This is a genomic window from Pseudomonas sp. SWI44 (assembly GCF_002947915.1).
Classification (GTDB): Bacteria; Pseudomonadota; Gammaproteobacteria; order Pseudomonadales; family Pseudomonadaceae; genus Aquipseudomonas; species Aquipseudomonas taiwanensis.
In genome coordinates this window covers 4,000,700-4,230,214 of the sequence record NZ_CP026674.1, presented here as the reverse complement: position 1 = coordinate 4,230,214, position 229,515 = coordinate 4,000,700, and the positions used below count along the sequence as shown (strand labels likewise).

Annotated in this window: 207 protein-coding genes, 6 tRNA genes and 3 pseudogenes (1 of these 216 running past the window's edge); 68 read left to right on the top strand and 148 right to left on the bottom strand. The window is 62.4% G+C overall.

Features of this window, described 5'->3' with window-relative positions; genetic code table 11:
* Positions 1-29: 29 nt before the first annotated feature.
* From C4Q26_RS19915 to C4Q26_RS19565, 71 genes are all read right to left on the bottom strand, one after another.
* Positions 30-425: a DUF2802 domain-containing protein gene (locus C4Q26_RS19915; RefSeq protein ID WP_027908246.1), complete on the bottom strand. Its 396-nt coding sequence runs from the start codon at positions 423-425 to the stop codon at positions 30-32.
* 1 nt (position 426) lies between these two features.
* Complete coding sequence (locus C4Q26_RS19910) at positions 427-906, bottom strand: chemotaxis protein CheW (RefSeq protein ID WP_003254393.1); 480 nt, start codon at positions 904-906, stop codon at positions 427-429.
* A 40-nt stretch (positions 907-946) separates the two neighbouring features.
* On the bottom strand, positions 947-1,852 hold the full coding sequence (locus C4Q26_RS19905) for a CheW domain-containing protein (protein WP_023381502.1): 906 nt from the start codon (positions 1,850-1,852) through the stop codon (positions 947-949).
* Positions 1,852-2,640 (bottom strand): ParA family protein, encoded by a 789-nt coding sequence (locus tag C4Q26_RS19900; RefSeq protein ID WP_023381503.1) that lies wholly within the window; start codon positions 2,638-2,640, stop codon positions 1,852-1,854. The genes C4Q26_RS19905 and C4Q26_RS19900 overlap by 1 nt, the downstream gene beginning before the upstream one ends.
* A 92-nt stretch (positions 2,641-2,732) precedes the next feature.
* Positions 2,733-3,590, bottom strand: a complete 858-nt coding sequence (gene motD, locus C4Q26_RS19895; protein WP_023381504.1) for a flagellar motor protein MotD — start codon at positions 3,588-3,590, stop codon at positions 2,733-2,735.
* Positions 3,591-3,593: 3 nt separating this feature from the next.
* Positions 3,594-4,334, bottom strand: a complete 741-nt coding sequence (locus C4Q26_RS19890; RefSeq protein ID WP_023381505.1) for a flagellar motor protein — start codon at positions 4,332-4,334, stop codon at positions 3,594-3,596.
* A complete protein-coding gene (locus tag C4Q26_RS19885; protein ID WP_023381506.1) occupies positions 4,334-5,467 on the bottom strand; it encodes a chemotaxis response regulator protein-glutamate methylesterase in 1,134 nt (377 codons plus the stop codon). The genes C4Q26_RS19890 and C4Q26_RS19885 overlap by 1 nt, the downstream gene beginning before the upstream one ends.
* A gap of 45 nt (positions 5,468-5,512) precedes the next feature.
* Complete coding sequence (locus C4Q26_RS19880) at positions 5,513-7,753, bottom strand: chemotaxis protein CheA (RefSeq protein ID WP_027908244.1); 2,241 nt, start codon at positions 7,751-7,753, stop codon at positions 5,513-5,515.
* A gap of 12 nt (positions 7,754-7,765) precedes the next feature.
* On the bottom strand, positions 7,766-8,554 hold the full coding sequence (locus C4Q26_RS19875; RefSeq protein WP_023381508.1) for a protein phosphatase CheZ: 789 nt from the start codon (positions 8,552-8,554) through the stop codon (positions 7,766-7,768).
* Positions 8,555-8,573: 19 nt separating this feature from the next.
* Positions 8,574-8,948 (bottom strand): chemotaxis response regulator CheY, encoded by a 375-nt coding sequence (locus tag C4Q26_RS19870; protein WP_104881405.1) that lies wholly within the window; start codon positions 8,946-8,948, stop codon positions 8,574-8,576.
* Positions 8,949-9,051: 103 nt separating this feature from the next.
* Positions 9,052-9,792, bottom strand: a complete 741-nt coding sequence (gene fliA, locus C4Q26_RS19865; RefSeq protein WP_023381510.1) for an RNA polymerase sigma factor FliA — start codon at positions 9,790-9,792, stop codon at positions 9,052-9,054.
* Entirely contained in the window at positions 9,789-10,622 is an 834-nt protein-coding gene (fleN, locus tag C4Q26_RS19860; RefSeq protein ID WP_016393812.1) for a flagellar synthesis regulator FleN, read from the bottom strand. Before fleN ends, fliA begins: the two co-directional genes overlap by 4 nt.
* 93 nt (positions 10,623-10,715) lie before the next feature.
* A complete protein-coding gene (gene flhF, locus C4Q26_RS19855) occupies positions 10,716-12,023 on the bottom strand; it encodes a flagellar biosynthesis protein FlhF (protein WP_023381511.1) in 1,308 nt (435 codons plus the stop codon).
* Positions 12,024-12,034: 11 nt separating this feature from the next.
* Positions 12,035-14,164 (bottom strand): flagellar biosynthesis protein FlhA, encoded by a 2,130-nt coding sequence (flhA, locus tag C4Q26_RS19850; RefSeq protein ID WP_104881404.1) that lies wholly within the window; start codon positions 14,162-14,164, stop codon positions 12,035-12,037.
* Positions 14,165-14,383: 219 nt separating this feature from the next.
* Positions 14,384-15,526 carry a flagellar biosynthesis protein FlhB gene (gene flhB / locus C4Q26_RS19845; protein ID WP_104881403.1) on the bottom strand — a complete coding sequence of 381 codons (1,143 nt, stop codon included), beginning with the start codon at positions 15,524-15,526 and terminating at the stop codon, positions 14,384-14,386.
* 2 nt (positions 15,527-15,528) lie between these two features.
* Positions 15,529-16,305 (bottom strand): flagellar biosynthetic protein FliR, encoded by a 777-nt coding sequence (gene fliR, locus C4Q26_RS19840; RefSeq protein WP_023381514.1) that lies wholly within the window; start codon positions 16,303-16,305, stop codon positions 15,529-15,531.
* Between the two features lie 7 nt (positions 16,306-16,312).
* Positions 16,313-16,582 carry a flagellar biosynthesis protein FliQ gene (gene fliQ / locus C4Q26_RS19835; protein WP_023381515.1) on the bottom strand — a complete coding sequence of 90 codons (270 nt, stop codon included), beginning with the start codon at positions 16,580-16,582 and terminating at the stop codon, positions 16,313-16,315.
* Positions 16,583-16,603: 21 nt separating this feature from the next.
* A complete protein-coding gene (gene fliP, locus C4Q26_RS19830; RefSeq protein WP_023381516.1) occupies positions 16,604-17,371 on the bottom strand; it encodes a flagellar type III secretion system pore protein FliP in 768 nt (255 codons plus the stop codon).
* Positions 17,371-17,811, bottom strand: a complete 441-nt coding sequence (gene fliO, locus C4Q26_RS19825; RefSeq protein WP_104884059.1) for a flagellar biosynthetic protein FliO — start codon at positions 17,809-17,811, stop codon at positions 17,371-17,373. Before fliO ends, fliP begins: the two co-directional genes overlap by 1 nt.
* A gap of 12 nt (positions 17,812-17,823) precedes the next feature.
* Complete coding sequence (fliN, locus tag C4Q26_RS19820) at positions 17,824-18,288, bottom strand: flagellar motor switch protein FliN (protein WP_023381518.1); 465 nt, start codon at positions 18,286-18,288, stop codon at positions 17,824-17,826.
* A 47-nt stretch (positions 18,289-18,335) separates the two neighbouring features.
* Positions 18,336-19,304, bottom strand: coding sequence for a flagellar motor switch protein FliM (gene fliM, locus C4Q26_RS19815; RefSeq protein ID WP_023381519.1), 969 nt, complete (start codon positions 19,302-19,304; stop codon positions 18,336-18,338).
* Positions 19,305-19,313: 9 nt separating this feature from the next.
* Positions 19,314-19,811 (bottom strand): flagellar basal body-associated protein FliL, encoded by a 498-nt coding sequence (gene fliL, locus C4Q26_RS19810; RefSeq protein WP_023381520.1) that lies wholly within the window; start codon positions 19,809-19,811, stop codon positions 19,314-19,316.
* A 298-nt stretch (positions 19,812-20,109) separates the two neighbouring features.
* Positions 20,110-21,441 (bottom strand): flagellar hook-length control protein FliK, encoded by a 1,332-nt coding sequence (locus tag C4Q26_RS19805; protein WP_023381521.1) that lies wholly within the window; start codon positions 21,439-21,441, stop codon positions 20,110-20,112.
* A gap of 72 nt (positions 21,442-21,513) precedes the next feature.
* Positions 21,514-21,861: an Hpt domain-containing protein gene (locus C4Q26_RS19800; RefSeq protein WP_027908243.1), complete on the bottom strand. Its 348-nt coding sequence runs from the start codon at positions 21,859-21,861 to the stop codon at positions 21,514-21,516.
* Between the two features lie 60 nt (positions 21,862-21,921).
* Entirely contained in the window at positions 21,922-23,613 is a 1,692-nt protein-coding gene (locus C4Q26_RS19795; protein WP_023381523.1) for a fused response regulator/phosphatase, read from the bottom strand.
* An 8-nt stretch (positions 23,614-23,621) separates the two neighbouring features.
* Positions 23,622-23,927 (bottom strand): STAS domain-containing protein, encoded by a 306-nt coding sequence (locus C4Q26_RS19790; protein ID WP_104881402.1) that lies wholly within the window; start codon positions 23,925-23,927, stop codon positions 23,622-23,624.
* A 132-nt stretch (positions 23,928-24,059) separates the two neighbouring features.
* A complete protein-coding gene (gene fliJ / locus C4Q26_RS19785) occupies positions 24,060-24,512 on the bottom strand; it encodes a flagellar export protein FliJ (protein WP_023381525.1) in 453 nt (150 codons plus the stop codon).
* A gap of 6 nt (positions 24,513-24,518) precedes the next feature.
* On the bottom strand, positions 24,519-25,877 hold the full coding sequence (gene fliI / locus C4Q26_RS19780) for a flagellar protein export ATPase FliI (RefSeq protein ID WP_023381526.1): 1,359 nt from the start codon (positions 25,875-25,877) through the stop codon (positions 24,519-24,521).
* Positions 25,867-26,628, bottom strand: coding sequence for a flagellar assembly protein FliH (gene fliH, locus C4Q26_RS19775; protein WP_023381527.1), 762 nt, complete (start codon positions 26,626-26,628; stop codon positions 25,867-25,869). The genes fliI and fliH overlap by 11 nt, the downstream gene beginning before the upstream one ends.
* Before the next feature lie 161 nt (positions 26,629-26,789).
* Positions 26,790-27,809, bottom strand: coding sequence for a flagellar motor switch protein FliG (fliG, locus tag C4Q26_RS19770; protein WP_023381528.1), 1,020 nt, complete (start codon positions 27,807-27,809; stop codon positions 26,790-26,792).
* Positions 27,802-29,580: a flagellar basal-body MS-ring/collar protein FliF gene (gene fliF, locus C4Q26_RS19765; protein ID WP_027908240.1), complete on the bottom strand. Its 1,779-nt coding sequence runs from the start codon at positions 29,578-29,580 to the stop codon at positions 27,802-27,804. Before fliF ends, fliG begins: the two co-directional genes overlap by 8 nt.
* Positions 29,581-29,596: 16 nt before the next feature.
* Positions 29,597-29,929 (bottom strand): flagellar hook-basal body complex protein FliE, encoded by a 333-nt coding sequence (gene fliE / locus C4Q26_RS19760; protein WP_023381530.1) that lies wholly within the window; start codon positions 29,927-29,929, stop codon positions 29,597-29,599.
* Between the two features lie 107 nt (positions 29,930-30,036).
* Positions 30,037-31,413 (bottom strand): sigma-54 dependent transcriptional regulator, encoded by a 1,377-nt coding sequence (locus tag C4Q26_RS19755; protein ID WP_023381531.1) that lies wholly within the window; start codon positions 31,411-31,413, stop codon positions 30,037-30,039.
* Positions 31,413-32,630 (bottom strand): PAS domain-containing sensor histidine kinase, encoded by a 1,218-nt coding sequence (locus C4Q26_RS19750; protein WP_104883418.1) that lies wholly within the window; start codon positions 32,628-32,630, stop codon positions 31,413-31,415. Before C4Q26_RS19750 ends, C4Q26_RS19755 begins: the two co-directional genes overlap by 1 nt.
* A gap of 391 nt (positions 32,631-33,021) precedes the next feature.
* Positions 33,022-34,497: a transcriptional regulator FleQ gene (fleQ, locus tag C4Q26_RS19745; protein ID WP_023381533.1), complete on the bottom strand. Its 1,476-nt coding sequence runs from the start codon at positions 34,495-34,497 to the stop codon at positions 33,022-33,024.
* A 166-nt stretch (positions 34,498-34,663) separates the two neighbouring features.
* The gene (locus tag C4Q26_RS19740; protein WP_023381534.1) at positions 34,664-34,960 is read right to left on the bottom strand and encodes a hypothetical protein; all 297 of its coding nucleotides are present in this window, start codon (positions 34,958-34,960) and stop codon (positions 34,664-34,666) included.
* Positions 34,961-34,973: 13 nt separating this feature from the next.
* Positions 34,974-35,369, bottom strand: a complete 396-nt coding sequence (gene fliS / locus C4Q26_RS19735) for a flagellar export chaperone FliS (protein WP_027908237.1) — start codon at positions 35,367-35,369, stop codon at positions 34,974-34,976.
* A 200-nt stretch (positions 35,370-35,569) separates the two neighbouring features.
* Positions 35,570-36,985: a flagellar filament capping protein FliD gene (gene fliD / locus C4Q26_RS19730; protein WP_104883417.1), complete on the bottom strand. Its 1,416-nt coding sequence runs from the start codon at positions 36,983-36,985 to the stop codon at positions 35,570-35,572.
* 83 nt (positions 36,986-37,068) lie between these two features.
* Entirely contained in the window at positions 37,069-37,422 is a 354-nt protein-coding gene (locus C4Q26_RS19725; RefSeq protein WP_023381537.1) for a flagellar protein FlaG, read from the bottom strand.
* A gap of 70 nt (positions 37,423-37,492) precedes the next feature.
* The gene (locus tag C4Q26_RS19720) at positions 37,493-38,347 is read right to left on the bottom strand and encodes a flagellin domain-containing protein (RefSeq protein ID WP_023381538.1); all 855 of its coding nucleotides are present in this window, start codon (positions 38,345-38,347) and stop codon (positions 37,493-37,495) included.
* Between the two features lie 217 nt (positions 38,348-38,564).
* Positions 38,565-38,813: a hypothetical protein gene (locus tag C4Q26_RS19715; protein WP_104881400.1), complete on the bottom strand. Its 249-nt coding sequence runs from the start codon at positions 38,811-38,813 to the stop codon at positions 38,565-38,567.
* Positions 38,810-40,102: a motility associated factor glycosyltransferase family protein gene (locus C4Q26_RS19710; RefSeq protein ID WP_104881399.1), complete on the bottom strand. Its 1,293-nt coding sequence runs from the start codon at positions 40,100-40,102 to the stop codon at positions 38,810-38,812. The genes C4Q26_RS19715 and C4Q26_RS19710 overlap by 4 nt, the downstream gene beginning before the upstream one ends.
* 53 nt (positions 40,103-40,155) lie before the next feature.
* A complete protein-coding gene (locus C4Q26_RS19705) occupies positions 40,156-41,100 on the bottom strand; it encodes a ketoacyl-ACP synthase III (RefSeq protein WP_023381541.1) in 945 nt (314 codons plus the stop codon).
* Positions 41,101-41,378: 278 nt separating this feature from the next.
* Positions 41,379-42,431: a pseudaminic acid synthase gene (gene pseI, locus C4Q26_RS19700; RefSeq protein ID WP_023381542.1), complete on the bottom strand. Its 1,053-nt coding sequence runs from the start codon at positions 42,429-42,431 to the stop codon at positions 41,379-41,381.
* A 3-nt stretch (positions 42,432-42,434) separates the two neighbouring features.
* Positions 42,435-43,910 (bottom strand): UDP-2,4-diacetamido-2,4,6-trideoxy-beta-L-altropyranose hydrolase, encoded by a 1,476-nt coding sequence (pseG, locus tag C4Q26_RS19695; RefSeq protein WP_027908236.1) that lies wholly within the window; start codon positions 43,908-43,910, stop codon positions 42,435-42,437.
* Entirely contained in the window at positions 43,907-44,632 is a 726-nt protein-coding gene (gene pseF, locus C4Q26_RS19690; protein ID WP_023381544.1) for a pseudaminic acid cytidylyltransferase, read from the bottom strand. Before pseF ends, pseG begins: the two co-directional genes overlap by 4 nt.
* On the bottom strand, positions 44,625-45,806 hold the full coding sequence (gene pseC / locus C4Q26_RS19685; RefSeq protein WP_023381545.1) for a UDP-4-amino-4,6-dideoxy-N-acetyl-beta-L-altrosamine transaminase: 1,182 nt from the start codon (positions 45,804-45,806) through the stop codon (positions 44,625-44,627). Before pseC ends, pseF begins: the two co-directional genes overlap by 8 nt.
* The gene (pseB, locus tag C4Q26_RS19680; protein ID WP_023381546.1) at positions 45,803-46,804 is read right to left on the bottom strand and encodes a UDP-N-acetylglucosamine 4,6-dehydratase (inverting); all 1,002 of its coding nucleotides are present in this window, start codon (positions 46,802-46,804) and stop codon (positions 45,803-45,805) included. The genes pseC and pseB overlap by 4 nt, the downstream gene beginning before the upstream one ends.
* A 146-nt stretch (positions 46,805-46,950) precedes the next feature.
* On the bottom strand, positions 46,951-49,854 hold the full coding sequence (locus tag C4Q26_RS19675) for a TIGR00180 family glycosyltransferase (RefSeq protein ID WP_104883416.1): 2,904 nt from the start codon (positions 49,852-49,854) through the stop codon (positions 46,951-46,953).
* Between the two features lie 54 nt (positions 49,855-49,908).
* Positions 49,909-50,643 carry a cephalosporin hydroxylase family protein gene (locus C4Q26_RS19670; RefSeq protein ID WP_023381548.1) on the bottom strand — a complete coding sequence of 245 codons (735 nt, stop codon included), beginning with the start codon at positions 50,641-50,643 and terminating at the stop codon, positions 49,909-49,911.
* 6 nt (positions 50,644-50,649) lie between these two features.
* Positions 50,650-51,735, bottom strand: coding sequence for a class I SAM-dependent methyltransferase (locus tag C4Q26_RS19665; protein ID WP_027908233.1), 1,086 nt, complete (start codon positions 51,733-51,735; stop codon positions 50,650-50,652).
* Positions 51,725-52,582, bottom strand: coding sequence for an NAD(P)-dependent oxidoreductase (locus C4Q26_RS19660; protein ID WP_051376138.1), 858 nt, complete (start codon positions 52,580-52,582; stop codon positions 51,725-51,727). Before C4Q26_RS19660 ends, C4Q26_RS19665 begins: the two co-directional genes overlap by 11 nt.
* Before the next feature lie 5 nt (positions 52,583-52,587).
* Positions 52,588-53,811, bottom strand: coding sequence for a class I SAM-dependent methyltransferase (locus C4Q26_RS19655; RefSeq protein WP_027908231.1), 1,224 nt, complete (start codon positions 53,809-53,811; stop codon positions 52,588-52,590).
* Positions 53,808-54,368 (bottom strand): dTDP-4-dehydrorhamnose 3,5-epimerase family protein, encoded by a 561-nt coding sequence (locus C4Q26_RS19650; protein ID WP_023381552.1) that lies wholly within the window; start codon positions 54,366-54,368, stop codon positions 53,808-53,810. Before C4Q26_RS19650 ends, C4Q26_RS19655 begins: the two co-directional genes overlap by 4 nt.
* Positions 54,365-55,447 carry a CDP-glucose 4,6-dehydratase gene (gene rfbG, locus C4Q26_RS19645; RefSeq protein WP_023381553.1) on the bottom strand — a complete coding sequence of 361 codons (1,083 nt, stop codon included), beginning with the start codon at positions 55,445-55,447 and terminating at the stop codon, positions 54,365-54,367. The genes C4Q26_RS19650 and rfbG overlap by 4 nt, the downstream gene beginning before the upstream one ends.
* Positions 55,429-56,202, bottom strand: coding sequence for a glucose-1-phosphate cytidylyltransferase (rfbF, locus tag C4Q26_RS19640; protein WP_023381554.1), 774 nt, complete (start codon positions 56,200-56,202; stop codon positions 55,429-55,431). The genes rfbG and rfbF overlap by 19 nt, the downstream gene beginning before the upstream one ends.
* A gap of 316 nt (positions 56,203-56,518) precedes the next feature.
* Entirely contained in the window at positions 56,519-60,100 is a 3,582-nt protein-coding gene (locus C4Q26_RS19635) for a glycosyltransferase (protein ID WP_104883415.1), read from the bottom strand.
* 119 nt (positions 60,101-60,219) lie between these two features.
* A complete protein-coding gene (locus tag C4Q26_RS19630; RefSeq protein WP_023381556.1) occupies positions 60,220-61,794 on the bottom strand; it encodes a flagellar hook-associated protein 3 in 1,575 nt (524 codons plus the stop codon).
* A gap of 13 nt (positions 61,795-61,807) precedes the next feature.
* A complete protein-coding gene (gene flgK / locus C4Q26_RS19625; protein WP_023381557.1) occupies positions 61,808-63,856 on the bottom strand; it encodes a flagellar hook-associated protein FlgK in 2,049 nt (682 codons plus the stop codon).
* 12 nt (positions 63,857-63,868) lie between these two features.
* Positions 63,869-65,038, bottom strand: a complete 1,170-nt coding sequence (flgJ, locus tag C4Q26_RS19620; RefSeq protein ID WP_023381558.1) for a flagellar assembly peptidoglycan hydrolase FlgJ — start codon at positions 65,036-65,038, stop codon at positions 63,869-63,871.
* A 12-nt stretch (positions 65,039-65,050) separates the two neighbouring features.
* Entirely contained in the window at positions 65,051-66,160 is a 1,110-nt protein-coding gene (locus C4Q26_RS19615; RefSeq protein ID WP_027908229.1) for a flagellar basal body P-ring protein FlgI, read from the bottom strand.
* Positions 66,161-66,172: 12 nt separating this feature from the next.
* Positions 66,173-66,868 (bottom strand): flagellar basal body L-ring protein FlgH, encoded by a 696-nt coding sequence (flgH, locus tag C4Q26_RS19610; RefSeq protein ID WP_023381560.1) that lies wholly within the window; start codon positions 66,866-66,868, stop codon positions 66,173-66,175.
* A 53-nt stretch (positions 66,869-66,921) separates the two neighbouring features.
* Positions 66,922-67,707: a flagellar basal-body rod protein FlgG gene (flgG, locus tag C4Q26_RS19605; RefSeq protein ID WP_023381561.1), complete on the bottom strand. Its 786-nt coding sequence runs from the start codon at positions 67,705-67,707 to the stop codon at positions 66,922-66,924.
* A gap of 47 nt (positions 67,708-67,754) precedes the next feature.
* A complete protein-coding gene (gene flgF, locus C4Q26_RS19600; protein ID WP_023381562.1) occupies positions 67,755-68,495 on the bottom strand; it encodes a flagellar basal-body rod protein FlgF in 741 nt (246 codons plus the stop codon).
* 224 nt (positions 68,496-68,719) lie between these two features.
* A complete protein-coding gene (locus tag C4Q26_RS19595; RefSeq protein WP_104881393.1) occupies positions 68,720-68,905 on the bottom strand; it encodes a hypothetical protein in 186 nt (61 codons plus the stop codon).
* Positions 68,906-68,956: 51 nt separating this feature from the next.
* Positions 68,957-70,309 (bottom strand): flagellar hook protein FlgE, encoded by a 1,353-nt coding sequence (gene flgE / locus C4Q26_RS19590; RefSeq protein ID WP_023381564.1) that lies wholly within the window; start codon positions 70,307-70,309, stop codon positions 68,957-68,959.
* A gap of 33 nt (positions 70,310-70,342) precedes the next feature.
* Entirely contained in the window at positions 70,343-71,053 is a 711-nt protein-coding gene (flgD, locus tag C4Q26_RS19585; protein ID WP_023381565.1) for a flagellar hook assembly protein FlgD, read from the bottom strand.
* Between the two features lie 15 nt (positions 71,054-71,068).
* Complete coding sequence (flgC, locus tag C4Q26_RS19580; RefSeq protein ID WP_023381566.1) at positions 71,069-71,512, bottom strand: flagellar basal body rod protein FlgC; 444 nt, start codon at positions 71,510-71,512, stop codon at positions 71,069-71,071.
* A 2-nt stretch (positions 71,513-71,514) separates the two neighbouring features.
* The gene (gene flgB / locus C4Q26_RS19575; protein WP_023381567.1) at positions 71,515-71,922 is read right to left on the bottom strand and encodes a flagellar basal body rod protein FlgB; all 408 of its coding nucleotides are present in this window, start codon (positions 71,920-71,922) and stop codon (positions 71,515-71,517) included.
* 388 nt (positions 71,923-72,310) lie between these two features.
* Positions 72,311-73,138, bottom strand: coding sequence for a protein-glutamate O-methyltransferase CheR (cheR, locus tag C4Q26_RS19570; RefSeq protein WP_023381568.1), 828 nt, complete (start codon positions 73,136-73,138; stop codon positions 72,311-72,313).
* Between the two features lie 52 nt (positions 73,139-73,190).
* On the bottom strand, positions 73,191-74,120 hold the full coding sequence (locus C4Q26_RS19565; RefSeq protein ID WP_023381569.1) for a chemotaxis protein CheV: 930 nt from the start codon (positions 74,118-74,120) through the stop codon (positions 73,191-73,193).
* A 64-nt stretch (positions 74,121-74,184) separates the two neighbouring features.
* Here C4Q26_RS19565 and flgA point away from each other — a divergent pair, with 64 nt between their 5' ends.
* From flgA to C4Q26_RS19540, 5 genes are all read left to right on the top strand, one after another.
* Entirely contained in the window at positions 74,185-74,937 is a 753-nt protein-coding gene (gene flgA, locus C4Q26_RS19560) for a flagellar basal body P-ring formation chaperone FlgA (protein ID WP_023381570.1), read from the top strand.
* A 152-nt stretch (positions 74,938-75,089) separates the two neighbouring features.
* On the top strand, positions 75,090-75,404 hold the full coding sequence (flgM, locus tag C4Q26_RS19555) for a flagellar biosynthesis anti-sigma factor FlgM (RefSeq protein ID WP_023381571.1): 315 nt from the start codon (positions 75,090-75,092) through the stop codon (positions 75,402-75,404).
* A 51-nt stretch (positions 75,405-75,455) separates the two neighbouring features.
* The gene (locus C4Q26_RS19550; protein WP_023381572.1) at positions 75,456-75,923 is read left to right on the top strand and encodes a flagella synthesis protein FlgN; all 468 of its coding nucleotides are present in this window, start codon (positions 75,456-75,458) and stop codon (positions 75,921-75,923) included.
* Between the two features lie 80 nt (positions 75,924-76,003).
* Entirely contained in the window at positions 76,004-76,747 is a 744-nt protein-coding gene (locus C4Q26_RS19545; protein ID WP_023381573.1) for a flagellar brake protein, read from the top strand.
* A gap of 178 nt (positions 76,748-76,925) precedes the next feature.
* Positions 76,926-77,495 carry a hypothetical protein gene (locus C4Q26_RS19540; RefSeq protein WP_023381574.1) on the top strand — a complete coding sequence of 190 codons (570 nt, stop codon included), beginning with the start codon at positions 76,926-76,928 and terminating at the stop codon, positions 77,493-77,495.
* A gap of 46 nt (positions 77,496-77,541) precedes the next feature.
* Here the strand turns inward: C4Q26_RS19540 and C4Q26_RS19535 are convergent, their stop codons facing one another.
* The 3 genes from C4Q26_RS19535 to bkdR form a co-directional block, all read right to left on the bottom strand.
* Positions 77,542-78,882 (bottom strand): MFS transporter, encoded by a 1,341-nt coding sequence (locus C4Q26_RS19535; protein ID WP_023381575.1) that lies wholly within the window; start codon positions 78,880-78,882, stop codon positions 77,542-77,544.
* A gap of 129 nt (positions 78,883-79,011) precedes the next feature.
* Positions 79,012-80,253: a glutamine synthetase family protein gene (locus C4Q26_RS19530; protein ID WP_177429863.1), complete on the bottom strand. Its 1,242-nt coding sequence runs from the start codon at positions 80,251-80,253 to the stop codon at positions 79,012-79,014.
* 234 nt (positions 80,254-80,487) lie between these two features.
* Positions 80,488-80,973 (bottom strand): Bkd operon transcriptional regulator BkdR, encoded by a 486-nt coding sequence (gene bkdR / locus C4Q26_RS19525; RefSeq protein WP_023381577.1) that lies wholly within the window; start codon positions 80,971-80,973, stop codon positions 80,488-80,490.
* A 197-nt stretch (positions 80,974-81,170) separates the two neighbouring features.
* On the opposite strand from bkdR, the gene C4Q26_RS19520 reads away from it, so the two are divergent.
* The 5 genes from C4Q26_RS19520 to C4Q26_RS19500 all read left to right on the top strand — a co-directional run bounded on the left by C4Q26_RS19520 (position 81,171) and on the right by C4Q26_RS19500 (position 86,906).
* Positions 81,171-82,403, top strand: a complete 1,233-nt coding sequence (locus C4Q26_RS19520; RefSeq protein WP_023381578.1) for a 3-methyl-2-oxobutanoate dehydrogenase (2-methylpropanoyl-transferring) subunit alpha — start codon at positions 81,171-81,173, stop codon at positions 82,401-82,403.
* Between the two features lies 1 nt (position 82,404).
* A complete protein-coding gene (locus C4Q26_RS19515; RefSeq protein ID WP_023381579.1) occupies positions 82,405-83,463 on the top strand; it encodes an alpha-ketoacid dehydrogenase subunit beta in 1,059 nt (352 codons plus the stop codon).
* Positions 83,464-84,735, top strand: a complete 1,272-nt coding sequence (locus C4Q26_RS19510; RefSeq protein WP_023381580.1) for a dihydrolipoamide acetyltransferase family protein — start codon at positions 83,464-83,466, stop codon at positions 84,733-84,735.
* A gap of 2 nt (positions 84,736-84,737) precedes the next feature.
* The gene (gene lpdA, locus C4Q26_RS19505; protein ID WP_104883413.1) at positions 84,738-86,117 is read left to right on the top strand and encodes a dihydrolipoyl dehydrogenase; all 1,380 of its coding nucleotides are present in this window, start codon (positions 84,738-84,740) and stop codon (positions 86,115-86,117) included.
* A gap of 225 nt (positions 86,118-86,342) precedes the next feature.
* Positions 86,343-86,906: a hypothetical protein gene (locus C4Q26_RS19500; protein WP_023381582.1), complete on the top strand. Its 564-nt coding sequence runs from the start codon at positions 86,343-86,345 to the stop codon at positions 86,904-86,906.
* Between the two features lie 86 nt (positions 86,907-86,992).
* Here the strand turns inward: C4Q26_RS19500 and C4Q26_RS19495 are convergent, their stop codons facing one another.
* The 4 genes from C4Q26_RS19495 to phnN form a co-directional block, all read right to left on the bottom strand.
* Complete coding sequence (locus C4Q26_RS19495) at positions 86,993-87,715, bottom strand: TylF/MycF/NovP-related O-methyltransferase (RefSeq protein WP_012315576.1); 723 nt, start codon at positions 87,713-87,715, stop codon at positions 86,993-86,995.
* Entirely contained in the window at positions 87,712-88,578 is an 867-nt protein-coding gene (locus tag C4Q26_RS19490; RefSeq protein ID WP_023381583.1) for a hypothetical protein, read from the bottom strand. The genes C4Q26_RS19495 and C4Q26_RS19490 overlap by 4 nt, the downstream gene beginning before the upstream one ends.
* 255 nt (positions 88,579-88,833) lie before the next feature.
* Positions 88,834-88,910 (bottom strand) — tRNA-Arg (locus C4Q26_RS19485).
* 121 nt (positions 88,911-89,031) lie between these two features.
* Entirely contained in the window at positions 89,032-89,619 is a 588-nt protein-coding gene (gene phnN / locus C4Q26_RS19480) for a phosphonate metabolism protein/1,5-bisphosphokinase (PRPP-forming) PhnN (protein WP_023381584.1), read from the bottom strand.
* Positions 89,620-89,965: 346 nt separating this feature from the next.
* Between phnN and C4Q26_RS19470 the strand changes: the two genes are divergently transcribed.
* On the top strand, positions 89,966-90,292 hold the full coding sequence (locus C4Q26_RS19470) for an Arc family DNA-binding protein (protein WP_003254499.1): 327 nt from the start codon (positions 89,966-89,968) through the stop codon (positions 90,290-90,292).
* 90 nt (positions 90,293-90,382) lie between these two features.
* On the opposite strand, the gene mgtE is transcribed toward C4Q26_RS19470, so the two are convergent.
* From mgtE to acs, 22 genes are all read right to left on the bottom strand, one after another.
* Positions 90,383-91,825 (bottom strand): magnesium transporter, encoded by a 1,443-nt coding sequence (gene mgtE / locus C4Q26_RS19465; RefSeq protein WP_023381585.1) that lies wholly within the window; start codon positions 91,823-91,825, stop codon positions 90,383-90,385.
* Between the two features lie 426 nt (positions 91,826-92,251).
* Positions 92,252-92,328: transfer RNA gene (locus C4Q26_RS19460), tRNA-Arg, on the bottom strand.
* Positions 92,329-92,400: 72 nt separating this feature from the next.
* Positions 92,401-92,477, bottom strand: a tRNA-Arg gene (locus tag C4Q26_RS19455).
* Between the two features lie 73 nt (positions 92,478-92,550).
* A tRNA-Arg gene (locus C4Q26_RS19450) sits at positions 92,551-92,627 on the bottom strand.
* 73 nt (positions 92,628-92,700) lie between these two features.
* Positions 92,701-92,777 (bottom strand) — tRNA-Arg (locus tag C4Q26_RS19445).
* A gap of 75 nt (positions 92,778-92,852) precedes the next feature.
* A tRNA-Ser gene (locus C4Q26_RS19440) sits at positions 92,853-92,943 on the bottom strand.
* Positions 92,944-93,015: 72 nt separating this feature from the next.
* A complete protein-coding gene (gene csrA / locus C4Q26_RS19435) occupies positions 93,016-93,204 on the bottom strand; it encodes a carbon storage regulator CsrA (protein WP_003254503.1) in 189 nt (62 codons plus the stop codon).
* Positions 93,205-93,371: 167 nt separating this feature from the next.
* The gene (locus tag C4Q26_RS19430) at positions 93,372-94,607 is read right to left on the bottom strand and encodes an aspartate kinase (RefSeq protein WP_023381586.1); all 1,236 of its coding nucleotides are present in this window, start codon (positions 94,605-94,607) and stop codon (positions 93,372-93,374) included.
* Positions 94,608-94,692: 85 nt separating this feature from the next.
* Positions 94,693-97,317, bottom strand: coding sequence for an alanine--tRNA ligase (gene alaS / locus C4Q26_RS19425; protein WP_104883412.1), 2,625 nt, complete (start codon positions 97,315-97,317; stop codon positions 94,693-94,695).
* Between the two features lie 335 nt (positions 97,318-97,652).
* Positions 97,653-98,660: a succinylglutamate desuccinylase gene (gene astE, locus C4Q26_RS19420; RefSeq protein ID WP_023381588.1), complete on the bottom strand. Its 1,008-nt coding sequence runs from the start codon at positions 98,658-98,660 to the stop codon at positions 97,653-97,655.
* A gap of 10 nt (positions 98,661-98,670) precedes the next feature.
* Complete coding sequence (locus C4Q26_RS19415; RefSeq protein ID WP_023381589.1) at positions 98,671-98,958, bottom strand: hypothetical protein; 288 nt, start codon at positions 98,956-98,958, stop codon at positions 98,671-98,673.
* A gap of 14 nt (positions 98,959-98,972) precedes the next feature.
* Positions 98,973-100,322, bottom strand: a complete 1,350-nt coding sequence (astB, locus tag C4Q26_RS19410) for an N-succinylarginine dihydrolase (protein WP_023381590.1) — start codon at positions 100,320-100,322, stop codon at positions 98,973-98,975.
* A 23-nt stretch (positions 100,323-100,345) separates the two neighbouring features.
* The gene (gene astD, locus C4Q26_RS19405; protein WP_023381591.1) at positions 100,346-101,809 is read right to left on the bottom strand and encodes a succinylglutamate-semialdehyde dehydrogenase; all 1,464 of its coding nucleotides are present in this window, start codon (positions 101,807-101,809) and stop codon (positions 100,346-100,348) included.
* The gene (gene astA, locus C4Q26_RS19400) at positions 101,810-102,838 is read right to left on the bottom strand and encodes an arginine N-succinyltransferase (protein ID WP_023381592.1); all 1,029 of its coding nucleotides are present in this window, start codon (positions 102,836-102,838) and stop codon (positions 101,810-101,812) included.
* 55 nt (positions 102,839-102,893) lie between these two features.
* Positions 102,894-103,913 (bottom strand): arginine/ornithine succinyltransferase subunit alpha, encoded by a 1,020-nt coding sequence (gene aruF, locus C4Q26_RS19395; RefSeq protein ID WP_023381593.1) that lies wholly within the window; start codon positions 103,911-103,913, stop codon positions 102,894-102,896.
* A 144-nt stretch (positions 103,914-104,057) separates the two neighbouring features.
* Positions 104,058-105,278 (bottom strand): acetylornithine transaminase, encoded by a 1,221-nt coding sequence (locus C4Q26_RS19390; protein ID WP_023381594.1) that lies wholly within the window; start codon positions 105,276-105,278, stop codon positions 104,058-104,060.
* A gap of 488 nt (positions 105,279-105,766) precedes the next feature.
* A complete protein-coding gene (argR, locus tag C4Q26_RS19385; RefSeq protein ID WP_027908222.1) occupies positions 105,767-106,747 on the bottom strand; it encodes a transcriptional regulator ArgR in 981 nt (326 codons plus the stop codon).
* 99 nt (positions 106,748-106,846) lie between these two features.
* Positions 106,847-107,611, bottom strand: a complete 765-nt coding sequence (locus tag C4Q26_RS19380) for an ABC transporter ATP-binding protein (RefSeq protein WP_023381596.1) — start codon at positions 107,609-107,611, stop codon at positions 106,847-106,849.
* Between the two features lie 22 nt (positions 107,612-107,633).
* On the bottom strand, positions 107,634-108,332 hold the full coding sequence (locus tag C4Q26_RS19375; RefSeq protein ID WP_023381597.1) for an ABC transporter permease: 699 nt from the start codon (positions 108,330-108,332) through the stop codon (positions 107,634-107,636).
* Entirely contained in the window at positions 108,329-109,018 is a 690-nt protein-coding gene (locus tag C4Q26_RS19370) for an ABC transporter permease (RefSeq protein WP_023381598.1), read from the bottom strand. The genes C4Q26_RS19375 and C4Q26_RS19370 overlap by 4 nt, the downstream gene beginning before the upstream one ends.
* Positions 109,019-109,106: 88 nt before the next feature.
* Positions 109,107-109,892: an ABC transporter substrate-binding protein gene (locus C4Q26_RS19365; RefSeq protein ID WP_023381599.1), complete on the bottom strand. Its 786-nt coding sequence runs from the start codon at positions 109,890-109,892 to the stop codon at positions 109,107-109,109.
* A 535-nt stretch (positions 109,893-110,427) separates the two neighbouring features.
* Positions 110,428-112,389, bottom strand: a complete 1,962-nt coding sequence (acs, locus tag C4Q26_RS19360; protein ID WP_023381601.1) for an acetate--CoA ligase — start codon at positions 112,387-112,389, stop codon at positions 110,428-110,430.
* Between the two features lie 417 nt (positions 112,390-112,806).
* Between acs and C4Q26_RS19355 the strand changes: the two genes are divergently transcribed.
* A complete protein-coding gene (locus tag C4Q26_RS19355) occupies positions 112,807-113,067 on the top strand; it encodes a DUF2790 domain-containing protein (RefSeq protein ID WP_023381602.1) in 261 nt (86 codons plus the stop codon).
* Between the two features lie 58 nt (positions 113,068-113,125).
* Here the strand turns inward: C4Q26_RS19355 and C4Q26_RS19350 are convergent, their stop codons facing one another.
* Positions 113,126-114,685 (bottom strand): sigma-54-dependent transcriptional regulator, encoded by a 1,560-nt coding sequence (locus C4Q26_RS19350; protein WP_104883411.1) that lies wholly within the window; start codon positions 114,683-114,685, stop codon positions 113,126-113,128.
* Positions 114,686-114,939: 254 nt separating this feature from the next.
* Here C4Q26_RS19350 and phhA point away from each other — a divergent pair, with 254 nt between their 5' ends.
* From phhA to C4Q26_RS19335, 4 genes are all read left to right on the top strand, one after another.
* A complete protein-coding gene (gene phhA, locus C4Q26_RS19345; protein WP_023381604.1) occupies positions 114,940-115,728 on the top strand; it encodes a phenylalanine 4-monooxygenase in 789 nt (262 codons plus the stop codon).
* Positions 115,729-115,767: 39 nt separating this feature from the next.
* The gene (locus C4Q26_RS19340; protein ID WP_003254532.1) at positions 115,768-116,124 is read left to right on the top strand and encodes a 4a-hydroxytetrahydrobiopterin dehydratase; all 357 of its coding nucleotides are present in this window, start codon (positions 115,768-115,770) and stop codon (positions 116,122-116,124) included.
* 264 nt (positions 116,125-116,388) lie between these two features.
* Complete coding sequence (locus C4Q26_RS28410) at positions 116,389-116,517, top strand: hypothetical protein (protein WP_256583288.1); 129 nt, start codon at positions 116,389-116,391, stop codon at positions 116,515-116,517.
* A 98-nt stretch (positions 116,518-116,615) separates the two neighbouring features.
* A complete protein-coding gene (locus C4Q26_RS19335) occupies positions 116,616-117,815 on the top strand; it encodes an MFS transporter (protein ID WP_104883410.1) in 1,200 nt (399 codons plus the stop codon).
* Between the two features lie 107 nt (positions 117,816-117,922).
* Here the strand turns inward: C4Q26_RS19335 and C4Q26_RS19330 are convergent, their stop codons facing one another.
* Positions 117,923-120,943 carry an FAD-binding and (Fe-S)-binding domain-containing protein gene (locus C4Q26_RS19330; RefSeq protein ID WP_023381607.1) on the bottom strand — a complete coding sequence of 1,007 codons (3,021 nt, stop codon included), beginning with the start codon at positions 120,941-120,943 and terminating at the stop codon, positions 117,923-117,925.
* 152 nt (positions 120,944-121,095) lie between these two features.
* Here C4Q26_RS19330 and C4Q26_RS19325 point away from each other — a divergent pair, with 152 nt between their 5' ends.
* Positions 121,096-121,980 (top strand): LysR substrate-binding domain-containing protein, encoded by an 885-nt coding sequence (locus C4Q26_RS19325; RefSeq protein WP_023381608.1) that lies wholly within the window; start codon positions 121,096-121,098, stop codon positions 121,978-121,980.
* A 121-nt stretch (positions 121,981-122,101) separates the two neighbouring features.
* Here the strand turns inward: C4Q26_RS19325 and C4Q26_RS19320 are convergent, their stop codons facing one another.
* The 6 genes from C4Q26_RS19320 to C4Q26_RS19295 all read right to left on the bottom strand — a co-directional run bounded on the left by C4Q26_RS19320 (position 122,102) and on the right by C4Q26_RS19295 (position 128,521).
* Positions 122,102-123,520, bottom strand: coding sequence for an amino acid permease (locus C4Q26_RS19320; RefSeq protein ID WP_177429837.1), 1,419 nt, complete (start codon positions 123,518-123,520; stop codon positions 122,102-122,104).
* 638 nt (positions 123,521-124,158) lie between these two features.
* On the bottom strand, positions 124,159-125,223 hold the full coding sequence (gene rluB / locus C4Q26_RS19315) for a 23S rRNA pseudouridine(2605) synthase RluB (RefSeq protein WP_023381611.1): 1,065 nt from the start codon (positions 125,221-125,223) through the stop codon (positions 124,159-124,161).
* A 213-nt stretch (positions 125,224-125,436) separates the two neighbouring features.
* On the bottom strand, positions 125,437-126,180 hold the full coding sequence (gene scpB / locus C4Q26_RS19310) for an SMC-Scp complex subunit ScpB (protein ID WP_023381612.1): 744 nt from the start codon (positions 126,178-126,180) through the stop codon (positions 125,437-125,439).
* Positions 126,167-126,892: a ScpA family protein gene (locus C4Q26_RS19305; RefSeq protein WP_162144471.1), complete on the bottom strand. Its 726-nt coding sequence runs from the start codon at positions 126,890-126,892 to the stop codon at positions 126,167-126,169. The genes scpB and C4Q26_RS19305 overlap by 14 nt, the downstream gene beginning before the upstream one ends.
* Before the next feature lie 125 nt (positions 126,893-127,017).
* The gene (locus tag C4Q26_RS19300; RefSeq protein ID WP_023381614.1) at positions 127,018-127,647 is read right to left on the bottom strand and encodes an L-threonylcarbamoyladenylate synthase; all 630 of its coding nucleotides are present in this window, start codon (positions 127,645-127,647) and stop codon (positions 127,018-127,020) included.
* A 13-nt stretch (positions 127,648-127,660) separates the two neighbouring features.
* Positions 127,661-128,521: a PHP domain-containing protein gene (locus C4Q26_RS19295; RefSeq protein ID WP_023381615.1), complete on the bottom strand. Its 861-nt coding sequence runs from the start codon at positions 128,519-128,521 to the stop codon at positions 127,661-127,663.
* A 67-nt stretch (positions 128,522-128,588) separates the two neighbouring features.
* Between C4Q26_RS19295 and C4Q26_RS19290 the strand changes: the two genes are divergently transcribed.
* From C4Q26_RS19290 to C4Q26_RS19265, 6 genes are all read left to right on the top strand, one after another.
* The gene (locus tag C4Q26_RS19290) at positions 128,589-129,182 is read left to right on the top strand and encodes a septation protein A (RefSeq protein WP_023381616.1); all 594 of its coding nucleotides are present in this window, start codon (positions 128,589-128,591) and stop codon (positions 129,180-129,182) included.
* Between the two features lies 1 nt (position 129,183).
* Positions 129,184-129,483 carry a YciI family protein gene (locus C4Q26_RS19285; protein ID WP_104883408.1) on the top strand — a complete coding sequence of 100 codons (300 nt, stop codon included), beginning with the start codon at positions 129,184-129,186 and terminating at the stop codon, positions 129,481-129,483.
* A gap of 176 nt (positions 129,484-129,659) precedes the next feature.
* Positions 129,660-130,046: a hypothetical protein gene (locus tag C4Q26_RS19280; RefSeq protein WP_023381618.1), complete on the top strand. Its 387-nt coding sequence runs from the start codon at positions 129,660-129,662 to the stop codon at positions 130,044-130,046.
* Between the two features lie 7 nt (positions 130,047-130,053).
* Positions 130,054-130,731: a response regulator transcription factor gene (locus C4Q26_RS19275; protein ID WP_023381619.1), complete on the top strand. Its 678-nt coding sequence runs from the start codon at positions 130,054-130,056 to the stop codon at positions 130,729-130,731.
* A 162-nt stretch (positions 130,732-130,893) separates the two neighbouring features.
* Positions 130,894-131,310: a Spy/CpxP family protein refolding chaperone gene (locus C4Q26_RS19270; protein WP_023381620.1), complete on the top strand. Its 417-nt coding sequence runs from the start codon at positions 130,894-130,896 to the stop codon at positions 131,308-131,310.
* A 60-nt stretch (positions 131,311-131,370) separates the two neighbouring features.
* Positions 131,371-132,711 (top strand): HAMP domain-containing sensor histidine kinase, encoded by a 1,341-nt coding sequence (locus C4Q26_RS19265; protein ID WP_027908215.1) that lies wholly within the window; start codon positions 131,371-131,373, stop codon positions 132,709-132,711.
* 85 nt (positions 132,712-132,796) lie between these two features.
* Here C4Q26_RS19265 and C4Q26_RS19260 read toward each other — a convergent pair whose 3' ends face one another.
* Positions 132,797-133,354: an NAD(P)H nitroreductase gene (locus tag C4Q26_RS19260; protein ID WP_023381622.1), complete on the bottom strand. Its 558-nt coding sequence runs from the start codon at positions 133,352-133,354 to the stop codon at positions 132,797-132,799.
* A gap of 102 nt (positions 133,355-133,456) precedes the next feature.
* Here C4Q26_RS19260 and C4Q26_RS19255 point away from each other — a divergent pair, with 102 nt between their 5' ends.
* Positions 133,457-134,911 carry a TrkH family potassium uptake protein gene (locus C4Q26_RS19255; protein WP_023381623.1) on the top strand — a complete coding sequence of 485 codons (1,455 nt, stop codon included), beginning with the start codon at positions 133,457-133,459 and terminating at the stop codon, positions 134,909-134,911.
* Here C4Q26_RS19255 and C4Q26_RS19250 read toward each other — a convergent pair.
* A complete protein-coding gene (locus tag C4Q26_RS19250; protein ID WP_023381624.1) occupies positions 134,868-135,929 on the bottom strand; it encodes an AraC family transcriptional regulator in 1,062 nt (353 codons plus the stop codon). The two genes, C4Q26_RS19255 and C4Q26_RS19250, sit on opposite strands and share 44 nt — an antisense overlap.
* 155 nt (positions 135,930-136,084) lie before the next feature.
* Here C4Q26_RS19250 and C4Q26_RS19245 point away from each other — a divergent pair, with 155 nt between their 5' ends.
* Complete coding sequence (locus C4Q26_RS19245) at positions 136,085-136,396, top strand: DUF962 domain-containing protein (RefSeq protein ID WP_104883407.1); 312 nt, start codon at positions 136,085-136,087, stop codon at positions 136,394-136,396.
* Positions 136,397-136,456: 60 nt separating this feature from the next.
* On the opposite strand, the gene C4Q26_RS19240 is transcribed toward C4Q26_RS19245, so the two are convergent.
* Positions 136,457-137,263, bottom strand: coding sequence for a UDP-2,3-diacylglucosamine diphosphatase (locus C4Q26_RS19240; RefSeq protein WP_023381626.1), 807 nt, complete (start codon positions 137,261-137,263; stop codon positions 136,457-136,459).
* Positions 137,264-137,390: 127 nt separating this feature from the next.
* Here C4Q26_RS19240 and C4Q26_RS19235 point away from each other — a divergent pair, with 127 nt between their 5' ends.
* The gene (locus C4Q26_RS19235; RefSeq protein WP_027908214.1) at positions 137,391-138,158 is read left to right on the top strand and encodes an AraC family transcriptional regulator; all 768 of its coding nucleotides are present in this window, start codon (positions 137,391-137,393) and stop codon (positions 138,156-138,158) included.
* Between the two features lie 143 nt (positions 138,159-138,301).
* Entirely contained in the window at positions 138,302-139,192 is an 891-nt protein-coding gene (locus tag C4Q26_RS19230) for a DMT family transporter (protein ID WP_023381628.1), read from the top strand.
* On the opposite strand, the gene C4Q26_RS19225 is transcribed toward C4Q26_RS19230, so the two are convergent.
* The gene (locus tag C4Q26_RS19225; protein WP_023381629.1) at positions 139,193-139,474 is read right to left on the bottom strand and encodes a SelT/SelW/SelH family protein; all 282 of its coding nucleotides are present in this window, start codon (positions 139,472-139,474) and stop codon (positions 139,193-139,195) included.
* Between the two features lie 67 nt (positions 139,475-139,541).
* Here C4Q26_RS19225 and C4Q26_RS19220 point away from each other — a divergent pair, with 67 nt between their 5' ends.
* Positions 139,542-141,728 (top strand): patatin-like phospholipase family protein, encoded by a 2,187-nt coding sequence (locus tag C4Q26_RS19220; RefSeq protein WP_023381630.1) that lies wholly within the window; start codon positions 139,542-139,544, stop codon positions 141,726-141,728.
* 61 nt (positions 141,729-141,789) lie between these two features.
* On the opposite strand, the gene C4Q26_RS19215 is transcribed toward C4Q26_RS19220, so the two are convergent.
* The gene (locus tag C4Q26_RS19215; protein ID WP_023381631.1) at positions 141,790-142,227 is read right to left on the bottom strand and encodes a MarR family transcriptional regulator; all 438 of its coding nucleotides are present in this window, start codon (positions 142,225-142,227) and stop codon (positions 141,790-141,792) included.
* Between the two features lie 138 nt (positions 142,228-142,365).
* Positions 142,366-144,510 carry a DNA helicase RecQ gene (gene recQ / locus C4Q26_RS19210; RefSeq protein ID WP_104881384.1) on the bottom strand — a complete coding sequence of 715 codons (2,145 nt, stop codon included), beginning with the start codon at positions 144,508-144,510 and terminating at the stop codon, positions 142,366-142,368.
* A 246-nt stretch (positions 144,511-144,756) separates the two neighbouring features.
* On the opposite strand from recQ, the gene C4Q26_RS19200 reads away from it, so the two are divergent.
* Both C4Q26_RS19200 and C4Q26_RS19195 read left to right on the top strand, forming a co-directional pair.
* A complete protein-coding gene (locus tag C4Q26_RS19200; protein ID WP_023381633.1) occupies positions 144,757-145,344 on the top strand; it encodes a YecA family protein in 588 nt (195 codons plus the stop codon).
* 7 nt (positions 145,345-145,351) lie between these two features.
* Entirely contained in the window at positions 145,352-145,717 is a 366-nt protein-coding gene (locus tag C4Q26_RS19195) for a YbaN family protein (protein ID WP_023381634.1), read from the top strand.
* Between the two features lie 194 nt (positions 145,718-145,911).
* Here the strand turns inward: C4Q26_RS19195 and C4Q26_RS19190 are convergent, their stop codons facing one another.
* Positions 145,912-153,516, bottom strand: a complete 7,605-nt coding sequence (locus C4Q26_RS19190) for a retention module-containing protein (protein ID WP_104883406.1) — start codon at positions 153,514-153,516, stop codon at positions 145,912-145,914.
* Positions 153,517-153,984: 468 nt separating this feature from the next.
* On the opposite strand from C4Q26_RS19190, the gene C4Q26_RS19185 reads away from it, so the two are divergent.
* The 3 genes from C4Q26_RS19185 (at position 153,985) to C4Q26_RS19175 (ending at position 158,933) form a co-directional block, all read left to right on the top strand.
* A complete protein-coding gene (locus C4Q26_RS19185) occupies positions 153,985-155,358 on the top strand; it encodes a TolC family outer membrane protein (RefSeq protein ID WP_023381636.1) in 1,374 nt (457 codons plus the stop codon).
* Positions 155,359-155,435: 77 nt separating this feature from the next.
* A complete protein-coding gene (locus C4Q26_RS19180) occupies positions 155,436-157,571 on the top strand; it encodes a type I secretion system permease/ATPase (protein ID WP_023381637.1) in 2,136 nt (711 codons plus the stop codon).
* Positions 157,572-157,580: 9 nt separating this feature from the next.
* Positions 157,581-158,933, top strand: coding sequence for an HlyD family type I secretion periplasmic adaptor subunit (locus C4Q26_RS19175; protein ID WP_177429836.1), 1,353 nt, complete (start codon positions 157,581-157,583; stop codon positions 158,931-158,933).
* Between the two features lie 52 nt (positions 158,934-158,985).
* On the opposite strand, the gene C4Q26_RS19170 is transcribed toward C4Q26_RS19175, so the two are convergent.
* The 8 genes and pseudogenes from C4Q26_RS19170 to C4Q26_RS19140 form a co-directional block, all read right to left on the bottom strand.
* Positions 158,986-159,717 (bottom strand): proteasome-type protease, encoded by a 732-nt coding sequence (locus C4Q26_RS19170; RefSeq protein ID WP_023381642.1) that lies wholly within the window; start codon positions 159,715-159,717, stop codon positions 158,986-158,988.
* Positions 159,714-160,511, bottom strand: a complete 798-nt coding sequence (locus tag C4Q26_RS19165) for a transglutaminase family protein (protein WP_023381643.1) — start codon at positions 160,509-160,511, stop codon at positions 159,714-159,716. Before C4Q26_RS19165 ends, C4Q26_RS19170 begins: the two co-directional genes overlap by 4 nt.
* Positions 160,508-161,458 carry an alpha-E domain-containing protein gene (locus C4Q26_RS19160; RefSeq protein ID WP_104883405.1) on the bottom strand — a complete coding sequence of 317 codons (951 nt, stop codon included), beginning with the start codon at positions 161,456-161,458 and terminating at the stop codon, positions 160,508-160,510. Before C4Q26_RS19160 ends, C4Q26_RS19165 begins: the two co-directional genes overlap by 4 nt.
* A 3-nt stretch (positions 161,459-161,461) precedes the next feature.
* Entirely contained in the window at positions 161,462-162,871 is a 1,410-nt protein-coding gene (locus tag C4Q26_RS19155; RefSeq protein WP_023381645.1) for a circularly permuted type 2 ATP-grasp protein, read from the bottom strand.
* Between the two features lie 266 nt (positions 162,872-163,137).
* Positions 163,138-163,740, bottom strand: coding sequence for a tRNA-uridine aminocarboxypropyltransferase (locus C4Q26_RS19150; RefSeq protein ID WP_023381646.1), 603 nt, complete (start codon positions 163,738-163,740; stop codon positions 163,138-163,140).
* 76 nt (positions 163,741-163,816) lie between these two features.
* A pseudogene (locus tag C4Q26_RS28875) lies at positions 163,817-164,791 on the bottom strand (methyl-accepting chemotaxis protein); the annotation flags it as partial.
* A gap of 285 nt (positions 164,792-165,076) precedes the next feature.
* A pseudogene (locus C4Q26_RS28870) lies at positions 165,077-165,376 on the bottom strand (PAS domain-containing protein); the annotation flags it as partial.
* 145 nt (positions 165,377-165,521) lie between these two features.
* Positions 165,522-166,415, bottom strand: a complete 894-nt coding sequence (locus C4Q26_RS19140; RefSeq protein ID WP_023381648.1) for a LysR family transcriptional regulator — start codon at positions 166,413-166,415, stop codon at positions 165,522-165,524.
* Between the two features lie 225 nt (positions 166,416-166,640).
* Between C4Q26_RS19140 and speB the strand changes: the two genes are divergently transcribed.
* Both speB and C4Q26_RS19130 read left to right on the top strand, forming a co-directional pair.
* Positions 166,641-167,591, top strand: a complete 951-nt coding sequence (gene speB / locus C4Q26_RS19135) for an agmatinase (RefSeq protein WP_023381649.1) — start codon at positions 166,641-166,643, stop codon at positions 167,589-167,591.
* Positions 167,592-167,769: 178 nt separating this feature from the next.
* Entirely contained in the window at positions 167,770-169,149 is a 1,380-nt protein-coding gene (locus C4Q26_RS19130) for a sodium:solute symporter (protein WP_023381650.1), read from the top strand.
* A gap of 154 nt (positions 169,150-169,303) precedes the next feature.
* On the opposite strand, the gene C4Q26_RS28405 is transcribed toward C4Q26_RS19130, so the two are convergent.
* Both C4Q26_RS28405 and C4Q26_RS19125 read right to left on the bottom strand, forming a co-directional pair.
* Entirely contained in the window at positions 169,304-169,432 is a 129-nt protein-coding gene (locus C4Q26_RS28405; RefSeq protein WP_023381651.1) for a PA1414 family protein, read from the bottom strand.
* A gap of 128 nt (positions 169,433-169,560) precedes the next feature.
* Entirely contained in the window at positions 169,561-170,454 is an 894-nt protein-coding gene (locus tag C4Q26_RS19125) for a LysR family transcriptional regulator (RefSeq protein WP_104881381.1), read from the bottom strand.
* Positions 170,455-170,560: 106 nt separating this feature from the next.
* On the opposite strand from C4Q26_RS19125, the gene C4Q26_RS19120 reads away from it, so the two are divergent.
* A complete protein-coding gene (locus C4Q26_RS19120) occupies positions 170,561-171,733 on the top strand; it encodes an MFS transporter (protein WP_104883403.1) in 1,173 nt (390 codons plus the stop codon).
* Between the two features lie 62 nt (positions 171,734-171,795).
* Here C4Q26_RS19120 and C4Q26_RS19115 read toward each other — a convergent pair whose 3' ends face one another.
* Positions 171,796-172,722, bottom strand: coding sequence for a DMT family transporter (locus tag C4Q26_RS19115; protein ID WP_023381654.1), 927 nt, complete (start codon positions 172,720-172,722; stop codon positions 171,796-171,798).
* 237 nt (positions 172,723-172,959) lie between these two features.
* On the opposite strand from C4Q26_RS19115, the gene C4Q26_RS19110 reads away from it, so the two are divergent.
* Positions 172,960-173,235 (top strand): hypothetical protein, encoded by a 276-nt coding sequence (locus tag C4Q26_RS19110; protein ID WP_023381655.1) that lies wholly within the window; start codon positions 172,960-172,962, stop codon positions 173,233-173,235.
* Between the two features lie 129 nt (positions 173,236-173,364).
* Here C4Q26_RS19110 and C4Q26_RS19105 read toward each other — a convergent pair whose 3' ends face one another.
* Complete coding sequence (locus C4Q26_RS19105; RefSeq protein WP_023381656.1) at positions 173,365-174,687, bottom strand: DEAD/DEAH box helicase; 1,323 nt, start codon at positions 174,685-174,687, stop codon at positions 173,365-173,367.
* A gap of 145 nt (positions 174,688-174,832) precedes the next feature.
* Here C4Q26_RS19105 and C4Q26_RS19100 point away from each other — a divergent pair, with 145 nt between their 5' ends.
* Positions 174,833-176,134 (top strand): mechanosensitive ion channel family protein, encoded by a 1,302-nt coding sequence (locus C4Q26_RS19100; RefSeq protein WP_027907443.1) that lies wholly within the window; start codon positions 174,833-174,835, stop codon positions 176,132-176,134.
* Between the two features lie 56 nt (positions 176,135-176,190).
* Here the strand turns inward: C4Q26_RS19100 and C4Q26_RS19095 are convergent, their stop codons facing one another.
* The 3 genes from C4Q26_RS19095 to C4Q26_RS19085 form a co-directional block, all read right to left on the bottom strand.
* Positions 176,191-177,057, bottom strand: coding sequence for a carboxylate/amino acid/amine transporter (locus C4Q26_RS19095; protein ID WP_023381691.1), 867 nt, complete (start codon positions 177,055-177,057; stop codon positions 176,191-176,193).
* 278 nt (positions 177,058-177,335) lie between these two features.
* Positions 177,336-177,935 (bottom strand): FMN-dependent NADH-azoreductase, encoded by a 600-nt coding sequence (locus C4Q26_RS19090; RefSeq protein WP_023381692.1) that lies wholly within the window; start codon positions 177,933-177,935, stop codon positions 177,336-177,338.
* Positions 177,936-178,045: 110 nt separating this feature from the next.
* Positions 178,046-178,360 (bottom strand): hypothetical protein, encoded by a 315-nt coding sequence (locus C4Q26_RS19085; RefSeq protein WP_023381693.1) that lies wholly within the window; start codon positions 178,358-178,360, stop codon positions 178,046-178,048.
* Between the two features lie 48 nt (positions 178,361-178,408).
* Between C4Q26_RS19085 and C4Q26_RS19080 the strand changes: the two genes are divergently transcribed.
* The 4 genes from C4Q26_RS19080 (at position 178,409) to C4Q26_RS19065 (ending at position 182,605) form a co-directional block, all read left to right on the top strand.
* A complete protein-coding gene (locus C4Q26_RS19080; RefSeq protein ID WP_023381694.1) occupies positions 178,409-179,332 on the top strand; it encodes a LysR family transcriptional regulator in 924 nt (307 codons plus the stop codon).
* 13 nt (positions 179,333-179,345) lie between these two features.
* The gene (locus tag C4Q26_RS19075; protein WP_023381695.1) at positions 179,346-180,158 is read left to right on the top strand and encodes an alpha/beta fold hydrolase; all 813 of its coding nucleotides are present in this window, start codon (positions 179,346-179,348) and stop codon (positions 180,156-180,158) included.
* Complete coding sequence (locus tag C4Q26_RS19070) at positions 180,152-180,709, top strand: peptidylprolyl isomerase (RefSeq protein ID WP_023381696.1); 558 nt, start codon at positions 180,152-180,154, stop codon at positions 180,707-180,709. Before C4Q26_RS19075 ends, C4Q26_RS19070 begins: the two co-directional genes overlap by 7 nt.
* A 63-nt stretch (positions 180,710-180,772) precedes the next feature.
* Positions 180,773-182,605, top strand: coding sequence for an ABC transporter ATP-binding protein (locus C4Q26_RS19065; RefSeq protein ID WP_023381697.1), 1,833 nt, complete (start codon positions 180,773-180,775; stop codon positions 182,603-182,605).
* A 23-nt stretch (positions 182,606-182,628) separates the two neighbouring features.
* On the opposite strand, the gene C4Q26_RS19060 is transcribed toward C4Q26_RS19065, so the two are convergent.
* A complete protein-coding gene (locus C4Q26_RS19060) occupies positions 182,629-183,756 on the bottom strand; it encodes a GNAT family N-acetyltransferase (protein WP_023381698.1) in 1,128 nt (375 codons plus the stop codon).
* Positions 183,757-184,018: 262 nt separating this feature from the next.
* Here C4Q26_RS19060 and C4Q26_RS19055 point away from each other — a divergent pair, with 262 nt between their 5' ends.
* Positions 184,019-185,263 carry a putative porin gene (locus C4Q26_RS19055; protein ID WP_104883402.1) on the top strand — a complete coding sequence of 415 codons (1,245 nt, stop codon included), beginning with the start codon at positions 184,019-184,021 and terminating at the stop codon, positions 185,261-185,263.
* 131 nt (positions 185,264-185,394) lie between these two features.
* Here the strand turns inward: C4Q26_RS19055 and C4Q26_RS19050 are convergent, their stop codons facing one another.
* Together C4Q26_RS19050 and hrpA are read right to left on the bottom strand one after the other, a co-directional pair.
* Positions 185,395-186,516 (bottom strand): beta-ketoacyl-ACP synthase III, encoded by a 1,122-nt coding sequence (locus C4Q26_RS19050; protein ID WP_023381700.1) that lies wholly within the window; start codon positions 186,514-186,516, stop codon positions 185,395-185,397.
* 198 nt (positions 186,517-186,714) lie between these two features.
* Positions 186,715-190,620, bottom strand: a complete 3,906-nt coding sequence (gene hrpA, locus C4Q26_RS19045) for an ATP-dependent RNA helicase HrpA (RefSeq protein WP_104883401.1) — start codon at positions 190,618-190,620, stop codon at positions 186,715-186,717.
* Between the two features lie 480 nt (positions 190,621-191,100).
* Between hrpA and C4Q26_RS19035 the strand changes: the two genes are divergently transcribed.
* Together C4Q26_RS19035 and C4Q26_RS19030 are read left to right on the top strand one after the other, a co-directional pair.
* The gene (locus tag C4Q26_RS19035) at positions 191,101-192,465 is read left to right on the top strand and encodes a glutamine synthetase family protein (RefSeq protein WP_104883400.1); all 1,365 of its coding nucleotides are present in this window, start codon (positions 191,101-191,103) and stop codon (positions 192,463-192,465) included.
* A gap of 32 nt (positions 192,466-192,497) precedes the next feature.
* Entirely contained in the window at positions 192,498-193,805 is a 1,308-nt protein-coding gene (locus tag C4Q26_RS19030) for an FAD-binding oxidoreductase (RefSeq protein ID WP_023381704.1), read from the top strand.
* Positions 193,806-193,890: 85 nt separating this feature from the next.
* Here the strand turns inward: C4Q26_RS19030 and fadD1 are convergent, their stop codons facing one another.
* Positions 193,891-195,588 carry a long-chain-fatty-acid--CoA ligase FadD1 gene (gene fadD1 / locus C4Q26_RS19025; RefSeq protein ID WP_023381705.1) on the bottom strand — a complete coding sequence of 566 codons (1,698 nt, stop codon included), beginning with the start codon at positions 195,586-195,588 and terminating at the stop codon, positions 193,891-193,893.
* A 328-nt stretch (positions 195,589-195,916) separates the two neighbouring features.
* The gene (gene fadD2, locus C4Q26_RS19020) at positions 195,917-197,605 is read right to left on the bottom strand and encodes a long-chain-fatty-acid--CoA ligase FadD2 (RefSeq protein ID WP_023381706.1); all 1,689 of its coding nucleotides are present in this window, start codon (positions 197,603-197,605) and stop codon (positions 195,917-195,919) included.
* A 226-nt stretch (positions 197,606-197,831) separates the two neighbouring features.
* Here fadD2 and C4Q26_RS19015 point away from each other — a divergent pair, with 226 nt between their 5' ends.
* Positions 197,832-198,776, top strand: a complete 945-nt coding sequence (locus C4Q26_RS19015; protein ID WP_104883399.1) for an alpha/beta hydrolase — start codon at positions 197,832-197,834, stop codon at positions 198,774-198,776.
* Between the two features lie 33 nt (positions 198,777-198,809).
* Entirely contained in the window at positions 198,810-199,280 is a 471-nt protein-coding gene (locus C4Q26_RS19010; RefSeq protein ID WP_023381708.1) for a MaoC family dehydratase, read from the top strand.
* 104 nt (positions 199,281-199,384) lie between these two features.
* On the opposite strand, the gene C4Q26_RS19005 is transcribed toward C4Q26_RS19010, so the two are convergent.
* From C4Q26_RS19005 to C4Q26_RS18975, 7 genes are all read right to left on the bottom strand, one after another.
* The gene (locus C4Q26_RS19005; RefSeq protein WP_104881376.1) at positions 199,385-200,623 is read right to left on the bottom strand and encodes an RNA polymerase sigma factor; all 1,239 of its coding nucleotides are present in this window, start codon (positions 200,621-200,623) and stop codon (positions 199,385-199,387) included.
* Positions 200,623-201,108 (bottom strand): SRPBCC family protein, encoded by a 486-nt coding sequence (locus C4Q26_RS19000; protein WP_023381710.1) that lies wholly within the window; start codon positions 201,106-201,108, stop codon positions 200,623-200,625. The genes C4Q26_RS19005 and C4Q26_RS19000 overlap by 1 nt, the downstream gene beginning before the upstream one ends.
* A gap of 21 nt (positions 201,109-201,129) precedes the next feature.
* Positions 201,130-201,474 (bottom strand): YciI family protein, encoded by a 345-nt coding sequence (locus C4Q26_RS18995; protein WP_023381711.1) that lies wholly within the window; start codon positions 201,472-201,474, stop codon positions 201,130-201,132.
* 44 nt (positions 201,475-201,518) lie between these two features.
* Positions 201,519-201,944 carry a nuclear transport factor 2 family protein gene (locus tag C4Q26_RS18990; RefSeq protein WP_104883398.1) on the bottom strand — a complete coding sequence of 142 codons (426 nt, stop codon included), beginning with the start codon at positions 201,942-201,944 and terminating at the stop codon, positions 201,519-201,521.
* Between the two features lie 103 nt (positions 201,945-202,047).
* Positions 202,048-202,524 carry a GyrI-like domain-containing protein gene (locus C4Q26_RS18985; RefSeq protein WP_049818779.1) on the bottom strand — a complete coding sequence of 159 codons (477 nt, stop codon included), beginning with the start codon at positions 202,522-202,524 and terminating at the stop codon, positions 202,048-202,050.
* Positions 202,525-202,665: 141 nt separating this feature from the next.
* Positions 202,666-203,310, bottom strand: a complete 645-nt coding sequence (locus C4Q26_RS18980; RefSeq protein WP_027907438.1) for a LysE family translocator — start codon at positions 203,308-203,310, stop codon at positions 202,666-202,668.
* A 128-nt stretch (positions 203,311-203,438) separates the two neighbouring features.
* Positions 203,439-204,404 carry a threonine dehydratase gene (locus C4Q26_RS18975; RefSeq protein WP_023381715.1) on the bottom strand — a complete coding sequence of 322 codons (966 nt, stop codon included), beginning with the start codon at positions 204,402-204,404 and terminating at the stop codon, positions 203,439-203,441.
* Positions 204,405-204,495: 91 nt separating this feature from the next.
* Here C4Q26_RS18975 and C4Q26_RS18970 point away from each other — a divergent pair, with 91 nt between their 5' ends.
* On the top strand, positions 204,496-205,839 hold the full coding sequence (locus C4Q26_RS18970) for a PLP-dependent aminotransferase family protein (RefSeq protein ID WP_104884057.1): 1,344 nt from the start codon (positions 204,496-204,498) through the stop codon (positions 205,837-205,839).
* 67 nt (positions 205,840-205,906) lie between these two features.
* Here C4Q26_RS18970 and C4Q26_RS18965 read toward each other — a convergent pair whose 3' ends face one another.
* Positions 205,907-206,164 (bottom strand): DUF2790 domain-containing protein, encoded by a 258-nt coding sequence (locus tag C4Q26_RS18965; RefSeq protein WP_023381717.1) that lies wholly within the window; start codon positions 206,162-206,164, stop codon positions 205,907-205,909.
* Positions 206,165-206,524: 360 nt separating this feature from the next.
* On the opposite strand from C4Q26_RS18965, the gene C4Q26_RS18960 reads away from it, so the two are divergent.
* On the top strand, positions 206,525-206,914 hold the full coding sequence (locus tag C4Q26_RS18960) for a GNAT family N-acetyltransferase (RefSeq protein WP_051376143.1): 390 nt from the start codon (positions 206,525-206,527) through the stop codon (positions 206,912-206,914).
* Here C4Q26_RS18960 and def read toward each other — a convergent pair.
* The 3 genes from def to C4Q26_RS18945 form a co-directional block, all read right to left on the bottom strand.
* Positions 206,848-207,384 (bottom strand): peptide deformylase, encoded by a 537-nt coding sequence (def, locus tag C4Q26_RS18955; RefSeq protein ID WP_023381719.1) that lies wholly within the window; start codon positions 207,382-207,384, stop codon positions 206,848-206,850. The genes C4Q26_RS18960 and def overlap by 67 nt on opposite strands.
* A complete protein-coding gene (locus C4Q26_RS18950) occupies positions 207,381-208,340 on the bottom strand; it encodes a YihY/virulence factor BrkB family protein (RefSeq protein WP_023381720.1) in 960 nt (319 codons plus the stop codon). The genes def and C4Q26_RS18950 overlap by 4 nt, the downstream gene beginning before the upstream one ends.
* A 174-nt stretch (positions 208,341-208,514) precedes the next feature.
* Complete coding sequence (locus C4Q26_RS18945; protein WP_023381721.1) at positions 208,515-208,694, bottom strand: CsbD family protein; 180 nt, start codon at positions 208,692-208,694, stop codon at positions 208,515-208,517.
* A gap of 243 nt (positions 208,695-208,937) precedes the next feature.
* On the opposite strand from C4Q26_RS18945, the gene C4Q26_RS18940 reads away from it, so the two are divergent.
* Together C4Q26_RS18940 and C4Q26_RS18935 are read left to right on the top strand one after the other, a co-directional pair.
* Positions 208,938-210,410 (top strand): nitrous oxide reductase family maturation protein NosD, encoded by a 1,473-nt coding sequence (locus C4Q26_RS18940; protein WP_104883397.1) that lies wholly within the window; start codon positions 208,938-208,940, stop codon positions 210,408-210,410.
* 122 nt (positions 210,411-210,532) lie between these two features.
* Positions 210,533-210,913, top strand: coding sequence for a hypothetical protein (locus tag C4Q26_RS18935; protein ID WP_023381723.1), 381 nt, complete (start codon positions 210,533-210,535; stop codon positions 210,911-210,913).
* Here the strand turns inward: C4Q26_RS18935 and C4Q26_RS18930 are convergent, their stop codons facing one another.
* Complete coding sequence (locus tag C4Q26_RS18930) at positions 210,914-211,750, bottom strand: S1 RNA-binding domain-containing protein (protein ID WP_023381724.1); 837 nt, start codon at positions 211,748-211,750, stop codon at positions 210,914-210,916.
* Positions 211,751-211,884: 134 nt separating this feature from the next.
* Here C4Q26_RS18930 and C4Q26_RS18925 point away from each other — a divergent pair, with 134 nt between their 5' ends.
* Entirely contained in the window at positions 211,885-212,748 is an 864-nt protein-coding gene (locus tag C4Q26_RS18925; RefSeq protein WP_027907434.1) for a DUF6279 family lipoprotein, read from the top strand.
* Positions 212,749-212,761: 13 nt separating this feature from the next.
* Here C4Q26_RS18925 and aceK read toward each other — a convergent pair whose 3' ends face one another.
* Positions 212,762-214,477, bottom strand: coding sequence for a bifunctional isocitrate dehydrogenase kinase/phosphatase (aceK, locus tag C4Q26_RS18920; RefSeq protein ID WP_023381726.1), 1,716 nt, complete (start codon positions 214,475-214,477; stop codon positions 212,762-212,764).
* Positions 214,478-214,691: 214 nt separating this feature from the next.
* Here aceK and C4Q26_RS18915 point away from each other — a divergent pair, with 214 nt between their 5' ends.
* The 16 genes and pseudogenes from C4Q26_RS18915 to C4Q26_RS18840 all read left to right on the top strand — a co-directional run.
* On the top strand, positions 214,692-215,570 hold the full coding sequence (locus tag C4Q26_RS18915; protein ID WP_023381727.1) for a DMT family transporter: 879 nt from the start codon (positions 214,692-214,694) through the stop codon (positions 215,568-215,570).
* A gap of 335 nt (positions 215,571-215,905) precedes the next feature.
* Positions 215,906-216,736, top strand: a complete 831-nt coding sequence (locus C4Q26_RS18910; protein ID WP_049818781.1) for an ABC transporter ATP-binding protein — start codon at positions 215,906-215,908, stop codon at positions 216,734-216,736.
* A gap of 31 nt (positions 216,737-216,767) precedes the next feature.
* Positions 216,768-217,771, top strand: a pseudogene (locus tag C4Q26_RS18905) (ABC transporter substrate-binding protein).
* A 28-nt stretch (positions 217,772-217,799) separates the two neighbouring features.
* Positions 217,800-218,576, top strand: a complete 777-nt coding sequence (locus C4Q26_RS18900) for an ABC transporter permease (RefSeq protein ID WP_023381730.1) — start codon at positions 217,800-217,802, stop codon at positions 218,574-218,576.
* Positions 218,576-219,340 (top strand): SDR family oxidoreductase, encoded by a 765-nt coding sequence (locus tag C4Q26_RS18895; RefSeq protein ID WP_023381731.1) that lies wholly within the window; start codon positions 218,576-218,578, stop codon positions 219,338-219,340. Before C4Q26_RS18900 ends, C4Q26_RS18895 begins: the two co-directional genes overlap by 1 nt.
* Positions 219,341-219,354: 14 nt before the next feature.
* Entirely contained in the window at positions 219,355-219,894 is a 540-nt protein-coding gene (locus C4Q26_RS18890) for a cupin domain-containing protein (RefSeq protein WP_023381732.1), read from the top strand.
* A gap of 16 nt (positions 219,895-219,910) precedes the next feature.
* Entirely contained in the window at positions 219,911-220,747 is an 837-nt protein-coding gene (locus tag C4Q26_RS18885; protein WP_023381733.1) for an alpha/beta fold hydrolase, read from the top strand.
* Between the two features lie 5 nt (positions 220,748-220,752).
* A complete protein-coding gene (locus C4Q26_RS18880; protein ID WP_027907431.1) occupies positions 220,753-221,565 on the top strand; it encodes an IclR family transcriptional regulator in 813 nt (270 codons plus the stop codon).
* Position 221,566: 1 nt separating this feature from the next.
* Entirely contained in the window at positions 221,567-222,364 is a 798-nt protein-coding gene (locus C4Q26_RS18875; RefSeq protein ID WP_023381735.1) for an SDR family oxidoreductase, read from the top strand.
* The gene (locus C4Q26_RS18870; RefSeq protein ID WP_023381736.1) at positions 222,357-224,039 is read left to right on the top strand and encodes a thiamine pyrophosphate-binding protein; all 1,683 of its coding nucleotides are present in this window, start codon (positions 222,357-222,359) and stop codon (positions 224,037-224,039) included. The genes C4Q26_RS18875 and C4Q26_RS18870 overlap by 8 nt, the downstream gene beginning before the upstream one ends.
* Before the next feature lie 10 nt (positions 224,040-224,049).
* Positions 224,050-224,853 (top strand): aspartate dehydrogenase, encoded by an 804-nt coding sequence (locus tag C4Q26_RS18865; RefSeq protein WP_023381737.1) that lies wholly within the window; start codon positions 224,050-224,052, stop codon positions 224,851-224,853.
* Positions 224,854-224,863: 10 nt separating this feature from the next.
* Positions 224,864-226,354: an aldehyde dehydrogenase gene (locus tag C4Q26_RS18860; RefSeq protein ID WP_023381738.1), complete on the top strand. Its 1,491-nt coding sequence runs from the start codon at positions 224,864-224,866 to the stop codon at positions 226,352-226,354.
* Positions 226,351-227,319 (top strand): VOC family protein, encoded by a 969-nt coding sequence (locus C4Q26_RS18855; protein WP_023381739.1) that lies wholly within the window; start codon positions 226,351-226,353, stop codon positions 227,317-227,319. Before C4Q26_RS18860 ends, C4Q26_RS18855 begins: the two co-directional genes overlap by 4 nt.
* A 10-nt stretch (positions 227,320-227,329) precedes the next feature.
* Positions 227,330-227,557 carry a recombinase-like helix-turn-helix domain-containing protein gene (locus C4Q26_RS18850; protein WP_023381740.1) on the top strand — a complete coding sequence of 76 codons (228 nt, stop codon included), beginning with the start codon at positions 227,330-227,332 and terminating at the stop codon, positions 227,555-227,557.
* Positions 227,558-227,577: 20 nt separating this feature from the next.
* The gene (locus tag C4Q26_RS18845) at positions 227,578-228,612 is read left to right on the top strand and encodes an aromatic ring-hydroxylating dioxygenase subunit alpha (protein WP_023381741.1); all 1,035 of its coding nucleotides are present in this window, start codon (positions 227,578-227,580) and stop codon (positions 228,610-228,612) included.
* 8 nt (positions 228,613-228,620) lie between these two features.
* Positions 228,621-229,515, top strand: the 5' portion of a protein-coding gene (locus C4Q26_RS18840; RefSeq protein ID WP_023381742.1) for a PDR/VanB family oxidoreductase. Its footprint extends 65 nt past the window's final position; only the first 895 of its 960 coding nucleotides appear in the window; the start codon lies at positions 228,621-228,623; its stop codon lies beyond the right edge, outside the window.

Here is a 229,515-nt window from a genome sequence, read left to right as displayed (position 1 = left end):
GAAGGCGACCTCTCGGTCGCCTCCCTGTATCACTCGGTGCGGTGCAGCTTGCTCATCAGCTCCGCCTCGGCCTGGGTCAGCCCACAGGTCTCGGTCAACTCGGCAACGCTCGCCCCCATGCCCACCAGCTTGGCGGCCTGGGTGAAGGTGACGTTGCTGGGATCACGCTGCTCCAGCCGCTCCAGCCGGTCAGGCAGGGTCGCCACGGCCGCACGGATTTCGTGGATCGCTTCGCCCATGCGCACGGTGACGTTCTGGTAATCGTCCAGGCGCTTGGCCAGGTCCTTGATGCGCTGGTCGCGCAGTGCATCGCCCTGGGCCTGCTGGGCAGCCAGTTCACGCTGACGCTTGCTGTAGTTGAGGAAGAACCACAGGCTCAACGCCCAGAGCAGCGCCAGGAAGATGACAGCAACCTCGAAAATCAACTCAGATGTTCTCCAGCTCGGACCACTCTTCCTCGGTCATCATCTTGTCCAGCTCGACCAGAATCAGCAGTTCGCCGTTCTTGTTGCATACGCCCTGGATGAACTTGGCCGACTCTTCGTTACCGACGTTTGGCGCGGTTTCGATTTCAGACTGGCGCAGGTAGACCACTTCGGCAACGCTATCGACAAGAATGCCGACCACCTGCTTGTCGGCCTCGATGATCACGATACGGGTGTTGTCGGTGACCTCGGTAGGCATCAGGCCGAAGCGCTGACGGGTGTCGATCACCGTCACCACGTTGCCGCGCAGGTTGATGATACCCAGTACGTAGCTCGGGGCACCTGGCACCGGGGCGATCTCGGTGTAGCGCAGGACTTCCTGCACCTGCATGACGTTGATGCCGTAGGACTCGTTATCCAGACGGAAGGTTACCCACTGCAGAATCGGATCTTCAGAACCCTGTGCGGACGACTTTTTCATTCCCCTACCCCTCGAAATCCGCCAACGGCGGTGTGTTCTGTCATTTATGTTTAGCGTGCATCTGCTTCACGGCGCCGCTGGCGATCAACTCAGCCAGTTCGGCGACGTCGAGCAAAGCACACATGTGTTCGATCACCGTGCCAGCCAGCCAGGGGCGCTGGCCACGTTGGCTGCGCCACTTGATTTCGGCCGGGTCCAGACGCAGGGAACGGCTGACCTGGTGCACGGCCAACCCCCATTCGTAGCCCTGGACGGAAATCACGTACTGCAGGCCCTGACGGAAATCATCGCGGTAGCGATCAGGCATCACCCAGCGTGCGGTATCCAGCACCTTGAGGTTGCCCGCCTGGCAGCTGAGGATCCCGAGGAACCAGTCCGGCTGGCCGAACAACGGCGTCAACTCCTGACCGGCCAGGCTGTAGATCGAGCCTAGGCAGACAAGGGGTACCGCCAAGGTCAAGCCGGCCACGTCGAACAGCAAGCACTCGAACGGCTCGGCCGCCCAGGCGGGTCTTCCGTCGAGGGTGGCAGGTGGTACGGGCAGGTTCGGCGCTGGCAGATGCACATCGACCAACGGTGCCACCGGCTCGACGGCCGACTCGGTCAGGACCGGAACGCTGGCTTCGGCCACCACTTCGGTCTCGACCACGGTGACAACCGGCGCCTCGACCGGCAAAACCGTTGGCAAGACCTTGGCCTTCGGCTCGGCGAATGGCCTGGGGGCGACGCTGGCTAGCGCTGCTGGTGCCGGCTGCTGCCGCGCATCCCGGGCCTGCTCCTCGCGTACGGCAGCGGCGAATTCGTCGCTGGGCTGCGCGTCGGCCACCTTGGCGGCCGGCGCTTCGTGAATGTCTTCTACCTCGGTGGCTTCCTGCAGCAGGCCATCAAGATAGGATTGCAGGGCCAGTTGTGGCCGGGTGCTGACTGGCTGGGCATGTTGCGTCATCAGGCCACCTGCAATGCGGATTTGTAGGTCAGCAAGTGCTTGAGCAGTGCCCGGTAGGCGATAACGCCGCGGCTCTTGCCATCGAACTGCGAAGGCGTGACGCCATTGCGGCTGGCATCGCGCAGGCGCGTATCGACCGGGATATAGCCTTGCCAGACATGCTCCCCGTAGGTATCGCGCAGCAGTTTGAGGGTACCCAGCGAAGCTTGGGTACGACGGTCGAACAGGGTCGGCACGATCTGATAGGGCAAGGCTTGCTTACGTGAGCGGTTGACCATCGCCAAGGTACCGATCATCCGCTCCAGGCCCTTGACGGCCAAAAATTCGGTCTGCACTGGAACGACCAGTTGCTGGCTCGCGGCCAGGGCGTTGACCATCAGCACGCCGAGCAAGGGCGGGCTGTCGATCAAGGCAAAGTCGAAATCCTGCCACAGCTGCGCCAGACTCTTGGCGATGACCAGGCCCAGGCCGCTCTGCCCCGGCGACTGGCGCTCCAGCACCGCCAGCGCGGTGCTCGATGGCAGCAGCGAAATACGCTCGTCGCTGGTCGGCAGCAGCAATTGCCCCGGCAGCCCCTCAGGCACCGTGCCCTTGTGCAAGAACAGGTCGTAGCAGCTGTGCTCCAGCGCATCGGGGTTGTGCCCGAAGTAACTGGTCATCGAGCCGTGCGGGTCGAGGTCGACCACGACCACGCGCTTGCCCGCCTCGGCCAGAAGGCCGGCCAGGGCAATGGTGCTGGTGGTCTTGCCGACGCCACCTTTTTGATTGGCTACTGCCCAGACTCTCATAGGACAACTCTAGACTCATTGATGCCGCAGAAACCCCGTGGAAGCCGGCTCGCCGGCTCCTACAGGGCTAGCGGTGACAGAGAATTGACGATTCACTGCCCCGCCGCCGTTACTGGTGTTGCCGGTGCACTTTGTGTGCCAGCGCGGCGCAATGCAGCGTCCGGCGTGGCGTTGGCGCTGCCTGAACCGGTCAGGCTGCGACGCACTTCAAGGTTGCGGGAAATCACCAATACCACCCGACGATTACGCGCACGCCCCTCGGCGGTGTCGTTGGTGGCCACAGGCTGATACTCGCCATAGCCTACCGAGGCCATGCGTGCGGGATTGACGCCTTCCATGGCCAACAGCCGGACGATGCTGGCCGCCCGGGCCGACGACAGTTCCCAGTTGGTCGGGTATTGCGCGGTACGGATCGGCTGGTTGTCGGTGAAGCCCTCGACATGCACCGGGTTGGCGAACGGTTTGAGGATGCGCCCCACCTTCTCGATGATGTCGAAGGCCTTGTCGCTGGGCATGGCATCGCCACTGCCGAACAGCAGCGAGGAGTTCAGCTCGATCTCCACCCACAGTTCGTTGCCGCGCACCGTCATCTGGTCGGACTTGATCAAGTCGCCAAAGGCATCACGCACATCGTCGCTGATGGTCTTGAGCGGGTCGCTGTTGGTCTGCGCGAGGCCCGCATCGGTCTGCTCGCTGTCTTTGATCAGCGGTTCGGCAGGCTTGACGCTCAGCGGTTGCTCGTCGCCGATGGGGATCGGCTTCATGCTCCGCTCAGGGTCGTTGAACACCCCCAGCAACGCTTGCGAGATGACCTTGTACTTGCCCTCGTTGATCGAGGAAATCGAATACATGACCACGAAGAAAGCGAACAGCAAGGTGATGAAGTCGGCGTATGACACCAACCAGCGTTCGTGATTCTCGTGTTCCTCGGTATGACGACGGCGACGCATGGGTTACTCCATGAAGCCTTGCAGCTTCAGCTCGATGGAGCGTGGGTTTTCACCTTCGGCAATCGACAGCAAGCCTTCGAGCAGCATCTCGCGATAGCGCGACTGACGCATGACGATGGACTTGAGCTTGTTGGCGATCGGCAACAGGATCAGGTTGGCGCTGGCCACACCGTAGATCGTCGCGACGAACGCGACCGCGATGCCATTGCCCAGCTGCGACGGGTCGGCCAAGTTGCCCATTACATGGATCAGGCCCATCACCGCACCGATGATACCGATGGTCGGCGCATAGCCACCCATGCTTTCGTAGACCTTGGCGGCCTGGATATCGCGGCTTTCCTGGGTCAGGAAGTCCACCTCCAGGATGCTGCGGATCGACTCGGGCTCGGCGCCATCCACCAACAGCTGCAACCCTTTGCGGGCATAAGGGTCCGGCTCGGCATCAGCCACGCCTTCCAGGCCCAGCAGGCCCTCCTTGCGCGCGGTCAGGCTCCAGTTCACCACACGGTCGATACCGCCAGGCAGGTCGACCCGAGGCGGGAAGAAAATCCAGCGCAGGATCTGCAGCGCCCGCTTGAATGCCGACAATGGCGACTGCAGCAACGCCGCCGCCAGGGTGCCGCCCAACACGATCAGCGCCGCCGGGCCGTTGAGCAGGGCACCAACATGGCCACCTTCGAGGAAGTTACCGCCGACAATGGCGACGAAGGCCAGGATCAGGCCGATCAGGCTTAGAACATCCATCAGACGCAGGCCTCGACCAAGTGCTTGCCGATCTCATCCAGGCTGTACACCGCATCAGCCAGATTGGCCTTGACGATGGCCATTGGCATGCCATAGATCACGCAGCTGGCTTCATCCTGGGCCCACACCGTGCTGCCGCCCTGCTTGAGCAGGCGCGCCCCTTCGCGACCGTCGGCACCCATGCCGGTGAGCACCACGGAGAGCACCTTGTCGCCATAGGACTTGGCCGCCGAACCGAAGGTGATGTCCACGCAGGGCTTGTAGTTCAGACGCTCGTCGCCCGGCAGGATCTTCACCGTGCCACGTCCGTCGATCATCATCTGCTTGCCGCCTGGGGCCAGCAGAGCCAGGCCTGGGCGCAGCATGTCGCCGTCCTCGGCCTCTTTGACGCTGATCTTGCACAGCTTGTCCAGACGTTCGGCGAACGCCTTGGTGAAGGCGGCCGGCATGTGCTGGATCAGCACGATCGGTGCCGGGAAGCTGGCCGGCAGCTGGGTCAACACCCGCTGCAGCGCGACCGGTCCACCGGTGGAGGTGCCGATGGCGACCAGCTTGTAGGGCTTGCGCTTGGGCGCTGGCGAATGGGCAGCTGCGGGTGCCGTCGCGGCTGGACGGACTGGCGCAGCGGGACGTGCCGGCGTGGGGCTGGCAAGACTGCTGGTTGGCGCGTGGCCAATGGCTGCTGGGGCTGGCGCGGTGACTGGCACCTGGCTTGCGTAGCTGCCAAGGCGGCGGTTGCTGCGCGAGATGGTATGGACCTTCTCGCAGAGCAGTTGCTTGACCTTTTCCGGATTGCGGGAAATGTCTTCGAAATTCTTCGGCAGGTAATCCACCGCGCCAGCATCCAGCGCGTCGAGGGTAACCCGGGCGCCTTCGTGGGTCAGCGAGGAGAACATCAACACCGGCGTCGGGCAACGCTGCATGATGTGCCGTACCGCGGTGATGCCATCCATCATGGGCATTTCATAGTCCATGGTGATGACATCGGGTTTGAGCGCCAGTGCCTGGTCGATCGCTTCCCTGCCGTTGGTCGCGGTACCGACGACCTGGATCGTCGGGTCCGCCGAAAGGATTTCCGAAACGCGGCGGCGGAAGAAACCGGAATCATCCACCACCAGGACCTTGACTGCCATAAACACTCCATTAGGTGGCGCAACCGCCAGGCGGCGCCACCGAAATCAATAACGCCGGGCGGCGTAACGCTTGAGCATGCTCGGAACGTCGAGAATCAGCGCAATGCGCCCGTCACCGGTGATGGTGGCACCGGACATGCCCGGTGTGCCCTGCAGCATCTTGCCCAGCGGCTTGATCACCACCTCTTCCTGGCCCACCAACTGGTCGACCACGAAGCCGATACGTTGAGTACCGACCGAAAGAATCACCACATGGCCTTCGCGCTGCTCCTCGTGCACCTGGTCCTGGACCAGCCAGCGCTTGAGGTAGAACAGCGGCAATGCCTTGTCGCGCACGATCACCACTTCCTGGCCGTCGACCACGTTGGTACGCGACAGGTCGAGGTGGAAGATCTCGTTGACGTTGACCAACGGGAAGGCGAACGCCTGGTTGCCCAGCATCACCATCAGAGTCGGCATGATCGCCAGGGTCAGCGGCACCTTGATGACGATCTTCGAGCCCTGGCCCTTGGCCGAGAAGATGTTGATCGAGCCGTTGAGCTGGGAAATCTTGGTCTTCACCACGTCCATGCCCACGCCACGGCCGGACACGTCGGAGATCTCGGTCTTGGTCGAGAAGCCTGGGGCGAAGATCAGGTTGTAGCAGTCCGACTCGCTCAGGCGATCGGCCGCGTCTTTGTCCATCAGGCCCTTTTCCACGGCCTTGGCACGCAGGATGCTCGGGTCCATGCCCTTGCCGTCATCGGAAATCGACAGCAGGATGTGGTCGCCTTCCTGCTCGGCGGACAACACCACCCGGCCGGTCCGGGCCTTGCCTGCGGCCTCGCGTTCGTCGGGCATTTCCACGCCGTGGTCGACGGCGTTGCGCACCAGGTGCACCAACGGATCGGCCAGGGCCTCGACCAGGTTCTTGTCCAGGTCGGTCTCTTCGCCGACCAGCTCCAGGTTGATCTCTTTCTTGAGCTGGCGAGCCAGGTCACGGACCAGGCGCGGGAAGCGGCCGAAGACTTTCTTGATCGGCTGCATGCGGGTTTTCATGACCGCGGTCTGCAAGTCGGCGGTGACCACGTCGAGGTTCGACACGGCCTTGGACATGGCTTCGTCGCCGCTATTGAGGCCCAGGCGCACCAAGCGGTTACGCACCAGTACCAGTTCGCCGACCATGTTCATGATCTCGTCCAGACGCGCCGTGTCGACCCGCACGGTGGTCTCCGCTTCGCTGGCCGCATGCTTGTCGGCGGCAGGCGCTGGGCTGCGGGCAGGGGCTGCAGGCTTGGCGGCCGCCGCAGGTGCAGCGACGGGCGCAGCAGCCGGGGCCGGCTTGGCTGCCGGCTGGCTCTCGGCCTTGGCCGCTACCGGCGCTGCGACAGCGGCAGGTGCCTCTGCGGCGACGCTTTCACCCGAGAACTTGCCTTTGCCGTGCAACTGATCGAGCAGCGCTTCGAACTCGTGTTCGCTGATCTCGTCACCGCTGGCAGTTGCCGATGCCGCTGGGGGCTGGGCTGCGGGCGCGGCTGCCGAAGGCAAAGCGTCGGCCTGGAACGAGCCTTTGCCGTGCAACTGATCGAGCAGCGACTCGAATTCTTCGTCGGTGATTTCATCGCTCGCCGGTGCGCTGGCCGCCGCTTGCGGCTCGGCGGCGGCGAGCTCGGGCGAGAACTGGCCCTTGCCGTGCAACTGATCGAGCAACGATTCGAATTCGGCATCGGTGATTTCATCGCCACTGCCGGTCAGCGTTTCGCCCTGCAGCTGCTCGGAAGCGGCCTCGGCCTGGGCTTTCACGGCATCGAGCGAGTCGAGCAGTTGTTCGAATTCGGTGTCGGTGATATCGGCTTCGGCGACGGCCTGTTCGGCCACCGGCGCGGCTTCGACCACCGGCGCGGCGACCTCGGCCCCGGCCGGCTCGGCCAAGCGCGAGAGCGCCGCCAGCAGTTCAGGCGTGGCTGGCGTGATCTCGCTGCGCTCGCGCACCTGGCCGAACATGCTGTTGACCGTGTCCAGGGCTTCCAGGACCACGTCCATCAGTTCCGCATCGACCCGGCGCTCACCTTTGCGCAGGATGTCGAACACGTTCTCCGCGATATGGCAGCACTCCACCAGCTCATTGAGCTGAAGGAAGCCGGCGCCCCCTTTTACAGTGTGAAAACCGCGAAAGATCGCATTGAGCAGGTCAGCATCGTCAGGCCGGCTTTCCAGCTCGACCAGTTGCTCGGACAGTTGCTCAAGAATTTCGCCGGCTTCTACCAGGAAATCCTGAAGGATTTCTTCATCGGCGCCGAAGCTCATTAAACGTGCTCCCTAAAAACCCAGACTGGACAGCAGATCATCGACATCGTCCTGACCGGACACGACGTCTTCACGCTTATCGGCATGAATCTGCGGACCTTCACCCCGGGTTGGATGTTTTTCTTGATCTTTTTCAGCGCGCAGCTGCTGGTGGTCATGTTCGATACCGGCAAAACGGTCGACCTGACTGGCCATCAGCACGAGCTTGAGCAGATTGCTTTCTACTTCGGTGACCAGCGCGGTTACCCGCTTGATCACCTGGCCGGTCAGGTCCTGATAGTCCTGAGCCAGCAAGATATCGTTGAGGTGGCCGGCGACCTTGCGGTTCCCGTCGGCGCTATGCGTCAGGAAACTGTCGACGCGCTTGACCAGCTCACGAAACTCCGGTGCTGCCACCTCGCGGCGCATGAACCGTTGCCAGTCAACGCTCAGGGCCTGGGCCTCGGCGGACAGCTCGTTGAGTACCGGCGTGCTCTGCTCCACCAGGTCCATGGTGCGGTTGGCCGCACCCTCGGTGAGTTTGACCACGTAGGACAGGCGCTCGGTGGCGTCGGTGATCTGCGAGACCTCCTCGGCCTGCGGCATGCGCGGGTCGATCTGGAAGCTGACGATCGCGCTGTGCAGCTCGCGGGTGAGCTTGCCGACTTCCTGATACAAGCCACGGTCGCGGGTCTGGTTCAGCTGATGGATCAGCTGCACCGCATCGCCGAAACGTCCCCGTTCCAGGCTCTCGACCAACTCCTCGGCATGTTTCTTCAGGGTCGATTCGAACTCGCCCAAAGACGTATGTGATGGTTCCATGGCGCCCCCCTTACGTGCCTCAGCCGTTAACGCGCTCGAAGATTTTCTCGATCTTTTCCTTGAGCACTTGGGCAGTGAAAGGCTTGACCACGTAGCCATTGACGCCGGCCTGGGCCGCTTCGATGATCTGGTCGCGCTTGGCTTCGGCGGTCACCATCAGCACCGGCATCCCCTTGAGGCGATCATGGGCGCGCACTTTGCGCAACAGGTCGATCCCGGACATGCCCGGCATGTTCCAGTCGGTCACCAGGAAATCGTAATGGCCACTTTCGAGCATCGGCAGCGCCGTGGTGCCGTCGTCGGCTTCATCGGTATTGGTGAAACCCAGATCACGCAACAGGTTCTTGATGATCCGCCGCATCGTCGAAAAGTCGTCAACGATGAGGATTTTCATGTCTTTGTTCAATTAGACCTCCAAGCAGTCTCAAACGCGCTCGGCCCCGAGCACGCATTCAATCAATTCGGTACAACGTGAAACGACTGCAACGACCCCAGGCTCAACGTGCCCGCCATTCCCCAAGACGACTGCGCAGGCGCGCCGCGCATTGGCTGTGCAGCTGGCTGACACGCGATTCGCTGACCCCAAGCACCTCACCGATTTCCTTGAGGTTCAGCTCTTCGTCGTAGTACAGCGCCAGCACCAGCCGCTCACGCTCCGGCAAGTTGGCGATCGCATCGGTCAGGGCAGCCTGGAAGCGTTCGTCCTCCAGATCGCGCGACGGCTCGATCTGGCCGCTGGCGCCATCCTCGTGCAACCCTTCGTGCTCGCCGTCCTGCAACAGGTCGTCGAAGCTGAACAGGCGACTGCCCAGGGTATCGTTCAAAATCCCGTAGTAATCATCGAGACTCAATTGAAGTTCGGCAGCAACTTCGTGATCTTTAGCGTCGCGACCTGTTCTGGCTTCAACAGACCGCATCGCGTCACTGACCATGCGCGTGTTTCGGTGCACGGAACGCGGCGCCCAATCGCCCTTGCGCACCTCGTCGAGCATCGCGCCACGGATTCGAATACCCGCATAGGTTTCGAAGCTTGCGCCCTTGCTGGCGTCGTATTTGTTGGCCACTTCCAGGAGGCCGATCATGCCGGCCTGGATCAGGTCCTCCACCTGGACATTGGCTGGCAGACGGGCCAGCAGGTGGTAGGCGATGCGTTTGACCAGTGGCGCATACCGCTCCACCAGTTCGTACTGGGCATCCTTGGACGCCCTGCTGTACATCTTGAAACCGCTCGCGTTCATAGGACCGGCCCTGCGCTGGTGGGCTGCACCAGACGCTCGACGAAGAATTCCAGGTGCCCGCGGGGGTTGGCCGGCAGCGGCCAGCTGTCGACCTTCTGCGCAATGGCCTTGAACGCCAGGGCGCACTTGGACCGCGGGAAGGCTTCATACACGGCGCGCTGTTTCTGAACTGCCTTGCGCACGCATTCGTCATACGGCACGGCGCCGACGTATTGTAGGGCGACGTCAAGGAAGCGATCGGTGACCTTGGTCAACTTGGCGAACAGATTGCGCCCTTCCTGCGGGCTCTGCGCCATGTTGGCCAGCACACGGAAACGGTTCATGCCGTAGTCACGGTTGAGCAGCTTGATCAGCGCGTAGGCGTCGGTGATCGAGGTCGGCTCGTCACACACCACCAGCAGCACTTCCTGGGCGGCGCGCACGAAGCTGACTACCGAGTCACCAATACCCGCAGCAGTGTCGATCACCAGCACGTCTAGGTTGTCGCCGATCTCGCTGAATGCCTGGATAAGCCCTGCATGCTGGGCAGGCGCCAGGTGCACCATGCTCTGCGTGCCTGAGGCCGCTGGCACGATCCGCACACCGCCTGGGCCTTGCAGCAGGACATCGCGCAGCTCGCAACGCCCCTCGATCACATCGGCCAGGGTGCGCTTGGGCGTCAGGCCCAGCAGTACGTCGACATTGGCAAGGCCCAGGTCGGCGTCCAGCAGCATGACCCGCCGACCAAGCTCAGCCAGCGCCAGGGACAGGTTCACTGAAACGTTAGTCTTGCCGACGCCACCTTTGCCACCGGTTACGGCGATCACCTGTACGGGATGCATGCTACCCATGTCTGTTGTTTACCTTGTCTCGCTTGGACCCAAACCCCACGGGAGGCAATTCTGCGGGCCCCTTGGTGTAGGTACTGTGCACACGCTGCATCATCAACCCGCTCGCCGAGGGTTGTGATAGAGATCAGCGAACATGTCGGCCATGGCCTCTTCGCTGGGCTCGTCCTGCAACTGCACACTGACCGCGCGGCTGACCAACTGGTGCGCGCGTGGCAGGTGCAGGTCGTCAGGAATGCGCGGGCCATCGGTAAGGTAGGCCACGGGCAGTTCATGACTGATGGCAAGGCTCAGCACATCACCGAGGCTGGCCGTTTCATCGAGTTTGGTCAGGATACAACCGGCCAGCCCGCAGCGCTTGTAGCTGTGGTAGGCGGCGGTCAGCACCTGCTTCTGGCTGGTGGTTGCCAATACCAGGTAGTTCTTGGCGGCAATGCCACGACCGGCCAGGGTTTCCAGTTGCATGCGCAGGGCCGGGTCGCTGGCTTGCAGGCCGGCGGTGTCGATCAACACCACGCGCTTGCGCAACAGCGGCTCCAGCGCCTGGGCCAGCGACTGGCCTGGATCGACGTAGGTCACCGGTACATTGAGGATACGACCCAAGGTCTTGAGCTGCTCCTGCGCGCCGATACGGAAGCTGTCCATGCTCACCAGCGCCAGGTTCTGCGGGCCGTACTTGAGCACGTAGCGGGCGGCCAGCTTGGCCAGGGTGGTGGTCTTGCCCATGCCGGCCGGGCCGACCATGGCGATGACACCGCCCTCCTCGATCGGCTCGACCTCGGGCACTTCGATCATCCGTGCCAAGTGCGCCAGCAGCATGCGCCAAGCCTGGCGCGGCTCTTCGATTTCGCCCGTCAGATCCAGCAGCTCGCGAGCGATCGGACCGGACAGGCCAATACGCTGCAGTCGACGCCAGAGGTTGGCCTGCTGCGGCTTGCTGCCCTGCAACTGGCTCCAGGCCAGCGAGCCAAGCTGCACTTCCAGCAGCTCGCGCAGCCCCGACAGCTCCGAGCGCATGGCATCGAACAAACGCGGGTCGACCGGCGCCGGCGCAGGTGCCGCGGCAGGGGCCGGCATGTCGACGTGAGGCTCGATCAAAGGCTCCGAGGCAGTCAACGACTGCCCGGCGAACAATTGGCGATTGCCTTCGGCTGTGTCATCACGGTTGTCCAGCTCAGCCTGGACGTTGGCAATGCGCGACTGCGTCTTGCGCAGCTCTTGCTCAAGCTCGGCATTGGGCACACGCGGAGCCAGGGCCGACAGTTTGTAGTCCAGCGCAGCCGTCAGTTCGACACCACCGGCAATACGGCGGTTACCGATGATGGCGGCATCGGAGCCAAGCTCATCCCGGACCAGCTTCATGGCCTGACGCATATCGGCGGCGAAAAAACGCTTAACTTGCATAACCCACTACCTCAGCCGTTAGGGCCCACAGTGGCAACGATGGTGACTTGCTTGTTATCCGGTATTTCCTGATACGCCAGAACATGCAAATTCGGTACAGCCAGACGACCGAAGCGCGACAGCATGGCTCGGATCGGGCCCGCTACCAGGAGGATGGCCGGCAGGCCTTGCATCTCTTGGCGCTGGGCAGCTTCGATCAACGAACGCTGCAGCTTTTCGGCCATGCTCGGTTCCAGAAGAACACCGTCTTCCTGACCTTGTCCGGCCCTTTGCAGACTATTGAGCAAAATCTGTTCCAACCTTGGCTCAAGGGTGATGACAGGCAGCTCGGACTCAACGCCGACAATGCTTTGCACGATGGCGCGACACAATCCGACGCGCACTGCAGCCACCAATGCGGCGGTATCTTGACTCTTGCTGGCATTGTTGGCGATGGCCTCGGCAATACTGCGAATGTCACGCACCGGCACCTGCTCGGAAAGTAATGCCTGCAGGACCTTGAGCAACCCCGACAAGGAAATGACACCCGGGACCAACTCCTCGGCAAGTTTAGGCGATGCCTTGGCCAACACCTGCAAGAGCTGCTGGACTTCCTCGTGGCCGATCAGCTCGTGGCAATGTTTCTGCAGGATCTGGTTGAGATGGGTGGCGACCACGGTACTGGCATCCACCACGGTGTAGCCCAGCGACTGCGCCTGGGCACGCTGGCCGATGTCGATCCACACCGCTTCCAGGCCGAATGCCGGGTCACGTGCGGCGATACCATTGAGCGCCCCGAACACCTGACCGGGGTTGATGGCCAGTTCGCGGTCCGGGTAGATCTCGGCTTCGGCCAGGATCACCCCCATCAGCGTCAGGCGGTAGGCGCTGGGCTGCAGGTCCAGGTTGTCGCGAATATGCACGGTAGGCATGAGAAAGCCCAGGTCCTGGGAGAGCTTCTTGCGCACGCCCTTGATCCGCGCCAACAACTGGCCACCCTGGTTGCGGTCGACCAGCGGAATCAACCGATAGCCGACTTCCAGGCCGATCATGTCGATGGGCGTGACATCGTCCCAGCCCAGTTCCTTGGTCTCCAGTGCACGCTGCGGCGACGGCAGCAGGTCCTGTTGACGCTGCACCTCTTCCTGGGCCTTGATCTTGGCCTTCTGCTGCTTCTTCCACACCAGATAGGCACCCCCGCCTGCCAGCAGCCCGAGGCTGAGGAAGGCGATGTGCGGCATGCCCGGGACCAGGCCCATGACGATCATCAACGCACCGGAAACCGCCAGGGCCTTGGGCGAATCGAACATCTGCCGGTTGATCAACTTGCCCATGTCCTCGGAGCCCGAGGCACGGGTAACCATGATCGCCGCCGCCGTGGACAGCAGCAGTGATGGCAGCTGCGCCACCAAACCGTCACCGATGGTCAGCAGGGCGTACACCTTGCCGGCGTCGCCGAACGACATGCCATGCTGCAGCATACCGATCAGCATGCCGCCGATCAGGTTGATGAACAGGATCAGCAGACCGGCGATGGCGTCGCCGCGCACGAACTTGCTGGCACCGTCCATCGAGCCATAGAACTCGGCCTCCTGCGCCACCTCGGCGCGGCGCGCCTTGGCCTGGGCCTGGTCGATCAGGCCGGCGTTGAGGTCGGCGTCGATGGCCATCTGTTTGCCGGGCATCGCGTCCAGGGTAAAACGCGCGCTGACTTCGGAGATACGCCCGGCACCCTTGGTCACCACCACGAAGTTGATGATCATGAGGATGGCGAACACCACCGCACCGACCACATAGTTACCACCGATCACCACTTCGCCGAAGGCCTGGATCACCTTACCGGCAGCGCCATGTCCCTCCTGGCCGTGGAGCATGACCACCCGGGTGGAAGCGACGTTGAGCGCCAGGCGCAGCAGCGTGGCGACCAGCAGAATGGTGGGGAACGCGGCAAAGTCGAGCGGGCGCAGGGCGTAGACGCAGACCAGCAGCACGACGATCGACAATGCGATGTTGAAGGTGAAGAACACGTCGAGCAGGAACGGCGGGATCGGCAACATCATCATTGCCAACATCACCAGCAACAGCAGCGGCACGCCCAGGTTGCCCCGACCGAGACCGGCCAGGTTGTTGCGGGCGTTGCTGATTAACTGAGTGCGATCCACCGCGATTCCTCTTCAAGCAAAACTTTGACGCCCAAGGGGGCGCTTGGGCGTGGCTTTGCAAGAAGCTTTCCAACTTTGCGGGTTTTGCCTATGGCTCGGGGAATTCAGCGTTTTTAGGACCCAGCGCCGCCCGCGCGGTGCATCGCGGAGCACGGCGCCTAGAAACGCAGGGGCGGGACAGCGCTCGACCTCACTCCCAGTCCCATCACCAATCCCAGCTCAGCTATCGCGCCGCAGGTCCGGCGGAATCGGCAGGTCGTCCTTGAGCGGATCCGGCCGCTTGCCCTTGCCCGCACGGTACTGGCGGATCTGGAATACATAGGCCAACACCTGCGCGACCGCCAGGTACAACCCTGCAGGGATCTCCTGCTCAAGCTCGGTAGAGTAGTAAATGGCTCGGGCCAGAGCGGGCGACTCAAGGATCTGCACCTTGTGCTCGATACCGATCTCACGAATCTTCAAGGCAACGAAATCAGTGCCCTTGGCCACCAGCAAGGGCGCTACTCCACCCTTCTCGGGGTCGTACTGCAAGGCCACCGCATAGTGCGTCGGGTTGGTGATGATCACGTCAGCCTCTGGCACCGCCGCCATCATGCGCCGCTGCGATATCTCCCGCTGCAGCTGACGGATACGCTGCTTCACCTCCGGCTTGCCTTCGGTGTCCTTGTACTCGTCCCGCACTTCCTGCTTGGTCATCTTCAATTTCTTGTGCGTCTGGTACAGCTGGAACGGCACGTCGACCGCGGCGATCAGCAATAACCCCGCCGCCATCCACAAGGCACTCCACCCCACCACCTGAACGCTATGGATGATCGCCTGGTCCAGCGGCTCGTTGGCAATCGACAGCAAGGCCTGGCGGTCAGACGCCAATACCAGCAGCGCCACGACCAGAATCACGAAAAACTTGGCAATCGCCTTGAGCAATTCGGTAAGCGCATGCATCGAGAACATCCGCTTGATCCCCGCCAATGGGTTCATTCGGCTGAACTTGGGTTGCAGCAGGCTGCCGGAGAACAGGAACCCGCCCAGGGCAATGGGCGCGACGAACGAGATGACGAACAACAGAATCAACACCGGCTGGCTCGCCCAGATCGCCATCTTGCCCGAGGTCAGCAGAAACGCGCCCATCGAACGCTCATCGACGATCACCTCGCGGGTCAGGCTGAAGTTCAGGCGCATCATTTCGAGCAAGGTCTCGGCCATGTAGCCGCCGAACGCCAACAATCCGCCGGCCCCGGCCAGGGTCACGGCCACGGTGTTCAGTTCCTTGGAACGGGCAATCTCACCTTTTTCGCGCGCGTCGCGCTTGCGCTTGTCGGTGGGTTCTTCTGTCTTGTCCTGACCGCTCTCGCTCTCAGCCATGCTCAGCGCGCCCTTGCCAGCTCACGCAGCCATTGCAGCGCTTCGCTGGCCAATGCCTGGTAGTGGGAAAGAATATCGGCTAGACCCACCCAGAAAATACCCATACCCAGCACCAAGGTGAGTGGGAAGCCGATGGAAAAGATGTTCAACTGCGGCGCGGCACGGGTCATCACGCCGAAGGCGATGTTCACCACCAACAAGGCGGCGATTGCCGGCAGGATCAGCAACAAACCCGCACCGAACACCCAGCCCAGCCGGCCAGCCATTTCCCAGAAATGAGTGACGACCAGCGCGTTGCCCACCGGCAAGGTGGTGAAGCTCTCGGTCAAGACCTCGAACACCACCAGGTGGCCGTTCATCACCAGGAACAACACACTCACCAGCATGGTCATGAACTGGCTGACCACCGCTACGTTGACGCCGTTGGCCGGGTCCACCATCGACGCGAAGGCCATACCCATCTGGATCGCAATGATCTGACCGGCGATCACGAACGCCTGGAACAACAGCTGCAATGAGAAACCGAACAACGCACCGACAATGATCTGCTCGCCACACAGCAGCAGGCCACGAAGGCTCAAAGGGTCGAATTCAGGCAGCGGCGGCAGACCCGGGACGATCACCACGGTGATGGCCAAGGCAGCGTAAAGACGCACCCGCGCCGGCAGCATCCGCGTGCCGAAGATCGGCATGGTCATCAGCACGGCCGTCACGCGAAACAGTGGCAGGACGAAGGTGGCGACCCAAGTGCCGATCTGCGCGTCGGTCAGCTCCAGCATGCCTGCCTCACCCGATCAGTTGCGGAATGCTGGAGTACAGGCCGGTGATGTACTCCATGAACTTCTGCACCAGCCATGGCCCGGCGACGATCAGCGTCACCAGCATCACCAGCAGGCGCGGCAGGAAGCTCAGGGTCTGTTCGTTGATCTGGGTGGCAGCCTGGAACATCGCCACCACCAGGCCGACCAACAGGCTCGGCACCACCAACACGGCAACCATCAGCGTGGTTAGCCAGAGGGCATCGCGAAACAGGTCGACGGCTACTTCTGGGGTCATGCAAGACTCTCCTTGACAGCGTCAGACGCCGCCGAAACTGCCGGCCAGTGTGCCCATGATCAGCGCCCAGCCGTCGACCAGCACGAACAGCATGATCTTGAACGGCAACGAAATGATCAGCGGCGACAGCATCATCATACCCATGGCCATCAGCACGCTGGCGACCACCATGTCGATGATCAGGAACGGGATGAAGATCATGAAGCCGATCTGGAACGCGGTCTTGAGCTCGGAGGTGACGAAGGCTGGCACCAAAATGGTCAGCGGCACCTGGTCGGGGCCTGCGATGTCGGTCCGCTTGGACAGGCGCATGAACAGGTCCAGGTCGCTCTGCCGGGTCTGTGCCAGCATGAAGTCCTTGAGCGGCCCCTGGGCCTTGTCGATGGCCTGCTGAGCAGTCATCTGCTCGGCCAGGTAAGGCTGCAGGGCATCCTTGTTCACCCGGTCGAACACGGGCGCCATGATGAACAGGGTCAAGAACAGCGCCATGCCCGTCAGCACCTGGTTGGACGGCGTCTGCTGCAGGCCCAGGGCCTGGCGCAAGATGGAGAAGACGATGATGATCCGGGTGAAGCTGGTCATCAGGATGACGAACGCTGGAATGAAGCTCAGCGCCGTCATGATCAGCAGGATCTGCAGGCTGACCGAATACTCCTGCTGCCCGTCAGGGGTGTTGGACAGGGTGATGGCCGGAATCGACAGCGGGTCGGCTGCCACGGCCAATGGCGCAGCCAGCAGCAGCGCCACTGGCAACAGAATGCTCAACAGTAAGCGCAGTGCGCCGGTCATCACTTCTTGTCCTTCTGATCCTTGCCCATCAGCTCCAGAAGGCGCTGGGCAAACTCGGGTGCCGCCGCACGTGCGTCAGCGGGCACATCCACAGGTTCGGCCATGACATGCAAGGTTTCGATGCTGCCGGGGCTGTGGCCGATCAGCACCTGTTCCTTGCCAATCTGCACCAACAACAGCCGGTCACGCGGACCGATGGAACGACTGCCGACGATCTCGATCACCTGCCCGCCCTTGGGCGCAGCGCCCTGCAGGCGTCGCAGCAGCCAGGCCAGAAAGAAGATCAGGCCAACCACCAGCAACAGGCCGAATACCATCTGTGCCAGTTGACCACCCAGGCTACCGGGCGCGGCAGCCGCTGGCGATACAGGGGTCGGCGTTGCCGCGGCAATCGCCACCTCGCTGGCGAGCAAGGTGGCCAGGGCCATGACAGCCCGCATCATGCCCTTCACTCAGCGCAGCTTCTTGATACGTTCGCTGGGGCTGATCACGTCGGTCAGGCGAATGCCGAACTTCTCGTTGACCACGACCACCTCGCCATGGGCGATCAGCGTGCCATTGACCAGCACGTCGAGCGGCTCACCGGCCAGGCGGTCGAGTTCGATCACAGACCCCTGGTTGAGCTGCAGCAGGTTGCGGATGTTGATTTCGGTGCTGCCCACTTCCATCGAAATGCTCACCGGAATATCCAGGATCACATCCAGGTTCGGGCCGTCCAGGCTGACGTTCTCCTTGGGTTTGGGCGAGCTGGCGAACTCCTCCATCGGCAGGCGACCGGCGCCACCGTTGCCGCTGTCGCCGCCGAGCAAGGCGTCGATGTCGGCCTGACCGGCGTCGCCGGACTGCTCCAGGGCAGCAGCCCACTCATCGGCCAGGGCCTGATCTTCTGGGGAGGTGATCTCGTTTTCGTTAGCCATGATGTCCTCGACAGGCATTCAATTCGTGGAGAGCGACCGACGCGCCTTCAGCGGCGCTCGATCGGGTCGATGATCTGCAGTGCCAGGTTGCCTTTGTGCGAGCCCAAGCGGGCCTTGAACGACGGCACGCCGTTGGCACGCAGCACCAGGTGTTCAGGCAGTTCCACCGGAATGACGTCACCGGGCTGCATGTGCAGCACATCGCGCAACTTCAACTGGCGACGGGCAACCGTGGCGCTCAATGGCACGGACACATCAAGCACGTCTTCGCGCAAGGCCTTGACCCAGCGCTCGTCCTGGTCGTCCAGATCGGATTGGAAACCGGCGTCGAGCATCTCGCGCACCGGCTCGATCATCGAATAAGGCATGGTCACGTGCAAATCGCCGCCGCCACCGTCCAGTTCGATATGGAAGGTCGACACCACCACCGCCTCGCTCGGGCCGACGATGTTGGCCATGGCCGGGTTGACCTCCGAGTTGATGTACTCGAAGTTGACCGGCATGATCGCCTGCCAGGCTTCCTTGAGGTCGACGAAGCACTGGTCCAGCACCATGCGGACCACGCGCAGCTCGGTCGGCGTGAATTCACGGCCCTCGATCTTGGCGTGACGACCGTCACCACCGAAGAAGTTGTCCACCAGCTTGAATACCAGCTTGGCGTCGAGAATGAACAACGAAGTGCCACGCAACGGCTTGATCTTCACCAGGTTCAGGCTGGTAGGCACGTACAGCGAATGCACGTACTCGCCGAACTTCATCACCTGCACGCCACCGACGGCCACGTCAGCCGAGCGGCGCAGCAGGTTGAACATGCTGATGCGGGTGTAGCGGGCAAAGCGCTCGTTGATCATTTCCAGGGTCGGCATGCGACCACGGACGATCCGATCCTGGCTGGTCAGATCGTAGCTCTTGATGCTGCCGGGCTCGGCAGCGCTCTCGGTCTGTACCAGCCCATCGTCGACGCCATGCAACAGGGCGTCGATTTCATCCTGGGACAGCAGGTCCTGTACGGCCATTGCGGACTCCTACTGCAATACGAAATTGGTGAACAGCAACTGGTCGACGACCGGTTTGCCGACTTCCTTCTGGGCAACTTCCTGCACCACCGCGGTGGCTTTCTGGCGCAGCATCTCCTGCCCCACGGGGCTGCCGGCCAACGTGTCGAAGCCCTGTCCGGAGAACATCATCACCAGGTTGTTGCGGATCACCGGCATGTGCACCTTCAGTGCATCCAGGTCTGCCTGGTTGCGACCTTGCATGGTGATGCTCACCTGCATGTAGCGCTGGCGGCCGTTCTGGTTGAAGTTGACGACAAAGGCAGGGGCCAGTGGCTCGTAGATCGCGGCAGGCTTGATGTTGCTCGCGGTCGGCTCGGCGGCCGGTGCGGGTTCGCTCTTGTGCATGATGAACCAGGTGGCACCTACAGACAGGCCAACCGCCAGCAGCAAGGCCAGCACCAGCAGCAAGATCAACTTGAGTTTGCCTTTAGAGGCGGGGTCTTTCACTGCGTCGCTCTTCGCCATGCCAATAATCCGTCGTCCATCAGGGTTTCAAATGAGGATGACGTGGCTTGAGCAAGTGTTATGCCAGATTTGACATAGCGGGCATGACGGATGCCAGACGGGGGATAGAGATCGAGCGCCGCCCGCGCGGCGCATCGCCAGCAAGGCTCGCCCCTACGTTTGTTTCGGACCCATGATTCCTGTGGGATGTGCGCGCGACCGCTTTGGTACTCGGCGCGATAACGCGTGCGTCTGCAGGAGCGAGCCTTGCTCACGATGCGCCGCGCGGGCGGCGCTCGACCTCACCCCACCACAACCCTCAGGCGTAGTAGTCGACCGCACTGTCGCCGATGACAACCTGCTGCTCAACCGGGCGTGAAGCCTCGGCAATCTCACCTTGCTCAGCGCCACCCTGGCCACGCCGCGCCGCGACCCCGGACAACTGCGACCCCTGCTGCTGAGCCTGCTGTTGCTGCTGCCCACGCGACTGGTCGGCCACGTTCACATCCGGTTGCGCCAGCCCCTGCTGGGCGAACAGCTCGCGCAAACGGTGCACCTGACTGTCCAATGCATCACGCACGCCGGCATGGCCACTGATGAAGGTCACCTGGGTCGACTGGTCCGCCGCCACATTGACGCGAATGTCCAAGCGCCCCAGCTCAGCAGGTTCCAGCTGGATATCCGCCGACTTGAGATTCTGGCTGGACAGGTACATGACCCGGTTCACCAAACCTTCGGTCCAGGCGCTCTGGTGCATGGCCAGCGGCTGGTGCAGCGGGCTGCTGGTCACCGGCACCGCATTGGCGGTCTTGGCCGTGGCGGCCTGGGTCAGGTTGGCCAGGCGGTTGGCAAAATCGTCCACACGGGTATCACTGCTGGCGCCCTTGGTGTCTTTCAACCCGTCTTCGAGCAGTGCACTGAATGCCTTCTCACCGGTTTCCGACTGCCCGCTGTCAGCCTCCGGCTTCTCGACCATGTTCGCCAAGGTATTGACGGCCACCTGACCATCATCACTCTGCGCCTGAGACGCATCGGCAGCCGGGGCGGCATGTGCCGACACCGTGCCTTTGGCCTGCGCGCTCTGCTCAAGGGCCAGGCGCAGGGTCGGCAAGTTGGCCAGCGGGTCGACCTCTGGATCGAACGCTTGCATCTCTGGTTCTTCCGGCAATGGGCTGACCAGCTGCGGTTTGACAGGCTGCGCCGCAGCCTGCAGCACCGGTGCCACCGCTTCTGCCTGGGCCTGGATCAGTTGCGCGCCTGGCTGTGCGTCGGTGACCTGGCCAGCGACCAGGCTCGCGTCCAGCACGCTCAAATCATTGACTGGCGCAGCATTCGCCTCGGCATCGACATTAGCACCGGCCTGGCTTTGATCGTCCGCTGGCAATTTATTGCCGCCATCGGCAACACCTGGCTTGTCGGCAGTTTCTTTCTTGCCGTCCTGGGTCGCCTCAGGCTTGTCCTTCGGCTTGGCTGCCGCAGCCTTGTCATCTCGGGCAGGCACGGTGTCACGGCCCTGCTTGGCCATCACCTGGTCAAAGCCGCCGCCCTGCCCGCCCGCCGCCTGCGGCGACTTGTCGACCACCGAGCCGACCCCGCGCGACGGCTTGCCCACGGCGTTGGCTTGCAACAAAGGATTGGATGCGACAGGCATCGAGAGGTCTCCGCGCCGAATACAAAAAAAACGTCTGGGCAAAGACAGGCAAAACTCGCGCCAAGTCGCAATTCAACCGGCGGAAACGCGCGCGCGCTCACCACGATAGAAGCGTTGAACCTCCAGGTATTCCTGGTCGATTCGATTGATCAGGTCTTCGATGCCATACAACGGCTGCTGCCTGACCCGCTCTTCCAGCTCATGGCACAAGCTCGCCAGGCCGACCGCGCCCATGTTGCTGCTACTGCCCTTGAAGCTGTGAGCTGCAATACCGAGCTCATGGGCATTCTTGGCCTCGTGCAGCTGGCTCAACCGTCGTTCGGAGTCTTCCAGGAAAGTCTCCAGCAATTGCAGGTAGCCATCTTCCATGACCTCCTGCAAATCGCTGAGCACCTTGAAGTCAATATGCATGTCAGTCACTTGTTCACTCCTTGATCAAGCTGGATTATGCCTGAGCCGTCCCACGACCCACCATTGGGCTTACCAGTCGAAGCAGACCCGCGCGCAACGCCCACCCTCGATCCATTGGGCACTGTCACCCAGCCGCTGCACCAGCCCCAGGCCGCGACCGCTGAGCCCCTGCTCCTGGGGCGTGCGGGACAACACCTGGCAAACATCGAAGCCCGCGCCAGTGTCACGCACTTCAATGGTCAGACGCCCGCCACGCTCCAGCGGTTCAACCCGCAGGTCGATCCGCACATGGCCTTCGACCAACGAAGCCAATCGCCGGGCGCGTTCCTGATAATAGTTGGCAAAACCCTGAACATCACGTTTGAGCCGCGAATCCAGGCCCAGCACACCATGTTCCAGGGCATTCGAATACAGCTCACTGAGCACGCTGTGCAAACGACCGGTACTGGGCCGAAGGCCATGGATCTCTTGCAGCAATTGGACCAGGTATGGCACCGGATTGAACCGCTTGAGGCTTTCACCCCGCAGCTCGAACCCCAACGACCAGTCCAAAGGACTGGAACGCCCGCTGTCAGAGTACAACGTCGGCGCAGGCACCTTCTCGCCTGGGGCGAACATGCGGATGTCGCACAGACTGATGTCATCCCTGGGCCGTCCGCCAAAGCGTTTGAGCGCCTGCATGACCTCTTCGAACAGCAGGCTGGGGTCACGGTTGTCGGCCAGCACCTGACGCAGGCGCTGCACACCGAACAGACGCTCTTGGTCATCGGCCGTATCGACCACGCCATCGGAGAGCAGCAACAAGCGCTCGCCCGGCGCTAGCGGAAGCACTTCGGTACTGTCGTCGAAACGCTCTGGAGCCAGAATGCCGAGCGGCAGGTGACGCGAGCTGAGCACCGATAGCACCTCGCCACTGGCCGACAACCGGTAACCGTCAGGCATACCGCCGTTCCAGACTTCCACCAAACCGCGCTGCACGCTGAGACTGAGCAACAGCACGCACGCGAACATGTCCACTGGCAGGATACGCTTGAGCTTGGCGTTCATTTCGCGCAGGGTCTGCGCCAGCCCATAGCCCTTGGCGGTCATGCCATAGAACACCTCCGCCAGTGGCATGGCGCCGACGGCAGCGGGCAGGCCATGGCCGGTGAAGTCCCCCAGCAATACATGCATGTCACCGGAAGGCGTGAAGGCCGCCAGCAACAAATCGCCATTGAACAAAGCGTAGGGCGATTGCAGGTAGCGAATGTTGGAAGCGGACAGGCAGCCGGAGTGCGCCACCTTGTCGAACACCGCCTTGGCGACCCGCTGTTCGTTCAGCAGGTGATGGTGATGGCGGGCGATCTGGTCGCGCTGTTCAAGCACCGTGGCCTGCAGGCGACGCAGGCGGTCCATCGCTCGGATCTTGGCGCCGAGAATCACCGCGCTGTACGGTTTGGCCATGAAGTCGTCGCCCCCGGCCTCCAGGCAGCGCACCAAGGCATCCTCCTCACTCAACGAGGTGAGAAAGATGATCGGCACCAACGCCTCTCCCGCCAGGGCCTTGATCTGCCGCGCGGCCTCGAAGCCATCCATCACCGGCATGAGTGCATCGAGCAACACCAGTTGCGGTCGCCGCTCGATGAACAGCGCCACCGCCTGCTCTCCGTTTTCAGCGGTAAACACCTGGTGCCCCTGGCGCCGGACGATTTGCGCGAGCAGCAGACGATCGGCCGCGCCGTCCTCCGCCACCAGCACGGTCAACGCCTGATCAGTCGCCATCGCGACACTCAACTGATGTTGAACAGTTTTTCGAAATTGGAGATCGCCAGAATCTTGCGCACATCATCGCTGGCGTGCACTACTCTCACGTCCGATTCGTCGCCGCCGGCGTGGTCACGCAGCAACAGCAGCATGCCGAGCGCGGAACTGTCCAGGTAGGTAGCGTCCTTGAGATCGACGACCACCGAGTCGGGTCGACGATCCTGGCGCTCGTAAGCATCCCTGAATTCCTGATGCTTGCCGAAATCGAAGCGCCCCTTGATCTTGATCGTCAGTTTTTTTCCGTCCTGCGAAAAATCACTCTCGACTGCCATGCTAGCGATTCCTTCGATGATGGCGAATGCAACTCTTCAATGTTTAGCAGCCACTGGCAAGGGGTGCAAGGCGCCCGGTCTTTTCAGCGCCCCACGCCGGCACCGACCTGCTGGCGACAAGACCGGTACCACCTACGAATGCCCCTGCCTTGGCAGCCGCTGCGACAACTCATCCAACAGCCTCTGCTCACGCTTGTCCTCGGCCCGCCGCGCCTCGTCCATGTACCGCTGGACCAGCTTGCGCAGCCCTTCCACTCGGGCATAGGCCTGCTGCCAGGTACCACGGGCATTGTTGAGGTTGGTCTGATGCCAGTTGAGACTCTGGCGCTGCTGGGTCATGGCCGTTTCAAGCTGCCCCAGGAAGCGTTGATAGTTCACCAGCCAACTGCCGTTGACACCCTGGCCACCGCGATTGATCCACTGCGCCTGGTAGCCCTCACGGAAACTTTCGAGCTCGGCCAGCTTGGCCTGGGCCTGGGCCACTTGTTGCTGGAAGTGCCCAAGGCGCTGGGCAGCCTTGCGCTCGGCCTCTTCGGCCATTTCCACCACCGGCGCCAGGCGCGCGGCTCGGCTAGGGGAGGCCATGGTCTATCAACCGGCCGCCGGGGGCGTGAAAATCATCCCCAGCTGTTCGCGGCTCTGGGTCATGCCGACGTTTTCGTCCAGCCCCTGGCGCAGGAAATCCACCAGCTTGGGCTGCAAGGCAATGGCCAGGTCCGTCTCAGGATCACCGCCAGCCACGTAGGCGCCCACGCTTATCAGGTCGCGACTTTGCGACAGGCGCGACCACAACTGCTTGAACTTCTGCGCCTGGCGCAAATGGTTAGCATCGACCACCTGGGGCATGACCCGGCTGATGGACGCTTCGATATCGATGGCCGGGTAATGCCCCTCCTCCGCCAGGCGCCGCGATAGCACGAAGTGACCGTCCAGCACGCCGCGCGCCGAGTCGGCGATCGGATCCTGCTGGTCATCGCCTTCGGAAAGCACTGTATAGAACGCGGTGATGGAGCCACCACCCGGCTCACCGTTACCCGCCCGTTCCACTAACTTGGGCAGCTTGGCGAATACCGATGGCGGGTAGCCGCGAGTCGCCGGCGGCTCACCGATGGCCAAGGCGATTTCCCGCTGGGCCTGGGCAAAGCGAGTCAGCGAATCCATGAGCAACAGGACGTTCTTGCCCTTGTCACGGAAGTATTCGGCGATCCGGGTGCAATACATGGCGGCGCGCAACCGCATCAGGGGGGCATCGTCGGCGGGTGACGCCACCACTACCGAGCGCTTGAGGCCTTCTTCGCCCAGGATGTGCTCGATGAACTCCTTCACCTCGCGGCCCCGCTCGCCGATCAGCCCGACCACGATGATTTCGGCCTCGGTAAAGCGGGTCATCATGCCCAACAGCACCGACTTACCGACACCGGTACCGGCAAACAAGCCAAGACGCTGGCCACGGCCAACCGTGAGCAGACCGTTGATGCTGCGGATACCGACATCCAGCGGCTGGCTGATGGGGTCGCGGTTCAGCGGGTTAATCACCGGGCCATCCATCGGCACCCAGTCTTCGGCCTTCATGCCGCCCTTGCCATCGAGCGCACGACCGGCGCCGTCAAGCACCCGGCCGAGCATGCTCATGCCCATGGGCAGCCGTCCGCTGTCATCCAGCGGCACCACCCGCGCCCCCGGGGCGATACCCGCGATGCTGCCCACTGGCATCAGGAAAACCTTGTTACCGGCAAAGCCCATGACCTCGGCTTCGACCTGCACCGGGTGGTAGCTGTCGTCATTGATCACCAGGCAACGACTGCCCACGGCAGTGCGCAGGCCTTCGGCCTCCAGGGTCAGCCCCACCATTCGCAGCAGGCGGCCCTCGACCACCGGCTGGGCAGGCAGCTTGATCGCCTCGGCATAGCTGCCCATGCGCTTGCCGAAACTGGTGCGATCAAGGCGCATCGTTGTCGCCCAGCTCGATGCTGAGGTCCGGCGTCGCCGGATGCAGCGACTGGTCATGCAACTGGTCGAACAGCTGCGCTACCGCTTTCTCGATGCGAGTCTCCATGGTCGCGTCGATGCGACTGTGGGCCGTCTCGATACGACAGCCGCCCGGCAGCAGGCCCTCATCCTCCAGCAGCTTCCAGCTTTCCTCGTGACGCTCGCGCAGGGCCTTGGCCAGCTCGAAGTCCTGGGGATTGAGGTGAATACGGATGTTGTCGGCGCCCATGGGCAGCAGTTTGAGCGCCTCGCGCAGCACGTGGGTGATCTGGCTGGAGTCGGTGTGCAGCTCGCGCCCGATCACCTGCCGGGTCATGTGCGCGACCAGGTGCACCAGGCTTTTTTCGATCTGCGTGTCCTGCTCGGCAATCGGCTCGAGCAGGTTGCTCATCAACTGCTCCAGGGTCGCCAGCTTGGCCGACAAGGCTTCTTCGGCCTCCTGGCGCACCTTCAGCTGGGTGCTGTGAAAACCTTCGCGCTCGCCGGTGGCGAAACCTTCGTTGTAGGCTTCCTGGCGGATCGCTTCGAGTTCTTCGAGCGTCAGTGGCTGGACTTCTTCCAGCGGCACCTCTTCGACCTCTTCCTCGATGATTTCTGGCTCGGGTTCAGGCTCTGGCTCGGGCTGCGGATCGAAGCTGGGCAACGCCCAGACATCGACGCCCTCGAGGTCGCGGGCGCGGATCAGGTCGCTGGGGTGTTCAGTGGTGGACATGCCGTCAGATTCTCAAAAACATGTTCGGCCGATGCATTCGCTGCAGGCGCGGGTTCACCCGCGAATGCGTCGGCAAGGGCAACCTCATCGGCTGGCCTGGTGCATTCGCGGATAAACCCGCGCCACAGGGGCAGCACCAGCCAGCATGAACCGGCAACCTTTTAAATCATTTCCTCGGCGCCCTTGCCGCCAAGCACGATCTCGCCGGCTTCGGCCATACGACGGGCAATGGTGAGGATTTCCTTCTGCGCCGTTTCCACGTCGCTGACGCGCACCGGGCCCTTGGCCTCCAGGTCGTCGCGCAGCAGCTCCGACGCACGCTTGGACATGTTCTTGAAGATCTTGTCCTTGACCCGCTCGTCGGCGCCTTTGAGCGACACCACCAGCACGTCGGAGGATACCTCGCGCAACAGTGCCTGGATGCCCCGGTCGTCGACATCGGCCAGGTTGTTGAAGACGAACATCAAGTCTTCGATCTGCTCCGACAGGTCGTTGTCGATTTCGCGGATCGAGTCCATCAGTGCACCTTCCACGGAGCTGTCGAGGAAGTTCATGATGTCGGCTGCACGCTTGATACCGCCCAAGGTGGTCCGCGCGGCGTTGGAGTTGCCCGAGAACTGCTTCTCGAGGATCTGGTTCAGCTCTTTAAGCGCCGCCGGCTGCACGGTGTTGAGCGACGACACACGCAGGATGATGTCCAGACGCACCTTGTGGTCGAAGTTGCTCAGCACTTCGCCAGCCTGGTCGGGGTCGAGGTAGGCCACCACGATCGCCTGGATCTGCGGGTGCTCGTAGCGGATGACGTCGGCCACGGCTCGCGGCTCCATCCACTTGAGGCTGTCCAGGCCGCTGGTGTTGCCACCGAGCAGGATGCGGTCGATCAGGCCGTTGGCCTTGTCTTCGCCCAGCGCCTGGTTGAGCATCTTGCGGATGTAGCCATCAGAGCCAACCCCCAGGCTGGTCTGGTCGCCGACGATGTCGACGAACTCGCTCATCACCTGCTCGACCTGCTCGCGATGCACATTGCCCATCTGCGCCATGGCCACACCGACCCGCTGCACTTCCTTGGGCCCCATGTGTCGCAGGACCTGGGCGGCATCGGTTTCGCCCAGGGACAGCAGGAGAATGGCCGCTTTGTCGACGCGGCTCAGCTTGGCGGCAACGGCTCGGTTATCACTCATCGGCGTTAATCCACTCTTTCACGACCTGAGCCACACGGCCCGGATCTTCGGCCACCAGGCCCTTGATTGCGTTGAGCTGTGCCTCATACCCTTCGGAAGGGCTTGGCAACAGAATGCTGCTCGGGCCACCCAAGCTGACGCGGTCGTTGGCCAACTCGCCATCCAGACCGATCATGCCGCCCAGCTCCATGTCGCTGTCCGTGGCAGCCTGCTTGCCGCCGCCGGTAATATTGTTGAGCACCGGACGCAGCACGCCGAACACCAGCACCAGGATGAACAGTACACCCAGGACCTGCTTGACGATGTCCCAGAACCACGGCTGCTGGTAGAACGCGATGTCGGCGATCTCTTCGCCACGGTCGGCAGCGAACGGTACGTTGATCACGGTCACGCTGTCGCCACGGCTGGCGTCGAAGCCTACCGCGTCCTGCACCAGGCGGGTGAACCGCGCCAGGTCCTCGGCCCCCCAAGGGGTGCGGGTGCTCTCGCCGCTGGCGGCGTCGACCTTGACCTGGTCGTCGACCACCACGGCCACCGACAGGCGGGTCAGGCGACCTTGTTGTTGACGGGTGTGGCTGATGGAGCGGTCAAGTTCGAAGTTCTTGGTGGTCTGCTGCCGCTTGTCGGCCGGGTACGGCGCAAGCATCGGCTGGCCGGTGGCCGGGTCCATGATCTGCTGACCATTGGCATCCACCAGGGGCTGGCCCGGCTGGATGGCGCCGGCAGCGGGTGCGGCAGCGGTGGCATTCTCGGGCGCCGAGGCGCCTGCCGGCGGCTGATTGCTCAGCGCACCCGGCACACCCTGCGGGCCCTGGCTGCTGCTGCGCTGCTCGTTGACCGACTGCTCGCTGCGCAGCGCCGGTTGGTCCGGGTTGAACTGCTCGGAGGTGGACTCCACCGCGCTGAAGTCAAGGTCAGCGGACACTTCGGCCTTGTAGCGGTCGTTGCCCAGGACCGGCTGCAGGATATTGTGCACGCGCTGGGTCAGCATGCTTTCCATGCGGCGGCTGTAGTCGAACTGCTTGCCGGCCATGGTCAGGGCGGTGTCCTGCAACTGGTCGGACAGCAGGTTACCCTTCTGGTCGACCACGGTGACCTGCGACTTTTCCAGTTCCGGTACGCTAGTGGCGACCAGGTTGACGATGGCCATCACCTGACCCGCCTCCAGGGCACGGCCTGGATACAACTCGACCAGTACCGACGCACTTGGCTTGCGCTCGTCACGGACGAACACCGAGCTTTTAGGGATCGCCAGGTGCACACGCGCCGCTTTGACATTGTTCAGGCTGGAGATGGTCCGCGCCAGCTCACCTTCCAGGCCACGGCGGTAGCGAGTGGCCTCCATGAACTGGCTGGTGCCCAGGCCTTGCTCTTTGTCGAGAATCTCGAAGCCTACATTACCGTCGCTTGGCGCCACGCCGGCAGCAGCCAGTTTCAGGCGCGCACGGGAGAGGTCGTCGGCCTTGACCAGTAGCGCACCGGAGTTAGGCTCGACGTTGTAGGGAATGTCGGCAGCCGCCAGCACGTCCATGACCTGCTTGGTGTCCATGCCGGCCAGGCTGCCGTACAACGGACGATAGTCAGGCTGTTGCGACCAGAGCACCACGGCGAAGCCGATCGCCACGCTGGCTGCCAGCCCGACCAACAGGCCGACCTGACGCAGCATGGGCATCTGCGAGATGTTTTCCAGGAACGCCATGCCGAACAGCGGCGGCTTGGCCACTGGCGGGCCACTTTTGGCGGGGGCGTTATCGACGACTGCTTCGGCCATGACTTAACTTCCGTCCTTAAACTGGCATCTGCATGATGTCCTGGTACGACTGAACCAGCTTGTTACGTACCTGCGTCAGGGCCTGGAAGGACACCGAGGCTTTCTGCGAAGCAATCATCACGTCGGTCAGGTCGACGCCGCTCTTGCCGATCTCGAAGGCATTGGCCAGCTGGGTGGACGCCTGCTGGGTCTCATGCACCTTGTTGATGGCCTGGCCGAGCATGTCGGCGAAGCTGCTTTGGCCTGGCGCCAGCTCTGCGGCGACCGACGCCTTGGGCGCGGACATGGCTTCGGCCTGCATGGCACGCATGTCCAACATCAGACGATTGAATTCAACACCTTGGCTCATGGACTTCTCTCTCCGGCGGCCGCATTTTTTTGACACTGATGCAGCGGATAGCCTGGAGCTAGCAACAAGAGTGCCAGCCCGCACACCATCCTGCTAATTCGTGGTTTTCAACCGTACAGACTGGCTTCTACATCGAGCCCGGCATCCCGCATCTGCGCCAGCTTGTAGCGCAAGGTGCGTGGGCTGATCCCCAGCCGCTCGGCAGCTTCCTTGCGGCGCCCACGTTCGGCGCGCAGGGTGTCGATGATCATCTGGAATTCGTGACGACGCATGTCATCACCCAACCCAGAGCCCTCGACCGTCAAATCTTCAGATAATGGCGCAGTAATGGCACCGCCCGAAGTCGCCAAGGGTATGGCGCCAGCCAGGCAGAAATCCGCCGCCTCGATGACCCCGCCTTGCTGCAGGATCAAAGCCCGCTGCAGCGCATTGTCCAACTCTCGGACGTTGCCGGGCCAGGCATAACCCTGCAGGCAAGCCCGCGCATCGGCGGACAGCCGCACCGGCGCATGCTTCATCTTCGCCACATGGCGCGCCAGCAGACGCTCGGCCAGCGGCAGGATATCGCCACTGCGTTCGCGCAGCGGCTGCCACGCCAAGGGGAATACCGAAAGACGGTAGTAAAGGTCCTCGCGGAATCGCCCCGCCGACACTTCACCCGCCAGATCACGGTTGGTAGTGGCCAGTACCCGAATATCCAGCGTGACCGGCTTGCGCCCACCTACCCGCTCCACCTCGCGCTCTTGCAGCACGCGCAGCAACTTGGCTTGCAACCCCAGCGGCATCTCGGAAATCTCATCGAGCAGCAAGGTGCCGCCGTTGGCCTGCTCGAACTTGCCCTCCTGGGCGGCGATCGCACCGGTGAAAGCGCCTTTCTCGTGACCGAACAAGGTCGCTTCGAGCATGTTGTCCGGAATGGCCGCGCAATTGATTGCCACGAATGGCTGCGCCGCACGCAACGACTGCTGGTGAATGTAACGCGCCAGCACTTCCTTGCCGGTGCCCGACTCACCCGAGATCAACACCGTGGAGTCGCTGCGCGCAACCCGCGCCGCCAACTCCAGCAATTGCCGGCTGGCCGGCTCGCAAGCCACTGGCCCGTCTTCGTCAGCCGGCCCCACCCGCCCTGCGGCATGGCGCTCCACCAGGCTTAGCAACGCCTTGGGCTCGAACGGCTTGACCAGGTAATCGACAGCGCCCTGGCGCATCGCATCGACGGCGCGCTCCACCGCAGCATGAGCGGTCATCAGCAGCACCGGCAAATGGGGGTGATGACGGCGCAACTGCGCCAAGAGTTGGTGACCGTCCATGCCCGGCATGTTCACATCACTGACCACCAGGCTGAACGCCTCGCCGCTTGCCGCTTCGAGCGCCTCTTCGGCACTACCGACCGCGCGGTAGCCATAGCCGCCGATTTCCAGGGTGTCGCCCAGCGCCTGGCGCAACACGCGGTCATCCTCGACCAGCAGCACCTTGATCTGCATTACATGACCTCCACTGGCTGCCCATCGATCAATGGCAGCTCTACCCTGACACAGGTGCCTCGCCCCACTTTCGAACGCAGGCACACGCGCCCTTGGTGCGCACGCACGACCGCCTTTACCACCGCCAGGCCCAGCCCGGTGCCAGTGGCCTTGGTGGTCACGAACGGCTCACCCAGACGTTCGAGCACATCAGCCGCGATACCGCAGCCGGCATCACTGACACACAGGTGCAGCACCTGCTCTCGCCGATACAGGTGCACCTTGATCCGAGCCTGGCCACCACTGGCCTGCAAGGCATTTTCAAGAAGGTTGAGCAACGCGCCGACCAAGGTGTCGCGATTGCACAGCAACTCCCCCAGATGACTGTCACACTGCCAACGCACGGCATGCCCCTGGACATGCGACTGCGCCGCCTGCTGCAGCGCCTGGAACAACCCCTTGGGCGTGATGCGATCCCCCAACGGCAACTCGCCACGGGCAAACACCAGCATGTCGCGCACCTGGTGCTCCAGTTCGTGCAAGCGCTCCTTGAGATTGCTGGCGAAGCGATGCCGCGTCTGCGGCGCAAGGGTTTGGCTTTCGTCCGCCAAATGACTGGCGTAGAGCATGGCCGCCGACAACGGCGTACGAATCTGATGAGCCAGGGAAGCGACCATGCGCCCGAGGGACGACAGGCGCTCGTGACGGGCCAACTGGTCCTGCAGGCGCCGAGTTTCGGTCAGGTCATTGAGCAGTACCAACTGACCGGGCTCAGCGTCCAGCGAGCGCGTGGCGATGGACAAGCGCCGCCCATCGCGCAGGGACACCTCGTGGCCGTCATCCTTGCGCGGGGCGAAACTGCGAGCGATCACTTCGCGCCACAATTGTCCCACCAGCGGCTCACCCAACAGGTCGCACGCGGCCGGATTGGCCTCGCTCACCAGCCCCTGCCCATCGATCACGATGATCCCGCCCGGCAGCAAGTCCAGCAGATTCTGCAAACGATTGGCCAAGCGTTCCTTCTCTCCCAACTCGTCCATGCGCTGCGCACTGACGACCGCCAACTCGCCACGCAGCTCGCTGACGCGCGCCTCGAGCATGTTGTAGGACTCGTTGAGCTGAGTGGATACCTGATTGAACAGAGCGAAGGCCTGCTCAAGCCCCTGTCGACTCTCCTGTTCGACCGAGGCACCCCCTTGCGGATTCGGGGTTCGGGAAAAGTGGGCGGCCTGGGGCATCGTGCTCTCTCGCGTGGCTGACCGTCATAAAAACGGTATGGTGCCAGCGGTGTAGCAATAGCCGTGCCGGAGATGGGGGTTTGTGCAGTGTACGCCCTTGGGATTTGCGGTGCGGCGCATCACGAGCAAGACACGCACGTTGTTTCAGGCCAACTATGTCTGCGCGATAGCGAGCCCCACGAACAAGGCGGTCGCGCGCGCCTGTCACTGACGTTACTGGCCCGAAACAGACGTAGGAGCGAGCCTTGCTCGCGATGCGCCGCGCGGGCGGCGCTCGATGTTCGCCACACCGCACAGCACAAGGCTTACGCAAGGCTTACGCAAGGCTTACGCAAGGCTTACGCAAGGCTTACGCAAGGCTTACGCCAGCCTTACGCAAGCCTTACCCCAATCAATCCTCAGCCTGATCCTCGCCCCCCTGGCGACTCATGCCGTACTTGCGCATCTTCTCCACCAAGGTGGTCCGACGAATACGCAAACGTTCAGCCGCTCGCGCAACGATACCGTTGGCATCGTCCAATGCCTGCTGGATAAGCCCTTGTTCGAGGCTACCCAGGTAGTCCTTCAGATCCAGCCCTTCAGGCGGCAACATGGCATGGTTGGCGAAGTTCGGCGTATGGCCATTGATGGCGACGCGCTCTTCGAGGTCGCTGCGCAAGCTGTCGACCAACTGCTCGTCTTCATCGTCCACGTAACGGAACTTCTTCGGCAACTCCGAGACGCCAATCACCCCGTACGGATGCATGATCGCCATGCGCTCGACCAAGTTGGCCAGTTCGCGGACGTTACCCGGCCAGCCGTGACGGCACAGCGACATGATCGAGGCCGAGTTGAAGCGGATCGAGCCACGCTTTTCGTGCTCCATGCGCGAAATCAGCTCGTTCATCAGCAGCGGGATGTCTTCAACACGCTCACGCAGCGGCGCCATTTCGATGGGGAATACATTGAGTCGGTAGTACAGGTCCTCGCGGAAGGTCCCGTCCTCGATCATGGTCTCGAGGTTCTTGTGGGTTGCCGCGATGATGCGTACATCGATGCTCTGGGTCTTGTTGCTGCCAACGCGTTCGAAGGTACGTTCCTGCAGCACGCGCAGCAGCTTGACCTGCATCGGCAACGGCATGTCACCGATTTCGTCGAGGAACAACGTACCACCATTGGCGAGCTCGAAGCGCCCGGCGCGGCTGGTGATGGCCCCAGTGAAGGCGCCCTTCTCGTGGCCGAACAGCTCGCTTTCGAGCAGCTCGGCTGGGATCGCGCCGCAGTTGACCGGCACGAAAGGCGCTTCGCGACGCTTGGAGTGGTAGTGCAGGTTGCGCGCCACCACTTCCTTGCCGGTGCCGGACTCACCCAGGATCAGCACGCTGGCATCGGTGTCAGCCACCTGCTGCATCATCTGCCGCACATGCTGGATCGCCCGGCTGGTACCCACCAGGCTGCGGAACAGGTTCGGCTCACGCTGCCGACCACGCTCGCGCGCCTGGTCGTACATCTCGCGATAGACCTGGGCACGGTGCAGGGAATCGAGCAACTGACTGTAGCTTGGCGGCATTTCCAGGTTGGACAGGACTCGACGGCGCAGGTCTTCCGGGAACTCCGCGGAAGAAATTTCACCTAAAAGCAAAACAGGAAGGAACTCATCCCAACCTGCCACGGTCTTAAGGAGCCCGAGCACTCCACCAGGAGCTTTTACAGTACCGATCAGCACGCACAGTACTTCGCGACTCGACGACAATGGCTCGACCACCCGCTGCCAGTCCTGGCTGGAACATGGGAGGTTCTCTTCGCCGAGGAAGTTCAGAACCACCGCCAGATCGCGGCGGCGCTCGCTGTCGTCATCGATCAGGAGAATTTTGGTTTCACGCCACATGCAATAGCAACTTCCCTAGTCATATCGGCGCCCTTAGGCGTGCTCGAGATCATTCCGACTGAATGGTCAGTGTTCGGACGTCTGAAATTCGAAAACAGCCACTAGTAAAGTCAAAAAACAGCACGTAGTCAAATTAATGGCGCACGGCTTTTTTGCACATCTGTGGTCAACTGAACAGATGGTATACCTTGGCGGCACTTTTCGCCTGACGGATTTGCGTCATCTCGTCGACTATTGATTGACGCTCGCCACTTGCAACCTCGATTAGCTGCTGATAAACGCCCAGCAGACTTTCCAGGCTCGAACGTACCGCCGCCTCATTGCTGAGCGCCTCGGCCAGCACATCCTCGACACAAATACGGCACTCAAGGTCGAGCTCGCTGACCACATTCCAGTCACGACTGGCCAAAGCTGCCTGCAATGCATCGCGGGTTCGCTCGATACGTTCGATCACCTCGCTCATACAACCTCCCGGCTCAGGGTGCCGTCGACTGATCGCCGATCGCGTCCCAGCCTTCCTTGACCGTGGTCAGCAAGTCCCTGACCTCGTCGAGGATTGCCGGATCATTATGGATATTGGCCTCGCTCAGACGGCGAGTCATGTACAGGTACAGGTTGTCGAGGCGATTGAGGTCGTCGGTCATGTTGTCCCGATCCAGGCCTTCACGCAGCCCGCCAATGATGCCGATAGCCTTGCCGATCGCGATGCCTTTGCCGGCGATGTCCTTGCGCTGCATCGCACCACTGGCCTGAGCGATACGGTCCAGGCCGCCTTCCATCAGCATCTGCACCAGACGATGCGGGCTCGCCTCGGAGGTCTGCGCCTGGGCGCCGATCTTTTGATATTGCCGAAGGGCTAACATTGGATTCATGGGGTACCTCGTCACCACGGGGTTGCTGTATGACCGGGCTATCGGCGCGGCGTCAAAAAACTTTAGGGAGAATACAAAAAGCCCAACGAAGCGTCACGCTTCGTCGGGCTTTTGGCGTCGGCTCTACCACACCCCATCGCCTCATCAACCGGACAACTCGAAGGAAGATGCCAGGTCCTTGCCATGAAGTGCCGGGTGCGTCAGGAGTTCTTCTGCTGGGCCGACATCGCTTCGAAAATCGAAAGCACGCTGTCGCGCTGGGCGTTGAGCTGACCCACCAAGGTGTCCATGGTGTTGTACTTCTTGGTCAGCGAGGCCTCGAGATCCTTGATGCGAGCGTCGAGGGAACTCTGCTCCAGGCTCAAGCTCTTCTTGGCCGCCTCGAGCGACTTGTTGCGCTCGTCCAGCACGCCACCGGAGGCCGAGAACGGCTCCATCGCCTTGGTCATGCGGTCGAGCAGACCACCATCACCATTGAACAGGTTCTGTACCTCGCCACCGAGCTTCTGATCATTGATCGCCTTGGTGAACTTGGTGCTATCGAACTCGAGTAGGCCGGTACCCTGAACGGTGTTGATCCCCAACTGCGAGAGAACGGTCAGCTGGCCCGAGCCACCCGTACCCGGCACCACCAGCTCGTTGCGCAGGGCCGACTGCATACTGCGAATCGCCGAATCGCCCGCCAGCGCCGGAGAGGTCCAGGTACCGTCCGACCCTTTGACCGACACACTCACGGTATTGATGGTGGTGACCAAGGCGTTATAGGCGTCGACGAACGACTGTACAGACTTCTTCAGGCCATCGGTGTTCGCGGCCACGGTGATGGTCACCGGAGAAAGCGCGTCAGTCTTGGACACCAGTTCGAACGTCATGCCACTGATCGCATTGTCGACCTTGTTCGACTTGCTGGTGAGGCTCATGCCATCGATAGTGAACTGGGCATCCACTGCCAGGTTACCGATGCGGCCAGCACCACCCGCGTCGGTCATCTGCGTAGCGGGGTCGATGGTCAGCTCGGCAATGCCCGAGGTGGAAATATCCGAGCCTGCACCCATGGTGTCGGAGCTCAATACCAGACGCGAACCGGTTCCGTCATTGACGATGTTGGCAGTGAAGCCTTTCGACGTCGCCTGGGCATTGATCGCGTCACGCGCCTGCTGCAGCGTGGCGTTGGCAGGAATGGTGACATCGACATTAGTGCCGTTCTGGGTGATGGTCAGCGTACCGCCGCTGGCAGACACCACCGAGCTGCTATCGGTAAAGCGCTGACTGGCCACGCGCGATGCCGTTGCCAACTGATTGACCTGGATCGAATAGCTACCATTGACCGCCGAACTGCCAGCGGTGGCCTTGACGTTCTTGTCATTGGAGGTCGATGCCACGGAACCAAGGAACGCCGGGTTGGCACTGTCGTTGAGCTTTTCCAGCGCCGTCTTGTAGGCAGTCAGCGCGCTCTTGAGGCTGCCGACCGCCGAAATGGATGCCGTGTTCGCCGTGGTTCGACGATCGAGCTGACTCTGCTTGGGGGTTTTCTCAGCATCAACCAGGGCCTTCACAATGGACGCGGTATCGAGACCGGAACCCAGTCCCAAACTCGGTAGAATTGGACTTGCCATTACATCCTCCTTCTCTGGTTAACGCCGAAAAGCTGAGCTGCCTCGTCAGTATCGGTGCAAAAATTCAAATGACCTGCCAGCCTTCAGGCTTTCTCATCGAAGAGCAGACTGTTGACGTCGTGCAAGCTCCGAGCCAGTTCCAGTGCAGTTTCCGATGGGATCTGACGAATCACCTCGCCACTGTCGCGGGCGACAACCTTGACGACCCACGTACCGGTGGAATCATCCACCGAAAATTCCAGGTTGCGCTGCAACGACTGGACAAAATCCTGTATTTCCTTCACAGCCGAATGCAACTCGGCCTCGCTCTTGGGAGCGTCTTCTTGCGATGTCTTGCGAACCTGCCCGTAGGCTTTCTCGGCCGCATCATCCTTGTGGGTATTGCCGGCCAGCGGCGACACCGGATACGACGGGCTCGACTTGACGCTTATGTCCATCGCACTTCACCTCTAAAAGTAAAAAGCGAGAGAGTGCCCAGGCACTCCCTCGCCAAACTTCATCGCGCTATTACTGAAGCAGTTTCAGTACGGCGGACGGCAGCTGGTTGGCCTGAGCCAGAACTGCGGTCGAAGCTTGCTGCAGGGTTTGCTGCTTGGTCAGCTGAGCGGTTTCTGCGGCGAAGTCGGTGTCCTGAACACGGCCCATGGCGGCAGCCGAGTTCTCGTTCATGCTTTGCAGGTTGTTGATGGTGGACTGGAAGCGGTTCTGGATAGCACCCAGGTCCGACTTCTTGTTGTCAACGGTTTGCAGAGCGGCGTCGATCGCGGTGATGGCGGCGTCAACCGAGGTGTGAACAGCGGAGTCGGAAGTACCCGAGATCGCCAGGGTGCCGGTGCCGACAGCCAGGGTCGATGCAGCGAACGAGGAGGTCATCGAAACGCTCAGGATCTGGCTGGTACCAGTCATTGCGCCGACCTGGAACTCCATGGTGCCAGCGGTGCCGTTCAGCAGTTGCTTGCTGGTACCGAAGGTGGTGGAGGTGGCGATACGAGTGATCTCGTCGGACTTGGCAGCGAACTCTTTGTTCAGAGCAGCGCGTTCAGTGGTGCCGTTGGAGTCGTTACGTGCCTGCAGAGCCAGCTCACGCATACGCTGCAGGATGTTGGTGATTTCCGACAGCGCGCCTTCAGCGGTCTGAGTGATCGAGTTACCGTCGTTGGCGTTCTTGATGGCAACGGTGGTACCGGTAACCATGGTCTGCAGCTTGTTGGCGATCTGCTGACCAGCGGCGTCGTCCTTGGCGCTGTTGATACGCAGGCCGGAAGACAGACGGGTCATCGAGGTGCTCAGAGCGTCGGAAGCTTTGTTCAGGTTCTTCTGCACGCCCAGCGAAGTGGTGTTGGTGTTTACGGTTAATGCCATGACGAATTCCTCGTTGGATGGATACTACGGCTTCCGGCCCTGGCATCCGCCGGGTGTGGCCTAGAGAACCTTCGTAATGGTTATCGTCGGGTTTGCAAGTTGCTTTAGCGGTTTTCCAAAAAAAAATGCCATCACCGCGCCACCCCTTGCAAATCGGGCCTTTCAGCCCCGCACTCCGGCATCCCGCTCACCAGCCCCCTGTGAACCACGTCACATTTCAGCGCGAGGCGCCCTGCTCGATCAGGTGCACCAGCTCGTATTCGAGGTAATCAGCCAGCGCCAACCAGTCCTGGCGCTGCTGCGCATCGAGCATGGCCTGCAGAACCACCGCCCCCGCCTCAGCGTCGACCTGCGCCAGCACTGCATCGAACAACTCGACCATGCGCACCGCCCCCTCCACATCCCGCCCGAGACGCAACAACGCGGCACACTCACGGGCCGCCCCCACCTGATTGGCAGCAGTCATGGACAGAACTCCGGGTCGAAGGTGGTGCCGGCGATGTGCGCGCCGGCCCGGCTGGTATTGTGGAACCGCACCTGAGGATGGCGCGCGATGAATCGCTCCAGCTCGATCAGGTAGCCACGGAAGTTCAGCTGGGTGCGTACCCGCTGACCATGGCCATCGAGCACCCAATGCTGCGCAGCCGCAAGAGACGGACCGAGCACGCCGTCGTCCCAGCCGGTATGGGTGCGGTTACCCGGGAAGGCGAAATCGGCGCCGAACAAAGTAATGCACGCCGCCCCCATTTTCACCGCCAGGTCCGTTGCCGGGTGAATCACGCTGCCGCCGACGAACAACTCGGCGCGCGGTATCTCTTGTCGCACCTGGGCATACAGCGCGCTGGCGGAATAGCCGGCGTAGCGCGGCCCGCGCCAGTTGCCCAGCAACTCGACGTCCAGCATCGGCATGTACACCAGTGCGGTTGTCGCCGAGTCGTCCGGCGGCAAGTGGTGCAAGCGGATCTTGTGATCGACACTGACCACGATGTCAGGCTGGATGCCGGCCCGCAGCAGCGGCAGGTAGGCAGTGTCGACACAGATGAACAGTGGCCGCTCAGCCTGGGCACGCACCCGCGCCAGGGCTGGCAGGTGCCCAGCCAGGGACGGCCCAGTGGCGATCACATAGCAGTCTCGTCCGGCCTGGGTGCCGAACAGGCCGGCCACATCAGGGTCCTGACGCAGCAACGGCAAACTGTCTTCGAGCAGCTTCTGCAAGCGCGGGTCAGCCGCATCGAAGGCGCGATTGTTGTCCGCCAGGTGCGCCTCACTGATCAGCCGGTCGCGAATCTTCGCGTTGAAGTCATCGGCCAGCACACGCTCGGATGGCAAAGCGAAGAATGGCAGGGCAATTTCCGCACTGTCACCGGCGTAAGCCAGTTCGACCCGAGGGTCTGCCAGCCAGTCGGACTGATCGAGCAGTTGCAGCACCAGCTTGAACAAGGCGCCATTGAGCAGGTACACCTGCAGCCGGACCAGCTCCGGCCGCTCCAGCAGCACGCGCTGCAGGTCACCCAGACCGGTACCGTAGAGATGGAGGATGGCACTGTCGACCGGCAAGCTCGCCGCCTGCAGACGTGCTTCGGCGAGCCGGTCGTGCCGACTGGTGAGCTGAACGCCGGACACGCTCAAGGTCGAGCCCAGGCCCTCCACCAGTTCGACTTCGAGCGCGCCGTCCGCCTCCCCTTGCAAGCGCTCGAACAGCGCTGGCCAGCGGGCCTGCAGCACTTCAGCATTACGCTGGAAAAACTCGCTCATGGGTTGAGCTTCCCTTACCTGCGAAACGCCGAAGAGTAACCTACTGGCAGCGCTTATTCAGCCTTGTAGAGAATCGCCGAACCCCACGACAGGCCGACGCCGAAGCCGCTGATGGCAACGCGCTTCCAGGTGCTGTCGAACATGTGCTTCTGCAACAGCAGCGGAACGCTCGAGGACACGGTGTTGCCGGTCTCGAGCATGTCCTTGATGAACTTGTCGGCCTGGGACTTCTCGGGATCTTCCTCGAAGCGTCGCGCCACGGCATCGACGATCGCAGCGCTGCCCTGGTGAATGCAGAAAGCGTCGATGTCGCTGTTCTCCAGACCTGACTCGCCCAGCAGTTCATGCAGGTGCGCCGGCACCTTGATCAAAGCGAAGTTGAAGACCTGACGACCATTCATGTAGAACTCGCCATCGGTGACCTTCAGGTGCGGCGCGCCGCCACCGTCGGTGCCGAACTTCGCCTTGCCCAGCTGCCAGGTGGCGCTCTCGCCCATCCAGGTAGCGGTGGCGGCATCGCCGAACAGCATGGTGGTGTTGCGATCTTCCGGGTTGACGATCTTCGAGTACGGGTCGGCGGTCACCAACAGGCCGTTCTTCAGGCCTGCGGCCTCCATGAAGCCTTTGAGCGCATAGATGCCATAGACGTAGCCCGAGCAGCCCAGGGAGATGTCGAAGGCCGCGACATGGGTCGGCAAGCCGAGCTTGTGCTGGACGATGGCCGCCGTGTGGGGCAGGCCTTCCTCGTCACCGTTCTGGGTGACGACGATCAGCGCGTCGATCGACTCGCGCTTGAGTTGCGGATTGGCGGCGAACAGGTTGTTGACCGCTTCGACGCACAGATCGGAGGTTTCCTGTTCATCGTCCTTGCGGGGCAGGAAGCTCGCGCCGATCTTGCCGAACATGAACGCTTCGTCCTTGCCGAATTTAGCGCCTTGTACATAGTTGTCCAGGCCGGCAGCGGGCACATAGCTCGCGATGCTTTTAATGCCGATCATCATGGCTTCCCAATAAATAACAGCTCAATACCACCGTCCGCATGACTCGAACGGCGCCTGAAAACGGGATCCACCACCCGGTGGACTGGGCGGCAGGCGGGGCAGGCGTGCAACAAATGCAGGCCTGGCCCATTAACGGTTACAGAGAGAGATGCCCGCTCTGACCGATAGGTCACGAATATTTCAAGACAATCGCATATTTTGCCAGGACTCGTCACCTCGACGATGAGGTGAGGCGCGTCCGGTGCAAGGCAAACCAGTCGCAGTGAGGGCGGACCTCAGTCGAGCAGCGACCAGTCCAGCGCGGTGCCCCGCTTGAGGGGTTGCCGGGCCTTGCGCCCGAGCACCGCATCGAGATGGCCAGGCGCCAGCCCGAGACCCGGACGGATGGCCCGGACATTGCTGCGATCGAACACCTCGCCAGCGGCCATGTCGCGCACCACGTACAGCGAACGCCGGAATCGCCGCGAAGCTTCCTCGGCCGCTGTCGCGCCATAGTGCACCCGCCCAAGCGACTGCCAGGCACGTTCGGTTTCCAGCACCAGCGCCGCCATTTCCCGAGGCTCCAGGGAAAACGCCGCGTCCACACCGCCGTCGGCACGGTCGAGGGTAAAGTGCTTCTCCACCACCGTAGCCCCCAGCGCCACCGCCGCCACCGCCACGCCGACGCCCATGGAGTGGTCCGACAAACCAACCTGGCAGCCGAACAGCTCGCGCATGTGTGGGATGGTCAGCACGTTGCTGTTCTGCGGGCTAGCCGGATAGGTACTGGTGCATTTGAGCAATACCAGGTCACGGCAGCCCGCCTCTCGCGCCACCTGCACGGTGCGCTCGAGCTCCGCCAGGCTGGCCATGCCTGTGGAGATGATCATCGGTTTGCCGGTGGCCGCCACCTTGCGGATCAGCGGCAGGTCAGTGTTCTCGAAGCTGGCGATCTTGTAGGCCGGTACCTCGAGGCCTTCCAGAAAATCCACCGAGGTTTCGTCGAACGGCGTGGAGAAGACCAGCAATCCCAGTTCACGAGCGCGCTCGAAGATCGGCCGGTGCCACTCCCAGGGGGTATGGGCCTTTTCGTACAGCGCATAGAGCGAAGAGCCATCCCACAGGCTGTTCGGGTCGGCGATGAAGAACTCGCCATGGGCCAGGTCCAGGGTCATGGTGTCGGCAGTGTAGGTCTGCAGTTTCAGCGCATGGGCACCCGCCGCCGCCGCCGCCTCGACGATCTCCAGCGCGCGCGCCAGCGACTGATTGTGATTGCCGCTCATTTCCGCGATCACCAGCGGCGGCTGGTCCAGACCGACACAACGGTGCCCGATAGTGAAACTGTTCATGGGTTACTCCTGGAAAACCCGCTCGAACGCGCAGGGAGACTGCACGTAGCCAGCATCGATGAATAATTGCAATGATGCCTGATTGTCGGGCAACACCTGAGCGTCTATCGCCTTCAAGTCTGGCCACCGTTCACGCACGAAAGCCTCGCCACGGGCGAGCAGCGCCCTGCCCCAGCCCAGGCCGAAACGCCCTGCGAACAGGTACAGCGATACCCGCGCGCGTCGCCCCGGCAAGCGGTCGTAGCGCACACTTCCCACTGGCCCGTCGGCAGCCTCTGCGATCAACAGCAGGCGTTGCGGATCGGCCAGCGTCGCGGCCAGCCAGGCCTGATGCCCTGGCCAATCCAATGCCTGTCCCTGCTGCGAACGGCGCCGCACCTCGGGGGCGTTGCGCCCGTCGAACAACACCCGAGCATCTTCGATCCGGCCCTGACGCAACACCAGCCCCTCACCCAGCAAGGCCACAGCCATTCGCTGCGCCCCCCGCCCATCGACCAATGCGCGACTGCGTTCAGCGAAGCTCTGGCGCAGGGCCTGATTATCCAGCAGTAAGCCAATCGCTTGACGCAGCGCCGGCACATCGACGTGCGCGGCGTCGCCCAGATACAAGTGCATGCCCGCCCGAGCCATCGCCTGTGCATTGGCTCGCTGATTGTCCGCCACGCTCACGCACAGGCTCGGCAAGCCCAACGCGGCGCGCTCCCAGGTCGTACCACCACCGGCGCCGATGAATACGTCCGACGCGGCCATCCGCGCCGGCAGATCGTCGACGTAGGCGTGCAGCTCCCAACCGGGGCGCATGCTGCACAGCTGGGCAAGCATCCCGCGCTGCGGGTGCCCGAGCCCGGCGATACACGTCACTTGCACGTCTTCGATGCAGGACAGCGCCTGCAAGGTCTTGGGCAGCATACCCGCCACATCGAATCCGCCGAAGCTGACCAACACTCGCCGGGCCTGGGGCGCGATCGTAATCGCCGGCTGCTGCAAGGCTGGCCGTACCAGTGCGTACCGTGGCCCCAGCAAACGTCGGCAGGTCGGTGTCAACAAGGGAGCGTAAAGCGCCTCGCTAGCGTTGAAATTCTGATCCAGCAGCAGGTCGGCCACGTGGGCGCGGTCGGCCAGGTCGTCGATCACCGCGACGCGCTGGGCCACTACCCGGGCAGCCTGCTCCCAGCGCGCATCCAGGGCATAGTGGTCGACAACCACCCAATCGAATCCAGCGCGCTCCGGCAACACCTCGCGCAGCGCGGCGATATCCGCCGCCCAAGGCTCGACGCCAGGCTGTTGCGGAGGCTGCTCCCAGGCAAAGACCTCGAAGCCTTCCTGTTCAATGGCCTCCCGCCGATGACCGTCGAGCAGGCAGCAGGCAAAACTGACCTGCGCTCCCCGCTCACGCAGGGCGTTGGCCAAGGTCAGGCAACGTGCTATGTGACCGACACCCATCGTCGAGGAGGCGTCCGCCCTCACCAGCACCCTCATGGGGCCAGCTCCCCGCCGGCCTTCAGCGCCGCATAGAGGTATTGCGCGCGCAGCCAGTCATCCTCGGTATCGATGTCTTGAACCAGATGCCGCGGAATGATCACCGGCAAGCTGCGCTCGGAATACAGCACCTCGTGCCGCAACCAGGCATCCACACGCCCCCAGTAGAACTGTCCGGCATCCTGGTAAGCCGGCGTCAGGTCCTGCGATCGGGTTTCACGGAACTGCGGGTACAACGGCACCAGCGCCCCCTGATCGTCCAGGGTCAGCGCCCGTTGGACGGGAAAGCCGAAATTGCATACTGAAAAGGCGAAGGAGCGCTCGGGGTGCTGCCGCAGCAATGCCAGCCCCTCTTGCAGGTAGCGCTGCTGCACGAAAGGTGCGGTGGCGTAGATGCAACACGCATGGGTCAGGACGTGCCCCTGGCTTGCCAGGGTCTGTAGGGCATGGCTGACCACGGCATGGGTAGTCGCATGGTCGTCGGCCAGGGAAGCCGGCCGCCGAAACGGCACCTGTGCGCCAAATTCCCGTGCCACCGCTTCGATTTCCGGATCGTCGGTACTGACCACTACTTGTTCGAACAGGCCACTGGACAGTGCTGCCCGGATCGAGTGGGCAATGATCGGCAACCCGGCGAAGGTCTTGAGGTTCTTGCGCGGGATCCGCTTGCTGCCACCGCGAGCGGGAATGATCGCGACATTACCTTGCGGACGCTCAGTCATACGCATTGGCCCTGGACGCGTCAAGCAGCCTGTACAGGCTGTCGACCACATGGTCCTGCTGAGCGTCGGTCAGGTCCGGGTACATCGGCAGGCTAAGGGCCTCCGCGTAATAGCGTTCGGCCTGCGGGAAGTCCCCCAGGCTGAAACCCAAATCGCGGTAATACGGCTGCAAGTGAATGGGGATGTAATGCAGGTTGACCCCAACCCCCGCGGCCCGCATGCCCTCGAACACCGCTCGATGCGAACACTGCAGACGATCACTCTTCAGACGAATCACGAACAGGTGCCAGGCGGACTCGGCTTCCGCCTGGGGCGCCTGGACAGTCACCGGCAAGTGCGCCAGCAGACGCTGATAGCGAGACGCCAGCTCGCGGCGACGGGCAAGGAACGCATCGAGTCGCGTCAGCTGGGAAAGCCCCAGAGCGGCTTGTAGGTCGGTAATGCGGTAATTGAACCCCAGCTCCAGTTGCTGGTAGTACCAACTGCCGTGGCTCTCCTCGGTCATCTGGCTGGCGTCACGGGTGATCCCATGGCTGCGCAGCAAGCGCAAGCGCTGGCCCAGGTCGGCTCGATTGGTAAGGACCATGCCGCCTTCGGCCGTGGTGATGATCTTCACCGGGTGAAAACTGAACACCGTCATGTCGGCAAATTCGCCGCAGCCAACCGGCGCCCCCGCATAGCGCGCACCGACTGCATGGGCCGCATCCTCGATCAGGGTGAAACCATACTGCCGGGCCAGCGCCGCGATCGCACGCATGTCGGCGCTTTGCCCGGCGAACGCCACCGCGACCACGACCTTGGGCAAGCGCCGTTCCCGGGCAGCCTGCTCGAGCTTGACCGCCAGTGCTCCGGCATCGATCGTCCAGGTGTACGGATCGATGTCGACGAAGTCGACGCTGGCCCCGCAATAGCGACCACAGTTCGCCGACGCGACGAAACTGATGGGGCTGGTCCACAAATAGTCACCGTCTCCCAGACCTGCGGCGAGACAGGCCAGGTGCAAGCCGGCGGTGGCGTTGCACACCGCCACCGCGTAGCCCGCAGCACAGCGCTGCGCGATAGCCTGCTCGAAGCGCTCGATCAGCGGGCCTTGGGTCAGCCAGTCGGACTGCAGCACCTCGACGACCGCGGCAACGTCCGCCTGGTCGATGTTCTGCCGGCCATAGGGAATCATGCTGGCAACCCGGCATGCAGGTCGGTCAGTTGCTCCACGGTCAGGAAAGCGGGGTTGGTGTCGGAGCGATACTCGAAGTCTTCGGCAACCCAGCGACCGGTTTCACCGACGCGGTCGACAGCGAAATCGACATCCATATGGTTGAAGCGAATCGACGGCACGATGGTGAAATGATCGCCAAATTCGAGGGTCATCCGCGCATCGTCCAAGGGGATCATCAATTCGTGCAGCTTCTCGCCCGGACGGATGCCAACCACATTCTGCGGCAGGTGCCCGGCCATGCCGCTGGCCAGGTCGACGATGCGAATGGAGGGAATCTTGGGCACGAACACTTCGCCGCCGTGCATGCGGGCAAAGCTGTCGAGCACGAATTGCACGCCATGGTCCAGGGTGATCCAGAAACGCGTCATGCGAGGGTCGGTGATCGGCAGCTCGCGGGCGCCCTCCTCGATCAAACGCTTGAAGAACGGCACCACCGAGCCCCGCGAGCCGGCGACGTTGCCGTAGCGAACCACCGCGAAACGGGTGTCCTGCTGCCCAGCGAAATTGTTGGCGGCCACGAACAGTTTGTCCGACAGCAGCTTGGTCGCGCCATACAGGTTGATAGGGCTAGCGGCCTTGTCGGTGGACAGCGCGACGACTTTCTGAACACCGTTCTCAATCGCGGCGGCGATGATGTTCTCGGCACCATTGACGTTGGTACGGATGCACTCGGTGGGGTTGTACTCGGCAGCAGGTACATGCTTGAGCGCCGCGGCATGAACGACATAGTCGATGCCGCGCATGGCCTGACGCACACGCTCGGCATCGCGCACATCGCCCAGGAAGTAACGCATGCACGGCGCATTGAAGCGCTGCTGCATCTCGTACTGCTTCAGTTCGTCCCGGGAGAACACCACGACGCGTCGCGGCCGGTAACGCTCAAGCAGCCGTTCGATGAAGCGACGCCCGAACGAACCGGTTCCCCCGGAAATGAAAATGGACTTGTCGTCGAACATACCTGGATCCTAGGTTGGGCGCCCTCGTCTGACGAGGTCACCCGGTTGCAGTGTCAGGCCAGGCGCACAGCATACATATTTCTGACTCGCGCCCCCTATGATCCAGCCCGAAGCAAGATGCAGGCCAGCCCCATGGGGGCGCGAGATCAGCCGACCAAGCCAGCCCAGTCCAGCGCCGCCTTATCCAGGGCAAGGTCCGTGCCTTGGATACCACCCTGCCATTGCGCCGACCATTTGGCGCGCAAGGCCGCCAGTGCCACCTCATCCTCTACGAGCGTGCCTGGGTGGATCACCTGGACCTGCGGTGTCCACACCGTCAGCAGGCCGGCTGCGGCGGCTTTCAGACACAGGTCGACATCACCGTGAGCGTGGGCGAAGACCGCCTCGTCCAGGCCTTCCAGGGCGCGGAAGACTTCGCTACGAATCATCAGGCAGCTCGCCGAGACTGCCGGACAGTTCTGCTCGACCGACAGCCGGTTCAGGTAGCCACCGGCCTCTGCGGACTCGCCGGCGAAGGCTGGCACAACCCTACCTTCAGCCTCCAGCCGCAGGCCGGCCTGGCTGAGCTTGCCAGAAGCATCGAGCAATTTGCCGCCGACCACGCCCACTTCCGGACGCTGCGCCTGGTTCAGCAGGGCCTCGATCCAGTTGGCGTTTACCACCTCGGCATCGGCCGCCAGCAGCACCAGGTACTCGCCCTTGGCCTCGGCACAGGCCGCATTGCACAGGGCGGCGGGGCTCAGGCGCTCGGCACTTTGCAGCACGCGCACCTTGCCACCGCCTTGCTGAAGCTGCGCCAGCCAATCCAGCAACCCTGGCGATTGGCTGGCGTTGTCGGCGATCAGCACTTCGTAACGCAGGTACCGGGTACGCTGCAGGATGCTTTCCAGGCAACGCTGGAGCTCGGCAAAGTTGTCCTGGCTCTGCAGCACGATGCTCACCAGCGGTCGCTCGATGTGACGGTAATCGATACGCAGGGTACCCACGCTCGGAGTGCTGACCTGGGCCTTGTAGCCACGGGTCGCCAGATGCCGGACCAGAGTCTGGCGCGCATGTTCGTTGTCGCTGGCATTCGGCACCGGGGTGATCAGCAGTGGCTCGTCGAGGTGGGCCAGGCCATTGAGGCCGCCCTGCTCGATCAAGCGCAACAGCAGGTCGAACTCCAGGGCGTCTCGGTACTGGTTGTCAAAGCCACCGGCTTCCACCAACGCTTCGCGGCGCAGCAACCAGTGACGCGCCATCAGCGCAGGATTTGTCTGCAGCAGGTCAAGGTTGACCCCAGGGCGCCGCAGTTCACGCCAGGCTCCATTGGCCTGTTGCTGGATCTCGTCCACCGCGACAGCACGGCAATCCGGCGCGTTCAATAGTTCGAGGCTCGCGCGCAAGAGGCCAGTGGCGGTGAAACGATCACCAGCCTCGGCCAGCAGCAGCCATTCGCAGGCGGTCTGTCGGGCGATCTGGTTGATCCGCTCGACATAGTCTTCACGGCTGACCTTGATGAAATGCAGGGTGTTGTGCAGCGAGGTGACCATCGGTGGTTCGCCGGTGGTGAACACCATGATCCGGAATGCGTTGCTCAAGCCCCCCAGCAAGCTGTCGAAGGTTTCCTGCAGCCTGGACATATCGTTTTCCAGGTCCAGCAGCAGAATGCCGAACTGCGGCCCGCCCTGGTGCAGCGCCAAATGCTCGTTGATTGCGCTCAGCGCCGCTGCGTCGGGCTTGCGCGCCTCCAGCCAATCGAGCAGGCGCCCCGAGCGCATGTTGCCAAGCAACTCTCGCCCTGACTGCTCCGACACCTGCAAAAGACGCATCAGCCAGGCCGCGAACAGCTCCGCCTCTTCGACCTCACCGGACGCTCGCAGCTGCTCGACCAGTCTCTGAATGACCTTGCGGTTAAATCCGTTGCACTCCAGCGCCTGCCACAAGCGCCCCTTGAGGGTGGCCTGGGTATCGCCGTCCTGCACTTGGAGCAGATATTCCTGACGCAACAACAAGCCCTCGAGCTGCTCCAATTGCAGACGCCCGGCAGGCATGGCGTGAACCAGGAATTCCAGCTCGGTCAGGCGATCGAAGAACGCCTGGTTGTAAAAAGGCATCTCCACATATTGCGATGGCAGGAAGCTACGCACTGGCGGCTTCAGCGGATCGGCCCAGCTGGAGGTCCACACCTTTTCCAAAGTCAGCGCCCGGCGCTGGAACAGGCTCTGGGCCATGGCCGCGAAGCTGTCCAGGGCATGCTGGCGCAACGCCTCGCGGCTCAGTCCTTCAATGGCCGTCGGCAGACCGGCGAGGAAGTCGGCGAATGCTTCACGCCCAGCCACCGACTTGGCGTCGGTGAAACTGAGCACGTGGATCACTTCGGTCTTGTGCTCGGAGCTGCCGTAGTTGGCCTCGCGCACGGCATAGGGAACCGGCAGGATCCGCGCCTTGGCGTTGGCCAGCAAGAAGTACACATGACCGATCTCCTGCCATTCGAAGCTGGTGCCCTCGGGCAGCAGTTCGAACCAGCGGCGCAGCAGCTCGGTGCGGGTAACGGCAAAGAACGGCGGAATGAACTCGTCCATGTAGTCCATCACCCGCTGTTCCGCACGCGGGTGGCCGTAGTCCTCGCTGACCTTCTTGTCCCGGCGGAAGTAATTGATGCGGGTGGCCTCTGCCAGGTACATCATGCTGTAGCCATGGCACATCCCGTAGTCCGGGTTGGCGTCGAGAAAATCCAGCGATTGGTTCAGGCCGTCCTGTAGCAGGAAGTCGTCGTCGGCGGCGAAGGCCATGTAAGGCGTGCGTACCAGGCTCACGCCATGGGTCAGCTTGGCCTGGAAGCCCAGGTACGAGTACTGCGGCAGGTGCAGGTACTCGACACCCGGGAACTGTGCAGCGATAGCCGCGGCAGACTCGGTAGAGGAATCGAGCACGAGGATCGAGCACGGATAGCTGCTGTAGTACTGCAACGTGCGGTGCAGGAATACCGGACGGTTGTGGGTCATCAGCACCAGTGTGAATCGCTCGCGCAGCGTGGCTGCCTGGTCTGCTGCGAAATTGCCTTGCATAGTCTTCACCACCATTGGCGTTGCCGCCGAAGAAATCGAACCCTGTTGAATGTCTCAGCGAACCCGGCGCAGGTAGCCGTCCGGCGCCACGGTCACCAACAGCTTGTTCTGCAGCTGATAGTCGATCTCGAAGCTGTCGTTGCCCTTGAGGTATTCCCAGACCGCGGTCTTGGGGTTATCACCGTGGCCCCATGGGCGATCGGGGAAGAAATCGGCCGGCATGTCCTCGACCACGGTGTCCATCACCACGCAGTAGCTGCCCACGGCCACCAGTGGCGCGTACAGCTCAAGCTCCTTGAGCACGTGTTCGTGGGTGTGGTTGGAGTCGAGCACCAGGATCACCTTCTTGCCTTCGGCAATGGCCTTGACCTGCTCGGCGATGGCAGCATCGATGCTGGACCCTTCGATCATGCGCACGCGCTTGCTCATCGGGTGCGCCTCGATAGCCTCGCGGTTGTGCGGGCGGATGTCGATGTCGATGCCCAGCACCTCACCGTGGCCCTGCAGTTCCAGCAGCGAGGCGTAGTAGAGAATCGAACCACCGTGGGCGATACCGCATTCGATGATCAGGTCAGGCTTCACCTGCCAGACAATCTCCTGCATCGCCATCATGTCCTGGGGCAACTGGATGATGGGCCGGCCCATCCACGAAAAGTGGTAGCTGTACTTGTGCGCGGCAGACTTGTTAAAGAAGTCGCGGGACAGCTGCTGCAGCTCCTTGTCTTCACCCTGGGCGGCAATTTGCGCGTTGCATTCGGCTTCGAAGGCTTGGATAGGCGTGTCGGTCATTGTGCTTCACTCGGTTGGCAGGTCAGTGAAATCGGCGCTGTCGACGGCGTGATAGACGAAACGATCGTCGGTCATGCGGCGGATTTCTTCGAGGTAGTTGGAATTCATCACGAACAGCTGCGCGCCCTGCGGCAGGGCCGCGAGCGCCTCCTGCGGCGAGGACACCCGCGCCCCGCTCAGGGGCAGATAGCGGCCTTGCTTGGCCGGGTTGATGTCGATCACCCAGTCCACCGGCGCGCCGGCGCGCTGCAGGAACAGCGAATAGATCACGCCCTTGGACGAGGCGCCCCAGATCGCCGAGCCACGCTGGCCATCGCGCTGCACGATGTGCACGGCGCGCTCCAGGCTGGCGCTGAAGTCGGCAGGCAGCGTCAGCCTGGGCACCGGTTCTAGATCGGTACGCAGGCTGGCAAGGTCGGCCACGATGTACAGGTACTGGCCGTCGAACAGGTGGCCGGCTTCGGCGACGGTACCGAACAGACGGCGCAGATCGCTTAGGCGGAAATAGTTGACGTGCTCGTAGAACAGGTCGAACCAGGCCTTGTGCTCGATGATCCAGTCCAGGCACGGCACTTCGATGTAGATCTGTCCCGCCCCGCCATTGGCCTCGGCAATCGCCACGAGGAAGGACACTGGGTCTTCGATGTGTTCGAGCACATGGCGCAGCACGATGGCGTCGGCCGAGCGGTTCAGCTCACGGGTGAACGGGGCCTTGACCACGTCCGGGTTGTCACCTTCGTAGGCTGGGTCAATGCCGGTGACGGCATAGCCGCGTTCGCGCAGCAACTCCAGGAACCAGCCCTTGCCGCAACCGACTTCGATCAGGCTCTGGCCCTTGAAGTAGCGGGCGATGACGCCTTCCACGTCGTCCAGGTGGCGCTGGAAACGCGCCGAGTGAGCCTGCTCGTTCTGGTAGTCACTGTCGTAGCTGAGCCGGTCTGCCTCGAAGGCGTCGTTATAGACCAAACCCGTACGGCTGTCCTGCACGAGGCGCATGTCGGCACTGGCCGAGGCGCGTGCCGACTCGGCATCGGCGAAGGTGCGGTTCTGCAGCACCGGCAGGCCAGTGGCGCGGTACAACTCATGCTTCATCACAAGCTCCCAGCTGGGCCCGCAACCGACGGGCATCGCCCCAGAACGCCATCGGTTCGTGGGCCGGATAAGGGTAGTGCCCCAGGTTCAGCGCCATGTGTGCACCACGGCGGGCGATATGGGTCTCGACCAGCGTGCGAACCGATATCGGCTGACCACTACAGCAATTGACCACACCGCTGAAATCACCCTGGCCAAGCAACTCGGCCATGTAGCCGACGGCGGTCTCGATGGGCAGGAAATCACGCAACTGCTCACCGCCCGACATATCGAAGCGCGCCAGCCCGTCATCGATGGCCCGGTCCAGCGCCGCCAGCAGGCTGCTGGGGTTCTGCCCTTCGCCGAACAGGTAGAACAGCCGAACCCACTGCAAAGCGAAGGGCTGCTGCCGGGCCAGGCTTTCCAGGAACAGGCGCAGGCTGTGCTTGGCCAGCCCGTAGGGGTTGGCCGGCTGGCACGGCAGCGACTCATGCAGCGCACCGTTTTGCAGGCCGTATTCAAAACAGGTACCCGTGACCTGGACCCGGGCAACCCCGCGCTGAACCACGCGCTGGATAAAGCCATAGTCAGCCATCAGGTTGTGCTCGAAGTGAAACAACCCCTGGTAATTAGGCAACCCAGGCCAAGCCAGGTGCACCAATGCGTCGACACCGTCGCACAGCGCGTCGATCGGCAGTTGCGGGTCATGGATATCGGCGCTGACGAACTCGACTTGGTCGAACCACGCCATCGTCCGGGCGATTTCCGGTCTGCGCGCGACGGCGCGCACCTGATGCCCGCGAGCCAGAAGTGCACTGACCAGATGCCGGCCAACGAAACCGGTGGCCCCTGTGACAAGCACGTTCAAGGCACTCACAGGATGGTCAGCTCCGGCACGGCGATGACAAACCGCCCACCCCATTCATGGACTTGCGCCTGCTGCTCGCTGATCTCCTTGAGCAGGTTCCAGGGCAGTACCAGCACGTAATCGGGCTGTTCGATGGCCAGGCGCTCAGGGGCAACCACTGGAATCCGACTACCTGGCAGGAACTTGCCCTGCTTGTGCGGGTTGGCGTCGGCGACCCAGGCCAGCAGATCAGGCTTGACCCCGGCGTAGTTGAACAAGGTATTGCCCTTGGCAGCTGCGCCATAGCCGACCACGCGCTTGCCTTCGGCCTTGGCCTGCAGCAGGAAGCGCAACAGCTGGTGCTTGATGCGTTCGGCCGCAGGCGCCAGGGTGCTGTAGAACGCCGCCGTACTCACACCCACACCCGCCTCGATGCCGAGCAGGTCATCGACGCTGGGCTGGCGCACCTGCGGGCCACCAGCGCGCTGCGCGAACACGCGCAGCGAACCGCCATGGGTGGGCAGTTCGCTGACATCGAAGATCTCCAGGCCGTTGCGCGCGCACAAGGTATTCACCGCGGTCAGCGACAGGTACGAATAGTGCTCGTGGTACAGGGTGTCGAACTGATGCTCGGCCATCAGGCAGAGCAGGTGTGGAAACTCGAAAGTGGCCACGCCGCCTGGCTTGAGCAGGGTGGCGAAACCGCTCAGGAAATCGTTGATGTCCGGCACATGGGCCAACACGTTGTTGGCTGCCATGAGGTCGGCCGACCAGCCTTCCTTGACCAGCTCGCGGGCGGCTTGCTGACCGAAGAACACTTCACGGATCTCCAGCCCCTTGTCGCGTGCTGCCTGGGCAGTGCTGCGGGTGGGTTCCACACCCAGGCAAGGAATGCCGCGCTCGGCCACATATTGCAGCAGATAACCATCGTTGGCGGCGATTTCCACTACACGGCTGTGCGTGGTCAGCCCAAAGCGCTCGACCATCTGCCCCACGTAGTCGCGGGCATGAGCCAGCCAGGAGCTCGAATAGGAGCTGAAATAGGCGTAGTCGGCATCGAACAATGCATCGGCGCGTGTGTAATCCTCGGTCTGCACCAGCCAGCACTGCTCGCACACCGCCACTTTCAACGGCACCCAGGCCTCGGCCGCGGCCAACTGCTCGGCGCGCAGGTAGGCATTGGACGGCGGCGCGGTGCCAAGGTCGATCAGGGGCAGGCTCAGGCAGGTACCACAGCCACGGCAGTTCATGGACATACTCCGGTGAACGATGGGGTCAGCCAGGGGTGCTCGGCATCCCTGGCTGACAGATTCTTGACAGGCAGCGGCCAGGCGATGGCCAGTTTCGGATCGTGCACCGACAACCCGCCTTCGCGGCCCGGCGCATAGTCGGCGCTGTGCAGGTAAAGCAGTTCGGCTTCCTCGCTCAGCACCTGGAAGCCATGGGCAAAGCCCGCTGGGATCAACAGGCTGCGGCCATCGCCGGCACGCAGGTGCTCGGCGTGCCACTGCAGGAAGGTGGGCGAACCCTGGCGCAGGTCCACGGCCACGTCCCAGACTTCACCGCGCAGGCAGGTGATCAGTTTGGCTTCCGGGGTATCGCCAAGCTGGTAGTGGAGGCCACGTACGCTGCCCTGACCGAGGGTGTGCGAGTGGTTGATCTGACGCACCTGGAACGGTGTGCCCAGCTCGCCCAGGCTGGTTTCGCAGAACAGCCTGGCGAACTGGCCACGCGCGTCGCCATGACGCTTGTGCTGGACGCTGAACAGGCCGTCGAGGGGCAAGGCTTGCAGTCGCAGATCAGTCACGACAGCTCCGCATACAGGTTCAGCTGGTCGAGGGTGAAGGCACGCATGTTTTCGCCGCGCTGCCAGGCAAGGTGCCAGTCGAGGGTGTGACCGAGGCACTCGCGCAACGTCCAGCGCGTGCGCCACCCCAGCACCTGGCGGGCGCGGGAGCTGTCCAGGCGCAGCAGGCCGGCCTCGTGCAGCTCGCTCGGCTCCACCTGCAGCCCAGGCGCTTCGGGCCATTGGCGGGCAAGGTAATTGACCACTTCGCCAACGCTGCACATGTCCTGCTCGCCTGGCCCGAAGTTCCAGGCGCCAGCATAGGCCGGGCCTTCCTGGTACAGGCGCTCGGCCAGAAGCAGGTAGCCGGCCAGTGGCTCCAGCGCGTGCTGCCAGGGGCGCACGGCGTGGGGATAGCGCAGGGTTACCGGCTCACCTGCTGACCAAGCCTTCAGCACATCGGGGACCAAGCGGTCGGCGGCGAAATCGCCACCGCCCAACACGTTACCGGCGCGGGCGGTCGCCAGGGCCAGGCCGTGTTCGGCGTGCTTGGCCGCCGGGAAGAACGAGGCGGCATAGGATTGTGCCAGCAGCTCGCAGCAGGCTTTGCTGCTGCTGTAGGGGTCGTGCCCGCCGAGGGCTTCGTTCTCGCGGTACGGCCACGGCCATTCCTGGTTGGCGTAGACCTTGTCGGTGGTCACCAGCACGCAGGCGCGCACTCCACCAACCTGGCGCACGGCTTCCAGCAGGTTGAGGGTGCCCATGACATTGCTGGAATAGGTGCCCAGCGGGTCCCGGTAGGCTTCGCGCACCAGCGGCTGCGCCGCCAGATGCAGGACGATTTCAGGCTGCACTTCGGCCACGACTTCAAGCAACGCCGCCAAGTCACGCAGGTCGCCGCGCACATCAGTGATATCGCTGCCGACCCGGGCCAACTCGAACAGACTGGGTTCGCTGCCAGGGTCCAGGGCGAAACCCGTGACCTGCGCGCCCAGCTCACGCAGCCAGAGCGCAAGCCAACTGCCCTTGAAGCCGGTGTGACCGGTCAGCAGGACACGCTTGCCCTGCCAGAACGCTGGGTTCAGGCCCACTGTTTCCATGGTGCCTCCCCGTTCTGCCAGAGGTGTTCCAAGTGGTTCTTGTCGCGCAACGTATCCATCGGATGCCAAAAGCCATCGTGCTGGAAGGCGTGCAACTGCGACTCGGCAGCCAGCCGCGCGAGCGGTTCGGATTCCCAGGAGGTCTGGTCATCGGCGATGTAGCCAAGCACCTTGGGCGAGAGCACGAAGAAGCCACCGTTGATCCAGCCGCCGTCGCCACGGGGCTTCTCGACGAAACCGCTGACCCGGTCGCCATCGCGCGCCAGTGCACCATAGCGTCCTGGGGGCTGTACGGCGGTGACGGTGGCCAGCTTGCCGTGGGCCAGGTGGAAATCGACCAGGGCGCCGATATTCAGGTCCGAGACGCCGTCACCATAGGTGAAGCAGAACGCTTCTTCGCCCTCCAGGTAGCGCGCTGCGCGGCGCAGGCGACCACCGGTCATGGTCTCCTCACCGGTGTCGACCAGGGTGACCCGCCATGGCTCGCTGTAGTTCTGGTGTACGTCCATGCGGTTGGCGCGCATGTCGAAGGTGACGTCCGAGGTGTGCAGGAAGTAGTTGGCGAAGAAATCCTTGATCGCGTACCCCTTGTAGCCCAGGCAGATCACGAAATCGTGGATGCCGTGGGCCGAGTACTGCTTCATGATGTGCCAGAGAATTGGCTTTCCACCGATCTCGATCATGGGCTTTGGCTTGAGGTGGGACTCTTCGCTGATACGCGTGCCCAGTCCACCCGCCAGAATTACCGCCTTCATGTAGTCCCCTCTTGTTCGTCACCGGCCATGGGTCGTGTGGCTGCACGATTTATGGCGATATGACGGGGGACTTGCAGGAAACGCGCCAAATGGCGTCTTTCACCCTAGGCTCTGTGTGGAAAGTCTTGAGACGAAGCCCAGGCAAGGCGAAAACAGCCGAGGAAGCGGAGTTTACGGGTTGTAAATGAGCATTCCGAGGCTGTCTTCAACGCAGCATCACCGAGTATCTAGGCTTTTCGTACAGAGCCTAACCTGCGCAGATGGCGAGCTGTTCGCAGACGCCACGCCATCCGCGAACAGCCCTGGAAAGCCTCGATCAGCCTGGCATCCACCCGCTGTACCAATGCTGCACATGCTCTTCACGCAGCACATAGTCACGCAGCACTTCCTGCTTCAGTCGGTCACCCATGCGGAAACTCTCGTCCGGGTCGGCCAGGTGCATGCGAATCGCCTCCAGCCACTCCGCCGTGCTGTTGGTCTTGATTCGCGTGCACGGCAGGTAGCCTTCGTAGGCGCGGGTGTCGGTGACGATCACCGGGTACCCACAGGCGCCGTACTCAAGCAGGCGCAGGTTGCTCTTGCAGTCGTTGAAAATGTGGTACTCCAACGGCGCCAGGGCCAGGTCCAGGTTCAGGCTGGCGAGCTTGGCCGGGTACAGCTCCAGCGGTACCGGCGGATGGAACTCGCTGATGTACGGCCGCAACGCGGGCGGACACATGCCGAAGAACACCCAGTCGACCTCGTTCGCCAAGGTCTTGACCACATCGGCAATCACCTCCAGGTCACCTGTGTGGCTGGTGCCACCACCCCAACCTACCCGCGGCTTGCGCGAGGTGCGACGGTGGCTGCGCAAGCCGGTCCAGAGCTGCTCGGCAAGCATGTTCGGCATCACCCGGATATCACTGTGGGTGTCATGCAGCGCATCCGCCAGGGCCTGGGTCGACACCACGAGGCGGTCACAACGCTCGATACCTCGACGCAGCGATCTTTCCAGATCCTTGGGCGTGTGCTTGAGGTGACCATTCTTCTTCGGCACGTTGATCACGTAGTCGTCCAGTTCATAGATGCAGAAGCCCTTGGAGAAGGTCTTGAGCCGTTCGATTTCCTTGACGAAACCTTCCGTGTAACGCCCTTGCAGAATCGCGACATCTGGCGAGCAGCGCTCCAACTCGACGTTGGTCGGGATCTCGAAATACTGCTGCTGGGTGACCCAGCCGGCCTTCTCCAGCTCTACCACCGGCTGGATTACCCGATAATGCCCAACCGCCGTCTTGTTCATCGGCAAGGCCAGCACATGGGGCAATGGGCGACCGACGAAGGGCGTCCAGGCCGCCTTGAGGCCCGGGTCCAGGCAGAAGCTCGAACCATTGAGTGACAGGTTGATGTTGTAGGCCGGGTCGCGCGCCACGACCGGCATCCAGGCGCGGAAGAAGGCATCATGCTGTTCCGCCAGCCGAGCCTGGCGCTCAGCTTCGCGCTGCGGGTCGACCGCCGCCGCTGGCGGAGGGTCGAGCACCAGCCGGGCATCCGGCGCCCAGACCACCAGGTACCCAGCCTTGCCCAACCGCAGCCCCAGGTCGACATCGCTGAACGCCAGGTCGAAGACGCTGTCGTCGAGCCCTCCCAGTTCGATAAAGAGCTGCTTGCGCACCAGCAGGCAATCGGCGCCGACAACTGAATAATTCTGCGCCACCTGCAAGCGCTGCATGTAACCGCCCGCCTCCATCGGCTCACCGACGAATGGCGAACCCACCGCTCCACGCAGGCCAAGCACGCCACCGGCATGGACGACAAGGCCGTGGCCATTGCACAACTTGGCACCCACCGCGCCGACTTCATGGCGCTGCCCGTGACTGAGCAACGCATCGAGCCAGTCTGGCTCGGTGGCAACGACGAACGGACTCAACATCAGCAGGTAGTCGCCACGGGCATGTTGCGCGGCCAGGTTCTGCACAGTCGCGAAGCTGGTTTCCTCTTCCAGCTTCAGCACCCGTAACTTGTCGCCGCCCATCTGCTGCAGGGCTGCCAGCCAGGCATGGGTGTCGGCGCCCTGGCTGGCATTATCGACGATCAGCACTTCGTAGTGGCTGTAGGCGGTCTTCTCCAGCATGCTTTCCAGGCAACGCTCGAGCGCTGGCAATTGATCCCGGGCACTGATCACCAGGCTCACCAATGGCTGCGTGGCATGCAGGTAACGCACATGGTTGATTGCCCCGCCGTCATTCTGCAACCGATAGGCCACGCCCAAACGCTTGAGGTGCGCATCGAGCAGGCGAGGATTTTCCTCGATCACGTCCGTCGAGGACAACCAGGCGGCATAGCTCAACGTGGTTTCAGCCAGGACTTCGGGAATGTGCTCGATGGTCTGCGGGCCACGGCTTTCCACCAGGCGCCAGAGCAAATCGTGGGGCGCCAGCTCGCGGTAACCCGCGGCAAAACCACCCAGCGTTCGAATGGCCTCACGGGAGTACGCCAGCATGCGACCGGTGTAGGGGTAGCCGCGCATCAGGTCGAGGTTGAAGTCGGGCTTGAATACAGGTTCCGCTGAGACCCCCTCCCGAAGACTACCCTCATCGCCGTAGCAGCAGGCCATTTGTGGACGAGCGACGATCCGTTCGGCCAGCAGCATCAGACTGAACGCATTGAGCCGATCACCGGCGCGCAGCAGGTAGATCCAGTCCACGCCCTCCAGCTGGTCGACCAGGCCGTTCAACTGCTCGGCCCAATCAGCCTGCAACAGCTGGCCGATCACCCGGCCATCCTGCAGTACCGCCGTAGGCGCGCTGGACAGAACCAGGGTGGTATCGGCGCCATAGGACTGATGCGCGATACTGTCCAGGGTCACTTGCAGGGCCTGGGCATCGCCCTCGCGGTCGATCACCACCGGCACGATGCGCGGGCGCGTCGGCCAGTGCTCGCTCAGGCGCATCAGCCGCGCCAGCACCAGAGGGTCCTGGCGGCAGGCCAACCATTTGCCATAAAGCTCGGCAAAACTGTCGCTGTCACTGCCGACATGGGACTCGTGAATTGCCTGAAGACAGCGCAAGGTGTGGACCAGGAACAGGTTTTCCCAGGTACGCTGACCAGCACGTTCGTCCGGGTGCAGGATCTGCACCCGGACCCAACCGGAGAACGGCTCGCGCTCGGCGGTGCGTGCCGCGAACATGTCACGCAGGTGCTGCGCTTCCTGAACAGCCGCGGCCTTCACATGATCCTGGCGACGCAGCTGGTCGGGATGAACCCGCTCCACACAATGTACCCCGGCGGTGACGCCCAGGTGCCCTCGGCGCAGCAGGCACACGAACAGGACGAAGTCGAGCAGGGCCACGAAGCCCGGTGCCAGCGCCGGCAGCAGTTCGCGCAGATCACTGGCGCGCAGCAGCACGCTGCTCAGTCCGCCGATGAAATTGAGTTGACGGGTCTCGAAGAAATCCAGCAGGTCGTCGCCATTGAACAGGGTATCGCCAAAGGTAACCGGGCTGGTCTCCAGACGCTGCGGCAAGATGTGATCTTCGGCATCCACCAGATAACGTCTGGCCGCGACCAGACTGACATCGTCATGAGCTTCGAACAGGCGTACCTGGTTGGACACGCAATCGGCCATCAGGCGGTCATCGTCACAGAGGAACTTGATGTACTGCCCCTGACTTTGCTCTAGCCCAAGCTGCAGGTTCCCGGCAAAACCCAGTGGCTGCCGGTTGCGTACATAGACCAGCGGGTGACGCGCCAGGCTGCGCAACTCCTCGACCACCGCCTCGATCTGCGCCCCACGGCTGTCGTCGCAGACAATGACCTCGAGGTTGTCGTAGTCCTGAGCCAAGGCACTGACCAAGGCCGCTCGGAAGTAAACAGGATTGCAGGCAGGGATGACGAGGCTGACTAGAGGGACTGGGTTCACGGGGGAATCTCTCGACCGATGACTGCCCGCAGGGAATTCAGAACAGTCGACAACACGGGAAAAACAGCGCGCCTGCTGCGCTCACCCCTGGCGGGTGGCGCAGCAGGCAGCGGGCTTGATCAACCGATGGCGTTGAACAGGCTCAGTTGGCTGATACGCGCGAAGGCTGCCTGGGACGCTTCGAGCATGGTCTTCTGTTGGGTCAGGCGAACCAGCACGGTGGCAGGGTCGGAATCGCGGATCGACGATTGCGTGGTGGTATTGGCGATACCCAGGCTCTCGTTGGTGTTCTGCTGGATTTCCAGCGCCTTGCCCCGCGCACCGATATCGGTGACCGAGCGGTTCAGCTGATCCTGACCACTCTGGATGTTGGCAATGGCCGAGTCCAGGTCGGCACGCAGTTGCTGGTAGGCCGCGTTGTCGCCGTCGATCGGCTTGCTCAAGGCCGTGCGCAGCTGGGCAACGGTGTCCAGCACGTTCTGGGTCTGGTGGTTGTCGACATTCACCATGTACTGGTCGCCGGACTGCTGCGGCGGCGTCGTGGTGAAGGTGAAATCGACCCCCGCGGCCGAGGCGACGTTACCCGCCATGGTGCCACTGGCCACCGGGCGGCTGTCGGCGGTCAGCGGCTGGGCATACAGCTCGAAATCCGTGGCGCTGGTGAACTTGATCACCGCACCGCCGCTGGGGAACATGGCCTGGTACTTGGCCGGGTCGGTGACGCTGACGGAAGACACCTGGGCGCTGGAAGAGTTGCCCGGGCTGCGAGTGGCCGTGATGGTGTCAGGCTTGCTCTGCAAGGTGAAGGTATGACCCGCCACCGCCGTGTCCGGAACGTCGCCGTCCTGAAGATTGATGTTCAGGCGCAAGTCGACCCCACGGAAGCTGATCATCGAACCACCTGCGGTGTTCGGATCGAAGGTGCCGCCCTGCGTGGCTTCGGCGGTCACGTCGTTGCCCAGACTGTCAGTGATGCTGTACTGCGTACTGCTGAGCATGGTGATGGTATACGGCTGGCCGCTACGGAAACGGTCATTGTAGGTCACGCTGCCGGACACCTGGCCGTTGGACAGCTTCACACGCCCATCATCCACCACCGGGTTGGTCATGGTGGTCTGGGTACGACTGGTATTGAGCGCCTGTTCGAACACGCTGTAGCCGGTGCTGTTGCCAGCCATCTTGAGCATGTCGCCGACCTGCAGTTCAAGCTGGGTCTGGTCGCCCTGGTAGCTGTAGGTGCCATCGGCATTGCGTACGAATGGCGCGGTGTCGGTCTTGGAGCCAGCGAACAGGTACTGACCGTTCTCGTCACGGCTGTTCATCAAACTCAACAGCTGGTCTTCCAGCTGACTCAGCTCTGCTGCCTTGGCCTTGCGCTCGGTATCGGTGTAGCCGGCGTTCCCCGACTCGAGCGCCAGCTCGTTGACCCGCGTCAGGATCGTGTTGATCGAGTTGAGCGTGGTTTCGGCCTGGTTCAACGAGTTGGTGATGTTGGTCGCGTTGGTCTTGTACTGCGCCAGCATGTCCGCCTGGTTGCCCAGTTGCAGCAGACGTGCGGCACCCACCGGGTCATCGGCGGCGGTGTTGACTCGAACGAAGGAGCTGGCCTCCTCGTTGGTCTTGATCAGGTTGGCATAGTTGCGCTGGTAGTTCGCCGCGCTGGACTGGTAGAACTGGGCCGTGGAAATACGCATGGATCAATACTCCTTAAAGCGCGGCGATCAAGGTGTTGAAGATTTCCTGAGCAGCTTTGATGATCTGCGAAGAGGCCGTGTAGTACTGCTGGTACTTGACCAGGTTGCCGGCCTCTTCGTCGAGCTGCACACCAGACAAGGAATCACGGGCACCGGTCGCCTGGGTCAGGATGACACCGGTTGCCTCGCTGTCCATCTGGCCTTGCTTGGCCTGGGCACCGACGCTTTCCACCAGTTTGCCGTAGGCGTCGGTGATGCTGATGCCCTTGGTCGAACCGATGTCCATGGTCTGCTTGGTCTGCAGCTCCTGCAGGGACAGCGCATTGCGGTTGTCCGAAGAACCTGCGCCGGTCAGCGAGACGGTGTAGCTGTCGCCTTGCTTGGGCGAACCGGCGACATCCATCTCGAAGCTGAAGGTTTTCTGCACACCACTGCCGTCGGTGATCGGGTTGCCCGCGGAGTCGATCATCGGCACATCGAACTTCAGGGTGTTGTTCTGCCCCGGAACGAAGGTGCCGGTGCCGATGCTGTTGCCCTTGGCATCGAACGCTTCATAGGTTTGCGGCGAGGTGGTTTCATCACCGAACACCAGGCGCACCGGCGTGGAATACTTGATGCCGGTCTGCAACTCAAGGCGCTGGGTCGGGTCGGCGATATCCAGCACCGAGGTCAGGACAGGTTGGGCGATCACACCGGTACCGGTATTGCCGCTACCGGACGTCGCGGTCAGCGGCGCGGCCAGGGCCAGGCGCTTGGCGTCGGTAAGCACCACGTCGATTTCCGCCGCAGCATTGCGGGTCGGGGTGATCTTGAAGCTATCGCCCACCGCCGCGGTACCGCTCTTGAGGTCGATGCTGAAGCCATCGATCACAGGGGCCGGGTCGTCGTTGGTGCTGTAGGTGCCCATGTCGGTGCCATCGGGCAGCTTCTTGACCTGGTACTTGTCGGCGGTCGGCCCGACGAAGGTCACCTGGTAATCGCTGGTGCTCAGCTTGCCAGTATCGCGGATGACCACGTTCAGGTCGGCGGAGCCCGAGTTGCCCACCTTGGGCGTGCTGCGTGCGGACATCGCCTTGTCGCTGTTCAGGTCGTTGAACAGCGCGGCACCGAACTCTCCGTTCTTGTCGATACCCTGGCCGAGCTGCGAGTTGATTTGCTGCGACACCACCAGCGCGATGCGGCCCAGTTCGTTCATGGCCGGCGCCAGGGTCTCGCTGCGATAACGCAGCAGACCGCCCATTTCGCCGCCCGTGATGCTACTGGTGACGTCCATGGTGGTGCTACCACGGTCGAGCTTGATCGAATACTGGGTCGGGTCGGTGGCGCTTGGCTCGGCGCTCATCTTGTTGGTGGTCTTGCCCAACACCAGCGACTGGCCGTTCTTCAGGTAAACGTCGATGCTGCCGTCACGCTCGACAGCTTGCACACCCACCAATTCGTTGAGCTGGCGGACGGCTTCGTTACGCTGGTCGAGCAGGTCGTTCGGCTGGCCGGTGACCGCCGAGACCTTGGAAATCTGCTCGTTGTACTGGGCAATGCTGGAGGTCAGCTCGTTGATCCGCGCCGTCATCGAGCTGAGGCTGCCGTTGATGTTGGTATTCTGCTCCTTGAACTGCGCGGCCAGGCTGTTGAAGCGGTTGGCGAGCGCGTCGGCATTGCTCAGCAACAGCTGGCGGGAAGCGTCTTCGGTCGGCTTGTTGGCAGCGCTCTGCAGGGCGGAGAAGAAGTTGGTCAGCGCTCCGGTAATACCGGTGTTGCTGTCGGACAACAGGTTGTTGAGCGGCGTGACCTGATTCAGGTAGGCAGTGCTGTCGCTGTTGAGCGACGTGGCGGTCTGCAGTTGCGCATCGAGGAAGGCGTTGTACACCCGGCGCACGTCCGCCAGTGTTGTCCCGGTGCCCATGAACACCTGGCCTTCCTGGAGCGAACCCTTGGACCGCTGAACATTCTGCTGGCGAGAGTAGCCGGCGACATCGGCGTTGGCGATGTTGTTACCGGTGGTATGCAGGCCCGCCTGGGAGGCCGACAGCCCCGACATGCCAATATTGATCAAACTCGCCATGGTTTCCTGCCCTTAAAGTTTCGTTGTGTTACCGAGCGATGCATAGCTCTCGTACGACTTCATCTGTCTTGCGATCTGCGAGATCTTGCTGGCGTATTCCGGGTCGGTGGCGTAACCGGCCTTCTGCAGCTCTCGCACGAACTGTTCTGGCTTATCGGCAGACTTCACCGCTTCTTGATAGCGGGAATTGTTCTGCAACAAGCTGACCAGATCATGGAAACTGTCCTGGTAAGAGTCGTAGGAACGGAACGCTGCCGTCTCCTTGACGAACTTGCCGTCACGGAACTCGCTGGTGATCGCCCTCGCCTCGCCACCTTCCCAGTTGCCGGTCGCCTTGATGCCGAACAGGTTATGGCTGCTGGTGCCGTCACTGTTGCGCATGACCGATTTGCCCCAACCGGTTTCCAAGGCTGCCTGGGCGACCAGGTAACGGGGGTCGACGCCAATGCGCTTGGCAGCCTGCTCGGCCATCGGCAGCATGGTGGCGACGAAGGCGTCGCTGTCGGCGAAGGCTTTTTTCGGCGCAAGCGGCGGCTGCGCCACAGCGCGGCCCAGGATGCGCATGCCACGCTCGGGCGCGGCGAAGGTCTGCGCAGCACCTGCTACCACCTGCCCTTCACGGGGTGGCACCGCAGCGGTATTGGTGGTTGCCGCGGCGTTGCCTGCCGATGGCACGATACCGGCCAGCAGGCGATCGGTGAGCTTGCTCGGTAGCGCCAGGCGCCGCGAATTGAGCGCGGCCACATCATTGCGCGTGGCGGTCGACTGGGTCGCGTGCACAGGCTCGGCCACTTTGTTGCCCCACAAGGCCGGGGCGTGGCCGTCGATGCGCGGGAATGGGCTGGTGTTGGCCGGCGCGGCCTTGTTCTTCGACAACTGGCGAACCAGCACGTCCTGCAGGCCGATACCTCCACCCTCGCGGGACATGCTCACGGCCAACTGCTGGTCGTACATGTCACGGTACTGCTTGACCGTCTCGGAATTCATCGGGTTGTCGTCGGCCAGCACATCGCTGGCCTTGCGCGAGGCTTTGAGCATCTCACTGATGAACAGCGACTCGAACTCCTGGGCCACCTTGCGCACGTTGGCGTCGCTGTCACGATCGCCATGCTTGAGCGAATTGAGACGATTGAGGTCGGTGTACGCACCGCTGTCGGCACCGCTGGAAACTTTGGTATTCATCAGTCGGCGTCCTCAGATGACGATCAGGTCGGCTTGCAAGGCGCCGGCCTGCTTCAGTGCTTCGAGGATGGCCATCAGGTCGCTGGGCGCAGCGCCCACCTGATTCACTGCACGCACGATTTCATCCAGCGTGGTACCCGGGCCGAACTTGAACATCGGCTTGGCTTCCTGCTGCGCATTGACTTTCGAGCGCGGCACAACGGCAGTCTGGCCATTGGAGAACGGCCCCGGCTGACTGACGATCGGGTCTTCGGTAATGGTCACGGTGAGGCTGCCGTGGGTCACGGCGGCAGGTGAAACCTTCACGTTCTGGCCGATGACGATGGTACCGGTACGCGAATTGATGATGACCTTGGCCACGGCCTGGCCTGGGTCGATCTCAAGGTTCTCTAGAATCGACAGGTAATCGACACGCTGGCTCGGGTCCATCGGCGCGGTGACCCGCACCGAGCCGCCATCGATTGCCTGGGCCACGCCTGGGCCGAGCAGGTCGTTGACCTTGTCGACGATGTGCTTGGCCGTGGTGAAGTCCGGGCGATTGAGGTTCAAGGTAAGGCTGTTGCCCTGGTTGAAACCACTGGGTACCGCCCGCTCGACGGTAGCACCACCAGGAATACGGCCGGCCGACGGAACGTTGACGGTAATCTTCGAACCATCACGCCCTTCGGCATCGAAACCGCCCACCACCAGATTGCCCTGGGCGACGGCATAGACGTTGCCGTCGATACCCTTGAGCGGCGTCATCAACAGGCTTCCGCCACGCAGGCTCTTGGAGTTACCAATGGACGAGACGGTGATATCCACTACCTGGCCGGGCTTGGCGAAGGCCGGCAGGTCGGCATGCACCGACACCGCGGCAACGTTCTTGAGCTGTACGTTGCCGGAACCGGCCGGCACCTTGATGCCGAACTGCGACAGCATGTTGTTGAAGGTCTGCAGGGTGAACGGGGTCTGGGTGGTCTGGTCACCCGTACCGTTGAGCCCCACCACCAGGCCGTAGCCGATCAACTGGTTGGAGCGCACGCCAGAAATGCTGGCGATATCCTTCAGGCGTTCGGCATGGGCACCGAAGGTGCAGGACAGAAGCAGGGTCGCGGCAAGCAGCTGCCTTACGTTGAACATGGTCATCCGCACTCAGAAGGGCCAGAGCGGGCTGACGAAGAAGCGATCCAGCCAGCCCGGCTGACTGGCATCGGCGAAGGAGCCGGTGCCCGAATAGGTGATGCGCGCATCGGCCACACGGGTCGACGGCACGGTGTTGTCGGTGGCGATATCGTCAGCACGGACCAAGCCCGCAATGCGCACCAGTTCCTCGCCGGTGTTCAGGGTCATCCACTTCTCGCCGCGCACGGCGATGATGCCATTGGGCAGCACGTCGGCGACCGTGACAGTGATCGAACCGGTCAGGGTGTTGCCCTGGGTGGCCTTGCTATCGCCCTTGGTGGCACGCTCACCGCTGTAGCCCGCCTCGAGGGAAAGGTCGCCACCACCGAACGGGTTGTTGGTATTGGGCGTGGTCCCGAACAGCGAGGTCAGGCCAATGTTGGCATTGCTGTTCTTCTGAATCTGGGAACCTGCGTTCTTGCTGGCCGAGGTGCGTTCGTTGAGGGTGATGGTGATGATGTCACCGACCCGGAACGCCTTGCGGTCGCTGTACAGGTTCTGATCGAAGCCCGCCTGGTAGATCGAACCGTTGTTGGCCGCTGCCGGCAACGGGGTGCGCGGCAGGACCGGCGCGTAGTACGGGTCGTTGGGCTTGGGTGTCGGAGCGACACAACCTGCCATCAACACCGCCCCCCCCAGGGCGAAAACGGACAACAAACGATTCATGACACTTACCTCATGCTGCAACTGAACTAGGAGCTAGGAACCAGAAGCCGGCGTTACAGCTGCTGAGTGACGAACGACAGCATCTGGTCGGCAGTGGAGATGACCTTGGAGTTCATCTCGTAGGCGCGCTGGGTGGTGATCATGTTCACCAGCTCTTCCACGGTGCTGACGTTGGAGTTCTCCAAGGTCTGCTGCAAGGTGGTACCGAAACCGTTCAGGCCTGGGGTACCCACCTGTGGGGCGCCACTGGCGGCGGTCTCCAGGAACAGGTTGTTGCCCATCGCCTGCAGGCCGGCCGGGTTGATGAAGTCAGCGGTCTGAATGTTGCCGATGACCTGGGCGGCCGGGTTGCCGGCGGTGGTGATCGACACGGTGCCGTCCTGGCCGACGGTGAAGGTCTGGGCGTCGTTTGGCACGACGATGGCCGGCTCCAGCGCCAGGCCATCGGCGTTGACGACCTGACCATCGGAGTTCAGGTGGAAGGTACCGTCACGGGTATAGGAAACGGTGCCATCGGGTTGCAGGATCTGGAAGAAACCACGCCCGTTGACGGCGATGTCCAACGGGTTCTCGGTGGTCTGCAGACTACCGGTCTGGAAGTTCTTCTGGGTGCCGACGATGCGCACACCGGTACCGACCTGCAGACCCGACGGCAGTTCGCTGTCCTGGGTGGACTGCGCGCCCGGCTGACGCTTGATCTGGTAGAGCAAGTCCTGGAACTCGGCGCGATCACGCTTGAAGCCGGTGGTCGAGACGTTGGCCAGGTTGTTGGAAATGACGGTCAGGTTGGTGTCCTGGGCGGACAGGCCGGTTTTAGCGACCCAAAGAGCCGGAAGCATCAGTGTTCTCCTCGTGCGCCTGTTTTACGGCACCCTTTCAAATGTGATTAGCCGATTTGCAAAACACGCGCCATGGCTTCATCGCCTTCCTTGGCCGCGTTCATCATCTTGACGTGCAGTTCGAATTGACGGGACAGCGCGAGCACCGAAGTCATTTCTTCGACGGCATTGACATTGCTGCCCTCCAGGAAACCGGACACCACGCGCACATTGACGTCGGCGTCGGCCGGCTGGCCATTCTGGGTGTGGATCAAGCCATCCAGGCCTTTGGTCAGGCCCTTGGTGTCGGGGTTGACCAGTTTGATGCGATCGACCTCGGCCATCACCCGGGGGTCTTCACCCATGGCACGGATACTGATGGTGCCGTCGGCGCCCACTTCCACCTTCTGCTCTGGCGGAATGGCGATTGGACCACCGTTGCCGATCACCGGCATACCGTTGCCGGCGCGCAGCACGCCCAGCGCATCGATGTTCAGGCTGCCGGTGCGCACGTAAGCCTCGCTGCCATCTGGCGCCTGCACGGCGATGAAGCCCTGCCCCGCGACTGCCACGTCCAGTTCACGCCCAGTCTCGACCATCGGTCCTTCGCTGAAGTCGGTCGCGGGACGCTCGGTCATCGCGAACGCACGCGCCGGAAAGCTGTCACCGAACACCGGCATCGAGCGCGCCTGCTCCAGGTCACGCTGGAAACCGTTGGTGGAAACGTTCGCCAGGTTGTTGGCATGGGCCTTCTGCGCCAGCGCGTTCTGGCTGGCGCCGGTCATGGCCACGTAAAGCATCTTGTCCACAGTCATCCTCCGCTGCACTGGCGATCATTTGCCGCTCGCCGTTGCTGTGCAGGCTTTAAAGCAAGTTCCGAACCAACTTTCTTAAATCGTGAAAAAGCCCGTGAATACGGGCTTTCGAGGGGCTGGCGACCGGCACTGACGTCGGTTATCCGGCGCCGGGTTGCCGCTGGCGGCAAAGACGATGGCTTGTTAAGACCTCGTCGCCGGCAAGATCCCAAGTGGCGCTATGGCTCCCTGCAGCCACCATTGGTGTATGGCCCGGCGAACTTCTTCCAGCCATCACCCGGCGACCATTGCGAACAGACCAGCCGGCCATCCGCCTGGCTCTCCCAGCGCCACCAATAAGCGGTGCCAGCCTGGACCTGGGCAAGGCAAAAAACGGCGACCAGCGCAATGAGCCACTTGTTCATGCTAACTCCATGAAGCGGGGCCGCCCTGCAGCCCCTACCCTCAATCCAGCATCAGGTCATCTGGATGATGGTCTGCATGATGGTGCTTTCGGTGGAGATGGTCTTGGCGTTCGCCTGGTAGTTGCTCTGCGCCTTGATCAGCTCGACCAGCTCTTGCGTCAGGTTGACGTTCGAGGCTTCCAGCGAGTTGGACTCGACGCTACCCAGAGTACCGGTCTTCGGCGAGTCAATGCCCGGAATACCCGAGGAGTAGGTCTCGGTCCAGCGAGTGCCGCCAATCTGCTGCAGACCCTGTTCGTTGGCGAAGCTGGCCAGGGCCACCTGGCCGATGGCGCGCGACTGCTGGTTGCTGAAGCTTGCGAACATCACGCCGGTGGAGTCGATCGACAGGCTCGACAGGATACCGGTGGCGTAGCCGTCCTGGGACTGCGACATGCGCGCGGTTTCCGTGTTGTAGGACGTGGTGCTGTTCATCGACAGGCGCATGCCCGCAGCGTTTTCCGCAGAACCGTTGGAGGCCCAGTTACCCGAAGCATCCTTGGCGGCTGGAATCCAACCCTTGAGGGTGAAGGTATTGTTGGTCACGTCCCACTGGGCACCGGCCGGAGCACCCACAGGAATGCTGGCAGGGTCGGTCGCCATCGACGCCACGCTACCGTCGGAGTTGAAGGTCATGGACGCCTCCAGCGGGGCAGCCGACGTCGGGTCCATCGGATTGCGACCATCGATCAGGGTGTACATGGTCCACTGGTTCGTCCCGGTCTTGCGGTAGAACTGCTCCATGGTGTGCTCGTTACCCTGACTGTCATACACCTTGGTCGGGAACGACTTGGTATAGGTAGTATCGTCGGCCGGGTCGAACGCCGGACCGGCAGGCGTGGCGCTCGGCAGCGGAATGATGTCCGCCTCGGAGTTCAGGTTGATGCCCTGGTCGATCAGGGTGGTGGCCTTCGGCGCCAGCGAGGAGGTATCGATCTTGAGATCGGTCAGTACGCCACGCTTGATGTTGCCGTTCTCGTCGGCGGCATAGCCTTGCAGGCGCAGGCCGTCCGAGGTGATCACGTAGTTATCCTTGCTGTTCTGGAAGGCACCGGCACGGGTGTACACACGCGCGCCGTTGTCAGACAGGATGAAGAAGCCCTGGCCTTGGATACCCATGTCCAGTACGTTGCCGGTGTTGTTGACGTCGCCCTGGCTGAACTGCTGGGAGATCGCTGCCAAGCGCACACCGTTACCCACCTGGTTCTTGCCCACGCCCAGGCGGTTGGCCCCCGCGTATACGTCTGCGAATTCGGCACGGGAGGATTTAAAGCCGGTGGTGTTGACGTTGGCGATGTTGTTGCCAGTGACGTCCAGTTGCTTGTTGGCCGCGTACAGACCGCTAAGGCCGATATTGAAAGACATGTAGTTGCTCCTTTTCTTGCCGTTCTATCGGCCTTAGATACCGATGGTTTGTACGTCGGACAGCGAAACCTTGCCGACACCCGCCAGGTTCAGCACCATCTCGCCGGTGGTGTTGAAGCTGACGCTGGTGACCTTGGCTGGCAGCAAGGTATTCATCTGCACCGCCTTGCCGTCCACCGTGGTAGTGGCGGTAAAGGTGTAAGTGCCCGGATCGACCTTCTCGCCCTTGCTGTTGGTGCCATCCCAGATGAAGTCGGCATAACCGGCCTTCTGCTCGCCCAACTCGATGGTCTTGACGGTGTTGCCATCTTTGTCGGTGATAGTGATCTTCGCTTCGCTGATGGCCTGGGGCACCACGAACTGCGCATTGAAGCTCTCAGTGGTGTCGACGATGGCCTTGTCGTTCTGCACGATCACCGAACGACCGACCAGCGAGGACGCCTGCAGCGCTTGCGACGAAGCCATGGCGCTGGTGATGGCGCTGACCGACTCGTTCAACGAGGTGATGCCTTCGAGGCTACTGAATTGCGCCAACTGTGCGACGAACTCGCTGTTGTCCTGCGGATCCAGCGGGTTCTGGTTCTGCATCTGGGTGACCAGCAACTGCAGGAAGGCATCTTTGCCCAACGTCTGGTTGCCGGTCGCAGCGCTGGTAGTCGTGGTCTTCTTGGCGCTGCTGGTGGTGACACCTGACGCCGCGATGACGTCATTGAGGTTCACACCACTGGTGCTATCGACTGCCATGGTCTGGATTCCTTATCACTGACCCAGGGTCAGTACTTTCTGCATCATGTTCTTGGCGGTGTTCATCAGTTCGGCGTTGGTCTGGAACGCACGGCTGGCGGAGATCATGTCAGCCATCTCCTCGACCACGTTGACGTTGGGGTAGTAGACGTAACCGTCCTTGTTCGCCGCCGGATGGTTGGGCTCGTAGCGCGCTTCCAGGTTGCTCTGGTCTTCGATGATGCCCTTGACCTGAACGCCTTGACCGGCTTCACCCTGGTCTTCGAACAGCGACTGGCTGACGCCACTCTGCGCGTTCTGGAACGTGGTGGCGAACACCGGGTGGCGAGCGCGGTAGGTCTGGTCGATGCTCGACGAAACGGTCTCGGCGTTGGCGATGTTGGAGGCCACGGTATTGAGACGCGTGTTCTGCGCGCTCATGCCGGAGCCTGCGATGTTGAAGACACTGGACAGGGACATGGTTACTCTCCGCGCAGGGCCGAAACCAGCCCTTTGAATTTACTGTTGAGCAAGGTGAAGCTGGCCTGGAAGCCCATGGCGTTTTCCGTGTAGTTGGCCTGCTCTACCTGGGCGTCGACGGTATTCTGGTCGATCGACGGCATCGCAGGCGTACGGTACTGGAGGGTATCGTCCGCCATGGCCAGACCTTCGGCCTCGATGTGCCGGCTGTTGGTACGCTCCATGGCGAAGCGCCCGCTCTGCTGCTTCTGACTCTCGGCGGCGAGCACCGACGAGAAATCCATGTCACGCGCCTTGTAGTTGGGCGTGTCGGCGTTGGCGATGTTGTTGGCCAGCACTTCGGCACGCTGGGCGCGGAAGCCCAGGGCCTTTTCGTGAATGCCAAGCGCCTTGTCGAAACTGATGCTCATGTCAGGGAACCTTCAAAGGTTGACCAGCGTGTGGTTGCCAAAGCTTTAGCAAGTGCTGTGCCAAACCTGTAGAAGCCCATGTTTGCGGGGTTTTTGCGGTTACCGGCAGCGCCGGCATGCCAGAAAAGCGGCAAAGTGCTTCCGCCTGGAGATGCCTGAGCGGCAATTGCCGGACGGCAAAAGCGGCAAAACAAAAAATTGACGTCAGAGGGCAGATGGCGGGGCGATGGGAGTTGGTCGGGAGCGCTGCGGCGGTCGCGCGCGCCTGCCACAGACGTTATTGGCCGTGAACAAACGTAGGAGCGAACCTTGCTGGGGATGCGCCGCGCGGGCGGCGCTCGATCTCACAGGCGCCACACCCCACAGACAAGCACCCGCCCCCTCCTGATCACTTGGCCTGGTAGATGATCCCCGGGCTGCACTGCACCATCTGGTAATGATCCGGCAGCCCGTTCAGCGCCTCGGAAGCGCCAAGGAACAGATAACCACCCGGTTTCAAGGTGCTGTGAATGCGCATCAAAATGTCTTTCTTCACCTGCGCCGAGAAGTAGATCAGCACGTTGCGGCAAAACACGATGTCGAACTTGCCCAGCGCCGCATAGCTGTCGAGCAAATTGAACGAACGGAACTCGACACGGCTACGAATGGCCGGCTTCACCGCCCAACGCCCTGGCCCCTTGGTGTCGAAGTAACGCTGCAACCGCTCCTGGGACAAACCACGGGCAATCGCCAGGCTGTCGTACTCACCCGTCTTGCAGTTGTTCAGCATCGAACCGGACAGGTCGGTGGCGACGATCTGCGCTCCCATCTTCAACTGTCCGAGGTTGCTGCGCTCGAACTCGTCCAGCGCCATGGAGATGGAGTAAGGCTCCTGCCCCGACGAACAGGCCGCCGACCAGATGCGCAGACGCTGACCCGGATTGTTCTTGATGAACTCCGGAACCACCTTGTTCTTCAACACTTCGAACGGATAGGTGTCGCGAAACCACAGGGTCTCGTTGGTGGTCATGGCATCGACCACCTGCTCGCGCAGCCCACCACGCGGCTGCGTCTGAATACGCTGGACCAGCTCGCCCAAGCTCTTGATGCCCTGCTGCTCCATCAGCTTGTTGAGACGGCTGGAGACCAGATACTGCTTATTCTCGCCCAGCAGGATGCCACAGGCTTTCTCCAGGAATACCCGGAACTGTTCGAAATCCAAATTACCCGTAGACACTAACGCCGCCTCTTTTCAATCACTGGTGTCGGGAGCTGTCCCCCCAACTGCTTCAATGCGTTGCCTTGATCCGGTCGACCACGCGCTGGGCAAGGTCGTCCGGCTTGAATTTGGCCAGGAAGTCATCGGCGCCGACCTTCTTGACCATGGCCTGGTTGAACACCCCCGACAATGAAGTATGCAGGACGATGTGCAACTTTTGCATACGCGGGTCACTGCGAATCTCCGCAGTCAGCGTATAGCCATCCATTTCCGGCATTTCAATGTCCGAGATCATCATCAGGAACTCCTCCTCGGGTCGCTTGCCCTCGTCCACCAGCTTGCGCAGGTAATCCAGGGCCTGACGACCATCGTTGAGCGCCACCACCTCGACACCGACCGTCTGCAGGCAACGACTGACCTGCTTGCGCGCCACCGACGAGTCGTCGACAGTAAGCACCCGAAGCAGCACGGCCTTGTCCTGCACCTCGGCATCGACCACGCCGGCGGACACCGACTCGGACGACGGCGCCACTTCGGCCAGCACCTTCTCCACATCGATGATCTCGACCATGCGGTTGTCCACCCGGGTGACCGCCGTCAGGTAGTGATCGCGCCCAGTCCCCTTGGGTGGCGGATGGATCTCTTCCCAGTTCATGTTGACGATGCGCTCCACCGAGTGCACCAAAAAGCCCTGAGTCTTGGTGTTGTACTCGGTGATGATCACGAAGCTGTTGCGCGTGTCTTCCGTAAGGCCGGGCAAACCGGTCGCCATCGACAAGTCGAGGATCGGGATGGTCGCCCCGCGAATATTGGCCACACCACGCACCACCGGATGGGACTTGGGCAGCAAGGTCAGCTCCGGGCACTGCAGCACTTCCCTGACCTTGAATACGTTGATGCCGTAGAGTTGCTCGCCGTTGAGGCGGAACAACAGCAACTCCAGGCGATTCTGCCCCACCAGTTGCGTGCGCTGGTTGACCGAATCCATAACACCAGCCATGCCAGACTCCTTTACTTGTCAGCCTATGTACCGAGTCGGCACGGGCTTTGCTTTTTTGAGTGCCATGTACACGAAAACGACATTTTTCCGACGATTGACCCGCCTGCTGAGCAGCACGCTCGCCGCGCTGTGCCTGCTGGCACCCGGTGCTCGTACGCTGGCGGACGCGTTCACCTTGCCTGAACAGCTTATCGGTGTCACCCAAGGGTTTCTTGAATTTACCGTTGAGGATTACCTGGCCACGACCCAGACCGCGGGCCGCTACGACATCCAGGTCAATTCGCTCGACCCGCGCCTACGCATGCCACTGTGCAGCCAGGCCTTGGACGCTTCGCTGGAAAGCCCGGCCCAGCCGCTGGGCCGGGTAACGGTGCGCGTACGCTGCGATGGCAGCGCCCCCTGGACGGTATTCGTGCCGGCCACCGTGCGGCTGTATCGCGACGTGGTGGTGGCCACCCGCCCACTCAAGCGCGGCAGCACGGTCGGCGAGGGTGACGTCGCCCTGCGCGAACGGGATGTCGGAACGCTGAACCAAGGCTTTCTCACCGAACTCGACCAGGCGCTTGAGATGAAAGTGCTGCGCCCCACGGTGCTCGACCAGGTCTTGACTCCCCAACACCTGGAACAGGCCGACGTCGTGCGCAAGGGCGACCACGTGGTGATCGTTGCGCGCAGCGGCACCCTGAGCGTGCGCATGCCAGGCGAAGCGCTCAGCAAAGGCGGCATCGGCGAACAGATCCGCATCCGCAACCTGAACTCCAAACGCGTGGTAAAAGCCCGGGTCACAGGCCCAGGGCAGGTGGAGGTCGCCATGTAGAATGGACTGGCAGTGAGGAACTGCTTTTCCTAAACTGTGTCAGAAATCGGGTTCGCGAGCGCGCTGCCAGGCGGCTATGCATTTGTGCCTAAAGTTTCTTTCGGGTTGGCCGAAAACAAGGCAAGCGTCCAAATACCCAGAGGTTTCTGATCATGGTCATCGACTTCAGTCGTTTGAATAACTCTCCGTCCATCACGGGCGGCGTACGCGGCAACACCGCGTCCGGTAGCGCCGACAAAACCGGCGAAACCCAAGAGGCGCCGAAAAGCGCCAGCGCCAGCGGAGAAGCGGTACACCTCAGCCAAGAGGCTCAGCAGTTGCAGAAGATCAGCGACAAGCTGCGCGATCAACCCGAGGTCAACAGCGCCCGTGTGGCCCAGTTGAAACAGGCGATCGCAGACGGCAGCTACCAGGTCGATGCCGGCCGGGTCGCCAGCAAACTGCTTGATTTCGAAGCCCAGCGCTAACCTTACGGCGCGCTGACTTCACGGACGCTAATAAAGGCCTAAGAGTTAGCCATGCACGATATCACTCTGCTGCAACTGATCGAAGACGACATCGCCCCCACTCAGGAGCTGCTCGAGCTTCTTGAAAAGGAAGCGCTGGCCCTGCATGGCCGCGACATGATGGTGCTGGAGCACATTCTGGCCCGTAAGCAGTCTTTGATCGTCTTGCTGGAGCAGCAGGGGCAGCGACGCAACCAGTTGCTCACCCAGCTGGGCCTGAGCCCCGACCGTGCTGGCGTGCAAGCCCTGGCCGCACAATCGTCCAACGGCGAAATCATCATGCAGCAGCTTGATGTACTCGGCCAATTGCTGGATGCCTGCAAGAAGGTCAACGAGACCAATGGCCGTATCATCCAGATGCAACAACACACCACGGCCAACCAGATCCGAATTCTCAACGGTGGCGACTCTCCGTCCCTGTATGACAGCCGTGGCACTACCTCGCCAATGAACAAGCCCCGGGCGCTCAGCCAAGTGTGATTAGTTCTATCAAGGCACGGAACATAATGGCAAAATGCCGTAACTTGCGTGTGCCGTTTTTGCCTGGAGATTGATAACCCGTGTTCAATGAAACCGACGCTCCGCAGCCACCAAAGGTGCTGACCACGCCTTTGGAGATCGCGGCCAACCTACGCCAGTTGCAGGAAAGCCACGATCCTCTGATCATCACCTTCCATGAGCGTAGCCAGCGGTTCCAGAGTTACGTGGTGCAAGTGGACCGCGATAGCGATGTCCTGGCCCTGGATGAAATGATCCCGCGCGATGGCGAAAAATTCATCGAGAACGGCGAACCCTTCCGCGTCGAAGGCTTCCACGATGGCGTGCGCATCGCCTGGGAATGCAACGATCAGCTGCGAATCAGCGAAGTCGATGGTCACCGCTGCTACCGTGGCGGCCTGCCGAGGGAGATGACCTACCACCAGCGTCGCAATGCCTTTCGCGCTGCGCTGAAGCTCTCGCAACTGGTCGACGTCATCCTTGACGGCACCCACCTCAAGGGTAACGGTGCCCTGCGTGGCAAACTGCTGGATATTTCGGCCACCGGCTGCAAACTGCGTTTTGAAGGCGACGTTTCCGAGCGCCTGCAGCTGGGCCAAGTGTACGAACGGTTCAAGTCCGGCAACCCCCTGGGCCTGGTGGATACCATGGTCGAGCTGCGCCACCTGCACTTCGAAGAGCGGATCAACACCACTTTCGCGGGCGTGCGCTTCCATAACCTGAACGGCCAGGCGCAACGCAAGATCGAAAGTTTCGTTTACCAGCTGCAGCGTGAAGCGCGCCGGTTCGACAAAGACGATTATTGATCGCTCGCCTCCTCCGCGAACGCCACCCAATGGGTGGCGTTTTCGTTTTTCCGCCCGGATGACTTGCAGCCTAACAAGCAGCTCCCCTTTGCTGCAGCGTTTCCAGGTTACCGGCCAAAGCCCGACCGTTTAGTGTGTCCCGCACCGCGCCAAGAACGCTTCGAGCCGAGGACACACGATGCTGCATCGCACATTTACCGCCGAATTACATTGCCAGCACGGCCGGGTAGGCGTTGTCGAAACACCGCTGGCAGCGCACCCGCTTTACGCCGCCGACCAGGACGGCTGGCTGTGCACCGAAGATTATCGAGGCGCAACGCTGAGCTTCAGGCCGATCACGTTCGAATTCGTGTTCATCGAGGAAAAACATGACCGCACCCTTTACCGCATCCAGTGCGCGGACACCTGGGAGTATCGAGGTGCGAGGCTCCAACAGAACAAGAACGGCTGGCTTGGCCTGTACGGGACGCACGTGGCAGGAAGGATCATCGACGCGCTGAATCCTGTGAACCTGCTGCCCACCCGCCAGACGATCTGGAAAATCGAAACGCTACAGCCATGGGATGGCGACATCCAGAGCGCCGAGAACATCGAGTTCTACCTACGCGACAAGGACGGCTACAGGGTGGCACACATCAAAAGCGTCTACACGAGGAACAAACCGCATTTGCATCACTGGTTTCTCAACGCCGGGAACATGGACGGCGAGATATTGAGATTCCAACTGCGTAACATCACGGTTGCCTGAGGCGATCCGCGATGGCCCCACCGGCCACTGCGGATTGCTCACCGCGTCAAACCGAACGGTCCACCTCTGCCTCAGGCTTGACGCCATTGGCCCTTGGCGCCTGATCTTCCTCGGTATCCTCCGCCGCTACCGGCGCCTGCATCATGTCCTGCACGGTCTGTTCGTCAACCCGCGGGTCAAGTGCCGCCGACAGCGGCGAGCCCGCCGCCGGCATCGCCACGTGACCCAGCGGCGCGTCCTGCACCTGATGCAGACCGGTAACCGCTTTCGGTCGGATCCGCCATACCAGTACCAACGCGAAGAACACGAAGAAGGCGTACAGCATTTGCGCGCCCAGCACCTTCATGAGCACCCCCGCTGCCAAGGGCCCTATGCACGCACCCACGCCGTAGGTGACCAGCAGCATGGCGGTCAATGAAACCCGTCGCTCGCTTTCGACGTGGTCATTGGAGAATGCCACTGCCAACGGATACAGGCAGAACTGCAACAGAGAAATCACGAAGCCAATGCCGAACAGCAACTCCAGCGGCACACTGGGCAGGAAGGCCAAAGGTGCCGAAGCCAGCGCAAGCCCCACGGCGACGCTGCGGATCAGCACCGCGCGATCGTAGCGATCTGATAGCCAGCCCAACGGCCACTGCACCAGCAGGCCGGCAAAGATGCAGCTACCCATGAACAGACCGATCTGTTCGGTGGACAGCCCTTGGCTGGAGGCATACAGCGGCGCCAGGCCGTAGAACGAACCGACGATCAGGCCCGAACCCAACACAGTGCTCAGCGACTGCGGTACCCGCTTGATGAAGAACTTCGGCTCCATCGGTGCCGGGCGCAGCGGCGCCGGGTGAATCCGCCGGGTCATGGCAACCGGAACCAGGCACAGGGCAAAGCACATGGCGACCAGCATCAGCAGCTCAGGCCCCAACTGCGGGTGCACCACCAGGATCAACTGACCGAGTACCAACCCCAGGTACGAGGCGATCATGTAGCCACTGAACACCGCACCACGGTGCTTGGCATCCGCCTGCTCGTTGAGCCAGCTTTCGATCACCATGTACTGGCACATCATGCCCAGGCCGACGATCATCCTCAGCCCGACCCAGACCGGCAGCCAATTGGTCAGGCCGTGGCCCAATACCGCCGCACCTACGATTCCGGCACAGGTCGCGTAGGCACGAATGTGCCCCACCCTGCCGATCAGTCGGTGACCGACCTTGCCGCCCACCGCCAGGCCAAAATAGTTGGCCGCCATCAGCGCACCCACCCACAGGCTGTCGACATGATCGGCCGCCAGGCGCAGGGCCAGGTAGGTACTGAGCAGGCCTGAGCCGATCAGCATCATCAAGGCCGCGAAATACAGCGACTGAAACGGCTTCCAGATGTTACGCATACGTCCCGTCTAGCTCCCTGGTCAGGTGGCGTTGGTTGCAGGCAAGCATAAAAGTAAATCGGCCACGGCGCAGGCCCTTGAAGGTGAAATACCTGGTCAAAGGCGCATCCAGTCGTGCTTGTGTCGCGTTCAGGCCTGTGTCGCCAGCACTCGCCGCTCCCAAGGCGTGATCTCATCAAAGAAATCCGTCAGCTCCATCGTCTTGGTGGCCAGGTAACCCTCGATGAACTCATCCCCGAACAGCTCCCGCGCCAGCCCACTGCGCTGGAGGCGCTCCAACGCAGCGTGCAGCGTGCAGGGCAGACTCAGGTGTTCCGGCACCTCGAACTCGCCCTGGATGGCCGGCGTCGGCTGCAGGCGCTGCTCGATACCGTGCAGGCCCGCCGCAAGACTGGCGGCAATAGCCAGGTAAGGGTTGGCATCCGCACCTGGTAAACGGTTCTCGACCCGCCGCGCCGCCGGCGCGCTGGCGGGAATGCGCAAGCCCGCGGCGCGGTTGTCCTGCGACCAGCAGGCGTTGTTCGGCGAGGCATACGGGTGGCACAGGCGCTGATAGGAATTGACGTTGGGCGCGAACAACGCGGTGAAGTCGGCCAGGCAGGCCTGCAAGCCACCGATGAAGTGGTAGAAGGTTTCGGTCGCCTGGCCCTGGTCATCGCTGAACACAGTGCGCCCTGTGTCGATCTGCACCAGGCTCTGGTGGATGTGCATCGAGCTACCAGGCGTCCTGGCCAGTGGCTTGGCCATGCAGACCACGGTCAGGCCATGCTTGAGCGCCACTTCCTTGAGCAAGTGCTTGAACAGGAAGGTCTGGTCAGCCAGCAACAGCGGATCACCGTGCAACAGGTTGATCTCGAACTGGCTGACGCCCATCTCGTGCATGAAGGTGTCACGCGGCAGGCCCATGGCCGCCATGCACTGGTACACCTCGGCGAAGAAAGGCCGAAGACCGTGGTTGGAGCTGACGCTGAACGCCGAGTGACCAAGTTCGCGGCAGCCATCCTTGCCAAGCGGCGGCAAGAAGGGCTGAACCGGGTCACTGTTGGCGGCGAAGACGAAGAACTCAAGCTCGGTCGCCACTACCGGCGCCAGGCCCAGGCTAGCGTATCGGGCGATGACTGCTTTTAGCAGACCGCGCGTGGACAAGCCTGACGGATTGCCACTCAGCTCGTTGGCGTCGCAAATCGCCAAGGCCAGCCCCCCGTCGCTCCAAGGCAGACGATAGATGTGAGCCGGGTCTGCAGCAAGGGCCAGGTCACCGTCGTCGCTTCCGTAGAACTTCGCCGGAGGATACCCCCCCATGATGCATTGCAGCAGGACTCCGCGCGCCATCTGCAGGCGCCGGCCTTCGAGAAAACCTTCGGCGGTCATCACCTTGCCGCGCGGAACGCCGTTGAGGTCGGGGGTGACGCATTCGATCTGGTCGATGCCCTTGAGGCGCTCGGCGAGCGAGCGCGGGCTGGCGGTGGTCATGACGCGGTCCTTGTTGTTATCAGCTGAAACAACATTAGGCTGGGGGTGTTTAAAATATCAAGCACCTACGGCAAGGTGCTTGCCTGCCACAGTCATCGCCGGCAAGCCGGCGTCTATCCCATTACAGGCGCCCTATTCCCGCAACGTCATCCCGTTGGCCGGCAACGGCAATGCGGTCTTGTATCGCACCTGCTTCAACGCGAAGCTGGAACGAATATTCGCCACCCCCGGTAAACGGGTCAGGTAATCGAGAAACCGCTCCAGCGCCTGGATGCTCGGCAACAAGACCCGCAGTAGATAGTCGGGATCTCCCGTCATCAGGTAGCACTCCATCACTTCCGGCCGCTCGGCAATCTCCTCTTCGAAGCGATGCAGCGATTGCTCCACCTGCTTCTCCAGGCTGACATGGATGAACACGTTCACATCCAGACCAAGCACTTCAGGCGCCAGTAACGTCACCTGCTGACGAATCACGCCCAGCTCTTCCATGGCCTTGACCCGGTTGAAACAGGGCGTGGGCGAGAGGTTCACCGAGCGCGCAAGCTCGGCGTTGGTGATGCGAGCGTTTTCCTGAAGGCTGTTGAGAATGCCGATATCCGTACGATCGAGTTTGCGCATGAGACAAATTCACCGGTTTTTTGTGTTTATGCGGAATGTTTATCTTCCCCGCACTGCAAAGGCAATCAACTTGAGAGAAAAATTCTTCCGCCGTGCCTCTAAGATGTAAATGACGCTGACTTACCAGTCACAAGCCGGTATTCAGCGGCGGCCGCTTCAGAGCTCACAAAAACAACATCCGAGCGAGCGTAAAAAGCATGAACGAGTACGCCCCCCTGCGTTTGCATGTGCCCGAGCCTACCGGCCGGCCAGGCTGCCAGACCGATTTCTCCTACCTGCGTCTGAACGATGCGGGTCAAGTCCGTAAACCACCGATCGACGTCGAACCTGCCGACACCTCAGACCTGTCCTACAGCCTGATTCGTGTGCTGGACGAACAGGGCAATGCCCTGGGTCCATGGGCCGAGGACATCGATCCGAAGGTATTGCGTCAAGGCATGCGCGCCATGCTCAAGACGCGCATCTTCGACAACCGCATGGTGGTCGCCCAGCGCCAGAAGAAGATGTCCTTCTACATGCAGAGCCTGGGCGAGGAAGCCATCGGCAGCGCCCAGGCCCTGGCCCTGAACCGCACCGACATGTGCTTCCCCACCTATCGTCAGCAGAGCATTCTGATGGCCCGCGACGTGTCGCTGGTGGAGATGATCTGCCAACTGCTGTCCAACGAGCGCGACCCGCTCAAGGGGCGCCAGCTGCCAATCATGTATTCGGTGCGCGAAGCGGGCTTCTTCACCATCAGCGGCAACCTGGCCACCCAGTTCGTCCAGGCCGTTGGCTGGGCCATGGCCTCGGCGATCAAGGGCGACACCAAGATCGCCTCTGCCTGGATCGGCGATGGCGCCACCGCCGAGTCGGACTTCCACACCGCCTTGACCTTCGCTCACGTCTACCGTGCGCCGGTCATCCTCAATGTGGTCAACAACCAGTGGGCGATCTCCACCTTCCAGGCCATTGCCGGTGGCGAGTCGACCACTTTTGCCGGACGTGGCGTAGGCTGCGGTATCGCGTCGCTGCGCGTCGATGGCAACGACTTCCTGGCCGTTTACGCCGCCTCGCGGTGGGCCGCCGAACGTGCTCGCCGTGGTTTGGGGCCGACCCTGATCGAGTGGGTTACCTACCGCGCCGGCCCGCACTCGACTTCGGATGACCCGTCCAAGTACCGCCCTGCCGATGACTGGAGCCACTTCCCACTGGGCGACCCGATCCTGCGCCTGAAACAGCACTTGATCGCCATCGGCCAATGGTCCGAGGAAGAACACCAGGCTGTGACCGCCGAGCTGGAGGCCGCCGTCCTGGCCGCGCAGAAGGAAGCCGAACAATACGGCACCCTGGCCAACGGCCATATTCCAAGCGCCGCCTCGATGTTCGAGGACGTGTACAAGGAGATGCCCGATCACCTGCGCCGCCAACGCCAGGAACTGGGGGTTTGAGATGAACGATCACAACAACAGCATCAAACCGGAAACCGCCATGGCCACCACTACCATGACCATGATCCAGGCCCTGCGCTCGGCCATGGATGTCATGCTCGAGCGCGATGACAACGTGGTGATCTACGGCCAGGACGTCGGTTACTTCGGCGGCGTGTTCCGTTGCACCGAGGGCCTGCAGAACAAGTACGGCAAGTCGCGGGTGTTCGACGCACCGATTTCCGAAAGCGGTATCGTCGGCACCGCCGTGGGCATGGGCGCCTATGGTTTGCGGCCAGTGGTGGAAATCCAGTTCGCCGACTACTTCTATCCTGCCTCCGACCAGATCGTCTCGGAAATGGCACGCCTGCGCTATCGTTCCGCCGGTGAGTTCATCGCCCCGCTGACCCTGCGCATGCCCTGCGGCGGCGGCATCTACGGCGGCCAGACCCACAGCCAGAGCCCTGAGGCGATGTTCACCCAGGTGTGCGGCCTGCGTACCGTGATGCCGTCCAACCCCTACGACGCCAAAGGCTTGTTGATCGCTTCGATCGAATGCGACGACCCGGTGATCTTCCTCGAGCCCAAGCGCCTGTACAACGGCCCCTTCGATGGCCACCACGAACGCCCGGTAACGCCCTGGTCGAAACACCCGCAGAGCGCCGTGCCGGACGGTTACTACACCGTGCCGCTGGACAAGGCCGCCATCACCCGCCCGGGCAACGATGTCACCGTGCTGACCTACGGCACCACCGTCTACGTCGCCCAGGTAGCCGCCGAGGAAACCGGCGTGGACGCCGAGGTAATCGACCTGCGCAGCCTCTGGCCGCTGGACCTTGAGACCATCGTCGAGTCGGTGAAGAAGACCGGCCGTTGCGTGGTGGTGCACGAAGCCACCCGCACCTGCGGCTTCGGCGCCGAACTGGTTTCGCTGGTCCAGGAGCATTGCTTCCACCACCTCGAAGCCCCCATCGAGCGTGTGACCGGCTGGGACACTCCCTACCCTCATGCACAGGAATGGGCTTACTTCCCAGGCCCTTCTCGGGTGGGCGCGGCATTGAAACGGGTCATGGAGGTCTGAATGGGCACGCACGTCATCAAGATGCCGGACATCGGCGAAGGCATCGCACAGGTCGAGTTGGTCGAGTGGTTCGTCAAGGTCGGTGATGTCATCACCGAAGACCAGGTGGTGGCCGATGTCATGACCGACAAAGCCACCGTGGAAATTCCCTCACCAGTGAGCGGCAAGGTACTGGCCCTTGGCGGTCAGCCTGGGGAAGTGATGGCGGTCGGCAGCGAGCTGATCCGCATCGAAGTGGAAGGCAGCGGCAACCATGTGGATGTACCGCAGCCCAAAGCGCTTGAAACACCGACAGTGGCGGCGCCGGCTGCCATTGAGCCGCAACCGCACGCAAAGCCGGTGGCCAGCCAGCCCACTGCCGCTTGTTCGGCGGCCCCCATCGTGCCGCGCCAGGCCAATGAGAAACCACTGGCCTCCCCCGCCGTACGCAAGCGGGCGCTGGATGCGGGCATCGAATTGCGTTACGTGCACGGCAGCGGCCCGGCTGGGCGTATCCTGCACGAAGACCTCGATGCGTTCATGAGCAAACCGCAGACCAGCGCCGGACAAGCACCGATGGGCTACGCCAAGCGCACTGACAGTGAACAGGTGCAGGTGATCGGCCTGCGCCGCAAGATTGCCCAGCGCATGCAGGATGCCAAGCGCCGAGTGGCGCACTTCAGCTATGTCGAGGAAATCGACGTCACCGCGCTGGAAGCCCTGCGCCAGCAACTGAACCAGAAGCACGGTGAAAGCCGAGGCAAGCTCACCCTGTTGCCATTCCTGGTTCGTGCGCTGGTCGTAGCCCTGCGCGACTTCCCACAGATCAACGCCACCTACGATGACGAGGCCCAGGTCATCACCCGTCACGGCGCGGTGCACGTCGGCATCGCCACCCAGGGCGACAACGGCCTGATGGTGCCGGTGCTGCGTCACGCCGAGGCCGGCAGCCTGTGGGGCAATGCCAGCGAAATCGCGCGCTTGGCCCTCGCTGCCCGCAACAACAAGGCCAGCCGCGAGGAGCTGTCCGGCTCGACCATCACCCTGACCAGCCTTGGCGCCTTGGGCGGCATCGTCAGCACGCCGGTGGTCAACACCCCGGAAGTCGCCATCGTCGGGGTCAACCGCATCGTCGAGCGGCCCGTGGTGATCGACGGCCAGATCGTGGTGCGCAAGATGATGAACCTGTCCAGCTCGTTCGACCACCGCGTGGTCGATGGCATGGATGCCGCTTTGTTCATCCAGGCCGTGCGCGGCCTGCTTGAGCAACCCGCCTGCCTGTTCGTGGAGTGAGCATGCAACAGACTATCGATACCACACTGCTGATCATTGGCGGCGGCCCTGGCGGTTACGTGGCCGCCATCCGTGCCGGGCAACTGGGCATCCCCACCGTGCTGGTGGAAGGCCAGGCCCTGGGCGGTACCTGTCTGAACGTCGGCTGCATACCCTCCAAGGCACTGATCCACGTGGCCGAGCAGTTCCATCAGATGACACGGCACACCGAACAGTCGCCGCTTGGCATCAGCGTAAGCTCGCCAACCCTGGACATCGGCCGCAGCGTGGCGTGGAAAGATGGCATCGTCGACCGTCTTACCACCGGCGTGGCGACCTTGCTGAAGAAGCATGGCGTGAAGGTGATCCATGGCTGGGCGAAGATCCTCGACGGCAAGCATGTCGAGGTCGACGGCCAGCGCATCCAGTGTGAACACCTGTTGCTGGCCACTGGCTCGAACAGCGTCGAGTTGCCGATGCTGCCACTGGGTGGTGCCGTCATCTCGTCCACCGAAGCCCTGGCGCCCACGACCCTGCCCCGGCATCTTGTGGTGGTCGGCGGCGGCTACATCGGCCTTGAGCTGGGCATCGCCTACCGCAAGCTGGGCGCCGAGGTCAGCGTGGTCGAGGCACGCGAGCGCATCCTGCCGACCTACGACAGCGAACTGACCGCACCCGTGGCCGAAACCTTGAAGAAACTGGGTGTCCGGCTGCACCTTGGCCACAGCGTCGAGGGCTATGCCGATGGCTGCCTGCTGGCCCGCGACAGCCAGGGCGCGCAGTTGAGCCTGGACGCCGACCGGGTGCTGGTGGCGGTCGGACGCCGTCCCCGTACCCAGGGCTACAACCTGGAATGCCTGGACCTGAAGATGAACGGCGCGGCCATTGCCGTCGACGACCGCTGCCAGACCAGCATGCGCAATGTCTGGGCCATCGGTGACGTGGCGGGCGAACCCATGCTTGCCCATCGCGCCATGGCGCAAGGTGAGATGGTGGCCGAAATCATCGCCGGCAGGGCACGGCGTTTCGAGCCTGCGGCCATTGCGGCGGTGTGTTTCACCGACCCGGAAGTGGTGGTGGTCGGCAAAACCCCCGAGCAGGCAACCGCGCAAGGCCTTGACTGTATCGTCGCGCAGTTCCCGTTCGCCGCCAATGGCCGGGCCATGAGCCTGGAGTCGAAAAGCGGATTCGTGCGGGTGGTGGCGCGTCGCGACAACCATCTGATCCTTGGCTGGCAAGCGGTTGGCGTGGCGGTCTCCGAGCTGTCCACCGCCTTTGCCCAGTCACTGGAAATGGGTGCGCGACTGGAGGATATCGCCGGCACCATCCACGCCCATCCGACCTTGGGCGAGGCGGTGCAGGAAGCAGCACTGCGCGCCTTGGGCCACGCACTGCATATCTGACACTGAAGCGGCTACGGCCGATGTTGGCCCGCTGCGCCCCAGGCGCCGCGGGTCTTTTTTCATCCCGTGCTTGCCGCCTGCGGCAAGGTCATTCCGCACAAGGGCAAGCATGTTCCGAGCAAATGCCCGCCGGAAATGGCCAAAGCGCTCTACGTTCGCGCTTTTCGCGCCTGGCACAGCTTTTGCGACCCCCCCTCCTGTCCTATACCTTTCCAAGGAGGAAACATGCTCATTACATCCAACGGCCTGGGCTGGCAGGCGAACATCCAACAGCAGCGAGTCAGCAATGAACAGGCACTGGCCGAAGTCGTGCAGACACGTCCCCCGGTAACCACCAGCAATACCTCGGCTCAACAGAACAGTCAGGGCAACACTGCACAGCAAAACGCCGAAGATGCCCGCGAAGAGGCCTTCGCCAAACTCAAGGTGCTGCTGCAAAACCCCGACATCGCGGCGCGCCAGCAGGCCAGCATCAACTCGCAGGACACCAGCAATGCCCTGCAGGAATTCCGTGAGTACATGGCCAAGACACCGGAAGAGAAGGTGCAGGAGAAGGTTCTGGCAGAACTGGGCCTGACGGTCGAGGAGTTCGAAGCCCTGCCGCCGGAGCAGAAGCAGAAGATCGGTGAGCAGATCGCCCAGCGGATCAAGGAAGATATCGAGATGAACACCCAGGCCAAGGTGCAACAACAGGCGCTGAGTGAAGCGCGGGCCCAGGTAGGCGCTGACGTGGCGACATCGCAGAGCGCACAGGACCGCGAGAAGGCCCTGGAAGCGATGGAGGTCTGATCCTCCTCGCCTTTATCCCGGTCAAGGAGAACCGCACATGAAAGGGCCGACGCCCAGGTCGTGCCCTCTCATGCCGATGGTTCACATCAGACGCGGAAGTACCCCACCGACGAGTCGAACGGCAGGCGCTTGAGCTCGATTTTGTTCAGGTCCAGCACGTCACGCAGAGCGGCAGTCTCGCCTGGGAAGTTGCGATAGGCGACTTCATCCAGCACCACGATCGCACCCTTTGGCATGTATGGCAGGAACGTCTCCAAGGCGACCTTGGTCGACGAGTACAGGTCGGTGTCGAGGATCAGCATCGCCACCACCAGGTCAGGACGGGTTTTCACGAAAGCCGGTACGGTCTCCAGGATGTCGCCCTTGACGATCTCGCAACGGGGGATACGGTTGACCGGACGGATCAGGTCGTTGGCCTCGATCATGTCCTGGATCAGGGTCTCGTCCGTATCGGAGAACATGCTCTCGTTGATGTCGGCTGGATCCTGCTCGGCGTCGATGCTGGCAAAGCCGCCGAAAGTATCGAAACCGATGATCGAACGGTTGATCGCGTAAGGTTCCAGGATCATCGAAAGCTGCATGTACAGCATCAGCGAGTTGCCTTTGTACACACCGCACTCGACGATGGCGCCAGGGATGTCCTGGACCATCTTGAACAGCTCGATGCGCGACAGCGCGGCGGTCACGGCGATACGGTTGGCAAACACGAACGGCGCATCCGCCACGTATTGGGCATCGACACGGCTCAGCACGCTAGCGCGCTTTTCGTTGTACTCGACCTCGGCAGCAGTCAGGCGACGCTTGGTCATGGGTTAACTCCCTGGAATTGCGAAAAGTCGCTGGCATTGAAAAAATCTTTGAAGCCGGCCTCTGCATCCGAACAGCCATTGTCGACGTTCGGCGCGCCGCGCTTGTGCAGCAGGTCTTGCAGGTGGATCAGGCGAAAGTCCACGCTGAAGCGCACCTTGTCGGTGAAGTTGGCCACGGTGCCGTGCAAATGGGAACCGGAGAATATCAGCATCTCGCCGCTGTTGGCGGCCACGCGCAACTCGGCGCTGGTGTCGATGTCCTCCAACGGCACCGGGTGCACGCGGGTCTCTTCGGTGATGTTCTGAGAAGCCTTGTGCCGTTGCACATTGATCCAGTCGTTCAGGCTCCATTGGGCGGAGCTGTTCTGCACAGGACGGTCGAAGTAGGCCGGGTTGATCATCATGGTCTGGTCGGGCTCGATGCTGTACACCGGCATCCAGGTGTTGACCTGGCTTTCCACACTGCCGTACCAGGTATCGCGGTGCGGCTTGTAGGCGTAGCTCACGCCCGCGTGCAGATAGTCATAGTTGGGTACCACACGTACCCGAGGCACGTCGAAGATGTAGTCCTTCGGGTCGGCCCCGATCTCCCGAATGAAATCGCGGATCAGCGCCTTGGCCTCAGGGCCATTGGTGAACTGGCGCTTGAGTGCGGTGACACGCTCGACGAAGGTTTCCACCGGCATCATCTTGTGCAGCGACTGGTGATCGGTTTCGCCATCGAACGCAGCGGTGATGCTCTGCCGGGCCAGGGCGCACAACTGGTGCGCATTGCCAAGGCCGGTCTCCAGGAAAATGTCGCCCTTGAACAGCGAGCCCCGGTAGTCCGGCTTGTTTTTCACCTGGTTGACATAAAAATTCATACTTGCCCCTTCAGAACTCATTGTGACCAATGCCCACCGCGGGCTGCGTCGACCAGCAGCGGGGCATGAATTGAAGTGGACGCAAGGCGACGCACACTGCCGCTGAAGGCAGCAACTTCAACCATTGGCGATACGGATGCATTGCCCGTATCCAGTGACCAAGTGATCGGCATGCTGACAGGAAACTTTAAGCGTGGATGTACCGGCGATCCGGTTGCCACGCTTGGTGCAAAGGTAATTTGTTTGGGCTTTGAGTGGCGTCCCAGGCAGGAATTGAACCTGCAACCTTCCCCTTAGGAGGGGGATGCTCTATCCAATTGAGCTACTGAGACACAAGAGCCGGCAGCGAGCGCTACACGGCAGGACGGCAAACATGTTAACCAGCGCAATGCCGTTTGTCATGTCTCTGTCGGGCTTTTTGCACGTAGGCGATTTCCGATGTTGGCAAAACGCTTAGTCCAGCAGGCGCTCTTGTCTCAAAAGCGCCAGCAGCCCTTCGACGGCCATTTCCAGCGAAGTGGAGTTATCCAGCACATGCACACCCGGCTCCTGCCCGGTCTGCAACTGGGCATTGCGCGCCAAGCGCTGCTCGACCTCTTCCGACGTTTCACGCCCCCTGGCTAGCAAACGCTGGCGCAACACCTCTGGCCGCACGGCAATGCATACCGCCACCATGTCGGGGTAACGCTGCCGCGCCAAAGGCAGGTAGGCGCGCGAACCATTGACCAGCACATGCCGGCCCTCACTGAGCCATTGGTCCACTTGCGACGGAATACCGTAATCCAGACCATTGGCTCGCCAATGCATGGCGAACGCTCCAGCCTTGCGCATCTCCTCGAAGCGCTCGGACGTGACACCGTGCGCCGCCTCGCCCTTGGACTCAGCAGATCGCGTGATGACCCGACGGGCAATTTCCACCCCAGCGGCGGTCAATTGCGCACGCGATGCATCGATCAGGGAATCTTTTCCTGAACCTGATGGTCCTACCAGGTAGATCAGGCGGCCTGAGGGAGTATTGCGGGCGCTTGCGTCATGTTGCATAGCCACTATGCTCAATGTAGGAAACCCGCGCATTCTAGGTGTTTTCCCGACCCTTTGCTGCGATTTACCAGTTTTTGACGGCAAAGGTCTGACGGTGTGGCGTGCCGGTACATGCAAAACTTTTCAAACCAGTGCTCATTTCTGATAATTGGTACTGGCAAAAAGCCTTTATCCGGCTCACTATTTGTCACAGAATTGACGCCAAGGAAACGGCGACCTTGAGGCAAGATGAGCACCCAATTTTTCACGACGGTTGAACATTTTGTCGTCGCCACGGTCGTACTTCCACCCCGTGCGGCCAATTTGAGAACCGCTTCCCCTGAACCAAAAAATCCGGTCAATTTATATGCGCCCAATGAAACAGGCTATCTATTCGAGCCGCACCGCTGACAAGTTTGTCGTCCGCCTGCCAGACGGAATGCGTGAGCGCATTGCCGAGGTAGCGCGCAACCACCACCGCAGCATGAACTCTGAAATCATCGCTCGCCTGGAACAAAGCCTTATCCAGGAAGGTGCGCTGGGCGACGAGCTAAGCATGCGCCTGGACAGCCCTGAACTGTCCCTGCATGAGCGCGAGTTGCTGCAACGCTTCCGCCAGCTCTCCCACCGCCAGCAGAATGCGCTGGTCGCCCTCATCGCTCACGATGTGGAAATGGCTGCCGACGCCTCCTGAGGCTTCGAGCAAGCATTAAAAAGCCAGCGTAAGCTGGCTTTTTTTTGCGTCGCCATGGGCTGCCTAAGTCAGCCCATCGGCAACCCCTTCCTACATCAGGAACAGCGTTGCCAATCCCAGGAAAATGAAGAAGCCACCACTGTCGGTTACCGCAGTGATCATCACGCTAGAGCCCATGGCAGGGTCGCGCCCCAGACGGGTCAGGGTCATCGGGATCAACACCCCCATCAGCGCTGCCAGTAACAGGTTCAGGGTCATTGCCGCGGTCATCACCAACCCCAGCGACCAACTGCCATATAGCCAGAAGGCAACCGCCCCGATCACGCCGCCCCAGATCAGGCCATTGAGCAGAGAGACCGCCAATTCCTTGCGCATCAAGCGCGCGGTGTTGCCCGGAGACACCTGATCGAGCGCCATGGCCCGCACGATCATGGTGATGGTCTGGTTACCGGAGTTACCGCCAATGCCTGCCACGATCGGCATCAGCGCCGCCAGCGCAACCAGCTTTTCAATCGAGCCTTCGAACAGACCGATCACGCGGGACGCCAGAAACGCCGTGATCAGGTTGATCGCCAACCAAGCCCAGCGGTTGCGCAGCGAGCGCCAGACCGAGGCGAAGATATCTTCCTCTTCGCGCAGACCGGCCATGTTCAGCACTTCGCTTTCGCTCTCCTCACGGATCAGGTCGACCATCTCGTCAATGGTCAGACGACCGATCAAACGGTCGCTCTTGTCCACCACCGGAGCGGAAACCAAATCGTAACGTTCGAAAGCCTGGGCCGCGTCGTAGGCGTCTTCCTCAGGGTTGAAGGACACGGGGTCAGTCGCCATGACCTCCGCCACCTTTTTCTCCGGGTCGTTGACCAAAAGACGCTTGATGGGCAATACGCCTTTGAGTTTGCCGTCATAGTCGACCACGAACAGCTTGTCCGTGTGGTTCGGCAGCTCCTTGAGCCGGCGCAGGTAACGCAGCACCACTTCCAGGCTGACGTCTTCGCGGATGGTGACCATCTCGAAGTCCATCAGCGCGCCGACCTGCTCTTCGTCGTAGCTCAGTGCCGAGCGTACGCGCTCACGCTGCTGGGCATCGAGGCTTTCCATGAGCTCGTGAATGACGTCTCGCGGCAACTCTGGGGCCAGGTCGGCCAGCTCGTCGGCATCCATCTCCTTGGCGGCAGCCAACAGCTCGTGATCGTCCATATCGGCGATCAGGGTTTGCCGCACGGCGTCGGAGACTTCAAGAAGAATGTCGCCATCGCGATCCGAGCGCACCAGCTGCCAAACCGTCAGACGGTCTTCCAGTGGCAATGCTTCGAGGATGTATGCAATGTCGGCAGGGTGCAGGTCGTCGAGCTTGCGTTGCAGCTCAACCAGGTTCTGACGGTGGACGAGGTTTTCCACCAGGTCATGGTGGTGACCTTCCTGGCGGTGCGTCAGGTCTTCGACCACTCGTTGGCGCTGCAGCAGCTCGACCACCTGGGCCAGGCGATCCTGCAGGCTCTCTTGGCCTTTTTTTACTTCTACTTCAGTCATAGGCGAACTCCACTCCCAGCAGCGGAGCACGCCGGGAGAATCAATCGGTCAGATCTTTCTGTATGAATCTTCTTAAGGAGTAACTACTGGGTAAGTCCATGGTGGTATTCCACAAGCCCCGGCGGGGCTGACGGGCGCAATCATACACTGCCTAAGCTGTCAGATCGCTTAAATTTTTGGCCAGAACAATCGTTTGCGCGATAAAGCTAGGACAACGCTCGAAGCTATCAGTGCGACGGCTGCTCTGACGTTAAAAGCACATTTATCATGCGCCTGTAGGCTTTCAGTTCGTGAAGGGACTGGGCTGCTGCGCAACCCATCGCCGGCAAGCCGACCCTTACCCGAAAGCTTAGTTGCACATTGCTGACAATTCAGCGACAACGAAAAACAAAAAGCCCGCTCGATTTGAGCGGGCTTCTTGATGTATGGCGGACTCAGGAGGATTCGAACCTCCGACCGCTCGGTTCGTAGCCGAGTACTCTATCCAGCTGAGCTATGAGTCCGTGATGGTAGTTTTAGACCAGATTACCACTGGTTGACTGAAGCCGCTTTGGTAAACAAAGCCACTTCAAAAGTGGCGGACTCAGGAGGATTCGAACCTCCGACCGCTCGGTTCGTAGCCGAGTACTCTATCCAGCTGAGCTATGAGTCCGTAGATGGTAGTTTTAGACCAGATTACCACTGGTTGACTGAAGCCGCCTTGGCAAGCAAAGCCACTTCAAAAGTGGCGGACTCAGGAGGATTCGAACCTCCGACCGCTCGGTTCGTAGCCGAGTACTCTATCCAGCTGAGCTATGAGTCCGTAGATGGTAGTTTTAGACCAGGTTACCACTGGTTGATTGAAGTCACCCTGACACACAAAGCCACTTCAAAAATGGCGGACTCAGGAGGATTCGAACCTCCGACCGCTCGGTTCGTAGCCGAGTACTCTATCCAGCTGAGCTATGAGTCCGTGTCTTGCTGCGCATGCTAGGTCGCTGAACGATCTGGCTGAAGCCTGATCAGCTACAGCGCCCTAAGCGAATAATGGCGGTGAAGGGGGGATTCGAACCCCCGATACCCTTATGAGGTATACTCCCTTAGCAGGGGAGCGCCTTCGGCCACTCGGCCACCTCACCGCAACACGAGGCGAATATTAAACAGGCTCTTCCTCGTTTGCAACCCTTTTTTTTGAAAAAACTTCAAAAAAATTAAAGGCTTGGCTCCTCGTCCTTCTCTTTCTTGATCCGCAGGTAGATTTCTTCGCGGTGAACGGCCACTTCTTTAGGGGCGCTGACGCCGATACGCACCTGGTTTCCTTTGACGCCGAGCACCGTCACGGTGATCTCGCCGTCTCCAATAATCAGGCTCTCGGCGCACCGACGAGTCAGAATCAACATAGCTTTCTCCTTACGCAAAACATTCAGGGATAACAGTCATTGGTATCAAGGCCGGTTCGAGGACATGCGACACGGCCTTTGGTTGAGCGCTGCGCAGGCAGAACAGGGGCTGCTCAACGCTCAGAAACGCGAAGGGCGCGGCAAGCCGCGCCCCTCCAGGCAGCGCCTTACTCGCCCTGTCGGGCAGGAGCGTCGAGCTCGAACGCGGTGTGCAGCGCGCGAACGGCCAGCTCTAGGTACTTCTCTTCGATCACCACCGAAACCTTGATTTCGGAAGTGGAGATCATCTGGATGTTGATGCTCTCTTTTGCCAGGGCTTCGAACATGCGGCTGGCGACGCCTGCGTGCGAGCGCATGCCAACGCCGACGATCGAGACCTTGGCGATCTTGGTGTCGCCGATCACTTCACGGGCACCGATTTCGCGAGCGGTGTTTTCCAGCACGCTATGGGCCTTCTCGTACTCATTGCGGTGTACGGTGAAGGTGAAGTCGGTGGTGTTATCGTGCGAGACGTTCTGCACGATCATGTCGACTTCGATGTTCGAAGCGCTGATCGGGCCGAGGATCTTGAAGGCAACGCCCGGGGTATCCGGCACGCCGCGGATGGTCAGCTTGGCCTCATCACGGTTGAAGGCGATACCGGAAATGATCGGCTGTTCCATGGATTCCTCTTCATCAATGGTAATGAGGGTACCTGGACCCTCCTTGAAGCTGTGCAGCACGCGCAGCGGAACGTTGTACTTGCCGGCGAACTCCACCGAACGAATCTGCAGCACCTTGGAACCGAGGCTGGCCATTTCCAGCATCTCTTCGAAGGTGATCTTCTCCAGGCGCTGGGCCTGCGGCACGACGCGCGGGTCGGTGGTGTAGACACCATCGACATCGGTGTAGATCTGGCACTCGTCAGCCTTCAGGGCAGCCGCCAGGGCTACGCCGGTGGTGTCGGAGCCACCACGGCCGAGGGTGGTGATGTTGCCGTGCTCGTCGACGCCCTGGAAGCCCGCGACCACCACTACACGCCCTTCCTTGAGGTCGGCGCGAATCTTCTGGTCGTCGATCTGCAGGATGCGCGCCTTGTTGTGCGCACTGTCGGTGAGGATACGCACCTGGTTGCCGGTGTAGGACACCGCTGGCACACCACGCTTGATCAAGGCCATGGTCAGCAAGGCAATGGTGACCTGCTCGCCGGTCGACACGATCACGTCCAGCTCACGCGGAACCGGCTGATCGGTGATCTGCTTGGCCAGGTCGATCAGGCGATTGGTTTCACCACTCATGGCCGAGAGCACAACCACCAGGTCATCGCCCGCCTCACGGTGTTTCTTGACCTTTTCGGCTACCTGCTCGATCCGCTCGATGGAACCGACAGAGGTGCCGCCAAATTTCTGTACGATCAACGCCATTTCAATGGTGCCTCAGCCCATACAGGGCCCCAAAAAAACCATCCAACATGCAGGGGCGGCCGACTAGACCAGCCGCCCCCGCATCTCAAAGTCCCTGCTCTGCGAATGGCACGGCCAGCGCCAGGGCCTGGTCCAGTGCCGCGACGTCGACGCCGCCACCCTGTGCCATGTCCGGACGGCCACCGCCCTTGCCACCCACTGCCGCAGCGGCTTGTTTCATCAGGTCGCCAGCCTTGAGTTGGCTGGAGAGGTCCTTGGTCACGCCGGCCACCAGCACGACCTTGCCCTCATGCTCGCTGCCCAGCAGGATCACTGCGTGGCCGAGCTTGTTCTTCAACTGATCGACCAGGGTCAGCAAGGCCTTGCCATCCTGCCCGTCCAGGCGGGCGGCGAGCACCTTGGCGCCCTTGACCTCAACAGCCGCGTTGGAGAGATCGTCCCCGGCGGCGCTGGCGGCCTTGGCCTGCAGCTGCTCCAGCTGCTTTTCCAGCTGACGGTTGCGCTCGAGCACAGCCGACAGCTTGTCGATCAGGTTGTCGCGGTTACCTTTGACCAGTTGCGCGGCTTCCTTTACCTGCTCTTCGGCAGCGTTCAGGTAAGCCAGCGCTGCTTCGCCGGTGACCGCTTCGATGCGGCGCACGCCCGAGGCCACGCCGCCTTCGCTGATGATCTTGAACAGACTGATATCGCCGGTGCGCTTGGCGTGGATACCGCCGCACAGCTCGACCGAGAAATCGCCACCCATGCTCAGCACGCGCACGGTATCGCCGTACTTCTCGCCGAACAGGGCCATGGCGCCCTTGCGCTTGGCGGTTTCGATATCGGTCAGCTCGGTTTCCACCGCGGTGTTCTTGCGCACTTCGCGGTTGACGATGTCTTCCAGGGCCTTGATCTGCTCCGGCTTCACCGCTTCGAAGTGGCTGAAGTCAAAACGCAGGCGCTGGCTGTCGACCAGCGAGCCTTTCTGCTGCACATGATCGCCCAACACCTGGCGCAGCGCTTCGTGCAGCAGGTGGGTAGCCGAGTGGTTCAGCGAGGTTGCGTGCTGCACATCGGCATCGACCTTGGCCGACACTGCAGCGCCGACGCTCAGATTACCGCTGGCAACCACGCCATGGTGCAGGAACGCACCACCGGTCTTGGTAGTATCACGCACGTCGAAGCGCACGCCACCGGCCTGCAGGTAGCCGGTGTCACCGACCTGGCCACCGGATTCGGCGTAGAACGGGGTACGGTCCAGAATCACCACGCCCTGCTCACCTTCGGCCAACTGCTCGACGGCCTGGCCGTCCTTGTACAGTGCGATGACCTTGCCCTGCCCTTCGGTGGCCTCGTAGCCAAGGAACTCGGTGGCGGTGTCGACCTTGACCAGGCTGTTGTAGTCCATGCCGAAGGCGCTGGCGGAGCGGGCACGCTCACGCTGGGCCTCCATTTCGCGCTCGAAGCCAGCTTCGTCGATGGTCAGCTCGCGCTCACGTGCGATGTCGCCGGTCAGGTCCATGGGGAAGCCATAGGTGTCGTACAGCTTGAACACCACGTCGCCCGGAACCACGTTACCCTTGAGTTGGGCCAGATCCTGCTCGAGGATGCGCAACCCTTGCTCCAGGGTCTTGGCGAACTGTTCTTCTTCAGCCTTGAGCACGCGCTCGATGTGCGCCTGCTGGTTCTTGAGCTCGGGGAACGCCTCGCCCATCTCGGCCACCAGTGCGGCGACGATCTGATAGAAGAAGCTGCCCTTGGCGCCCAGCTTGTTACCGTGGCGACAGGCGCGACGAATGATGCGGCGTAGCACGTAGCCACGGCCTTCGTTGGATGGCAGCACGCCGTCGGCAATCAGGAAGCCGCAGGAACGGATGTGGTCGGCGACCACCTTAAGCGACGCCTGCGCATCGTTGCTGCAACCGATGGCCTTGGCCGCGGCCGCCAGCAGGTTCTGGAACAGGTCGATCTCGTAGTTCGAGTGCACGTGCTGCATGACCGCACTGATACGCTCCAGGCCCATGCCGGTGTCGACCGACGGTGCTGGCAGCGGGTGCAGTACGCCATCGGCGGTGCGGTTGAACTGCATGAAGACGTTGTTCCAGATCTCGATGTAACGGTCGCCGTCTTCCTCCGGGGAACCGGGTGGGCCACCCCAGATGTCCGGGCCGTGGTCGTAGAAGATTTCGGTGCACGGGCCGCACGGGCCAGTGTCGCCCATGGTCCAGAAGTTGTCGGAAGCGTAGGGGGCGCCTTTGTTGTCACCGATGCGAACCATGCGCTCGGCCGGCACGCCGACTTCCTTGGTCCAGATGTCGTAGGCTTCGTCGTCGCTGGCGTAGACAGTGACCCAGAGCTTTTCCTTCGGCAGGTTCAGCCACTTGTCGGAGGTCAGGAAGGTCCAGGCGAAGGTGATGGCATCGCGCTTGAAGTAGTCGCCGAAGCTGAAGTTGCCCAGCATCTCGAAGAAGGTGTGGTGACGCGCGGTGTAACCGACGTTTTCCAGGTCGTTGTGCTTGCCGCCGGCGCGCACGCACTTCTGGCTGCTGACCGCACGGGTGTAGGCGCGCTTTTCCTGGCCGAGGAAGCAGTCCTTGAACTGGTTCATACCGGCGTTGGTAAACAGCAGGGTCGGGTCATTGCCCGGAATCAGGGAGCTGGAGGCAACTCGGGTGTGTCCCTGCTCTTCGAAGAAGCGAAGGAAGGCTTCACGGATTTCTGCGCTTTTCATAGGTTCTTCCACGGAAACGGCGGCCCTTGGGGCAAACGCGTCGACGAAACGACGGCAAAGGGCCGCATTATATCGGTCCTGCAGTCTCGATGCAGTGTGTTTATACGATAGAAACCGTCGTTTGGACGGTTTTTCGGGCTAATGCATTGGAAACGACATGGCCGGATGCTAAATCCTGCGTTTCGCTACTGGCAAGCCAATTACCGCTTACAGGGAGGGAAAATGGAACAGGCGGTGAATTAAAAGTGTTTCATGACCGTGGGATCGGCTAGCCGTGCCGCCTGCCCCACGGGCAAACCTGCTCGCACAGGGAATGAGAGCAGGTGGCGCCGGCCTCAAACCAGATGTTGGCCCGAGTCCGGCACGATCAGGATTCCCGCCCGCAGGCCATTCTTGACCTTCGGATTAGGGAAGATGATCCGCGCCCCCTCCTCCTCGACCACCCAGCGCGTCTCGGCCAGGTCTTCGGCCAGCAGGTAGCCCTTGCTTAGCTCGGAGAAGTTCTCGATGTCCGCCGGCAGGTGCAGGTGGAAGCTATCACTGTGCTTGATGATCTCGCGGGACACGCTGAACAGTTTCAAGCCATCGAGGGCGTCCTGGGTCTCGGGCTCGGTGCCTTCGATGATCTGGACCAGGCGAGCTTCCAGGCGACTCAGATTGACCTGCTCGTTCTGGCCAAACGGACGGGCCTTGCCCAGTTCCAGCGTGAAGGCTTCCGCCTCCAGCTGCTCGTAGGTAAAGGCACTGAAGGTGATCGACGACTTGCTTTGCAGCAGCACCGCCTCCATGCCTGCGGCCGCCAGCCGGGCCAGCTCACGGCGTGAATGCTTGCGCCCCTCCTTGAACGGATAAAGCGCGAACTGCTCGATCTTCGAACCGCGGATCGCAGTATGCAGGTCGTAGTGCAGGCGGGCACGCCCCGGCAGGCTGAAGAACACCCGGGCAAACTGCTCGAGCTCTGCCGCACGCAGCGCTTCATCGCCGCTGGAAAGCTCGTGACGGCCGTTGAACAGGCGATTGATATCCTGCTCGACGAAGCGCTCGCCCCGGCGGATCGCTTCCGGGTTGCCGAACAGGAAGAGAATGCGCACCTGCGGCTTGATCTTGCCACTGGCAATGCCGTGCAGCAGTTTTTCCAGCAACTCGATCGGCGCGGTCTCGTTGCCATGAATCCCGGCCGACAGCAGCAAGTCAAGTTGCTTGTCCTGCGCCTCGGGCGGACGCACCTCGAGCGCGCCCTCCCCCAGCCAACGCAAACGCACGCCCCCGACCGTTACTTGCGTCTTCTCGGCCGGTTCGTGATCGGCCAGGGTCAGGTCAAGCAATTTACCGAGGGCGAGCATAGGCGCTTCCTTAGTGGTGGTGGCCGCAATCCGGACCGTGCACGTGGTCGTCGTCACCGATTTCGGCCGGCTCCATTTCAAGCTGCAGGCTGACGAGGTTGGTGGCCATCGGGCGCAGCAAGAGGTTGGCGTACTCGGTGTCGTCTTCCTCGACGTCCACACCGATCAGCAACTGGCCGCGGCCGTCCTGCTGGATCCACACTTCCTTGCCTTGCCAGACCACGGCAAAACGGGTGCAGGAGGTTTCCAGCTGGGTGCCGTCGTCGTCTTCCAGGATCAGGCGCAGGGCGTCGGTCATTGCAAATTCTCTCTTCAAGGTTGGCGTTGGAACGGATAGACCGAGCCCAACTTAAGGATCTGGGTCAACTCATCCAGCGCGGTACGGCATTCGACCAGCAGTTGCGGGTCGGCAAGGTCCGCTTCGCCGAGGCGGTCGCGGTAGTGCTTGTCGACCCACTGTACCAGCGTGTCGTACAGCGGGGCGGTCATGATAACGCCTGGATTGACCGCCGCCAGCTCCGATTCCTTCAATGCCACGCGCAGACGCAGGCAAGCTGGCCCACCGCCGTTCTGCATGCTCTGCTTGAGGTCGAACACCTTGACCTCCTTCACCGGGCCGCCCTGGCTGGTCAACTGGTTCAGGTACGCCCAGACGCGCTCGTTGTTACGGCACTCTTCGGGCACCACCAGCAGCATCGAACCATCGTCACGGCTGAGCAACTGGCTGTTGAACAGGTAGGAGCGCACTGCGTCCTCGACCGTCACCTGTGCCCGAGGTACGCAGATGCCCTGGAAGTTACCGCCCTTGTTGGCCAGTTTAGCCTGCAGTTGGCCAAGCACCGCGCCCGTCTCCAGGAACGCATCCTCGTGATAGAACAGCACCTCGCCATTGCCCACCGAAATCACATCGTTGTGGAACACGCCCTGGTCGATCACCGCTGGGTTCTGTTGAGCGTAGACCACACCATCGTCACTCAGGCCATGCAGGCGGGCCACGGCCTGCGAGGCTTCCAGAGTCTGGCGCGCGGGGTACTTCTGCGGCGCCGGGTAGCGGCTGTCGAACGCGCTGCGACCATAGACGAAGAACTCGACACCGGCCTCACCATAGTTGCGGCAGAAGCGCGTGTGGTTGGCCGCGCCTTCGTCACCGAACTGCGCGACCGCAGGCAGCGCCGCGTGGTGGGCGAAGTGCTTGTCATCAGCGAACATCGCCGCGAGTACGCGACTGGTGGTCGGGTGCTCGATGCTGCGATGGTATTTGCAGTTGAGGTTGGCAGCCGTGAAGTGCACGCGGCCATCGGCCGTGTCGGCACTGGGACTCACGGTGGCAGCGTTGGCCACCCACATGCTCGACGCCGAGCAACTGGCCACCAACAGCGGCATGGCTTCTTTGGCTGCACGCTGGATGACCTCGGCATCACTGCCAGAGAAGCCCAGACGGCGCAGCGCGGCCACATCCGGACGCTCCTGCGGCGCCAGCACGCCTTGCTTGAAGCCCATGTCGGCCAGGGCCTTCATCTTGGCCAGGCCCTGACGCGCCGCCTCACGCGGGTTGGACGTCTGCTGGCTGTTGCTCTGCGAAGCCACGTTGCCGTAAGACAGGCCGCCATAGTTGTGGGTTGGCCCCACCAGGCCATCAAAATTCACTTCATAGGATTTCATCGGCTAGGCTCCGTGACCTGTTGTTATAGAGTGACGCCCGGCGTCAATGTCGCCGGCAAGGCAAGGCTGGCGGTCTCCAGCGAAGCCACGGGGTAAGCGCAGTAGTCGGCTGCGTAATAGGCACTGGCGCGGTGGTTGCCACTGGCACCCACCCCTCCGAACGGCGCGCTGCTGGCGGCCCCGGTCAGCTGTTTGTTCCAGTTGACGATACCGGCCCGGCTACGCAGCCAGAAATACTGGTAACGGGCATGGGAGTCGGACAACAATCCGGCGGCAAGGCCGTACTGGGTGTTGTTGGCCTCATCGATGGCAGCATCGAAATCGGCGTAGCGGATTACCTGCAGCAGCGGGCCGAAGAATTCTTCGTCCGGACGCTCAGCCACGGTCGTGACATCGACGATGCCCGGCGTCAGCAGCGCGGCCTCGGCGCGTGGCTGGGTCATTTCCAGCAGGCTTGTGGCACCTTTGCCAAGCAATTCGGCCTGAGCCGCAAGCAGCGCGCGAGCGGCCTGCAGAGAAATCACCGACCCCATGAACGGCGCCGGCTGCTGGTCGAAGGCGCCGACACTGATGCCCTTGCACACCTCGACCAACCGGGCAAGCAGCCTATCGCCCCAGGCCCCTTGCGGCACCAGTAGACGCCGGGCGCACGTGCAGCGCTGGCCAGCCGAGATGAACGCCGACTGGATGATGGTGTACACCGCGGCGTCGAGGTCCTTGACCTCGTCCACCACCAACGGGTTGTTGCCCCCCATTTCCAGGGCCAGGATCTTGTCCGGACGCCCGGCGAATTGCTGGTGCAAGAGGTTGCCGGTGCGACTGGAACCGGTGAAGAACAGACCATCGATACCTGGGTTGGCCGCCAGCGCCACGCCCGTCTCCCGCGCCCCTTGCACCAGGTTCAACACACCGGCTGGCAGACCAGCGGCAATCCAGCAGTTGACGGTCAGTTCAGCGACCTTGGGCGTCAGCTCGCTGGGCTTGAACACCACGCAGTTACCTGCCAGCAGTGCCGGGACGATATGCCCGTTAGGCAGGTGGCCCGGGAAGTTGTAAGGGCCGAACACAGCGACCACGCCATGGGGCTTGTGTCGCAGCACGGCAGTGGCGTCCGCCAAAGGGCCGCTTTTCTCGCCCGTACGCTCGCGGTAGCTCTGCACCGAGATCGCGACTTTGTTGATCATGCTGGTGACTTCGGTGGCCGACTCCCACAGCGGTTTGCCGGTTTCCTCACCGATGCAGTGGGCCAGCGCCTCGGCGTGCTGCTTGAGCTGCTCGGCGAACTTCTCTAGCACATCGATACGCGCTTCGAGGCTCAGTTGGGCCCAGGCTGGGAATGCCTGGCGAGCGGCCTGCACGGCGGCGCCCACCTGACTGGCGTCTGCGCCCCGCCCTTGCCAGATCACGGCCTGGGTGACCGGGTTCAGCGATTGCAGGGCTTCACCCTGGCCAGCCTGCCACTGGCCGGCGATGTAATGCGTGGTCATTTACTTGGCCTCCCGGCTTGCCGATAGCGGCACGGCACGAACGTTGTCACCGGCGCCCATGCGCAGGCGCTTGGCGGTCAGCGGGTCGACCACCAGGGTGCCCGCCGCCAAGCGCGCTGGCGCTGCCGTGATACGGCAGTCTTCGCGCTTGCGGTTGTGAATGATGTAGGGGGTGGCATCGTCACCCGGCGTACCGACGGCCAGCACCAGCGTCTGACTTTCGCGCACGGCGCGAATCTTCGAGGTTTCGCATTCGATGGCGGGACCTGCGTCGAAGATGTCGACATAACCCTGGTAGTTGAAACCTTCCTGCTTGAGCATGGCCAGCGCCGGCTCGGTGTCGGTGTGCACGCGGCCGATCACGGCGCGCGCCGCCTCGGACAGGAAGCAGGTATACAGCGGGAACTTGGGCATCAGCTCAGCGATGAACGACTTGTTGCCGACACCCGTCAGGTAGTCCGCCTGGCTGAACTCCATCTTGAAGAAGTGGCGTCCGAGGCTTTCCCAGAACGGCGAACGACCGTGTTCGTCGGACATACCGCGCATTTCGGCGATGATCTTGTTGCCGAACAGTTCCGGGAACTCCGCGATGAACAGCATGCGTGCCCGCGACAGCAGGCGACCATTGAGGCCGGAACGGTAGTCCCCCCGCAGGAACAACGAACACAACTCGGAGTTGCCGGTCAGGTCGTTGGCCAGGAACAGCGTGGGAATCTCCCGGTAGATGTTCAGTTCCTGGGAGGCGCTGACCGTCAGGCCGACCCGGTAGTTGTACCAGGGTTCACGCAACCCCACGGCTCCGGCGATGGCACTGATGCCTACCACCAGGCCTTCGTCGTTCTCCAGTACGAACAGGTAATCGGTATCACCGCGCTCGGCTTCGCCGCGGAAGCTTTTTTCGGCCCAGCCGACACGATGCCCAAGGCGCTCTTCATTGGCCGGCAGGGTGGTCAGGCCAGTGGTGCCGGTACTGCGAGCCAACTCGATCAGCGCGGGTAAATCGCTGCTGCGTACAGGACGAACGATCATGCTATCTCCTTGTGCAGCAGCCTGCGCCACCGCGAAACTCTTTAATGCGAAGGCCTCAAACGGCAACCAGACGCACGCTGGCGCCCTCACCAACACCCAAGGCGTCGGCCGCTTCGGCAGTCAGGCTGACCGGCTTGCCCGGCACCCAGTCCAGCTCCAGCAACACCGCACGGTAGTCCTGCAACAGGCCGTTGCACACCAGGTACGGACGCCCGCCCTTGATCGGCGCATCGTCGAGCTTGACCGGCACTACACGGCTCTGGGCGATGGAACGGATGCCGGAGGTGCGTGCATGCAAGGTCGGCCCGCCATCGAAGATGTCGATGTAGTGCTCGGTCTCGAAGCCTTCACGCATGAGGATGTCGAAGGTGATCTGCGCACGCGGGTGTACCTGCCCCATGGCCTCCTGGGCCTCATCGGGCAGCAGGGGCACGTAGATCGGGTAGTGCGGCATCAGTTCGGCGAGGAAGGTCCGGCTCTTCAGGCCGCAAAGGCGCTCGGCCTCGGCGTAGTTGAGGTCGAAGAAGTTGCGGCCGATGGCGTCCCAGAACGGCGACTCGCCCTGTTCGTCGCTGTAGCCGACGATCTCGGTGACCACCGAATCGGCGAAACGCTCGGGGTGCGACGCCATGAACAACAACCGTCCTCGCGAGTTAAGTTCTGCCCAGGCACTGTTAACCAGCTCTGGCAAGACATAGAAGCTAGTCAGCAGGCTGTTGCCAGTCAGGTCATGGCACAACGACAGTACATGGATCTTGTTGTGGATCTTCAGTTCGCGAGAGGCATGCACGAAGGTTTCGTTGCGGAAGCTGTAGAACGGCTCGGAGTACCCGGCCGACGCGACGATCGCGGAGCAACCGGCCAACTTGCCGGTGGCGCTGTCCTCAAGCACGAAGAAGTAGCTCTCTTCGCCATTGAAGCTGACTTCAGCGGCAAACGAAGTCTCGGACGCAGCGATCTTGTCGCCCAGGCGGGCGGTATCATCCGGCAGCGAAGTGACACCAATGGGGCTGTCGGCAGCCATGCGCTGCACTTCGTTGAGATCAGCCATTTGCGCGGGGCGCATCACCAGCATGGTGTCACTCCTTTGGGAAAACGGGCCGTTCACGACGGCGCGAAAAAACGGCAGGTGCGCAATCGCGCTTGCAAGCGCACACCCGCTCTGGAATTCAGGTATCGCTGGCCGAACAGCGGGGCCAGCGAAGCGACCGTCGGCCGATCAGCCCTTGGTCAGTTGCGCCACGGCGCGCTCGAAGCGGTTCAGGCCTTCATCGATGTCGGCATCTTCAACCACCAGGCTCGGGGCGAAGCGCACCACATCCGGGCCAGCTTGCAGCACCATCACGCCTTCTTTCTCGGCGGCGTTGAGCACGTCCTTGGCCTTGCCTTTCCAGGCCTCGGTCAGTACGCAGCCAATCAACAGGCCGACACCACGCACCTTGGAGAACAGGCCGTATTGCTGGCCGATCTGCTCCAGGCGGGACTTGAAGCGTTCGTGCTTGGCCTTGACGCCATTCAGGGTTTGCGGCGTGTTGACCACATCGAGCACGGCGCAGGCCACTGCACAAGCCAGCGGGTTGCCGCCATACGTGGTGCCATGGGTGCCGACGGCCAGGTGCTTGGCGAGTTCGCTGGTGGTCAGCATGGCGCCGATCGGGAAACCGCCGCCCAGGCTCTTGGCGCTGGTCAGGATATCCGGCGTCACGCCGTAGTGCTGATAGGCGTACAGCGAGCCGGTGCGGCCAACGCCCGTCTGCACTTCGTCGAAGATCAGCAAGGCGTTGTGCTCATCGCACAGTTTGCGCGCGCCTTCGAGGTAGGCCTTGTCGGCCGGAACCACGCCGCTCTCGCCCTGGATCGGCTCGATCACCACCGCACAGGTCTTGTCGGAGATCTGCGCCTTGAGCGCTTCCAGATCGTTGTACGGCACATGGCTGATGCCGGTGATCTTCGGGCCGAAACCGTCGGAGTACTTGGGCTGGCCACCGACGCTGACAGTGAACAGGGTGCGACCGTGGAAGCTGTTCACGGTGGCGATGATTTCGTGCTTCTCCGGGCCGAAGCGGTCATGGGCGACACGACGGGCCAGCTTGAAGGCAGCCTCGTTGGACTCGGCGCCGGAGTTGCAGAAGAAAGCACGCTCGGCGAAGGTCGCGTCCACCAGCTTGTGGGCCAGGCGCAGCGCCGGCTCATTGGTGAAGACGTTGGAAACGTGCCAGAGGGTGTTGGCTTGCTCGGTCAGCGCCTTGACCAGCGCCGGGTGGCAATGCCCCAGGGCGTTGACGGCGATACCGCCGGCGAAGTCGATCAACTCGCGGCCCGATTGATCCCAGACTCGGGAACCCTCGCCTCGCACAGGAATGAAGGCCGCCGGAGAATAGTTGGGAACCATGACCTGGTCGAAATCGGCACGTTGCACCGGGGCTTGCTCAACGGACATCTGAGTCTCCTGAAGAGGAACGCTGGCCTGGAAGTGGCGAGCGATGGGGGGGATTGTAAGGACTGATCCGCGCCTGTCCTTGCGGCCAAGCGACAACTTGTTACAGCGCTAAACCTTGTTTCAGCAAGGTTTTCGGCAATGCGACAAACACTGTCGCAATCGCGCAGTGTAACGGTAGAGATGGGCTGGGTGAACGGGGTTGGTTTTTGCAGTGCGGCCGAAATCGAGCGCCGCCCGCGCGGCGCATCGCGAGCAAGGCTCGCTCCTACACTTGTTTCCGGCCAATTATGTCTGTGCCAGACGCGCGCGACCGCCTTGTTTGTACAATCCAATATCGCGCCGTGCACCCAAGCGGTTGCGCGCAAATCCCACAGGCATGATGGGCCCGAAACAAGCGTAGGAGCGAGCCTTGCTCGCGATGCGCCGCGCGGGCGACGCTCGATTCACGCCCCCTCAAACCCAAGGCATGCGCCCCACCCCAGAAAAATTCAGCCTTTTTCGGCAGGCGCCGAACTCAGCTCGAACGGGCTGCTGCTACGCCGCTGATTGCGGTCTTCGCGCGGAGTGGCACCAAAGAAATTTCGATAGGCGCTGGAGAAATGCGGGCCCGACGAGAACCCGCAGGACAGGCCGATCTGGATGATCGACTTGCTGGTCTGCATCAGCATCTGCCGCGCCTTGTTCAGGCGCAGCTCCAGGTAATACTGGCTAGGTACCCGGTTGAGATACTGCTTGAAGATCCGCTCCAACTGCCGGCGCGAAACGCACACATGCTGGGCGATCTCATCGGTGGTCAGCGGCTCCTCGATATTGGCCTCCATCAACACCACCGCCTGAGTCAGCTTGGGATGACTGGAGCCCAGGCGATTCTGCAACGGAATACGCTGGCGCTCACCACCCTCGCGGATGCGCTCGACGACCAGCTCTTCGGACACAGCCCCGGCGAGCTCCGCACCATGGTCACGCGCCAGCACCGCCAGCAGCAGGTCGGTCACCGCCATGCCACCGCAGGCTGTAAGGCGATCGCGATCCCAATCGAACAGATGGCTGGTGGCGATCACCTTGGGAAAACGCTCGGCGAAATCATCCTGCCAACGCCAGTGCACCGCCGCACGGTAACCATCGAGCAGCCCAAGCTGGGCCATCGGATACACCCCGGCGGACAATCCGCCCATCATGCAACCGCTGCGCGCCAGCTGCTTGAGCGCGGACGACAAGGCAGAGCCCACGGCCTGCGGCGGCTCGTCCGCCAGCAGGAACAGCTTGTGGCAACCTTCGAGTCGACCGCTCCAAGGCTCGCCAGGAAGGCGCCAGGCGCCCTCCGGGGCCGGCTCCGCCTGCAGGAAGACCGTCTCATACACCACATCCGGATGCACCCGCTGCGCCACCTGCAACACGTCCTCGGCCAGCGCCAAAGTCAGGGGCTTGGTGCTGGGCCAGATGAGAAAACCGATTCGCTGGGTGGTCATAGGGTACGGTCCGAAACCTGAGGTTCTTCGAGTCTGTGGCGCCGGGTCAGGCTGCGCTTGCCGCGCAGCATGCCCTATTCTGGTGCAAAGGTGCAGCCTTTACTTCAGGCTGCCGGAGAGAAACTGCTGCAGGCGCTCCGATTTCGGGTTGGCCAGCACTTCACGCGGGCAACCTGTCTCCTCCACCAGCCCCTTGTGCAGGAACACCAGCTGGTTGGACACCTCGCGGGCGAAGCCCATTTCGTGAGTCACCACCACCATGGTGCGGCCTTCCTGGGCCAAGGCCTGCATCACCTTGAGCACGTCGCCCACCAGCTCTGGGTCCAACGCCGATGTCGGCTCGTCGAACAGCATCACCTCGGGCTCCATTGCCAAGGCACGGGCAATCGCCACGCGCTGCTGCTCACCACCGGACATATGGCCTGGGAAGGCATCCTTGCGATGGGCAACACCCACCTTGGCCAGGTAGTGCTCGGCTTTTTCAAGGGCTTCTTTCTTGCTCACCCCAAGCACATGCACCGGCGCCTCGATGACGTTCTCCAGCGCAGTCATGTGCGACCACAGGTTGAAATGCTGGAACACCATCGACAACCGCGAACGCATGCGCTGCAGTTGGCGCGGATCGGCAGCCTTCAGCGCGCCATCCTTGCCAGCGACCATCTTCAGCTCTTCGTTGTTGAGCAGGATCTTGCCGGCATGGGGCTGCTCGAGCAGGTTGATGCAGCGCAGGAAGGTCGACTTACCCGAGCCACTGGAGCCGATGATGCTGATCACATCGCCTGCCTTGGCCGCCAGGGACACACCCTTGAGCACTTCATGGCTGCCGTAGCGCTTGTGCAGGTCTTGGACTTCTAATTTGTACATGCTTTCGGTTCTCACAGAGCGATCAGTGCTTGCGCGGCGCCAGGTAGCCGAGCCAGCGGCGTTCGGCCATCTTGAACAGGCGCACCAGGATGAAGGTCAGGCACAGGTAGAACACGCCCGCCGTGATGTAGGCCTCGAAAGGCAGGTAGTACTGGGCATTGACCGTGCGCGCGGCACCGGTGATGTCGATCAGGGTCACGATGGAGGCAAGACTGGTGGTCTGCAGCATCATGATCACCTCGTTGCTGTACTGCGGCAGCGCACGGCGCAGGGCCGAGGGCAGCAGGATGCGTCGATACATCTTCATGCGCGACATGCCCACCGCCTTGGCAGCCTCGATCTCGCCATGGGGCGTGGCCTTGAGGCTACCGGCGATGATCTCGGCGGTATAGGCGCTGGTGTTGATGGCAAAGGCCAGGCACGCACAGAACGTCGCGCTCGACAGCCATGGCCAGAAGATACTCTCCCGCACCGCCTCGAACTGCGCCAGGCCGTAGTAGATCAGGAACAGCTGCACCAGCATCGGCGTGCCGCGGATCACATAGGTGTACAGCCAAGCCACGACATTCACCAACGGCTGCTTGGAGACCCGCATCAAGCCCAGCGGGATGGCCGCCAGCAGGCCGAACAACAGCGACAGCGCCAGCAGTTTCAGGGTGGTCAGCAATCCACCGAAGTACAGCGGCATCGCCTCCCAGACCACGTTGTAGTCGAAGATCATAGTTCAGCCACCTTGACGCCTACCGAGTAGCGTTTCTCGAGATACCGCAGGGCCAGCAGCGAGACACTGGTGATCACCAGGTACAACGCCGCCACCGCCAGGAAGAAGGTGAAAGGTTCACGGGTGGCATCGGCAGCCTGCTTGGCCTTGAACATCATGTCTTGTAGGCCGACCACCGAAATCAGCGCCGTCGCCTTGGTCAACACCAGCCAGTTGTTGGTGAAACCGGGAATCGCCAGCCGGATCATCTGCGGCACCAGGATGCGGAAGAAGACCTGGCGATTGCTCATGCCATAGGCCACGCCGGCTTCGGCCTGGCCCTTGGGAATACCGAGGAAGGCGCCACGGAAAGTTTCCGAGAGGTACGCCCCGAAAATGAAGCCCAGCGTGCCGATACCGGCGACCAGCGGGTTCAGATCGATGTAATCGTCGTAGCCAAGCAGCGGTGCCACGCGGTTGATGATGTCCTGACCGCCATAGAAGATCAGCAGGATCAGCACCAGATCCGGAATACCACGGATCACCGTGGCGTACATGTCACCCAGCCAGGCCAACCAGCGCACCGGCGACAAGCGCAGCGCCACACCGATCAGACCGAGCACGATGGCCAGGGCCATCGACGACAGGGCGAGCTGCAGCGTCAGCCACGCCCCGTCGAGGATGACTGCCCCGTAGCCTTTCAACATGATGAGGTCCTCGACCTAGAGAAATAAAAATGGTGCAAACCTCAGAGCCTCTGCTGTTTGCACCATTGCACAGGTGAAACCCGACGTCTTACTTCGAGTCTGGACCGTAGATGTCGAAGTTGAAGTACTTGGCTTCAATTTGTTTGTATTTGCCATTGGCCCGGATAGCGTCGATGGCGGCGTTGATCCGATCGGCGTTGGCCTTGTCGCCCTTGCGCACGGCGATGCCGACGCCATCACCAAAGTACTTCACATCGGTAAACGATGGGCCGACGAAGGCGAAGCCCTTGCCAGCATCGGTCTTCAGGAAGCCGTCTTCCAGCAAGGTGGCGTCGGCGACGGTGCCATCCAGGCGGCCAGCGGCGACATCCAGGTAGATTTCGTTCTGGGTACCGTAAGGCACGACGGTGGCGCCCTTCGGAGCCAGGACTTCCTTGGCGAAGCGGTCGTGGATCGAGCCACGCTGCACACCGATTTTCTTGCCTTTGAGCTCATCCAGGCTGTCGCTGACGGTGGTGCCTTCCTTCATCACCAGGCGAGCTGGGGTCAGGTAGTAGCGCTTGGTGAAGTCCACCGACTTCTTGCGGTCTTCGGTGATCGACATGGACGACAGGATGGCGTCGATCTTGCGCACTTTCAGCGCTGGGATCAGGCCGTCGAACTCCTGCTCGACCCAGGTGCACTTGGCTTTCATTTCTTCGCACAGGGCGTTACCGATGTCGTAGTCGAAACCGGCGATGCTACCGTCGGGTTGCTTGAAGGCGAAGGGTGGGTAGGCGGCCTCGATACCGATTTTCAGCGGTTTTTCATCGGCCTGCGACACCAGGGAAAACACGGACAGCGCCAGGGCGCCAAGCAGTGCAAGCTTCTTCATCAGGTAACTCCATCGGTACGGGGCAATACGAGGCAGGAGGTAACAGCTGCCCGATATGCGAATGGGTACAACGCGAGCCGCGCAGGTTTCGACCAAGGTCGCAGACCACGAGCGAGTGAGTGGCATTTTAACGACAGCCCGAAAGCCGATATTTCTTCAAAGCGACAACTACTTACAGAAGCGCTTGAAACGGCATCGAGCGATGTTGACAGCCATTGCAAAATATGCAAAAGCGCAAGGAATAGAACCTATTGACCTAGCAATTACCGGGCCTATTATTGGCAAAGCCTTGTAGTACGGCAAGTGCAGCGTGCCGACTTGCAAAAAATGCCTACGCAAATGCACCAAAACCGCACGAACCTGTTTCTTCTTGCCCCGGCCTTGTGCGAAATCGGTGACAAAGAGGGTTACCGATGAAAGTCGGGTAACAGGATGTAAGTAAAGCAAAAACCCCGCCGGTTGCCCGGACGGGGTTTTTATTGTTCACAAGGACCGCAGAGCGGCCCCATCGCCGGCGAGCCGGCCTTTGCACGATTTACGCTGAAGCCAGGCTCATCGACTTGTGGGTGTCGATCAGGTGCTGCACCACCCCTGGATCGGCCAGTGTCGAGATATCACCCAGCGCGTCGTACTCGCCGGTAGCGATCTTGCGCAGGATACGGCGCATGATCTTGCCCGAACGGGTCTTCGGCAGCCCTGGCGCCCACTGGATGACATCCGGCGAAGCGATTGGACCGATCTCCTTGCGCACCCAGTTCTTGAGCTCCAGACGCAGTTGCTCGCTGGGCTCGATGCCCGCATTGAGGGTGACATAGACATAGATGCCCTGCCCCTTGATGTCATGCGGCACCCCCACCACCGCCGCCTCGGCGACCTTGGAGTGGGCAACCATCGCACTTTCGATCTCGGCGGTACCCATGCGGTGCCCGGACACGTTGAGCACATCATCCACGCGCCCCGTGATCCAGTAGTAGCCATCTTCATCGCGACGCGCACCGTCGCCGGTGAAGTACATGCCTCGGAAAGTCTTGAAGTAGGTGTCGACGAAGCGATCGTGATCGCCAAACAGCGAGCGCGACTGGCCCGGCCAGGAGTCGAGGATCACCAGATTGCCCTCGGCGGCGCCCTCGATCAGGTTGCCCAGGTTATCCACCAACGCGGGCACCACCCCGAAGAACGGACGGGTCGCCGAACCGGGCTTGAGGCCGGTAGCCCCTGGCAGCGGACTGATAAGGATGCCGCCGGTTTCGGTCTGCCACCAGGTATCGACGATCGGGCAGCGCTCTTTGCCAACGGTCTTGTAGTACCAGTTCCAGGCTTCCGGGTTGATCGGCTCGCCCACCGAACCGAGCAGGCGCAGGCTGGAACCATCGGCGCCCTCCACCGCGGCCTGCCCTTCGGCCATCATCGCGCGGATGGCGGTAGGCGCAGTGTAGAGAATGTTGACCTTGTGCTTGTCGACGATCTTCGACACGCGGGTGATATCGGGGTAGTTCGGCACGCCTTCGAACAACAGGGTGGTGGCACCGTTCGCCAGAGGGCCATAGACGATATAGCTGTGACCAGTGACCCAACCGACGTCCGCGGTGCACCAGTAGACTTCGCCCGGGCGGTAGTCGAACACGCGCTCATGGGTCAGTGCGGCATACACCAGGTAGCCGCCGGTGGTGTGCAGCACACCCTTGGGCTTGCCGGTGGAACCCGAGGTATAGAGGATGAACAGCGGCTCCTCGGCCCCCATCTCCTTCGGCGCGCAGTGGCTGGAGGCCACTTTCATCAGGTCTTCGTACCAGATATCGCGGTGCTGGTGCCAGGCGATGTCGCCACCGGTGCGCTTGCATACGATGATCTTTTGCACGCTATTGGTTTCGGGGTTGGTCAGGGCCAGGTCGACGTTGGCCTTGAGCGGCGTGCGACGGCCACCGCGCACACCTTCGTCGGCGGTGATCACCACCTTCGAGCGGCAGTCGATGATGCGCCCGGCCAGCGCTTCCGGCGAGAAGCCGCCGAACACCACCGAGTGAATGGCGCCGATACGGGCGCACGCCAGCATGGCCACCACCGCCTCTGGAATCATCGGCATGTAGATGGTCACCACGTCACCACGGTGCACGTCCTGGCCGCGCAGAGCGTTGGCGAACTTGCACACCTGCTCGTGAAGTTCGCGATAAGTGATGTTGCGGTGTTCGGAAGGGTCGTCGCCCTCCCAGATGATCGCCACCTGGTCGCCGCGCGTTTCGAGGTGGCGATCCAGGCAGTTGGAGGAAACGTTCAGAGTGCCGTCGGCGAACCATTTGATATCGACGTGGTGGTCGTCGAAAGAGGTCTGCTTGACCTTGGTGAAAGGCTTGATCCAGTCGATTCGCTGGGCCTGCTCACGCCAGAAGCCGTCCGGGTTGATCACCGATTGCTGGTACATGGCCTTGTAGGTGGCCTCGTCGGTCAGGGTAGTGGCCGCAACCTCGGGACGAACGGGATACAGTGGAGCCGCACTCATCTGTGTTACCTCGGTGTAATAGTTGTTGTTGTATGGATTCGTTTGTAACTGTACCAGAGCGGCAAAAGCCATTCGACGTTGGTAGTAGCGGGGCCCGATTTCCCCTGAAGGTTTTTTCACAAACGCTCTAGCCCGCGCCCGGCGGCCCTGCCAGAGGAAAAAACCAAGGAGGTTGCCCAGGGATTGTTACAGATTCTGTCAAAAGGCAAAAAAACTTTATCAAAACATGCTCTGTTTCACCCCACTACCTGGGCATAAACTTCACCTCGCCAACAACGGCAAGGCGATTAACTACTGGTAACAGCCCCCACGAAGGCAACTGTTAATCTCCCTCTAACTGATAGTTGAAACTTAGCTGTACTCGCGGCGCCAAAAGCGCCGCGCACCCCCTCACGACCTTAGAAAGGTAAAATGAAAATGAAAGCGTTACTGGCATTGGTACTTGGCAGTGTTGTTTGCAGCGCAGCGATGGCGGGCGAAGTTGCAAAAGAGGCCGAGCAGATTCCGGTTGAACAATACAGTTACTCGCAGCACCTGGACATCGCCCGCGTGATCTCCATGAGCGAAGTGCCTAATGTCTGCGAAGTAGTACCTGCCCGCATGACCTACGAGGACTCCAAGGGCCAGAAGCACGTTCTCGAATACCGTGTGATGGGTAACGGTTGCTCTAACGGCTAAGTTTCTCTGGCGTTGCGAGCTGGAATGGGGCCCCACTGGGGCCCTTTCGCGTTCTTGACTATTCACCCGACTTGTTGAGCGAATAATCACGCAACTTATTGGCAATCGTCGTGTGCGAAACCCCCAGTCGTTTTCCCAATGCCCGACTGCTTGGGTATTCGGCCATCAAACTTTCCAGTACGGCTTTTTCAAAGCGCCCGACAATCTGCGAAAGGTCCCCGTCCAGGGAAAACTCACCCAACGGTTGGCGCACGCCATAGTCCGGCAAACGAATATGTTCGCTTTTCACCACCCCGCCCTCGCATAACGACACGGCCTGGAACAGCACGTTCTCCAATTGCCGCACGTTGCCTGGCCAATGATACTGGCCGAGCTTATCCATCGCCGCTGGCGCCAGACGCGGCATCGCACAGCCAATCTGCCGGCTGGCCTGGTCGAGAAAATGCTGCACCAAGCCCTCCAGCCCGTCCATGCACTCACGCAGCGGCGGAATATGCAACGACAGCACGTTGAGGCGGTGGTAGAGGTCCTGGCGGAACTCGCCGCGCGCGCACAATTCAGACAAATCCACCTGGGTTGCACAGATGACCCGGACATCCAGGTACACCTCTTCATCGCTGCCAACACGACGGAAACACCCGTCCTGCAGAAAACGCAGCAGTTTCACTTGAAGACGCGGGCTCATTTCCCCTACCCCGTCGAGGAACAGCGTGCCGCCCGCCGTCAGCTCCAGCAGCCCAAGCTTGCCCTCGGCCCGCGCGCCCTCGAAAGCGCCGGGCCCGTAGCCGAACAATTCGGTCTCCGCCATGGACTCCGGCAAGCCGGCACAATTGAGTGCCATCAACGGCGCTTGGCCACGCGGGCTGGCCAGATGGCAGGCACGGGCCAGCAACTCCTTGCCGGTTCCGGTCTCTCCCTCGATCAACAGGGGCGCATCGAGCGGCGCCATGCGCCGCGCCTCACGCACCACCGCAGCCATCAAGCGTGAACTCTGGAAGATGCTGTCGAAGCCACGCAACTCCTGCTTGCGCACGTTGTAGATGCGCTCGCCGATACGGTCGGCGCGATGCAGGGTCAGCACCGCACCGGCAAGCGCCTCGCTGTCATCGTGCTCGGACTGCAAGGGCGCGATGTCAGCCAGGAATACATCACCCTTGACCTTGACGCGCATGCCGTTGATACGCGATTTGTTGGCTCGCACCAGCTCCGGCAGGTCGAAATCCTCGACGTAGCGTGCCAATGGCATGCCAGGCACCTCATCGACCCGCACCCCCAGCAGCTGTGCAGCGGTGCGGTTCGCGGCGACGATGCTGCCACCCATGTCGATCGACAGCACCGGAAAATCCAATGCGCCGAGCAACGCGTTGAGCTCCATGTGCCGGCGCTCGCTGGGCATCAGCCCCACGCGCTTGACCCCGAACACCCCGGCGATGGACTCGAACTTTGGCCTCAGCGCCTGGAACTGCAGGTTGATCAGGTTGGGACAGTGCAGGTAAATGGCGTTGCCATGGTCACCCCCCACCTCCCCGCGCAGCACGTTGATGCCGTATTCCACCAGCAGGTTGAGAATGTCCCGAAGGATGCCGATGCGGTTTTGGCAATGGACTTTGATACGCATGAAAGCTCTCGAAGCGCCGAAGTTTTTCACCTGCGCGCGGAAAAGTCGTAAAGATAAGCTGACAAATTCATCGAATTCTCCAGCCTGACGCTGCGGATTTTCAGGCAAAGCGCTGATTTTGTAAAATTATCGTTACAACAACGAGACGAAAAGCGCTAGTCGCAGCCAGGACACACCGTGCAATCGAGCGGATGAAGGGATATTCCTAGGGTATGTCGTGGACATAACAAGAAAAGCCCTACTAGGAGAGCCACATGAAACAGACGCAGTACGTGGCACGCGAGCCCGATGCGCACGGTTTTATCGACTACCCGCAGCAAGAGCATGCGGTGTGGAACACACTGATCACTCGCCAGATGAAGGTCATCGAGGGCCGTGCGTGCCAGGAATACCTGGACGGCATCGATCAGTTGCAATTGCCGCATGACCGCATTCCACAACTGGGCGAGATCAACAAAGTGCTGGGAGCCACCACCGGCTGGCAAGTCGCCCGCGTGCCCGCACTGATCCCCTTCCAGACCTTCTTCGAACTGCTCGCCAGCAAGCGCTTCCCGGTAGCGACGTTCATCCGCACCCCGGAAGAGCTCGACTACCTGCAGGAACCGGACATCTTCCACGAAATCTTCGGCCACTGCCCACTGCTGACCAACCCCTGGTTCGCCGAATTCACCCATACCTATGGCAAGCTCGGCCTGGCCGCGACCAAGGAACAGCGCGTCTACCTGGCCCGTCTGTACTGGATGACCATCGAGTTCGGCCTCATGGAAACCCCGCAAGGTCGCAAGATCTATGGTGGCGGCATCCTCTCCTCGCCGAAAGAAACCGTCTACAGTCTCTCGGACGAGCCAGAACACCAGGCCTTCGACCCGATCGAAGCGATGCGCACCCCTTATCGTATCGACATTCTGCAACCGATCTACTTCGTGCTGCCCAACCTCAAGCGCCTGTTCGACCTGGCCCATGAAGACATCATGGGCATGGTTCACCAGGCCATGCAGCTGGGCCTGCATGCGCCGAAGTTTCCACCCAAGGTCGCTGCCTGAGCGACCTTGCCGATAACAACTCAAACCGGAAAACAACCCATGAATGCCTTGAACCAAGCCCATTGCGAAGCCTGCCGAGCCGACGCGCCGAAAGTGACCGACGAAGAACTGGCGGAGCTGATTCGCGAGATCCCGGACTGGAACATCGAAGTGCGTGACGGCCACATGGAGCTGGAGCGTGTGTTCCTGTTCAAGAACTTCAAGCACGCGCTGGCCTTCACCAACGCTGTCGGCGAAATCGCCGAAGCCGAAGGCCACCACCCAGGCCTGCTGACCGAGTGGGGCAAAGTCACCGTGACCTGGTGGAGCCACTCGATCAAAGGCCTGCATCGCAACGACTTCATCATGTGCGCACGCACCGACAAAGTTGCCGAGACGGCTGAAGGCCGCAAGTAACCGCACGCCGTCCAAAAGCGGGGGGCGCTTGCCCCCTTTCGCGACGCAAGGCCACACCCACGCAGTGCACGCCCACCCTGTCGGCGGGGCGCAGCGCCTCTGCCTGCGCCCTGGATTCAACGCCCGATATCCGCCCGCAAAACCGACAGTTGACCGGCAAAAAGTTCAAACTGTCATCCAGAGTGCTGTATCCTGCCCCAGCTTTTCGAAGCCACTCACGCGCCTGGCGCAGTCTTTTCACTCACTCTTGCGAGGAACGACGAGATGCATGAAATCCCGAATCTTCCCTTCCCAAGCCTGAACCCCGAAGAGCAATCCGTTGCCGCCCACACCGAACCGACGCCTGGCGTCGAGCAGGATCGCGACGATAAATCCAGCGCCGACCAGGAATAACCGCGCACGCCCTCCGACAGTGTGAAAACGGCTGACCCGCGGTCTACCCTTGTCATCGCGTTTTCACACCGTCCAGAACCTCTGCCACGAAGGCCCCCATGCCAGATTCACCGCGACCTCTTGCGGTCACCCAGCAAGTCGTCTCCATCGTTCTCTTCACTTTCATCGGCTACCTGAACATCGGCATCCCCCTGGCCGTGCTGCCCGGCTATGTGCATAACGACCTGGGCTTCAGCGCCGTGGTCGCCGGCCTGGTGATCAGCGTCCAGTACCTGGCCACCCTGCTCAGCCGCCCCACCGCCGGGCGCATCATCGATAACCTCGGCAGCAAGAAGGCCGTCATGTACGGCCTGTTCGGCTGCGGCCTGAGCGGCGTGTTCATGCTGGCTTGCGCCTTCCTCAATGACCTGCCGTGGTTGAGCCTTGCCTGCCTGTTCGTCGGCCGCCTGGTACTAGGCAGCGCTGAAAGCCTGGTGGGCTCCGGCTCCATCGGCTGGGGCATTGGCCGGGTCGGCGCCGAACATACCGCCAAGGTCATCTCCTGGAATGGCATCGCCAGCTATGGTGCTCTGGCCGTCGGCGCACCGCTGGGCGTGCTGATGGTCAAGAGCCTGGGCCTGTGGAGCATGGGAGCGAGCATCCTATTGCTGGGCATCATCGGCTTGCTGCTGGCCTGGCCGAAGCGCGCCGCACCTGTCGTCAGTGGCGTTCGCCTGCCGTTCATGCGGGTATTGGGCAAGGTCTTCCCCCATGGTTCCGGACTGGCGCTGGGCTCGATCGGCTTCGGCACCATCGCCACCTTCATTACCCTGTACTACGCCAGCCGCCAATGGCCCAACGCAGCACTGACCCTGAGCCTGTTCGGCGCGAGCTTCATCTGCGCACGACTATTGTTCGGCAACATGATCAACCGGCTTGGTGGTTTTCGGGTGGCCATTGCCTGTCTTTCGGTGGAGACCGTGGGCCTGCTCATGCTGTGGCTGGCGCCAAACGCGGAAATGGCCCTGGCGGGCGCCGCCCTCAGTGGCTTCGGGTTCTCGCTGGTGTTTCCAGCGCTGGGCGTGGAAGCGGTCAATCAGGTCTCGGCGGCCAACCGTGGCGCAGCGGTGGGGGCCTACTCGCTGTTCATCGACCTGTCGCTGGGGATCACCGGCCCCTTGGTCGGTGCTGTGGCGTCGGGGTTCGGATTCGCTTCGATGTTTCTGTTCGCGGCGGCGGCGTCCTGCTGCGGACTTGCGTTGAGCCTGTACCTTTACCAACAGGCGCTGCGAGCCCGCAAAATGCCGCGATCATCCTGAATCGCCAACGCCCTCTTCGCGCCAAAGCCGACCCCACAGATAAGGGCCGCATCAGCCCATGGTTGTGAGTTCATCCACGAAGAGGGCGCCCCGTCTGCGCCCGCGGATCAGCGCTGCGCGTACTGCAACACCACCTCCAGCGGGTGGCGCATCTGCCGCTCGGTCATGCGCTTGACCTGGCTGCGGCACGAATAACCGGTCGCCAGCGCCTCACCTTCCTTGTCCAGCTTGGTCGCCCAGGACTGCTCGAAGATGGTCCGCGAGGTCTGCTGATTGCGCGCCTCATGCCCATAGGTGCCGGACATGCCGCAGCACCCGGTGGCCTCGGTCACCAACTTCAGGCCCAGACGGGCGAACACCTGCTCCCACTGCTTGGTGCTAGCCGGCACATTGGTCTTCTCGGTGCAGTGGGCCATCAGCCGGAAGGTGCCTGGCGCGACCACAGCCTGCTCCGGCAACACCTCCATCAACCACTCCTGGGGTAACAGCACTTTCGGGCACGCGTCCAGGCCCGGCACCTTCTGGTATTCCTGGCGGTAGACCAGGGTCATCGCCGGGTCCAAGCCCACCAGCGGCACGCCACAGTCGGCCAGCGCCTTGAGCTGGGTAGCGTTGCGGATCGCAGCCTTGGCGAAGGCGCCCAGGAAGCCTTGCACATGCAGCGGCTTGCCATTGGCACTGTAAGGCGCCAGAAATACCCGATGGCCCAGGCGGTGGGCCAGCTCGATGAACGATGCCAGCAGCGGTGTCTCGAAGTACCGGGTGAAGGCGTCCTGCACCAGCACGATGCTGCGCTCGCGTTGGGCCGGGGTGAGCTCACGCAGGGCCGGTACGCTGGCCACACCCACCCGGCAGCGAGTCAGGGTCGACTGGAAGTTGAAGCGGCTGATCAGCGGGCTGTCGACCATCCCAACCTTATCGGCCAGCAGCTTGCTGACCCATTTCGAGCCCATCACCGCGTTGTAAATCCCTGGCGCATGAGCCAGGTACGGGATGGTGAATTCCAGCGAGCCGATCAGGTAGTCACGCAGCGGACGCTGGTAGCGACCGTGGTACAGCTCAAGGAAGCGCGAGCGGAAGTCTGGAACATTGACCTTGATCGGGCACTGACCCGCGCACGACTTGCACGCCAGGCAACCGGCCATGGCGTCGTACACCTCGTGGGAAAAGTCCGCCTGCCCCTGCTGACGGGCGCGATTGTTGCGCAGGCGTGCCGGCAGGCCCTTGAGCCAGGACACCTTGTTGCGCGCCACCGCCAGCACGTCGACATCGGCTTCGCCTTGCAGGCGCAGCCACTCACGCATCAGCGAGGCACGGCCCTTGGGCGAGTGCTGGCGCTCGCGGGTGGCCTTCCACGAGGGGCACATGGCGTCGTTGGGGTCGTAGTTGTAGCAGGCGCCGTTGCCGTTGCAGTGCACGGCGCTGGGGAAGTCCTGCCACACGCGCTCGCTGATGGTACGGTCGAGATCACCGCGCAAGGTCACACCATCGACCGGTGTCAGGCCTTCGGCGCTGTCCGGCGGGGTGCAGATCTTGCCTGGGTTGAGCTGGTTATGCGGGTCGAAGGCGCCTTTGAGGCGCTGCAGCGCCGGGTAGAGTTCACCAAAGTACTCCGGCACGTATTCCGAGCGCAGGCCTTTGCCGTGTTCGCCCCACAGCAGGCCACCATAGCGTTTGGTCAGCGCCGCCACGGCGTCGGAAATCGGCTTGACCAGCGCCGCCTGGGCTGGATCTTTCATGTCCAGCGCCGGACGCACGTGCAGCACCCCGGCGTCGACATGGCCGAACATGCCGTAGGACAGGCCATAGCCATCGAGCAGGGCACGGAAGTCAGCGATGTAGTCGGCAAGCTGCTCTGGCGGTACCGCGGTGTCTTCCACGAAGGGCTGCGGGCGCACTTCGCCCTCGACGTTGCCCAGCAGGCCCACCGAGCGCTTGCGCATGGTGTAGACCCGCGTGACCGCGTCGCCCCCCTCAGCCAAGGTGTGGCCCAGGCGTTCGACGCTGGTGTCATTCTGAAGGTGCTCGATGAACGCCTGCACCCGGGCGTTGACCTCGGTTGGCTCGTCGCCGCAGAACTCCACCAGGTTGATGCCCAGGGTCGGGCGCTCGGGGTCGGCGGGGAAATATTCAGCCACGCTGTGCCAGACGATGTCTTTCATCGCCAGCATCAGCACCTTGGAATCCACCGTCTCGATCGACAATGGCTTGAGCGCCATCAGCGCATTGGCATCGCGCAGGGCATCCATGAAGCTGGTGTAGCGAACGTTCACCAGCACCGCATACTTGGGAATCGGCAACACGTTGAGCTTGGCCTCGACCACGTAGCCCAGCGAGCCTTCGGCACCGCACAGCACGCTGTTGAGGTTGAAGCGGCCCTGTTCGTCGCGAAGGTGCGCCAGGTCGTAGCCGGTCAGGCAGCGGTTGAGCTTGGGGAAGGTACTTTCGATCAGCTCGGCCTGGGTTTCCTGGATTTCGCGAGCCATGCGGTACACCTCGCCGACCCGGCCAGGTGCGGCGCAGGCTTGCTCCAGCGCCGCATCATCGATCGGCAGGCTGTGCAGGCGCTCACCGCCAAGCAGCACGCTGTGCAACTCCAGGACGTGGTCGCGGGTCTTGCCGTAGGTGCAACTGCCCTGGCCGCTGGCGTCGGTATTGATCATGCCGCCGACAGTGGCACGATTGGAGGTGGACAGTTCAGGGGCGAAGAACAGACCGTGGGGCTTGAGCGCAGCATTGAGCTGGTCCTTGACCACCCCCGCCTGAACCCGCACCCAACGCTCCTGGACGTTGATTTCCAGAATCTTGTTCATGTGACGCGACAGGTCGACGACGATGCCGTCGGTCAGCGACTGACCGTTGGTGCCGGTACCACCGCCCCGCGGGGTCAGCTTGACCTGCTGGAAGCGTGGCTCGCCCATCAGTGTAGCGACCCGCGCCACGTCGTCGGCGTCCATCGGGAACACCGCCGCCTGGGGCAGGCGCTGGTAGATCGAGTTGTCGGTGGCCAGCACGGTGCGCGTGCCGTAGTCGGCACTGATCTGGCCACGGAAGCCGCTGCTGCGCAGGGCTTCGAGAAATTCGGGGTAGTTGGCGGCCGGCGCGCGGGTGGGCAGCTGGGCGATCATCGAAGGATGGCCTCTTGATATGGGCTAATTCACGGAAATCCTGTCTTTCCGGCATGGTTCGCTGTATGCACGGATGACGAATAGGCCCATGTTCCTGTACTTTCGCCCCAGGGGCAAACGGATAATCCTGCCGCTATCGATGACTTTTATGAATGAATTACCGCCACCTGACCCCTTCGATGTCGCTACTCCTGGCCTTCGAAGCTGCCGCCCGGCATGAAAGCTACACCCGTGCCGCCGCCGAGCTGTCCCTGACGCAGAGCGCGGTCAGCCGGCAAGTGCAGGCCTTGGAGCAGCAGCTTGGCCTGACGCTGTTCCGGCGCGAGGGCAGACAGGTGCAGCTGACCGACGTTGGCCGCCTGTACCAGCGCGAACTGAGCGAGGCGTTGGGGCGCATCCGCAACGCGACCTTGCAGGCCCTGGCATACCAGTCCGGCGTCGGCACCCTGCGCCTGGCAACCCTTCCCACCTTCGGCTCGAAATGGCTGCTACCTCGCCTGCATGCGTTCTACAGCGCGCACCCAGGCATGCTGGTGCATATACATTCACGCATCGAAGCGATCAACTTCGACACCAGCGAGATCGACGCGGCCATTGGCGTGGCCAGCCACGACTTGCCGGGCCTGATCTGCCATCGCTTGCATGCCGAAGAGCTGGTGGTGATCCTGCCGTCCGAAGCCGGCAACGACGCCCAAGGCTGGGAGCCGGCGCGGATCAGTGAAGAAGTGCTGCTTAACGTGGCCAACAACCCGCACGCCTGGGGCGAATGGTTCTCGCACCATGGCCTACCCCACCGGGCCATGCGCCTGGGGCCCAGCTTCGAGCTGACCTCACACTTGATCCAAGCGGTACGGGCCGGAATCGGCATCGGCCTGGTGCCGAGAATCCTGGTGGAGGAGGAACTGGCCAAGGGTGAGCTCTTCAGCCCAGGGACCGCCTTTGCCAGTCAACGCAGCTACTACCTGATCTACCCGCCGAGAAATGAGGCGCTGCCGTCGTTGCGGGCGTTTCGCGGGTGGTTGCTGGAGCAGATCTGATGGGCGGGTTGCCTGCAGCGACCCTCAACGTCGGCAAACCGCCCTTGACAAGCAGTGACGGACAACAAAAAACCCGACACCTGTGACCGGATGTCGGGTTTTCATTCATGCCATCAGGCGGTTACTTGGAAATGGTCCCAGCCTCGCCGACGGCCTGCGCCCCACGCTTGCCCTTAGCTACGTAGAACACATACATCACCACCAGCCACACCGGAATCGCGTACACCGACACCTGGATCCCAGGAATCTGCAGCATGACGCCCAGGATCAGCACCACGAAAGCCAGGCAGATGTAGTTGCCATAGGGGTACCACAACGCCTTGAACAGCGGCCTTTGGCCAGTGCGATCCAGATGCTGGCGGAACTTCAAGTGCGAGTAGCTGATCATCGCCCAGTTGATCACCAGGGTCGCGACCACCAGCGACATCAACAGCTCCAGCGCATTCTGCGGAATGAGGTAGTTCAGCAGCACGGCGATCAAGGTCACTGCCGCCGAAACCAGAATCGAACGAACCGGCACACCGCGCTTGTCGACCTTTGCCAGCGCCGCAGGTGCATCGCCCTGCTCAGCCATACCCAGCAGCATGCGGGCGTTGCAGTAGGTACCGCTGTTGTAGACCGACAGCGCTGCAGTCAGTACCACGAAGTTCAGCAGGTGCGCAGCCACATCGCTGCCCAGCAACGAGAACACCTGGACGAACGGGCTGCTGCCGTAGCTGCCGCCAGAGGCGTCGATGCTGGCGACCAGATTGTCCCAAGGGGTCAGCGACAGCAGGACCACCAGCGCACCGATGTAGAAGATCAGGATGCGGTAGATGACCTGGTTGATCGCCTTGGGGATGACGGTTTTCGGCTTGTCGGCCTCGGCCGCGGTGAAACCGAGCATTTCCAGGCCACCGAAGGAGAACATGATGAATGCCAAGGCCATCACCAGGCCGCTGACGCCATGCGGGAAGAAGCCGCCATGCGCCCACAGGTTGGTCACCGAGGCCTCGGGGCCGCCGCTGCCGCTGGTCAACAGATAGGCACCCAGGCCGATCATGCCGACGATCGCCGCGACCTTGATGATTGCGAACCAGAACTCGGCCTCACCGAATACCTTGACGTTCATCAGGTTGATGAAGTTGATCAGCAGGAAGAAGCCCGCTGCCGTGACCCAAGTCGGGATCTCCGGCCACCAGTAGTGAATGTACTTGCCAACCGCGGTGAGCTCCGACATGCCGACCAGGATGTACAGCACCCAGCAGTTCCATCCCGACAGAAAACCGGCGAAGCCCCCCCAATATTTATGGGCAAAGTGGCTGAACGAACCGGCCACCGGCTCTTCGACGATCATTTCGCCGAGCTGGCGCATGATCATGAAGGCGATGAAGCCGCAGATGGCGTAGCCAAGGATCATCGACGGACCGGCGGATTTCATCACGCCTGCCGAGCCGAGGAACAGACCGGTACCAATCGCGCCGCCGAGGGCGATCAATTGGATATGGCGGTTCTTCAGGCCCCGCTTGAGCTCGCCTGAATGCATGTTTTGTCCACTCATGAACGAAGTCACCTGCATTGTTTTTATCTGTGACGGAATCGGACCCACCGCGCTCGTGGCGCAGCGGAATGGGGCAAGGTGGTTACCTTGGGTTTCTTGGACACAGGCTCCGCCGGGGCGGATCAGCCGGGCGTGGCCAAGAGTGCGCGGTACGCATAAGGGTCACAGGTAAAACGCGGCGCACTGTATACCCCCGCGAACGCGCAGGCGTCAACGCGTTGCGTCGTTTCCTGGGGAAAAAACGCACCGGTCCTGTGGTGTAGGCCTTCAAAGGCGAGGTGATCGGCGTACATGGCGCCTCCATTTGTTGTTCTGTATGCCCAGCTCTGCGGAGGGGCTTCTTGCACGCGGCAATGCTCGCTATATCAGCGTGGGGCGGGGGTTTGGGCAATAGGCCGGCGGGGACAGGGCAGGTTCGAGGAGGTGCTTGTCGGCAAGTTCTGTTTACAGAAAAAGGTGGCGGTCAGGGAAATCGGATGATTTCGTACAATTTTCTTTACAAGGCGGTTTGAAAACTTGCCAGTCGTCGGAAAATTTCTTTTCGTTCAAGATCTTGGCTGAGCGTTGCATGGCGCGACCGCATCGTGCAGACATGAAAAAGCCAGCCCGAAGGCTGGCTCTTTGATCAGCAGTGCAGATCAACCACGCGGCTTGCCACGACCGCGCCCGGTTGGCTTGTCGCCTTCCGGCCTTGCAGGACGCTTGCGCATCTCGCTCGGGCGCTCGGCGACAGTGCTGCCGCGGCTGCCTTTGCGCGGGGCTTCTTCACGTGGCTGACGCGCAGGACGCTCGGCAGCGCTGCCCTCGTGCGCCGGGCGAAGGTTGCGTACGCGCTCGTTGCGGCCCAGTGGACGGGTCGACTTGCGCTGCATGCGCTCCATCTTGTCCTTGGCCTTGAGGTTCATGGCTGGCAGCGCTACCGGCTGCAGGCCCACTTCAGCGGCCAGGATGTCGATTTCGCCCTGGGTCATTTCGCGCCAGCGGCCCATCGGCAGGTCGGAATTGAGGAACACCGGGCCGAAACGTACGCGCTTCAGTCGGCTGACCACCATGCCCTGGGATTCCCACAGGCGACGTACCTCACGGTTACGCCCTTCCATTACCACGCAGTGATACCAGTGGTTGAAGCCTTCACCACCGGGGGCTTTCTGGATGTCGGTGAACTTGGCCGGGCCATCCTCGAGCATCACGCCGGCCTTGAGGCGTTCGATCATCTCGTCGTCCACCTCACCACGCACACGCACTGCGTACTCGCGGTCCATCTCGTAGGAGGGGTGCATCAGGCGATTGGCCAGCTCACCGTCGGTGGTGAACAGCAACAGGCCAGTGGTGTTGATGTCCAGACGGCCGATGTTGATCCAGCGGCCTTCTTTCGGGCGCGGGAGGCGATCGAACACGGTCGGACGACCTTCGGGGTCGTCACGGGTGCAGATCTCGCCATCGGGCTTGTTGTACATGATCACCCGGCGAGTGGCCTCGGCGGCCTCTTCGCGCTTGATCAGCTTGCCATCGACCGTGATCGCATCGTGCAGGTCGACGCGCAGGCCGAGGGTGGCTTCGACGCCGTTGACTTTGATACGGCCCTGGCTGATCCAGGCCTCGACGTCACGGCGCGAGCCGACGCCAATGCGCGCCAGCACTTTCTGCAGCTTTTCGCCGGATGGAGGGGTGGGTTGGCTGTCTTGCAGGTCTTGCTCACTCATCTGGGCACCTCCCGGTGTAGGAATGAATCAGGGTTTGGCGACGAACGTGCCAAAAGGGCGCGTATCATACGCGGTTCCGGACGCGAGCGCACTGTAGCGCAGTGGGTTTTCTGCCCAATGGCTTATGCGCTGACCGAAGCTGCCTGATTGCCGGCAAGTCGGCAACGACACGGGACCCGAGGCTTGCCAGCGGTGGCGTCAGCGCAGACGACTTCAGGGTTCGAGCTTGCCCTCTTCCTCACGCAAATCCTCGAAGTCAGTCTTCAACCCCTCCTCCATGGCATCGAGTTCCACCAACAAGCTGCGGAAACTGGTCTCTTCCTTCGGCTCGACAACCGCTTCCTCACCCAGGCTGGCATCGGCCAACGCCTGCAAATGCGCTGGCACTGGCGCATCGTCGGGGTCCAGAAAGGGTGCAGGCTCCATCTCGCGCAACTCCGCCAACGCCGGCAGCTCTTCGAGGCTCTTGAGATTGAAGTGATCGAGAAATCCCTTGGTGGTGGCGAACATCGCTGGTCGACCGGGCACCTCACGGTAGCCGACCACGCGTATCCACTCCCGCTCCATCAAGGTCTTGATGATATTGCTGTTCACCGCCACACCCCGCACATCCTCGATCTCGCCACGGGTGATGGGCTGGCGGTAAGCGATCAATGCCAGGGTTTCCAGCAACGCACGGGAATAACGTTGCGGGCGCTCTTCCCACAGCCGCCCTACCCAGGGCGCGAAGTCCTCGCGAATCTGCAGGCGGTAGCCGCTGGCCACCTCCATGAGTTCGAATGCACGGCCAGCGCAGGACTTGCCCAGCACCTCCAGGGCCTTCTTGAACACCTTGGGTTCGGGGCGCTCGGCCTCTTCGAACAGTTCATACAAGCGTTCCAGGGATTGTGGCTTGCCCGAGGCCAGCAAAAACGCCTCGATCAGCGACGCCAAGTCGCGTGGGTCATTCAGATTCATCGGATTCTTCGACAGTTTCGGCCCGCATTCGGACATGGATCGGGGCGAAAGGCTCATTCTGCACCAGTTCGATCAGCGATTCCTTGACCAGCTCCAGAATCGCCATGAACGTCACCACCACACCCAGCTTGCCCTCCTCGGCGCCGAACAATTCGACAAATGGCACGAAGCCACCGTCCTTGAGGCGCTCCAGCACCTCGCTCATGCGTTCGCGGGTAGACAGGGCCTCGCGGGTGATCTGGTGACTTTCGAACAGGTCGTTGCGGCGCATGACCTCGGCCATGGACACCAGAAGCTCCTCCAGGCTGACCTGGGGCAACAGCTTGCGCACCTTGGCCTGGGGGGCGTCCAGGCGCGGCACGACGATATCGCGGCCAACCCGCGGCAGCTCGTCGATGCCTTCGGCAGCGGCCTTGAAGCGCTCGTACTCCTGAAGACGGCGAATCAGTTCGGCGCGCGGGTCGCCCTCTTCTTCCTCGACCTCCGACGAGCGCGGCAACAGCATGCGCGACTTGATCTCGGCCAGCACTGCGGCCATCACCAGGTACTCGGCGGCCAGCTCGAGGCGCACGCTCTTCATCAGTTCGACATAACCCATGTACTGACGGGTGATCTCGGCTACCGGGATGTCGAGGATGTCGATGTTCTGCTTGCGGATCAGGTACAGGAGCAAGTCCAGCGGGCCTTCAAAGGCTTCGAGGATGACTTCCAGCGCATCCGGCGGGATATAGAGGTCCACCGGCATCTCTGTAAGTGCTTCACCATAGACCAGCGCCAGCTGCAATTGCTGGGGCAACGCGACTTCGCTGACCTGTGCCTGCGGTGCGTCTACTTGGCTCACGCGTGGACCATGAACGGCGCTGGGTCGCCACAGCCTTCGCGTATCAGCTCAGGCGACTCGCCGGACAGATCGATGATGGTGGAAGCCTTGAGGTCGCCAAAACCGCCATCGATGACCAGGTCGACATGGTGCTCCAGTCGCTGGCGAATCTCGTACGGGTCGGTCATCGGCTCGGTGTCACCTGGCAGGATCAGGCTCACGCTCATCAGTGGCTCGCCCAGCTCGGCAAGCAGGGCCAGGGTGATCGCGTGATCCGGTACCCGCAGGCCGATGGTGCGACGCTTTTCGTGCAGCAGCAGACGTGGCACCTCGCGGGTGCCATTGAGTATGAACGTGTAGGGGCCGGGCACATGGGCCTTGAGCAGGCGGAAAGTACCGGTGTCGACCTTGGCGTAAAGACCGAGCTGGGACATATCGCAGCACATCAGGGTGAAGTTATGGCTCTTGTCCAGGCCACGCAGGCGTCGCACCCGCTCCACCGCGCTCTTGTCGCCAATCTGGCAACCCAGGGCATAGGCCGAGTCGGTCGGATAGACCACCACGCCACCCTTGCGGATGATCTCAACCGCCTGGCGGATCAGCCGCGGCTGCGGATTCTCCGGATGAATCTGGAAAAATTGGCTCACGTAGTCGTCCTGTTCATACCGCCAAAGGCTGTTCATGGCTGAATCGGCGCCACAGAGGTGGCAGGTCCTCGGGCAATGGCCGGTAGGCACCGATCTCGCCCCAGGTGCCAGGGCCGTGGAAATCACTGCCGGCGCTCGCCAGCAAGCCGAACTCTCGGGTAAGGATGGACATCGTGCCCACTTGCTCGGCCGGCATCATCCCATTGACCACCTCAAGTGCCTGCCCGCCTGCCTGAATATAGTCTGCTATCAGCCTTCTGCGCTTGCTGCGGGTCAGATCGTAATGCATGGGATGAGCCAGGCTCACCCAGGCATTGGACTGGCGCAGGGTCGCGACGGTTTCCTCAAGCGTCGGCCAATGCAGCTTGACGTCGCCCAGCTTGCCGGCGCCAAGCCACTTGCGAAACGCTTCGCCGCGGTCCTTGACGTGGCCCGCACGCACCAGGAACTCGGCAAAGTGCGGGCGCGCGGGAGCGTTGCCGCTGTCACCCAGTTCTTGCTGCACCGCCCGCGCACCGTCGAGTGCGCCGGGCATGCCCTTGGCCGCCAACCGCTTGTCGATTTCCTCGGCGCGCAGCCAGCGCCCCCGGTGCAAAGCTTCGATGGCCGCCAGCAGCGGCGGCGCATCGAGCGGGAAGTCATAGCCCAGTACATGGATGGTCGCACCACCCCAGGTGCAGGAAAGCTCCACCCCGCTGATCCAGCGCATCCCTCGTGCATGGCAGGCCTGCCGGGCCTCCGGCAGGCCTTCGATGGTGTCGTGGTCGGTCAGCGCCAGTGCTTGCACCCCGTGATCGAAGGCCCGGGCGACCAGGGTCGACGGCGACAGGGCGCCATCGGAGGCCGTGCTGTGACAGTGCAGATCAACATTCATGGAGGAGCGCTTTCGCTGGAATCGATGTTTGTTATTATGCCGTCACATCCCGATTCTGGCTGCCATTGTGAAACAATTCATCGATTTCATCCCGCTGCTGCTGTTCTTCATCGTCTACAAGCTCGACCCGCGCCCCATGGAAGTGGCCGGTCACAACTTCGAATTCGGCGGTATCTACAGCGCCACGGCGATGCTGATCCTCAGTTCGCTGGTGGTGTACGGCGCCCTGTTCCTGCGCCAGCGCAAGCTCGAAAAAGGTCAGTGGCTGACCTTGATCGCCTGCCTGGTGTTCGGCGGCCTGACCCTCACCTTCCACAGCGAGACATTCCTCAAGTGGAAGGCACCCGTGGTCAACTGGCTGTTCGCCCTGGGCTTCGCCGGCAGCCATTTCATCGGTGACCGGGTTCTGATCAAGCGCATCATGGGCCATGCCCTGAGCCTGCCCGATGCCATCTGGAACCGCCTGAACATCGCTTGGATCGGTTTTTTCCTGTTCTGTGGTGCCGCCAACCTGTTCGTCGCCTTCACCTTCCAGGACTTCTGGGTCGACTTCAAGGTGTTCGGCAGCCTCGGCATGACCGTGATTTTCCTGGTGGCACAGGGTGTCTACCTGTCCCGCCACCTGCACGACGAACCTTCCACCTCCAAGACCAAGGAATGACATGCTCTACGCCATCATCGCCAGCGACGTCGCGAACTCCCTGGAAAAACGCCTGGCCGCACGCCCGGCGCACATCGATCGCCTGCAGCAACTGAAGGCCGAAGGCCGCGTGGTACTGGCCGGCCCGCACCCGGCCATCGACAGCAATGATCCAGGTGAGGCTGGCTTCAGCGGCAGCCTGATCGTCGCCGAGTTCAACTCCCTGGCCGATGCCCAGGCCTGGGCCGACGCTGACCCGTACATCGCCGCCGGCGTGTACGAAAAGGTCATCGTCAAGCCGTTCAAGCAAGTGTTGCCCTGATCTAAACAGCGTCGCCTTTTTCGCAGGTGAACCCGCTCTTACAGGCACTGCACAGGCCCTGAAGCGTGCAAGTGGCCCATGAGAGCGAGTTCACCCGCGAACGGGCTGGCGCGAACGCTAAGCAATTCCGACCAACGGCCGACAACCTCCAGAATCGATAGGAATCAGGAGTTCCCATGCGCCAAGGTCAGATCGCCCTGCTGTTTTGCCTGTTGTTAGTCCCCTGCTTCGCCTACGCCGAGCAACCGTTGTCACTGGAGGCCGGTGCGCGCATTACCGAGCTTCAGCAGCGCCTGGACGACAGCGAAAAGCAACGTGCCATCCTTGCCCAGCAACTGCAGGACGCCGACAGCGAACGGGAAAGCGCCCAGCTGGCGCGCCTGCGCCAGGACAACCAGCGGCTGAAGATGGCGATCCGGGAATTGCAGGCCAGTCCCCAGCCCCGCCTGCTTACCGACCAGCAACAATGGTTTCTGATTGGTTCAGCCGTTGCACTCTTGTCGGCAGTCTGCGGTATCTTTGCCAGTGGCGGACATAGAAGACGCCGTCAATGGTTGAATTGAGTGAGTCATGAGCGAGCTGTTACTGATTGATGATGACCAGGAACTCTGCGAGCTGCTCGGCAGCTGGCTGACCCAGGAAGGGTTCTCTGTCCGCGCCTGCCACGATGGCCAGAGCGCGCGTCAGGCGCTGGCAGAGCATTCGCCGGCAGCGGTGGTGCTCGACGTGATGCTGCCCGATGGCAGTGGCCTGGAACTGCTCAAGCAATTGCGCAGCGACCACGCTGAACTGCCGGTGTTGATGCTTTCGGCCCGTGGCGAGCCGCTGGACCGCATCCTCGGCCTCGAACTGGGTGCCGACGACTACCTGGCCAAACCCTGCGACCCGCGTGAACTCACGGCGCGCCTGCGGGCAGTGCTGCGCCGCAGCCACCCGACGGCCACCACCACCCAGGTGGAAATTGGCGACCTGACCTTCAGCCCGGCGCGTGGCGTGGTCAGCATCGACGAACGCGAAATGACCCTGACCCTCTCCGAAAGCCGCATCCTCGAAGCACTGCTGCGCCAACCCGGCGAACCGCTGGACAAGCAGGACCTCGCGCAGATCGGTTTGGGTCGCAAGCTGACCCTGTATGACCGCAGCCTGGACATGCATGTCAGCAACCTACGCAAGAAGATCGGCCCGCACCCCGACGGCCGTCCGCGGATCGTGGCGCTGCGCAGCCGGGGCTACTACTACAGTCTGTAAGCACGCCGGGGCCGCTTTGCGGCCCCAATTGCAACGCCCCGCTCGCACAAAGCACGGCCGCCCCTCTTTACCGAGTCTTTACCCTCCACTGACTGCGCTTGACCTTGATCTCCCTAGACTGGGCTCATCCGGTAACCACCGGCCCCTGAAAGGAGAAACACCATGCGCAAGACCCTTATCGCCCTGATGTTCGCCGCCGCCCTGCCGACCGTAGCCATGGCCATGCCTGAAGGCGGCCCGCGCCACGACGGCCCGCATCATCGCGGTGACGCGCCTTTCGCCCAACTGGACCTGAGCCGCGACCAACGCCAGCAGATCGGCAAGCTGATGGGCGAGCAGATGAAGCAACGTCGCGACATCACCGAGCGCTACCTGAACAAGCTGCCAGCCGCCGATCAAAAAGCCATGAAGGATGAAATCAAGGCCAGCCACGACAAGACCGATAGCCAGATCCGCGCCCTGCTCAAGCCAGAACAGCAGAAGCAGTTCGACGAGTTGAAGAAAGAGCGCGCCGCGAAGCAGGCTGAGTGGCAGGAGTTCCAGGCCTGGAAAGCTGAAAAAGACGCCAAGGCCCAGTAAGCTGTCCCACCGATGCCCGGCCCGCTCTCATGCGGGCCGGGCTTTTCCCGCTTGTAGGAGGTGCACTTGCGTTCACTGTTCTGGCGCATCCTGGCCAGTTTCTGGCTGGCCATCACACTGGTCGCCGGGCTGTCGATCCTGCTGGGCCATATGCTCAACCAAGACGCCTGGATTCTCAGCCGCCACCCAGGCCTGAACACCTTGGCCAGCCACTGGGCCCAGCACTACGAGCAAGAAGGCATGGAATCGGCGCAGCGCTTTCTGGAGCGGCGCAAGCAGCGCTTCAAGATCGACGTACAAGTGCTCAATGACAGCGGCGAGGCGGTAGTGCCCGGCACTTTCCCCCGCCGTGCGGCGGCCTTCGAGGCTCGCCAGCACAACGACGACCGCCGCCTGCCCTGGCGACGGCTCACCGAGGAGTACACCAGCCCCCAGAGCGGCGAAACCTATCTGCTGATCTACCGGATTCCACACCCGGAGCTGGACGCTTGGCACCGCGAGAGCCTGCTCTGGCCGCTCAGCGCACTGGGCATCGCCCTCGTGGTCCTGACCTTGTTCAGCCTGCTGGTGACCCTGTCCATCACCCGCCCATTGAGCCGATTGCGCGGTGCGGTGCATGACCTGGGGCAGACCAGCTATCAGCAGAACAGCCTGGCGCGGCTGGCGGCCCGCCGCGACGAATTCGGTGTGCTGGCCAACGACTTCAACAAGATGGGCGCCCGCCTGCAAAGCCTGATCGGCAGCCAGCGCCAGTTGCTGCGCGATGTGTCCCACGAACTGCGCTCGCCTCTGGCACGCCTGCGCATTGCCCTGGCCCTGGCCGAACGTGCCGAACCCGAGCAACGCGAAACGTTGTGGCCACGTCTGACCCGCGAATGCGACCGTCTGGAAGACCTGATCAGCGAGATCCTTGCCCTGGCCCGCGTCGATGCCGAGCAGGCGCATGCCGAGCCGGTCGACCTGAATGCATTGCTTGGCAGCGTGCGCAAGGATGCCCAGCTCAGCGCACCGGAGCAGGAGGTCAAGCTCGAAGCCCAGCCAGGCCTGACACTGCAAGGCTGGCCGACGCTGATCGAACGAGCGCTGGACAACCTGCTGCGCAATGCCTTGCGTTTCAATCCAGTGGGGCAACCGATCGAGATTCATGCCGAGCGTGAGCAGGACCGTATCGTGCTGACTGTGCGCGACCACGGGCCTGGGGTGGCACAGGAGCATCTGGCACAGCTGGGTGAGCCATTCTTCAGGGCGCCAGGACAGAGTGCAGCGGGGCATGGCCTGGGGCTGGCCATTGCGCGCAAGGCAGCGGAGCGCCACGGGGGGACGCTGGTGTTGGCCAATCATCCACTGGGGGGCTTCGTGGCCCGGTTGGAGCTGCCGGTGGCCGAGGTGAACGGCAACTGAGTCGGGGCTGGTTGTCCCGGCCTCGTCGTGGGTAACCCCGCGAAGAGGCCGGAAGTCTCACTGCACAGGGCCAGCCAGGCCGACTTCACTCACCCCAGGCACTGACGAAGTCGGCCGTTTCCAGCACCGGCGCGGTACGCGGCTCGGTCATCGGGGTACCGACATACAGGTAGCCGACCAACTCTTCGTTCTCGGCCAACCCCAGCCCTTTGTGCACGTGGGCATCGAAGGCCATGTCACCGGTGCGCCACACCGCACCGATTCCCTGGGCATGAGCGGCAATCAGGATGCCATGGGCCGCGCATCCGGCCGCCAGCCGCTGCTCGGACTTGGGCACCTTGAAATGGTCCTGCAGCTTGGCGATGACCACGATCAGCAGCGGCGCGCGCAGCGGCATGGCGCGAGCCTTGTCCAAGGCCGCCTGGCTGGCGTCACCTTTGATTTGCAAGGCTTCGGCGAACAGTTCGCCCAGCTTGTCCCGGCCTTGACCTTCGATGGTCAGGAAGCGCCATGGGCGCAGCTGGCCGTGGTCCGGGGCGCGCAGCGCGGCCTGGAACAGTGCCTCGCGCTGGGCGGCGTTGGGCGCCGGATCAGTCAGGCGTGGCACGGAAACACGGTTGAGCAATGCGTCGAGAGCCTCCATCGGCTACCCTCCTGGCAGTTAAATGTGCGGCCATTCTAGCGTTTACATCACCAGACCCATAGGTAGAATGGCGCCCTTCCGTTCAGAGTCAGAGCAGATCACATGGCGTTGCCGACCTTAAGGATCATTGGTTTCATCATCGGCATCTTCCTCATCACCCTGGCGGTCAGCATGGTCGTCCCCATGGCGACCCTGGTGATTTTCGATCGCACAGGCGACCTGCCGTCATTCCTGTGGTCGAGCCTGATTACCTTCATCGCCGGCCTGGCCATGGTCATCCAAGGCCGCCCTGAGCATGTGCACCTGCGCCCGCGCGACATGTACCTGCTGACGGTCAGCAGTTGGCTGGTGGTGTGCGTATTTGCAGCCCTGCCCTTCCTGCTGACCCAGCACATCAGCTACACGGACGCCTTCTTCGAAAGCATGTCCGGCATCACCGCCACTGGCGCCACGGTCCTCAGCGGCCTGGACACGATGTCGCCGGGCATCCTGATGTGGCGCTCAATGCTGCACTGGCTCGGCGGCATCGGCTTCATCGCCATGGCAGTGGCGATCCTGCCGCTGCTGCGCATCGGGGGCATGCGCCTGTTCCAGACCGAGTCTTCGGACCGCTCCGAAAAGGTAATGCCGCGTTCGCACATGGTGGCCAAGTCGATCGTCATGGTGTACGTCGGCTTCTCGGTGCTGGGCGGCCTGGCATTCTGGTGGGCCGGCATGAGCCCGTTCGACGCGATCAACCATGCCATGTCGGCCATCTCCACCGGCGGGTTCTCGACCTCTGACCAGTCCCTGGCCAAGTGGGATATTCCGGCCGTGCACTGGGTGGCGGTGGTGGTGATGATCCTCGGCAGTCTGCCCTTCACCCTCTACGTCGCTACCCTGCGCGGCAACCGCAAAGCGTTGATCCGCGACCAGCAAGTCCAAGGACTGCTGGGAATGCTGCTGGTCACCTGGCTGGTGCTGGGCACCTGGTACTGGGCCACCACCAACCTGCACTGGCTGGATGCCCTGCGCCATGTGGCGCTGAACGTGACCTCGGTGGTTACCACCACCGGCTTTGCCTTGGGCGACTACAGCCTGTGGGGTAATTTCTCGCTGATGCTGTTCTTCTACCTGGGCTTCGTCGGCGGCTGCTCCGGTTCGACGGCCGGCGGCATCAAGATCTTCCGCTTCCAGGTTGCCTACATCCTGCTCAAGGCCAACCTCAATCAGTTGATCCACCCGCGTGCGGTGATCAAGCAGAAGTACAACGGCCACCGCCTTGACGAAGAAATCGTGCGCTCGATCCTGACGTTCTCGTTCTTCTTCGCCATCACCATCTGCGTCATGGCCCTGTTGCTGTCGCTGCTGGGAGTGGACTGGATGACCGCACTGACCGGTGCAGCGGGCACCGTATCCGGCGTGGGGCCTGGCCTGGGCGAGGTGATCGGCCCGTCCGGCAACTATGCCTCGCTGCCGGATGCAGCCAAGTGGATCCTGGCCGGCGGCATGCTGCTGGGGCGCCTGGAAATCATTACGGTGCTGGTGTTGTGTATGCCGGCGTTCTGGCGTCACTGAAAGGTTCGCCTTCCGCTCCTAGCCGGGCGCGATACTCGCTCGGCGTGGTGTCGAACCAACGGCGAAATGCCCGGTAAAAGTTGCTGGGGTCGGCAAAGCCCAGCAGATAGGCAGTTTCCAACAACGTCATGCCCGGCTGTGCCAAGTACTGTTCGGCCAGCTCGCGGCGAGTGTCGTCAAGCAAGGTCTGGAAACTGGTGCCCTCCTCCTGCAGCCGCCGCTGCAAGGTGCGCTGCGACAGGTGCAGGGCCTGGGCAAGGGTTTCACGCTTGGGTTCCCCCTGCGGCAGGATGCGGCATAGCACCTGGCGCACACGGTGCGTCACCCGGCTCTCCGAGAAGCGCGCGAGGTATTCGCCGGCGAAGCGATCATGCAGCACCGCCATCGCTTCATTGGCTGTCGGCAGGGGCGCTTCCATGTCGGCGCGTTCGAACACCAGCGCATCATGGGGCGCGCCGAACACCAGCGGTGAATGGAACGCCACCTTGTACGGCTCGACATCTTTTGGCTGCGGCCCCTGGATCAATACCCGTCGCGGCTGGATTGGCCGCCCGCTGAGCCACTTGCACAGCGCCAGGGCGCACGCCAGCGACGCTTCGGCGCTGTGCCGGGTCGGAGGCAGGTGGTCACCGTGTACGGTAAGAATCAGTGAATAGCCCTCGGGCCCGAGGACGAAGCTCAAGTCGGAACTCTCGGCGATGATTCGCTGGTAACGCACCAGTCGCTGGAAGCCCTCGGCCAGGGTGCGACTGGACATCAGCGCATAGCCCACCACGTGAAATGAAGCCGGGCGCACGACCCGCGCCATGTTCAGGCCAATGGCTTCATTGCCGGACAGCTCCACGGCCAGCTGCCAGAGTCGGGTCATGGAATCTTGAGGAAAGCGTGCGTCAGGGTCGTCCAGGGCGGCAAAATCCAGTCCGAGCTGCTTGAACATGGCCTGACAATCGAGCCCTTCCAGCTCAAGTGCCTTCACAATCCCTGATGCCCAGCTGGCTGACGTGGTTCGTTCACTCATGACAGGCTTCTTATGCTGACCGCTTCGTGCGGTGAACTCCAAGGATACTCAAATGGCGCCTATTGTCACTGGCCGGCCCCGCCAATCACTCTAGACTCGATTCAGGCTCCACGCCGTGTATCCTGTCAAGAAGTGTTAATCCTGGAAGCATAGCCATGACCAGCACAGCGCAGTTTCGCAGTTTTGCCGAGTTCTACCCCTACTACCTGGGCGAGCACAGCAACCCCACCTGCCGGCGCCTGCACTTTGTCGGCACCAGCCTGGTGATCGCCTTGCTGGCGTATACCATCGGCAGCGGCAAATGGTTGCTGTTGTTTGCGGTACCCGTGGCGGGCTACGGCTTTGCCTGGATCGGGCATTTCTTCTTCGAGCACAATCGGCCGGCGACCTTCAGCCACCCCTTCTACAGCCTGATCGGCGACTTCGTGATGTTCCGCGACATCCTTCTAGGCCGGATCACCTTCTAGAACTCCAGGCCATACCCCGACGCACCTGCTGGAGCCGGCTCGTCGGCGATCGGCTGCCACTCACGCTGGCTCGCGCGACACCGCCATGCGGGCGTTCTGCTGCGCCTCGGCCAGCCGATACAGCGTAATGCTGCCGTCCCAGTGCTCGATCAGCGCTGTACACGACTCGACCCAGTCCCCACAGTTGAGGTACTCCACCTCTCCCACCTTGCGGATCTCGGCATGGTGGATATGCCCGCACACTACCCCGTGAAAACCGCGCCGCGTGCATTCGTGGGCGATCGCATCCTCGAAATCGCTGATGAAGTTCACCGCCCCCTTGACCTTGTGCTTGAGGTACGCCGACAGCGACCAGTAACCATAGCCGTATCGCGCCCGCCAGTGATTGAGCCAGCGGTTGAGCACCAGGGTGGTTTCGTACGCGCGGTCACCCAGGAAAGCCAGCCAACGGTGGTAACGCGTGATGACATCGAACTGATCGCCATGAATCACCAGCAGTCGCCGACCATCCGCCGTCAGGTGCTCAGCCTCGTCCACCAGCTGGATATTGCCCAGCAACAGTTTGGAGTAGCGGCGCAGAAATTCGTCGTGGTTGCCGGTCACGTAGACCACTTCGGTACCGCGCTTGCTCATGGTCAGCAGCCGGCGAATGACGTTGGTGTGCGCTTGCGGCCAATAGATGCCTGCACGCAGCTTCCAGCCATCGATGATGTCGCCGACCAGATAGACCTTGTCAGCCTGGTAGCCCTTGAGAAACTGCGACAAGTGCTCGGCCTGGCAGTCCCGGGTGCCCAGGTGGACATCGGAGATCCACAACGTGCGAACGCGCTGTTTACGCGACGGGCGAGAGAGTTCGACAGGGGTCATGGGGCTGGCTCCGGCGCTGTTTGCTGGAGACTGGCAGGCGCAGATGACAGGTTGGTGGCAACGGCATGACGAGTGATGGTGCGACGTGAATCAGGCACAATGAAACCCTGCCCCGCGAGGACCGCCCATGACCGTCGGCCGCATTCTTTCCCTGCGCCATTACCGGCACGACCTGATCGCCCATAGCCACGAGCACCCACAATTGGTGTTCGGCCTGCGCGGCCGTCTTGATTTCGAGGTCCAGGGGCATGGCGCGCGAATCGACCGCCAAGGCCTGATGGTGGTACCTGCCGGTGCCCACCATGCCTGCGGCAGCGATGCCGGCAGCCATTGCCTGGTGCTGGATGTACCCGGGGATCATTGGTTGCACGAGCAGCTCGGTGAACACGCCGATGCCAGCCGGCGCCTGCTGGACAATCCCGGCGCGCGGAACCTCGATGCCCGCCAGCAGCAACTGGTGGACTGGCTGGCCAACAGCCCGGTAGACGATCCGCTCATTGCCCGGCAGGGCGCGGTGCTGCTGTTGGCCAGCCTCAACCCCACGGCGGCAGCGGCCATCGCACCCAGCCACCGACTACCTTATGCGGCCTTCGACGCGCACATCGAGCAGCACGCGGCCTATCCGCTGCAGGTCGCCGACTTGGCGCGCCTGGCCGGGCTGTCCAGCGCCCGGCTGCACGCACGCTTCATCGCCGAATGCGGCATGACACCGATGGACTACATTCGCCAGCGCCGGTTGCTCATGGCGCGGCAATTACTCAAGCAGAGTTCGCTCGCGGTGGGCGAAATCGCGGCGCGGGTTGGCTACGGCTCGCAAAGCGCGTTTTCGGCAGCCGTGCTGCGGATGTTCGGGTGCACGCCCCTGGCCTTGCGGCGAGAGCCTGGCGACAAATGACGCGAGGGTCGCGACAGACTAGCGAGAGTCTGGCGTCTTACACTGAACCTGTTCCAATGCCTACAAGGACTGCACGTCACCAGTAGGACCCCGCTCGCCAGCGATAGGGCCGGGGCTGACTTTTCAATTGCTCAAGGACCATCATGAACCACCGCACCGCCCTCGGCGCCCTACACATTGGCGCGCTGTTCTTCGGTCTGACTGGCGTATTCGGCAAGCTCGCTGCCAGCGCCAGCCCGGCGATCATCGTGTTCGGTCGCGCCGCCTTTGCCGTGCTCGCCCTCGCCCTGTTCGCCAGCCTTGCCCGCCAGGGCTGGTACTCGCTCAAAGGCCAGGACATCCGCCGCCTGCTGCTCGGCGGCGTTTTGCTGGCTGGCCACTGGGTAAGCTTCTTCATCGCGGTCAAGGTCGGGGGCGTGGCCATCGCGACACTGGGCTTCGCCAGCTTCCCGGCGTTCACCGTGATACTCGAAGGCCTGCTGTTTCACGAACGTATCCGCCGCAACGAAACGCTACTGGTGCTTTTAGTGAGTATCGGACTGGTGCTGGTCACCCCATCGTTCGACCTTGCCAGCGAGGCCACCGGGGGCCTGCTTTGGGCTTTGCTGTCGGGCTTGCTGTTCTCGCTGCTGTCACTGACCAATCGGGCCGGCTCGGGGCGCTTGCCAGCGGTCCAGGCGGCCTTGTGGCAAAACCTGGTGGTCACCCTGTGCCTGCTACCGGTGGCACTGCCAGGCCTGGCTGCCGTGGCACCGATGGACTGGCTATGGATCGCCCTGCTCGGCATCTTCTGCACAGGCGTCGCCCACAGCCTGTTCGTCGCAAGCCTGGCAGTGATCAAGGCGCGCACCGCTGCCGTGGTGTTCGGCATGGAGCCGGTCTATGGCATCGCCGTGGCCTGGGCGATCTTCGCCGAAACACCCACACCCCGCATGTTGCTAGGCGGCGCACTGATCATCTTCGCCATCGTGCTGTCCAGCCGCCTCGCTGCGCAACAGCCGGCAAGGCAGCGGCCACTGGCCGAAAGCACTTGATCAACGATCGTTGTGGCCCAGGTCACGCTGCGGGTCGATCTGATCCCTGACCCGCTGCTTGAGCACCTTGGCCTCGGGGAAGCCACCATCGGCCTTGCGCTCCCAGATCTGCACGCCATCGCAGGTGATCCGGAACACCCCACCGGTACCCGGCTCCAACGCCACCCGCCCCAGGTCGTCGGAAAACGTAGTGAGCAGCTCCTGGGCCAACCAGGCGGCGCGCAGCAGCCACTGGCACTGTGTGCAATAGTTGATAACGATTTCCGGTTTGCTGTTGGCCATGGCGAGGCATCTCCAGGTAAGGGGCCGCTTATACTAGCGGTCTTTACGCCAGTATTTGAGACTCACGATGCGCCGCCTGCTGTTCTGCCTTTTGCTGATGCTCACCTCCGTTACCGCCCTCGCCACCGAGCAAGCCAGGCCCAAGGTTGGCCTGGTGCTCTCCGGTGGCGCCGCCCGTGGCCTGGCTCACATTGGCGTACTCAAGGCCCTGGAGGAACAGGGCGTACGCATCGATGCCATTGCCGGCACCAGCATGGGCGCGGTGATCGGCGGTTTGTATGCCTCGGGCTACAGCGTTCAGGAGCTGGAGAAACTGGCCACCACACTCGACTGGCAACAGGCGTTGTCCGACGCCCCACCGCGCAAGGACGTGCCGTTTCGCCGCAAACAGGACGACCGCGACTTTCTGGTCAAACAGAAACTGAGCTTTCGCGACGACGGTAGCATCGGCCTGCCCTTGGGCGTGATCCAGGGCCAGAACCTGTCCCTGCTGCTGGAAAGCAAACTGGCCCACACTGCCGACACCCGCGACTTCGACAAACTGCCGATCCCTTTCCGCGCCGTGGCCACCGACATCGCCAGCGGCGAGAAAGTGGTGTTCCGCCGTGGCCATCTGCCCCAGGTGATCCGTGCCAGCATGTCGATACCCGCGGTGTTCGCGCCTGTCGAGCTGGACGGACGCCTACTGGTGGACGGCGGCATGGTCGACAACATCCCCGTGGATGTGGCCCGCGACATGGGCGTGGACCTGGCCATCGTCGTGGACATCGGTACTCCACTACGCGACCGCAAACAGCTGGCCACGGTGGTCGATGTGCTCAACCAGTCGATCACCCTGATGACCCGGCGCAATTCCGAGGAGCAACTGGCCAGCCTGCACCGCGACGACATCCTGATCCAGCCGCCGCTGGCTGCCTATGGCGTCACCGACTTCGGCCGCGCCCATGACATGATCGACGCGGGCTACCGCGCCACCCGCCTGCTCGATTCGCGCCTGGCCAGCCTACGCCAGCCCGACGGCGATGCAGGCCTGGCCGCGGCCCGCTCGCCCCGCCAGCGCACGCCGGTCATTACCCGGATTCGGATAGAGAACGACGCCAAGGTCAGCGACGAGGTCATTCGTTCCTACATCCGCCAGCCGATCGGCGCGCCTCTGGAGCTGGACCGTCTGCAAACCGACATGGGCACCTTGTATGGCCTGGACTACTTCGACCGGGTGCAGTACCGCGTGGTGCACAAGGGCGACGATAATACCCTGGTGATCAACGCCCGCGGGAAACGTAGCGGCACCGACTACCTGCGCCTGGGCCTTAACCTGTCGGATGACCTGCGTGGCGACAGTGCCTTCAACCTGGGCGCCAGCTATCGGGTCAACGGTATCAACAGCCTGGGTGCCGAATGGCTGACCCGCGCACAGATCGGCGACCTGCAGGAGCTTTACAGTGAGTTCTACCAACCGCTGGACGTGGGTTCACGTTACTTCGTGGCGCCGTACCTGGACTTCGGCTCGCAGAACATCGAGGCGACGCTGGATAACGACCCCATCGCTGAATACCGCCTCGAACGTTATGGTTTCGGCCTGAATGTCGGCCGTCAGATCAGCACCAATGGCGAAGTGCGCCTGGGCGTGGGCAAGGCCTGGGGCGAAGCTGACGTGCGCGTCGGCGACCAGGACCTGCCCAAGGTCAGCTTCAACGAGGGCTTCTATGAACTGAAGTACTCGTTCGACACACTCGACAATGTGTACTTCCCTCACCACGGCGAAGATATTGGCCTGACCTTGCGCAAGTATGATGCCTCGCTGGATTCGGACCAGGACTACAGGCAATGGCAGTTCAACTTGGACAAAGCCATGAGCAGCGGGCCGAATACCTGGGTGCTGGGCGGCCGCTACGGGCGCACGCTGGATGACGCCGAAGTGGTCACCTCGAGTTTCGTCATCGGTGGTGCGCGACAGCTCTCGGGCTTTCGGCAGGACTCGGTGTCAGGGCAGAACATCAGCCTCCTGCGCATGGTCTACTACCGTCGCCTGACGCCCAGGGCCTATGTGCCGTTGGATTTCCCGCTGTACATCGGCGGCTCGCTGGAGCGTGGCCGAGCCTGGAACAACGACAATGAATTCGACAGTGGCTACATCAATGCGGCGAGCATCTTCCTGGGGCTGGAGACGCCGCTGGGGCCGCTGAATTTGAGTTACGGGGCGAACGATGCGCATCAGAAGGCGGTGTATCTGAACCTGGGGCATACCTTCTGACGCGCCAGGGCCGCGCTGCAGCCCAATCGCCAGCAAGCCGGCGCCTGCATTTACCTAGGGGTCAGGACTTTTCGAGGTTTGCCAGAATCTTCGCATGCACGCGCATGCACACTTCCAGGTCCGCTTCCTCCACCCCGGTGAACAGCTCCTGGCGCAAGGCATTGGCGATGGTTTCGATCTGGTCGATCAGCGGTTTGGCCGGTGGGCACAGCAGAATCTTCTTCGCACGCCGGTCCTCCATCACCGCCTGACGGCGCACCAGCCCCTGGCTTTCCAGACTATCGAGCAGACGCGCCAAGGTCGGCCCTTCGACCCCGACACTCTGGGCCAGCTCACGCTGGGTGGGAGCTTCGTCGAAACGCGCCAGATGCAGCAACACCAGCCACCGAGCCTGGGACAAGTTGAGCCCGGCCAGGCGGCGGTCCAGTTCAGCACGCCAACCCCGGGACATCTGGGCCAGCTGCATGCCAAAACGGTGTTGGTTGTCGGTCAGGGGCATAAGCAACTCATTGACTAGAACTAATTATTAGTCAGCTAACCATGCTCGCTGCCATCAAGCAAGGCTGCGCCGCGCGGAAACGTCCGATTATCGTCAAAAAGCATGACAAAGGTCAGCCGTTGGGCGAAATGCCTGCGATCAGAGTTCGAACTCCGCCGCCAGCGCCGCCCGGACGCAATAGAGCACCCCCTCCGGCACCCGCGCCCCGAACATTGGCGCAATCGCAGACACCGGAGGCAACTCGCCCTCACCGTCGAGAAAGGCGTCCTGAACTTCCATGAGCAGGTCTTCGGGAAGATCCAGGGCCTGCTCCAGGCTCAGTTCCTGACGACCCAGCGCTTCGGCCAGGAGGCTATAGACGTTCTTCTCGCTGCAGTTGAGCTGGCCGGCGATTTGCGCAGGTGTCATGCCGGCACGGGCCAGGCTGACCAGTTCGTGGCGCAAGTCGAGCACCACCTTCGGCGCCTCAGCCGTGCCGCCCGCGCCATTGAGCACCTCGAGGAAGGCCTGGCCGTAGCGCTCCAGTTTACGCGCACCGACGCCGCTGACCTGGGCCATGTCGCTGAGGCTGGCAGGCTGGCTGCGCAGCATCTCCAGCAGCGTCGAGTCGGGAAAGATGACATAAGGTGGCACGCTGTGCTCCTCGGCCAGCTTGCGCCGCAACGTGCGCAGCGCTTCCCACAGCTCGCGCTCCTCGGCGCGCACCAGTTGGCTGGCAGGGCTGCCAGCGCTGGAGGACGTCTTGGCCACCGTCTGGGGCTTGAGGTCGCGGCGCAACTGCAAGGTCACTTCGCCGCGCAGCAGGGGCCTGCAGCTGTCGGACAGACGCAAACCGCCATAACCCTCCAGGTCGATGTCCACCAACCCGCGTGCGACCAGTTGACGGAACAGCGAACGCCACTCGGCCTCGGCCAGCGCCTTGCCTACCCCGAACACCGAAAGTTTCTCGTGGCCGAAGTTGCGCACCTTTTCGGTGTCCTTGCCCAGCAAGACATCCACCAGATGACCGACACCGTAGCGCTGACCTGTGCGAAATACCGTCGACAGCGCCTGGCGCGCCGGTTCCGTGGCATCCCAGGTCTGAACCTGGTCGACGCAGTTGTCGCAATGGCCACATGGCTGCTCGAGGATTTCATCGAAATAAGCCAGCAGGGCCTGACGCCGGCAGCGGGTTTCTTCACACAGGGCCAGCATCGCGTCGAGCTTGTGCTGCTCGATGCGCTTGTGGCGTTCGTCGCCCTCGGAGTTCTGCAGCATCTGCTTGAGCATCACCATGTCCTGCAGGCCGTACGCCATCCAGGCGTCGGACGGCAACCCGTCACGGCCGGCGCGGCCGGTTTCCTGGTAGTAGGCTTCAAGCGACTTTGGCAGGTCCAGGTGAGCCACGAAACGCACGTTGGGCTTGTCGATGCCCATGCCGAAAGCAATGGTGGCGACCATGATCAACCCTTCCTCGTTGAGGAAGCGGTGCTGGTTGGCTGCCCGTGTCTCGGCAGCCAGGCCGGCGTGATACGGCAGCGCCGGGAAGCCCTGCTCACACAGGAAGGCAGCGGTTTCGTCGACCTTCTTGCGCGACAGGCAGTAGACAATGCCAGCGTTGCCACGACGCTCGCCCAGGAATGCCATCAGTTGCTTGCGCGGCGCCTCCTTGGGGACGATACGGTAGAAGATGTTCGGCCGGTCGAAACTCGACAGGAAACGTTCAGCCCCCTGCAGGTGCAGGCGCTGGACGATTTCCTCCCGGGTGCGCATGTCGGCGGTGGCCGTCAGCGCAATGCGCGGTACATGCGGGAACAATTCGGCCAACTGGCCCAGTTGCAGGTATTCAGGGCGGAAGTCATGGCCCCACTGCGAAACGCAATGGGCCTCGTCGATGGCGAACAGGGCGATGTCCAGGCCTCGCAGGAACTCCAGCATGCGCGGCTGCACCAGACGTTCAGGCGCCAGGTAGAGCATCTTCACTTCGCCGCGGCGCAAACGCCCGGCCAGGTCGCGCTGCTGCTCGGGGCTCAAGGTCGAATTCAGCGCGGCGGCCGCAACGCCCAGCTCATCGAGAGTAGCGACCTGATCGTCCATCAGCGCGATCAGGGGCGACACCACCACAGTCAAGCCCGGGCGCAGCAATCCGGGCACCTGGAAACACAGCGACTTGCCGCCACCGGTGGGCATCAGCACCAAGGCATCGCCACCTTTGGCCACGCATTCGATGATCGCGGCCTGACGCCCGCGGAAACTGTCGTAGCCGAAGATATCCTTGAGAACGCGCTGAGCCTGTTCGAGCATGTGCAACTCCACCAATCGCCGTACCATCCTGGACACAGGCTGGACGAAAAACCCGCTGCGCACACAGCAAATGCGTAAGCGGCTTTTGCCAGATGACCGGGAAAACCCGCCCCTGGATGAAAAATCGCGGAGTATACCGCAGTGCATCGTGGCACAGGGTGCCCTGGTGACAGACGTTCCCTTTGCACCGTCGCCGCTGCAAGGTGCTAGAATTCACTATCGTTTATTCCCCAAGGTAGCCCTGTAATGTCCTTCGCCGAGCAACTGACCCGCCTGCAAGCCTTCCTCGACGCCGATGAGCTGCACGAAGAAGCGCTGGACTACGTCGCCGCCCATGGCTACCTGACCGCGCTGTCGATCTGCTCGGAAGAAGTGCCCGAGCGCGAATGGATCGACGCGCTGTTCGCCGAAGAGCCCCATTACGCCAGCGATGCCCAGCGCACCGAGATCGAGGCGACCCTGGTGGCACTCAAGGCCCACATCGCCCGCCAGTTGGCCAGCGACGAAGAGTTCGACCTGCCGTGCGACCTGGACCTGACCGATGAGCCGGATGACTCCGACCTGCGTGGCTGGTGCATCGGGTTCATGGAAGGCGTCTTCCTGCGCGAGGAAGCCTGGTTCGAAAACGCCGAAGAAGAAGTCAGCGAGATGCTGCTGCCGATCATGGTCGGCTCTGGCCTGTTCGACGAGCAGCCCGAGTTCAGCGACATTGCCAGTAACGCCAACCTGCAGGACGACATGATCGTGCAGATTCCCGAGGCGCTGAGTGCATTGTTCCTGCTGCTGCACGCACCTGACGAGAAGCCGGCACTGCTCAAGCCACGCCACCACTGAGTCGGTCATGCGCTACCTGCTGCTGGCCATTGGCTGGCTCAGCGTTGCGCTCGGGGTGTTGGGGATCTTCCTCCCGGTGCTGCCCACCACCCCGTTCCTCCTGCTGGCAGCAGCCTGCTTCGCCCGTAGTTCGCCGCGCTTTCACGACTGGCTGATCAACCATCCTACGCTGGGGCCGTGGATTCGAGATTACCTGAGCGGCGAAGGCATTCCCCTCAAGGGCAAGGTCTATGCGATCGGCTTGATGTGGGCGAGCATCAGCCTGTCCTGTTACCTGGTACCGCTGTTCTGGGCACGCGCTTTCATGCTGACCAGCGCGGTGTTGGTCAGCGTGTACATCCTCAAACAGAAGACCCTGCGCCGGCCTGGTTGAGGACTGCGTGGCTGGCTCCCGAGGACCGCTGCGCGCTCCCTTTCGCGACGCAAGGCCGCTCCCACGAGAAACAGCCAAGCCCACCATCCCGTCATTAACGCCGCGCACGTACCGACAGCGAATGCGCCCGCCAAGCACCGCACTGTTGTCTGTGGGACCCAAACGGCCCCAGCAATCCGACCACGCCAGTCATTTCACACGGTATCCACCTTCAGCGAATGATCATTGAGCATGCCATTGATGATCGTCGCTGTGTCCGGCCCCGCCGAAATCACGCCGCCCGCCCCCGCTGTCACGCCATAATGCTGGGCCAGATCCACCCCCGCCAAATCGATGGTCTGGGTGGGTGGCGCCCCCGCCACACTGCTGACTTCGATGGTTGAAACCACATTCGTGCCCGTACCACTGACCTTGAAGTGCAAGTAGTCATCCAGTGACGCCGCAGTAGCATGCTCGCCCTGCAACAACTGCGACAGGTCGAGATGGTCACTGCCCGGCGTGAAGTCGGTGACCGTATCGTGGCCTGCGTCGCCCTTGTGCCAGACGAAGGTGTCGTTGCCAATGCCGCCCGTCAGCGTGTCGTTGCCTGGGCCGCCGATGAGGGTGTCTTGGCCACTGCCCCCGTTGAGCATATCGTTGCCCAAACCTCCATCCAGCACATTGTCACCGCTGCTGCCGATCAGCGTATCGCCATAGTCCGAGCCAATCAGGTTCTCGATACGCGCCAGGGTATCGACCCCAGCCCCACCTGTGTTCTGGGCACCATCCATGCTCAGGTTCACAGTGATCGGTCCGGTAGCGCTGGCATAGCTGGCGGTGTCGATACCATTGCCGCCATCGAGCACGTCATTGCCCGCGCCGCCGATCAACAGGTCATCGCCATTACCTCCGTACAGACTGTCATTGCCTGCCCCGCCCACCAGCACATCGTGCCCGTTGTTGCCGTTCAGGGTGTCGTTGCCCTCCCCGGCCAACAACACATCGTTGGCTGACGACCCATTGTGCGTCGCGTTGCCCTGGTAGGTGAGGTCGAGCGTACCGCTGGCACCACTGCCGTGGTGCTCGCTCATCGTGTATCCGCTGTGCTGGGCCCCGTTTTCAGCATTGGCATAGTCGACCACCAGGCTCAGCTTGTAATTTTCGGCCGCCTTGCTGTTGCCAGACGCGTTGGATGGGTTGACCAGGTGGATGCTGTAAACCCCGTCATGGCTGGCAGTAAAGCTGCCGCCGTCGGCAACAGGCTGGTAGCTGCCGCCGGCATCCTTCCATTCCATGGTCAAGTTGCCGTCCGGGCGGTCATGGTCCAGCTTCAAGGTTTCGCCCTTGCGCAAGCTGACGGTAAACACATCTTCGGCGTTAGCATTGCCAACCGGGCCCAGGTAGCCAAGCACCACCAGTGCAGCGGTCATGACGCCAGGCGTAGTGATGAACGCACTGCGATCCAAAGCCTTGACCTGGCTTTCGAACACCAGGCTGTTGTTGCCATTCTTGTCTTGACCCGAGCCATTGCCAAGCGTTTGGACGCCTTCATCCCCGCACACCTGCCCGTTCTTGTCCTGTACGTTGATGGTGATGGTCGTGGTGCTTTCATCACCGTCGGCGTCGCGGATGGTGTAGACAAAGGTGTCAGTAGCGCCGGCTTTTGAGACGCTGTTGGAATAGGCGTGGTAGACGCCATTGCCATCGGCATCGAGGGTCAAGTAGCCATATTGGCCATTGACGTTGGTCCCCACTCCACCACTGGCCGAGGTGGAGGTATCGTGGCCTGCACGCACGCCAACCACATACTTGCCGTCGCCCAAGGTATCGGCACCGACTACATCATTCCACAGCACGTTCCCCGTCACCGAGCTACCTTCGTACACCGAGACAGTGTCGCAGTGGGCTTTCGGTACATCGTCGACGACAGTGATGACGATGGTGCTCGTCACGCTATTGCCCAGCGCATCGGTGGCCTTGTAGGTGAAATGCTCGACCGTTTGCTCGGCACCGGGCGTATTGGCAGGGGACGTCAGGTTGTAGGTGTAGGTGCCATCCGGGTTGACCTGGATATGGCCGTACTGGCCGGTGGCGTTGCCAACGAGGCTGTAGGTCAATGGGCCGACACCACCACTGACCGACCCGACCAGGCTGCCGGACGCCGTTTCGGCGGTCGACGCCGGATTGCTGCCGGTGTTCAAGGCATTTTCGTACACCGTAATGTCGCCATCCTTGCACGCCACCAGGCAAACGCCCTGCACGTTGATGGTGATGGTCGCAGTGCTTTCATCGCCATCGGCATCGCGGATGGTGTAGACGAAGGTATCCGTCGCTCCAGAGCCTGCCACGCTGTCGGGGTAAGCGTGGTAGACGCCATTGCCGTTGGCATCCAGGGTCAGGTAACCGTACTGGCCGTTGATGTTGGAACCGAGTCCACCACTGGCCGAGGTGGAGGTATCGCTGCCGGCGCGTACACCGACCACGTATTTGCCATCGCCCAGGGTGTCGGCGCCGAAAGTGTCGTTGTACAGCACGTTGCCGGTCACCGTGCCGCCTTCGTGAACGGCGGCAGAGTCGGCAACTGCCTTCGGTACATCGTCGACGACAGTGATGACGATGGTGCTCGTCACGCTATTGCCCAGCGCATCGGTGGCCTTGTAGGTGAAATGCTCGACCGTTTGCTCGGCACCGGGCGTATTGGCAGGGGACGTCAGGTTGTAGGTATAGGTGCCATCCGGGTTGACCTGGATATGGCCGTACTGGCCGGTGGCGTTGCCAACGAGGCTGTAGGTCAATGGGCCGACACCACCACTGACCGACCCGACCAGGCTGCCGGACGCCGTTTCGGCGGTCGACGCCGGATTGCTGCCGGTGTTCAAGGCATTTTCGTACACCGTAATGTCGCCATCCTTGCACGCCACCAGGCAAACGCCCTGCACGTTGATGGTGATGGTCGCAGTGCTTTCATCGCCATCGGCATCGCGGATGGTGTAGACGAAGGTATCCGTCGCTCCAGAGCCTGCCACGCTGTCGGGGTAAGCGTGGTAGACGCCATTGCCGTTGGCATCCAGGGTCAGGTAACCGTACTGGCCGTTGATGTTGGAACCGAGTCCACCACTGGCCGAGGTGGAGGTATCGCTGCCGGCGCGTACACCGACCACGTATTTGCCATCGCCCAGGGTGTCGGCGCCGAAAGTGTCGTTGTACAGCACGTTGCCGGTCACCGTGCCGCCTTCGTGAACGGCGGCAGAGTCGGCAACTGCCTTCGGTACATCGTCGACGACAGTGATGACGATGGTGCTCGTCACGCTATTGCCCAGCGCATCGGTGGCCTTGTAGGTGAAATGCTCGACCGTTTGCTCGGCACCGGGCGTATTGGCAGGGGACGTCAGGTTGTAGGTATAGGTGCCATCCGGGTTGACCTGGATATGGCCGTACTGGCCGGTGGCGTTGCCAACGAGGCTATAGGTCAATGGGCCGACACCACCACTGACCGACCCGACCAGGCTGCCGGACGCCGTTTCGGCGGTCGACGCCGGATTGCTGCCGGTGTCCAAGGCATTTTCGTACACCGTAATGTCGCCATCCTTGCACGCCACCAGGCAGACGCCCTGCACGTTGATGGTGATGGTCGCAGTGCTTTCATCGCCATCGGCATCGCGGATGGTGTAGACGAAGGTATCCGTCGCTCCAGAGCCTGCCACGCTGTCGGGGTAAGCGTGGTAGACGCCATTGCCGTTGGCATCCAGGGTCAGGTAACCGTACTGGCCGTTGATGTTGGAACCGAGTCCACCACTGGCCGAGGTGGAGGTATCGCTGCCGGCGCGCACACCGACCACGTACTTGCCATCGCCCAGGGTGTCGGCGCCGAAAGTGTCGTTGTACAGCACGTTGCCGGTCACCGTGCCGCCTTCGTGAACGGCGGCAGAGTCGGCAACTGCCTTCGGTACATCGTCGACGACAGTGATGACGATGGTGCTCGTCACGCTATTGCCCAGCGCATCGGTGGCATTGTAGGTGAAATGCTCGACCGTTTGCTCGGCACCGGGCGTATTGGCAGGGGACGTCAGGTTGTAGGTATAGGTGCCATCCGGGTTGACCTGGATATGGCCGTACTGGCCGGTGGCGTTGCCAACGAGGCTATAGGTCAATGGGCCGACACCACCACTGACCGACCCGACCAGGCTGCCGGACGCCGTTTCGGCGGTCGACGCCGGATTGCTGCCGGTGTCCAAGGCATTTTCGTACACCGTAATGTCGCCATCCTTGCACGCCACCAGGCAAACGCCCTGCACGTTGATGGTGATGGTCGCAGTGCTTTCATCGCCATCGGCATCGCGGATGGTGTAGACGAAGGTATCCGTCGCTCCAGAGCCTGCCACGCTGTCGGGGTAAGCGTGGTAAACGCCATTGCCGTTGGCATCCAGGGTCAGGTAACCGTACTGGCCGTTGATGTTGGAACCGAGTCCACCACTGGCCGAGGTGGAGGTATCGCTGCCGGCGCGCACACCGACCACGTACTTGCCATCGCCCAGGGTGTCGGCGCCAAAAGTGTCGTTGTACAGCACGTTGCCGGTCACCGTGCCGCCTTCGTGAACGGCGGCAGAGTCGGCGACTGCCTTGGGCACGTCGTCGACGATGTTCACATCCAGGCTGCCAGTGGCGGTGCTGCCATCGACGTCCTTGGCGATGACCTGGAAGTGCTCGCTGAAGCTGTTGGTGCCATCGCCATTGGCGTGGCTTTCATTGTCCGTCAGGGTGTAGCTGTAGCTGACCACACCGGTGGCAGGATCATAGCCGGTGATGGTCAGGGTATGCCCCTCCGGGGTCACCACCGATTGCGGGAAGCCGGCAGGCACGCCACCGGTGACCACGGCGATACCGCCCACGCTCAGGCTCTGAAGGCCATCCGGCGCCGTGACCTTGAACGTGCCCTGCTGGGTCAGTTCTGACGCATTGGGCGCCGAGCCATCGCCCAGGTGTTTCTCGTAGACGTTCAGCTCACCACCCTGTACCTCCAATCCATTGAGTGTCACCGGGTCGTTGAGGTTGCTGATGTTCAGGGTCAAAGTCGCGGAACTGGTGTCGCCGTCGGCGTCCTTGATCGTGTAGGTGAAGTGCTCGAGATCATTGCCGCCACCCCCCAGGTTCTTGAAGTCCGGGTCATTGGTGTTGAGCGTATAGGTGTAGGAGCCGTCTGCGGCCAGTACCAACGTGCCGTAGGTACCGGTGAAGGTACCGGCGATGACCGGGCCGCCGACCACACGGTCGGCACCTTGCACGTCGTTGCCCAGCACGTTGCCGGTCAGCGCGGTGTGCTGCTCGGTGGCAGTGACGGCGTTGCTGTCGTCATAAGCCTTGGGCACGTCGTCGACGATGTTCACATCCAGGCTGCCAGTGGCGGTGCTGCCATCGACGTCCTTGGCGATGACCTGGAAGTGCTCGCTGAAGCTGTTGGTGCCATCGCCATTGGCGTGGCTTTCATTGTCCGTCAGGGTGTAGCTGTAGCTGACTACACCGGTAGCGGGATCATAGCCGGTGATGGTCAGGGTATGCCCCTCCGGGGTCACCACCGATTGCGGGAAGCCGGCAGGCACGCCACCGGTGACCACGGCGATACCGCCCACGCTCAGGCTCTGCAGGCCATCCGGCGCCGTGACCTTGAACGTGCCCTGCTGGGTCAGCTCCGACGCATTGGGCGCCGAGCCATCGCCCAGATGTTTCTCGTAGACGTTCAGCTCACCACCCTGCACCTCCAATCCATCGAGTGTCACCGGGTCGTTGAGGTTGCTGATGTTCAGGGTCAAAGTCGCGGAACTGGTGTCGCCGTCGGCGTCCTTGATCGTGTAGGTGAAGTGCTCGAGACCATTACCGCCACCCCCCAGGTTCTTGAAGTCCGGGTCGTTGGTGTTGAGCGTATAGGTGTAGGAGCCGTCTGCGGCCAGTACCAACGTGCCGTAGGTACCGGTGAAGGTACCGGCGATAACCGGGCCGCCGACCACACGGTCGGCACCTTGCACGTCGTTGCCCAGCACGTTGCCGGTCAGCGCGGTGTGCTGCTCGGTGGCAGTGACGGCGTTGCTGTCGTCATAAGCCTTGGGCACGTCGTCGACGATGTTCACATCCAGGCTGCCAGTGGCGGTGCTGCCATCGACGTCCTTGGCGATGACCTGGAAGTGCTCGCTGAAGCTGTTGGTGCCATCGCCATTAGCGTGGCTTTCATTGTCCGTCAGGGTGTAGCTGTAGCTGACTACACCGGTAGCGGGATCATAGCCGGTGATGGTCAGGGTATGCCCCTCCGGGGTCACCACCGATTGCGGGAAGCCGGCAGGCACGCCACCGGTGACCACGGCGATACCGCCCACGCTCAGGCTCTGCAGGCCATCCGGCGCCGTGACCTTGAACGTGCCCTGCTGGGTCAGCTCCGACGCATTGGGCGCCGAGCCATCGCCCAGATGTTTCTCGTAGACGTTCAGCTCACCACCCTGCACCTCCAATCCATCGAGTGTCACCGGGTCGTTGAGGTTGCTGATGTTCAGGGTCAAAGTCGCGGAACTGGTGTCGCCGTCGGCGTCCTTGATCGTGTAGGTGAAGTGCTCGAGACCATTACCGCCACCCCCCAGGTTCTTGAAGTCCGGGTCATTGGTGTTGAGCGTATAGGTGTAGGAACCGTCTGCGGCCAGTACCAACGTGCCGTAGGTACCGGTGAAGGTACCGGCGATAACCGGGCCGCCGACCACACGGTCGGCACCTTGCACGTCGTTGCCCAGGACGTTGCCGGTCAGCTCGGTGTGCTGCTCGGTGCCAGTGACGGCGTTGCTGTCGTCATAAGCCTTGGGCGCATCGTCACGGATGTTCACATCCAACGAACCTTGCGCAATGTCGCCGTCGCGGTCACTCACCAGAACCGGGAAATGTTCGTGCACCGTGCGAACCCCTTCGCCAGTGCCATGCTGCTCGGCCCCGGTAAGGGTGTAGCTGTAGGTCACCACACCGGTGGTAGGATTGTAACCGGTAATGGTCAGGAGGTTCCCCTGAGCGGTGATGATGGATTGGCCAACGCCTGTGACAACGCCAGCGGTCACGACATTGATGCCACCCACACTGAGATTGAACACGCCATCCTGCGCCACCACGGTGAAACTGCCGGATTGGGTCAACGCGGAAGGGTCACTGGCCGATCCGTCGGCGAGGTTGGCTTCGCTGAAAGTCAGTTCGCTCGGTGCAAGATCCAACCCCTGCAGTTCGACAGGATTGTTCTCATCCTGCGGCGGCGTGGGCCGCAGCACATCACCATTGTCATCACTGCTGGGATCCGTCCCGGCAATCTCGCGCGTGGCCAGCTCGGGAATTAAATTGAAACCTGCCGTTGGGAAGCCGACCGTTGGGTCGACCCGCGCGGCCACCTCGGTCAACATCACGAAGCTGTGGCCGCCGCCCAGGGCGCCGGGTGCGCCACTACTGGATGGGCCAGCAGCCGTGGCTTCGGCGGACTGGGTAGGGTCATCGCCTGCGGCAATGGCCTGCTGAATGCGTTCTACATCACTGAGCTGCGCATCACTCGGCGCCGTGCCGTGGTCCTGGGCGTGAGGCGCCTGGTTGGCCAGCAGGTCGGAGGTCATGGTCAGGCTGCTGTCACGCCCCAGGGTCAGCTCGGCGCCATTGTGCAAACGCACGGCCACGGCCCCGGCTGCGCCAGTTTCCAATTGCTCGCCGGCAAACAGGCGGTCGCCCTCCACCAAGGGCCGTCGCCCACCGTCGCTGCCGACCGCGAACACCTGCCCGACCACCTTGCTGACCACACCGACTAACTTAGCCATGAGCGCACGCCTCCCCTAACCGATAGGCTTTTACAGCCAATGACAGGGCGCAGCGCAGATCAAGGAGTCGAGCTCAAGCGTGGTCGCGGTGAGCATCGATCCTTCAGGTGACTACTTTGGCGATAGTATTAATGTAAGTTGGCCATCATTTTGTGCCAAAAAATTGTCGCCAAATACCACCTTTGCCTAACCGTCCTGCGTCTTTAGCTGTAAAAAATCTGGAACTCACCGCGATGCCTGAAAACCGTGGCCTACCACGAGTTTCAAATTCACCTGAAAGAAACAATGTCTTGGTTTGCATAGACCGCATAAGTTTTTTTTCGCATAGGTATTATGAAAAAATCTTCTTAGCTCGCGCCCTAAATGTTCTTAGCTCTGTTGTTACAAACTTGAAACGGTTTGAAGCATAAATATCGTCATTTTTTTGGCGAAAAGCAGGACTTTTTTTGGACCAGGGAGATGTACCCCATGCGCGTGTTAACCCCCATCACCAGTGCAGTGCTGTTGGCCATGGCGTGTGCCAACGTTCAGGCGATGTCAATCAACGAGGCCGTCCAGAACGCCGTGGACCAACATCCCGAGATCAGCGCCAGCCGCAATAGTCGACTGTCGGCAGACGAGGATGTGAAGTTCGCTCGCGGGGGGTACTACCCAACTGTCGACCTGGTGGCCGGTTATGGCCGCCAACGTTCCGACAACCTCAATACTCGTGGACTCAACGCTGACGGCACCAGCAACCACCGCAAGGAAACGCTCAACTACACCCAGTCGGAACTGCGTCTTCGGCAGATGCTGTTCGATGGCTTCAACACCCCCAACGAGGTAGGCCGCACCGAGGCGGTGGCCAACTCGCGGGCCTACTACACCCAGGCCACCGCCGAGACGGTTGCCCTACGCGCCATCGAGGTGTACCTGGAGGTGCTCAAGCGCCGTGAGCTGGTGACCTTGGCGAAAAACAACCTGCAGGCCCATCTGCGGGTCAACGACCAGATCGGCCTGCGCAGCGAGCGTGGCGTCGGCAGCACCGCCGACCTCGACCAGTCCCGGGCCCGTCGCGCGTTGGCGGAGAACAACCTGGACACCGCCGAAGTCGACCTGGCGGACGCCGAGGCCAACTTCTACAGCGTCATCGGTCGCATGCCCGACGAACTGGAAACCCCGTCCACGATCAAGGGCCAGGTACCTGCCAATCTGGATGAGGCACGCAAGGGCTTGCTGGAGAACAACCCCTACCTGAAATCGGCCCAGGCCGATGTGAATGCCGCCGAGCAGCAGTACGAAGTGGCCAAGTCGCCTTTCTATCCGCGCCTGGACGCTGTGCTGGCCACCGGCGCCAATAACAACCTGGGCGGAGAAAAAGGCCACAGCAACAACGACTGGCAGGCCGGCGTAGAGCTCAGCTACAACCTGTTCCGCGGCGGCAGCGACAAGGCCCGGCTGCAATCGGATGCGCACAAGATCAACCAGGCCATGGACATCCGCAACAATGCCCTACGCGAGCTGAACGAGAACCTGGCCCTGGCCTGGAACGCCATGAACAACGCCCGCAAGCAAGCCCCGACCGCTCGTGAATACGCCGAAACCACCCAGCGAGTACGAGCCGCCTACCAGGACCAGTTCGGCCTGGGTCAGCGAACCTTGCTGGACGTGCTGGACAGCGAAAACGAGCTGTACAACGCCAACCGCCGCTACACCGAAGTACGGTACACCGAGGAGTTCTCGATGTATCGGGTCCTGGCGACCATGGGCGAACTGCTGAGCAAGCAACGCATCTCGCTGCCGCCAGAGGCCATTGCCAAGAGCGATGTGCGCAACGAGGCAAGACTGCCCGACATGCGCTAGGTACAGCCGCAGGCAGATCCGGTTCGCAAGGCGTTGCACCCCATCCAACGTCGCGGGAGTAGTCCATCGTGACCAGTATGCAAAGCGCGCAGCCGCGCCCGGATGTCGATGACCCACTGCTCGATGGCCTGCTGATCCTGTGTCGCCTGCATGGTCGCCCGGCCAGCCGTGCCAGTCTGTGCAGCGGCTTGCCCCTGGCCCAGCAGCGCCTGGGCCCGGCACTGCTGCCACGAGCAGCCGCCAGGGCTGGCCTACAGGCGCGCGTCCTGCCCCGTGGCCTGGCTGACATTTCGCCCCTCAACCTACCGGTGTTGCTGTTGCTCAACGACGGCCGCAGCGCCGTGCTGCAGCGCTGGGGCGATGACGGCCGTGCGCTGATCCTGCCCTGCGAAGCCGAAGGCGGTGAGCAATGGGTCGAGCGTGAAACGCTGGACCAGGCCTACAGTGGCAACGCCCTTTTCGCTCGCCCCCGACACACCCTGGAAGACCTGCGCTCGCCCTTGCTACCCAGGGTCAACGCCTGGTTCCGCGACACACTGCGTCACTCACGCTGGCTGTATGGCGATGCCTTGTTGGCCAGCCTGCTGATCAACTTGCTCGGCTTGATGGTACCGCTGTTCGTCATGCAGACCTACGACCGCGTGGTGCCCAACCAGGCTGTATCGACTCTGTGGGTACTGGTCGCTGGCCTGTTCATTGGCACTGCGTTCGAGTTGGTGCTGCGCATGGTCCGCGCCCACTTGCTCGATCAAGCCGGCAAGAAAACCGACCTGATTCTGTCTGCGACTTTGTTCGAGCGCATCACCGGCATGGCGATGAAGGCCAAGCCCGCCACCATTGGCGGCTTCGCCCAAAGCATCCACGACTTTCAGGGGCTACGCGAATTTCTCACCGCCGTGACCCTGACCAGCATCATCGACCTGCCCTTCGTTGCCCTGATGCTTCTGGTGATAGGCCTGCTCGGCGGCTGGCTGGTGCTGATTCCCTTGATCGCCTTCCCCGTTGCGGTGGGCTTCGCCCTGCTGATCCAGGCTCGTCTGCGTGACACCGTACAAAAGAGCCTGAGCCTGGGCGCGGTGCGCCAAGCGCTGCTAATCGAAACCCTGGGTGGCCTGGAAACTCTCAAAGCCTGCGGCGCCGAAAGCGAACGCCAGTACCAGTGGGAACACACCAACGGCGCCATCGCCCGCCTCGATGCCCACGCCCGCAACCTCTCCTCCCTGGCCAGCAACGGCACCCTGTTCATCCAGCAGTTCTGCGGCATGGCCACCATCGTGGCCGGGGTCTACAGCATCATCGCCGGCAACCTCAGTGTCGGCGCCCTGGTGGCCAGCTACATGCTCGGCAGCCGAGTGCTGGCACCGCTGGGGCAGATCGCCGGGCTGATCACCCGCTACCAGCAGGCTCAGCTCACCATGCGCAGCACCGACGCGCTGATGGCCCTGCCTCAGGAGCGCCAGGCCGAACAGCAAGCGCTGGAGCACACCACGCTCAAGGGTGGCCTGGCACTGAGCCACGTCAGCTTCCGCTACCCAGGGCAAACCCATGCCGCGCTGCATGACGTCAACCTCAGCCTCAGCCCTGGCGAGCGCATTGGCATCATCGGCCGCAGCGGCTCGGGCAAGAGCACCTTGGCACGCCTGTTGATGGGCTTTCATCACCCTGACGAAGGCCAGGTGCTGCTGGATAACCTCGACCTGCGCCAACTGGATATTGCCGACCTGCGTGGCCAGATCGGCTACGTGGCCCATGACCTGCCGCTGCTGGCCGGTTCCTTGCGCGATAACCTCACCCTCGGCGCACGTCACGTCAGCGATGCACGCATGCTCGAAGTGGCCGAACTGACCGGCGTCAGCGAGCTGGCCAGGCAACATCCCAGTGGCTTCGACCGCCCGGTGGGCGAACGAGGCCAGCTGCTGTCCGGTGGCCAGCGCCAGGCCGTGTTGCTGGCCAGGGCCCTGCTGCTGGAGCCCCCGATCCTGATTCTCGATGAACCCACCAGCCACATGGACAACAGCAGCGAGGAACAACTGCGCCAGCGCCTGATGGCCTGGGTGCCAGGCAAGACGGTACTGCTGGTGACCCACCGCACCTCGATGCTCAGCCTGGTGGACCGTCTACTGGTGCTGGACAACGGCAAGATCGTCGCCGACGGGCCAAAGGACGCGGTCATCGACGCCCTGCGCAAAGGCCGCATTGGCGCGGCAATGTAGGAGTTCACCATGCCTCTCATGCAAAGCGTGCGCAGCAACCAGGGCAACGACAAACGAGCCGAGCGCGACTATATGCCGGAGCTGGCCGGCGCCACTTTGCAGGACTCACCCCGCCTGTCGCGCCTGACCGTGTGGCTGGCCGCCGCACTGCTGCTGGTGGCGTTGGCCTGGGCCAGCCTGGCGGTGCTCGATGAAGTGACGGTAGGCGAAGGCAAGGCTATCCCGTCGAGCAAGGTACAGGTCGTGCAGAACCTGGAAGGCGGTATCGTCACCGAGATCTTCGTACGTGAAGGTCAAATGGTCGAGAAAGGCGCCACCCTGCTGCGCCTGGATGACACCCGTTTCAAGTCGAACAAAGGCGAGAGCGAAGCGGATCGGTATGCGTTGACCGCCCAGGTCGAGCGCCTCGCCGCCGAGTCCGAGGGGCGCCCCTTCGAGCTGTCGGATGAAGTGCGGGCCAAGGCTCCGCAAGTTGCCGAAGACGAAATCGCGCTGTATGAATCCCGCCAACGGCGCCTGGCCAGCGAAAAACAGACGCTCAACGAACAGCTGCGGCAAAAGACCCAGGAGCTCGCCGAATTCCGCTCGAAGGTCGAACAGTACCGCTCGGCCCTGGGCCTATTGCAGCAGGAGCTGAACATGTCGACACCGCTGGTGGGCACTGGGGCGATCTCGCCGGTGGAAATCCTGCGTCTGAAACAACGTACCGTCGAGGCGCGCGGCCAGCTCAATGCCACCAGCCTGGCCATTCCCCGGGCGGAGGCGGCGGTGGCGGAAATCAAGAGCAAGATCCAGGAGTCCGACGCCACCTTCCGCTCCGAAGCAGCCAAGGAGCTCAACGACAAACGCACTGAACTGTCGAAGATCACCGCCACCAGCATCGCCATCGACGACCGGGTCAACCGCACCACCGTGGTGTCGCCGGTGCGTGGTATCGTCAAGCTGCTCAAGGTCAACACCATTGGCGGCGTGGTGCAGCCGGGCAGTGACCTGGTGGAGATCGTGCCGATCGAGGACAACCTGCTGATCGAGGCCAGGGTGCGGCCGCAGGATGTGGCGTTCCTGCATCCGGGGCAGCCGGCGATGGTCAAGTTCAGTGCCTATGACTACACGATTTACGGTGGGTTGAAGGCCAAGCTCGAGCTGATCAGTGCCGACACGGTGACCGATGACAAGGGCAATGCGTTCTACCTGATCCAGGTGCGCACCGACAAAAATCACTTGGGTGGGGACAACAAACCGTTGCTGATCATCCCGGGGATGGTGGCCACGGTGGACATCATCACCGGCCGGAAAAGCGTGCTGGACTATCTCTTGAAGCCAGTGCTCAAGGCGCGGACAGAGGCGATGCGCGAGCGTTGAGTCGCCCGCAGGCCGGCTCCTACAGCGCTGCATGCAGGAACCGGCCCAGGCTCTACTGGACGTATGCCGCAGGCGGGTCCGGCAACGCTGCGAGCAAATCCCGCAAGCCATCGGACCATTGCGACCGGATACGCTGAAAGTAAGGGTCATGGGCCGTGATACGGTGGCATTTCACCTCATCCAGGCAGTCTTTGCGGTACACCAGCAGATCCAGCGGCATACCCACCGACAGGTTGCTGCGCATGGTCGAGTCGAACGAGATCAGGCCGCAGCGCAGTGCCTCGCCCAGCGGCGTGTGGTAGAGCAGGTTGCGATCGAGTATCGGCCTGCCGTACTTGCTCTCGCCCAGCTGCATGAACGGCGTGTCCTCCGTTGCCTGGATGAAGTTGCCTTGCGGATAGATGTTGTACACGCCCATGGGCTGGCCCAGGATCTGCCCTCCCACCAGGAACGAACAGCTCAGGTCCACCTTGCCAGACAGCTTGGTGCAGTCCCGGTTGATCACCTCTCGAATGGTGTCGGCCACCAGCGCCGTGGCGTCGTACAGCGTCGGTACGTTCAACAGATGCGCGCCCTCACTGTCACAACGCTGCCTGAGCAAACTCACCACCGACTGCGAGGTCGCAAGGTTGCCGGCCGTTTGCAGCACGATCAGGCGCTCACCCGGCACATTGAACACGAACAACTTCCGGAACGTGGAGATCTGGTCGATTCCGGCATTGGTCCGTGAGTCCGATATGAAGACCAACCCGTCCGCCAGGTGCATCGCAACGCAATAGGTCATTGCTGTTGTGCCTGTGGTAGCGAGCTGACCTGCACCCGCGCCAGCATCGACTCCGCCCCGCCGCCACGGCGCATGCCACGCACCGGGCAGGCATCGAGATAATCATGCCCCACCGCCAGCTTCAGGTGCCGTTCCGGCCTGGCCAGGCGGTTGGTGACATCGAAGCTGTACCAGCCATCGCCCAGCCAGGCTTCGGCCCAGGCGTGGCTTGCCAGGTGGCTTTCGTCCTCGGTGCACAGGTAGCCCGACACGTAGCGCGCAGGGATGCCCAGGCTACGCGCGCAGGCCAGGAACGCATGGGTATGGTCCTGACAGACGCCGGCGCGGTTGGCGAAGGCTTCCGCCGCCACCGTGTCCACCGCGGTTGCGCCAGGGGTGTAGGCAATGTGATCGGCCAACCCGTTCATCAGATCGATCAGCGCCGTCCGGTCGCGTCTGGCGCCACAGTGTCGAATGGCGAAGCCCCGCAGTGCATCGTCGATGGCGGTCAGTTTGCTCGAACGCAGAAATGGCAGCGCGGACTGCGTGTCGTGCTCCACTTCCAGCGTCTGGTCGATGTCCACGTCCCCATGGGCACTGAGCATCAGGGCGTCATGGGGTTCGTCGATGGTCAGCAAATGCAGGACATTGCCATAGGGATCCAGCTGGCTACCTACCGGACGTGGCAGATCCAGATGCCATTCCAGTATCTGCTGGCGTTCACTGCTCTTGGGTGTGAGGCGCAGCAACTGGATGCTCATGCACACGTCGTTGGAGTAGTGGTAGGTGGTGTCGTGGCGGATAGACAGTCTCATACTACCTCCAGGTAGGATTCGTGAACGTTCTGTCCCAAGTGATTGATCTGGCCGATGTAGTGGGTCAACCAGTGATGCAGCCCAGACTCAAGGATCTCTTCGATACCAGTGAAGCGCAGACGGGCACTGAGTTCGGCTGCCAGACGTTGCGCCGGACGCCCGTTTTCACCCGGCAAACCGGCCAGCAACTGCGCCAGCTCCTCGACGCAGGCATGCAGCGAGCGTGGTACATCCGCGCGCAGCAATAGCATTTCGGAGACCTGCTCGGCCGCCGGTGCGCAGCGGTAGATTTCGTTGAACGCTTCAAAGGAGGACAGCGCGCGCAGCAAGGCGCTCCATTGGTAGTAGCCGCGTGCGGAGTTGTCGCTGACTTCTTCCGATTCCTCGCCGAACATTTCGTAGCGCGCGTCGAGCAAACGCAGGGTGTTGTCCGCCCGCTCCAGGAAGGTGCCCAGGCGGATGAACCCATAGGCCTCATTGCGCATGATGGTGCCAGCGGTGGCACCCCGGAACAGGTGCGACCGCTCCTTGACCCATTCGCAGAAGTGGTTGATACCGTAGCGTGCCAGGCCTTTGTTGGCGATGTTGCGCATCTCCAGCCAAGTGGCGTTGATGTTCTCCCACATGTCGGCGGTAATTCGCCCACGCACCGCGTGTGCATTGCTGCGCGCGGCCCGCAGACAGCAATAGATGCTGCCGGGGTTGGTCTCGTCCAGGGCGAAGAAATGCAGCATGTGCTCGACATTGAGCTCGCCGTAACGGCGGTTGTAGTCATCCAGCGTGCCCGCCGCCAGCAATGACATCGCTAGCTCAGGCCGCCCATCGCTGCGCCCAGCCTGGGGCATCAGCGAAAGCGAATAGCTGACCTCGAGCATGCGCGCCAGGTTCTCCGCGCGCTCAAGGTAACGGGACATCCAATACAGGTCCGAGGCAGTCCTTGAAAGCATGATTCAGTCCTCCACAACCCAGGTGTCCTTGGTGCCGCCGCCCTGGGACGAGTTCACCACCAGCGAGCCTTCGCGCAAGGCCACCCGCGTCAATCCGCCTGGCACCAGGCGGGTTTCCTTGCCTGACAGCACGAACGGGCGCAAGTCGATGTGCCTTGGCGAGATGCCGTTTTCCACGAAGGTTGGGCAGGTCGACAGACACAGCGTCGGTTGGGCGATGTAAGCCTCCGGCCGGGCCTTGATCCTGGCACGGAACTCTTCGATCTCCGCTCTGCTCGCGGCCGGCCCGACCAACATGCCGTAACCGCCCGAGCCCTGGGTCTCCTTGACCACCAGTTCCGGCAGGTTGGCCAGCACATGGGACAGTTCGGCAGGCTTGCGGCACTGCCAGGTCGGCACATTCTTGAGAATCGGCTCCTCTGAAAGGTAAAAGCGGATCATGTCGTCGACGTAGGGGTAGATCGACTTGTCATCAGCCACCCCGGTACCCACCGCGTTGGCCAGCACCACATTGCCGGCACGGTAGGCCGTAACGAGCCCTGGCACCCCAAGCAGAGAGTCGGGATTGAAGGACAGCGGGTCGAGGTAGGCATCGTCGAGGCGTCGGTAGATGACATCGACCGCACGTGGACCAGAAGTCGTGCGCATGAAGACATGGTTGTCGCGCACGAACAGGTCAGCGCCTTCGACCAATTCCACACCCATTTCACGGGCCAGGAAAGCGTGTTCGAAATAGGCGCTATTGAATCGACCGGGGGTCAGTACAACGGTTGTCGGGTTATCCAGCGGGCTCGAACTCTTCAGGGTATCGAGCAACAAGTTGGGATAATGGTCGATGGCTGCGACGCGTTGAGCAGCGAACAACTCGGGGAACAGACGCATCATCATCTTGCGGTCTTCGAGCATGTAGCTCACGCCGCTTGGGGTTCGCAAGTTATCTTCCAGTACGTAGTAACTGCCATCGCCATCACGCACCAGATCGACGCCGGCGATGTGGGCATAAATACCGCGATGCAAATCCAGGCCTTGCATGGCCACCTGGTAACCATCGTTCGCCAGGACCTGCTCGGGTGGAATGATGCCCTCCTTGAGAATCCGTTGCCCGTGGTAGATATCGTCAAGGAACAGGTTCAGTGCCTGGACACGCTGGATACAACCGCGCTCCACGGTTCGCCATTCACTGGCCTTGATACTGCGAGGAATGATATCGAACGGAATCAACCGCTCGGTGCCTTGTTCATCCCCATACAACGTGAACGTAATGCCTGCGCGATGAAACAATAAGTCCGCTTCACGACGACGCTGATCGAGCAACTCCAAGGGGGTATTCGCCAGCCAACGCGCAAACTCTTGATAATGCGGACGACACTCACCGGCCGCATCATACATTTCATTGAAAAAGGCCCGAGGCATACGCAACTCCCCACACACTAAGTACAACTGTTATCCCTGCAGTCGTTACCTAGCAATAGCGATGCCGAAACAGGCGCCACCCCGCAAACCGTGGCCTCTCGCGGTGCAGGTTCACCTAGGTTGTCAAGGTAAACGCACTCAATAAGGGCTCGTTGTAGCGTATTGAATAAGGCGTGAACCAAAACAGGGAATACAGGCCTTGGAATGCAAGTAGTAAGTGGGCCGCTTATCGCCGGCAAGCCGGCGCCTTCAGGCGCGCTCCTGGCCTATTGGTCTTGACCATGGTTGCGCTGGAATGTCTCCCGGCCCATTGCAGCTATCTGCCCTTCGATCAGTGCCTCGAACGGTTGCAGCAACGGGTCGAAACACTCTGGTGCTTCCAGTGCATTCAACGCCTGCACCACCGCCTCGATGGTCGACAGCGCCCCAGGCTCCGGCGCCTTGCGCAACCGGTAGCGTGAAGGCGTCACCTGCCCCAGCGTCACACGCGGCAAGGCCTGCAGCAATGGGTTGAGGTAGAGCAGCTTGCGCGCCTTGCGCCAGGTACCGTCCGGAACGATCAGCAGCAGCGGCGTGTCCTGTGCATCGCCATAGGCGCTCAGCGCTTCGGCGCCATCCCCTGGAAACAGTATTACCGGCCGGTAACCGGGAGTGGCGAGCAAATCGGCCAGATCCTCGAACACCTCGCCGACCCGCAATTGGGCGTTCGCCAGCCCCAATGCGACAAATCGGGCTGTATTGAGGGCGTGGGTGGTTTCGCTCGCGTGCTGCAACACCAGGACGCGGGTGCGGCTGTCGAGATGAGGGATCAGTGAGCAAAGGCAATGGTCTTGCGGACGCAGGCAGCGTTCGCAGCGGGGTCTGGACATCGGGTTCTCCTGGCTGGCGCCAGTGTGCCATAGCCACCCGATAAAAGGCCCACATCCCTGTGGGAGAGTCGTGGGTTCAGCGGTTGAAACGCTCCGCCAGACTGTGCAGGTATTCGGCCATGCGTTCGAGGTCCTGGCTGATCTCGGCACCTTGCTTGGCCTGCCCGGCGCTCTGGTCACACAACTGGGCGATACGCACGATCTGCTGGTTGATGTCTTCGGCGACGTGGCTTTGCTGCTCCGACGCGGTTGCCATCTGCTGACTCATACCGGTGATGCGGCTGACCGCCTGGACAATCCCGGCCAACGCCGACTGCACCGCTTCGACGCTCTGCATGCTGTCACGGGAAATTTGCTCGCCACGACTGGCGGTGCTCACCGCGCGTTCGGCGCCAGCACGTAGCGACGCGATGATGTGGTGGATTTCATCCGTGGACGACCGCGTGCGTTGGGCCAGGGAGCGCACCTCATCGGCCACCACGGCGAACCCCCGGCCTTGCTCGCCAGCGCGGGCCGCCTCGATGGCCGCATTGAGCGCCAGCAGGTTGGTCTGCTCGGCGATCGAGGTGATGGTGTCCACCACGCTGCCGATGCTCTGGGTCTGCTCGGCGAGGGCATTGACGGCCTGGCCGATGTCGCTTACCGCAACGCTCATGCTGCCCATGGCCTTGAGGCTCTGCTGCGCCAGCTCGCTGCCCTGTTGGGCCAGCTGGTCGGCATCGCCGGCGGCATGGGCGGTGCTTTGCACGTTATGGGTGACCTCCTGGATGGTCGCGGCCATCTGCGCGATGGCCGTGGCCGACTGGTCGGTTTCGCTACGCTGGCGGTCGAGCATCTGCGCCTGGGCATCGGACAGGTCGGCGGACTGGGCCGCCCGTGACTTGACCCCGACCCCGGCATCCACCAGCCGGGTCAAGGCGGTCTGCAGGCGCGCCTCCTCGCTGATGATTGCCAGGTCCAGTTGCCCCTGCAGCCCTGGATTGTCACTGTAGGTCAACGCCACCAACGGGCTGGTAAAGGCCTTGGGATGCTCGTCCAGGGTGCGGCGTATGGCCAGGTTTTGTCGATGCTCGACCCAGTACCAGGCAACCAGCAGGCTGGCCATCAGAACACCTAATGCGGCGTAGGTGGGCAACCAGAGGTAACCGGCAGCCGAGAGCACGCCGGCTCCGATCAATGGCCAGCCATGCCCCAACCCATGCCCCAAACGCGCCGCCCACGACACGGGCGAACGGCCTGCGCGCAGTCGCGAATACAGCGCTTCGGCGCGGCGGATCTGCTCACGGGTAGGCACCGAGCGCACCGACTCATAACCACTGACCCGGCCATTTTCGTAAATCGCCGTGACATAGGCGCTGACCCAGTAGAAATCGCCGTTCTTGGCGCGGTTCTTGACCACGCCCATCCAGGGCTTGCCTTGCTTGATGGTGTCCCACATATGCCCGAAGACCGCAGGCGGCATGTCCGGGTGCCGCACCAGGTTGTGCGGTTGCCCGACCAGTTCATCGTAGGTGAACCCGCTGATGGCTACGAAGGCGTCGTTACAGTAGGTGATTCGGCTGTTTAGGTCCGTGGTGGAGATCAGGCGCTGTTCGCTGGGGAAGGTTCTTTCATGCTCAGTGACGGGCAAATTCATGCGCATCTTGGGCGATCCTTGCTTGTGTAGATGAAGGGGAAAATCATCAAAGCAAGTAGAGGTTTAGCAGAGCGCCACCATGGTAGTGGCCAGGTTGTGCAGGAAAATGGCTCGTCCCGACGGAATGTCCGAAATGTCGTCTGACTCAGCCGACGATGAGCTGGCTCTTGAGCAGGTCACGGAACGTCTGGATCAAGGGTTCGCGGCTGCGACCGCGACGAATGATCAAGGAAAATGGCGCCTGATAGCCAAAGGTCGCCGGCGACAATACCCGCAGGTCGCCTTTGTCCACCCAGGCCTGGGCGTAATGTTCGGGCAGGTAACCGATGTAGGCGCCTGAGAGAATAAGAATCAGCTGCGCCTCCATGCTCTCTACCGTTGCCGCACTGTGCTTGAAACCATGGCGGGCCAGCTCCGCCTGGCTCCAGTAGCCACGCCCGACCATGCGCTGCTGGGTCACCACCTGCTCGGGGATGCGCCGTTCGGCGAACAACGGATGTCGGCTGCTGCAGTACAGCCAGTGCTGCTCGCGGTACAGCGGCTGGTAGACCAAGCCGCTCATGCGCGACGAAAAGGCGCCAATGGCAAGGTCCAGGCGGTTGTCCTGCACCCCCAGTTGCAGCTCGTAAGGGCTGGAAACCGACAGGTGCAGGTGGACCGCCGGGTGCTCCTGGCTGTAGGCGCCGATCGCCTCGGCCAACGGCAGCGCCCGATCGCCGACGGTCGAGTCGATCACCCCCAGGTTGAGCGTGCCACGCAGTTCGCCCTTGAGGGCGGCGGCGTATTGCTCGAATCCATCCAGTTCGGCCAGCAGGCGCAATGTCTCCTGATGGAACAGCTCGCCCTTGCTGGTCAGGCTGAAACCGCCTCGCCCGCGGTGACACAGCACGATCCCCAACGCCCCTTCCAGTTGGCTCATGTAGGTGCTGATGGCTGATGTCGACAGGTTCAGCTCACGCTGGGCATTGGCGAAGCCCTGGTGGCGCACGACGCTCACGAAGATGCGCAGCAGTTTCAGGTCAGGCAGTGTCGAGGCCATGGTGCAACGGTTCCGCAGGAGAATTTTCGCGCAGTCTAACCGGTCTTGCGGCCATTAGTTCAGAAATTCCTGAAGTAAGTATTTGCCGGTAGCGATTCTTCCCGCGCACAGCCTTGAGCAGACTTGGCCGAAATGTCCCTGCCCGCCAGCAGAACCACACTATCGAGGCGCGCGGCGGCACAGGTTCGAACAAACAGAACAATCGACCGACTGATGAGGCCCACCGTGGACAAGATTCTCCACCAACCACTGGGCGGCAACGAAATGCCGCGTTTCGGCGGCATCGCCACCATGCTCCGTCTTCCCCACCTGCAAAGCGCCGAAGGCCTGGATGCCGCGTTCATCGGCGTACCGCTGGACATCGGCACCTCGCTGCGCTCAGGTACCCGTTTCGGCCCACGGCAGATCCGCGCCGAGTCGGTGATGATCCGCCCGTACAACATGGCCACCGGTGCCGCCCCGTTCGACTCGCTGTCGGTGGCCGACATCGGTGACGTAGCGATCAACACCTTCAACCTGCTTGACGCCGTGCGCATCATCGAAGAGGCCTACGACGAACTCCTCGAGCACAACATCATCCCGCTGACCCTGGGCGGCGACCACACCATCACCCTGCCGATCCTGCGCGCACTGCACAAGAAGCACGGCAAGATCGGCCTGGTGCACATCGATGCCCATGCTGACGTCAACGACCACATGTTCGGCGAGAAGATCGCCCACGGCACCACGTTCCGCCGTGCCGTGGAAGAAGGCCTGCTCGATTGCGACCGCGTGGTGCAGATCGGCCTGCGCGCCCAAGGCTACACCGCCGACGACTTCAACTGGAGCCGTCGCCAGGGCTTTCGCGTGGTGCAGGCCGAAGAGTGCTGGCACAAATCGCTGGAACCGCTCATGGCCGAGGTGCGTGAAAAGGTCGGCGGTGGCCCGGTGTACCTGTCGTTCGACATCGACGGTATCGACCCGGCCTGGGCGCCAGGTACCGGCACGCCGGAAATCGGCGGCTTGACCACCATCCAGGCGATGGAGATCATTCGCGGCTGCCACGGCCTCGACCTGATCGGCTGTGACCTCGTCGAAGTCTCCCCGCCTTACGACACCACCGGCAACACCTCGTTGCTCGGTGCCAACCTGCTGTTCGAAATGCTCTGCGTGCTGCCGGGCGTCGTGCGTCGCTGATCAACGCTGCACTGCTGGATCGTGGGAGCGGACAGCACGCGGCGATGGACTGATAGAACTGGCAGGAGCCATCTGGGAGGGCCATAGAGGCCCGCCAACACAAGACAAGACCGCCGGGCGCCGTGAACCCGCCCGCGTGGTCGATCTCGCCATAATAAAGATAATCGGGAGACCCCCAATGGCCTTGGACATCATCGTTGTACTGATCTATGCCGCCGGCATGCTCGGGTTGGGCTGGTACGGCATGCGCCGTGCAAAAACCCACGAAGACTACCTGGTGGCCGGGCGCAACCTCGGCCCGACCCTGTACATGGGCACCATGGCAACCACCGTTCTCGGCGGCGCCTCTACCGTAGGCACCGTACGCCTGGGTTATGTCCACGGTATCTCCGGTTTCTGGCTGTGTGCAGCCTTGGGCCTGGGCATCATCGCCCTGAACCTGTTCCTCGCCAAACCGCTGCTGCGCCTGAAGATCTTCACCGTGACCCAGGTTCTGGAGCGCCGCTACAACCCGATGGCGCGCCAGGCCAGCGCGGCGATCATGCTGGCCTACGCGCTGATGATCGGCGTCACCTCGACCCTGGCCATGGGCACCGTGTTGCAGGTGCTGCTCGACGTGCCGTTCTGGATGGCCCTGCTGTTCGGTGGTGGCGTGGTGGTGGTGTATTCGACCATCGGCGGCATGTGGTCGCTGACCCTGACCGACATCGTCCAGTTCGTGATCAAGACCGTAGGCCTGATGTTCATCCTGCTGCCAGTGTGCCTGTACAAGGCCGGTGGTTGGGACACTCTGGTAGCCAAGCTGCCGGCAGCCAGCTTCAGCTGGACCACCATCGGCTGGGACACCATCATCACCTACTTCCTGATTTACTTCTTCGGCATCCTGATCGGCCAGGACATCTGGCAGCGGGTGTTCACCGCCCGGGACGAGAAAGTCTGCCAGCGCGCCGGTACCACTGCTGGTGTCTACTGCGTGCTGTACGGCCTGGCCTGCGCGCTGATCGGCATGGCCGCCCATGTGCTGATGCCGGACCTGGCGAACCCGAACAACGCCTTCGCCGAAATGATCAAGAGCCAGTTGCCCGATGGCATTCGTGGCCTGCTGATGGCGGCTGCCCTGGCCGCGATGATGTCTACCGCCAGTGCCGGCCTGCTGGCTGCCTCGACCACCCTGACCGAGGACCTGCTGCCTAAACTGCGTGGTGGCAAGCAGTCGAGCCTGGGCGTCAACCGCCTGTTCACCCTGCTCACTGGCCTGGTGGTACTGGCTATCGCGCTGGCGGTGAACGATGTGATCAGCGCCCTGACCCTGGCCTACAACCTGCTGGTCGGCGGCATGCTGATCCCGCTGATCGGTGCCATCTTCTGGAAGCGTGCGACCACCGCAGGGGCCATCGCCAGCATGTCGCTGGGCTTTGCCACCGCACTGTTCTTCATGTTCAAGGATGGTCTGGATGCCAACACGCCGATCTACTACAGCCTGGCCGTCGGTCTGGTGAGCTTCGTGGTGGTGAGCCTGATGTCGCGCAAGTCGGTGGCGGCGGCAAAGCTGGCGTGAGCCTGTAACGCGGGTTGGCCGCGATCGCCGGAAAGCCGGTTCCTGCAGGGTTGGTGCTTGCAGGGACCGGCGACACGGCCACTACGAACACCACGCCCCCCCAGAATCAAAAAGGCCGCGGCATCGGCAAGTGATGCAGCGGCCTTTTTTTCATTCAGCGACGACGCGGTTGGCGCTTGCGTTGTTCTTCGTCGGTCGGGATCGGCACTGGCTGCAGCGGCGGAGGGAGCAAGCCCAATGCGACAGCGAGGTCGTGGAGCCAGTTGTAAAGTCGGTCGTTCATAAATGCCCCCTTTTACGGGTCAGCCTCACGGCAATTTCAAATCTTGCGATGTTTCATACAGATCATAGTCCGATGTCCTGTATTACGCATGCCTCTGCCCTTACAGATAAGGGCCAGTTTGACCCGGATCAAGCCGAAATGCCGTATTCCGACGACTGGTTAATCGTTTCGCTTTGTTGCAAATCGATCCACGCCTGTAAATTCGCGCCGCGCATGCCCTGACGCCACATCAACCAGGTGACCGCCTCATCGAATGGCGCCTGCAAGCGGTGCACCCGCACACGGTCGCGCCCTGGCAGACTGTCGAGCATCGAGCGGGCCATCATGGCCACCCCTGCCCCGGCAATCACGCAGGCCAGCATGCTCTGGTACGACTCGATCTCCATCACGCGCCCCATCGGCGTGTGGGCATGGGCATACCACGCCTCCAGCCGCATGCGGTAGGAGCAGCCCTGGCGGAAGGTGAACACCGCCTTGCCAGCAACGTCCTTGGCGGTGTGCACCACGGGGTGCTCCGGGCTGGTGATCAGCACCAACTCTTCTTCGCACAGCGGTATACCGTCCAATCCGGCCAGGTTCAGTGGGCCGTCTACCAGCGCGGCGTCCAGGCGATGGCTAAGCAGTCCTTCGAACAACTCGCCACTGGGTGCAGCTCGTACCTGCAGGTTCACCGCCGGGTAGGCCTGGTGATAGCGGGCCAGCAGCGCCGGTAGATGGGTGGCCGCCGTGCTGTACATGGTCCCCAGCACGAAGTCGCCGGCCGGCTGCCCGCCCTGCACCGCCGACAGCGCTTCGTCATGCAACGCAGCCAGGCGGTTGGCGTAGTCCAGCAGCACCTTACCGGCGGGCGACAGTTGCAGGCGCTGGCGCTCGCGCAGGAACAGCTCCACACCCAGTTGCTCCTCGAGTTGCCGCAGGCGCGTGGACAGGTTCGAAGGCACTCGATGCAGGCGCTCGGCGGCACGGGTCACCGATCCTTCCTCGGCCACAGCCTGGAAGATGCGCAATTGGCTGAACTCCATTGCATTCTCCAAAACAGAATAACTTCATCATCATTATTCAATTTTATTGAAAGTCAATCAGCCCTACCCTGCCATCCATCGCTTACATTCGCGCAGGAGTATCCTCATGTCGCCGCTCGTACAACTGCTGGCCAGTGCCGTGGCCCTGATGATGGCCATGGGCATTGGCCGCTTCGCCCTCACCCCGCAACTGCCGCAACTGATCGCCGAAGGCCAGTTCGACCTCACCGCCGCCGGGCTGGTTGCCGCCGCCAACTACCTGGGCTATTTCCTCGGCGCGGTGGATGCGATGTTCGCCCGCAAGCCTGCACAGGTTCGCCTGCGCCTGCACGGCGGGCTGTGGCTGTGCGTGCTGCTGACCTTGGCCTCATGGGCCGCCGATGGGTTCTGGAGCCATTTGGCATTGCGCTTCGGTACCGGCGTGGCCAGCGCCTGGGTGCTGGTGATGATCACCAGCCTCAGCCAACAGGTCGCCAATGCGCACGGGCAGCAACGGTACGGGGCTCTGGTGTTCGCAGGGCCAGGCCTGGGGATCGCCCTGACCGGTCTGCTGGCACTGGCTGCGCACCTGTCGGGACTCGGTTCGGCAGCGTTGTGGATGATCTATGCCGTGGCTGCGCTGATCATGTTGCTGGCCGCCCGGCCCTGGCTACCCCAGGAGCTGCAACCGGCGCTAGCGCCCGCGGTGTCTCAACCAGGAGCCAACCGCAGCGCTGGCATTGGCCGACTCGGCCTGGTCTATGCCTTGTATGGCATCGGATACATCCTCCCGGCCACCTTCTTGTCGCAAATGGCCAGCCAGCAGTTTCGCGGACACTGGATGGCCGACCTGTTCTGGCCAGCGTTCGGCCTGGCCGCGGCACTGGGGGTGCTGCTGGTGAGCTTGCGTCGCCCTGGGCGGACCTCGGCCTGGCTAACGGCCACGCTTTGGTTGCAGGGGTTCGGTGTGCTTGCATGCCTGCTGGGCGATGGAATCGGCCTGGCACTGGGCGTGGTGCTGTGCGGCACCCCGTTCCTGGCCTGCATGCAACTGGTGATGCAACGTTCCCGCGAGCTGGCGCCGCAAGCGACGCAGCGTAATGCCGGTCTGCTCACGGCGTGCTTCGCCTTGGGCCAGTTGAGCGGACCTCTGCTGGCAGCGGTCAGCAGCCACTACAGCGCCAGCCTGGCGCCAGCACTGGTGCTGGCAGCGACGGGGCTGGGCCTGGCGGGGGTACTGGTGCTGATGGAGGGCCGGCGTCTGCCATCCTGCCCGCCGAAGGCCCAGACAGCCTCCTAAGACCCGAGTCGGAATACCTCTAGGAGCCGGTTTGCCGGCGATGGAGCCCGTACCGCCAACCGCTACCCGACCCACTTGCGCAGTTGCAGCTTCACCCACGGCTCGGCACTCACCAGGATCACGCCCAGCAAGACCATGACAGCCCCCAGTACAAAATTGGCACTCAATGGCTCACCCAGTAGCACCACCCCGAATGTCACCCCGAACAACGGGGTGATGAACGAGAACACCGCCAGGTTCGAGGCCAGGTACTTGCGCAGCAACCAGAACCAGGTGAGGTAACTGATGAACGACACGACGATCCCTTGGAACAGCACACTACCAAGTGCCAACGGGGTCCACGTCACTGCCGCGATTTGCCCACTGAGCAAGGCGATCAGCACCAACCCGACACAGCCGACTGCCAATTGATAGAACAACGTCAGGGTCGCGGGCGCCTCCGACAACCGAGAGCAGCGCACCACCACCGTGGTCGCGCCCCAAGCCAGTCCGGCCAGTACCCCCATGGCGTCGCCCAACAAGGTGCGTCCATCCATCTGCTCGAACGACATGCCACCGGCAAAGGCGGTGGCTATTCCGCCGAACGCCAACAGGATGCCCAGCCACTGCAACAACCGCAGCCGCTCGCTGGCCAACCTGAAATGCAGCCCCAACGCGGTAAATACCGGTGCGGTGTAGAGGAATACCGACATATGCGCCGCCGAAGTCAGCTTGAGCCCCTCGGCGATGAACAGGAACTCCAGGCCAAACAACCCACCCGCCACCGCGCCGGCTTTCCAGGTGCTTCCCAACTGCTCCCAGCCACCACGCCAGCAGACCAGCAAGCCAACCAGCACCGCGGCAATGAAGTTGCGCATGGCGGCCTGCATCACCGGGGCGATGTCGACCGCCGCCGTCTTGATCAGCACTTGCTGGCAGCCCCAGATGAGGCACAACCCCAGCATGACCTGGAAGGCGAAGGCGTCGGGATTCTTGCGGGTCGCGCTCATGGGCGCGACCCTGTTGCTGTGAAAGTCATGGATTCGAACTCGGCAGTGGACACGGAAGACCGATTATCGGATTTCAATGGTCGCTCATGCCACCCTTAAAACGACCTTGGGCTATCTGCATCAGTGGCGGTGCTCCACAGCCGAGGCAACCGTCTGCACACCCACCGGTCGTTGACGCTGAACTAAACGCCGCGCAGATACCTCCACCGGGCACCACCATCGCCGGAGGGAGAAAGGATGAAACCGCTGCTGCGCATCGTTTGTGCGACTGCCCTGTTCTGCAGCCTGCCCGCCTGGGCCTGCACACCGGAAGAAGCGACTCAGAAACGGGAGGAACTGGCCGGGCTGGTCAGCCGATTGACCGAACAGAACCCGCAAAAGGCCAAAGAGATCAATGACGAGCTACAGGGAATGGACCTGGGCACGGCGAGCAAGGACTTGCCCGATAAATGTCAGCTGATCGACAAGCGGATCAAGGAGCTCAAGGAGGCGCAGAACAAGGCTGAATCGTAACGGTCGGGGCCGGCAGAGCCGGCCTCATCGCGGGTAAACACGCTCCTACCGTAAACGCGCACTGATCAGGATCGTGGCAGTTCAGCATTGCGGCTGCCAACCACCCGCGAAGAGGTCAGTGCAGCCGCGTTACTCAGCCACAGGCTTGCGCTTTTTCAGCGGCGCCATGCCATCGCTGCTGGCCAGCGGTGCCTTGGCCTTCGGCTTGGCGGCCGGCTTGCGTTTGGCAGCGGCCTTCTTGTCGCCAGTCTTCTTCTCGACCTTTTTCTTCTTGGTACCAGCCGCCTTGCCCGATGCCTTGACCTTCTTCGGCCCGTTGTAGGTGCCTTTCACTTCCTTGATCACACGGCGCTCGAACTGCTGCTTGAGGTAGCGTTCGATGCTCGACATCAGGTTCCAGTCGTTGTGGGTGATCAGCGAGATCGCCAGGCCTTCACCACCGGCACGGCCAGTGCGGCCCACGCGGTGAACGTACTCGTCACCACTGCGCGGCATGTCGAAGTTGATCACCAGGTCCAGGCCTTCGATGTCCAGGCCGCGGGCCGCCACATCGGTGGCAACCAAGACCTTGGAACTGCCCTGCTTGAAGCGCTCGATGGCCAGCTTGCGGTCTTTCTGGTCCTTCTCGCCGTGCAGGACGAAAGCCTTCACATCCTTGGCCACCAGGTGGCCGTAAATGCGGTCGGCCAGCGCACGGGTATTGGTGAAGATGATCGCCTTGTCGAAGGTCTCGTTGGCCAGCAACCACTGAACGATCTGCTCTTTGTGCTGGTCGTGGTCGGCGGTGATGATCTGTTGGCGAGTGCCCTCGGCCAGTTGCGAGACGCTGTTGAGCATCAGGTGCTCCGGGTCCTTGAGCACCTTGCCAATGACATCGCGCAGGGCCGCACCGCCAGTGGTGGCGGAGAACAGCAAGGTCTGCTCGCGGTTCTCGCACTCCTTGCACAGGCGCTCCATGTCCTCGGCAAAGCCCATGTCGAGCATGCGGTCGGCCTCGTCCAGCACCAATACCTGCACATGAGACAGGTCGAGGTTGCCGGCGTTGAGGTGTTCGAGCAGACGGCCCGGGGTGCCGACCAGCACGTCTGGCACCTTGCGCAGCAGCGCGGCCTGTTCCTTGAAGTCTTCGCCGCCTGTCACCAGACCCGACTTGATGTAGGTGAACTGGGAGAACAGCTGCACTTGCTTGAGGGTCTGCTGGGCCAGTTCACGGGTCGGTAGCAGGATCAGCGAGCGGATCTCCACCCGAGGCGCACGCAGGTCGACCAGGCGGTTAAGCAGCGGCAGGACGAACGCGGCGGTCTTGCCGCTGCCGGTCTGTGCGGTAACACGCAGGTCGCGCCCTTGCAGGGCCAGGGGGATGGCCGCAGCCTGCACCGGAGTTGGCTCGACAAATTTAAGCTCGGCCACGGCTTTAAGCAGGCGTTCGTGCAGGGCGAATTGGGAGAACACGGAGGTAACCTCAGGCAAGTGCGGGGAAATTCAGTTGCATAGGGTAACGTTTTCTGCCGTTTTAGCCGAATTTCTTTTGGCATCAGGGCGGTCATGCGCGTTCTAATGGCCCTTCGTTTTGCAATAAAGACCTGCTTGTACGCTTATGGATATTCAACAAATCTGGCGCGATACCCTCGATCTGTGGGGCACCCTCGATCAACACCCCATGCTCCACGCCGCCCTCGGCCTGGTGGTGTTGCTGATCGCTTCCCTGGTGGTTGGTCGCCTGGCCCGCTTCTTCGTGCTGCACGCCACACGCCTGCTGGCGCGCCAGAGTGCCCTCAGATGGTTCGATGACCTGCGCCACAACAAGGTGTTCCAGCGCCTGGCCCAGACCACCCCCTCGCTGGTGATCCAGTTCGGCCTGAAACTGGTACCGGAACTGTCCGACACCGCCCAGCACTTCCTCGGCAACGTCGCCCTGGCCTTCACCCTGCTGTTCATGACCTTGGCGCTGTCGTGCCTGCTCGATGCGCTGCTGGACATCTATGCCCGCACCGAACACGCTCGCACCCGCTCGATCAAAGGCTACGTGCAACTGGCCAAGATGATGCTATGGATCTTCTCCGTGATCATCATCGTCGCCACCCTGATCGACCGCTCGCCACTGTTGTTGCTTTCCGGCCTGGGCGCCATGTCGGCGGTTCTGCTGCTGGTGTACAAGGACACCCTGCTGTCGTTCGTCGCCAGCGTGCAACTGACCAGCAACGACATGCTGCACGTGGGCGACTGGATCGAAATGCCCCAGGTCGGCGCCGATGGTGACGTGGTGGACATTACCTTGCATACGGTCAAGGTGCAGAACTTCGACAAGACGATCGTCTCGATTCCCACCTGGCGCCTGATGAGCGAATCGTTTCGCAACTACCGGGGTATGCAGCAATCCGGTGGACGGCGCATCAAGCGCAGCCTGTTCATCGACGCCGCCGGCGTGCGCTTTCTGACACGCGAGGAAGAACAGCGCCTGACCCAGGTACGCCTGCTCGGTGACTACCTGGCTGGAAAACGCCAGGAACTGCAAACCTGGAACGAGGCTTTGGGGCCGGTGGCTGAGCTGTCGGCCAATCGACGCAAGCTGACCAATATCGGTACCTTCCGCGCCTTTGCCCTGGCCTACCTGAAGAATCACCCCAACGTGCACCAGGGCATGACCTGCATGGTCCGTCAGATGCAGACCACTGCCGAAGGCGTGCCGCTGGAGATCTACTGCTTCACCACCACTACGGTGTGGGCCGAGTACGAGCGGATCCAGGGGGACATCTTCGACTACCTCCTGGCCGTGCTGCCGGAGTTCGGCCTGAGCCTTTATCAGCAGCCCAGTGGCACTGACATGCGGGTGGGGCTGGCGGCTCGGAGCCACCTGGCGCCGGCAGTGCACGGCCTGAGGGAAATGAGCGACGCCTGAAACCGTGGGGGCGGCTTTGGGCAAACCCAAGCCGCCCCCACCCGTTCACCGCCTCTTCAGGGATGAACCGCCTTGCGGAGCCCGCCCAGGCGAGTCATCCATACCGAGGCCAGGATGATCGCGCCGCCGATGAACAGCCTTCCCAGCGGCTCGTGCTGGTTCCAGATCAGCAAGTTGAGCAGCAGCCCCACCGGCACATGCAGGTTGTTCATCACCGCCAGCGTCGCCCCGGAAACCAGGCACGCGCCCTTGTTCCACCAGTACAGGCCCAAGGCGGTCGGACACAGGCCGAGGAACAGCAACACCAACCACTGCACGTCGGTGCTAGGCAGGTGCTGGGCATTTCCGAACAAGAGGAACGCGGGCAGCACCACGATCAGCGCGCCCAGGTAGAAATAGCCGAAACGCTTGTAATGCGGCAGGTCGCTAGGGTGTCGAGCAACCAGGTGACGGTACAGCACCTGGCCGGTGGCATAGGTGAAGTTGGCCAATTGCAGCAGCAGGAAGCCGATGAAGAACTCGCCGCTGATGGTGTCGAAGCGGATCACTGCGGCACCGGCCACCGCGACCAGGGCAGCAAACAGCGCCCAGGGGTTGAAGCGGCGGTTCAGGGCATCTTCGATCAATGTCACATGCAGGGGTGTGAGGATGGTGAACAGCAGCACTTCTGGGACGGTGAGCACGCGAAAGCTCAGGTACAGGCAGACGTAGGTGATGCCGTACTGCAGCGCGCCGATCAGCAGCATCGAGCGGATGAAGCGCGGCTCGACCTGGCGCCAGCGGGTCAGCGGCAGGAACACCAGCCCCGCCAGCACGACCCTTGCCAGCACGGCAAAGTAGCTGTCGACGTGTCCGGCCAGGTACTCGCCGATCAAGCTGAAGGAAAACGCCTGGATCAGCGCGACGATTATCAGGTAGCCCATGGTTGCCTCTCGTGGATCAAGGCGGCGACCTTAGCGGGTTGCAGCCGGTGAGTTCAACCATGAGGAATGTGAGGAAGGTGCCTGGCCCAGGTCTTGAGGGGGGCGCGTCAATCGGCCTATCGCGAGTAAGGCTCACGCCTACGATCCGAAACTGAGGGGGCTCGATCTGACGAACGACGATAATGTCATGACGGGCGCAAAAAAAACCCGGCCATCGAGGCCGGGCAGGTACACCTAAAGGAGCAACAAAGGTGTCAGGGTTGGGAATGCGCTACGACTCAGGCCACCGAGGCCAGCTTGGCCTTGGCCTGGTTGATGCCCTTCTCGTGGAAGTCACCGCTCATGTTCAGGCCTTCGGCATGGATGAAGGTCACGTCATGGATGCCGATGAAGGCCATCACCTGGCGCAGGTAGGGTTCCTGATGGTCGCTGAGGGCACCGGCATGGATGCCGCCACGGGCAGTCAGGACGATGGCGCGCTTGCCAGCCAGCAGGCCTTGCGGGCCGGTCGGGGTGTATTTGAAGGTGATACCGGCGCGCAGCACATGGTCCAACCAGGCCTTGAGGGTGCTGGGGATGGTGAAGTTGTACATCGGCGCGGCCATCACCAGCACGTCAGCGGCCAGCAACTCATCGGTCAGTTCGTTGGAACGGGCCAGAGCTTCCAGTTCGGCGGCGCTGCGTTGCTCCTCGGGCTTCATCCAGCCACCCAACAGGTTGGCATCCAGGTGCGGCACCGGGGTCACGGCCAGGTCGCGTACGGTGATCTCATCGGCGGGGTGCGCAGCCTGCCATTGCTGAATGAAGTCGCGGGTCAGTTGACGGGAAACGGAATCCTGCTGGCGGGCGCTGCTTTCGATGATCAGTACGCGGGACATGGGGTGCCTCCATCGGCAAAAAGGGTTGCGATTCGATGGAGGGAAGATTAAGGCTTGACCTATCGATAAAAAAGCGTAAAAAGTGGGTGCAATCTATCGAACAATCAGTTTTATTGAGCGTTGCAGTCCAAGGTGATGCGCAGTTTGATGATCTCCCGGTTGAACTTGGCGGTGACATCCACGCTTTTACCTGCCGGAACGTTCACCCGGCGCACCCGTGGCGCTTCCGGGCCATTGCGAAACATCACCTTGCACGCCGCCGGTACCTGCCCATAGTTGTTCAGGGTAATGGCACCGATGTCATAGGCCGTGTCGTAGGCGGTGTAGTCGAGTTTGACCCCCGTCAGTTCCTTCTCCACGTCGATGGGATAAGCCATGGCCCCGAGGGGCAGGCACATCAGTAAAGCCGCACAACATTTCTTCATGGGGCGCTCTCCTTGAAAGAGCGCAGCTTAGGACAACAGGAGCCAAAGATGAAAGCGCCGCGCGTGACCCTGGATCAGTGGCGAACCCTGCAGGCAGTGGTCGATCACGGCGGGTTCGCCCAGGCTGCCGAGGCCCTGCACCGCTCGCAGTCGTCGGTGAGCTATACCGTGGCACGCATGCAGGAACAATTGGGCGTGCCCCTGCTGCGCATTGATGGACGCAAGGCGGTGTTGACCGAAGCGGGCAATGTGCTGCTGCGCCGTTCCCGCCACCTGGTGAAGCAGGCCAGCCAGCTCGAAGACCTGGCGCACCACATGGAACAAGGCTGGGAGGCCGAGGTGCGCGTGGTGGTCGATGCCGCCTACCCCAGCGCTCGTCTGGTGCGTGCCCTGGCCGCCTTCATGCCGCAGAGCCGCGGTTGCCGGGTGCGCCTGCGCGAGGAAGTGCTGTCCGGTGTCGAGGAAGTCATGCATGAAGGCATTGCCGACCTCGCCATCAGCAGCTACAGCATCGGTGGTTACCTGGGCAGCGAGCTCAGCGCGGTGGAGTTCATCGCAGTCGCCCACCCCGAGCACAGCCTGCATCGTCTGGGACGGGAAATCACCTTCCAGGACCTGGAAAGCCAGTTGCAGGTGGTGATCCGCGACTCCGGGCGCGCCCAGCCGCGCGATGTCGGCTGGCTGGGCGCCGAGCAGCGCTGGACCGTCGGCAGCCTGGGCACCGCCGCGACCTTCGTCAGCAGCGGCCTGGGCTTCGCCTGGCTACCACGGCACATGATCGAACGGGAGCTGCGTGAGGGCGTGCTCAAGCCGTTGCCACTGGATCAGGGTGGCAGCCGCCATCCACTGTTCTACCTTTATTCGAGCAAAGAGAAGACCCTGGGCCCGGCTACGCAGATCCTCATCGAATTGCTGCGCAACTTCGATACCGCGCCACTGGACGTGCCCTTCGCAGCCCCCCCACAAGCCTGAGAGGACCGCGCCCATGGCCTATTTCGAACACCAGGGATGCTCACTGCATTACGAGGAATATGGCCAGGGCGCCCCCCTGGTATTGCTGCACGGACTGGGGTCTAGCAGCCAGGACTGGGAACTGCAGGTACCCGTGCTGAGCCTTCATTATCGCGTGATTGTCATGGACATCCGGGGCCACGGGCGCTCCGACAAACCCCGCGACGGCTACCAGATCGCCACCTTCAGCGCCGACCTGCTGGCCCTGCTCGAACACCTTCAGACCGGGCCGGTGCATTTCGTCGGCCTGTCCATGGGCGGCATGGTCGGCTTCCAGTTCGCCGTCGATCATCCGCAATGGCTGCGCAGCCTTTGCATCGTCAACAGTGCCCCCGAAGTCAAGCGCCGTACCCGCAGCGACTGGATCTGGTGGCTCAAGCGCTGGGGCCTGGCGCGCATCCTGAGTGTCGAAACGGTCGGCAAGGGCCTGGCCGAGCGGCTGTTCCCCAAACCCCAGCAAGCCGAGCTGCGTCAAACCATGGCCCAACGCTGGGCTCGCAACGACAAACGCGCCTACCTCAAGAGCTTCGACGCCATCGTCGACTGGGGTGTACAGGAACGCATCGGGCAGATCCGCTGTCCTACCCTGGTGATCGCCGCCGACCAGGATTACACCCCGATACAACTCAAAGAGCGCTACGTCGCCCTGATGCCCCAGGCAAAGCTGGTAGTCATCGACGATTCCCGGCACGCTACACCCCTCGATCAACCCGAGGTCTTCAACCAGACCCTGCTGCACTTCCTTGCAGCCGCCTCAACCTCTCAAGGATCTTTGAGCCCATGCTGAAAAAACTCCTGCTCACCGCCTGCTCGGTCGCGTTCGCCACAAGCGTCATGGCTTCCGACAAGACCCCTCACGTGTTGCTCGACACCAGCTTCGGCCCGGTCGAAATCGAGCTCAATGCCGAGAAGGCGCCGATCAGTACCAAGAACTTCCTCGAATACGTCGACAGCGGCTTCTACAACAACACCATCTTCCACCGTGTGATCCCAGGCTTCATGGCCCAAGGCGGCGGCTTCACTGACCAGATGGTGCAAAAGAGCACCCGCGCGCCGATCACCAACGAAGCCGGCAATGGCCTGCAGAACACCCGTGGCACCCTGGCCATGGCCCGCACCTCGGACCCGAACTCGGCCACCAGCCAGTTCTTCATCAACGTGGCCGACAACGATTTCCTCAACCCTGGCCGTGACCGCGGCTACGCCGTGTTCGGCAAGGTCACCAAGGGCATGGAGGTGGTCGACCAGATCGTCAACTCGCCGACCACCATCAAGAAGGGCATGCGCGATGTCCCGGCCGACCCGGTGTACATCAAGTCCGCCAAACGCATCGACTGACCCCAGGCTTCACAGGGACGTGAAACCGCCTGAGGGTCGGATGGAACAGGAGTGCCGTCACCCATGCTGTATCGCCGTTTCGAGCAACTGATCGATATCTTCCGCGAGGCGCCGAGCGAGGCGCCTCCCAGCCAGGTCTGGCCGTTCTACCTGTACTACCTGCGCCAGGTATGGCCGAGTTTCCTCGCCCTACTGGTGGTCGGCCTGGTCGCCTCGGTCATCGAAGTGGCGATGTTCAGCTACCTGAGCCGCATCATCGACCTGGCCCAGGGCACTGCCAATGCTAACTTCTTCAGCGAGCACAGTGGCGAACTGATCTGGATGCTGGTGGTGATCCTGGTGCTGCGGCCGCTGTTCTTCGGCCTGCACGATCTGCTGGTGCACCAGACCATCAACCCCGGCATGACCAGCCTGATCCGTTGGCAAAACCATACCTATGTGCTCAAGCAGAGTCTGAACTTCTTCCAGAGCGACTTCGCCGGGCGCATCGCCCAGCGCATCATGCAGACCGGCAACTCCCTTCGCGATTCAGCCGTGCAGGCGGTGGATGCCCTATGGCATGTGCTGATCTACGCCATCAGCTCGCTGGTGCTGTTCGCCGAGGCCGACTGGCGCCTCATGCTGCCACTGCTGGCCTGGATCGCCTGCTACATCGCCGCGCTCTGTTACTTCGTGCCACGGGTCAAGGAACGCTCGGTAATTTCCTCCGACGCCCGCTCCAAGCTGATGGGCAGAATCGTCGATGGCTACACCAACATCGCCACCCTGAAGCTGTTCGCCCACACCGACTTCGAGCAGCAGTACGCCCGCGACGCCATCCGCGAACAGACCGAGAAAACCCAGCTGGCCTCCCGCGTCATCACCAGCATGGACGTCGTCATCACCAGCCTCAATGGCCTGCTGGTGGTCACCACCACCGGCCTGGCACTGTGGCTGTGGAGCCAGTCGCTGATCACTGTCGGCGCCATCGCCCTGGCCACGGGCCTGGTGATTCGCATCGTCAACATGTCAGGCTGGATCATGTGGGTGGTCAACGGCATTTTCGAGAACATCGGCATGGTCCAGGACGGCCTGCAGACCATCGCCCAGCCCGTGACCGTCACCGACAAGCCCAATGCGCCCGCGCTGAAGGTCAGCCGCGGCGCCGTACGCTTCGATGACGTCGACTTCCATTATGGCAAGGGCCGCAACGTGATCGATGGGCTGAACCTGGACATTCGCCCAGGAGAAAAGATCGGCCTGATCGGCCCCTCCGGCGCTGGCAAATCCACCTTGGTCAACCTGTTGCTGCGCCTTTACGACGTGCAGGGCGGGCGCATTCTCATCGATGGCCAGGATATCGCCGAAGTGAGCCAGGCCAGCCTGCGGGCGCAGATCGGCATGATTACCCAGGACACCTCGCTGTTGCACCGATCGATCCGCGACAACCTGCTGTATGGCCGCCCCGATGCCAGCGAGCTGGCGTTGCACGAAGCCGTGCGCCGCGCCCGCGCCGACGAGTTCATACCGCAGCTCTCGGACGCCCAGGGTCGCACCGGCTTCGACGCCCATGTCGGCGAGCGCGGGGTCAAGCTCTCAGGCGGTCAGCGTCAGCGGATCGCCATCGCCCGCGTGCTACTGAAGAACGCTCCTATTCTGATCATGGACGAAGCCACCTCGGCGCTGGACTCGGAGGTCGAGGCGGCGATCCAGGAAAGCCTGGAAACCTTGATGCAAGGCAAGACCGTGATCGCCATTGCCCACCGGTTATCGACCATCGCGCGAATGGACCGGCTGGTCGTGCTGGACAAGGGGCGTATCGTCGAAAGTGGCAGCCACAGCGAGCTGCTGGAACAGCAGGGCCTGTACGCGCGCTTGTGGCATCACCAGACCGGAGGATTCGTCGGCGTCGACTGACCGCGCCCACAGAGCTGATGCGATCAATCCCGCCGATACGGCAACATTCCCCGTGCTTCCTCGGCATAGGCCCTCACCCCTAGCCGTTCCTGCCCGAGGAAGTCCTCTACCGCGCGGCGCAGGCCCGGATGCAGCAGGTAGTGCCACGACCGCGTCAACACAGGCTCAAAGCCTCGGATCAACTTGTGCTCCCCCTGCGCGCCAGCATCGAATCGCTGGAGTCCCTGGGCCATGGCAAAGTCCATGCCCTGGTAGAAACAGGTCTCGAAATGCAGCCGGTCGAATTCATCCAGGCAACCCCAGTAGCGACCGAACAGGCTGTCACCACCGACCAGGCTCAGCGCCATGGCCACGTCACGCCCGCCCTGACGAGCCATGACGACCTGCACCGACGCCGGCATACGTTCCGCCAACAGGCTGAAGAATTCCCTCGTCAGGTAGGGCGCACGCCGACGCACTGCGTAAGTATTGGCGTAGCAGCGATAGACGAAGTCCCATCGCGCCTCGTCCAGTTCATCGCCCCGATACCACTGAAAATCAATGCCCTGCCCGGCCACCTGCTCACGCTCCTTGCGCATCTGCTTGCGCTTGCGTGAACTCAAGGTATCGAGAAAGTCCTGAAAGTCCCGATAACCCCGGTTGCGCCAGTGGAACTGGCAACCCAACCGCTCCATCCAGCCCGGCAAGCCGGCGATCTGCTCATCCAGCGCGGGCTCGGTAAAGTTGATATGCGCCCCGGACAAGCCGCCCTTGCCCAGGTACTCCGGCAACGCCTGAAGCAACACCAGGCCATCGTCGGGCGCGCTGGCGAGCAGGCGCGGGCCACTGACCGGGCTGAACGGCACGGCACCGAGCAGTTTGGGGTAATAGGCGATCCCGGCTCGCTCACAGGCATCCGCCCAACCATGGTCGAACACGTACTCACCGAACGAATGCCATTTGCGGTAGGCCGGCAGCAGCGCCCGCACCTTTCCATCACGCTCCAGCACCAGGTGCTCGGCAGCCCAGCCGGTGCTGGGTGCGACGCTGCCGCTGTCTTCCATCGAACTCAAGAATGCATGGCGTAGAAAGGGCTGGCCTGCAGGCACCAACGCATCCCAGGTGGCCGCTGGCAAGTCACGCAAATGGGCAAGGCTGTAGAGGCTGGTCACGGTATCGACTCTCGGTTTGAGGGGGCCAGTATCTCGGAAAGACGCACTGTCGCTCAAATGGTGCAGGCCCCCGCTTATCCTTTCATTCTCAATTACTTAACCACAGTGCCACTAATTAGACATTAATCTGTCATTCGCCCCCGCAATACTTGCGCCTGTTTTCCGGAACCTCAGAACCTGTCTATTCAGGCCCTTTCCGAAGACATGCCAACATAGGGGCGGGCGCAGAGCCTCCCCCATTTTTTTCAGTAGGGAGAACCTTATGCGTCTTGTTTCTACACTTACCGGAGTGAGCCTCACCGGCATGATGCTGGCTCTGAGTACTCCGGCCAGTGCTGCTGTCGACGCCAAGCTGCTCGAGATGCTCCGCGCCAATGGCTCGATCAATCAGGCGCAGTACAACGAACTGCAGGGCGACCTGGCAAAGGAAACCAAGGAAAAGGCCGACCAGAAAGCTCAGTCCGACCGCCTGAGTTCTTTCGAACAGAAAGTGGCATGGGCCGCCAAGACCCAGATCAAAGGTGATGTACGCCTGCGCTACGAAGACGTCAACGTCGACGATCCGAACAGCAGCAGCGGCAACCAGGATCGTCAGCGCGTCCGTGCCCGCGTTGGCTTCTACAGCGAGATCAACCCGCAAGTCGACGCAGGCGTGCGTATCGCCACTGGCAGCAGCGCCGACCGTCGCTCGACCAATCAGAGCTTCGACAACTACTTCGACAAGAAGTCGCTGTGGGTCGACCAGGCTTACCTGGACTGGCACCCTACCGGCGTGCCGAACCTGCACCTGATCGGCGGCAAGATGCAGCAGCCTTGGGTGAGCATGGGCGACATCATCTGGGACAGCGACATCAACCCGGAAGGCTTCGCCGCCACCTACAAAACCGATCTGGGCGGCGCCGAAGTGTTCGCCAGCGCCGGTCAGTACACCCTCAAGGACAACGTCGATGGTGACGGCGTGCAATACAAGCACGACGCCCAGGTCTACCACGGCCAGTTGGGGACCAAGTTCGCGCCGGTCAATGCCCTAAAAGTCACCGTGGGTGCGAGCATCTACGGCTATGACAACGACAAGGAAGCCGCCATCCTCCAGTCGTTCGGCAACACCACCAACGAGTTCAACCTGGTCGAAGGCTTCGGCCAGATCGACTTTACCGGCTTCGCCATCCCGCTGTCGGCTTACGGCCAGTACGTGAAGAACACCGAGAGCACCGACGGCGAAGACCAGGCCTGGCTGGCCGGTCTGAAGACCAAGCTCGGAGCCTGGAGCCTGGACTACAACTACCGCGATGTGCAGCGCAACGCCGTGGTCAGCCTGTTCACTGATTCCGACTTCGGCAACGGCTACACCGGCTCGCGTGGCCACAAGTTCAAGGTCGGTTACGAGATCGACAAGAACTTCTCGCTGGGCGCTACCTACCTGATGGCCAAGACCGACCTGTCGCAGTTGCCGAACAGCAATGCTGACGTCGACACCCTGCAGGTCGACCTGGAAGCCAAGTTCTAAGGGTTCGCTCTACGTCCAGGCGAGAAATGCTGACCCCATCCAGCATTTCTCGCCTTTTTCATGCCGGGTAGAAATGCACCGGTCTCTTCGCGGGTTGACCTGCGAAGAGACCGGTTCCGTCAGCCCAAGACTCAACGCTTGCGCAGAATCACGCTACCAATCGAATACCCCGCGCCGAACGAGCTCAGCACGCCCAGCGAACCTGGGGCCAGATCATCCTGATACAGGTGGAAGGCAATCACCGAGCCTGCCGAACTGGTGTTGGCATAGCGGTCCAGAATCACCGGTGCCTCTTCTTCAGCGACCTCACGTCCCAACAGCTTCTTGACGATCAAGTGGTTCATGCTCAGGTTGGCCTGGTGCAGCCAGAAGCGATTCACATCGCTCGGCTGAAGGCCATTTTCTTGAAGGTGAGCACCAACCAGTTCGGCCACTTTCGGGCACACCTCGCGGAACACCTTGCGGCCTTCCTGGATGAACAATTTGTCCGCAGCGCCCTCGCCTTCTTCCGCCGCGCGGTTGAGGAAGCCGAAGTTGTTGCGGATGTTGTTGGAGAACTCGGTCCACAGCTTGCTGCTGACAATCTCGAACTGGTGGCTGGAGGTAGCCTGGTCGGCACGTTCGATCAGCACCGCAGTGGCGGCATCACCGAAGATGAAATGGCTATCGCGGTCACGGAAGTTCAGGTGACCGGTGCAGACTTCCGGGTTGACCATCAGCACCGCCCGGGCCTGGCCCAGTTGCACACTGTTGGCGGCGGTCTGGATGCCGAAGGTGGCCGAGGAGCACGCCACGTTCATGTCGAAGGCAAAACCCTGAATCTCCAATGCCTTCTGCACCTCGATGGCGATTGCCGGGTACGGGCGTTGCAGGTTGGAGCAGGCGACGATCACCCCGTCGACATCCGCCGCCGTACGACCGGCGCGCTTCAGGGCCTGTCGGGCTGCGGCCACGGCCATTTCGCAGAGGATCGACGGCTCGTCATTGCTACGCTCCGGCAGCCGCGGCTTCATGCGCAAAGGGTCGAGAATGCCGGCCTTGTCCATGACGAAGCGGCTCTTGATGCCCGAAGCCTTTTCGATGAAAGCTGCATCGGAAAGCGGTGCTGCCTCGACCTCGCCACGCTCGATGGCCGCTGCGTTATCGTGGTTGAACTGCTGCGCCCAGGTGTTGAACGACGCCACCAGTTCTTCGTTGGAAATGCTCTGGGCCGGGGTATACAGGCCGGTGCCGCTGATCACGACGTTATGCACGGTCGTTCCTCTGGTCAAAGGCCATCGCCACGGGGCGCTGGCTGGAAACATGACAGATAATGGCACTTTAGTGCCAACTTAAAGACAAAGGGTTACACACTCGTCGCGGCCAAACCCCGCTCCTTCAGGAGCGGGTTGCCCGCGATAGGCCGCTAAACGGCCCAAAAATTCACCCAAGTGTGCCACAAACAGGGAAGTTTAGCCCTCTACCTGACTCCACTGTTTGCTTAATCGCTTGTCGGAAATTGGCACCTTGGTGCCCAACTGCTGGGCGAACAACGATACGCGATACTCTTCCAGCCACCAGCGGTACAGCGTCAGTTGCTCGTCACGCTTGCCCTCCTGGGCATGCTTGTCGGCACGCGCCTTATACTGTGCCCACAGGTTGCCCAGCTCGCCGCTCCAGACCCTGTCCTTCTGCACCTGGGCGCCCAGCTTCTCGAGACGCAGCTCGACGGCCTTGAGATAGCGCGGCAACTCCTTGAACCAGACTCCCGGTGTTTCGCGCACGAAGCCTGGATACACCAGGTTGCTCAGTTGCTGCTTGATGTCGTTGAGCGACACCGCCTGGCTGAGGTCGATCTTGCCCTTGAAGCGCTTTTGCAGGCCGTGCCACAACTTAAGCACCTCCAGGGCCTGGCGGGCCAGACGCTCGGCATGCTCGGCCCAGCTACCGCGCTTGCGTTCGGCCAGGCCGGCCAATGCGGCGCCATCGCGCGGCAGCGGGTCTTCCCCTTCAAGGATGCAACTGTCGAGACTGGCCAACAGAATGTCCTCGACCAGCGCCTCGATACGGCCCAGTTCGCGGTACAGCAAGCCCAACTCGGTCAGCCCTGGCAACTTGCCACGTAGGTACTTGGCGGGTTCGGCCAACTGCTGCAGCAACAGACGCTGGAGGGCGCGACGATGCTGGAACTCAGCCTCGGCCAAGGTCGAGAAGCGCGCCTCGCGCACGGTGCCGTTCGCTTCGACCAGCGCCGGGTAGACCGTCATCGACAACCCCGCGATCTTCTGCTGGGCGGTTTGCGCCACTTCGCTGAAAGCCTTGGCCTGCACCGGCTGCTCGGTTTTGTCGTTGCGCGGTACGGCCAGCGCTGCCTGGCTGGCGGCAGCGAAACGTGCCGTCAGCTCGGCCAGGTCACGCCCTTCGCCGAGGAACTTGCCTTGGCCATCGACCACTTCGATGTTCATCCGCAGGTGCCCTTCGACCAGGCGCACCGACTCGTCCCAGGCCTCATCGGACACCCGAGCGCCCGTCATGCGCAGCAACTCCTGGCCCAACGCCTGGGGCAATGCGCCTTGGCCGAAAGTCATGCGGGCAAGCGATGCCTTGACGAAGTCGGGTACCGGCACGAAATTCTTGCGCAGGGCCTTGGGCAGGTTACGCACCAAGGCCACGCACTTGGCTTCCAGCAAGCCCGGCACCAGCCACTCCAGGCGCTCGCCCGGCAGGCTCGGCAGCAACGGCGCGGGCACCCGCACGGTCACGCCATCGCGCGGGTGGCCTGGCTCGAAGTGGTAACTCAACGGCAAGCGCAGGTCACCCACCTGCAAGCTGTCGGGGTATTGCGCTGCGGTGACCTCGCTGGCTTCACGGGCCAGCACGTCTTCCTCGCGCATGATCAACAGGTTGGGGTCCTTCTGGCTGCCCATGCGGTACCAGCTGTCGAAGGTTGCGGTCTGGTGGATCTCTGCCGGTAGCCGCGCTTCATAAAAGGCGTAGAGGGTCTCTTCGTCGGCCAGGATGTCACGGCGGCGGGCCTTGGCTTCCAGCTCGTCGAGTTCTTCGAGCAGGCGCTTGTTGGCCGACAGGCACTTGGCCCGCGACTGGATCTCGCCACCAACCAGCGCTTCACGAATGAACAACTCACGCGAAGCCACCGGGTCGATGGGCCCGAAGTGCACCGGACGGCGGCCCACCAGGATCAGCCCGTACAGGGTGATCTGTTCGTAGGCCACCACCTGCCCGCGCTTCTTCTCCCAATGCGGTTCGAAATGGTTCTTCTTGACCAGGTGCGTGGCCAGCGGTTCGATCCAGTCGGGCTCGATCTTGGCCACCATCCGCGCATACAGCTTGGTGGTTTCCACCAGTTCGGCGGCCATCACCCACTGCGGGCGCTTGCGGCCCAGCCCCGAGGACGGATGCACCCAGAAACACCGCTGGCGGGCGCCCTGGTAGTCGCCATCTTCGGTCTTGTGGCCGATCTGACTCAGCAATCCGCTGAGAATGGCCTTGTGCATCCGCTGATAGTCCGACGGATCCTTGTTCACCGCCAATTGCAGGTCGCGGCAGATCAGCGCCAACTGGCGATGAGCATCGCGCCATTCACGCAGACGCAGGTAATTCAGGAAGTTTTTCCGGCACCAGTTGCGCAGCGGGTTGGCGGTAAGCGCCTGGCGCTGCTCCTCGAAACCGCGCCACAGATTGACCAGGGCAGCGAAGTCGGAGTCGACATCCTTCCACTGGGCATGGGCCTGGTCGGCGGCTTGCTGTCGCTCGGGTGGGCGTTCGCGGGGGTCCTGCACCGACAATGCACTGGCGACGATCAGTATTTCCTGCAGGCTGCCCTGGCGCGCGCCTTCGAGCAGCATACGGCCCAGTCGCGGGTCGATCGGCAAGCGCGCCAGCTGGCGGCCCAGCGGCGTCAGCTGGTTCTCGCGGTTGACCGCCGACAGCTCCTGCAGCAGGTTGAAGCCGTCACTGATGGCCTTGCCATCCGGCGGTTCGATGAACGGGAAGGCATCGATGGCGCCCAGGCGCAGGTGCAGCATCTGCAGGATGACGGCCGCCAAGTTGGTGCGCAGGATTTCCGGGTCGGTGAACGCTGGCCGGCCGTTGAAATCCTCTTCGCTGTAAAGACGCACGCAAATACCCGGCTCGACGCGGCCGCAGCGGCCTTTGCGCTGGTTGGCACTGGCCTGGGACACGGCCTCGATCGGCAAGCGCTGCACCTTGGCGCGGTAGCTGTAGCGGCTGATGCGTGCAGTACCGGTATCGATCACGTAACGAATACCCGGCACCGTCAGCGAGGTTTCGGCCACGTTGGTCGCCAGCACCACCCGGCGCCCGGTATGGGGCTGGAAAATGCGCTGCTGCTCGGCCGGGGAAAGCCGGGCATACAGCGGCAGGATCTCGGTGTGGCGAAGCTGGGCCTTGCGCAGGATGTCGGCGGCATCGCGAATCTCGCGCTCACCAGGCAGGAACACCAGCACATCGCCCGGCCCCTTGCCTTCGCTGCGCTCATGCTGGGCCAGCTCGTCCAGGGTAGCGAGAATCGCCTGGTCGACCGTGAGATCGTCCTCGACCTGGTTGCCTTCCTCGTCCTGCTCGCTGGTCAACGGGCGGTACCAGGTTTCTACCGGGTAGGTACGGCCGGACACCTCGATGATCGGCGCGCCGTCGAAGTGCTTGGAGAAGCGCTCCAGGTCGATGGTCGCCGAAGTGATGATCAGTTTCAGGTCGGGACGACGGTGCAGCAGCGTCTTGAGGTAGCCCAGGAGAAAGTCGATGTTCAGGCTGCGCTCGTGAGCCTCGTCGACGATGATCGTGTCGTAGCGTTCGAGGAAGCGGTCGTGCTGGGTTTCAGCGAGCAGGATACCGTCGGTCATCAGCTTGACCAAGGTGTTGCTGTCGCTCTGGTCTTCGAAGCGCACCTGATAACCCACCAACCCGCCCAACGGCGTGCCCAGCTCTTCTGCCACCCGCGCGGCAACGCTGCGCGCAGCGATTCGCCGAGGCTGGGTATGGGCGATCAGGCCATGGCTGCCACGGCCAAGCTCCAGGCAAATCTTCGGCAGCTGGGTGGTTTTGCCCGAGCCGGTCTCACCTGCGATCACCAGCACCTGGTTTTCGGACAGGGCTTTCTTGATTTCGTCGCGCTTGGCGGCAATCGGCAAGCTGTCGTCGTAGCGGATGTGCGGCACGCTCTGCTGGCGTGCGGTGACCTGGGCGCAGGATGCCTGGACCTTTTCCACCCATTGCGCCAGCTTGGCTTCGTCAGGGCGCTTGCGCAGCTCATGGATCTGCCGCCGCAGTCGATGGCGGTCGGCGATCATGGCGTGGTCGAGGTTTTTCAGCAATTGGTCGATGGCGTGGTCTGTCATGGGGCTTTTTAATCGTGCAGGTGAGCCTGCTTTTTCATGATCGGCATGCGAGAGATGCGCGATTGTCGCAGATTTGACGGTTGTTTGCTGTCTGCACCGGTCCCAGCGCCGGTAAGCAGGCTCCGATGGCTATCGCGGCGTCCGCGCGCCTGCGAATGTTTAGCGAAGCCAGATGTGAAGGTTGCCATTCACTGCTTTAATCAACCTTACGCCGCATGTGAGTATCGAAGGCATGACTTGCGTCCAGCTCCTCGCCCCACCGTCCTCCCGCCCTTCGCTGCCGAAGGCCCGAAGCTGTGCCGGTGAAAATCCGCTGGTCCACATCATCCTTGCCTTCTGGGCCCTGTGGCACTGCCGTCACGCACGCCCACCGGATACTTCGCTCACGCTTGACTGATCCGAACCGGCCCCTATCGGCCGATTGACTCAGCTCGACCGCCCGCATGCGCGGCGGTCCTGTGCGCCCATGAGCGAACCAATATGCACTTTGCACACCCAGAGCAGGCCAGCCGCTTCCTGGCTGAAAACCCCGATATCGAGCTGTTCGAACTGTTCATCCTCGACGCCAATGGCGTGCCCCGCGGCAAGCTGCTGCACCGCGATGAGCTGATGGCCGTCTATGCCAACGGTCGCCCACTGCCCAGCACCATCCTTGGCCTGACCCTCAACGGCGACGACGTGGAAAACTCCGGGCTGGTGTGGGATGTCGGCGACATCGATTGCCGCGCCTACCCCTTGGACGGCTCGCTGGTGCGCCTGCCCTGGCGCCGCGTACCGACCGCCGCGGTGCAGGTCAGCATGCACCCTACCGAGGGCTTGCCTGCCAGCGTTGCCGACCCCCGTCATGTACTGCTGCGCACCCTCGATGCGCTGAAGGCCGACGGCTATTACCCGGTGATGGCCTGCGAGCTGGAGTTCTACCTGCTTGACCAAAAGCGCGATGCCCAAGGACGCCCGCAACCGGCGCTGGATGCCGATGGCGGCAGACCGCGTACCACCCAGGTCTACGGCCTGCGTGAACTGGAGCAGATCGAGCCGTTCCTGGCCGACCTGTACGCCGCCTGCAAAGCCCAGGGCATTCCGGCACGTACCGCGATTTCCGAGTACGCGCCCGGCCAGGTGGAAATCACCCTGGAACACGGTGACGCCCTGACCGCCATGGACCAGGCTGTGCGCTACAAACGCCTGGTCAAGGGTGTGGCCCACGCCCATGGTATGCAGGCCTGTTTCATGGCCAAGCCATTCGCCGAACTGGCCGGCACGGGCATGCACATGCACCTGAGCCTGGCCGATAGCGCTGGCAACAACCTGTTTGCCAGCGACGACAAGGCCGGCACCCCCCTCTTGCGCCAGGCCGTGGCCGGCATGCTGCGCCACTTGCGCGAGTCGTTGCTGCTGTTCTGCCCCAATGCCAACTCGTTCCGACGCTTCCAGGCCAACAGCTATGCGCCGCTGGCCCCCACCTGGGGGGTGGACAACCGCACCGTGAGCCTGCGCGTGCCAGGCGGCCCGGCCAACAGCCGGCATGTCGAGCACCGCATATGCGGCGCAGATGCCAACCCTTACCTGGCCGCGGCGGCCATTCTGGCTGCCACCCACCGTGGTATTCGCGAGCAGCTGGACCCCGGTGCGCCGATCGAAGGTAACGGTTATGCCCAGGCCACCGAATTCCTGCCCACCGACTGGCTGACCGCACTGGACAGTCTGGAACGCTCTGACTGGGCTCGCGAAGCGCTGGGCGAGGCTTTCCTGGGGGTCTATTTGAAGGTCAAACGCGCCGAGTATCGCCAGTTCATGGCCGAAGTCAGCGAACAGGACTGGCGCTGGTACCTGCACCAGGCCTGAGCCCTACCCTATTGAAGAACAAGGAACACCCAATGAACGCAGCAGTGAAGAACGGGCCAGCCCAGCGCGCGCCGTCCTATTACAGCGCCACGTTGAACGACCACACGCAGTACCCGACCCTCAAGGGCACGGTGGAGGTCGACGTGGCCATCATCGGCGGCGGGTTCACCGGCGTGGCCACCGCCGTGGAGCTGGCCGAGCGTGGCCTGAAAGTTGCCATTGTCGAAACCAATCGCATCGGCTGGGGTGCCAGTGGGCGCAACGGCGGCCAGGTCACCGGCAGCCTGTCCGGTGATGAGGCCATGCGCGCGCAGATGCGCAAACGCCTCGGCAGCGAGGTCGACGACTTCATCTGGCACCTGCGCTGGCGAGGGCACCAGATCATCGAACAGCGCGTCGAGCGCTATCGAATAGATTGCGACCTCAAGCGTGGCCACCTGCATGCCGCCATGAAGCCCTCGCACATGGCAGAACTGCGCGGGTTCGAAGCCGAAGCCCAACGTCGTGGCATGGGGGACCAGGTGCAACTGCTCGACCGCCAGGCCGTCTCCCGACACCTGCAAAGCCCGCTGTACCTGGGTGCGCTGAAGAACCGACGCAACCTGCACCTGCATCCGCTCAACCTGTGCCTGGGCGAAGCCCGTGCCGCCCACAGCCTGGGTGCTCTGGTCTTCGAAAACTCCGAGGTACTGGAGATCGTCCATGGCCCGCGTCCGGCGGTGGTCACCGCCGAAGGGAGGATCGAGGCCCGCCAGGTGATGCTGGCCGGCGATGTCTACCACAAGCTGGAAAAGCGCCAGCTCAAGGGCAAGATCTTCCCAGCCATGGGCGGCATCGTCACCACCGCGCCGTTGGGCGAGCTGGCCGAGCAGATCAACCCGCAAGACCTGGCGGTGTACGACTGCCGATTCGTGCTCGACTACTACCGTCTGACGGCTGACAAGCGCCTGCTGTTCGGCGGCGGCGCCAACTATTCGGGCAAGGATTCGCGTGATATCGAGGGCGAGCTGCGCCCTTGCATCGAGCGGACCTTCCCGGCACTCAAGGGCATCCCGATCGAGTTCCAGTGGAGTTGCGCCATGGGCATCGTGGTCAACCGCATTCCACAGCTGGGCAAGCTTTCGGACAACGTGTGGTACTGCCAGGGTTATTCCGGGCATGGCATCGCCACCAGCCACATCATGGGCGAGATCATGGCCGAGGCATTGACAGGAACGCTCGAAAAGTTCGACACCTTCGCAGCGTGCAAGCACATCAGGGTGCCAATGGGCGATCTGCTGGGGAATCCGCTGTTGGCGGCGGGGATGTGGTACTACCAGATGCTGGAAAAAATGCGCTGAAGCATGCACGGATAAACCCGCTTCAACAGGGCTCTTGCGATACCTGTGGAAGCGGGGTTACCCGCGAAGTGGCCAGAGAAGTCGTTCAGGCGATCTTCTTCAGCCCTTGCTTTTTCAACTCTTCATCGCGCAGCTCACGCCGCAGGATCTTGCCCACGTTGGTGGTCGGCAGCGCATCCCGGAACTCGATGTAGCGCGGCACCTTATAGCCGGTGACATTGGCACGCATGTGCTCCATCACCTGCTCCTTGGTCAGGGTCATGCCTGGCTTGACCACGATGAACACCTTGATCACCTCGCCCGACTTCTCGTCCGGCACGCCGATGGCCGCGCACTGCAGCACGCCCGGCAAACTGGCGAGCACATCTTCCAGTTCGTTGGGGTACACGTTGAAGCCCGAGACCAGGATCATATCCTTCTTGCGGTCGACGATGCGCATGTAGCCATCTTGCTGGATCAACGCGATGTCACCGGTCTTCAGCCAGCCCTCGCTGTCGAGGATCTCGGCGGTGGCATCTTCCCGCTGCCAGTAGCCCTTCATCACTTGCGGGCCCTTGACGCACAGCTCGCCCACTTCGCCCAGCGGCAGTTCCTGGCCATTGTCGTCGATGACCTTGCACAGGGTCGACGGCACCGGGATGCCAATGGTGCCGACCTGGTTGGCGTCCGCCGGATTGACCGCCGCCACCGGGCTGGTTTCGGTCATGCCGTAGCCTTCGCAAATGGCGCAGCCGGTAACGGTCTTCCAGCGTTCGGCCACGCTCAATTGCAAGGCCATGCCACCGGACAGGGTGATCTTCAGCGCCGAGAAGTCCAGAGCACGGAACGCCTCGTTGTTGCACAGGGCCACGAACAGCGTGTTCAGGCCCACGAAGCCACTGAACTTCCACTTGCCCAGTTCCTTGACCATGGCGGGCAGGTCACGCGGGTTGCTGATCAGCACGTTGTGGTTGCCGATCAGCATCATGGCCATGCAATGGAAGGTGAAGGCATAGATGTGGTACAGCGGCAGCGGGGTGATCAGGATCTCGCAACCTTCGTGCAGATTCGAGCCCATCAGCGCGCGGCACTGCAGCATATTGGCCACCAGGTTGCGGTGAGTCAGCATCGCCCCTTTGGCCACGCCGGTGGTTCCGCCAGTGTATTGCAGCACGGCCACATCGTTAGGTTGTGGATTGGCTTCGGTTACCGGCTGGCCCTTGCCCAGCGCCAAGGTGTCGTTGAAGCGCACCGCGCCCGGCAGGTTGTATGCCGGCACCATCTTCTTCACGTACTTGATCACGCTGTTGATCAACAGGCGCTTGAGCGGCGGCAGCAGGTCGGCCACTTCGGTGACGATGACGTGCTTGACCTGGGTCTTGGGCACGACCTTCTCGGCCAGGTGGGCCATGTTGGCCAGGCACACCAGCGCCTTGGCGCCAGAGTCGTTGAACTGGTGTTCCATTTCCCGCGCGGTGTACAACGGGTTGGTGTTGACCACGATCAGGCCGGCACGCATGGCGCCAAATACCGCGACCGGATACTGCAAGACGTTGGGCAACTGCACGGCAATGCGATCACCCGGTTTCAAGTCGGTATGCTGCTGCAGCCAGGCGGCAAAGGCGCCAGACAGCGCATACAACTCGCCATAGGTGATGGTCTTGCCCAGGTTGCTAAAGGCCGGTTTATCTGCAAAGCGTTGGCAGGATTGCTTCAGTACCGCCTGGATGTTGGGGAATTCGTCAGGATTGATTTCCGCCGTAATCCCGGCTGGGTACTTATCCTTCCAAAAATTTTCGATCATGGAAGCCCACTCCTTCAGCAACAGCGAAGTTCATTTACGCGTAGATGCGTTTATTATTGATATGCGATGACGGTTCATTGCAAACCGAATCACCTGGAAGCGCGCCGAGAGTAACAGCTTTGAATAGGGTCGCCTAGAGCCCAAAACGGCCTCAATGGTCACAAAAATGACTCAATGAACGATACAGGTCATTTTTAGAGTATTTATCCAAAATGTCGCAAAGTGCGCATGAAGATGCATTCTAGAGCGGCTCCACGGCATACGCGGGTAAACCCGCCCCACCATTACCCAGGGGAGCGGGTTCTGCCGCGAAGAGGCCACCCTGGAATCAGGCGATGTCACGCAGCTCCCGCCGCAGAATCTTACCCACAGGGGTCATCGGTAGTGAATCTCGCAGTACGATGTGCTTGGGCACTTTGTAGCCCGTGAAGTTGGCCTTGCAGTAGGCCTTGAGTTCGTCGACGCTCAACCCCTTTTCCCGAGGGACTACGAACAGTTTCACCGCCTCCCCCGAGCGCTCGTCCGGCACGCCGATAGCGGCACAGTTGGCTACCTGCGGGTGCCCCATGATCACGTCTTCGATCTCGTTGGGGTAAACATTGAAACCCGAGACGATGATCATGTCCTTCTTGCGGTCAACGATGCGGGTGAAGCCATCCGGGTCGATCACCGCAATGTCACCGGTCTTGAACCAGCCCTCCGCATCCAGGGCCTGGGCGGTGGCTTCAGGTTGCTGCCAATAACCCTTCATCACCTGCGGCCCCTTGATGCATAGCTCGCCCCGCTCGCCCAGCGCCAACTCGTTGCCGTCATCGTCGATGACCTTGAATGCCGTGCCGGCCACCGGAATTCCCACGGTGCCAAGGCGCGCCATCTGGCCATAAGGATTGGTACTGGCAACCGGCGAAGTCTCGGTCAGGCCATAGCCCTCGACGATGCGGCAGCCGGTGAGACTCTCCCAGCGCTCGGCGGTGGCCTTGACCAGGGCCGTACCGCCAGAGTTGGTGACCTTCAGTGCGGAGAAGTCGAGGTTCTTGAACCCTGGGTGGTCCATCAATGCCACGAACAGCGTGTTCAGCCCCAGCAGCGCCGAGAAACGCCACTTGCCCAACTCCTTGATGAAGCCAGGGATATCACGCGGATTGGTGATGAGTACGTTATGGTTGCCGGTGACCATCATGCACATGCAATTCGCGGTAAAGGCATAGATGTGGTACAGCGGCAGCGGCGCGATCATCACTTCCTGCCCGTCCTTGATCAAGCGCTGGCCATCCGGGCCATGCTGGGAGAAGCAGGCCAGCACCTGAAGCATGTTGGCCACCAGGTTACCGTGGGTCAGCATCGCGCCCTTGGCCAGCCCGGTCGTGCCACCGGTGTACTGCAGCACGGCGATATCGTCCAGCCCCTGCTCCACCGGCTTGTGGGTCAGGTCGCGCCCCTGGCGCAGTACCTGGCGGAACGGCACGGCCTGAGGTAACCGATAGGCCGGCACCATCTTCTTGACCTTGTCGACCACGGTGTTGATCAACCAGCCCTTGGCTGCAGGCAGCAGGTCGCCCATCCTGGCTTCGATCAGGTACTCGATAGCGGTATCGGGCAACACTTCCTGCACACGCTTGCCGAACATGTTCAGGTACACCAGCGCACGGGCGCCGGAGTCCTTGAACTGATGGCGCATCTCGCGTTCGGTGTAGAGCGGGTTGGTGTTCACCACGATCAGGCCGGCCCGCAGCGCGCCGAACACGGCGATGGGGTACTGCAAGACGTTGGGCATCTGCACGGCGATGCGATCGCCCGGCTTCAGGTCGGTGTGGTGCTCGAGCCAGGCGGCGAAGGCTGCCGAGTGCCGCTCCAGCTCTGCGTAAGTCAGGGTCACTCCCAGGTTGCTGAACGCCGGACGGTCGGCAAAGCGCTTGCATGAGCGCTCGAAGACTTCGACGACAGACTTGTAAGCATTGAGGTCGATGGTGGATGGCACGCCCGCCGGGCGTTTGTCATTCCAGAATTCGGCTTGCATTTATTATTGTTCCTCTGCCTTGACCCGCGATGTGGCGCGTTGTCCTTTAGTCCCTTGCCCCTTCCGCCCGGAGGCGAAACGGCATTGATCTGACGTTAACAGGTAAGTTCAAGGTGGCATACACGCCAAGTGTCGCCATTAACATTGTGAATCTTATTTGTGCCCTTCCTGCAATCTGGCCGGTTGTGCATAAACTGTGCTCTGACCCCCGCGCAAAGGACCCGCCATGCCTTACGACGCCTTGTGGCTCCCCGCCAGCGAGCATTGCAGCCTGTATGTGCACCAATGGTTGCCGGCCACGCCGGTCAAGGCCGCCGTGCTGCTGGTGCATGGCATGGCCGAGCACGCCGGCCGCTACCAGCGCCTGGGCCAAGCGCTGTGCAACGCAGGTTTTGCCTTGTTCGCACCGGATTTGCGGGGCCACGGCCGTACTGCCGAAGGGGGTAACTTTGGCCTGTTCGCCAAGCAACATGGCTGGAATGCCGTACTCAACGACCTGGGCGTGCTTACCCAGCACATCGGCCAGCAATACCCCGGTACCCCCCTGTTCATGCTGGGACACAGCATGGGCAGCTACATCGCCCAGGCTTACCTGTTGCACCACAGCGCCAGCCTTCAGGGGGCGATCCTGAGCGGCTCCAATTTCCAGCCAGCGGCGCTGTATCGCGCGGCGCGCCTGATCGCCCGCCTGGAAGCCTGGCGCCAAGGCCCATTGGGCAAGAGCGCGCTGATCGACTGGCTGTCGTTCGGCTCGTTCAACAAAGCGTTCAAGCCCAATCGCACCGCCTTCGACTGGCTCAGCCGCGACCCTTCGGAAGTCGACCTGTATGTGAATGACCCGCTGTGCGGCTTCCGTTGCACCAACCAATTGTGGCTCGATCTGCTGCAGGGACTGGCACAGATCAGCCAGGCCAAGCACCTGGCGCAGATCGACCCGAACCTGCCGATACTGGTCATGGGCGGCGAATGTGATCCGGTGAGTGCTGGCAAGCGTCTCACCCATCTGGCTGACGCGCTGCGCGCGACCGGCAATCGACATGTGCAACTGCGCGTGTATGCTCAGGCGCGGCACGAAGTACTCAATGAAACCAATCGTGACGAGGTTACCGCCGATCTGCTCGGCTGGCTGGAACAAGCGCTGGTCCTGGACCGCCCTGCCCGCAGTGAATGAAAGCCGCCTCGTCCGTCCATTAAGGAAGCCCCGATGACCCAGGTCACCAACACGCCTTACGAAGCCCTTGAAGTCGGCCAGAAGGCCAGCTACGAAAAGTCCGTGGAAGAACGCGACATCCAGCTGTTCGCCGCGATGTCAGGTGACCACAACCCGGTCCACCTGGATGCCGAGTTCGCCGCCAAGAGCATGTTCCGCGAGCGCATTGCCCACGGCATGTTCAGCGGCGCCCTGATCAGCGCCGCGGTGGCCTGCACCCTGCCTGGCCCTGGCACCATTTACCTGGGCCAGAAAATGAGCTTCCAGAAGCCGGTGAAAATTGGCGATACCCTGACCGTGCGCCTGGAAATCCTCGAAAAGCTGCCTAAGTTCAAGGTGCGCATCGCCACCAACGTGTACAACCAGAACGATGAACTGGTGGTCGAGGGTGAGGCCGAGATCCTGGCGCCGCGCAAGCAGCAGACCGTCGATCTGGTGTCGCCGCCGAACTTCGTGGCCTGCTGATCGGGTAAGTCTGCGATAGCCTCATCGCCGTTAAGCCCGCGCCTACACCCTCATCGTTTCGACCTGTAGGCGCCGGCTTGCCGGCGATAAGTCCAGCAACGCCATCACCCAAGCGAGCGCAGGCGACTTTCTATATGCCGCCGCTCTGGCTCCTGCCGCGTTAGCGCCAGTGCTTGCTTCCAGGCCGCGCGAGCCTGCTCCACGTGCCCCAACTGCTGATGCAGTTCAGCCCGCGCCGCATGCGCCAGGTGATAGTCCTGCAACGCCCCGTCGGCCAGCACCGATTCAAGCGCCCGCAGTCCGGCCTGCGGCCCATCGCGCTTGGCCAGCGCCACCGCGCGATTGAGCCCAACCACAGCCGACGGCCATCGCCGCAGCAGTTCATCGTAAAGCCCGACAATCTCGGCCCAGTCGGTCTGCTCTGCCGAGGTAGCTTCGGCATGCACCGCGGCAATCGCAGCCTGCAAGGTATAAGCGCCAAAAGCCCGGCTGCGCAGCGCTTGACGCACCAGGGCACAGCCTTCGGCGATCTGCTGGTGGTTCCACAAGCGGCGGTCCTGTTGTTCCAGCAACACCAGGTTGCCTTGGGCATCGCTGCGCGCCTGCTGCCTTGATGCCTGCAACAGCATCAAGGCCAACAGGCCGATCACCTCAGGGTCGGGTAACAGATCGACCAGCAGCCGCCCCAAGCGGATCGCCTCATCGGTCAGTTCCTGTTGCAGCAGCCATGCACCGGATGACGCCGAATAGCCTTCGTTGAACACCAGGTAGATCACTCGCAGCACGCTTTCCAGACGCTCGGGCAGTTCGTTCAACGCCGGGACCTGGTAAGGGATGCCAGCATCGCGGATCTTCGCCTTGGCGCGCACGATGCGCTGGGCAATCGTCGCTGGGCTTAGCAGAAAGGCCCGGGCAATCTGCTCGGTGGTCAGGTCGCAGACTTCACGTAGGGTCAAGGGTACCTGAGCGTCGGCAGCCAACGCCGGGTGGCAACAGGTGAAGATCAGCCGCAAGCGGTCGTCGGCGAGCAACGCGTCCTCACTGGGGTCCTGAACCTGGCCTTCGATGAGCATGATGAGGTCTGCCTGGGAGCGGTCGAAACGGGCACGCCGGCGCAGGGCATCGATGGCCTTGAAACGACCGGTCGACACCAGCCATGCCCGCGGGTTGTCGGGAATGCCCGCCTGCCGCCAACGGTCGACGGCGATGAAGAAGGCCTCGTGCATGGCCTCCTCGGCCAAGTCGAAGTCACCGAGCAAGCGGATCAGGGTGGCCAGGATGCGCCGTGAATCGCGCCGGTACACCGCTTCGACTTCGGCACGGACCTGCGCAAGCTCGACCATCAGTCCGGCATCCGCTGAGTCACAACCTCCACCAGCCGGTCCAGGCTTTCTCCCCAGCCCTGATGAAAGCCCATCTCTTCATGGGCCAGGCTATCGGCTGCACTCCAGTGCCAGGCGCGTGCGGTGTAGCGGGTCTTGCCCTGTTCCTCGTCGAAGGTCACCACCGCTGTCATGAATGCCTTGTCCGACGGTACCCAACCCGGTCCGAAGGCATCGGTGAACACCAGGCGTCGGGGTGCTGCGATTTCGAGGAACACCCCCTGGGTCGGGAACTCGCTGCCATCGGGTGCGCGCATCAGGGTCCGGAACAAGCCGCCCACCCATAGCTGCATCTCGCACTGCGGGGTGGTCATGCCGTGCGGCCCCCACCACTGCATCAACCATTGAGGTTCGGTCCAGGCACGAAACACTTTGGCCGGCGGGGCATCGATCAGGCGGCTGATGGAAAGTTCGTGTTTCGCTTCTGCAAGGGGTGCCAGCGTCATTATTGTTGTACTCCGCTCAGGTCAGGGTTGCAGATCACGCACCGGTCGCACTTCCACGCTGCCGACCCGCGCCGCCGGGATACCCTTGGCGATATTCAAGGCTTCGTTCAAGTCCCGGGCATCCACCAGGTAAAAACCCGCCAGTTGCTCCTTGGTTTCGGCGAACGGCCCATCGGTCAGGCTCATGCGGCCGCCTCGCATGCGTACCGTGGTGGCGGTCTGCACAGGCTTGAGTGCCTCGGCCGCCAGCATGCGCCCGGAGTGCTGCAATGACTGTGCGTAAGCCATGCATTCGGCGTCTTCGGGGCTGTCGGGCAGGCTGTGCAACAGCCCTTCGTCACAATAGACCAGGCACAGGTATTTCATGGTCGCCTCCTGGGGATGGGCGCAGTGCGTTTGGCGATATCGACTCAGGGCTTGAGATCGAACAGTGCTTTTTGCGTTTCCATGTCGAACGGCGCCGACCAGTGCTCGTGAATAACCTGCCATTGCCCGGCGCGCCGACGATAGGCGACCGTGGCACGCATGAAGCCACATCGGTTTTCATCGTCCGATGGCCCGCAACGGTTGAGCCAGTGGGCCACGCCCAGGTCACCGTCTGCGTGTACGGTGAGTTCGGCACACTCGAAGATCATCGGCCCGGTGCAAAAGCCCATGCACATTTCCCAGTGCGCCCGGTAGGCAGCCTTGCCCTTGAACTGCAGTTCCTTGATGGCATCGAAGGCGACGATATCCTCGGCATAGGGCGCGGCAATGCCATCCAGGTCGCGGTCGCGAACGGCCTGCATCCAGGTGTCGATGAGTTGACGGATTTCGGTTTCAGCTGCGCTGTTCATCGGCGAACTCCTGCGCTCGGTCATGAGCATTTTGGCGCAGGTATCTCCTGCGCCTTCACCTCTTGGTCGAACGGTAGCGGGGGAAATCGACAGGGCGATGAATTTATTTGCGTTGCAACGGCACCCAGATTTCCATCGCAGCGTTTGGGTCCGTCGGGTCGAAACCTGCCGGGTAGCGCTCGAACAGCGCCGCATCGGCCTGCTGCAGGCCGGACTGGGCCAACCAGGCAAACAGGCCCTGGAAGGTCCCCTTCAGCGCTTGCAGGCTGCCATGATGTTCGAACACAGCGTAATGCTGCGGTGCCAGTGCCAGCGTCGTGAATCCTGGCGCAAGGGTCCTGTCGGTACTCAGTTCGACCGCCGCCAGGTAGTCGAAACCGCCACGTTCGTCGGGGTGATAGCACACGCCGTAACTGTCTTTGCCGAGCAGCCACGGCGTATCGCCACCGTGTTCGACGAAACGCTGCCACAGCAAGGGCAGCCCAGCAAGATTGCTCAGGTTGAAACGCTCGCACAAACCCACAAGCGTCAGCGCCCGGCCATCCTCGTAGCGTACGGGGGGAATCGGTAGTGTGCTCATGTCCATCACCTCATTGATCGAGCCCAGGCAAGCATGCCTGGCCCGTGCTGGTTCGATAGCGTAGCGCAGATCCGTCACCTGGCACTTGACCCATGCCCCTGCCCTGCCACCGGCTGTCCGTTCGCACCCAGGCTCGACGGTTTACAAGGGGGGGCTTGCCAGGATGAATTCGCGGTAGCCGGAAACGACCACATACACCGCGAAATAACAAAAGATCGCCGCTGACAGCAGGTAGGACCAGGTCAACAAGCGGTCGCCCAGCAGGCGTCCGCCATGACTGGCGATACCACAGAGGGTCAGGCACCAGACCAGGCCTGCAGCGAGGAAGCCACCAAGGAACAACCCCGCCTCCAGCGCAGTACCGCCCCCGGAACGGGAAATCAGCACCCCGCCCACTGCCGCGAACCACAGGATGGCGCTGGGCGACGACATGGCCAGGAAGATCCCCCGCAGGAACTCCCGCCAGCCCGATTCCACCACCACTTGCCCTCGCGCCTCCATGTGCCCGCCACGCCAGGCTGCCAGCAACATCTTCAGCGCGAACCACACCAGCAAGGCCGAGCCCCCTAGCCACAAGGCCCAGCGCACGGCTTCGAACTGCAACAGAACGGTCATCCCGGCCAACGCCGCCACGGCATAGATCAAGTCGCCCACGCAAGTGCCAAGGCCCAGCCAGAAGCCCTGGAGAAAACCACGCTGCATGGCGAGTGTGATCATGGCGATGTTGGCCACCCCGATATCCAGGCACAGGGACAGGCTCAGAAGAAAACCGTTGGAGAAAGGCATCGGAAACTCGACTACAGGTTGAAGACAGGCGCGTTCACGGCGCGCACACTGGCGCACTGTATGGGAAGCCATGGCGCTTGCTCAAGCCAGATTGGCTTGCCCTTGAATACCCTGGACCTGCCATGGGCTCAGAGTTGCTCGATGCCAGCCAGAGCCCGCGCATACAGATCGCGGTCCACATTCGCCCCACTGAGCACTACCGCCACACGCTTGCCAGCCTGCCTGCCCCGCTCCTGCATCAACGCTGCCAGCGGCGCGGCTCCAGCACCTTCGGAGGTATTGTGGGTCGCTTCGTGGTACAGGCGCATCGCCTGGGCGATTTCACTGTCGTCCACGCGCACGATACGTGCCGCATGCTCGCGCACCAGGGCGAGGGCATCGGCATTGGGAACCCGGCAGGCCATGCCATCGGCGAAAGTATTGGCAGTGGCGGTGGTAACGATGCGTCCTTGCTCGAAGCTTTGTGCATAGGCATCGGCCGCACTGGAAACCACACCTACGATCTCGGTCTTCAAGCCAAGCAGGTTGCGCGCCTGGATCAGCCCGCAAATGCCCGAGCCCATGCCGATCGGCACATACACGCAGTCCAGCTCAGCCACCGCTTCGAACAGCTCCAGGGCGTAGGTCGCCACCCCGCGCACCAGCTCCGGGTGGAACGCGGGCACCATGGTATAGCCACGCGCCGCGGCTATTCGGCTGGCCTCTTCGCGGGCCACGTCGAAGTCCGCGCCGTGCTCGACCAGCTCGGCGCCAAGTGCTCGCATGGCAGCGTTCTTCTCCCTGGAATTCCCCTCCGGTACCACGATCACCAACGGCAAGCCTGCCCGTCGCGCCGCCATCGCCATGCTCTGGCCATGGTTGCCACGGGTCGCAGTGACCAGGCCTTGGGGCGGGTTGCCGCAGGCCAGCAACGAGCGCACGTACACCAGCCCGCCGCGCACCTTGAATGCCCCGGTAGGTGCATGGTTCTCATGCTTGACCCATACCTCGCACCCCAGCCGGGCAGCCAGCAAAGGCCAGGCATGCTGCGCGGTGGCGGGGATATGCTGGTGGACGAATTCAGCGGCTTCACGCAGGGCGGCTAGGTCGAACATGACGGTCATCCTTTAGGGTCAAGAGGTTGATCCGATCCTATGCGCCGGGCATTGTATGGGTAAATCCTTATATTGCATGGGCAGCAATTTCATGTGGGTTCCTGAACTCGTCGAGGATGGCCGCCCCCGTTACCTGGCGCTGGTCGACGCCATCGCCAGCGCCATCGAATGTGGAACGCTCAAGGTCGGCGATCGCCTGCCTCCCCAGCGTCGTCTGGCCTGGAAACTGGGCTTGAATCCCAGCACCACGCAGCAGGCCTACCGTGAAGCCGCCGCTCGCCACCTGGTGGCGGGCGAGGTCGGCCGTGGCACTTACGTGCTGGCCGGTAGCCAGGAAGCGACGTTGTTTCGCCTCAAGCAGCATGACCCGCACGGCACGCTGATCGACCTGTCGACCAATGTGCCGGTGGCCGACCCGACCAACCAGGACCTGCACCTCAGCCTGCAAGCCTTGCTGGCACAGCGCCAGAGCCAATTGCTCGACCATTACCTCGGGCCGCAGCAGTTGCTGCTGGGCAGGCTCCAAGGCGCCCGCTGGCTGGCCAATCGCGGCCTGACACTGGCGGCTGACGAGTTGCTCCTGTGCGCAGGCGCCCAGCACGGGCTCACCTTGCTGCTGCAGTCGCTCTGCCAGGCCGGCGAGCCGGTCATGCTCGAGGCTTTGACCGCGCCGGGCATCAAGGCGGCGTGCCGCCAGTTGCGCTTGCCGGTGCACGGTGTGGCGCTGGACACGCAGGGCCTACGGCCAGATGAACTGGACCGGGTTGCCCGTGCCAGCGGCGCACGGGTACTGGTGACCACACCGACCCTGCACAACCCCACCGGCGCCTGCATGGACGACGCGCGCCGCCAGGCAATTGCCGAGGTGGTCAAACGCCTGGGACTGCTGGTGATCGAGGATGATGTCTATGGCGCCCTCAGCGACCGCCCACCGCTCTACCCGCTGTTGGGCGAGCACGGCGTCCTGATCAGCAGCCTGTCCAAGACGGTGGCCGCGGGACTGAGGCTGGGCTGGATCGTGGCCGACCCTCGCCTGCTGGATCAGGTCGACCCCCACGCCAAGGCCAGTCACTGGTCGATTTCGCCCCTGAACCTGCAGGTTGCCTGCCAGTGGATCGAAGACGGTACGGCAGCCCGACGCCTGGCCTGGCAGCGCACGGAAGTCTGCGAGCGCTGGCGCCTGGCGCGCAAGGTGCTGGGCAGTGCCTTGTGCAACGCCAGCGAACCTGCCCCCCATGCCTGGGTGGCCGCTTCACGAGGGGCTGACAGGGTGATAGCGCAGTGTCGCGCACAGCACGTGGAGATCGTGCCGGCGAGCGTATTCGCCGTGGGCGCGGGCCAGGAGCAGGCGGTGCGTATCAGCCTGTCGGCGGCGGGTAGCCGTGCTGAACTGAAGGAGGGGTTGGAACGGGTGTGTCGCGTGTTGGCAGGCTGAGGGCTTGCGCTCCCGCAGACCCAGTTCGGTCCGCGGGAGCAGGCTTGGCCGCGAAGGGTCGGGGCAATCAGCCTTGCTGGCAGCCCTCGCCCATGGCGCGGTACTGAATGGTATGCACCTGGCCCTGATGGTCTTCATAGGTCATGGTCGCCGGCACCACTTCGCAGACATTCGGAAGGGTCGACAGACTGATCACCCGTTTGATGTCCAGGTTCATGGAATAGTCGTACTGCTGGGCGACAGGCTCGGTGGAGACAGGTTTGGCCTCATCGGCAAGGGCGAACGAGGACATACCGACCAATGCAAGAATCAGTAATGGTTTCATGTGAGTTGGCCTTTAAAGCAATCAAGCTGATCGATTGACTTCAATATGCCGTCAATGGCGCGGAGAAGTTGTCATCTCCAACGAAGATGACACGAAGTACCGATCCCGCTTCGTCATACTGCTGGGGGATGTCTGAAAGTCTACTCCCGCCTTTGAATAGTTGAACCCCGAAGTCAGACATTCACCCTTGCAGGATTTGCAACAATCTGCGACAAAATCGCCTCAAGAGGCTGGCGTAGAGCCATCCCGGACGTTTTTCGACTCGACTTTGGAATGCGCATGCCCCTGCTGCACTGCACCCAACTGACCGCCCTCGAGCGCCGCCTGCTCGACCACTTCTACCGCCAGCACGGCTCACGCATGCGGGCTGCCAGCGATGGGGAACTGTGGGTAGCCCGGCGTACCGAAATCATCGCAGGGCTGAGCTTGGCGCCCATCGAGAATGGCCATTGGCTCACAGGGCTTTTCGTCGCCCCGCAGCAGCGCAAACAGGGCGTGGCGGGGCAATTGATCGATGCCGCACTGGCAGGCGGACGCGGCCCGATCTGGCTATTCTGCCACCCCGACCTGGCGCCCTTCTATCAACACCTAGCCTTCGAAACCGCCGCCCAGTTGCCAGAAGCCCTCGCCGCTCGGCTGGCGCGCTACCAACGCAGTAAACGCCTGGTGGCCATGGTGCGCGGTCAGTCGTCGCTGGCATCCAGCCCAGGGAACAGCACCTCGGTGAACCCGAACTTGGCAAAGTCCTGAATGCGCGAGGGGTACAACCGCCCGATCAGGTGATCGCACTCATGCTGCACCACGCGGGCATGAAAACCGTCCGCAAAGCGGTTGATCGGATTGCCCTGAGGGTCGATGCCTTCGTAACGAATATGCTTGTAGCGCGGCACCACCCCGCGCAGGCCGGGCACCGACAGACAGCCTTCCCAGCCGTCCTCGATCTCGGTCGACATGGGCGTGATCACCGGGTTGAGCAGGATGGTCTGCGGAACTGGCTCGGCATCCGGATAACGCTCGCTGCGCTCGAATCCGAAGATGACCAGTTGCAGGTCGATGCCTATCTGTGGCGCGGCCAGACCCACGCCGCCTACATGGGCCATGGTCTCGAACATGTCGTCGATCAGTTGCTGCAGTTCGGCACTGCCGATCAGTTCGTCAGGCACCGGTGGGGCGATGCGTAGCAGGCGCTCATCGCCCATCTTGAGAATGTCGCGGATCATCGGGGTGTCGGCTCGGAAGGTCGAGGCTCGCTCGATATCGGGTGTTCATGGCCCAGCACTGTCAGGGTCTCCCTGGACTTGTCACCGCCGAAATCCTTTTCGCCAGGGTTCTTGCCCTCTGTCGACATGTGCTCGATCACGGCGTTCATTTCCGCCCCCAGCAACAGCACGGCTGCGGAGATATAGAAATACAGCAACAGCACGATGATTGCACCGATACTGCCGTACATCGCGTTGTAGTCGGCGAAGGTCTTTACGTAGTAACCAAAGCCCAGGGAAGCGATGATCCACACCACCACCGCCAGCACCGAACCTGGCGTGATGAAGCGAAACTTCTGCTTCACGTCCGGCATCACGTAATAGATCAGCGCCACCGCCACCATCATCAGGATGATGATCGCCGGCCAGCGCAGGATGGTCCACACCGTGACAATCACCTCTTGCATGCCGATCTGGGCGGCAATCCACTCCATGACCTGCGGCCCCAATACCATCAACGCCGCCGCTGCCAGCAGCATCCCAGCGATGCCCACCGTGTAGATGATCGACAGCGGAATGCGCTTCCAGACCGGGCGTCCCTCGGGCACGTCGTAGGCGGCGTTCATTGCACTCATCATCAGGCGCACGCCAGCCGAGGCAGTCCACAGCGCGATCACGATACCCACTGAAAGCAAGCCGCCCTTGGACTGCTGCAGTTGGTCGATCACCGGGTTGACCTGTTCCAGCGCCTGCGGCGGCAACACCAGTTCCGATTGCAGGCGGAGCCAGGAGAAAAAGTCCGGCAGGTGCAGAAAACCGATCAAGGCGATCAAGAACAGCAGGAAAGGGAACAGCGAAAACAGCATCTGGTAGGCCAGCGCCGAGGCATAGGTAGACATCTCGTCATCGAGAAATTCGCTGACGGTACGCACCAGCACGCGGTGCAGGGGCAGGCCGCGCAGGTCGGGGAAAATCATAGCGTCTCCTTTCGCCGCTTGATCAGTACAGGGGAAAGTCTAATAGACCACGCAACTGATGTACCGCTCCCTGCCGACTTTCAGAAATAATCGCCTGCAGGGCCCCATGCAGGGCCCTGCAGGTGCAGCTTGCCGGCGATGAGGCCAGCCAAGGCACGATCATTCAGGGCTCATTCAGGGCTTCTTGATCGCGTCCTTGACGTCCCCCTTCACCTGCTGCGCCTCGCCCTTGAGCTCCTGGGCCTTGCCTTCAGCGCGCAGCTTCTCGTTGTCGGTCGCCTTGCCGACGCCTTGCTTGACGTTGCCCATGGCTTCGTTGGCCATACCTTTGACTTTGTCTTTAGTGCCGCTCATGGCAAATCTCCTGCAAGTGGAGACACGTGAATCGTGTCGACAGTGGGTTGACCGGTCGTCTTCTGCAAGAGTTTCACCGGATTCACACACGGCGTGCCGGGCGGTGATTCGGGGCGAATACCGCACCGAATTGGCCACCAGGCTCTGCGCAGCGCCGCCCCTGTCCCCTTAGAATCACCGGCGAATGGCAACCCCAAGCAGGCTGCCTTCGATAAGAACAATCGTTTTCGGAAGGTCCGCCCCATGCGTTTGATACCCCTCCTGGCCGCCTTGCTGCCGCTGCTCCCCCTGCCCGCTCTTGCCGCCGCACCGGCCAGCAGCGAAACCCTTCGCGTCGACCGCTACAACGACGATGGCCAGCCCGGCAGCCTGCGCTGGGCGATCGAGACCAGCAACCAGAACCCTGGCCGCTACCGCATCGACATTGCCCCGGTGGGTAAACCACCCTATGTCATCCGTCCGACTCGCCCGCTGCCGGAAATCAAGGGCCCGGTGCGCATCACTGGACTGTCGTGGGCCCAAGACGGCCAATACATCGCCATCGACGGCTCCGGCTATATCAAGGACCAGGGCGTTCATACCTGCCCCGGCGCCCTACCCGGCCAATACGGCACCAATGTGCGTACCACCACCCACCCCGGCCTGGTGCTGCGAGACACCCAAGGCGTGCACCTGAGCGGTCTTGAAGTGCGTAACTTCTGCATCGGCATCCTGGTCAATCGCGCCAGTGGCAACGTCATCGAAGACAACCGCATCGTGGCCAACAAAGGCGGGGCCGGGATCATGCTCACCGGCGACGACGGTGCCGGCAATCCGACAGCGACCACTACGGTCAACAACAAGGTGCTGCGCAACCAGTTGGTCGACAACGGCGACGGTCTGGAGCTCACCCGGGGCGCGGCCTTCAACCTGGTGGCCGACAACCTGTTCCGCTCCACACCCGCCAACCCGGAGCCGTCCCAGGGCATCGAGATTCTGCTGGGCAACGACAACAGCGTGGTACGCAACCGCTTCGAGAACTACTCCGACGGGCTGCAGATCAACTGGGGCAACCGCAACTACCTCGGTGCCAACACCTTCACAGGCAACTCCAACGGTGTCAGCGTCACGGGCGACGGCAACATCCTCGATGGCAACCTGATTCACGGCAACCGCATTGGTGTGGCGCTGCGTCCGGAGCCGAACGTCACCGCCACCCGCCTGACCGCCAATCGGATCTGGGGCAACAGCCAGGACATTCGCCGCTGCGAGGCCGGCGGCTCGTGCGTGCCTGACCAGCGCACCGGTGCAATCGTCTTTGGCGTACCGGCCCAGGCCCATGCGCTGTACGTAGGTTCACGAGGGATAGGTGCAGACCTGGCGAAGAAAGACCAGGCCATCATTTGCGATGGCAATGGCCAACCCAAGCCATGCCAGCCGTTGCCCAACCACAACCAGCCAGCCCCCCGCCTGACTGCCCTGCAAGGCGAACAGTTGCAAGGCGAAGTTAGCGGGCCGGCATCCAGCCTGTTGCGGGTCGAGGTGTTCGGGAATGCCGAGGCCAACGGAACCGAGGCGCAGCAGTATCTTGGCCAGGTACTGGTGAGCAGTGACAAGGACGGCAAGGCGACATTTGCCCAGACGCTGGAGAACGCCGCGGAGCTCCGCAGCTTCACCGCGACGGTAACCACCGCCGAGGGTGCGACGTCGGAGTTGAGCCGGCCACTGAGTCGCTGAACCCATTGGCCCTGTCGCCAGCAGGCCGACTGCTGAAAGCGATAGGGCCATCAAACCTTGCCCCGCTACCGGCCACCCCTCACAATGCAGGCCTTATCACGCGTCAACCCGCAGGAACCTGCATGAAACTCGACAAACCCGCCGCCATCGCCCGACGTAACCAGGCGCTGGACAAGCCGGTGCTCAACAGCACCAATACCCTGTTCGCCATCCTCGATCGCAAACGTAACCTGTGGTGGTTCGAAGTACCGGTAGCCTTGCTGCGCAAGGGCCAGCCCGACTGGGTCAACCTGCTGCTGCACACCCCGGAAAACGACGACTTGCAGCACCTGAAGGTGCCGACCAACTTCCTGCGTGCCCATCAGGAGCAGATGGAAGTGCGCAACCCCGGTAAGCGCCGCTCGACCATCAGCCTGGCCCTGAGCGCCGACCGCGATTCGCTACTGCGCGACACCCGCCCGGGCGGCGAGCAGCTGGATTTCAAGGCATTCGTCCAGGCCTGATCAGGCCCGTTCGATGCGATCGTCATGGATGACGATCCGGCCTTGCTTGAACAACGCGCCGATGGCCTTTTTGAAGTTGCCCTTGCTGACGTTGAACAGCTGGCTGATCACCTCCGGTGCGCTCTTGTCGCACACGGCCAGTACCCCGCCCTCTGCCTCCAGACGCGCCATGATCTGCTCTTGCAAGTCATCGCCCAGCGCCTTGCCGACCGGTTGCAGGCTCAAGGCGATCTTGCCGTCGTGGCGCACCTCCTTGATGAAGCCTTCCACATGCATGCCCGAACGCAGGAACTTGAATACCTCGTTCTTGTGAATCAGGCCCCAGTGGCGGTTATTGATGATGGCCTTGTAGCCCATGGGCGTCTGCCCGGCCACCAGCAGCTCGACCGGCTGACCGACCGAATAGTCCGCCGGAGTGCGGTCCAGGTAGCGATCCAGCCGGGCGGTAGCGGTGATACGGCGGGTGCGTTTGTCCAGGTAAGCATGCACCACGCAGTAGTCGCCTATTTTCAATGGCCGCGACTCTTCCGAATAAGGCATGAGCAGGTCCTTGGACAGGCCCCAGTCGAAGAAGATGCCAGCATTGTTGATGTCCTTGACCTTGAGGCTGGCGAAGCCACCCACCTGAACCTTGGGCTGCTCGGTGGTGGCGATCAGCTGGTCTTCACTGTCCAGGTAGATGAACACATTGAGCCAGTCATCGACCTCGGTCGGCGTGTCCTTGGGAATGTAACGCCTGGGCAGCAGGATTTCGCCGTCGGCACCGCCGTCCAGGTACAGGCCGAAGTCCACGTGTTTCACGATTTGCAAACTGTTGTAACGCCCAAGCAGAGCCATTTCCGATGTTCCTCAAGACAAGGCGGCTATTCTACACCTGAAGCCACCGTGCTGCCCGACCGCTGATTCATTCGTCGCAGTCGCCGTGGCCTGTTCATATTCATCGACTGGCCAACCCCTGCAAGGACTCGCCCATGCACGTTCGCCTGCTCAAAGTCTTGCTCATTGCCATCGGCTCGCTCCTGGCGCTGGTGGCGTGCAACCGTATCGACCTGGCCTACCGCAACCTGGACCGACTGGTACCCTGGTCACTGGCCGACTACCTGGACATGAACAGCGACCAGAAGGCCTTGCTCGATGAGCGCCTCAAGCAGCACCTGGCCTGGCACTGCAAGACCCAGCTGCCCGGCTACCTTGACTGGCTCGACCGGGTGCGCACGATGGTCGCCGAAGACCAGGTGACCGACCAAGCGCTGCAGCAACGCACCCAGGAAGCCCGCCAGGCCATCGGCCGCGTCACCGAGGCCATTACCCCTTCGGCGGCCGAACTGTTGCGGGGGATGAGCGATGCCCAGGTGGAAGAGATGCGCGAGGCGTTGCGCGAGGACATCAGCGAACGCCAGAAAAAGTACGTGGATACGCCGCTGGAACAACAGATCACGCGGCGCACCGAGCGCATGGAAAAGCGTCTGAGGCCCTGGTTCGGCGACCTCAACACCGCGCAACGCCAGCGTATCCAGGCCTGGTCCCAGTCGTTGGGCGACCAGAACCGCGAATGGATCACCAACCGCGCCCACTGGCAGCAGCAACTGATGCTGGCGATGAACCAGCGCAACGACGCCAGCTTCGAACCCCGCCTGGCGCAGTTGCTGCAACGCAAGGAGAGCCTGTGGACGGAAAATTACCGCATCGCCTATCAGAACACCGAACGGCAGGCGCGCAGCCTGCTGGTCGACCTGATGCACCTGAGCACGCCTGCCCAGCGCACGTTCCTGCAGCAACGCCTGGCTGAAGTGCGGACCGACTTCAGCGAGCTCAAGTGCCTGCGCAGCCCCTGACAGCGCACATCATTCACCGTACCTTGCGCCGATACGGAAACACATCGATCACCTTCCCATCGCGGATCTTCGCCTGCAATCCCTTCCAGTAATCGGCGTCGTACAATTCCCCATGCAAGCGGCTGAACAGCCGTCGCTGACCGATATCGGCAAACAGGAACGGCGGAAACTCCTCGGGAAACACATCGTGCGGCCCGATCGAGTACCACGGCTCGCCCGACATCTCGTCTTCCGGGTAACGCGGCGGCGGAATGTGGCGGAAGTTCACCTCGGTGAGAAAGCTGATTTCGTCATAGTCATAGAACACCACGCGGCCATGGCGAGTTACCCCGAAGTTCTTCAGCAGCATGTCGCCGGGGAAAATGTTCGCCGCCGCCAGCTGCTTGATGGCCAGGCCGTAGTCCTCCAGCGCCTCGAGCACCTGGGCGTCGCTGGCATGCTCCAGGTACAGGTTGAGCGGCGTCATGCGGCGTTCGGTCCAGCAGTGACGAATCAGCACGGTGTCGCCCTCCAGGGCGACCGTGGACGGAGCCACCTCCAGCAGCTCCGCCAGGCAATCGGGTTCGAACTTGGCCTTGGGAAAGCGAAAATCGGCGAACTCCTGGGTGTCGGCCATGCGCCCCACGCGGTCGACACTCTTCACCAGACGGTACTTGTCGATGACCGTGGCGCGGTCGACGGTCTTGGACGGCGAGAAGCGGTCCTTGATGATCTTGAACACCGTATTGAACCCCGGCAGGGTGAACACGCTCATGACCATGCCGCGAACGCCCGGGGCCATGATGAAGCGGTCTTCGCTGCCGGCCAGGTGGTTGATCAGCGCCCGGTAGAACTCCGACTTGCCGTGCTTGTAGAACCCAATGGAGGTGTACAGCTCGGCGATGTGCTTGCCGGGAAGAATGCGCTTGAGAAAGTTGACGAACTCCGCTGGCACCGGCACATCGACCATAAAGTACGAACGGGTGAAGGAAAAGATGATCGACACCTCGGCCTCGTCGGTGATCACGGCATCCGCTTCGATGCCGTGGCCTTCGCGGTGCAGCAAGGGAATCACCAGCGGCCATTGTTCGTCCAGTGTATGCAGGCGGCCCACCAGGTAGGCGCCTTTATTGCGGTACAACACCGGCCAGAACAGCTCCACCGCCAGGGCCGGGTCCTTGCATACCCAGTCCGGCAGGCTTTCGCGCAGCTGCTCCTCCAGTCGTGCCAGGTCACCCTCCAGGTCTGCGTAGGGCACATCGAACGGGTAATCGGCCAGGATCGAACGCAGCAGGCCCTTGAGGCCGCCGTGCGCCGTGTAGGTGTGGGTTTGTGCCGCGCGCTCGCGGTTGCGCAACGAGGGCCGGGTGGTGTGGATGAACATGCAGCCATCACTGATCTGGTCATGACTGAACAGGCTGCAGAACAGCGAGTTGTACCAGGTTTCCGACAGCTCATCGTCAAGGCGCGGGTCGATCAGGCTGATGTAGGCGCTCTTGACCAAGGGCCACTGGCCTACCTCCAGCAGCACCTCTTCATCGAAACCGTCGCGCAGCCAACCGTTGACCTCGCCGACTTTCTGCTCGTACAGGTTGATCCGCGCGGCCGCGGCCAGTTGGATATCCTGCCAGCGGGCCTGCTCGAAACGTTCGCGGGCCCCGAGGGTGATGCGGCGAAAATGCTCGCGGTAGTCGTCGAAGCCATCGAGGATCATGCGGGCGATCTCGTGGGCCGGCCAGTGCTGGGTCATGCGCGGACACCTAGGTGCGGGGTGAGATAGACAGCTTAGTCGCCCCTTGCAATTTGCGATGCCCGCCTTGGCGCATGGCCGGCGAGTCGGCGGTCCCTGAATCGCGCCGATCCACTGCGGCCCCTGCGATAGCGGATTTACACCGCAAGAAAGCACAAGAAACGCCCCGCCCCGTGACGTACACTCGCGCCCTGCCTTGTATCCGGAGATCGTTGTGAGCCCCATCGCCCTAGCCCGCCTGCTGACCCTTGCCGCCGTCTGGGGGGCGAGCTTTCTGTTCATGCGCATCATCGCGCCGGAGTTGGGGACCGTGCCCACCGCGTTCTTCCGGGTTTCGATCGCCTGCCTGGGGTTGATCGCCATCCTCGCCGTGGCCCGAGTACGCTGGAACTTCCAGGGCAAACTGGGGGCCTGCCTCGTGCTGGGGATGATCAATTCAGGGATCCCGGCCACCTTCTATTCGGTCGCTGCCCAGGTGCTGCCCGCCGGCTATTCGGCCATTTTCAACGCCACCACGCCGCTGATGGGCGTGCTGATCGGCGCGCTGTGCTTCCGTGAGCCGATGACCTTGCCCAAGCTGTGCGGCATTTTCCTCGGTCTGCTCGGCGTAGGCATTCTCAGCGGCGCCGGCCCCGTTGCCTTGGATCTGGCCTTGCTGCAGGGCGCCCTGGCGTGTCTCGCCGCCACCACCTGCTATGGCTTTGCCGGCTTTCTCGCTCGGCGCTGGATCAGTGGGTTGGACAGCCGCCTCTCGGCCTTGGGCAGCATGCTCGGCGCCACCCTGATGATGACGCCGCTGTTCGCCTGGAGCGCACTGACTCAGCCGCCAGCCAGTTGGGGCGGCTGGCAGGTCTGGTGGTCGCTGTTGGGGTTGGGGCTGGTGTGCACGGCATTCGCCTACATTCTTTACTTCCGCCTGCTGGCCGAAATCGGACCGGTCAAGGCCAGTACCGTGACCTTCCTGATTCCAGTGTTCGGTGTACTGTGGGGCGCCTGGCTGCTGGACGAGTCGTTGTCCATGGGGCACCTGTACGGCGGGCTGCTGATCGGTGTGGCTTTGTGGCTGGTGCTCAGGCCTGCGCGGCGATCCTGAGCGCTGCGGCGCGGCCCAATCGCCGGCAAGCGGGCGCTCACCTGCGACAAAGGGGCTGTTTCACCCGCGAAACCTCGCACACGCCCGTTACCCAAAATGCCCAACTCCCTCGCATTCGACACCTCTCGTGCGCGGTTGCTGGGCATTTTCGTGCCATATAGAAAACTCTGTTTCATATATAAAACATGCTGGAAAACACTGCATATCTGTAACTTAATAATAAATAAGGGATTTCTTATTATTTAAGAGAAATGACACACCTGGCATTGTTCATGCACTAAACGGCGTATCACCTATAAAACAGACCAGAGACTAATCCCATGGCTGTGAAAGAGATGTACGCAATCGCCTCGCAGTGGAATGCACCACGCCCCGACCCGGCACCGACTGAAATCGAATTTCGCAATGTCGGCAAGGCGTTTCCCACCAAAGGCCAGACCGAAGCGCCGTTCGCCATTCGCGGCGTGAACTTCCAGATTCGCCGCGGTGAAGTGGTTTCGATCATCGGCCCTTCCGGCTGCGGCAAGAGCACCATCCTCAACATGGGTTCGGGCCTGTACAGACCAACCGAAGGTGAAGTGCTGGTCAGCGGCGAACGGGTCGACGGGCCGGTGAGCAAGGTCGCCTTCATGTTGCAGAAGGACCTGCTGATGCCTTGGCGCAGTATTCGCCGCAATGTCGAATTGGGTCTGGAAATCCAGGGCATGGCGGCTTCACAGCGCAAGGTGATCGCCGAGAACCTGCTCAAACGCTGCCACCTGCAAGGCTTCGCCGATCACTACCCGTTCCAGCTCTCGGGGGGCATGCGCCAGCGTGCCGCGCTGGCCCGCACGCTGGCCATCGACCCGCAGGTGCTGTTCCTGGACGAGCCGTTTTCGGCCCTCGACGCCCAGACCAAGATGATTCTCCAGCAGGACCTGGCGCGAATGCTGTTCGAAGAGAAGAAGACCGCGCTGTTCATCACCCATGACCTGGTCGAGGCCATCGCCCTGTCCGATCGCCTGCTGGTGATGAGCGCCCGCCCCGGCACCATCATCGAAGAAATCGAGATCGACCTGCCGCACCGCGACAACCCGCTGGAGCGGCGCAAGCTTCCGGAGATCGGCCCTCTGGCAGGCCGCCTGATGGAACTGCTGAAGGTCGGCGAAGACCACGACCTGCACTGACCGACGCCTCACTCACCTCTTGGGAGTTAGCATGTTCACCACTACCTTCAAGCGCGTGGCGCACGCAGCTTTGGCCGCGCTCGCCCTGAACCTGGCCGCACAGGCCCAGGCCGAACCGACCAAGGTCACCTACCTGCTGCCGGCGCCGCCCAGCCTGCCTGCGTTCGCGCCATGGATCATCGCCAAGGAAAAAGGCTACTACCAGGCCCAGGACCTGGACCTGACCTTCATCGCCGCCAAGGGCGGGGTCGACGTCGCCAAGCAGATTGGTGCCGGCAATGCACTGGTCGGTGGAGCCATCGGCGATACCCCGATCATCGTGCGCCCCAACGGCATTCCGGTGCGCGCGGTGGCGGTGCTCGGTGGCGGCGGCGTGACCATGATCGCCACCAATGCGGGTGAGAACATCCGCTCGGTCAGCCAGCTCAAGGGCAAGACCCTGACCGTGATGTCCTACTCCGACACCACCTATTACGCCCTGCTCGCGTCGCTGCGCAAGGCTGGGCTGAGCAAGGACGATGTCGACATCCAGGCCGCCGGCCCTTCGGGCGTGTGGCAACTGTTTTCGGCCAACAAGGCCCAGGCCATGGCCGGCGTGCCGGACTGGGTGGTCAACGCCGAGGACGCGGGCCTGAAATATGCGCTGATCCCTCGCGAACAGGTATTCGAGAGCATGGCCCAGGCGATTCTCGCCTCCGACGACGCCATCGCGCATCACCCGCAGATCGTCCGTGGCGTGGTCCAGGCCACCCTGCGTGGCCTCAAGGACATCATCGACGACCCCAAGGCCGCGCCGCCGCCAGCTTCGCCCGTGCGGTACCGGCCTACGCCGGCAAGGAAGCCTCGCTGGAGAAGACCCTGCGTCTGTACGTGGAGTACGTCTATGCCGGCCAGCCGGTGCCCGGACGCGTGGACCCGGCCCGCCTGGAGGCAGTGCGCAAGTTCTATGTCAGCGAAGGCATCGTCCCCCGCGAACCCAAGCTCGACGACCTGTACAGCAACCAGTTCATCGAAACCACGACCGCGGCCCAGTGACGGCCCAGCAATCACAAGGTAACGCCCGATGAGAAACCTCAATCCATCCGTAGCCGGCAGCGTTGGCCTGCTGGTCCTGTTCCTGGTGCTGTGGCAATGGGGCCCTGGGTTGGTCGGCATGCCCGAATTCGTCATGCCGCAACTGAGCCGCGTGGCCCAGGAGAGCCTGCTGATGTGGCAGTCCGGCAACCTGTTCGAGCACACCCTGATCACCGCCTTCGAGATCATCGTCGGCTTCGCCCTCGGCGCCCTGCTTGGCGTGGCGATCGGTGTGTCCCTAGGCCTGTCGCCATCGGCCGAGGCCATGCTGTCGCCCTACATCCTGGCCCTGCAGATCGCGCCGAAGGTGGCTTTCGCGCCGCTGTTCGTGATGTGGCTGGGCTACACCATCTACCCGAAGATCCTGATCGCCATCCTGATCGTGTTCTTCCCGGTGATGATCAACGTGCTCTCGGCCATTCGTACCGTCGACCCGGACATGATCAACCTGGTGCGCACCATGAATGCCAGCCGCTGGCAGATCTTCCGCCTGGTGGAGTTCCCCTCGGCCATGGCCGCGCTGTTCTCGGGCCTGCGCATCGCCTCGACCCTGGCGGTGATCGGCGTGACCGTCGGTGAACTGGTCGGCGGCAACCAGGGCCTGGGCTTCCTGTTGGTGGACGCTGAAGGCCAGGGCAATACCGCTGGGGTGTTCGTGGCCATCGTCATGCTCACGCTGATCGGCGTACTCGCCTACGGCGCTGTGGTCTGGGCCGAGAAGCGCGTTCTTCACTACCTCCCCAAAGCCATGCTGAGCAGCCAATGATGAGCACCTTCCCCAACCTTCTCCAAGGCCGTCGTGTGCTGGTCACCGGTGGCGCCCGTGGACTGGGCTATGCCTTCGCCCAAGCCATCGCCCAGGCCGGTGCCCGCGTGGTGATCGCCGATGTGCTGGCCGGCCGCGTGCAACAGGCCGCCTGCGAACTGAGCGGCATGGGCCTGGACGTCAGCGGCGTGAGCCTGGACCTGGCCAGCCCCGAGTCGATCGACGCCTGCATCGAACGCACGGTCAAGCGCCTGGGTGGCCTCGACGGCCTGGTCAACAACGCCTCGATCACCAACTCCGGCGGCAAGAGCTGCGAGGAGCTGGACATCGAGACCTGGGACCAAGTCATGCAGGTCAACGTGCGCGGCACCTGGCTGATGACCCGTGCCGCCCTGCCCGCCCTGCGCGAGAGCGGCCGAGGCGCGATCATCAACCTTGCCTCCGACACACCACTGTGGGGCGCGCCCAACCTGCTGGCGTATGTCGCCAGCAAGGGCGCGGTGATCGCCATGACCCGCAGCCTGGCCCGTGAACTGGGTAACGCCAACATCACCGTCAATGCCATCGCCCCAGGCTTGGTGCTGGTCGAGGCCACTGCCTACGTGCCCGAGGCCCGCCACCGCCTGTACACCGAACAACGGGCCATCCAGCGCCCGCAACTGCCCGACGACGTCAGTGGCGCGGTGCTGTTCGCCCTGTCCGACCTGTCGCGCTTCATCACTGGACAAACCCTGCCGGTCAACGGCGGGTTCGTCATGCCCTGAGCAAGGAGACCTCCATGACCGACCTTTCCATGCAGAACGACGCCCCGAAATCCTGGGACCGTCCCGCCGGCGCCGACCTCGCCAGCTGGATGCAGACCCGCATCGCCCGCTACGAGACCCGTCGCTACGACTGGGACGCGCTGAAGTTCCAGGCCGACTACGACCCCAAGTTCCGCCGCGCGCAGATGCGCTACGTGGGCACCGGCGGCACCGGCGTGGGCAGTGACATGAACACCATCGCGTCCGAGCACTTCACCTTCTCGACCATGGTCATCCCGGCCGGCCACGAAGGCCCACCCCACTTGCACACCGACGTCGAAGAAGTGTTCTTCGTGCTGCGCGGCAAGCTCAAGGTGGTCATCGAGAAAGACGGCGAGCGCTTCGAAACCGTGCTGACCGACCGTGACCTGATTTCGGTACCGCCTGGGGTGTACCGCGAAGAGATCAACATCGGCGACGAAGATGCGTTGATGTGCGTGATGCTCGGTGCCAAGAAGCCGGTGACCCCGACCTACCCGCCAGCGCACCCGCTGGCCTCGATCAAGCGCGGGTAAGCCGATGATACCGCTCATGCCCACCCCCTCCCTGCTCGATCAGCGCTTCGCCGAACGTCTGCTGCGCCTGGATGGCGGCCAGTTGGCCGTGCGCCAAGCCGGCGACGGTGACGCCGTGGTGCTGCTGCACGGCATCGGCTCGGGCGCGGCCAGCTGGCTGCACGTGGCCATGGGTTTGAGCGAGCGGGCTCGGGTACTGGCCTGGGACGCACCGGGCTATGGCCAGTCCTCGCCTTTGCCGATGGCTGCGCCCAGCGCACGGGACTATGCCGGACGCCTGCTGCAGGCACTGGATACCTTGGGTATCGAGCGTTGCGTGCTGGTCGGCCACTCCCTCGGGGCACTGACCGCCAGCGCCTTCGCCCAGGCCTGCCCTGAGCGCGTCAACCGCCTGGTACTGATCAGCCCGGCGCGCGGATACGGCGCTGTGCCGGATCAAGGCCGGGCGGTGCGCGCCGAGCGCCTGCACAACCTTGGGCAACTGGGCATCGAACGCATGGCCCGCGAGCGCAGCGCACGGTTGCTGTCGGCAAACGCCAGCGCCGAGGCGCAGGCCTGGGTGCACTGGAACATGGCGCGGCTCAAGCCCCATGGCTACCGCCAAGCCATCGAATTGCTGTGCGGCGACGACCTGCTGCGCTACGCGCCCCTGGCGGTTGCGTGCCAGGTGCACTGCGGCAGCGCAGACGGCATCACCCTGCCCGAGGACTGCGCGGCACTCGCCGCTGCACTGGCCGCGCCCTTCGACCTGATTGCCGGCGCCGGCCATGCCTGCGCCATCGAACAACCTGACACGGTGACGGGCCTGCTGGCCCGCGCCCTCGACGCCTCTCTGACAGGTAGCGTGCTATGAACGAAATGGATCCGTTGAAGGAAAACCAGGACAAGTACATCGTCCCGGGCCTGGAGCGCGGCCTGCTGTTGCTGTGCGAATTCAGCCGGCAGAACCGCACCCTGACCGCCCCCGAACTGGCCCGGCGTCTGTCGCTGCCACGCTCGACCATCTTCCGCCTGCTGACCACCCTGGAAACCATGGGGTTCGTCACCCGCAGCGGCAACGAATACCGCCTCGGCATGTCGGTGCTGCGCCTGGGCTTCGAGTACCTGGCCTCGCTGGAGCTGACCGAGCTTGGCCAGCCGTTGCTGGCGCGGCTGTGCGATCACCTCAACTACCCCAGCAATCTGGTGGTACGCGATGGCCGCTCGATTGTCTACGTGGCCAAGGTCTCGCCGCCTTCGGTGTTCTCCAGCGCGGTCACCGTGGGTACCCGCCTGCCAGCCCATGCCACCGTGCTCGGACGTATCCTGCTGGCCGACCTGAGCCTGGCCGAACTGCGTGAGCTGTACCCCGAAGAGCATCTGGAGCAGTACTCGCCGTGCACGCCCAAAACCGTGCTGGAGCTGTTCGACCTGGTGCAGGCCGACCGCCTGCGTGGCTATGTCAGCGGCGAGGGCTTCTTCGAGTCGACCATCTCCACGGTGGCGGCGCCGGTGCGCGATGCCAGCGGCCAGGTAGTCGCAGCCCTCGGCCTGACCATCCCCACGGTGCAGATCGGCCACGTCAACTTCGACAACCTGCTCGGCCAGGTGCGTGGCAGCGCCGACGAACTGTCGCGCCTGCTCAACTACCGACCCGGCAGCGGCCATGTCACCGCGTTGATGAGGGACTGAGATGAACCCCTATCGACTTCACGACAGCACGGTGATCGTCACCGGCGGCTCGTCCGGCATCGGCTACGCCTGTGTCGAACTGCTGCTCGAAGCCGGCGCCCGCGTAGCCTTCTGCGGCCGCAACGAAGAGCGCCTGCGCAGTGCCGAAGCACGCCTGCGCGAACGCTTCCCCGAGGCCCACTTGCTGGCTCAGGTGTGCGACGTGCTGGATGCCGGCTCGGTGCAGGCATTCGCCGCCGCCAGCCTGGACGCGCTGGGCCCGGCCCAGGCACTGGTCAACAACGCCGGACAAGGCCGTGTGTCGACCTTCGCCGACACCACCGACGAGGCCTGGAACGAAGAACTGCAGCTCAAGTTCTTTTCCGTCATCAACCCGGTGCGCGCCTTCATGGCGCAGCTGCAGGGCCAGCAGGATGCCTCGATCGTCTGCGTCAATTCGCTGCTGGCAAGCCAGCCCGAGCCGCACATGGTCGCCACCTCCGCGGCCCGCGCCGGGCTGAAGAACCTGGTGCGTTCGATGGCCTTCGAGTTCGCCGAACACGGCATCCGGGTCAACGGCATCCTCATCGGCCTGGTCGAGTCCGGGCAATGGCGCCGCCGCTTCGAGGCCCGCGAAGAACGGGACCTGAACTGGTCGCAATGGACCGCGCAGCTGGCGCAACGCAAGCACATACCCCTGGGCCGCCTTGGCCTGCCGAAGGAAGCGGCGCAGGCCATCCTGTTCCTGGCTTCGCCGCTGTCGGCCTACACCACTGGCAGTCATATCGATGTATCCGGAGGCCTGTCCCGCCATGCGTAACGAAAACACCGTCACCGTCGGTGCCGTCATCACCGCGTTCCTCGAACAATGCGACGTCAAGGCTGCGTTCGGGGTGATTTCGATCCACAACATGCCGATCCTCGATGCCTTCGCCGTACGCGGCAACATCCGCTTCGTCATGGCCCGTGGCGAAGCCGGCGCCACCAACATGGCCGATGCCTATGCCCGCAGCAGCGGCGGCCTGGGCGTCTGCCTGACCTCCACCGGCACCGCCGCTGGCAACGCCGCTGGGGCCATGGTCGAGGCACTGACCGCCGGCACGCCATTGCTGCATATCACCGGGCAGATCGAGACCCCCTACCTGGACCAGGAACTGGCCTACATCCACGAAGCCCGCGACCAGCTGACCATGCTCAAGGCCGTGTCCAAGGCCGCGTTCCGTGTGCGCAGCGTGGAGACTGCACTGAGTACCCTGAAGCTGGCCGTGCAGACCGCCCTCACCGCCCCGACCGGCCCGGTGAGCGTGGAAATCCCGATCGACATCCAGTCGGCTTTCATCCCCATGCCGACCGACCTTTCACCGCTGCCGATTCCAGTCGCCGCGCCTGCCGCCGAAGCCCTCGACCTGGTCGCCGAGCGACTGGCCAGCGCCCGCCGTCCGCTGTTGTGGCTCGGCGGCGGCGCCCGCCATGCCGGGGCGCAGGTCAAGCGTTTGCTGGCGATGGGCGTCGGCGTGATCACCTCGACCCAGGGCCGTGGCGTGGTCAACGAAGACGACGAGCGTTGCCTGGGTGCGTTCTCGCAGAACAAGCTGGTCGAAGGCTTCATGCAAACCTGCGATGCACTGGTGGTGGCCGGCTCGCGCCTGCGCAGCAACGAAACCTTCAAGTACGCCCTGAAGCTGCCACGCACCACGCTGCGCATCGACGTCAACCCGGCCATCGAAGGCCGCAGCTACCCCAGCGACCTGTTCGTTTGCGGCGATGCCGCCCTGGCCCTGGAAGGCCTGGCCGATCGTCTGCAGGGCCGGTTGAACATCGACCCGAACTTCATCGACGAGCTCAAGGCGGTGCGTGCCCAGGCTCGCCAACAATTGGTGGCCGACCTCGGCCCGTACTCGGCCATGGTCGAACAACTGCAGGCCCAGACCGGCCGCAACTTCACCTGGGTACGCGACGTCACGCTGTCCAACAGTATCTGGGGCAACCGCCTACTCAACCTGTACCACCCGCTGTCAGGCGTGCACGCCCTGGGCGGTGGCATTGGCCAGGGCCTGGCAATGGGCATTGGTGCGGCGGTAGCCGCCGCTGAAACCGCGCCGGGGCGCAAGGTCTTCGCCCTGGCCGGTGACGGTGGTTTCATCCTCAACCTGGGCGAACTGGCGACCTTGGTCCAAGAAAAGGCCAACGTGGTCATCCTGCTGATGAACGACCAGCGCTACGGCGTGATCCGCAACATCCAGGACGCCATTTACGGCGCCCGCCACGCCTATGTCGATCTGCATACCCCCGACTACAGCAAGCTCGCCGAATCCCTTGGCCTGCGCCACGGCCTGGTCAAGGACCTCAAGGATTTCAGCAGCGTCCTCGGTGGCGCCCTGCAGACCAACGGCCCATTCCTGCTGGAAGTGGACATGCTCAGCGTCGGCGGCTTCGCCACCCGCTTCGCCGGCCCGCCCAACAGCGAAACCAAGGCGCAGAAGGCCACGGCCTGAGGACCCCGTCATGCTCAACATCACCATGATCGGTTGCGGTGCCATTGGCATCAGCGTGCTCGAACTGCTGGAGAAAGACCCGCAGTTGCACGTTGACGCGGTGATCGCCTCGGCCGGTTCCGAAGACCTGGTGCGTCAACGCCTGGCCAGCTTCCGTCAGCCGCCGACAGTGCTCACGGCGCTACCGGCCGACGCCCGTCCTGACCTGCTCGTCGAGTGCGCCGGCCACAAGGCCATCGAAGAGCATGTGCTGCCGGCACTGGAGCGTGGTATCGCCTGCCTGGTGGTCTCGGTCGGGGCGCTCTCCGAACCTGGCCTGGTCGAGCGCCTGGAAGCGGCAGCGGCACGAGGTAACACCCGCATCGAGCTGCTGCCTGGCGCCATCGGTGGCATCGATGCGCTCTCGGCCGCCAAGGTCGGCGGCCTGGACACGGTCGACTACATCGGCCGCAAGCCGGCTCGGGCGTGGAAGAACACGCCTGCCGAACAGGTCTGCGCACTGGACGAGCTGCGCGAGCCAACGGTGATCTTCCACGGCAGCGCCCGAGAAGCCGCACAGCTGTACCCGAAGAACGCCAATGTCGCCGCGACCCTGTCGCTGGCTGGCATCGGCCTGGACCGCACCCGGGTGACGCTGATCGCCGACCCGCTGAGCGAGGACAACGTCCACCACTTCGAAGCCCGTGGCGCCTTCGGCGGTTTCGAGATGAGCCTGCGCGGCAAGCCGCTGGAAGCCAACCCGAAAACCTCGGCGCTGACCGTGTACAGCGTGGTCCGCGCCTTAGGCAACCACGCCCACGCCATATCCATCTAGGGGACTGTCAATGACACTGGAACAGACCTTACCCATTTGCATCGCCGGCACCTGGCGTCTGGGCGGCGGCGAGCGCTACGCCACCTGCTACCCAGCCACGGGCGAGCCGGTGGCCTGGCTCAACGCCGCCAGCCTGGACGACGTCGAGGCCGCCGTGCAGGGCGCGCATCAGGCCTTCCTGCACAGCGGCTGGGCACAGCGCAAACCCCACGAGCGCGCAACGGTGCTGTATCGCATCGCGGGGCTGATCCGCGAACGCGCCGAGGAGCTGGCACAGTTGCAGCGCCAGGACAACGGCAAGCCAATCGGCGAGACCCGCGCCCTGGTCGCCAGCGCCGCTGGCACCTTCCAGTTCTTCGCTGCGGCCTGCGAAACGCTGGAAGAAACCATCACCCCATCACGCGGCGACTTCGTCAGCATGAGCGTCTACGAGCCGATGGGCGTAGTCGCGGCGATCACGCCATGGAACTCGCCGATCGCCAGCGAAGCGCAGAAGGTGGCCCCGGCCCTGGCCGGTGGCAACGCCGTGGTGATCAAGCCGGCGGAAATCACCCCGCTGCTGGCCCTGCAACTGGCGCGTATCTGCGAGGAGGCCGGGCTGCCTAAAGGGCTACTCAGCGTGTTGCCGGGCAAGGGCTCGGTGCTGGGCGACGCCCTCACCCGCCACCCGCTGGTCAAGCGTGTGTCGTTCACCGGTGGCACCCGCACCGGCAAGCACATCGCCCATATCGCCGCCGACAAGATGATGCCAGTGTCCCTGGAACTGGGCGGCAAATCACCGACCATCGTCCTCGACGACGCCGACCTCGACCACGCGGTGGCCGGGGTGCTGTATGGCATTTTCAGCTCCTCGGGCGAAGCCTGCATCGCCGGTTCCCGGCTGTTCGTCGCCCGCCCCTTGTACGAGCCGTTCATGGCACGCCTGACTGCCGCTGCCGCACAACTGCGCGTGGGCGACCCGGCCGACGAACGTACGCAGATGGGTCCGCTGATCAGCGCCGCCCACCGCGAATCGGTGGAGCGCTACGTCGCCCTGGGCCTGGCCGAAGGTGGCCGCCTGCGACTGGGTGGCGAACGCCCCGCAGGTGGCGTGTTCGACCAAGGCTACTTCTACCCACCGACCATCCTCGAGGGCCTGGGCAATCACCAGCAGGTCTGCCAGGAAGAAATCTTCGGTCCGGTGCTGGTGGCCATGCCTTTCGACAATGAAGAAGCGCTGATCACTCAGGCCAACGACAGCCTGTACGCCCTCGCCGCCGGTATCTGGAGCCGTGACTACAAGCGCGCCTGGGCACTGGGCCGCAAGCTGCAGGCCGGCACCGTGTGGATCAACACCTACAAGCAATTTTCCATTTCGACCCCCTTCGGCGGCTGGCGCGACAGCGGCCTGGGCCGCGAAAAAGGCCGCCTCGGCATCCTGCAATACATGGAACAGAAGAGCCTTTACTGGGGCATGAACGATCAACCGCTGGCCTGGGCCGGACTGGAGACAGGACAATGAGCGTACTGGGCATCGACGAAGTCACCTACGGCGTGGAGGACCTCGCCACCTGCGCACGCTTCTTCACCGATTGGGGCCTGACCCAGGTCAGCGAGCACGACGATGAAGTGATCTTCGAAACCCTCAACGGCTGCCGCGTGGTACTCGCCGCCCACGACAAGCCGGGCTTGCCACCGGCCATCGAGCCTGGCTCGACCGTGCGTGAGGTGGTCTGGGGTGTTGAGAGCCAAGCCGACCTTGCGCTGTACAGCCAGCGTATCGCCAACGACCCAGGCTTCGTCGAGGGCAACGGCCGCATCGGCTGCACCGACCCCAACGGCCTGGCCATCCGCTTGCAGGTCACTCGCAAGCGTGCGCTGGACATCGAGTGCAGCGGCCACAACACCTGGCAGACCAAGGGCCGCATCAACAAGCCATCGCCCATCTACGACCGCGCCACGCCGATCGAGGTCGGCCATGTGGTGTTCTTCGTCAAGGACGTCAACGCCTGCGAAGCCTTCTACCACGAGCGCTTCGGCTTCCAGGCCTCGGACCGCTACCCCAACCGTGGTGCCTTTCTGCGTACTGCCGAGGAAGGCGGTCATCACGACCTGTTCATGCTGCAACTACCCGCACCGCGCGCCGGACTCAACCATGTAGCGTTCACCGTGCGCGACCTGCACGAGGTATTCGGTGGTGGCATGCACATCTCCCGCTGCGGCTGGGCCACCGAAATCGGCCCCGGCCGCCACCCGGTGTCGTCGGCCTTCTTCTGGTACTTCAAGAACCCGGCCGGCGCCTTGGTCGAGTACTACGCCGACGAAGACCAGCTGACCGGCGAGTGGCAACCACGCGAATTCGAACCGGGCCCAACGGTCTTTGCCGAATGGGCCATTGCCGGCGGTATCGACGGCAACACCCGGCGCCAGCAGCACGTCGAAGCGCCACAAGGCAAATTCCTCACCGACAAGCCAAAGAACAATTGAGGTGCATTCCATGAGCACGACCGAGGTTTACCTGCAGCCGCACCAGGCGCGCAAACGCCCCAACACGCCGTTCGAGGACCTGCTCGGCGACTCCATCGAACGCGCCTACGGCAATGGTGTGAGCGAACTGGGCGAGCTGCTCGCCCACCTCAACCTGGCCGGCCCGCCCTGCCCGCTGACCAGTGGCGAGTGGACCGAAGACGCTTTCAAAACCCTGATGGCTCGGCTGGGCGAGTGATCCGCTGGAGGTAGAACAAGATGAACATGCACGTAACCGTCGATCCTGTTGAGCAACACCTGGCCAACGGCCTGAAAGACCTCTGGTTCCCGGTTTTGCCGTCGGAACTGCTGGGCGAGAAACCCGTCTCGATTCGCCGCCTGGGCTACAAGATCGCCCTGTGGCGCGACAACGATGGCAGCGTCCATGCCCTCGAAGACCACTGCCCGCACCGTGGCGCGCCGCTGTCCCAGGGGCCGGTGCTGGGCGATCGCCTGCAATGCCCTTACCACGGTGTGGAAGTGCGCTGCGACGGCACCGTGACCAAAGTGCCCGGCAGCCCCGGCTGCAAGCTCGAAGGCAGCCGCCCGACGCGAATGTTCCACACCCGCGAGGCGGCGGGCGCGATCTTCCTGTTCAACGCCGCCGACCCGCATCTGGAAACGCCTCCGGCGCTGGTACTGCCCGAGCAGTTGACCTCGCCCGAGTGGAGCAGCTTCCTCTGCTACACCGAGTGGAAAGGCGATTATCGCTATGTGCTCGACAACGTCATGGACCCAATGCACGGCACCTACCTGCACAAGATGTCCCACTCCATGAGCGAAGGCGAAGCCACCGCCAAGTTCGTCACCCGCGACACCGAGCAAGGCTTCTTCTTCGAGAAGGAGGGCCAGCGCGGGGTGAATTTCGACTGGACCGAATTCCTCGACAACGGCTGCCACTGGCTGCGCCTGGAAATCCCTTACCCGAAGACCGGCGGACCTGGCGGCAACTTCACCATCATCGGCAGCTACACCCCCAGCAGCCGTGCCCTGTCCGCCGTGTTCCACTGGCGCGCCCGTCCACTGACCGGCTGGCAGCGCGACACCTGGCGCTTCCTCTACAAGAACCGCCTGGAGGCCCGCCACTGGGCGGTGCTGGAGCAGGACCGAGTGCTGCTGGAATTCATGGAGCCGGACGCCAACCAGCGCGAGAACCTCTACCAGCACGACCTGGGTGTGGTGCGCCTGCGCCGTTACCTGAAGAGCAAGGCCAAGGAACAACTGGCCCTGATCGAAACCAAGCAACTGGGCTGAGGTGACCGATGTCCAACTCCTCCACCATCAGTGCCCTGGTGCACACCCTGCGCCATGAAGCCGAAGGCATCATCAGCGTCGAGCTGCGCCCTTGGGGCGACACGGTGTTCGCGCCGTTCGAGGCTGGCTCGCACATCGACCTGCACCTGCCCAACGGCCTGGTGCGCAGCTACTCACTGCTGAACGCGCCGAGCGATCAGGGCCGTTACGTGGTCGGTATCCTGCGCGACCGCGCCAGCCGCGGGGGCTCACGCTACATCCACGAGCAACTGCGGGTGGGCATGCAATTGCAGATCTCGCAGCCGCGTAACAACTTCGCCCTGGACACCCGCGCCAGCCACAGCGTGCTGGTGGCCGGTGGCATCGGCATCACGCCGATCTATTGCATGTTCCGTCAACTCTTGGCGCTCGGCAGGTCGGCCGAGCTGATCTACTGCGCCCGTTCGCGCAAGGAGGCGGCGCTGCTGGAGGACATCGCCGGGCTTGGGGCGAAGGTGGTCTACCACTTCAATGACGAAAAGGGCTGTCTGCCGGACTTGGCGGGCTACCTGGCCGGGCGCCCGAGCGACACGCACTTCTACTGCTGCGGACCGACGCCGATGCTCGATGCCTTCGAGCAGGCCTGCGAAAACCTGGGCTACCCCCATGCCCACATCGAACGCTTTACGGCTGTGGAAGTGGCGCCGTCCGAGGATGCCCAGGTCAGCTACAGTGTCGAGCTGAGCCGGTCGGGCAAGACAGTCACCGTCGAGCCTGGGTTGAACCTGCTGGATGCACTGCTCGAAGCAGGCTGCGACATCGACTACAGCTGCCGCGAAGGCGTGTGTGGTTCATGCGAGACACGGGTCATCGAAGGCGATATCGACCATCGTGACGGTGTGCTGACCAAGGCCGAGCGCGCCG

Bases quoted from the DNA above. Each gene is read 5' to 3' on its own strand.
- C4Q26_RS19910 (WP_003254393.1), bottom strand. From the start codon at position 906: ATGAAAAAGTCGTCCGCACAGGGTTCTGAAGATCCGATTCTGCAGTGG.
- C4Q26_RS19905 (WP_023381502.1), bottom strand. From the start codon at position 1,852: ATGACGCAACATGCCCAGCCAGTCAGCACCCGGCCACAACTGGCCCTG.
- C4Q26_RS19900 (WP_023381503.1), bottom strand. From the start codon at position 2,640: ATGAGAGTCTGGGCAGTAGCCAATCAAAAAGGTGGCGTCGGCAAGACC.
- motD (WP_023381504.1), bottom strand. From the start codon at position 3,590: ATGCGTCGCCGTCGTCATACCGAGGAACACGAGAATCACGAACGCTGG.
- C4Q26_RS19890 (WP_023381505.1), bottom strand. From the start codon at position 4,334: ATGGATGTTCTAAGCCTGATCGGCCTGATCCTGGCCTTCGTCGCCATT.
- C4Q26_RS19885 (WP_023381506.1), bottom strand. From the start codon at position 5,467: ATGGCAGTCAAGGTCCTGGTGGTGGATGATTCCGGTTTCTTCCGCCGC.
- C4Q26_RS19880 (WP_027908244.1), bottom strand. From the start codon at position 7,753: ATGAGCTTCGGCGCCGATGAAGAAATCCTTCAGGATTTCCTGGTAGAA.
- C4Q26_RS19875 (WP_023381508.1), bottom strand. From the start codon at position 8,554: ATGGAACCATCACATACGTCTTTGGGCGAGTTCGAATCGACCCTGAAG.
- C4Q26_RS19870 (WP_104881405.1), bottom strand. From the start codon at position 8,948: ATGAAAATCCTCATCGTTGACGACTTTTCGACGATGCGGCGGATCATC.
- fliA (WP_023381510.1), bottom strand. From the start codon at position 9,792: ATGAACGCGAGCGGTTTCAAGATGTACAGCAGGGCGTCCAAGGATGCC.
- fleN (WP_016393812.1), bottom strand. From the start codon at position 10,622: ATGGGTAGCATGCATCCCGTACAGGTGATCGCCGTAACCGGTGGCAAA.
- flhF (WP_023381511.1), bottom strand. From the start codon at position 12,023: ATGCAAGTTAAGCGTTTTTTCGCCGCCGATATGCGTCAGGCCATGAAG.
- flhB (WP_104881403.1), bottom strand. From the start codon at position 15,526: ATGGCTGAGAGCGAGAGCGGTCAGGACAAGACAGAAGAACCCACCGAC.
- fliR (WP_023381514.1), bottom strand. From the start codon at position 16,305: ATGCTGGAGCTGACCGACGCGCAGATCGGCACTTGGGTCGCCACCTTC.
- fliQ (WP_023381515.1), bottom strand. From the start codon at position 16,582: ATGACCCCAGAAGTAGCCGTCGACCTGTTTCGCGATGCCCTCTGGCTA.
- fliP (WP_023381516.1), bottom strand. From the start codon at position 17,371: ATGACCGGCGCACTGCGCTTACTGTTGAGCATTCTGTTGCCAGTGGCG.
- fliO (WP_104884059.1), bottom strand. From the start codon at position 17,811: ATGCGGGCTGTCATGGCCCTGGCCACCTTGCTCGCCAGCGAGGTGGCG.
- fliN (WP_023381518.1), bottom strand. From the start codon at position 18,288: ATGGCTAACGAAAACGAGATCACCTCCCCAGAAGATCAGGCCCTGGCC.
- fliM (WP_023381519.1), bottom strand. From the start codon at position 19,304: ATGGCCGTACAGGACCTGCTGTCCCAGGATGAAATCGACGCCCTGTTG.
- fliL (WP_023381520.1), bottom strand. From the start codon at position 19,811: ATGGCGAAGAGCGACGCAGTGAAAGACCCCGCCTCTAAAGGCAAACTC.
- C4Q26_RS19805 (WP_023381521.1), bottom strand. From the start codon at position 21,441: ATGCCTGTCGCATCCAATCCTTTGTTGCAAGCCAACGCCGTGGGCAAG.
- C4Q26_RS19795 (WP_023381523.1), bottom strand. From the start codon at position 23,613: ATGGCGACTGATCAGGCGTTGACCGTGCTGGTGGCGGAGGACGGCGCG.
- C4Q26_RS19790 (WP_104881402.1), bottom strand. From the start codon at position 23,927: ATGGCAGTCGAGAGTGATTTTTCGCAGGACGGAAAAAAACTGACGATC.
- fliJ (WP_023381525.1), bottom strand. From the start codon at position 24,512: ATGGCCTCCCCTAGCCGAGCCGCGCGCCTGGCGCCGGTGGTGGAAATG.
- fliI (WP_023381526.1), bottom strand. From the start codon at position 25,877: ATGCGCCTTGATCGCACCAGTTTCGGCAAGCGCATGGGCAGCTATGCC.
- fliH (WP_023381527.1), bottom strand. From the start codon at position 26,628: ATGTCCACCACTGAACACCCCAGCGACCTGATCCGCGCCCGCGACCTC.
- fliG (WP_023381528.1), bottom strand. From the start codon at position 27,809: ATGAGTGATAACCGAGCCGTTGCCGCCAAGCTGAGCCGCGTCGACAAA.
- fliF (WP_027908240.1), bottom strand. From the start codon at position 29,580: ATGGCCGAAGCAGTCGTCGATAACGCCCCCGCCAAAAGTGGCCCGCCA.
- fliE (WP_023381530.1), bottom strand. From the start codon at position 29,929: ATGAGCCAAGGTGTTGAATTCAATCGTCTGATGTTGGACATGCGTGCC.
- C4Q26_RS19755 (WP_023381531.1), bottom strand. From the start codon at position 31,413: ATGCAGATCAAGGTGCTGCTGGTCGAGGATGACCGCGTGTTGCGCCAG.
- C4Q26_RS19750 (WP_104883418.1), bottom strand. From the start codon at position 32,630: ATGCCCCAGGCCGCCCACTTTTCCCGAACCCCGAATCCGCAAGGGGGT.
- fleQ (WP_023381533.1), bottom strand. From the start codon at position 34,497: ATGTGGCGTGAAACCAAAATTCTCCTGATCGATGACGACAGCGAGCGC.
- C4Q26_RS19740 (WP_023381534.1), bottom strand. From the start codon at position 34,960: ATGAGCGAGGTGATCGAACGTATCGAGCGAACCCGCGATGCATTGCAG.
- fliS (WP_027908237.1), bottom strand. From the start codon at position 35,369: ATGAATCCAATGTTAGCCCTTCGGCAATATCAAAAGATCGGCGCCCAG.
- fliD (WP_104883417.1), bottom strand. From the start codon at position 36,985: ATGGCAAGTCCAATTCTACCGAGTTTGGGACTGGGTTCCGGTCTCGAT.
- C4Q26_RS19725 (WP_023381537.1), bottom strand. From the start codon at position 37,422: ATGGACATAAGCGTCAAGTCGAGCCCGTCGTATCCGGTGTCGCCGCTG.
- C4Q26_RS19720 (WP_023381538.1), bottom strand. From the start codon at position 38,347: ATGGCATTAACCGTAAACACCAACACCACTTCGCTGGGCGTGCAGAAG.
- C4Q26_RS19715 (WP_104881400.1), bottom strand. From the start codon at position 38,813: ATGACTGCTGCCAATCAGGTGGGGGCGGCCCGTGAGTGTGCCGCGTTG.
- C4Q26_RS19710 (WP_104881399.1), bottom strand. From the start codon at position 40,102: ATGAGCGAGTTTTTCCAGCGTAATGCTGAAGTGCTGCAGGCCCGCTGG.
- C4Q26_RS19705 (WP_023381541.1), bottom strand. From the start codon at position 41,100: ATGATCGGCATTAAAAGCATCGCGAGCTATGTGCCCGCTGCCGGCCTG.
- pseI (WP_023381542.1), bottom strand. From the start codon at position 42,431: ATGAACAGTTTCACTATCGGGCACCGTTGTGTCGGTCTGGACCAGCCG.
- pseG (WP_027908236.1), bottom strand. From the start codon at position 43,910: ATGAGGGTGCTGGTGAGGGCGGACGCCTCCTCGACGATGGGTGTCGGT.
- pseF (WP_023381544.1), bottom strand. From the start codon at position 44,632: ATGACTGAGCGTCCGCAAGGTAATGTCGCGATCATTCCCGCTCGCGGT.
- pseC (WP_023381545.1), bottom strand. From the start codon at position 45,806: ATGATTCCCTATGGCCGGCAGAACATCGACCAGGCGGACGTTGCCGCG.
- pseB (WP_023381546.1), bottom strand. From the start codon at position 46,804: ATGTTCGACGACAAGTCCATTTTCATTTCCGGGGGAACCGGTTCGTTC.
- C4Q26_RS19675 (WP_104883416.1), bottom strand. From the start codon at position 49,854: ATGCAAGGCAATTTCGCAGCAGACCAGGCAGCCACGCTGCGCGAGCGA.
- C4Q26_RS19670 (WP_023381548.1), bottom strand. From the start codon at position 50,643: ATGACCGACACGCCTATCCAAGCCTTCGAAGCCGAATGCAACGCGCAA.
- C4Q26_RS19665 (WP_027908233.1), bottom strand. From the start codon at position 51,735: ATGAAGCATGAGTTGTACCGCGCCACTGGCCTGCCGGTGCTGCAGAAC.
- C4Q26_RS19655 (WP_027908231.1), bottom strand. From the start codon at position 53,811: ATGAACTGCCGTGGCTGTGGTACCTGCCTGAGCCTGCCCCTGATCGAC.
- rfbG (WP_023381553.1), bottom strand. From the start codon at position 55,447: ATGGAAACAGTGGGCCTGAACCCAGCGTTCTGGCAGGGCAAGCGTGTC.
- rfbF (WP_023381554.1), bottom strand. From the start codon at position 56,202: ATGAAGGCGGTAATTCTGGCGGGTGGACTGGGCACGCGTATCAGCGAA.
- C4Q26_RS19630 (WP_023381556.1), bottom strand. From the start codon at position 61,794: ATGCGTATTTCCACGGCCCAGTTCTACCAGTCCAGCGCGGCGAACTAC.
- flgK (WP_023381557.1), bottom strand. From the start codon at position 63,856: ATGGCGAGTTTGATCAATATTGGCATGTCGGGGCTGTCGGCCTCCCAG.
- flgJ (WP_023381558.1), bottom strand. From the start codon at position 65,038: ATGAATACCAAAGTTTCCAGCGGTGCCGACAGCGGTGCGTACACCGAC.
- C4Q26_RS19615 (WP_027908229.1), bottom strand. From the start codon at position 66,160: ATGTTCAACGTAAGGCAGCTGCTTGCCGCGACCCTGCTTCTGTCCTGC.
- flgH (WP_023381560.1), bottom strand. From the start codon at position 66,868: ATGAATCGTTTGTTGTCCGTTTTCGCCCTGGGGGGGGCGGTGTTGATG.
- flgG (WP_023381561.1), bottom strand. From the start codon at position 67,707: ATGCTTCCGGCTCTTTGGGTCGCTAAAACCGGCCTGTCCGCCCAGGAC.
- C4Q26_RS19595 (WP_104881393.1), bottom strand. From the start codon at position 68,905: ATGAACAAGTGGCTCATTGCGCTGGTCGCCGTTTTTTGCCTTGCCCAG.
- flgE (WP_023381564.1), bottom strand. From the start codon at position 70,309: ATGTCTTTCAATATCGGCCTTAGCGGTCTGTACGCGGCCAACAAGCAA.
- flgD (WP_023381565.1), bottom strand. From the start codon at position 71,053: ATGGCAGTCGATAGCACCAGTGGTGTGAACCTCAATGACGTCATCGCG.
- flgC (WP_023381566.1), bottom strand. From the start codon at position 71,512: ATGTCCCTGTCCAGTGTCTTCAACATCGCAGGCTCCGGCATGAGCGCG.
- flgB (WP_023381567.1), bottom strand. From the start codon at position 71,922: ATGAGCATCAGTTTCGACAAGGCGCTTGGCATTCACGAAAAGGCCCTG.
- C4Q26_RS19565 (WP_023381569.1), bottom strand. From the start codon at position 74,120: ATGGCTGGTGTTATGGATTCGGTCAACCAGCGCACGCAACTGGTGGGG.
- flgA (WP_023381570.1), top strand. From the start codon at position 74,185: ATGTACACGAAAACGACATTTTTCCGACGATTGACCCGCCTGCTGAGC.
- flgM (WP_023381571.1), top strand. From the start codon at position 75,090: ATGGTCATCGACTTCAGTCGTTTGAATAACTCTCCGTCCATCACGGGC.
- C4Q26_RS19550 (WP_023381572.1), top strand. From the start codon at position 75,456: ATGCACGATATCACTCTGCTGCAACTGATCGAAGACGACATCGCCCCC.
- C4Q26_RS19540 (WP_023381574.1), top strand. From the start codon at position 76,926: ATGCTGCATCGCACATTTACCGCCGAATTACATTGCCAGCACGGCCGG.
- C4Q26_RS19535 (WP_023381575.1), bottom strand. From the start codon at position 78,882: ATGCGTAACATCTGGAAGCCGTTTCAGTCGCTGTATTTCGCGGCCTTG.
- C4Q26_RS19530 (WP_177429863.1), bottom strand. From the start codon at position 80,253: ATGACCGCCGAAGGTTTTCTCGAAGGCCGGCGCCTGCAGATGGCGCGC.
- bkdR (WP_023381577.1), bottom strand. From the start codon at position 80,973: ATGCGCAAACTCGATCGTACGGATATCGGCATTCTCAACAGCCTTCAG.
- C4Q26_RS19520 (WP_023381578.1), top strand. From the start codon at position 81,171: ATGAACGAGTACGCCCCCCTGCGTTTGCATGTGCCCGAGCCTACCGGC.
- C4Q26_RS19515 (WP_023381579.1), top strand. From the start codon at position 82,405: ATGAACGATCACAACAACAGCATCAAACCGGAAACCGCCATGGCCACC.
- C4Q26_RS19510 (WP_023381580.1), top strand. From the start codon at position 83,464: ATGGGCACGCACGTCATCAAGATGCCGGACATCGGCGAAGGCATCGCA.
- lpdA (WP_104883413.1), top strand. From the start codon at position 84,738: ATGCAACAGACTATCGATACCACACTGCTGATCATTGGCGGCGGCCCT.
- C4Q26_RS19500 (WP_023381582.1), top strand. From the start codon at position 86,343: ATGCTCATTACATCCAACGGCCTGGGCTGGCAGGCGAACATCCAACAG.
- C4Q26_RS19495 (WP_012315576.1), bottom strand. From the start codon at position 87,715: ATGACCAAGCGTCGCCTGACTGCTGCCGAGGTCGAGTACAACGAAAAG.
- C4Q26_RS19490 (WP_023381583.1), bottom strand. From the start codon at position 88,578: ATGAATTTTTATGTCAACCAGGTGAAAAACAAGCCGGACTACCGGGGC.
- phnN (WP_023381584.1), bottom strand. From the start codon at position 89,619: ATGCAACATGACGCAAGCGCCCGCAATACTCCCTCAGGCCGCCTGATC.
- C4Q26_RS19470 (WP_003254499.1), top strand. From the start codon at position 89,966: ATGCGCCCAATGAAACAGGCTATCTATTCGAGCCGCACCGCTGACAAG.
- mgtE (WP_023381585.1), bottom strand. From the start codon at position 91,825: ATGACTGAAGTAGAAGTAAAAAAAGGCCAAGAGAGCCTGCAGGATCGC.
- csrA (WP_003254503.1), bottom strand. From the start codon at position 93,204: ATGTTGATTCTGACTCGTCGGTGCGCCGAGAGCCTGATTATTGGAGAC.
- C4Q26_RS19430 (WP_023381586.1), bottom strand. From the start codon at position 94,607: ATGGCGTTGATCGTACAGAAATTTGGCGGCACCTCTGTCGGTTCCATC.
- alaS (WP_104883412.1), bottom strand. From the start codon at position 97,317: ATGAAAAGCGCAGAAATCCGTGAAGCCTTCCTTCGCTTCTTCGAAGAG.
- astE (WP_023381588.1), bottom strand. From the start codon at position 98,660: ATGCTCGCCCTCGGTAAATTGCTTGACCTGACCCTGGCCGATCACGAA.
- C4Q26_RS19415 (WP_023381589.1), bottom strand. From the start codon at position 98,958: ATGACCGACGCCCTGCGCCTGATCCTGGAAGACGACGACGGCACCCAG.
- astB (WP_023381590.1), bottom strand. From the start codon at position 100,322: ATGAAATCCTATGAAGTGAATTTTGATGGCCTGGTGGGGCCAACCCAC.
- astD (WP_023381591.1), bottom strand. From the start codon at position 101,809: ATGACCACGCATTACATCGCCGGCCAGTGGCAGGCTGGCCAGGGTGAA.
- astA (WP_023381592.1), bottom strand. From the start codon at position 102,838: ATGATCGTTCGTCCTGTACGCAGCAGCGATTTACCCGCGCTGATCGAG.
- aruF (WP_023381593.1), bottom strand. From the start codon at position 103,913: ATGCTGGTGATGCGCCCCGCGCAAATGGCTGATCTCAACGAAGTGCAG.
- C4Q26_RS19390 (WP_023381594.1), bottom strand. From the start codon at position 105,278: ATGTCCGTTGAGCAAGCCCCGGTGCAACGTGCCGATTTCGACCAGGTC.
- argR (WP_027908222.1), bottom strand. From the start codon at position 106,747: ATGACCACCCAGCGAATCGGTTTTCTCATCTGGCCCAGCACCAAGCCC.
- C4Q26_RS19380 (WP_023381596.1), bottom strand. From the start codon at position 107,611: ATGTACAAATTAGAAGTCCAAGACCTGCACAAGCGCTACGGCAGCCAT.
- C4Q26_RS19375 (WP_023381597.1), bottom strand. From the start codon at position 108,332: ATGATCTTCGACTACAACGTGGTCTGGGAGGCGATGCCGCTGTACTTC.
- C4Q26_RS19370 (WP_023381598.1), bottom strand. From the start codon at position 109,018: ATGTTGAAAGGCTACGGGGCAGTCATCCTCGACGGGGCGTGGCTGACG.
- C4Q26_RS19365 (WP_023381599.1), bottom strand. From the start codon at position 109,892: ATGAAGAAGCTTGCACTGCTTGGCGCCCTGGCGCTGTCCGTGTTTTCC.
- acs (WP_023381601.1), bottom strand. From the start codon at position 112,389: ATGAGTGCGGCTCCACTGTATCCCGTTCGTCCCGAGGTTGCGGCCACT.
- C4Q26_RS19355 (WP_023381602.1), top strand. From the start codon at position 112,807: ATGAAAGCGTTACTGGCATTGGTACTTGGCAGTGTTGTTTGCAGCGCA.
- C4Q26_RS19350 (WP_104883411.1), bottom strand. From the start codon at position 114,685: ATGCGTATCAAAGTCCATTGCCAAAACCGCATCGGCATCCTTCGGGAC.
- phhA (WP_023381604.1), top strand. From the start codon at position 114,940: ATGAAACAGACGCAGTACGTGGCACGCGAGCCCGATGCGCACGGTTTT.
- C4Q26_RS19340 (WP_003254532.1), top strand. From the start codon at position 115,768: ATGAATGCCTTGAACCAAGCCCATTGCGAAGCCTGCCGAGCCGACGCG.
- C4Q26_RS28410 (WP_256583288.1), top strand. From the start codon at position 116,389: ATGCATGAAATCCCGAATCTTCCCTTCCCAAGCCTGAACCCCGAAGAG.
- C4Q26_RS19335 (WP_104883410.1), top strand. From the start codon at position 116,616: ATGCCAGATTCACCGCGACCTCTTGCGGTCACCCAGCAAGTCGTCTCC.
- C4Q26_RS19330 (WP_023381607.1), bottom strand. From the start codon at position 120,943: ATGATCGCCCAGCTGCCCACCCGCGCGCCGGCCGCCAACTACCCCGAA.
- C4Q26_RS19325 (WP_023381608.1), top strand. From the start codon at position 121,096: ATGAATTACCGCCACCTGACCCCTTCGATGTCGCTACTCCTGGCCTTC.
- C4Q26_RS19320 (WP_177429837.1), bottom strand. From the start codon at position 123,520: ATGAGTGGACAAAACATGCATTCAGGCGAGCTCAAGCGGGGCCTGAAG.
- rluB (WP_023381611.1), bottom strand. From the start codon at position 125,223: ATGAGTGAGCAAGACCTGCAAGACAGCCAACCCACCCCTCCATCCGGC.
- scpB (WP_023381612.1), bottom strand. From the start codon at position 126,180: ATGAATCTGAATGACCCACGCGACTTGGCGTCGCTGATCGAGGCGTTT.
- C4Q26_RS19295 (WP_023381615.1), bottom strand. From the start codon at position 128,521: ATGAATGTTGATCTGCACTGTCACAGCACGGCCTCCGATGGCGCCCTG.
- C4Q26_RS19285 (WP_104883408.1), top strand. From the start codon at position 129,184: ATGCTCTACGCCATCATCGCCAGCGACGTCGCGAACTCCCTGGAAAAA.
- C4Q26_RS19280 (WP_023381618.1), top strand. From the start codon at position 129,660: ATGCGCCAAGGTCAGATCGCCCTGCTGTTTTGCCTGTTGTTAGTCCCC.
- C4Q26_RS19275 (WP_023381619.1), top strand. From the start codon at position 130,054: ATGAGCGAGCTGTTACTGATTGATGATGACCAGGAACTCTGCGAGCTG.
- C4Q26_RS19270 (WP_023381620.1), top strand. From the start codon at position 130,894: ATGCGCAAGACCCTTATCGCCCTGATGTTCGCCGCCGCCCTGCCGACC.
- C4Q26_RS19260 (WP_023381622.1), bottom strand. From the start codon at position 133,354: ATGGAGGCTCTCGACGCATTGCTCAACCGTGTTTCCGTGCCACGCCTG.
- C4Q26_RS19255 (WP_023381623.1), top strand. From the start codon at position 133,457: ATGGCGTTGCCGACCTTAAGGATCATTGGTTTCATCATCGGCATCTTC.
- C4Q26_RS19250 (WP_023381624.1), bottom strand. From the start codon at position 135,929: ATGAGTGAACGAACCACGTCAGCCAGCTGGGCATCAGGGATTGTGAAG.
- C4Q26_RS19245 (WP_104883407.1), top strand. From the start codon at position 136,085: ATGACCAGCACAGCGCAGTTTCGCAGTTTTGCCGAGTTCTACCCCTAC.
- C4Q26_RS19240 (WP_023381626.1), bottom strand. From the start codon at position 137,263: ATGACCCCTGTCGAACTCTCTCGCCCGTCGCGTAAACAGCGCGTTCGC.
- C4Q26_RS19235 (WP_027908214.1), top strand. From the start codon at position 137,391: ATGACCGTCGGCCGCATTCTTTCCCTGCGCCATTACCGGCACGACCTG.
- C4Q26_RS19230 (WP_023381628.1), top strand. From the start codon at position 138,302: ATGAACCACCGCACCGCCCTCGGCGCCCTACACATTGGCGCGCTGTTC.
- C4Q26_RS19225 (WP_023381629.1), bottom strand. From the start codon at position 139,474: ATGGCCAACAGCAAACCGGAAATCGTTATCAACTATTGCACACAGTGC.
- C4Q26_RS19220 (WP_023381630.1), top strand. From the start codon at position 139,542: ATGCGCCGCCTGCTGTTCTGCCTTTTGCTGATGCTCACCTCCGTTACC.
- C4Q26_RS19215 (WP_023381631.1), bottom strand. From the start codon at position 142,227: ATGCCCCTGACCGACAACCAACACCGTTTTGGCATGCAGCTGGCCCAG.
- recQ (WP_104881384.1), bottom strand. From the start codon at position 144,510: ATGCTCGAACAGGCTCAGCGCGTTCTCAAGGATATCTTCGGCTACGAC.
- C4Q26_RS19200 (WP_023381633.1), top strand. From the start codon at position 144,757: ATGTCCTTCGCCGAGCAACTGACCCGCCTGCAAGCCTTCCTCGACGCC.
- C4Q26_RS19195 (WP_023381634.1), top strand. From the start codon at position 145,352: ATGCGCTACCTGCTGCTGGCCATTGGCTGGCTCAGCGTTGCGCTCGGG.
- C4Q26_RS19190 (WP_104883406.1), bottom strand. From the start codon at position 153,516: ATGGCTAAGTTAGTCGGTGTGGTCAGCAAGGTGGTCGGGCAGGTGTTC.
- C4Q26_RS19185 (WP_023381636.1), top strand. From the start codon at position 153,985: ATGCGCGTGTTAACCCCCATCACCAGTGCAGTGCTGTTGGCCATGGCG.
- C4Q26_RS19180 (WP_023381637.1), top strand. From the start codon at position 155,436: ATGCAAAGCGCGCAGCCGCGCCCGGATGTCGATGACCCACTGCTCGAT.
- C4Q26_RS19175 (WP_177429836.1), top strand. From the start codon at position 157,581: ATGCCTCTCATGCAAAGCGTGCGCAGCAACCAGGGCAACGACAAACGA.
- C4Q26_RS19170 (WP_023381642.1), bottom strand. From the start codon at position 159,717: ATGACCTATTGCGTTGCGATGCACCTGGCGGACGGGTTGGTCTTCATA.
- C4Q26_RS19165 (WP_023381643.1), bottom strand. From the start codon at position 160,511: ATGAGACTGTCTATCCGCCACGACACCACCTACCACTACTCCAACGAC.
- C4Q26_RS19160 (WP_104883405.1), bottom strand. From the start codon at position 161,458: ATGCTTTCAAGGACTGCCTCGGACCTGTATTGGATGTCCCGTTACCTT.
- C4Q26_RS19155 (WP_023381645.1), bottom strand. From the start codon at position 162,871: ATGCCTCGGGCCTTTTTCAATGAAATGTATGATGCGGCCGGTGAGTGT.
- C4Q26_RS19150 (WP_023381646.1), bottom strand. From the start codon at position 163,740: ATGTCCAGACCCCGCTGCGAACGCTGCCTGCGTCCGCAAGACCATTGC.
- C4Q26_RS19140 (WP_023381648.1), bottom strand. From the start codon at position 166,415: ATGGCCTCGACACTGCCTGACCTGAAACTGCTGCGCATCTTCGTGAGC.
- C4Q26_RS19130 (WP_023381650.1), top strand. From the start codon at position 167,770: ATGGCCTTGGACATCATCGTTGTACTGATCTATGCCGCCGGCATGCTC.
- C4Q26_RS28405 (WP_023381651.1), bottom strand. From the start codon at position 169,432: ATGAACGACCGACTTTACAACTGGCTCCACGACCTCGCTGTCGCATTG.
- C4Q26_RS19125 (WP_104881381.1), bottom strand. From the start codon at position 170,454: ATGGAGTTCAGCCAATTGCGCATCTTCCAGGCTGTGGCCGAGGAAGGA.
- C4Q26_RS19120 (WP_104883403.1), top strand. From the start codon at position 170,561: ATGTCGCCGCTCGTACAACTGCTGGCCAGTGCCGTGGCCCTGATGATG.
- C4Q26_RS19115 (WP_023381654.1), bottom strand. From the start codon at position 172,722: ATGAGCGCGACCCGCAAGAATCCCGACGCCTTCGCCTTCCAGGTCATG.
- C4Q26_RS19110 (WP_023381655.1), top strand. From the start codon at position 172,960: ATGAAACCGCTGCTGCGCATCGTTTGTGCGACTGCCCTGTTCTGCAGC.
- C4Q26_RS19100 (WP_027907443.1), top strand. From the start codon at position 174,833: ATGGATATTCAACAAATCTGGCGCGATACCCTCGATCTGTGGGGCACC.
- C4Q26_RS19095 (WP_023381691.1), bottom strand. From the start codon at position 177,057: ATGGGCTACCTGATAATCGTCGCGCTGATCCAGGCGTTTTCCTTCAGC.
- C4Q26_RS19090 (WP_023381692.1), bottom strand. From the start codon at position 177,935: ATGTCCCGCGTACTGATCATCGAAAGCAGCGCCCGCCAGCAGGATTCC.
- C4Q26_RS19085 (WP_023381693.1), bottom strand. From the start codon at position 178,360: ATGAAGAAATGTTGTGCGGCTTTACTGATGTGCCTGCCCCTCGGGGCC.
- C4Q26_RS19080 (WP_023381694.1), top strand. From the start codon at position 178,409: ATGAAAGCGCCGCGCGTGACCCTGGATCAGTGGCGAACCCTGCAGGCA.
- C4Q26_RS19075 (WP_023381695.1), top strand. From the start codon at position 179,346: ATGGCCTATTTCGAACACCAGGGATGCTCACTGCATTACGAGGAATAT.
- C4Q26_RS19070 (WP_023381696.1), top strand. From the start codon at position 180,152: ATGCTGAAAAAACTCCTGCTCACCGCCTGCTCGGTCGCGTTCGCCACA.
- C4Q26_RS19065 (WP_023381697.1), top strand. From the start codon at position 180,773: ATGCTGTATCGCCGTTTCGAGCAACTGATCGATATCTTCCGCGAGGCG.
- C4Q26_RS19055 (WP_104883402.1), top strand. From the start codon at position 184,019: ATGCGTCTTGTTTCTACACTTACCGGAGTGAGCCTCACCGGCATGATG.
- hrpA (WP_104883401.1), bottom strand. From the start codon at position 190,620: ATGACAGACCACGCCATCGACCAATTGCTGAAAAACCTCGACCACGCC.
- C4Q26_RS19035 (WP_104883400.1), top strand. From the start codon at position 191,101: ATGCACTTTGCACACCCAGAGCAGGCCAGCCGCTTCCTGGCTGAAAAC.
- C4Q26_RS19030 (WP_023381704.1), top strand. From the start codon at position 192,498: ATGAACGCAGCAGTGAAGAACGGGCCAGCCCAGCGCGCGCCGTCCTAT.
- fadD1 (WP_023381705.1), bottom strand. From the start codon at position 195,588: ATGATCGAAAATTTTTGGAAGGATAAGTACCCAGCCGGGATTACGGCG.
- fadD2 (WP_023381706.1), bottom strand. From the start codon at position 197,605: ATGCAAGCCGAATTCTGGAATGACAAACGCCCGGCGGGCGTGCCATCC.
- C4Q26_RS19015 (WP_104883399.1), top strand. From the start codon at position 197,832: ATGCCTTACGACGCCTTGTGGCTCCCCGCCAGCGAGCATTGCAGCCTG.
- C4Q26_RS19010 (WP_023381708.1), top strand. From the start codon at position 198,810: ATGACCCAGGTCACCAACACGCCTTACGAAGCCCTTGAAGTCGGCCAG.
- C4Q26_RS19005 (WP_104881376.1), bottom strand. From the start codon at position 200,623: ATGGTCGAGCTTGCGCAGGTCCGTGCCGAAGTCGAAGCGGTGTACCGG.
- C4Q26_RS19000 (WP_023381710.1), bottom strand. From the start codon at position 201,108: ATGACGCTGGCACCCCTTGCAGAAGCGAAACACGAACTTTCCATCAGC.
- C4Q26_RS18995 (WP_023381711.1), bottom strand. From the start codon at position 201,474: ATGAAATACCTGTGCCTGGTCTATTGTGACGAAGGGCTGTTGCACAGC.
- C4Q26_RS18990 (WP_104883398.1), bottom strand. From the start codon at position 201,944: ATGAACAGCGCAGCTGAAACCGAAATCCGTCAACTCATCGACACCTGG.
- C4Q26_RS18985 (WP_049818779.1), bottom strand. From the start codon at position 202,524: ATGAGCACACTACCGATTCCCCCCGTACGCTACGAGGATGGCCGGGCG.
- C4Q26_RS18980 (WP_027907438.1), bottom strand. From the start codon at position 203,310: ATGCCTTTCTCCAACGGTTTTCTTCTGAGCCTGTCCCTGTGCCTGGAT.
- C4Q26_RS18975 (WP_023381715.1), bottom strand. From the start codon at position 204,404: ATGTTCGACCTAGCCGCCCTGCGTGAAGCCGCTGAATTCGTCCACCAG.
- C4Q26_RS18970 (WP_104884057.1), top strand. From the start codon at position 204,496: ATGTGGGTTCCTGAACTCGTCGAGGATGGCCGCCCCCGTTACCTGGCG.
- C4Q26_RS18965 (WP_023381717.1), bottom strand. From the start codon at position 206,164: ATGAAACCATTACTGATTCTTGCATTGGTCGGTATGTCCTCGTTCGCC.
- C4Q26_RS18960 (WP_051376143.1), top strand. From the start codon at position 206,525: ATGCGGGCTGCCAGCGATGGGGAACTGTGGGTAGCCCGGCGTACCGAA.
- def (WP_023381719.1), bottom strand. From the start codon at position 207,384: ATGATCCGCGACATTCTCAAGATGGGCGATGAGCGCCTGCTACGCATC.
- C4Q26_RS18950 (WP_023381720.1), bottom strand. From the start codon at position 208,340: ATGATTTTCCCCGACCTGCGCGGCCTGCCCCTGCACCGCGTGCTGGTG.
- C4Q26_RS18945 (WP_023381721.1), bottom strand. From the start codon at position 208,694: ATGAGCGGCACTAAAGACAAAGTCAAAGGTATGGCCAACGAAGCCATG.
- C4Q26_RS18940 (WP_104883397.1), top strand. From the start codon at position 208,938: ATGCGTTTGATACCCCTCCTGGCCGCCTTGCTGCCGCTGCTCCCCCTG.
- C4Q26_RS18935 (WP_023381723.1), top strand. From the start codon at position 210,533: ATGAAACTCGACAAACCCGCCGCCATCGCCCGACGTAACCAGGCGCTG.
- C4Q26_RS18930 (WP_023381724.1), bottom strand. From the start codon at position 211,750: ATGGCTCTGCTTGGGCGTTACAACAGTTTGCAAATCGTGAAACACGTG.
- C4Q26_RS18925 (WP_027907434.1), top strand. From the start codon at position 211,885: ATGCACGTTCGCCTGCTCAAAGTCTTGCTCATTGCCATCGGCTCGCTC.
- aceK (WP_023381726.1), bottom strand. From the start codon at position 214,477: ATGACCCAGCACTGGCCGGCCCACGAGATCGCCCGCATGATCCTCGAT.
- C4Q26_RS18910 (WP_049818781.1), top strand. From the start codon at position 215,906: ATGTACGCAATCGCCTCGCAGTGGAATGCACCACGCCCCGACCCGGCA.
- C4Q26_RS18900 (WP_023381730.1), top strand. From the start codon at position 217,800: ATGAGAAACCTCAATCCATCCGTAGCCGGCAGCGTTGGCCTGCTGGTC.
- C4Q26_RS18895 (WP_023381731.1), top strand. From the start codon at position 218,576: ATGAGCACCTTCCCCAACCTTCTCCAAGGCCGTCGTGTGCTGGTCACC.
- C4Q26_RS18890 (WP_023381732.1), top strand. From the start codon at position 219,355: ATGACCGACCTTTCCATGCAGAACGACGCCCCGAAATCCTGGGACCGT.
- C4Q26_RS18885 (WP_023381733.1), top strand. From the start codon at position 219,911: ATGCCCACCCCCTCCCTGCTCGATCAGCGCTTCGCCGAACGTCTGCTG.
- C4Q26_RS18880 (WP_027907431.1), top strand. From the start codon at position 220,753: ATGGATCCGTTGAAGGAAAACCAGGACAAGTACATCGTCCCGGGCCTG.
- C4Q26_RS18875 (WP_023381735.1), top strand. From the start codon at position 221,567: ATGAACCCCTATCGACTTCACGACAGCACGGTGATCGTCACCGGCGGC.
- C4Q26_RS18870 (WP_023381736.1), top strand. From the start codon at position 222,357: ATGCGTAACGAAAACACCGTCACCGTCGGTGCCGTCATCACCGCGTTC.
- C4Q26_RS18865 (WP_023381737.1), top strand. From the start codon at position 224,050: ATGCTCAACATCACCATGATCGGTTGCGGTGCCATTGGCATCAGCGTG.
- C4Q26_RS18860 (WP_023381738.1), top strand. From the start codon at position 224,864: ATGACACTGGAACAGACCTTACCCATTTGCATCGCCGGCACCTGGCGT.
- C4Q26_RS18855 (WP_023381739.1), top strand. From the start codon at position 226,351: ATGAGCGTACTGGGCATCGACGAAGTCACCTACGGCGTGGAGGACCTC.
- C4Q26_RS18850 (WP_023381740.1), top strand. From the start codon at position 227,330: ATGAGCACGACCGAGGTTTACCTGCAGCCGCACCAGGCGCGCAAACGC.
- C4Q26_RS18845 (WP_023381741.1), top strand. From the start codon at position 227,578: ATGAACATGCACGTAACCGTCGATCCTGTTGAGCAACACCTGGCCAAC.